This window comes from Stenotrophomonas rhizophila, assembly GCF_001704155.1.
Classification (GTDB): Bacteria; Pseudomonadota; Gammaproteobacteria; order Xanthomonadales; family Xanthomonadaceae; genus Stenotrophomonas; species Stenotrophomonas rhizophila_A.
This window is the reverse complement of record NZ_CP016294.1, coordinates 1,405,564-1,636,249: the sequence shown is the minus strand read 5'-3', so window position 1 is coordinate 1,636,249 and position 230,686 is coordinate 1,405,564. Positions and strand designations below refer to the sequence as shown.

The following is a 230,686-nucleotide window of genomic DNA, read 5'->3' as shown; positions in this document are numbered from 1 at the left end:
AACAAGATGTCCTACGCCGCGATGAAGAACGCGTCGGGCAAGGTCGTGCTGCCGAGCGACGAGTCGTTCGCCGCCGCTGCCGCCAGCGCCGACTGGGCCAACGCCAAGGACTTCTACCTGGTCATGACCAACGCCCCGGGCGCCGAAGCGTGGCCGATCACCGCCACCAACTTCATCCTGGTCCGCAAGCAGCCGAAGAACGTCAACAGCGCCAAGGCGACCCAGGAGTTCTTCCGCTGGATCTACAAGAGCGGCGATGCCCAGGCCAAGCAGCTGGACTACGTGCCGCTGCCGGACGCCCTGGTCAAGCAGATCGAGACCTACTGGTCGCAGAACCTGAAATATTGATTGAAAGGGGTCACGGCCAACGGTCGTGACCTACCAGGCAACGGTGTCGCCAGGTCCTCTCTCCCCCTGGCGGCACCACCGGCGCGGATCGAAAGGTCCGCGCTTTTTTTTTAATCTGCCGCGAGCGTTGGGGGCAACGCCGGTGGATCGAGTGCCGGGGCGGCATACCCTTGGAGGCGAATTAAAGGAGGAGGTGTCGGCCGCAGGCCGACGCCGGGGGACATTCGCCGGAAAGGGTGTGGCGCCCCGGCGCTCGATCCACCGGCACCCGCTGTAGCCCCCGCCAGCCCTTGCCCCATGGGCCTCCAGCGTGCCCCCGGTCACGACGTCATCAAGCTGTAACAAAAACATCATTTCATAGCAGCGTCAGCCGGCAAGACCGGCCCCCTATCCCGCTACGGAGTGACGCATGAAACTGCATACGGCCGGCTTCGCCGCCCTTTCCCTGGCCATCGCGCTGGGCCTGTCCGCCTGCAAGCCGGCCGCCGAAGGCCAGGCTACCGCCCCGGCAGAAGGCGCGCCCGCCGCTGCTCCGGCCGCCGGCGACAAGCTGACCGCCGAGATTTCCGGCGCCGGCGCCTCCTTCATCTTCCCGCTGGTCTCCAAGTGGTCGGCCGACTACAACGCCGCCACTGGCGCCAAGGTCAACTATCAGTCGATCGGTTCGGGTGGCGGTATCGCCCAGATCAAGGCCGGCACGGTCGACTTTGGTTCTTCCGACAAGCCGCTGTCCAGCGAAGAGCTCGCCCAGGCCGGCCTGGGCCAGTTCCCGTCCGCCATCGGCGGCGTTGTCCCGGTGGTGAACATCGACGGCCTGGAAGCCGGCAAGCTGCGCCTGAGCGGCCCGCTGCTGGCCGATATCTTCCTGGGCAAGGTCAAGACCTGGAACGACCCGGCCATCGTGGCCGCCAACCCGGGCGTGAAGCTGCCGGACGGCAAGATCACCCTGGTCCACCGTTCGGACGGCTCGGGCACCACCTTCAACTTCTCCAACTACCTGTCCAAGGTCAGCCCGGACTGGAAGAGCAAGGTCGGCGAAGGCACCTCGGTGCAGTGGCCGGACGGCGTGGGTGGCAAGGGCAATGAAGGCGTGGCCTCGTACGTGAAGCAGATCAAGGGCTCGATCGGCTACGTCGAACTGGCCTACGCGCTGCAGAACGGCATGCCGTACGCCTCGATGCAGAACGCAGCCGGCAACTGGGTGCAGCCGACCGCGGAAACCTTCGGTGCCGCCGCAGCCAGCGCCGACTGGGCCAGCGCCAAGGACTTCAACATGGTCATCACCAACGCCCCGGGCGACCAGGCGTGGCCGATCACCGCCACCAATTTCATGCTGATGCACAAGCAGGCCAAGGATGCCAAGCGCAGCAAGGACACCCTGGCGTTCTTCAAGTGGGCCTTCGAGAACGGCCAGGCCCAGGCCAATGAACTGCACTACGTGCCGCTGCCGGCGGAACTGGTGAAGCAGATCGAAGGCTACTGGACCGCTGAATTCAAATGATGCAACCCAGGCCCGCGCGCTGCGCGGGCCTGCCCCCTACCTAACGGGCCCCAGCCTTACCCATGAATGCCATCGCCCAGCCTGTTCCCGCACCGTCCACCCGCGACCTGCGTGACGCCCGCAATGACAAACTGTTCCGGTGGGTGCTGATCGCCACCGTCGTCCTGGTCCTGGTCGCCCTGGCCTGCGCCGCGCTCTCGATGCTGTGGGGCGGCCGCCATGCCCTGCAGGAGCAGGGCCTGAGCTTCTTCTATTCCTCCGACTGGAATCCGGTGGAGAACAAGTTCGGTGCGCTGGCACCGATCTACGGCACCCTGGTCACCGCCCTGATCGCAATGCTGATCGCGGTGCCGGTGAGCTTCGGCATCGCCTTCTTCCTCACCGAAGTGGCCCCGCGCTGGATGCGCGGCCCGGTCGGTACCGCCATCGAACTGCTGGCCGGCATCCCCTCGATCATCTACGGCATGTGGGGCCTGTTCGTGCTGGTCCCGGTGATGACCGAGTACGTCACCCCCACCCTCAATGAAACCCTGGGCGAATGGCCGATCATCGGCCCACTGTTCCAGGGTCCGCCGCTGGGCATCGGCGTGCTGACCGCCGGCTTCGTGCTGGCGATCATGGTCATTCCGTTCATCTCCTCGGTAATGCGCGAAGTGTTCCTGACCGTGCCGACCCGCCTGAAGGAATCGGCCTACGCGTTGGGCTCCACCAAGTGGGAAGTAAGCTGGGACATCGTGCTGCCCTACACGCGCTCGGCCGTGATCGGCGGCATCTTCCTCGGCCTGGGCCGTGCGCTGGGTGAAACCATGGCCGTGGCCTTCGTGATCGGCAACAGCGTGCGCCTGTCGCCCTCGCTGCTGGAACCGGGCACCACCATCGCCGCGCTGATCGCCAATGACTTCGGCGAGGCCACCGAGACCTACCGCTCGGCGCTGCTGCTGCTCGGCTTCGTGCTGTTCATCGTGACGTTCGTGGTGCTGGCAATCGCCCGCCTGATGCTGATGCGCCTGTCCCGCAAGGAGGGCAACTGATGAGCACCGCCGTCGCCAACAACCCGCAGCCGCTGTACCTGCGCCGCCGCATCGTCAACATCGTCGCGCTGCTGCTGTCCTGCCTGACCGCGCTGTTCGGCCTGTTCTTCCTGGGCTGGATCCTGTTCACCCTGGCCTCCAAGGGCCTGGCCGGGATCAACCTGGACCTGTTCACCAAGATGACGCCGCCGCCCATGCAGGAAGGCGGCCTGGCCAATGCCTTCTTCGGCAGCGCGGTGATGTGCGCGCTGGCGATCGCCATCGGCACACCGCTGGGCGTGCTGGCCGGCACCTGGCTGGCCGAGTACGGCAACTTCCGCAAGGCCGGCACGGTGGTGCGTTTCGTCAACGACATCCTGCTGTCGGCACCGTCCATCGTGCTGGGCCTGTTCGTGTACACCCTGTACGTGATGCAGACCGGCGGCCAGTTCTCGGCCTTCGCCGGCGCGCTGTCGCTGTCCTTCATCGTGCTGCCGGTGGTGGTACGCACCACCGATGAAATGCTGCGCCTGGTGCCTTCGCAGATGCGCGAAGCGGCCCTCTCGCTGGGCATCCCGCAGTGGAAGGTCACCGTGCAGGTGCTGTACCGCAGCGCCGCCGCCGGCATCGTCACCGGCATCCTGCTCGCCCTGGCACGCATCTCCGGCGAAACCGCGCCGCTGCTGTTCACCGCCTTCGGCAACCAGTACTGGAACAGCAACGTGTTCCAGCCGATGGCGAGCGTGCCGGTGGTGATGAACCAGTTCGCCGGCAGCCCGTACGAATCCTGGCAGACGCTGGCCTGGGCAGGCGCCCTGGTGCTGACCCTGTTCGTGCTGCTGGTAAGCCTTTCGGCACGCGGCATCCTGCTGCGCAACCGTATCTCCCATGACTGACCTTTCCGCGGACACCGCCATGAACGACCTCACCAATGCCGTGCCGATGCAGCGCATCGCGGTGCCGGCCTCGCATGAATCGCTGGGCAACCCGGCGCCGATCAAGCTGGCCGCCCGTGGCCTGGATTTCTACTACGACAAGTTCCATGCACTGAAGAACATCAGCCTGGAAGTGCCCGAGAAGCGCGTCACCGCGCTGATCGGTCCATCCGGCTGCGGCAAGTCCACCCTGCTGCGCATCTTCAACCGCATCTACGCGTTGTACCCGAAGCTGGAAGCGCGCGGCGAAGTGCTGCTGGATGGTGAGAACATCCTCTCGCCCAAGTACCCGATGAACCGCCTGCGCAGCAAGGTCGGCATGGTGTTCCAGAAGCCGGTGCCGTTCCCGATGACCATCTTCGAGAACGTTGCCTACGGCATCCGCCACCACGAAAAGCTGTCCAAAGCGGACATGAACGACCGCGTCGAACATGCGCTGCGCCAAGGTGCACTGTGGGACGAAGTGAAGGACAAGCTCGGCCAGAGCGCGCTGGGCCTGTCCGGTGGCCAGCAGCAGCGCCTGTGCATCGCCCGTGCCGTGGCCCTACGCCCGGACGTGCTGCTGCTCGACGAGCCGACCTCGGCGCTGGACCCGATCTCCACCAGCCGCATCGAGCAGCTGGTGGAAGAGCTCAAGCACGACTACACCATCGTGATCGTGACCCACAACATGCAGCAGGCCGCGCGCGTGTCCGACTACACCGCCTTCATGTACCTGGGCGACCTGATCGAACACGACCGCACCGAAGTGATCTTCTCGCAGCCGAACAAGCAGCAGACCGAGGATTACATCACCGGGCGGTTCGGCTGAGCCAGGCCGTTTGCGCGACGTTGCCACCAACCAGACAATCGAGCACATCACAATGAACATTCCGAACGACCACATCGTCAAGAGCTACGACGAAGAACAGCAGCGGCTGGTGGCCGAAATCGTGCGCATGGGCGAAATGTCCGTAGCGCAGCTGGAAGCGGCGCTGGACGTGATCGAGCGTCGCGACGACAACGCCGCCCAGCGCATCATCGCCAACGACGAGGCGATCGACAGCCTGGAGCAGCAGATCAGCCATGACGTGATGCGCCTGGCGCTGCGCGGCCCGATGGCGCGCGACCTGCGCGAGATCCTGGCCGGCCTGCGCATCCCGGCCGACATCGAGCGGATCGGCGACTATGCGGCCAACGTCGCCAAGCGCTCGATCGCGTTGAGCAAAGTGCCGCCGCTGCCGCAGATCCAGGGCCTGCGGTCGCTGGGCCGGCTGGCCGCACAGCAGGTGCGGCGTGCCATCGAGGCCTACCGCGACAACGACGCCGCCGCCGCGCTGGCGCTGCGCGAGGACGATGCCCGGCTGGACGCGCAGTACACGGCGCTGTTCCGCGAGCTGCTGACCTACATGATGGAAGACCCGCGCAACATCACCCCCTGCACCCACCTGCTGTTCATGGCCAAGAACCTGGAACGCGTGGGCGACCACGCCACCAACATCGCCGAGAACGTGTGGTTCCTGGTGCACGGCGAGCAGGCGCTGCCGCCGCGCGAGAAGCGCGACGAGACCAGTACCGAGCGCCTGTAAGCAGGCGCCGGGGCGTGTTACACGCCGATACAGGCCGATACTGCGTATCGGCCTTTTTTAATTGCCTATTCAGCTAAAAAATCCCACTCTGGACCTGCGTTCCACCCCACCACTCCAGAGGGCTGCACCATGAAACGTTTCCTCGCCGCTACGCTGTCGCTGACCCTGCTTGCCGCGACCGGTTCCGCCTTCGCCGCCCCGCCCCACCATGACGACCGCGACAACCGCGACCGCCATGACCAGCGCGATGACCGCAACCATGGCCCGTCGCGCGGGCACGACCGCCACGATCCGCCGCGCCGTGGCGGCCACCTGGACAAGGATCACCGTGGCGCGTACGTAAGCGACTACAAGCGCCACGGCCTGCATGCGCCCAAGCGCGGCCAGCAGTGGCGCAAGGTAGATGACCGCTACGTGCTGATCGCGGCCGCCACCGGCCTGATCGCCGACGTGGTGCTCAACGGCCGTTGATTCACTGGCGACAGCCCAGGCCACGCGACGCGCCGGGACCTCCCGGCGCGTCTGCGTTTGCGGCCGGGTCATCGCCGTCCCGGAGTGTCGCGAACATCCTGTGATGTCGCGAACGCACCATTGGTACTGAATCGCCCCTGTCTCAGACCGGCGACCCGCGCATCCTTGCGGCCCCGCGCACGCTCTTATCCTGTGCCACGTTGAACAGGATCCGCCGACCGCATGCACCGCCTCTGCCCGCACGAACTTGCCGCCGCCCATCGCGGCGACCGCGCCGCGCTGGACCGCGTCCTGCGCCATTCGCGCCAGCACCTGCGCCGCTATGCCGAGTACCACTGCGTCATCAACGATGTCGAGGACGCGGTGCAGGAAAGCCTGATCACCGTTTCACGACGGTTGTGCGACCTGCGCCTGGTCGAGTGTTTCACCTCGTGGGCGTTCCGCATCGTCAAGCGCGAGTGCAACCGGCTCAAGCGTGCGCGCTGCCAGTGGCGGCACGAAGAACTGCGCGAGGAGATCCTGCCGCCGGCCCAGCGCGACAACCTGGACCTGCGCCGCGATTGCGCCGCTGCGCTCGAATCGCTGCCCGCCCATTACCGCGAAGTGATCCTGCTGCGCGACCTGGAGGGGTTGTCGATCGCCGAACTGGCCGCGCGGTTGGCCACCACCCCCGAAACCATCAAGGCCCGGCTGCACCGCGCCCGCGTCATGGCCCGCGAGTACCTGGCCTGATGTTCCCCGCGTGCCGGCAATCCGGCATGCTTCCCCGGCAACACCCCTGCCCATGAAAGGGCATTACAAGGAGCTTTGCGCATGACCCTCTCCACCAAACACGCTTCCCTGCTGGCCTGTGCCGCGCTTGCCGGCGGCCTCGGCCTGGCCGGGACCGCCTCGGCCCTGTCGATGACCGACCTGGCCCAGGGCTACGCCCTGGCTGCCCAGGCCGCGCCCAAAGCCGATTCCAAGACGGCCGAAGGCAAATGCGGCGAAGGCAAGTGCGGTGCCGACAAGGCCACCTCGCATGCTGCCGACAAGAAGCCCGCAGAGGGCAAGTGTGGCGAAGGCAAGTGTGGCGCCGACAAGACCAAGGCCAAGCCTGCGCCTGCCGCCAAGAAGACCGCCGAAGGCAAGTGCGGCGAAGGCAAGTGCGGTGCCGGGCACTGATCCGCGCACCCGCGTGAGCCCTGCACGCCCACTGCCGTTGCCTGCAACGGCGGTGGGACTGGGGCTGCGCCGCGCCCTGCTCGATGACCTGGAACAGGCACCGCCGGGCGATTTCGATTTCCTCGAGTGCGCGCCGGAGAACTGGATCGGGCTGGGCGGCGTGATGGGCGAGCGCCTGCGCGGGCTCAGCGCGCGCCATCCCCTGACCTGCCATGGACTGTCACTGTCGCTGGGCGGCAGCGCGCCGCTGGACGTGGCGTTCATCGACCAGGTCGGGCGTTTCCTGGACGCACACGGTGTGCGCCTCTACAGCGAACACCTGAGCTACTGCAGCGACGACGGCCACCTGTACGACCTGCTGCCGCTGCCGTTCACCGACGAGGCCATCCGCCACACCGCGGCCCGCATCGCGCAGGTGCAGGACCGGCTGGGCCGGCGCATCGCAGTGGAGAATGTATCCACCTACCTCACCCCGCATGCGGCGATGAGCGAACTGGCATTCACCACGGCGGTGCTGCAGGAAGCGGACTGCGACCTGCTGCTGGACGTCAACAATGTCTACGTCAACGCCATCAACCATGGCTTCGACCCCGTCGCGTACATCGACGGCCTGCCTGCCGAACGCATCGTCTGCCTGCATGTGGCCGGGCACTTCGATGAAGCCGATGACCTGAAGATCGACACCCATGGCAGCCCCGTGGTGGGGCCGGTGTGGGCGCTGCTGGAACATGCCTGCGCCCGGTTCGGCCCGCGCCCTGGCCTGCTCGAGCGCGACTTCAACCTGCCGCCGTATGCCGGACTGCAGGCGGAGCTGCGGCAGATGCGCCGCATCCTGGTTGCGGCGGCATGAGCGACCTGTTGCGTGACCAGCAGTTCGCCCTGACCCGCCACCTGCGCGATCCGGCGGATGAACCGTCGCCTCCCGACCTGGAGCCGCGGCGGCTGCAGATCTACCGCGACCTGCTGTTCAACAACCTGCAGGCGCTGCTGGGCAGCAGTTTCCCGGTACTGCTGCAGATGCTGGACGGCGCGGAATGGGCGGCGCTGTGCCGGCGCTACTTCATCGAGCACCGCTGCGCCTCGCCGTTGTTCACCGAGGTGTCTTCCGAGTTCGTGCAGTGGCTGCAGCGGCAGGACACGCTGCCGCGTCCGTTCCTGGCCGAGCTGGCGCATTACGAATGGGTGGAACTGGCCTTGCAGTCGCAGGATGCGCTGCCGCTCGAACCGCCTCGTCCGGATATCGATGCCTGGCGCTGCCTGCTGCAGCGTTCCCCGTTGGCATGGCCCTTGGCGTACCAGTGGCCGGTGCAGCAGATCGGGGCAGCCTTCCAGCCGGTGGACCCGCCGCCCGAACCGACGTTCCTGCTGGCACGCCGGCTGGCCGATGGCCGCATCGTGTTTTCGCAGCTCAGCCCGTTGGCGTGGCAGCTGCTGATCCAGATGCAGGCCCCCGGACACCGCAGCGGCGCCGCGCACCTTGCGCAGCTGGCCGAGGCGAATGGACTGGACGCGGCCGGGCTGGAACCGGCCGGACGTGCCCTGTTGGCGCAGTTGCTCGCGACCGGCGTGATCGGTCCTGCCCGGTCCCCAACCCACGGCTGAACGATGCCGCCGGCGCCCGCATCGTTCATCGCGCGCCGGCCCTCTTCAAGGGACCTCCATTACCGGGCTGTCCCCATGCATTTCCCCCGCTGCCTTGCTTCCACCCTGTGCCCCCGTCTCGATGGACTCGGCGCCTGGCTTGCGCCACTGGGACTGCGCGTGCTGCTGGCCTGGGAGTATCTGGAATCCGGGCTGGAGAAATGGCGCGGGGTGAACTGGTTCGACAACGTGCAATCGCACTTTCCGTTGCCACTGCGCTGGTTGCCGGCCGAGTTCAATTGGCAGGCGGCGACGTGGATCGAACTCATCGGCGGCATCTGCCTGCTGCTGGGCGTGGCCACCCGGGCCACCGCCGCGCTGCTGATCGGGCTCACGATAGTGGCAACCGCCGCCGTCCATTGGCCTGCGCAGTGGGACTCGCTGGCCACGCTGGCGCAGGGCTATGCGATCAGCGACCAGGGCCAGGGCAACTTCAAGCTGCCGCTGTTGTTCATCGCCATGCTGCTGCCGCTGCTGTTGCAGGGCGCCGGGCGGCTGAGCGTGGATGGCTGGCTGCTCCGGGATCCGCGCGGCCGGGCCGACGCGCTGGCCTGGGGCGGATTGGCGCTGGCCGCCGCCTGGCCGCTGGGGTGGCTGCTGCCGGGTCCGGCCCTGGTGTTGGCCACAGTTGGCACCGCCTTGCTTGGCGTGGCGGTCTGGCACCGCCGCCATGGGACGGTCAGGCCGCTCTGCTAAACTCGCTGCATGACTCAAGACCCCACCCAGACCACCGGCGCGCCGGTGGCCGCTGAAGACATGCCCTCTGCCGCCCAGCGCATGATGGCGACCCGCTTCCGTGGCTTCCTGCCGGTGGTGGTGGATGTGGAAACCGGCGGCTTCGACAGCCAGCGCCATGCGCTGCTGGAGATCGCCGCGGTGCCGATCGAAATGGACGACAACGGCCTGCTCTTTCCCGGGCAGACCGCCAGCGCCCACGTGGTGCCGGCCGAAGGGCTGGACATCGACCCGAAGTCGCTGGAGATCACCGGCATCATCCTCGACCATCCGTTCCGGCTGGCCAAGGCGGAAAAGGACGCGCTGGACCACATCTTCGCGCCGGTGCGCGCAGCGGTGAAGAAGTACGGCTGCCAGCGCGCCATCCTGGTCGGCCACAACGCGCACTTCGACCTGGGCTTCATCAATGCGGCGGTGAACCGGGTCGGGCACAAGCGCAACCCGTTCCACCCCTTCAGCGTGTTCGACACGGTGACCATGGCCGGCATCGCCTATGGCCAGACCGTGCTGGCACGGGCGGCCACGGCTGCCGGTCTTGGGTGGGATGCGGAAGAAGCGCATAGCGCGGTGTATGACACCGAGCAGACCGCCAAGCTGTTCTGCAAGATCGCCAACGCCTGGCCGCGCCCCTGATCAGCCGATCGCGGTGCGGTCGCGGCCTTCGCTCTTGGCACGGTACAGCGCGCGGTCGGCGCGCTGGTAGAGCAGCATCGGGGTGCGGTCCCCGGCCTCCAGTTCGACCAGCCCGGCGCTGAAGGTCACCTGCAGGCCCGGCACGCCGGCCCAGTCCGGATGGTCATGGAACAGCCCGCGCAGGCGCGCGCAGACCTGTGCCGCTTCGGCCAGGCGGGTGTCGTTGAGCAGCAGCGTGAATTCCTCACCGCCGGTGCGCGCGGGCATGTCCGAATCACGGCAGGCCGACGCGATCACCCGCGCCACTTCGGTCAGCACCACGTCGCCCACGCTGTGGCTGTGCTGGTCGTTCACTTCCTTGAAGTGGTCGATATCCAGCACCACCAGGCACAGCGGGTGGCCGCTGCGTTGCGAGCGGGCGAAATCGCGCGCGAGCGCTTCGTCGAACGCGCGACGGTTGGGCAGCCCGGTCAGCGCATCCTCGCGCGCCTGCCGCTCGAACTGTTCGGCCTGCACTGCCAAACGCGCGGCCAGCTGGGTCTTCTCTTCGTTCAACGCCTGCAGGCTGGCGGTCTGCGCCTTGAGGTCGCGGGTGGCGGCATCGACCTTGCGTGCCAGGCGTACGTTGCTGGCCTTGTAGCGCTTGATCAGGTAGCGGTACAACGCCACCAGCCCGGCCAGCAGCAGCAGGCCACAGACGAACTGCACGCTGCGCCGCTGCCACAGGAACGGTTCCACCGTGAACGACCACACCGCCTCGCTGTCGCCCCAGGTACCGCCCGGGTGCGCGGCGGACACGTGCAGGGTGTAATCGCCCGGCGGCAGGCCGATGAATTCCACGCTGCGCTGCTGGCCGCGTTCGATCCACGCGCTGTCCAGGCCTTCCAGCCGGGTGCGGTAGCGGATGCGTTCGGACATGAGATAGCTCAGGCCCACGTAGCTGATGCTGAGCCGGCGCCCGCCGGGCAGCGTGTTGTGGTTGGCGCCCTGCCAGTGCAGCGGCACGCCATCGACCAGCACCGTCTCGATCGCCGCCGGCGGTGCCAGCCGTTCGCGGAAGCGCTGCAGGCGCAGCGGGTCCACCGTGCTGAGGCCGCCGGCGGTAACCACCCAGAACGTGCCGTCCTGGCGCAGGATCGCCGAGGGGCCGGAACTGCCGTTGGCCTGCGAATTGGCCATGCCGTCGATCTCGTTGTAATGCTCGACCTCGATCCGCCGCGTGCGCCCGTCGGCCACGTCGTTGAGCATGGCCATGTCGGTGCGCAGCACGCCACGGTTGCTGCTGATCCAGACGTTGCCGACCCGGTCCGGTACCAGCTGGAACACGGTATCGACCGGCATGCCCTGCTCCAGCCCCACCCGTGACAGGGTGCCGTCCTGGTAGCGGTACAGGCCGCGGTCGCTGCTGATCCACATCGCATCGCCGATCTGCTGGAAACCGAACACACTGCGACCGCCGCCCAGCGGAGCCAGGTCGATGCGCTGCACATGGTCGCCGCGCAGCACGCTGATGCCTTCGATGGTGCCCACCCACAGATCGCCTTCGGCATCGTGGGCCAGCGCGGTGACCAGGCCGGTGGGCATGCCCGGCACGGTCGGCACGGTTACCCCGTTGGCATCGAGCCGGGCGACGCCCTTCTGGGTACCCGCCCATACAGCGCCTTCGCGATCCACGCTCATCGCGCGGATGTTGCCGCCGAGCAGGCCGTCGTCGGCACCGTAGCTGCGCAGCATGCGGCCCTGCCCGTCCAGGTGCAGGATGCCGTCTCCAAACGTCCCCACCCACAACCCGCCTGCATGATCCTGGGCCAGGCTCAGCACCGACGGCGTCTTGCCGCCGCGGTTGCGCAGCGGCACCGGATGGAACACGCCCTGTGCGTCGCGCCGGTCCAGGCCACTGGCACTGCCCACCCACAGCTGGCGGTCACGGTCTTCCAGCACGGTGCGCACGTAATCGCCGCTGAGCCCGTCACGCTCGGTGAAACTGCTGAAAAGCGTTTCGCGCAACCGGTACAGGCCGCCGTTGGCACCGACCCAGATGCTGCCTTCGGCGTCTTCGCGCAGGCTCACCACCCTGCCCCCGGGCAGTGAAAGCCCGGCCGGCAGGCGCTCCACTCCGTGCCGCGACAGGCGCAGCAGCCCCTGGTTTTCGGTCCCCAGCCACAGGTCGCCGTGGCGGTCCTGCAGCATCGAGGTGATGTGCATGCCCGGGGCCAGGCGGTGCTGCAATTGCGGCATGCCATCGAGCATGCGGTAGATGCGCTCGCCAGCCACGATCCACAGCACGCCGTCGGGTGCGCGGTACGGCCACACCAGGCCGTGGCCGAGGCCGTAGCTCTCCGGTGCGCGGCGCAGCACGCCGTCGGTGCCGCGCACCACCAGGCCGTCCAGCGTGCCCACCCAGACCCGGTCCTGCGCATCCACCACCAGCTTGGTGAAGCTCATGGCCATCGGCACGTCGGCCGGCGGCTTCTGGTAGTCGAAGTGGCCGTCGCGGGTCAGGCTGCCGATGCCATTGCCCTCATACAGCAGCCAGAGCCGGCCATGGCTGTCCATCTGCATGGCCTGGATCAGCACCTGCGGGGCCGGCGGCTGGTGTGCGAACACCTGCCAGCGGCCGTCGGCGCTGCGCCGGGTGACGTTGCCGCGCGAATCGCTGATCCACAGCCCGCCCTCGCGGTCGACGAACAGCGCGCCCACCCCGTTGTCGCGCAGGCCCGGCCGGGTGCTGCGGTCGAACACGGTGAAGTCCAGCCCGTTGTAGCGCACCAGCCCTTCCCAGGTGGCGAACCACAGGTGGCCCTCCGGCGTCTGCGCGATGTCACGCAGCGAGTTGTGCGGCAGGCCGTTGCGCGAGGTCCAGACATCGATGGCGTAGTCGCGCAGCGGCGGCGGGCCATCCTGCGCGGCCGATGTGGCCGGTACCCCGAACAACAGGCACAGCAACACCAGCGCCAGGCACAGGCGCTGCACGGTCACTACTGCATGTACCGGCCGCCACCGGTTCCCGCCTCCCCCTTGGCTCATCCGTCAGGATCCGCCAGGGGCGCGGGAAGGGCACGGCGCGGACAGCGCGGCGCCGGGGTGGAAACCAGCCAGATCGGGCGCACTCATGCGGCGAATACGGGCGGGGGTTGCCCATAGTAGGCAAAACCGCGCCCGTTTGCCTCCTGTGCGATCAGCCGGCGCGGGGTGCCGGCGGGCGCGGTGGCGCCGGCCAGTGCACGGTGGCCTCCAGCCCGCCCTGCGGATGGTTGCGCAGGTGCAGGGTGGCGCCGTCCTTCTCGGCCAGCGCGCGGGCGATGGTCAGCCCCAGCCCGGCCCCACCGGTCGCCCGCGAGCGCGAGGTTTCCAGGCGCACGAACGGGTCGAACACGGTTTCCAGGTCGTCCTCGGCCAGGCCCGGACCGCTGTCGCGCACCCGTACCCGCACCCCGTCCGCGCCCTGCTCGACCCGCACCCGCGCCGTGCCGCCGTAGCCCAGCGCGTTGTCCATCAGGTTGGAGAACAACCGGTGCATGGCCAGCGGGCGCAGCATCAGCACCGCGCCACTGCCCTGCTCGAAGCGGGCGTCGGCGCCGGCCTCGACCGCGTCCTCGACGAGGCTTTCCAGCAGCGAATCCAGGTCCAGCGCGGCACGTGGCTCGGCGCTCTCGGCGCTGCGGGCCAGTTCCAGGCCCTCGCGGATGAGCGCCTGCATCGCACCCAGGTCGCCGATCAGGCGCTCGCGCAGGGCTTCGTCGGTTACGTTTTCCAGCCGCAGCCGCAGGCGGGTCACCGGGGTCTGCAGGTCATGGGTGATCGCCGCCAGCATCTGGGTGCGCTCACCCAGCGTGCGCTGCAGGCGCTTCTGCATGGCGTTGAAGGCTTCGGCGGCGCGGCGTACTTCCAGCGGCCCGGTCACCGGCAATGGCGCACGCTGCAGGTCGTCGCCCAGCTCGGCCGCGGCCGAGGCCAGCCGCTGCAGCGGGGCGCTGGCGATGCGCGCAACCACGTAGGCCAGCACGCCGATCGCCAGCACCAGCAGGGTCAGGAACAGCGGGTCCACCGCGAGGATGCCGTTGTGGGCGATGGCCGGCGATTCCAGCGCCAGCGACAGCACCGTGCCGTCGCTGAGCGGGACCTGCACCGCGCGGCACTTGGGCGGGATGAAGGCCGGGTCGCGTTCGTGCGGCGGCCGGCGCCGCTGCTGCTGCGGAGGGGGCGGCAACAGTTCCTGCGCCTTGGGCAGGCACGAACGGAACGAGGTGAAATGCACGGTGGCATGCGCCACCGGGCCCGGGCGGTCGTCGAGGATGCCCATCAACGCCGCATCCTCGCGCCCCAGCCGCGCCCCTTCGGGCAGGCTGCGCACTGCCGGCCCACCCACCGTCAGCAGCCGGTCGCGCAGTTCCGGGTCGCCGTCGAGCATGTTGACGAAGCCCTGCAGCCGATCGGCGATGCGGTTGAGGTTCTGCCGCTCGAATTCCTGCTGCCGCTTGGCACTGGCCAGCATGGTGGCACCGACGGCCGCCACGCTCATGCCCAGCAGCAGGATCACGAACAGCCGACCGACCATCGACGCGAAGAAGCGGCGCAGGCGCATCATTCCAGCGTGACCGCCGTGGCCAGCACATAGCCTTCATTGCGCACGGTCTTGATCAGGCCGTCGCTGCCACCGTCATCGGCCAGCTTGTTGCGCAGCCGGCTGACCTGCAGGTCGATCGCACGGTCCTGCGATTCGTAGCTGCGCCCGCTGCTCAGCGATACCAGCTGCTCACGCGAGAGCACCTTGTTGGCATGCCCGACGAACACCCGCAGCAGCCGGAACTCGGCACCGGACAGCACCACCACGCGCCCGTCCGGGTCGACCAGATGGCGGTGCTCCAGATCGAAGATCCAGTGCGAGAAGCGCGCGCGGCGGATCGCCAACGGCTCCAGGTTGGCGGGCAGCGCTTCGGTCCGGCGCAGCACGTTGCGGATGCGCGCGAGCAGCTCACGCGGTTCGAACGGCTTGCCGAGGTAATCGTCTGCGCCCATTTCCAGGCCGAGCACGCGGTCGATCGGTTCGCTGCGTGCGGTGAGCATGATCACCGGCGTGGTCGAGCGCGCGCGCAGGTCGCGGCACAGGGTCAGGCCATCTTCGCGCGGCAGGTTGAGGTCGAGCACGATCAGGTCCACGTGCTCGCGTTCCAGCACCTGGCGCATGCCCTGGCCATCGCTGGCGGTGCTGACCTGGTAGCCGGCACGACCGAGCTGTTCGGCCAGCAGCTGGCGGATGTCGTTGTCGTCATCGACGATCAGCAGGCGTTGCATCGTAGTGGTGTTCTCCATGCGGCGATGATCCCCTGTCGGGAGCTGAACCGCATCCTCTGGTTTGCGTATGCATGTTTCAAGGCATGCACACGATACAGAAGGACACGTCCGACCGGGGCGTGGTTACGTGCTGTTACATGCCGTGCGTTGAGCCCTCCACAGGCGCTCTTCACAATGCTGACAACGCCGCACGCCGGCCTGTCGAGTTGACGATCATCGTGAAGTCCCGCCTGCCTACCACCCGTCGCGGCCGCGTGCTGCTGTTGATTGCCCTGGCCCTGCTGGTGTGCGGCATTGTCGCATGGACCCTGCGCAAGCCGGGCGCCCCCACCCTGGCCACCAGCCCGGTGACCCGTGGCGACCTGGAACAGACCGTGGAAGCCACCGGCGTGATCGATGCCTACAAGCTGGTCAGCGTGGGTGCGCAGGCCTCGGGCCAGATCAAATCGCTGAAGGTGCAGCTGGGCGATACCGTCAGGCAGGGCGACCTGATCGCCGAGATCGACGCCACCACCCAGCGCAACGCCGTGCTCAACGCGCAGGCATCGCTGGACCAGGTCACCGCCCAGCGCGCGGTGCAGCAGGCCACCCTGCGCCAGGCCGAACTGGAATTCGCGCGCCAGCAGGAAATGCTGGCGGCCGAAGCCACCTCGCGTGCGGAGTTCGACAGCGCCGAGGCCGCGCTCAAGACCGCCCGTGCGCAGGTCAAGGCCTATGATGCGCAGATCCAAGGCCGCCAGACCGAGCTGGGCACCGCCAATGCCAACCTCGCCTACACCCGCATCACCGCGCCGATGGACGGCACCGTGGTCGCGGTGGTGGCCGAAGAAGGCCGCACCGTGAATGCCAACCAGACCGCACCGACCATCGTGATGCTGGCGCGGCTGGACCTGGTGACGGTCAATGCCGAGGTCTCCGAAGCGGACGTGGTCAAGATCAAGGCCGGCATGCCGGTGTACTTCACCACGCTGGGCGACCCGGACCGCAAGTACCACGCCACCCTGCGCCAGATCAATCCGGCGCCGTCGTCGATCGCCAGCGACAGTTCCAGCAGTTCCAGTTCGTCCAGTTCCAGCTCCAGCTCGGCGGTGTATTACAACGCCCTGTTCGACGTGGAGAACCCGGACGGCACGCTGCGCATCGACATGACCGCGCAGGTGTCGGTGCTGCTCAAGCAGGCCAAGGGCGTGCTGATCATTCCGTCGGTGGCGCTGGGGCCGAAATCGCGCGATGGCCAGTACATAGTGCGCGTGGCAGATGCCGATGGCATGCCGCAGCCGCGCAAGGTCAGGATCGGCATCAACACCGGTTCCAGCGTGGAGGTGCTGTCTGGGCTTAAGGAAGGCGAGAAGGTCGTGGTCGGCGAAGGCAGCGCCACCCCGGCCGCTTCCGGCAGCGGCAACCGCGGTGGCGCGCAGATGCGCATGGGTGGCCCGGGCATGGGGCCGCGTCGATGAAGACCGCTCCCACGGGCGCGCCGCTGCTGCGGCTGCGCGACCTGCGCCGCGAATTCCCGGCCGGCGACGAAACCATTGCCGTACTGCGCGACGTCAACCTGGACATCGCCGCCGGCGAGATGGTGGCCATCGTCGGCCAGTCCGGCTCGGGCAAGTCGACGCTGATGAACATCCTCGGCTGCCTGGACCGCCCCACCCGCGGCAGCTACCAGGTGGCAGGCCGTGAGACCGGCAGCATGCTGCCGGACGAACTGGCCGAACTGCGCCGCGAACATTTCGGCTTCATCTTCCAGCGCTACCACCTGCTCGGCGACCTCGACGCGCGCGGCAACGTGGAAGTGCCGTCGGTGTATGCCGGCAGCCCGGCGCCGGTGCGCAGCGCGCGCGCCGAACAGCTGCTGCAGCGGCTGGGCCTGGGCGACCGCATGCGGCACAAGCCGGGCCAGCTGTCCGGTGGCCAGCAGCAGCGCGTGTCCATCGCGCGGGCGCTGATGAACGGTGGCGAGGTGATCCTGGCCGACGAGCCGACCGGCGCGCTGGACACCAGATCCGGTGAGGAAGTGATGGGCATCCTCGGCGAGCTGCATGCCGAAGGCCACACCATCATCATCGTCACCCACGACATGTCGGTGGCCGAGCACGCCCAGCGCATCATCGAGATCCGCGACGGCGAGATCATCGCCGACCGCGTCAATCCCAAGGCGCCCAGCTACCGTGCGCAGCGCACGCCGACCGTGGCCGCCACCAAAGGCCACAGCTGGCGTGCCGCCCGCGACCGCTTCACCGAAGCGTTCCGGATGGCGCTGCTGGCAATGAACGCGCACCGCCTGCGCACCTTCCTGACCATGCTCGGCATCATCATCGGCATCGCCTCGGTGGTATCGGTGGTGGCGATGGGCAACGGCTCGCAGCAGCAGATCCTGCAGAACATCAGCGCGCTGGGCACCAACACCATCGACGTCTACCCCGGGCGCGGCTTCGGCGACATGCGCTCGGCAAGAGTGCAGACGCTCAAGGCCAGCGATGCCGACGCGTTGTCGCGGCAGAGCTACATCGACAGCGTCACCCCCAGCGTGTCTTCGTCGGTCACCGCGCGCTACCGGAACCAGTCGGCCACGGCCCAGGTCAGCGGCGTGGGGGAGCAGTTCTTCCGGGTCAAGGGCGTGACCCTGAGCGCCGGCAGTTTCTTCGATGCCGATGCGGTGAAGGGGCTGGCGCAGGTGGCGGTGATCGATGAGAACACCCGCACCCAGTTCTTCCCCAACGGCGCCGACCCCGTCGGCCAGGTGATCCTGCTGGGTAACGTGCCGGTGCGCGTGATCGGCGTGGCCCAGCGCCAGAGCATGGGCTTTGGCAGCAGTACCAGCCTGTCGATCTGGGTGCCCTACACCACGGTGATGTCGCGCATGCTCGGCCAGAGCCATGTCTCCAGCATCACCGTGCGGGTGGACGATGCCACCCCGATGGATGCGGCGCAGGCCGCCATTTCCAGGCTGCTGGTCATGCGCCATGGCACGGAGGACTTCTTCCTCAGCAACAGCGCCGAGATCCGCGACACCATCGAGCAGACCACCCGCACGATGACCCTGCTGATCAGCGCCATCGCCGCGATCGCGCTGCTGGTCGGCGGGATCGGGGTGATGAACATCATGCTGGTGTCGGTCACCGAGCGCACCCGCGAGATCGGCGTGCGCATGGCGGTGGGCGCGCGGCAGAGCGACATCCGCCAGCAGTTCCTGATCGAAGCAGTGCTGGTCTGCCTGCTCGGCGGCCTGCTGGGCGTGGGCCTGTCGCTGGTGGTGGGCTGGGTGTTCGACACCTTCGCCCCTGATTTCAAGATGCTGTTCTCCACTGCCTCGATCGTGGCCGCGTTCGCGTGCTCCAGTCTGATCGGCGTGGCGTTCGGCTTCCTTCCGGCACGCAATGCGGCCCAACTCGATCCCGTGGAGGCGCTGGCGCGCGAATGAAGACGTCCATCCTGTTATCCACCACCCTGCTGCTGTCGGCCTGCGTCAGTACCGGCCAGTACCAGGTCGACCCGCCCAGCGTGCCGGCCGTGTACGGCCGTGGCGATGCGCAGCGCAACGCGCCTGTGGAAACATCCAACGCACCCTCCCCGCTGCGGACCGACGTGCGCGACGACGCCTGGTGGACCGGCTTCGGCGACCCGCGGCTGGACCGCGTGATCGCGCTTGCGCTGCAGGCCAACACCGACCTGGCCTCGGCCGGGCTGGCGGTGCAGCGCGCACGCCTGCAGGCCGGGCTGAGCGACAACGCGCTGTGGCCGCAGCCGTCGGGCAGCGTCGGCAGCAGCGGCAATCGCCCGATCGACCAGGGCGCCGACTGGAACCGCAGCAGTTCGGCCGGGGTCTCGCTGCAGTGGGAAATCGACCTGTGGGGCCGCCTGCGCACCCAGCGCGACATCGCGCAGTGGGAAGCCCAGGCCAGCGAGGAAGACCTGCAGAACACGGCACTGCTGGTGATCGGCGACGTGGCCACGCAGTACTGGACCCTGGCCTACCTCAACCAGTCCATCGCGGCCGGCGAGGCGAATCTGGTACGCCTGCAGCGTACCCGGGAACTGGTGCAGGCCCGCTTCACCGCCGGCGCGGTATCGCGGCTGGAAGTGCGCCAGGCCACCCAGCAGCTGGAAGCGCAGCGTGCCGCGCAGAGCGTGCTGGAGCAGCAGCGCGTGGCCAGCCGCAATGCGCTGACCGTGCTGCTGGATGGCCAGCCATGGCCGCAGGCCGACGAGCCGCAGGCGCTGGACGGCGCCGGCAGCCCGGCCATCGCCGAAGGCCTGCCGGCCGACCTGCTGGGCCGGCGCCCGGACCTGCGCGCAGCCGAGCTGCGCCTGCGCAACAGCCTGAAGAACATCAAGGTGACCGCCACCAGCTACTACCCGGCGTTGAGCCTCACCGGCGGGGTGAGCAGCGGCGCGACCACGCTGTCGGATGTGCTGAAGAACCCGGTGGCCTCCCTGGGTGCGGGGCTGTCGCTGCCGTTCCTCAACCTCCGCCAGGCGCAGCTGGATACGCAGATCGCCGGTACCGATTACCAGATCGCGGCCAACACCTTCCGGCGCACGCTGTACACGGCGCTGTCGGAGGTGGACAACGCGCTGTCGGCGCGCACCCAGCTCGCCACCCAGGTGGCGGCGTCGCAGGCGTCGTATGACGAAGCGGTGCAGATCGAGCGCATGTACGAAGTGCGTTACCGGGTCGGCGCCACCGACCTGCGCACCTGGCTGGAAGCGCAGCAGACCCGCCGCGACGCCGAACTGTCGCTGGCGTCGGTGAAGCAGAAACAGCTGGTCAACGACGTGACGCTGTTCAAGGCGTTGGGGGGCAGCGCCAACGGAACGGTTTGAAGCGGCGCGTCAGCTTCGCTGACGCACGGCTTCAAACAGGCTGACACCCGCAGCCACCGAGACGTTCAGGCTCTCGATGTCGCCTGGCATCGGGATCTTGACCAGGCCGTCGCAGTTTTCGCGGGTCAGGCGGCGCATGCCGTCGGCTTCGCCGCCCAGCACCAGCGCCACGTTGCCCTTCAGGTCGATCGAATACAGCGAGGTGGTGGCTTCGCCGGCCAGGCCGTAGATCCACACGCCCTGCTTCTGCAGGTCCTTCAGGCAGCGCGACAGGTTGGTCACCGCCACCACCGGGATGCGGTCGGCGGCGCCGGCCGAGGTCTTGCGCACGGTGGCATTGACCGTGGCCGACTTGTCCTTGGGAATGATCACTGCGGTGGCACCGGCGGCCGCCGCGCTGCGCAGGCAGGCGCCCAGGTTGTGCGGGTCCTGCACCTCGTCCAGGATCAGCAGCAGGGCCTTGCCCTCGGCCGCCTCGACCAGGCCTTCCAGCTCGTTCTCACCGTAGGTGCGGGCTGCCTGGTAGCGCGCAGCCACGCCCTGGTGGCGGACCGAACCGCCCACGCCATCCAGCGCCTGGGTGTTCACCTTGCGCACGTCGATGCCCTTGCGGCGTGCGTTTTCCTCGATCTCGGTCAGCCGCGGATTCTTCGCGCTCGCTTCGATGAGCACTTCGCGGACGTTCTCGGCATCGTTCTCGATCGAGGAGGCGACGGCGTTGACGCCGACAATCCACTGGCTTTGCTTGCTCATTGCGGGGGCGGGACCGGTACAGGGGGTGGTAATGGTAGAGCATTGCCGGTCCGGCTGCCGTAGCGCCCGGCCCCTGCCCGGCCGCTCAACGGGGCCAGCGGGGGGTGTCGTGGTCCGGGTGCTGGTGGGAAACCAGCGTGCGCAGGCGCTCTGCGTCGGGGTCATCTTCCTGCAGGATCACCTCGAGCGCACCCAGCTGGTCCACGAACGGCAGCTTGGACTCGGTGCCATACTGCACGGTCGGTGGCAGCCGTTCAGGCTGATCGAACGCGCCGGCGGCCACGGCCATGCCGTCTTCGCCTTCGTAGGTCAGCGGCGTGCCGCAGTCGGCGCAGAAGCCCCGGCGGAAGTGGTTGGAGGACTGGAACCGGCGCGGCTCGCCACGGGTCCACTGGAAATCGGCCCCGCGTACCGAGACCAGCGGGGCGTAGTACGCCCCGAAGGCCTTCTGGCACATCCGGCAGTGGCAGATGGAACGATCCGGCAGGGCGCCGCGGACATGGAAGCGGACCGCGCCGCATTGGCAACCGCCGGAGAATTCGGGAACCGGGTTCATGGGGCGCCTCCCCTCAGTATTTCTGCTTCTTCCGCTTGGCCGGCTGGCCGCGGGGCGGCAGCTGGGGTTCTTCGTCGCCCTTCTCTTCCACCAGCCGGAAGTCGATCTTGCGCTCTTCCATGCTGGCCTTGAGCACCAGGATCCGCACACGGTCACCCAGGCGGTAGCTGGTGCCACGGCGTTCGCCGCTGAGCGTCTTGCGGGTCGCGTCGAACTGGTAATAGTCGTGCGGCAGCTGGGTGACATGGACCAGGCCGTTGACCTTGGAATCGTCCAGTTCCACGAACAGGCCGAAGCTGGTCACGCCGCTGATCACGCCGTCGAACTGGCCGCCCACGTGCTTTTCCATCCACGCCGCGCGGTAGCGCTCGTCGACCTCGCGCTCGGCCTCGTCGGCCCGGCGCTCGCGTTCGGAGCACTGCAGCGCCAGCGCGGCCATTTCGCGCTGGGTATAGGTGAACTTCTCCAGCGGCTTGCCGCTCAGCGCATGCTTGATTGCACGGTGCACCAGCAGATCCGGGTAACGGCGGATCGGCGAGGTGAAGTGCGCATACGCATCCAGCGCCAGGCCGAAGTGGCCCTGGTTGTCCGGCGAGTACACCGCCAGGCTCTGGCTGCGCAGCAGCACCGATTCGATCAGCGCCGAATCGGGGCGCTCGCGCACCTTCTTGAGCAGCTTGGTGTAATCGCCCGGCTGCACCTTGGACCACGGCGGCAGGCTCAGCTTGAATTCCTTGAGGAACTCCAGCAGGTCCTCGAACTTGGCTTCCGGCGGCTTGGCGTGGTCACGGAACGGGGCCGGCACCTGCTTGTACAGCAGGTAGCGTGCGGCCTGCACGTTGGCCGCGATCATGCATTCCTCGATCAGCTTGTGCGCATCGTTGCGCACCAGCATGCCGGCCTGGGTGACTTCGCCGGTGTTGTCGAGCACGAAGCGAACTTCGGAGGATTCGAACTCGATCGCACCACGACGGGTGCGGGCCTTGGCCAGCACCTTGTAAAGCTGGTGCAGGCGCTCGACCTGCGGCAGCAGCGCGCCGATGGCATTGCGCGCGGCCGGATCGTTTTCGCCCACCGCCTGCCAGACCTGGGTGTAGGTCAGGCGCGCGTGCGAGTTCATCACCGCTTCGTAGAAACGCGAGTGGATGACTTCGCCGTCGCGGTTCACCTGCATGTCGCAGACGAAGCACATGCGGTCGACCTTGGGCATCAGCGAGCAGATGCCGTTGGACAGCGTCTCCGGCAGCATCGGGACCACGAAGCCCGGGAAGTACACCGAGGTGGCGCGCTTCTGTGCCTCATCGTCCAGCGGCGTGCCGGGACGGACGTAGTTGGAGACGTCCGCGATGGCCACCACCAGGCGGAAGCCTTCGGCGTTGGGTTCGCAGTAGACCGCGTCGTCGAAGTCCTTGGCGTCTTCGCCGTCGATGGTGACCAGCGGCGTGCTGCGCAGGTCGACGCGGTCGCCGATCATGGCCGGCTCCACCTGCATCGGCACCGAGGCGGCTTCGTCCAGCACCTGCTGCGGGAACTCGAACGGCAGCTCATGGCCGTGGATCGCGGTTTCCACGATCAGCGAGGCAGTGAGCTTGTCGCCGAGCACGGCGATGATGCGGCCGATCGGCGGGCGACGGGTGTCAGGTGCCTGGGTCAGTTCGCACACCACCAGCTGGCCGTCGCGGGCATCGCCGGTCTGGTCAGGCGGGATCTGTACGTTGCGCTGGATGCGCTTGTCATCGGGCACCACGTAATTGATGCCGAACTCGACGCTGAAGCGGCCGATCAGGCGGGTCATGCCGCGCTCGAGCACGCGGGCGATGCTGCCTTCGCGTCGGCCGCGGCGGTCGATGCCGGTGACGTTGGCCAGCACGCGGTCGCCGTGCATGACCTTGCGCATTTCATACGGCGGCAGGAACAGGTCGTCCCCGCCCCCGTCGACCGGGCGCAGGAAGCCGAACCCTTCCGGGTTGGCGATCACCACGCCGGTGATGAGGTTGGTGGCCTGCACCGGGGCGAAGCCGCCGCGGCGGTTCTGCACCAGCTGGCCGTCGCGGACCATGGCGCCCAGGCGTTTGCCGAGGGCATCCGCACGGTCCGGCTCGGTCAGGCCCAGATGGATACCCACCTCTTCGGCGGTCTGCGGACCATCGCAGCGGTCGAGCAACTGCAGGATGGCCTCGCGGCTGGCGATGGGCTGGGCGTAGCGTTCAGCTTCACGGGCGGCAAAGGGATCTTCCACGCTGCCCACCGGCGCGCTCGGGCGCGGGTTGCGACGGGTGGGAATGGGCGGGCCATCCGGGCGGGGACCGGAGCGCTTGCCGCCACGGGGCGGTGCGGGGGTGCTCATGGACTCGGGCATCCAGGGCGGCAGCTTGCCGGACTTGGCAGCAGCGCGGGACTTGCCCGACGGACCGGCAACCTGCTTGGGCGCCGGGGACTTGGGGGCTTTTGCGCCCCGGGTCGGTTTCTTTGATTTCATCGACCCCCATGGTACCGCGTGGCGGTGTGCAGAATGGGTCATTGCCGCTGCCCATGCAGGATTGTGAAGAAATTTAACAAAACCGTTGACAACCCCGGCAGACTTGCCCAGAATTCGCCCCCTGAGTCGCCCAGGTGGCGGAATTGGTAGACGCACTAGCTTCAGGTGCTAGCGGGGGCAACTTCGTGGAGGTTCGAGTCCTCTCCTGGGCACCATGACTCAGAAAATGATCAAACCCGCGCAAGCGGGTTTTTTCGTTTCAGGCCTCGGGTGTGTAGTACCGGGCCGACAGCCCTGCCCGCCCCGGGAAGTACTTGAACCAGGGCCGCGCCGCGTCGACCACTACGGCCACCGCCGGATGCGCCATCAAGCGCTCGAAATAGGCGAGCAGGTGAACCTCGGTGCCGGGAACCGGCACATAGGCCACGGCATAGAACAGCGCGGGCGCCGCCGCACAATCGGCCATGCTGAATCCTTCGCCGGCCAGCCACGTGCGGCCTTCGAGCTGGCGGTTCATGGCGGCGTAGCTCTCCAGCAGCCGTGACCGGGCAGTCTGCGCTGCATCTTCGCTGCGCCCGCTTTCGGGCTTGAGCTGTTCGGCGGTCAGCGCCTGCATCGGGGTCATCACATAAAAGTCGGAGAACCGGTCCCAGAAGCGGACGGCCAGGGCAGCATCGGCATCGGCAGGAATCAGGCGTGCGCCGGTGGCCAGGTGCTGCTGCAGGTATTCGATGATGATGCTGGTCTCGGCGACGGCTCGGCCCCGGTCGACCAGCGCGGGCATCTTCGCGGCCGGGGAGATGGCGTGGAGCATCGCCCGATCGGCCGGGTCGCCCAAGTTCACCATGCGCTCGTCCAAGGCCACGCCGAGCACGCGGGCGGCAATCAGTACCTTCTGGCAACAGGACGACAGCGGGTGGGCGTGCAGGATCGGCAGTGCCATGGAAACTCCAGGGAGTCGGTGTGGGCCGAGTATGCCAATCGGCGTTCGCGCATGCATTGACAGCCTCCGGCGGCTTCCGCATAATTCGCCCCCTGAGTCGCCCAGATGGCGGAATTGGTAGACGCACTAGCTTCAGGTGCTAGCGGGGGCAACTTCGTGGAGGTTCGAGTCCTCTTCTGGGCACCACGACTCGGTAAATGATCAAACCCGCGCAAGCGGGTTTTTTCGTTTCTGCGGCAGGGATTGCGCGGGAATTTTTCTTCGACATCCTGTTGACACATTCGCGGTTCTCCCGCAAAATTCTCCTCCTGAGTCGCCCAGGTGGCGGAATTGGTAGACGCACTAGCTTCAGGTGCTAGCGGGGGCAACTTCGTGGAGGTTCGAGTCCTCTCCTGGGCACCATGACTCAGTAAATGATCAAACCCGCGAAAGCGGGTTTTTTCGTTTCCGGGGTTTGGTGGTGGGGATTGCACGCGATTCCGTTGCGCCGGGCTGCGCCCGGTTTCATGCATCCTGGCGAACAGCCGGTGGCCATCGCTTGGCCTGAGCTGGGCCGGCGGGTGCGGGGGTACGGGGGGCGCCGTGAATCCATCCCTGGAGGCTCTTGCGAAACATCCATGTTTCGCAAAGCCCCCGTACCCCCGCCCCCGCCGACCCTCGACGGTGTGTTGGTGGCCGTGGAAGATCAACGGCAGCGCCGATCATTTTCGTGCGTTACCGGACGCGGTGGCGTTCCGTGCCGTCGTTCGGGAACCGACGCTACCGACCCCAGGCACATTCGGCATGCCCGCCGGGTACGGACACGCCCTTCGTGTCTGCCGTGCCCATCCGCACGCGACCATCTGTCGGGGGAGGCCGGCGGGCAGCCCCTGTAGGGACTGTCAAAAACATGGATGTTTTTGCCAAGCCCCCATGGATGGGTTTACGGCGTGTCCCGTAAGGGGCTGCCCGTCGGCCTCCCCAGCCGGGAAGAACTGAAACGCTGCCTTTAGCTGTTCGCTGTTAGCTGTTAGCTGTTCGCCATCAACAGTACACAACAAAAACCCCGCTTTTCAGCGGGGTTTTCGGTCCATCAGCTCAGAGCATCAATGCCCGCCGGCAGACGCCGCGCCGGCACCGGCGCCGAACGGCGGCTTGGCCAGCCACAGGAAGGCGATGATGGCCAGGAAGATCCAGCCCAGCAGGAAGAAGATGTCGTTGAAGCCCATCTGCGATGCCTGGTGGTTGATGATGTTGTTCAACGCCGCTGCACCATGTTGCAGGTCGCCCTGCCCCATTGCCGCCACCTTCTCCTGCATGCCCGGCGTGTAGCCGGAAATGCTTTCGGTCAGGTGCGCATGGTGTTCCTGGGTGCGGCGCGCCCACAGCCACGTGGTCAGCGATGCCGCGAAACTGCCGCCCAGCGTACGCAGGAAGGTGGCCAGGCCCGAACCTGCGGCGATCTCGCGGCCGTCCAGGTCCGACAGCAGGATCTGCAGCACCGGCATGAAGAACAATGCCACGCCGATGCCCATGATCAGCTGCACCCCCGCCACGTGCGCGAAGTCCACCTGCAGGTTGAAGCCCGAACGCAGGAAGCTGGTGAACGACAGGAACACGAACGCGAACGATGCGATCCAGCGCATGTCGAACCGCGATGCGTACTTGCCTACGAACGGCGTCATGATCACCGGCAGGATGCCGATCGGCGCCGTCGCCAGGCCCGCCCAGATCGCCGTGTAGCCCATGTCACGCTGCAGCCACTGCGGGATCAGCAGCGACACGCTGAAGAACGCCGCGTACGCCACCACCATCGCCAGCGTGCCGGCGCGGAAGTTGCGGTGGCGGAACAGCCGCAGGTCCACGATCGGATCCTTGTCGGTCAGTTCCCAGATCAGGAACACCGCCAGCGCCACCACTGAAATGCAGGCCAGCACCACGATCGTCGGCGAACTGAACCAGTCCTCGTCGTTGCCCAGATCCAGCACCAGCTGCAGCGCACCCACGCCGATGACCAGCGTGATCAGGCCCACGTAGTCCATCTTCGGCTTTTCGATCTGCTCCGGACGGCCCTTCAGCTGGTTGCCCACCACCAGCGCCGCGAAGATGCCCAGCGGCACATTGATCAGGAAGATCCATTCCCAGCTGTAGTTGTCGGTGATCCAGCCGCCCAGGATCGGGCCGCAGATCGGCGCCACCACCGTGATCATCGCCAGCAGCGCCAGCGCCTGCCCGCGTTTCTCGCGGGGGTAGATCGAGACCAGCAGCGACTGCGTGATCGGGTACATCGGACCGGCCACGAACCCCTGCAGCGCGCGCGACACCACCAGCATGCCCATGCTCTGCGCCAGGCCACACAGCAGCGAGGCGATCACGAACGACAGCGTGGCCCAGATGAACAGCTTGGTTTCACCGAAGCGGCGGCTCAGCCAGCCGGTCAGCGGCAGCGCGATGGCCGTGCTGACCGCGAACGAGGTGATGACCCAGGTGGCCTGCTGCGAACTGGCGCCGAGGTTGCCGGCAATGGTCGGCAGCGAAACGTTGGCGATGGTGGTGTCGAGCACCTGCATGAACGAGGCCATGGCCAGGCCTGCCGTACACAACGCCACGTTGGCCGGCCGGAACGCGCCGGTCGCACCTGGCGCCGACGGCGCGCCCGGCAGGCCGGGCGCGGCGGGAGCTTGTGCGGACATGGTGGCCTCAGCTTGCCTTTGCCGTGCGCGGCAGGTTGCTCTGGATGATCTCGTGGATCACGTCGTCGGCGCTGTGCAGCTGCTTGGCATACACGTCGGTGTCGAACACCTGGCCCTTGGCCGTGGTGGTCGGCAGCACCGTGCCCTTCTGGTCGCGCAGGCTCACTTCCGCCTTCATCGACAGGCCGATGCGCAGCGGATTGTCGGCCAGCTGCTTTGCATCGATGGCGATGCGCACCGGAACGCGCTGCACGATCTTGATCCAGTTGCCGCTGGCGTTCTGCGCCGGCAGCAGCGAGAACGCCGAACCGGTGCCCAGGCCCAGGCTGTCGATGCGGCCCTTGTACTTCACCTCACCGCCGTACAGGTCCGAGCGCAGCTCCACTTCCTGGCCCAGGCGCATGTGGCGCAGCTGGGTTTCCTTGAAGTTGGCTTCCACCCACATCTGTTCGGTCGGCACCACCGCCATCAGCGCGGTACCCGGCTGCACGCGCTGGCCCACCTGCACCGAGCGGCGCGCCACGTAGCCGCTGACCGGCGCCACGATGCCCGCACGGGCGTTGTTGAGGTAGGCCTGGCGCAGCTGCGCGGCAGCCGCCTGCACGTCCGGCTGGGTCGCGATCACGGTGTCGTCGACCAGCGCATTGCTGCGCTCGAAGGTCTCGCGCGAACCGGCCACCGCTGCTTCGGCCGCCGCCAGTTCGGTACGCGCGTGGGCCAGTTCTTCATCCGAAATGGCACCGGTCGAGGCCAGCCCCTTGCGGCGCGCGAAGTCCTCGCGGACGCGGTTGAGGGTGACCTGGCGTGCGTTCAATTCCGCCTGCGCACCTTCGACGCTGCGGTACAGGCCGCGGGTCTGGCGCACCGTCTTGGCCAGGTTGGCCTGCGCCTGCTGCAGCGCCACCTCGGTGTCGGCCGGGTCCAGCTGCACCAGCAGCTGGCCGCGCTCCACGCGCATGCCGTCATCGGCGTTGATCGCCACCACGGTACCGGTCACCAGCGGGGTGATCTGGACCTGGTTGCCCTGCACGTAGGCGTCGTCGGTTTCTTCGAACCAGCGGCCGAACATGAAGTACCACAGTGCCGCGGCGGCAAGCAGCAGCACCACGATGGCCAACAGGCCACGCAGCAGCTTGCCACGGCGGGAGGGGGCTGCCGGTGCGGCAGCAGGAGCGGAAGTCTGGCTCATGGAAGGACTCTCAGGAATGCGTGGATTCGGGGGCGGTGGCGAGCGTGGCGGTGTCGCCGGACGGGGTGAAGCCCCCGCCCAGCGCCTGGCTCAGCCGAACCGAAACAAGGATCTGGCGCGACTGCAGCGACGCCAGCTGCTGCTGCGACTGCAGCAGCTGCGCTTCCACGCTGAGCACGTCCAGGTAGCTGCCGATGCCGGCCTTGTACCGCTGCTGCGCCAACGCGTGGGCGGCTCGCGCGGTATTGACCGCCTGCGCCTGCGAGGCGGCCTGGTCGGCCAGCGAACGCACCGCATTGACCTGGTCGGCCACTTCGCGCAGTGCGGTGACCACCGACTGGTTGTAGTCGGCCACGGCCAGGTCGTACTGCGCGTCGGTCTTGTCCAGGTTGGCACGCAGGCGGCCGCCGTCGAAGATCGGCAGGCTCAGCGCCGGGCCGATGAAGGCGAAGGTCGAGCCGCTCTTGAGCAGCTGGTCCACTTCGCTGGCGACCACGCCGCCGAGCGCGGTGAGGTTGAGGCTGGGATAGAACTTCGCCTTGGCCGCGTCGATCTCACGACCGGCCGCTTCGACGCGCCAGCGCGCGGCCACGATGTCCGGGCGACGGCCCAGCAGTTCGCTGGGCAGCACGCCCGGCAGCTGCAGTGCCAGAGGGTTGAGCAGCTGCGGGCGTTCGATCTGCAGGCCACGGTCCGGGCCCTGCCCGACCAGCGCGGCCAGCGCGGTGCGGGCCTCGTCGATCTGCTGCTGCGCGGCCTGCAGCTGCTGCTGCGCGGCCGGAATGCGGGCTTCGGCCTGGCGGGTCTGCAGGTCGCTGTCGATGCCCGCCGCGCGACGCTGGCGGGTCAGGTCAAGCGTCTTCTGCGAGCGGTCCAGCTCTTCGCTGGCCACATCGTGCAGCTGCCAGGCATAGCCGAGCTGCGCGTAGGCTTCGGCGATGCCGGCCGACAGGTTCAGGCGCGCGGCCTGCGCATCGACGGCCGCGGCATGCCCGCTGTCCACCGCCGCCTCCCACGCAGCACGCTTGCCGCCCCACAGGTCCACCCCGTAGCTGACGCTGAGGTAGGCCTGGCCGCTGCCGGCATAGCTGCCGCCGAGCTCGTCACCGACCATCGATTCGGGCAGGCGCACGCCGGTGTAGCCGCCGGAAGCGGACACGCTGGGCAGGCGGTCGGCATGCGCGGTGCCGATCTGGGCACGCGCCTGGCGCAGGCGCGCATCGGCCGCCTCCAGGCCCGGGTTGCGCTGCAGGCCTTCGGCAATCAGGGCGTCCAGCTGCGGGTCGTTCAGCGCCCGCCACCAGTCGGTGGCGGGGAATGCCGACGGGCTCAGGGTGTGGCCGGTCAGGGTGCGCTGGGTCTGCAGGCTGTCGGCGTCGAGCAGCTGGCCGTGCGGTTGCAGGCCGCCGGTGCTGGCACAGGCAGCCAGTGCCAGCGCCAGCACGGACAGCAGCGCCGGCCGCAGCGGGCGCAGCGATGAGGTGCGATCAGGTATGGAAGTCATGGCGTAATCAGAGAGTCGCGGACACGGGTCAACAGGGAAAGCAGCAGCGCGCGCTCGTCGGCGGACAGGTCGCGCATGGCGTCGTCCATCACCGCGTCGCCGCGTTGCTTCAGGCGGGCCCACAGCTGGCGGCCCTCGTCGGTCAGTACGATCTGCAGCGCACGCCGGTCCTGCGCATGCGGTTCGCGGCGTACACAACCCAGCGCTTCCAGCTTGTCCAGCAGGCGGGTGACCGCGCTGGGCACCTGGTCCAAGGCCTGGGCCAGTTCGTTGGCGGTACAGGGCGCGCGGAACGACAGCACCTTCAGCCCCAGGTAGTGGGTGAAGCCGATATCGAGGTTTTCCTCGGCCATGGAAACGTCCAGCTGGCGCATCAGGCCGTCACGCACCTGGCGCAGCAGCAGGCCCAGGCTGGGCGGCGTGGTATCGGGGCAGATCATCATGGGGACGCACTTTACTTCCGGAAAATATATTTCTCAATGGAAATATTTAATCTGGAAGGAAATGCAGTGTTGCCCCATTCAGGACAACGGCCCGGCCCCGATTCCTTCACATCGCTTGGCATCCCACGCCGCATCCGGATAATCGACCGCCTGCGAGGGCGACAGCCGTCGCCGTCCCTTGCCACAGGTAACAATCCCGCATGACCGATCTAGCCCGCCCCGCTTTCCACGGCTTTGAACAGCTGCCCCTGCGTGAATACGCTGAACGGGCGTACCTGGACTACTCGATGTACGTGGTGCTCGACCGTGCGCTGCCGTTCATCGGCGACGGCCTCAAGCCGGTGCAGCGCCGCATCATCTACGCGATGAGCGAGCTGGGGCTGAACGCCGCCGCCAAGCCGAAGAAGTCCGCGCGTACCGTCGGCGACGTCATTGGTAAGTACCACCCGCACGGCGACAGCGCCTGCTACGAAGCGCTGGTGCTGATGGCCCAGCCGTTCTCGTACCGCTACCCGCTGATCGAAGGCCAGGGCAACTTTGGTTCCACCGACGATCCCAAGTCGTTCGCGGCGATGCGCTACACCGAATCCAAGCTGACCCCGATCGCCGAAGTGCTGCTGGGCGAAATCAACCAGGGCACCACCGACTGGACCCCGAACTTCGATGGCACCCTGGAAGAGCCGACCTGGATGCCGGCACGCCTGCCGCACCTGCTGCTCAACGGCACCACCGGCATTGCCGTCGGCATGGCCACCGACGTACCGCCGCACAACCTCAACGAGATCGTCAGCGCGCTGCTGCACCTGCTGGATGATCCCGAGGCCAGCATCGGCGACCTGCTCGAATACGTGAAGGGTCCGGATTACCCGAGCGCGGCCGAGATCATCACCCCGGCCGCCGACCTGCGCACCATGTACGAAACCGGCTACGGCAGCGTGCGCGCGCGCTCGACGTTCTTCAAGGACGGCACCAACATCGTCATCAACGCGCTGCCGTTCCAGGTCTCGCCGTCGAAGGTGATCGAGCAGATCGCGGCGCAGATGCGCGCCAAGAAGCTGCCGTGGCTGGAAGACATCCGCGACGAATCCGACCATGCCAACCCGGTGCGGGTGGTGCTGGTGCCGCGTTCCAACCGCGTCGATGCCGAACAGCTGATGGGCCACCTGTTCGCCACCACCGACCTGGAGCGCAGCTACCGGGTCAACCTCAACGTGATCGGGCTGGACGGGCGTCCGCAGGTGAAGAACCTGAAGATGCTGCTCAGCGAGTGGCTGCAGTTCCGCGGTACCACCGTGACCCGCCGCCTCACCCATCGCCTGGAAAAGGTCGAGCGTCGCCTGCACCTGTTGGAAGGCCTGCTGGTGGCGTTCCTCAACCTGGATGAAGTGATCCACATCATCCGCACCGAGGACGAACCCAAGCGGGCGCTGATCGCGCGCTTTGGCCTGAGCGACGACCAGGCCGAATACATCCTGGAAACCAAGCTCAAGCAGCTGGCGCGCCTGGAGGAAATGAAGATCCGCGGCGAGCAGGACGAGCTGGCCAAGGAACGCGACAAGATCCAGTCGATCCTGGACAGCAAGGCCAAGCTGCGCAAGCTGATCCGCGACGAGCTGGTGGCCGATGCGAAGAAGTTCGGCGACGCGCGCCGTTCGCCGCTGGTGCAGCGTGGCGCGGCGCAGGCGATCGACGAAACCGAGCTGGTGCCGAGCGAGCCGATGACCGTGGTGCTGTCCGAAAAGGGCTGGATCCGCGCGGCCAAGGGCCACGACATGGATCCGTCCACCCTGTCCTACCGCGACGGCGATGCCCTGCTGGGTTCGGTGCGCGCGCGCAGCACGCAGCAGGTGGCGTTCCTGGACAGCGAAGGCCGTGCCTACTCCACGCTGGTGCATACCCTGCCCTCGGCACGTGGCAACGGCGAGCCACTCACCGGCCGCTTCTCGCCGGCGCCGGGCAGTGCCTTCATGACCCTGGCCAGCGGCGAAAACGCCACCCGCTTCGTGCTGGCCTCCACGCATGGCTATGGCTTCGTGACCCGCTTCGAGAACCTGACCGGGCGCAACAAGGCCGGCAAGGCGATGCTCAACCTCACCTCCGGTTCGAAGGTGCTGACCCCGTCTGTGGTCGCCAACCCGGACACCGACCGCATCGTGGCGGTGACCAGCTCGGGCAACCTGCTGGCCATCCCCGCCAGCGACCTGCCGGAACTGGACAAGGGCAAGGGCAACAAGATCATCGAAATCCCCAAGGCCAAGCTGGCCACCGAGCGCGTGGTCGCGGTGGTGGCGGTGGGCCCGGGCAACACGCTGCTGGTGCGCAGCGGGCAGCGCACGATGAACCTGTCGTACAAGGACCTGGAGGCCTACCTCGGCAGCCGCGCCAGCCGCGGGCACCTGCTGCCGCGTGGGTGGCAGAAGGTGGAAGGGTTGTCGGTGGAATGATCGCCCAAGAAAAAACCGGGGATTTCCCCGGTTTTTTTTGTATCCATCGCTGGCTGGCTTCTGGCTGGCTGGCAGTGGGTTCCGCCCGACCCACGGTCGGGCGCTACCGGCACCTCAATGCGCGGCGGTGCCCTTCGCGTCCATCTTGCTGGTCTGGTACAGGGCCAGGCCGATGCGCTTGATCAGGCCCAGCTGCTGTTCCAGCCACCAGGCGTGGTCCTCTTCGGTGTCCTTGAGCTGGACCAGCAGCATGTCGCGGCTCACGTAATCCTGGTGCTGTTCGCACAGCTTCATGCCGGCCGCCAGGTTGTTGCGCACGCTGTATTCGGTGTCCAGGTCCTTCTGCAGCATGTCCTCCACGGTCACGCCCGGCTCGAAGCCGTGCGGACGCATGTCCGGGTTGCCGCCCAGGAACAGGATGCGGCGCAGCAGCGCGTCGGCGTGCTGGGTCTCCTCCTCCATCTCGTGGTTGAGGCGCTCGTACAGCGCGAACAGACCCTGGTCCTCGTAGCGGCGCGAGTGGATGAAGTACTGGTCGCGCGCGGCAAGTTCGCCGCGCAGCAGTTCCTTCAGGCATTCAATGACGTCGGGATGGCCTTTCATGGGGGAGCTCCTGTGAATCGATGGGAGCCATGGTGCCCTATCCCGGATCGCCGTGATCTAATCGGAATCAGTTGCATGCGCAGGCGCAGGTGGGGTCGGCCTGCATGACCTTCTTCGGGGAGCGTGGGATGCGTCGTTGGCTGAAACGGGGTGCGTGGGCGTTCGGGATGCTGGTCGGGATCGTGGTCGTCGTGATCGGCGTGGCCTGGTTCCTGCTGCGCGGCAGCCTGCCGGCGTTGGAAGGCGAACAGTCCGTGGCCGGGTTGCAGGCCAGGGTCAGCGTCAGCCGCGATGCGCTGGGCGTGGTCACCATCGATGCCGGCAGCGAGGCCGATGCGATGCGGGTACTCGGGTTGGTGCATGCGCAGGAGCGCTATTTCGAGATGGACCTGATGCGCCGCGCGGCAGCGGGCGAGCTGTCCGAGCTGTTCGGTCAGGCTGCCGTGCCCACCGACCAGCGCATGCGGGTGCATCGCCTGCGTGCCCGCACCGATGCGCACCTTGCGCAGGCGCTGGGCGAGCGCCCGCAGGTGGTGCAGGCCTACGTGGAAGGCGTCAACCGCAGCCTGGGCAGCCTGCGCGTGCGCCCCTGGCCGTACCTGCTGCTGCGCCAGCAGCCGACCGCCTGGACCGCCACCGATTCGGTGCTGGCCGGGCTGGCCATGTACGCGGACCTGCAGGACCCCACCAACGAGAACGAGCTGGCCATGCGCCGGATCCGCGCGGTGGCACCACCGGCGCTGTACGCGCTGCTCAGCCACGACGGCAGCGAATGGGATGCGTCCTTGTTTGGCGAGGCGCGCGGGAATGCGCTGTTGCCGCCCGCCGACGCGCTCCAATTGCGCAACGGCCAACAGCCGTCACCCTCTGCGCATGAAGGCAGCAGCGAACGCGCCGGGCAGGACGTGCATGGCAGCAACAACTTCGCGGTGGCCGGCGCATTGACTGCCGATGGCCGCGCGATCCTCGCCGACGACATGCACCTGGGCCTGCGCGCGCCGAACCTGTGGTTCCGGGTACGCCTGCGCTACCCCGACCCCGCCGCACCGGACGGGCAGGTGGATGTCAGCGGCTTCTCGCTGCCCGGACTGCCGGCGATCGTGGTCGGCAGCAACGGCCATGTGGCCTGGGGCTTCACCAACAGCTACATCGACAACGCCGACTTCATGCCCGTCCCCGCAGGCGCGGAAGGCGTCCAGGTGCACGAAGAGCGCATCCGGGTGGCCGGCGGGGCCGACGTCAGCCTGCGCGTGCGCGAAACCGCGTGGGGCCCGATCCTGCACGAGCGCGCCGATGGCAGCGGCGAAGCGCTGCGCTGGACCGCACAGCTGCCGGGCGCGGTCAGCATGGCGTTCGCCGACATGGCGCGGGCCGGCGACCTCGACGATGCGCTGAAGATCGCCGACCGCGCCGGCATTCCCACCCAGAACCTGTTGCTGGCCGACGCGAAGGGCCGCATCGCCTGGCGGTTGATCGGCGCCCGCCCGGATCGCGCGGCGGACTGCCCGCCCAGCGGCTTCACCACCGTCGCACCGGCCCATTGCGCGCCGTGGGCGATCCGCAGCGACCAGTCGCCCGCCCTGGTAGATCCGCCCAGCCAGCGGCTGTGGACCGCCAACGGCCGTGTGCTGGATGGCGCCGACCTGGCAGTGGCCGGCAACGCCGGCTACGACCTGGGCGCGCGTGGGCGGCAGATCCGCGACGACCTCAACGCGAAGCAGCGTTTCAACGAACGCGACCTGCTGGCGATCCAGCTGGACGACCGCGCGGTATTCCTTGAACGCTGGTGGACCCTGCTGCGGCAGGTGGTCGAATACAGCGATGACCCGGCATTGAAGCGCCTGGAGGCAGCCAGCCGGCAGTGGGAAGGCCACGCGTCGGCCGAGGCGGTGAGTTACCGGATCGCACGCAGCTTCCGCAGCAAGGTGCAGGACATCATGAGCACTGCGCTGCTCGCGCCGGCGAAGCAATCGCTGGGCGAAGACTACCTGGAGCCGAAGCTGGCGCAGATCGAGGGTGTGCTGTGGCCGCTGGTGAGCGAACAGCCCACGCATCTCCTGCCGGCACCGTACCCGGACTGGAACGCGCTGCTGGCCGATGCGGCGCGGCAGGCGGAGACCGAGCTGGCGGAAAAGGGAGCGGACCTCTCCAGGCGCACTTGGGGTGAGCGCAACACGGCGGCCATCTGCCATCCGATCAGCCGCGCCCTGCCCGCCTTCGCCCGGCCGTGGCTGTGCATGCCGGCCGATGCGCTGCCCGGTGACAGCAACCTGCCGCGCGTGCAGGGCCCGTCATTTGGCGCCTCGCAACGCATGGTGGTATCGCCCGGACACGAAGCCGACGGGATCATCCACATGCCCGGCGGCCAGAGCGGCCATCCGCTGTCGCCGTTCTGGGGCGCAGGCCACGAGGATTGGGTGCACGGCAGGCCGACGCCGTTCCTGCCGGGCAAGGCCCGTTACACGCTGGTGCTGGAGCCTGGCAGGGAAGCGGACTGACAGTCCGCAGGGCAGCGGACTGACAGTCCGCTCTACACCGTCGCGCACGCCGTCGCGCGTACCGCCATCCGGTGGTTACGCGCGTACCTTCCAGCGCTCCATCCAGCTCAGCAACGGGCCGGTCATGGCGGTGGTCACCAGCGCCATGATCACCAGCACCGCGAACAGGCGGTCGCCGAGGAAGCCCAGCTCGTAGCCCAGGTTGAGCACGATCAGCTCCATCAGGCCGCGCGTGTTCATCAGCGCGCCCAGCTTCCAGGCCTCGTGGTTGCCCATGCCTGCGCTGCGCGCGGCGCTCCAGGTGCCGAACAGCTTGCCCAGCGTGGCCACCGCGATCACCACCGCGCACAGCAGCAGGTCGCTGCCCTGCAGCGCATCGGCGCGCATGCGCAGGCCGGTCATGGCGAAGAACAACGGCAGCAGCAGGGTGACCGCGAACGGCTCGACCCGGGCGATCAACAACCCGCGCAGCTGCGCGTTCGACGAAACGGCGACGCCGGCCGCGAACGCACCGAACAGCGCATGGATGCCCAGCACTTCGGTGACCAGTGCACTGCCCAGCGACAGCAGCAGCATGCCCAGCAGCCAGCGGCCTTCGCTGCCCGGTTGGATGACCTGGCGCGAGAACCACGGTTTGACCACGCCCAGCATCAGCGCGATGAACACCACCACGCACAGCAGGCTCAGGCTGGCCGGCACCCAGCCGGTGGCCTGGGCGGCGGCCACGATCAAGGCCAGCAGGCACCATGCGGTGGCATCGCCGAGCGCCGCGCAGGCAATCGCGGTCTGTCCCAGCGGGGTCTGGGTGATGCCACGGTCCGCGAGGATGCGCAGCAGCACCGGGAACGCGGTGATGCTCAGCGAAATACCCACGAACAGCGCGAAGGCGGTGAAGCCCACGCCCTGCGGCCCGTGTTCGGGATACAGCCAGATCGCCAGCAGCACGCCCAGCACGAACGGCACGGCAATGCCGGCATGGCTGACGGTGAAGGCGAAACGGCGGCGGCCGCGCAGCCCGCCCAGGTCGAGCTCGGCGCCCGCCACCAGCAGGAACATCAGCACGCCCAGCTGGCTGAGCATGCCCAGCGGGCCGAGCGAGCTGGCCGGGAACAGCGCCCCGTGCAGGCCCGGCAGCAGGCTGCCGAGCACCAGCGGGCCCATCATCAGGCCGGCGGCCATTTCGCCGATCACCGCCGGCTGGCCCAGCCGCTTCAACAGCTCGCCCGCGCCCTTGGCAACCACCAGCAGCACCAGCAGCTGCAGCAGGAACAGGCCCAACGGCGAGGCCAGGTGGTGGGCCCAGTCGCTGCCCACCACCGGTTCGGCCTTGGCGGCCACGGCCGGCATCTCGGGTCCGGCGTAACGTGCCAGCGCCAGGCCGATGACCAGCGGAATCCCGGCCCAGGCCAGGTAATGCCAACCCCACTTCATCCGCGGCACGCTGCCTCCGGTCTGTACGTCCATGAACATTCCCCAATGCATGAAGGGGGAATGTTAACCCGGTAGCGCCGGCCGTTGGCCGGCCGACATGAACGCTGCGACCGTTGCCAGGGCCGGCCAACGGCCGGCGCTACCCGGCCAAGGCTTGCTCATGCACACCGGCAACGGCGCGGCCGGACGGGTCGGCCATGCTGGCGAAACTGGCGTCCCAAGCGATCGCGGCCGGCGACGAACAGGCGATCGACTTGCCGCCGGGCACGGTTTCAGCCGCGGCCTGGGTCGGGAAGTACTGCTCGAACACGTGGCGGTAGTAATACGCCTCCTTGGTCTGCGGCGGGTTGTGCACGAAGCGCTTGTCCGCTGCGGCCATCACCCGGTCGCTGATCTGGGCTTCGGCGTGCGCCTTGAGCCCATCGATCCAGCCATAGCCCACGCCATCGCTGAACTGCTCCTTCTGCCGCCAGAGGATCGAATCCGGCAGGTAGCCTTCGAACGCCTCGCGCAGCACCGCTTTCTCGATCCGGCGCGCGCCAGCGGCGCCCTGCCCGACCATCTTGTGCTTCGCATCGATGCGCATCGCCACGTCGAGGAATTCGCGGTCCAGGAACGGCACGCGCGGCTCCACGCCCCAGGCCATCATCGATTTGTTGGCGCGCAGGCAGTCGTAGTTGTTCAGCGCATCCAGCTTGCGCACCAGCTCTTCGTGGAACTCGCGGGCGTTGGGCGCTTTGTGGAAGTACAGGTAGCCGCCGAAGATTTCGTCGCTGCCCTCACCGGAGAGCACCATCTTTACGCCCATCGCCTTGATCCGTCTCGCCAGCAGGAACATCGGGGTGGAGGCGCGGATGGTGGTGACGTCGTAGGTTTCCACGTGGCGGATCACGTCGGGCAGTGCATCCAGCCCTTCTTCGAAGGTGTACTCGAAACCGTGGTGGACGGTGCCGAGCGCTTCGGCGGCGATGGCAGCGGCGGCCAGGTCGGGCGAACCCTTCAGGCCGATGGCGAACGAATGCAGGCGCGGCCACCAGGCCTCGCTCTGGTCGCCATCTTCGATGCGGTGGCGGGCATAGCGTGCAGCCACGGCGGCGACCAGCGAGGAATCAAGACCGCCGGACAGCAGCACGCCGTAGGGCACGTCGGTCATCAGCTGCCGGTGCACGGCGCGCTCGAACGCTTCACGCAGAGCCACGCGATCAGCGTCGACGCCTTCCACCGCGTCATAGTCGCGCCACGGGCGCTCGTAGTAGCGGGTGAGCGTGTCGGTGGCGCTGTCATACCAGTGGCCGGGCGGGAACTGCGCGGCGTCGGCGCAGGTATCCACCAGCGATTTCAGTTCGGAGGCCACCAGCAGGCGGCCGTCGTTGTCGTGGCCCCAGTACAGCGGCACCACGCCGATCGGATCGCGCGCGATAAGCACGCGCTTCTGGGTCCGATCCCACAGCGCGAATGCGAAAATGCCGTTGAGGCGGTTCAGGTACGACGCCGGGGTATCCTGCTGGTACAGCGCGTTGATCACCTCGCAGTCCGAGCCGGTCTGGAACGCATACGGCTGCGCCAGTTCGGCCTTGAGTTCGCGGTGGTTGTAGATCTCGCCGTTGACCGCCAGCGCCAGGCTGCCGTCGTCGGACAGCAGCGGCTGCGAGCCGCCGGCCGGGTCGACGATGGCCAGCCGCTCATGGACCAGGATGGCGCCGTCATCGACGTATACCCCGCTCCAGTCCGGGCCGCGATGGCGCTGGCGTTGCGACAGGTCCAGCGCGTGGCGGCGCAGCGCGGTGAGGTCATCGCCGGCCTGCAGGCCGAACATTCCGAAGATCGAACACATGGGAACAGCTCCTGATGATGGGGGAATACACGTAATGCCTGCATTCGACCGGCCACAAAACAAAAAAACCCGCATCGGCCGATGCGGGTTTTCTGGGGTCCGGGCGTATGTTGCTTGTTCTAGCCCTGGTCGCAGTCCCGCATTGGCCGCGCACGATTATTCGCGCGCAGGTTATTGCGGTTGTTGGTGGTGACGGCGGTGGCCAGGAGCGTGGACATGGATCGACCGTACCGCTGTTCTGGCCGTGGCGCAACTGTTGCGGGCGCAACCGATTCAGCCCCTGACGTGCCCCATCCCGGATAATCCACGCCTGCCTCATGGAACTCACGGATGAATCCCCTTCGTTTCCGCCTGTCGCTTTCCGCGCTGGCGCTGCTGGCTCTGGCCGCGTGCACCACCGCCCCCAACCGCCCGACCAGCGATACCGAAGTGAAGTGGCTCACCGCCGCCGAGCGCGGCGACATCGAGGGCATGCTGGAGCTGGCCGAACGTTACGAACGCTGGAACGACCGCCGGGCGCTGGACTGGTATGAGCGCGCTGCGGCCGCCACGCCCTGGAGTTTCCGCAATACCATTGCGGAAGAAGCGCTGGGGCGGATCTGGGCCAGCGGTGCGATGTATACCGGCCGTCGCCCTGAAGACACGCCGCCCCCGGTGCTGCGTGCGTCGCCGCGCAAGGCCGGGCGCTGGTACCTCGCCGCAGCCAACCACGGCAGTCCGGGCGCGATGCTGTCGCTTGCAAAATTCGAACGCGAACGTGGCCACGCGGCCGCAGCACTGCGCTGGGACCTGCGCGCCACGGTTTACCAGCGCTATTCGACCAGCAGTTCGGGCCTGCCCGCCGCGATTGCCCCGCAAGCCGGTGCACTGCACCCGCTGGTGGTCGATATCCAGCGGCGCGCTGCGCGCGGCGATGCGCAGGCCCAGGTGGACCTCGGCGCGCTTTACGAAAGGGGCATGGGCCTGGGGATCGAACGCGACCCTGCGATGGCGCTGCAGTGGTACCGCAAGGCCGCCCTGCAGGGCAACGTGTTCGGCCAGTACTTCACGGGCCTGCTCCTGGGCCGTGCGCCGCCGGGGGTGCCGCGGGATGAGGCGGCGGCCGCCGGATGGTTTGCCAAGGCCGAGGCACAGAAGTTCTTCCTTGCCGGTGAATCGTATTGGCGCAAGGGCATCCAACCGGCGTTCTGGACGTTTGATTGAACCGGGCTGTACACACTCGCCGGCGACCTTCAAGTCTGCCGGCGGGCGCGCGCTTCGCCCAGAATGGGCGGCATGAGTACCGCCACGTTCCGTGATGAAACCCTCTCCCGCGCCCGCATGCAGGCCATCGTCGCCGCGCATCCGCGTGCGGCCGTGTTCGAGGACTGCCGCTTCGACAATGCCGATTTCTCGCGGCTGGACATGGACGGTTTCCAGTTCACGCGCTGCTCGGTAGCGGGCACGTCCTGGCTGGCCGCCTCGCTGGAGGAAAGCCGCTGGGAAAAATGCCGGGGCGGCGAGTGCGATTTCAGCTCGGCGCTGCTCAGCGATGCGGTGTTTTCGCACTGCGATCTGAATAACAGCCACTGGCGCCGCGCCACGCTGTCATCGGTACGGTTCGAGGATTGCAAGCTGACCGGCGCGCACCTGCAGGAAGTGACCGGCTGGGCGCTGGAGTTCCGCGACTGCCTGCTGGTCAGTGCGGACCTGCGTGGGCTGTCGTTCCGCAAGGCCACGCTGCAGGGAATGGATTTTTCCGATGCGGAGCTGTCCGGCTGCGATTTCCGCGATGCCGTGTTCGAAGGCGGCAGCCTGCGCAACGCGCAGATTCGCCTGACCCGCTTCGACGGCGCCGACCTGCGCGGTGCTGATATCACCGGGCTCAACGTGATGGACAGCAAACACTTCAAGAAGGCGGTGATTTCACCGCGCCAGGCAGGCGCAGCGCTGGCCGCGTTTGGCTTGATCGTGGCCTGATCCGGGCCGGCGGAGCCGAAGGTAGAGCCGACTGTTAGTCGGCTGCCGGCCGCCGCGGGGACCTTGGGTCTGCGCGTAGAGCAGCCGACTAACAGTCGGCTCTACCTTCGGCGCGTGTAGAGCAGCCGACTGACAGTCGGCTCTACCATCGGTGCGCGTAGAGCAGCCGACTAACAGTTGGCTCTACCTTCGGCGAGAAGGCGCTCGATCAGGCACCGGTACAGTTCCGGCAGCTTCTCCAGGTCGGCCACCGACACGTTCTCATCCACCTGGTGGATGCTGGCGTTGACCGGCCCCACTTCGATGCACTGTGCGCCCAGCGGTGCGATGAAGCGCGCGTCCGAGGTGCCGCCGCCGGTGCTCTCCTCCGGCGCGGCGCCGGCGAATTCGCCCAGCACCTCGCGTGCCACCCGGCGCAGGGTACCTTCGGGGGTGTAGAACGGTTCCCCGCTGCGGTGCCATTTCAGCCGGTACTCCAGGCCATGGCGGTCCAGCAGCGCGGTGATCTCCTGCTCCAGTTTCGGCGCGTTCCAGAGCGGGTTGTAGCGCAGGTTGAACAGCACCTGCAGCTCGCCGGGAATCACGTTGTTGGCGCCGGTGCCGGCGTGGATGTTGGACACCTGCAGGCTGGTCGGTGGGAAGCTTTCGAAGCCATCGTCCCAGTGCCGCGCGGTCAACTCGGACAGCGCCGCAGCGGCGAGGTGGATCGGATTGCGCGCCTTGTGCGGGTACGCCACGTGACCCTGCACGCCCTGAACGGTCAGCGTGCCCGACAGGCTGCCGCGCCGGCCAACCCGCAGCAGGTCGCCGAGCACGGCGGTGGAGGACGGCTCGCCGGTGATGCACCAGTCGATCTTCTGGCCGCGCTCGCGGAACAGGTCTGCGACCCGGCGCACGCCGTCGATGGCATCGCCTTCTTCATCGCTGGTCAGCAGCACTGCCAGCGTGCCGGAGTGGTCCGGATGGGCGGCCACGAACTGCTCCGCGGCCACCACGAACGCGGCCACGCTGCCTTTCATGTCGGCCGCGCCGCGCCCATACAGCACGCCGTCGCGGATCTGCGGATCGAACGGTTCACTGGTCCACGCCTCGACCGGTCCACTCGGCACCACGTCGGTATGGCCCAGCAGCACCAGCACCGGTGCGCCCTGCCCGTGCGTGGCCCACAGGTTGTCGACCTCGCCCAGGCGCAGGTGTTCGCAGGTGAAGCCGGCCTGCTGCAGGCGACCGGCCAGCAGTGCCTGGCAGCCGGCATCCTCGGGCGTCACCGACGGCCGGGCGATCAGGTCGCAGGTCAGTGCAACAACGTCGTTCACGCGCCCACTCCGAACCGCTGCTTGAACCCGTTGTCGGAAAAGCCCTGGGTCATCACGCCGTCCGCGCTCACGACTACCGGACGCCTGATCAGCTGCGGGTACTCGCGCAGCAGCAGCTTCCATTCGGCGTCGGAGGCTGCCGCCTTGCGGTTCTCAGGCAGCTGCCGCCAGGTCGTGGAGGAACGGTTGACCAGCGCCGGGAATCCACCGGCCTGGGCCGCCCAGTCCAGCAGCGTTTCCGGGCTGGGTTTGACGTCGCGGTAGTCGACGAAGGTGTACGGCACCTGGAAGCGGTCCAGCCACTTGCTGGCCTTCTTGCAGGTATCGCAGTTCTTCAATCCGTAAACGGTGGTGGTCATTGCCGCGGGTACTCTGGCTTGGATTGAACGGACAGGCAGGACGCGCCAGTATAGTGCCGCACCGATCATGACGCGGCCGATTTTTCGGCGTGGTCGGTGAGCTCCAGCAGCAGCGTGCGCTGCCAGGAGGACAGTCCGGTTGCAGACGGCACGTCCCCGCCCAGCAGTGGCCTGCCCTTCGCGTCGACCAGCAGCGCCAGCTGCGAGGTCATGAAGCCGCGCATGCTCGACAGCTGCCACTGGTACTGCGGCGCATCCCACGGATCGGCCGCGTACAGGCGCATGCACACCGCGTCCATGTCCAGCAGCATCTGCACGCGGTAGGCGTCGTTCAAGGCGGTCCGCCCCGCCTCGATCGAAACGATCAATGCGTTGGTGGCCGATACCGCGTCTTCGCGGTCGAAGCGGTCTGCGTCCTCGGCGAGCCGGACAAGATCGCCGGCGGCCTGGCTGAACCGGGCCAGCGCACTGGGGGGTTCCAAGTGGGTAATCTCGGTGGACCGCGGCCGGCGCACTGGTGTTGCGACGAACGGTGCGGGGACGGGATACGCCTGCTCTGTGAATGGCGCCACGCCGCTGCCCCGCTGCACCACGTTGGCAAAGCTGCGGCCATTGGCCGGGTTGTCGGCGACCTGGCGCGGCGCCTCCTGCAGCGTCAACCGCGACTGCACCCATTCCGGCTGCTGCGTCAGCCACCGGCAGTAGTAATGCGTGGCATAGGCCAGGTAGTCCCGGAGCTGCTTGTCCTGGCCAAGGCCGCGGTAATCGCCATCGCGCTGGTCCCATATCCGCCGCGACGGCTGGCGGGCTTCCTCGATGATCGGCTTGAGCACGCGCGCTGCGTTGATCTGCAGCGCGTTGCCCTGGACCAGGCGCCCGCGGCCCCGGCTCAGCTGCGCCAGCCGCCGCAGGTACTGCACACCGTATTTGGCCACCAGGGCCAGGGTCCGGCTTTCCCACCCCAGCAGAAGATCCGGCTGCGCCTCCAGCAGCGACGGCACGGTCAACAACAGGCTGTCGGCGGCGGGGCGTGGCAGGGTCGCGCCCTGCGGTCGCGTCATCAGATGCTCGGACGCGCGCAGCGCGCTGACCAGACCGAAGGCCAGCGTCGCACCCTCGATGGCGTGGATCGGATGCTGCCGCAGCAGGGTTTCGAAGATCGGGGCCAGGTGCTCGGTGATCGTCGCGCTGCAGCAGCGTTGCAGAGGAGGATGGTTGATGAGCTCACCCAGGTGGAACATCATCACACTGGCGTTTTCCAGGGTGAACTCCTGGCGGGCCCGGATCGTTTCAACGCAGCGCTGGGTCGCGCGCAGCAGACGATTTCCATCGCAGGGCGGCCCGGACGTACGGCGCACCTGCTGGCACAGGATGTTGAGCGCCTTGCCGATGTAGATGTTGGAGGCGCGTTGTTCGTCTTCGGTGTCGCCAAAGCCGACGCTGCCGGACATCACGCGCGCGATCGTATCCAGGTCCGCGTCGATCGTGGACAGATCACCGTGCTTCACGATCTTCTGATACAGCGCTGAAATGACGTAGTCGGCCTGCGTCAGGCGCACGCCATATTCGCCGGCAGGCACGTTGGGCATGCCGGCGAAGCCCGGAAGGTTGTAAATGCCAATCGGTAGAATCGCGTTGTCGACCGTTGCACGATCCGCAGCGACCTGCGGCAGCGGTTGAATCGGATAGCGGATCACCGACACCGCATTGCTGACGTTTTCCACGGAAGCGCCTTCTGCCTGGGGAAGCGCAGCATAGGCACGCGAGCACGGGCGGTGGGCAATGCGTGCGTCAAGCTGTGACCGGTTTTGCGAAGCCGCACCACAGCGCGCGGTGAAAGCGTCATCGGGGCATCGTGGCGATGCCCCGATTGCGTCACCGCATCAGTCGGCCAGGCCGCGCAGCAGCTCGTTGACGCTGGTCTTGCTGCGGGTCTTGGCGTCGACCTGCTTGACGATGACCGCGCAGTACAGCGAGTGCGAACCATCCTTTGACGGCAGCTGGCCGGACACCACCACGCTGTACGGCGGCACCGAGCCGTAGCTGATCTCGCCGGTGGCGCGGTTGTACACGCGGGTGCTCTGGCCCAGGAACACGCCCATGCCGATCACGCTGTGGTGGCCGACCACGAAGCCTTCCACCACTTCCGAACGTGCACCGATGAAGCAGTGGTCTTCGATGATGGTCGGGCTGGCCTGCAGCGGTTCGAGCACGCCGCCGATGCCGGCGCCGCCGGACAGGTGGCAGTGCTTGCCGATCTGCGCGCACGAGCCCACGGTGGCCCAGGTATCGACCATGGTGCCTTCGCCGACGTAGGCGCCGATGTTGGTGAAGCTGGGCATCAGCACCACGTCCTTGCCGAAGTAGCTGCCGCGGCGCGCGATCGCACCGGGCACCACGCGCACGCCAGCCCGGCGGAACTTCGCTTCGTCGAAGCCGGCGAAACGCGATTCCACCTTGTCCCAGAACGGCGCCGGGCGCGCGTCGACCACCGCCATGTCATTCACGCGGAAGTACAGCAGCACCGCCTTCTTCAGCCACTCGTTGACCTTCCAGCCACCGTGCCCATCGGGCTCGGCCACGCGGAATTCACCGGTTTCCAGCCCGTCGATGACGCGACCGACCAGCGGCTTGGTCGAGCCTTCGATTTCATGCAGGGTCAGCGTGGCGCGGCGCTCGAAGGCGCTTTCGATGCCGAACTTGAGTTCTTCCACGCCCGGGGTGGCCGGCTTGCGCAGCGACTTGCGCGCGATGTTCTCGGCGCGCTTGGCCGCCGTTTCCGCGGCGCTGCTGGCCGCGGTCTTCTTGACCGGCGCCTTCTTCACGGCCGGCGCGGCTTTCTTCGCAGCGGTCTTCTTCACGGCCGGGGCAGCGGCAACGGTCTTCTTGGCCGCCGCGGTCTTGGCGGCAGTCTTCTTGGCAGGCTTGGTGGCCATCAGTGGGGGTCTCCGGCGTTTCGATCAGGGTCCAGGCAGCGCAGCATGGCGTCATGCAGCTGCTGCCGGGCGGTTTCGGTCAGGGGGTGGTCGTGCTCATCGCTGATCACGAACATGTCTTCGGCGCGTTCGCCAAAGGTGGCAATGCGCGCGTCATGCACGCGCAGGCCCTGGTTGCGCAGTACGAAGGCGACATCGGCCAGCAGCCCGGGGCGGTCGGGTGCGACCAGGCTGAAGCGGGTGCCGCCGGTGTCGTTGTCATTGGCATCGCGGAATTCGATGCGCGGGGCGAAGCGGAAATGGCGCAGCTGGCGTGGCACTACCCGCCGCGAGGGGCGCAGCCGCGACAGGTCGCCGGCCAGCGCCTCGCGCAGCGCCGCTTCCAGCCGCGGTGCATCGCCATCGGCGAAGCTGTCGGCCGGGGTCACTTCGAAGGTATCGAAAATGGTGTCAACCGGGCCATCCAGCACGCGCGCCCGGTGGATGCCATAGCCCTTGCGGTCCAGGGTCATCACGATCGCAGCGAACAGGCCGTCGCGGTCGGGCGAGTGCACGAACACTTCCAGCGCGTCGTCGTCGGCGGTGATCCGGCGCACCTTGACCAGGGTCTGGCCCTGCTTGACCGGCACCAGCGCGGCGGCCTGCCAGGCCAGCTGCTCGGGGCGCAGGCGGATGAAGCTCTCATCCGGCATGACGGTGAACTGGCGGTCGATGGTGGCGTCGTCGTAGCCGCGCTCGCGCACCAGCGCGCGCACGCTCTCGCGCGCCTCCAGCACGCGCTCGGCGGCCGGCATCTGGTTTTCCAGGCCATCGCGCAGCGCCCGGCGCGCGGCGAAGTACAGGTCGGCCAGCAGCCGATCCTTCCACGCATTCCACAGCTTCGGGCTGGTGCCGGCGATGTCGGCGCAGGTCAGCAGGTACAGGTAGTCGAGGCGGTCGCGGCTGGCCACCAGCGTGGCGAAGCGGTGGATCACGTCCGGGTCGGAGATGTCCTGCTTCTGCGCGGTGACCGACATGCGCAGGTGCTGCTCGACCAGCCAGGCCACCAGTTCGGTATCGGAACCGCTCAGCGCATGCGCCTGGCAGAAGTCGCGGGCATCCACCGCGCCGAGTTCGGAATGGTCGCCGCCGCGGCCCTTGGCGATGTCATGGAACAGCCCGGCCAGCAGCAGCAGTTCCGGCTTGCGCAGCCGCGGCCAGACCTCGTGGGCAATGGAGAAACGCTCGTCCGCCCGGCTGGTGGCGAACAGGCCGATGTTCCGCAGCACCATCAAGGTGTGCTGGTCGACGGTGTAGACATGGAACAGGTCGAACTGCATGCGCCCGGACACCTGCGCGAAGGCGGGAATCCATTGCCCCAGTACGCCCAGGCGGGCCATGCGCGCCAGCGTATCCACCGCGCGCGGGCTGCGCAGCAGGGTCATGAACTGTTCGCGCGCGGCAGTGCTGGCCTCGGTGTACGCCGGCAGCTCGGCCAGCGCTTCGGCCAAGGCCCGCGCGGTGAGCGAGTGCAGGCCGCGCACGTCGGGGTTGTAGGCCCAGCTGGAGAACAGCGCGAACACCTGCTCGATATCGCCCTGCGGCCACTGCGGGTCGTTGGCGGCCAGGTAGCCGCGGCGCAAGGAAAAGCCCACGCTGACCGGTTCGGGCACGGCCTCCCCGTCGAACTGTTCTTCAAAGCGCTGCAGCAGGCGGTCGCTGATCCGCCGCACCACGGTGGCGCTGCGGTAGAAGCCCTGCATCATCTTTTCGACCGCCAGGCTCTCCACGTCGTCGGCAAAGCCGAGCCGCGCGGCCAGGGTCTTCTGGTAATCGAAGCGCAGGCGCTCTTCCGGGCGGTTGGCCACCAGGTGCAGGCCGAACCGCAGCTGCGCCAGCGCGCAGCGCTCACGGCGCAGTGCAGCGGCTTCATCGGGGCCCAGGTGTCCCAGCCCGACCAGCGCTTCCAGCTCGCGCACGCCGAACGCGCGCAGTGCCATCCAGCCCAGCGTATTGAGATCGCGCAACCCGCCCGGGCCATCCTTGATGTCCGGTTCCAGGTTGTCGGCGGTGTCGCCGAATCGCTGGTGGCGGGCCAGCAGTTCGTCGCGCTTGGCCAGGAAGAATTCGCGCGGCGGCCACAGGCCCTCGCGGTTGACGGCCTGTTTCAGCGCCTGGCGCGCCGCTTCGTCGGCCACCAGCGGGCGCGATTCGATCAAGGCGGTGAGCACGGTCTGGTCTGCGCTGGCCTGCACGCATTCCTGCGCCGACCGCACTGCATGACTGACCGGCAGGCCGCAATCCCACAGCAGCGCGAACAGGCGGGCCAAGGCCGCTTCATGCCGACGCTGCGCCTCGGGCGCGCCCAGCACCAGCAGGTCGATGTCCGAGCGCGGGAACAGTTCACCGCGCCCGTAGCCGCCCACCGCAAACAGCGCCAGCCCGGCATCGGGCGGCACGCAGCGCTGCCAGGCCAGCCGGATGAGATGGTCGGCAGCGCGGGCGCGCAGCGCCAGCAGCCGCTCGATGTTGTCGTTCTGGTCGAAGCGCCGGTACAGGCGCGCGTCGGCCTGCTGCAGGGTCTGGCGAGCCTCCGCCGCCCACTCGGGGTCGGCGACGGCGTCGGCCGGCGCGTCCAGGGTCGGGCTCGCCGGCAACATGCTCAGACCTGCGATTCGCCGGGCGAGAGGGTCAGCACATCCACGCCGGTCTCGGTGACCGCGATCATGTGCTCCCACTGCGCCGACAGCTTGCGGTCCTTGGTGACCACGGTCCAGCCGTCGGGAAGCACCTTATTGTAGCGGGTGCCTTCATTGATCATCGGCTCGATGGTGAAGGTCATGCCCGGCTGCAGCACCAGGCCTTCGCCCGGACGCCCGTAGTGCACCACCTGCGGTTCGTCGTGGTAGACCTTGCCGATGCCATGCCCGCAGTACTCGCGGACCACGCTGAAGCGCTCGGCTTCGGCCAGCGACTGGATCGCGTGGCCGATGTCGCCCAGCGTCGCGCCCGGCTTCACCGCACGGATACCGGCCCACATGGCCGCGTAGGTCGTGTCGACCAGGCGCTTGGCCATCGTCGACGGCGTGCCGGCGTAGTACATGCGGCTGGTATCGCCGTGCCAGCCGTCCTTGATCACGGTGACATCGATGTTGACGATGTCGCCGTCCTTCAGGACCTTGGCTTCGCTGGGGATGCCGTGGCAGATGACGTTGTTGACCGATGTGCAGACCGTCTTCGGGAAGCCACGGTAGCCGACGTTGGCCGGCGTGGCCTTCTGCACGTTGATGATGTGGTCGTGGCAGATGCGGTCCAGCTCTTCGGTCGTCACGCCCGGCTTGACGTACGGGGTGACGATGTCGAGCACTTCGCTGGCCAGGCGGCCGGCGACGCGCATCAGTTCGATTTCCTCGGGGGTTTTCAGATTCACGCTCATGGCGCCCATTATCGCTGATCCGCGGCCATTCTGAACGGGAAGGGCTGGAACGCTGACAGCCCACGTTCGGGTCGAAGCCCCACAGCGGCAGGGCTTGGGCGGGCTGGGAACGGAAAAACTGTGAAAACCGGCCAGTTTTCCTCACACCCCCCCTACAACATCGCTTTTATAAGGGGGTCAGCGCCGCCCCTGGCGCCCTCCCCCTGCAGTACGCCGGCATCGATTCGTTCATCCAGGACCCCCGTCCAAGGAGAAGACCATGCGATTCCTTCGCGCCCCGCGTCCCCTGCTGTTCAGCCTTGGCCTGGTGGCCCTGGCCTCGCCCGCCATGGCGGCCGACACCACCACCTTCAACGTGCGCATCATCATCACCAAGGCCTGCACGATCACCGCGGCCGCCGCGACCGATGTCGATTTCGGCACGGCGCTGTCCACCGCCACCACCCCGTCCAACGCCCAGGGATCGGTCACCGCGCAGTGCTCGGCGCTGACGCCGTACACCATCGCGCTGAATGCCGGCTCCAACGCCGCGACCGCCAATGACGTCACCACCCGGCGCATGCGCAACACCGATGCGGCGGTGACCACCAACAACTTCGTCGGCTACCAGCTGTACTCCGATGCGGGCCGTGCAAACGTCTGGGGCGCCACCACCGGCACCAACACGGTGGCCGGCACCGGGACCGGCCTGGCGCAGGCGTACCCGATCTATGGCCAGGTGGCCAATCCCAGCGTGAACAACGCCGCCACCGGTACCTATCAGGACACGGTCACCGCCACCATCTCGTACTGAGGCCGCCATGTCAGCACTCGAACGGGGGCGCGTACCGCGCTCCACGGCGGCTGTCTGCGCCTGTGCATTGCTGGTCGTGCTTGGCATGCCTGGCCTGCGGGCCGCCAGCCTGCAGGTTGCGCCTACCTCGCTGCAGCTCAGCGCCCGCCAGAACGCCGAAGCGCTGTGGGTCAGCAACAGCGGGTCGGCCCCGGTAAGCGTGCAGGCCCGCGTATTCCGCTGGACCCAGCGCGACGGCCGCGACCAGCTCGACCCCACCTCAGACCTGGTGGTCAGCCCGCCCATGCAGTCGCTCGCGGCCGGACAGCAGCAGCTGATCCGCGTCGTGCGCGCCCAGCCGGAAGCGCCCGACGCACAGCTGTCGTACCGGGTCATCGTCGACGAGGTGCCCACGCTGGACCCCAACCGCCAGGGCATGCAGTTCGTGCTGCGCTACTCGCTGCCGGTGTTCATCCAGCCCGATGGCAGCGCCGCAGGCAAGCCCGAGCTGCAGAGCAGCGTGCGTGTCCAGCCCGATGGCAAGGTGGTGCTGGAAGTGCACAACCGTGGCGATGGCTATGCGCAACTGGCCGATCTGGCGGTAGGTCCGCTGGATCGCCCGCAGGTCTTCCAGCCCGGCCTGATCGGCTACGTGCTCAGCGGCCAGACCATGCGTTGGCCGCTGGATATTCCTGCGACGCGGCTGGCCGGGGCCACGCTATCGGCGAAGATCAATGGCGGCGCGCAAGCCACGCCCCTGTCCCCGACGCCACCGGCTCGCTGAGGCCTGCGTGCGCGTCGCCCTGGCTGCCGGCGCGGTCTCGTCTGGAATGCCGGGCGCACCGGCATGGGCGGCCGAACTGCCTGCCGCCAGCGCCGAACTGGGGGCCGCCGATGATGTGATGCTGCCGGCGCCCACGCCCTTGACCGCACCGCAGACCCTGTACCTGGACGTCACCCTCAACGGCAGCCCCCGCGGCCTGCTGCCGTTCACGGAACTGGCGGGCCAGCTGCGCGCCGATCCGCCCGTGCTGCGCCAGCTCGGCTTCGCCGCGCCCGACGGCGCGCCGGTTGCACTGGACCAGCTCAGCGGCCTGGTGATGCGCTACGACGCCTCCCTGCAGACCCTGGCGCTGGAAATCCCGCTGGAACAGCTCAACCTGCCGGTCACCGAAGTGGGGGCCGCCACGCAGAGCACCCCGACGGCCAGCGCCTCGCCTGGCGCCCTGCTCAACTACGACGTCTATGCCAGCCACAACCAGGACGCCGGCAACCTGGCGCTCACCACCGAATGGCGGGTGTTCGGCATGGGCCGCGGCGTGCTGCGCAGCAGCCAGCTGCTGCGCACCTACCAGGATGGACGGAGCGACTGGCGCGGTGAAAGCGTGCGCCTGGACAGTGCGTGGCAGCTGGATTTTCCCGACAACGCATTGACCCTGACCGTCGGTGACTTCTTCAGCGGCTTCGTTGACTGGAGCCGCCCGGTGCGGATGGGCGGCATCCAGATCGGGCGCAACTACGGCCTGCAGCCCTACCGCGTGCTCACCCCCACCCCGAGCTTCCTGGGCGAGGCCGTGGTGCCCTCCAACGTCGAGCTCTATGTCGATGGCCTGCGCCAGTACAACGGCGAGGTACCGGTGGGGCCGTTCCAGCTGGCCGCGCAGCCGGGCATCAGCGGCACCGGCAATGCGCAGGTGGTGATCACCGATGCCTACGGCCGCATGCAGACCCTGGATTTTGCCTTCTATGGCACGCAGCAGCTGCTGGCTGAAGGCCTCTCGGACTGGTCCGCTGGCGTGGGCCGGATGCGTCGCGATTACGGCATCCGCTCGTTCGCCTACGACAGTGCCATCGTGGGCAGCGCCACCTGGCGGCGCGGGGTCAGCAACCGCTTCACCGCCGAACTGCATGCCGAAGGCGGCGGCGGCGTGGCCAGCGCCGGCGCGGGCGGCTGGTGGCAGCTGGGCCAGGCCGGCGTCGTCAACGCGTCCTATGCGCACAGCCGCCGCGACGGTCTGCAGGGAGGCCAGTGGGCGCTGGGGTACAGCTGGAACAACCGGGTGTTCAACCTCAACGCCGCCACCCGCCGCACGCATGGCGACTTCCAGGACCTGGGCAGCCTGCAGGGTGCGCTGCCACCGGACGTGACCGACCAGGTCACCGCCGGTGCCAGCCTGGGCCGGCTGGGCTCGCTGAGCGCCAGCTACCTGCGCCTGTCTTACCCCGATGGCGACGACCGCCGCTACGCGAGCGTGTTCTGGAACCGCACGTTCTCCGAACGCTGGTCGGCCTACGCCTCGTTCAACCAGAACCTGGACGACAACGCCGACCGCAGCGTGTACCTGTCGCTGTCGGCCAGCCTGGGCAACAACCGCCAGAGCAACCTGGCCGCCCAGCGCAATGGCGACCGCAATCTGTACACGGTGGATGTATCCCAGCCGGTGCCGGGCGATGGCAGCCAGGGCGGTTACGGCTGGCGCGTGCAGGCCCGGCAGGGCGACGACGGCACCGGCGGGCTGGTCGAAGCCGGCTGGTTGAACCGCGTGGGCCGCTACTCGCTGGGCGCGGCGCGCCAGGGCGATGCCAACTTCGCCTATGCCAACGCCAGCGGCAGCGTGGTCTGGATGGGCGGGCACCTGTTCGCCGCACGTGAGGTACCCGACGCGTTCGCGGTGGTCTCCACCAACGGCGTGGGCGGCGTACCGGTCCGCCTGGAAAACCGGGTGATCGGGGTGACCGACGACGACGGCATGCTGCTGGTCACCCCGCTGCTGTCCTGGCAGCGCAACCGGATTTCGATCGACACCCTGGAGCTGCCGGCCGACATGCGTGCCGACCGCGTGGACACGCTGGTGACGCCGCGGCAGAGCGCCGGGCTGGGGGTCAGTTTCGGACTGCGCCGCACCCGCGCCATCACACTGGTCCTGCACGACGCGCAGGACCGGCCCGTGCCCGCCGGCAGCCAGGTGCGGCTGTCGGACCAGCGCAGCGCTACGGTGGGCTACGACGGCGAGGTCTACCTGGAAGATCTGCCGGCCCAGGCAGTGCTGCAGGTGGACACCGATGACGGGCGCTGCGAAGTGCGCGTGCCGGTCAGCCCGGCGCCGGGCAGCGCCGCGCTGCGGCTGGGGCCGCTGCGCTGCGTGGCCGGAGCCGGGCCATGAGCCTGCGCCTGCTGCTGGGGGGGTTGCTGGCACTGGCCGGGCTAGTGGGCGCCGGCGTGGCCCGCGCCGACACCACCTGCACCACCACCACCCCGGTCACGGCCGCCTTCGGCAACGTCGGAAACGCCGCCGCTGCGCCCAGCTTCACCACCACCACGTTCACCATCACCTGCAACACCGCCGCGCTGAGCCTGCTGGCAACGGCGTCGGTACGCGCCTGCATCGGCATCGGCGTGGGCAGCACCGGCGTGGCCATTTCACCGCTGCGGCGGATGACCAACACCACCGCGGATCCGCTCAGCTTCCAGCTGTTCACCAGCGCCGCCTACAGCACCATATGGGGTCTGACCCCCGGCACCTCGCCCGGGCCGCAGGTGGTGGACCTGAACTACTCGGTGCCCCTGCTCACCGGCGGCAGCGGCGCGGTCACCGTGACCATCTACGGTCGCATCCCAGCCAGCCAGACGCTGGCGGCCGGCAGTTACAGCACCGCGTTCAGCGGTGCCGACGTCCGCCTGGAATATGCCTACAACGAGGTCCTGCTGGGCACGGCCACCGCGCCGGCGGCGTGCACCACGGCCACCGGCGTCAGCGGGCACAAGACCGCCACCGGCGGCTTCCCGTTCACGGTCACCGCCACCGTGCTGCCGCAGTGCAGTGCCTATGTCACTACCGACATGGACTTCGGCACCAGTGCCGGCACGATCACCGCCAACATCGACCGCACGTCGACCATCGGCCTGACCTGCCTCAACCGCACCGCCTACACCATCGCGCTGGACAACGGCCTGTACGCGAACGGCAGCGTGCGGCGCATGCGGCACACCACCAACCCGGCCTTTTTCATTCCCTATGCGCTGTACCGCGAAAGCACCCGCACCCAGCGCTGGGGCAGCACCGCCAACGTGGACCTGGTCTCGGGCACGGGGACCGGCAGCGCCCAGACCCTGACCGTATATGGGCGTGCACCGCCCACGGTCGGCGCAGTGGCCGCCGGCAGCTACAGCGACCAGATCAAGGTGACGATCACCTACTGAGTCGCACCCCTCAAGACCGCCAGCGCCGGGCCGATATCCCAACGACCCCCCGCTGCCGATCCGGATGAACCGACGCCGCCGCGCCCGCCTGGCCACCTGCGTGGCGCTGACCACCCTGCTGTCTGCCGCCAACGCGGCCAATGCGCCGCTGCAGGTCCGCCTGCGGATCGTGGAGGCGTGCGCACTGGACGCAGACGCAGCGCGTGCCAGCTGCCGCAGCGCACACCGACGCAGCGACGAGGAAATCCCGGCCCCGCCCCAGGTGCAGCAGCTGACCCCGGCGGACGAAGACGACGAAGACGCCCGCCGGCCATGGCTCACCCTGACCTTCTGATCCGCGCCTGCCTGCTGCTGGCGCTGCTTGCTCCGGCCGCCGCGCAGGCGCTGGACATTTCCCCGCTGCGGGTTGCGCTGCGCCCGGACCAGCAGGACGCCGAACTGTGGCTGCACAACGAGACGGCCCAGCCGTGGTCGGGCCAGGCGCGGTTGTACCGGTGGGAACAGAGCGCCGACGCCGAACGCCTGACCCCGGCGCAGGACGTGGTGGTGAGCCCGACCCGGCTGGCGCTGGCACCAAACGCCCGGCAGCGGGTACGGGTGGTCCGGATCGGCGCCGCCCCCACCGCTGAACAGGGCTACCGGCTGGTGCTCCGGGCCGGCCCCGGCAGCCCGCCGCTGCAGGTGTCGCTGCCGGTGTTCGTGGCCGGGCCGCAGCCGCGCCCGGCGCCCGCCCTGTCCGCCGACCTTCGCGACGCTGCCGGCCACGCCCTGCTGGCGCTTTACAATGGCGGCACCGGCCACGCGCGGCTGGCGGACCTGACCTTCATTGGCCCCGACGGACGCGCCACGCTGCTGCTCCCCGAGCTGGCCGGCTATGTTCTGGCCGGCAGCACCCGCCTATGGGCCCTGCCCGGCCCCGCCACAGCCTATGCCGGGGGCCGTTTCCGGGCCCGGATCGGCGACGCGGAACCGGCCGACATCCCGGCCGCCAGCCCGCCAATTGCGCCGGACCGCCGGCCCGGGCTATAATCGACCGGATTTCTTCGCGCCCTGTGCGCAGGAAACCCGTCAACACCGGACGTCACCGGTGAATCCACACCTGCCGCCCATATCCGTGCCGGGGTGCTCCGCGAGGAGTTCGGACACGGAAGCGACAGGGAAGCCAAACCCCGGAACCCCCCGCCTTGCGGCGGACCGCCCACTATTACCCGCGGCGGCCGGTTCCCTATCAGGAGTATTGCAATGCCCCAGGTCACCATGCGTCAGATGCTGGAAGCCGGCGTCCATTTCGGCCACCAGACCCGTTACTGGAACCCCAAGATGGGCCAGTACATCTTCGGCGCCCGCGGCAAGATCCACATCATCAACCTGGAAAAGACCGTTCCGCTCTTCAATGACGCGATGAACTTCATTTCCAGCGTCGCGCAGAAGCGCGGCACCATCCTGTTCCTGGGCACCAAGCGCAGCGCCCGCGAGTCGATCCGCGAAGAAGCCGAGCGTTGCGGCATGCCGTTCATGAACCAGCGTTGGCTGGGCGGCACCCTGACCAACTTCCGTACCGTGAAGCAGTCGGTTGCCCGCCTGAAGGAACTGGAAGCCGGCGAAACCGACGGCACCTTCGACAAGCTGGTCAAGCACGAAGTGCTGGGCCTGCGTCGCGAGCGTGACAAGCTGGAAGCCTCGCTGGGCGGCATCAAGGAAATGAACCGCCTGCCGGACGCGATCTTCGTCATCGACATCGGCCACGAAGACATCGCCATCAAGGAAGCCAAGAAGCTCGGCATCCCGGTGATCGCTGTCGTCGATACCAACTACAACCCGGAACTGGTCGATTACGCGATCCCGGGCAACGACGACGCCATCCGTGCCGTGCAGCTGTACGCCCGCGCCGCTGCCGACGCCGTGCTGGAAGGCAAGGCTGCTGCTCCGCACGCTGCCACCGTCCGTGAAGAAGAGTTCGCCGACGCCCCGGCTGCCGAAGAAGCCAAGCCGGCCCGCCGCGCTCCGGCCAAGAAGGCTGCTGCCGACAAGGGCGAAGCCCAGGCCTGATCCAGGCCCGCGGTGGGCGCCTGGCGTCCACCGCTCCTGTCCGCTGCCACTGGCGCGATGACAGGATGCTGTCACATGGGCCGGCCACGATGCCGGCCCAACCCCTTTCTTTCGTGAGGAATTCCCGTGGAAATCACTGCTTCCCTGGTCAAGGAACTGCGCGAGCGCACTGGCGCCGGCATGATGGAGTGCAAGAAGGCACTTACCGAAAACGGCGGCGACATCGACGCTTCGGCGGAGTGGCTGCGCAAGTCGGGCCTGGCCAAGGCCGACAAGAAGGCTGACCGCGTTGCTGCCGAAGGCATCATCGTGTCGGCACAGGACGGCAACAAGGCCGTGCTGGTCGAAATCAACTCCGAAACCGACTTCGTCGCCAAGGACAGCAACTTCCTGGACTTCGCCAAGGCCGTTGCCTCGGTCGCGCTGAGCTCGGGCGCTGCCGACATCGATGCGCTGAAGGCCGCCAAGCTGCCGTCGGGCGAAACCGTCGAAGAATCCCGCGCTGCGGTCATTGCCAAGGTCGGCGAAAAGGTCGACGTGCGTCGCATCGTCCGCCTGGAATCGTCGAACAACGTCGCGGCCTACGTGCACGGCGGCCGCATCGGCGTGCTGGTTGAACTGGCCGGCGGCGACGCCGAGCTGGCGCGTGGCCTGGCCATGCATGTGGCTGCCATGAACCCGCCGCACAACAAGGCTGCCGACGTGCCGGCCGAGTTCGTTGCCAAGGAAAAGGAAATCGAACTGGCCAAGATGTCCGACAAGGACAAGTCCAAGCCGGCCGACATCCTCGAGAAGATCATCAGCGGCAAGATCGCCAAGATCGTCAACGAAGTCACCCTGTACGGCCAGCCGTACGTGCTGAACACCGATCAGTCCGTCGAGCAGGTGGTCAAGGCCGCCGGCGCCGACGTGATCGGCTTCAAGCGCCTGGCTGTCGGCGAAGGCATCGAGAAGGTGGTGGAAGACTACGCCGCCGAAGTGATGAAGCAGGCCGGCCTGGCCTGATCCATCGCCTCAAGCGATGACACGAAAAAGCCCGGCGCAAGCCGGGCTTTTTTTTGTGGCCGGCGACCCTCAGCCCTTCGCCTGGAACGAAACTTCCTCATACGGCTGCACCACCACCCAGCCTTCGCCGGCGAAGCGCAGCTGCAGGGTTTCGCCCGAACCGCGCCCGACCAGCGTACCCAGCGAAATGTCGGTGACGATCTCGGGCGTCAACGAGCCCGACCAGGCCACCGTTGCGTTCGGGTCGGTGAACACCGGGCCACCCTGCGCCGTCACCGGCAGCGTCAGCGGCTCGTAATGCGAGGTGATCGCCACGATCCCGTGCCCACTCAGGCGCATGTTGAACAGCCCGCCCGAAAGCATGCCTGCCACCTTGCGCATCATGGTGATCTTGGACTCGATGCCCGTCTCAAAGGCCAACACATCGTTGCCGTTGACGAAAATCGACTCGCCCGCCAGCCGCAGCAGCGTCACCTGCTTGCCCGCATCGGCCAGGTAGGCCCGCCCCTGCCCCTCGATCTTCATCAGCTGCAGCCCCTCACCGCTCACCATTTTCTTCAGCAGCGTGCCCAGCCCCTGCTCCAGCAGCCCCTGGCGGGTGAACTTCACCGCCCCCTTGCGCGCCACCATCGAACCGGCCTTGGCCCAGACCATGCCGTTCACCCGTATCTCCAGCATGTGCGGGCTCTCAAGCTCGAATGCATCCGCACTGACATCTTTTTCGTGCGTGCTGGCGAGGAATTCCTGAAGCGACTTTACGGCCATGGGGTCCATCCTTTTTCATTGGAGGCCGCATGGTACCCGCGCCGCCCACCGCATTGCAGCAGCGGACGCCACTCGTGCCACTCCCCCATCCGCCAGCGGATGTGGTACCAAAGAGCTCATTGCCCCACCGCCGCACGATCTGCCCGTTGGTTTTGCATCGAAAGGCACCTCGACCCCCACCTGTCGCAGGCAACATTTCCCACAACGCAAGCACCAACACTCAAATCTGTGACGCACACCATGTATTCTTGCCACATCACCTCAGTATTCCCGCCATGCCTCCCGAGCTGACAGCCGCCCTGGCGCTCTGCCGCAACCTGCCCTCGCCGCCCGGTATTGCCCTGCGCATCATCGAACTGGCGCAGGATCCGGAAACCGACATCACCACGGCCGCCGACGTCATCGCCATCGACATGGCGCTGAGCGCGCGCATGCTGCGCATTGCCAATTCGCCGCTGTATGCCAGCCGCCGGCGGATCGAGAACCTCGGCCAGGCACTGACCATGCTGGGGCTCAACGCCACCGTCAGCCTCGCCCTGGGCTTCACCGTCACCCAGGACCTGACCGCCCCCGGCCAGGGCCAGGACGTGCGCGAGCGCGCCTGGCGGCGCAGCATCCTCAGCGCGCTGGCGGCCAGCCTGCTCGGCCAGGCCCGCGGCCTGCGCAAGGCCGAGGAACTGATGCTGGCCGGCCTGCTGCAGGACATTGGCGTGCTCGTACTGGCCCAGAGCGAGCCCGAGCGCTACCTGCCGCTGCTGCGCCAGGCCCGCGACAACGAGGCCCTGATCGCCCTCGAACGTGAGCACCTGGACTGCACCCATGCCGAGGTGGGCGCGTGGATGGCCGAACAGTGGGACCTGCCGCGCTACCTGGTGGACGCCATCGCCCGCAGCGAATCGCCGGCCGCGGCCGAGGACAACTTCCAGGCCTGCGTGGCCCTGTCCGGTGCGGTCGCCGACATCTGGCTCAGCGCCGACGCCGATGCTGCCCGCGAACATGCCCTGCAGCAGGTCAACGAGACCCTCAAGCTGGACAGCGCGCAGTTCGACCAGGTGCTGGCCCGGATCGGCGAAGCCCTGCCCGAGATCAGCGCCCTGTTCGAGACCACGCTGATTTCGCCTGCGCGCGTGCAGCAGCTGATCGACCATGCCCAGGAGCTGGCGACGCTGCGCAACCTGCGCGAAATGCAGGATGCCGCCCTGGCCCGCCAGCGCGCCGACGAATTCGAGGCACGCGCCAACCGGCTGGCCGAACAGGCCCACCGCGACGCCCTGACCGGCGTGCTCAACCGCCGCCAGCTCGAGGCCGTGCTGGAACAGGAGTTCCTGCGCGCCACCCGGCACGGCTGGCCGCTGTCGGTGGCCTTCATCGACCTGGACGATTTCAAGAAGATCAACGACGCCCACGGCCACCTGCTCGGTGACCAGGTGCTGCGCGAGTTCGCCACCCAGCTGCAGGAACACCTGCGCAACAGCGATACCGTGGCCCGCTTCGGCGGCGAGGAATTCATCGCCCTGCTGCCCAACACCACCGAGCTGGTGGCGCTGGACGTGGTGCGCCGGGTGCTGGCCAGCATCGTCAACACCCCCATGGCCGAAGTAGCCGACGGCCCGCTGTTCGTCACCTTCTCCGCCGGCGTGGCCACCCAAGGCGGCTATGAGCGTTTCGCCGATGTTCAGGACCTGCTGAAGGCCGCCGACGACGTGCTGTACCGTTCCAAGAACCTGGGGCGCAACCGCGTGATTGCGCGTTCACCGGGGACCGCCACGGCCTGAATGGAGTCAGGAAGCGGCGATCCACCGCTGTGGCAGGGCTGCGCCGCAGTGCAGCAGATTTTCCACGCCGAGTGCCGCCGCATCCAGTAGAATTCCCGCGTTTTCCACGCATCCAGAGGCCACCATGTCCAATCTTTCCTATCGCCGCATCCTGCTGAAAGTTTCCGGGGAGGCACTGATGGGGGATGAGGACTACGGCATCGACCCCAAGGTCATCAACCGCCTGGCGCGCGAAGTGATCGAAGCGCAGCAGGCCGGAGCCGAAGTGGCGCTGGTCATCGGCGGCGGCAACATCTTCCGCGGCGCCGGCCTGGCCGCCGGCGGCATGGACCGCGTCACTGGCGACCAGATGGGCATGCTGGCCACCGTGATCAACGCGCTGGCCATGCAGGACGCGCTGGAGAAGCTGGGCGCCAAGGCCCGGGTGATGAGTGCCATCAAGATCAACGACGTGTGCGAGGACTACATCCGCCGCCGCGCCATCCGCCACCTTGAAAAGGGTCGCCTGGTGATCTTCGCCGCCGGCGTCGGCAGCCCGTTCTTCACCACCGATTCCGGTGCCGCGCTGCGCGCCATCGAAATCGGCGCGGACCTGCTGCTCAAGGCCACCAAGGTCGACGGCGTGTACGACAAGGACCCCAACAAGCACAGCGATGCGGTCCGCTTCGACAGCCTGACCTACGACGAAGTGATCCGCCGTGGCCTGGAAGTGATGGATACCGCCGCCTTCGCCCTCGCCCGCGACAGCGACCTGCCGCTGCGCGTGTTCGACATGGGCCAGCCGGGCGAACTGCTGAAGATCCTGCACGGCGAGAACATCGGCACCCTGGTGCGCGGCCGCGACGCCACCTGACCGGCGCGCCGGCCACGGCCGGCACCCGCCCGTTCAGCGCGGACCTTGGTTCACCCCATTTCGCCTATAATCGCCCGATTCCCAGTGACACCCAGGATTCGGGCGATGCTCAACGAAATCAAGCAGGACGCGCAGACGCGCATGGCAAAGAGCATCGATGCTCTGAAGCAAACCCTGACCTCCATCCGCACCGGCCGTGCTTCGCCGGCCCTGCTGGACCGGATCACGGTCAAGGCCTACGGCACCGACACGCCGCTCAACCAGGTCGCCTCGATCAGCGTTTCCGAAGGCCACTCGCTGGTCATCACCCTGTTCGACAAGGGCATGATCAAGGACGTGGAAAAGGCGATCTACGCCTCCGACCTCGGCCTGACCCCCAACGTGGCCGGCACCGTCATCCGCCTGAACCTGCCGCCGCCGACCGAAGAGCGTCGCCGCGAGCTTGGCAAGCAGGTGCAGAAGGAAGGCGAAGGCGCCAAGATCGCCATCCGCAACATCCGCCAGGATGCGAACAAGGCCATCGCCGCCCTGCTGAAGGACAAGTCGATCAGCGAAGACGACAAGAAGCGCGGCGAAGACGACATCCAGAAGCTGACCGACAAGTCCATCAAGGACGTCGACAGTGTGGTTGCCGAAAAGGAAAAGGAACTGATGGCGGTCTGAGCATGACCCAGGCCCCGACCAGCAGCTCCACCGCCGCCGTGCCCCGCCACGTTGCCATCATCATGGATGGCAACGGACGCTGGGCGCAGAAGCGCCGTCGTCCGCGCGTGATCGGCCATCGTGCCGGCGCGCGCGCGGTCAACCGCACCATCGATTTCTGCCTGGAGCGTGGCATTGCCGCGCTCACGCTGTTCGCCTTCTCCAGCGAAAACTGGGGCCGGCCGAGCGATGAAGTCGACGCACTGATGAAGCTGTTCCTCAATGCACTGGACCGCGAGGTGGATGAACTCCACCGCCGCGGCGTGCGCGTGCGCTTCATCGGCGAGCGTGAACGCTTCGGTGCCGGGCTGGTCAGCCGCATGCAGCTGGCCGAGCAACGTACCGCCGGCAATACCGCCATGACCCTGAGCATCGCCGCCAGCTACGGTGGCCGCCAGGACATCGCCAGGGCCGCACGCGAACTGGCCGCCGAGGTCGCGGCCGGGCGCCTGCTGCCCGAACAGATCGACGAAGCGCTGCTGGGCAGCCGCGTCGCCCTGGCCGACCTGCCGCCCCCGGATCTGTTCATCCGCACCGGTGGCGACACCCGCGTCAGCAATTTCCTGCTGTGGCAGCTGGCCTATACCGAACTGTGGTTCACCGAGGTGCTGTGGCCCGAGTTCGACGCCGCCATCCTGCAGCAGGCGCTCGACGCCTACGCTGCACGTGAACGCCGCTTCGGCCTGACCAGCGCCCAGATCGCCGCCCTGGCCACCGAGACGTCCACCCCATGACCAAAACCCGAGTCATCGCCGCGCTGATCATGGCGCCGGTCGCCATCGCCGCGATCCTGCTGCTGCCCACCCAGTGGCTGGCCGCCGCCGCCGCCGCCGTGTTCCTGATCGGCCTGTGGGAATGGCTGAAGCTGGCCGACGTGGACGACACACTGGCCCGCACCGTGCTGCTGGTGCTGAACCTGGTGCTGATGGTGCTGATCGTGTGGGCCGACGCTGGCACCCTGGTGCTGTACCAGATCGCCGCGCTGGTCGGCATCGGCTGGTGGCTGCTGGCCCTGCTGTGGCTGCGCTTCTTCACCTTCGGCGCCGAACCCGGCAGCCCGGCGCGGTCGCTCAAACTGCTGGCCGGCACCCTGGCCATCGTGCCCGCCTGGGCCTCGCTGGTGCTGATCCACGCCAGCGGCGACAAGGGCCACCTGTGGCTGCTGACCGCGCTGGCCGTGGTCTGGGCCGCCGATTCCGGCGCCTACTTTGCCGGCCGCACCCTGGGCCGCACCAAGCTGGCCCCGCGCATCAGCCCCAACAAGACCTGGGAAGGGCTGGGCGGCGGCATGCTGGCCGGCCTGCTGGTGGCCCTGGTGTTCGGCTGGATCGCCGGGGTCGCGCCTGGGCACGTGGTCGGCCTGGTCATCACCACGGTGGTCGCCGTGTTCGCCTCGGTACTTGGCGACCTGTACGAAAGCCTGCTCAAGCGCCATGCCGGCGCCAAGGACTCGGGCCACATCATTCCGGGCCACGGCGGCGTGCTGGACCGCATCGACGGCGTGCTGGCCGCGCTGCCGGTGTTCGCGCTGGGCAAGGAAATCTTCGGATTCTGAGCATGCAGAGCACTACCGCCCCCCGCCGGGTCGCCGTGTTCGGTGCCACCGGCTCGATCGGCGCATCCGCGCTGGACGTGATCGCGCGCCACCCGGACCGCTACCGCGCCACCGTGCTGGCCGCCGGCACCCAGGTGCAGGCGCTGGTCGCGCTGTGCGCGCTCCACCGGCCGGCGCATGCGGTAATCGCCAGCGAAGCGCTGTATGCGGATCTGCGCGATGGCCTGCGCGCCGCCGGCCTGGACACCCAGGCGCATGCCGGCGCCGCCGCGCTGGACCAGCTGGCCGCCAGCGACGCATGCGACACCCTGGTCGCCGCCATCGTCGGCGCGGCCGGGCTGTCCTCGACCCTGGCCGCCGCAGGCGCTGGCAAGCGCATCCTGCTGGCCAACAAGGAATCGCTGGTCCTGGCCGGCGAGCTGCTGATGCAGCGCGCCACCGCCGCCGGGGCCGAGATCATCCCGATCGACAGCGAACACAGCGCCATCTTCCAGTGCCTGCGTTCGCGCGACGCCAGCCTGGACCAGGCCGGCGTGCGCAGGATCCTGCTCACCGCCTCCGGCGGCCCCTTCCGCGGGCGCAGCCGGGCCGAGCTGGCCGAGGTCACCCCGGCCCAGGCAGTCGCCCACCCGAAGTGGTCGATGGGCCCGAAGATCTCGGTCGATTCGGCGACGTTGATGAACAAGGGGCTGGAGGTCATCGAGGCCCACCACCTGTTCAACATCCCCGGCGAGCGCATCGAAGTGCTGGTGCACCCGCAGAGCCTGGTGCATTCGCTGGTCGAATTCGTCGACGGCTCCACCCTGGCCCAGATGGGCCTGCCGGACATGCGCACCACGCTGGCCGTGGGCCTGGGCTGGCCGCACCGCATCGAATCCGGGGTTGGCGGGCTGGACCTGCTGAGCCAGGGCCGGCTGGATTTCGAGGCCCCCGACACCGACGCCTTCCCCTGCCTGCGCCTGGCCTGGCAGGCGATGGCCGCCGGCGGCACTGCCCCGGCGGTGCTCAATGCGGCCAATGAAGTGGCTGTTTCAGCGTTTCTTCAGGGGCGGATCGCTTTCCTAGCCATTCCAGGGCTGGTGGCTAACGCTCTTTCAACACTGCCTTCCGCGTCCGCCGATACACTGGAGGGCCTGCTGGCCGCCGACCAGCACGCCCGCCAGATCACCCAAGCCGCCATCGACCACGCCTGAATGCCCTTCCCGCTCCTTTCCCGCGACGTCCACCATGGGTGAATTCATCGGCTCCGTCTGGTGGATGATCGTCAGCCTTGGCCTGCTGGTGACGTTCCATGAGTTCGGTCACTACTGGGTCGCGCGGCGCTGTGGCGTGAAGGTGCTGCGCTTCTCGGTCGGCTTCGGCAAACCGCTGTGGATGCGCCGCAACCGCAACGGTACCGAATTCGCCATCGCCGCCATTCCACTGGGCGGCTATGTGAAGATGCTCGACGAGCGCGAGGTCGAGGTACACCCGGCCGAACGCGGCCTGGCCTTCAACCACAAGAGCGTCTGGCAGCGCATCGCGATCGTGGCGGCAGGCCCGATCGCCAACCTGGTGCTGTGCGTGGCCCTGCTGTGGGCCATGTTCGTACTGGGCAAGCAGGATTATTCGGCCACCATCGGCCGCACCACCGGCATGGCCCAGGTGGCCGGGCTGCAGGCCGGTGACCGCGTGCTGAGCGTGGATGACCGCAGCGTGGTCACCGCAGGCCAGGCCGCCATGGCCCTGACCACGGCCGCCATGGACCGCCACGATGCGAAGGTGGAGGTGGTCGATGCGCAGGAGCAGGTGCGCACCCGCACCCTGCCGCTGTCGCAGTTGCCGGCCGGCTTCGATGAGCGCTGGGTGGCCTCGCTGGCCGGCCTGACCTGGCAGTTCCACCTGCAGCCGGCATTGGTCGAACAGGTGCTGCCCGATTCCGCCGCCCAGGGCGTGCTGTTGCCGGGCGACCTGGTGGTGGCCGTGGATGGCCAGCGCATCGATGCGGCCGACCAGGTCTCCCCGGCCATCCTCGCGCTGGGCAAGCGCGGCGGCCCGGGCATGATCGAGGTGCTGCGCAACGGCGACCGGCTGGCGCTGGAAGTCACCCCGCGCCAGGGCAAGGACGGCCGCGGCCAGCCCACGTGGCAGATCGGCATCGGCTTCCCGCAGGCCAGCGCGCCGGCCTATGACACCACCCTGCAGTACGGCCCGCTGGCGGCCATCCCGGCGGCGCTGCGCGAAACCGCGCGCGCGGCGGGCGATTCGCTCGGCATGATGCGCCGCATCGTGACCGGCAATGCCTCGCTGCAGAACGTTTCCGGCCCGGTCACCATCGCCCGGGTAGCCAACCAGACCGCCCAGCGCGGCCTTGATTGGTTCCTCTGGTTCCTGGCCGTACTCTCGCTCAGCCTGTGCATCATCAACCTGTTGCCCATCCCCATCTTGGACGGCGGGCACCTGCTGTATTACCTTATCGAGTTGGTCAAGGGCAGCCCGCTCAGCGAGCGTGCCATGGCGGCCGGCCAGTACATCGGCCTGGCCATGCTGGCCGGACTGATGGGACTGGCGTTCTACAACGACATCCTCGGTCTGTTCCCGCGATGAACTTTTACCCTTTTGTCGTCGTCTTATGCGCCGGCATCCCGCAACATCGTATTCGACTCCAACCGGACGTGACATGACGCGACTCCCCAATCGCCGCCTGCTTGCCCTCGCACTCGCCGCCGGTTTCGGCGCGCCCGCCCTGGCCCAGGCAGCCGAGCCCTTCACCGTCAGCGACATCCGTGTCGATGGTCTGCAGCGCATCACCTCCGGTACCGTGTTCACCTACCTGCCGGTGGAACGTGGCGAGACCCTGACCGACAACAAGGTCGGCGAGTCGATCCGTGCCCTGTACAAGACCGGCTTCTTCGAGGACGTCCAGCTTGAGCGGCAGGGCGACATCCTGGTGGTCACGGTCAAGGAACGCCCGGCGATCAACAAGCTGACCGTCACCGGCAACAAGGACATCAAGAGCGACCAGCTGCTCAAGGGCCTGAGCGACATCGGCCTGAGCGAAGGCGGCACCTTCGATCGCCTGAGCCTGGACCGGGTGACCCAGGAACTGCGCCGCCAGTACAACGACCGTGGCAAATACAACGTCGAGATCACCCCGACCGTCAGCCCGCTTGACCGCAACCGCGTGGACATCACCATTGCGATCAAGGAAGGCAAGGCCGCCAAGATCCAGCACGTGAACCTGGTCGGCACCGAAAAGTTCGAGTCCAAGGACATCCTGGAAACCTGGGAATCCAAGGAGCACAACTGGGCGTCGTGGTACCGCCGCGACGACCAGTACTCCAAGGAAAAGCTGTCCGGCGACCTGGAAAAGCTCAATGCCTGGTACCTGGACCGCGGTTACGTGGACTTCAGCATCGATTCCACCCAGGTCTCGATCAGCCCCGACAAGCGCGACATGTTCATCACCGCCGGCGTGACCGAAGGTGAGCAGTACAAGATCTCCGAGATCAAGGTCACCGGCGACACCATCCTTCCGCAGGAAGACGTGGAGCGCATGCTGATCCAGAAGTCCGGCGATACGTTCTCGCGCGCCCTGCTGGAATTCAGCTCGGACGCCATCACCAATTCGCTGTCCAACATCGGTTACGCGTTCGCCAAGGTGAACCCGATCCCGACCAGCAACCGCGCCGAACGCACCGTGGCGATCAACATGCAGGTCGTGCCGGGCCCCCGCGTGGGCGTGCGCCGCATCGTGTTCAAGGGCAACACCCGCACCTCCGATGAAGTGCTGCGTCGTGAAATGCGCCAGTTCGAGAACAGCTGGTACTCGCAGGCCGCGATCGACCGTTCCAAGATCCGCCTGCAGCGCCTGGGCTACTTCGAATCGGTGGATGTCGAAACGCCGCCGGTCACCGGCAGCAACGACCAGGTCGACGTGGTCTACAACGTCAAGGAAACCACCTCGGGCAGCTTCGTGTTCGGCCTGGGCTATTCGCAGTCCTACGGCATGACCACCTCGGTGCAGCTGTCGCAGAACAACTTCCTGGGCGGCGGCAACCGCGTGTCGGTCGAAGCGTCGCGCAGCAGCTACCTGCAGCGTTACGGCTTCTCCTACACCAACCCGTACTTCACCGACGACGGCGTGTCGCTGGGCTACAACCTGTCCTGGCGCGAGCTGGATTACTCCGACTTCAACACCGCGCAGTACAACAGCACCAACGGTGCGGCGCAGGTGGTGTTCGGCGTGCCGATCACCGAGAACGACACCGTCTCGCTGATGGTGGGCATCGACAGCAACCAGATCACCACCTACCAGGGTGCAACGCCGCAGGCGATCATCGATTACATCGATGCCATCGGCCAGCGCACGTTCCACTCCTGGCGCACGGAGCTGGGCTGGGCGCGCGACACCCGCAACGATTACTTCATGCCCACCCGCGGCATGTACCAGCGCGTGGGCCTGGAAACGACCCTGCCGGGTTCGACGGTCGAGTACTACAAGCTGAACTACCAGGTCTCCAAGTACTGGCCGATCATCCCGTCGCTGGTCATCAATACCCGCGCCGAGGTCGGCTACGGCGACTCCTACGGCAACGATGTCACCCGCGTGATCACCAACCCGGATGGCACCACCCGCACCGTGACCGCTTCGGGCCTGCCGTTCTTCGAAAACTTCTACGCCGGCGGTACCAACTCGGTGCGCGGTTTCGAAGACAACACCCTTGGCCCGCGCTCGGAGCCGACCGCTTCGTACAACCGTGGCCAGCCGCTGGGTGGTTCGCTGAAAACCGTGGGTTCGGTCGAAGCCTACTTCCCGCGCCTGTTCGACAGCCCGTCGGCCCGCGTCTCGGCGTTCTTCGACGTCGGCAACGTGTACAACGGCGTGGACAACTTCAAGGCCAACGAACTGCGTGCCTCGGCCGGTGTCGCCCTGCTGTGGCGCGCCCCGGTCGGCCCGATCTCGATCAGCTACGCCTTCCCGCTAAAGAAGGAAGACGGCGACGAAATCGAACGCCTGCAGTTCACGTTCGGTGGTCAGTTCTAAGCGCTGGACGCATCAGCAGAAACGCCGGGCATTGCCCGGCGTTTTTGTTTGTGGGGACTGGCCCGCTTTTGATCACCCTTGGCAACCGACACACCGTCAGAGGGCCGGCGGGTGCGGGGGTACGGGGGCTTTACCAAACATGGATGTTTGGTAAGAGCCCCCAGGGATGGGTTCACGGCGCCCCCCGTACCCCCGCACCCGCCGGCCCTGCGCGCGAACCCGGCAACCCTCAGGCTGTTCGCCTGAATCCAACCGCCATCAGGCGCAGCCCCATGAACACCCCCGAACATGACCGAAGTCACGCCACACGGTAAACTCCCGGCGTGAACACTCCTACCTATACCGCCCAGCAACTCGCCGAGCAGTTTGGCCTGCAGGTCCATGGTGATGGCAGCACCGCCATCCGTGGCGTGGCCACGCTCGCCCATGCCGGCCCTGGCCAGCTGACCTTCCTGGCCAACCCGCGCTACCGCGCCCAGCTGGCCGACAGCCAGGCCGGGATCGTGGTGCTGCGCGCCGACGACGCCGAAGCCGCGCCCGGTACCGCGCTGATCGCCAAGGATCCCTACACCACCTTCGCCAAGATCGGCGCGCTGTTCGACATCGCCCCGACCCGGCCGCCGGGCATCCACCCCAGCGCCGTCATCGATCCCGAGGCCCAGGTCGCCGCCAGCGCCCACATCGGCCCGTTCGTCACCATCGGCGCGCGCAGCGTGATCGGCGAGAACTGCATCATCGGCGCCGGCAGCATCATCGGCGAAGACTGCAGCCTGGACAGCGGCTGCGAACTGATCGCCCGCGTCACCCTGGTCACCCGCGTCCGCATCGGCAAGCGCGTGCGCATCCATCCCGGTGCCGTGCTCGGCGCCGATGGCTTCGGCCTGGCGATGGACGCCGGCAGCTGGATCAAAGTGCCCCAGCTGGGTGGCGTGCGCATCGGCGACGACTGCGAGATCGGCGCCAATACCTGCGTCGACCGCGGCGCCCTCGAAGATACCGTGCTCGACAACGACGTGCGCCTGGACAACCTCGTCCAGATCGCCCACAACGTCCAGATCGGCGCCCACTCGGCCATCGCCGGCTGCACCGGCATTGCCGGCAGCGCCAAGATCGGCCGTTACTGCCTGCTCGGCGGCGCCGTCGGCGTCGTCGGCCACCTCGAGATCTGCGACAAGGTGGTGATCACCGGCAAGTCCGTGGTGCGCAACTCCATTACCGAACCGGGCGAATACTCGTCCGGGACCCCGTTGACCGACAACCGCACGTGGCGCAAGAACGCCGCGCGCTTCAAGCAGCTCGATGCACTGGCCCGTCGCATCCTGTCTGTGAGCAAGGAGAAGGAATGAGCCACGAACAGAAGCTGCCGGACATCACCCAGATCCAGGCGTTGATCCCGCACCGTTATCCCTTCCTGCTGGTCGACAAGGTCGTCGCGATCGATTACGAGAAGCGCACCATCGTTGCCACCAAGAACGTCAGCATCAACGAACCGTTCTTCCAGGGCCACTTCCCCAGCCAGCCGATCATGCCCGGCGTGCTGATCATCGAAGCCATGGCCCAGGCCGGCGGCGTGCTGACCCAGCTCACCCTGGGCCGCGACGCGCAGTCCAAGCTGTTCTACATGGTCAAGGTGGACAAGGCCCGCTTCAGCAAGCAGGTGGTGCCGGGCGACGTGCTGGAAATGCATGTCGAGATCAAGCGCGTGATCCGCAACATGGCGGTGTACGACTGCGTGGCCAAGGTCGACGGCGAGATCGTCGCCTGCGCCGAAGTACTCTGCGCCGGCACCCGCGAATGAACGGGCCGCTCATCCACCCCACCGCGGTCATCGACCCGTCGGCGAAACTGGCGGCGGATGTACGTATCGGTGCGTTCTGCCTGATCGGTGCCGATGTCGAGATCGGCGAAGGCACCGAAGTCGGCCCGCACTGCTCGATCCACGGCCCGACCCGGATCGGCCGCAACAACCGTTTCATCGGCCACGTTGCCGTGGGCGGCGAACCGCAGGACAAGAAGTACGCCGGCGAGCGCACCGAACTGGTGATCGGCGATGACAACGTGTTCCGCGAGTTCGTCACCCTCAACCGCGGTACCGGCGGCGGCGGTGGCGTCACCACCATCGGCAACGGCAACTGGATGCTGGCCTACACGCACGTGGCGCACGACTGCCACGTCGGCAACCAGTGCGTGTTCTCCAACAACACCACCCTGGCCGGCCACGTGACCGTGGGCGACTACGTGATCATCAGCGGTTTCGCCGGGGCCCACCAGTTCTGCCGGATCGGTGCGCACGCCTTCCTGGGCATGGGTGCACTGACCAATGGCGACGTGCCACCGTTCACCATGGTCGGCAGCGATTCGCTGGGCCGCCCGCGCGGCATCAACAGCGAAGGCCTCAAGCGCCGCGGCTTCGATGCCGAGCGCATCGCCAGCATCAAACGCGCCTACCGCACGTTGTACGTGGCCGGCCTGCCGCTGGCCGAAGCCAAGGTGCAGCTGGCCGAACAGGCCGCGCACAGCGCCGACGTCAAGGACATGCTGGACTTCATCGAGCACGCCGAGAGGCCCCTGCTGCGATGACGGCGCCCGGCTCTTCGCGACCGCTGCGGATTGCGCTGGTTGCCGGTGAAGCCTCCGGCGACCTGCTTGGCGCCGGCCTGGTGCGCGAACTGCAGCAGCGGTTCCCGGACGCCGAGTTCGCCGGGATTGGCGGCGATGCGATGCGCAGCGCCGGCTGCCTGACCTGGTTCGATGCCAGCGAGCTGGCGGTGATGGGCCTGACCGAAATCCTGCGCCACCTGCCGCGCCTGCTGAAGCTGCGCAGTGAGTTCCGTGCGCGGGTGCTGGAGTGGCAGCCGGATGTGTTCATCGGCATCGACGCCCCGGACTTCAACCTGGGCGTGGAGCGCTGGCTGAAAGAGCGCGGCATCACCACGGTGCACTACGTCAGCCCGTCGGTCTGGGCGTGGCGCGAGAAGCGTGCGGAGAAGATCGGTGCCAGCGCCGACCTGGTGCTGTGCCTGTTCCCGATGGAACCGCCCATCTACGCCCGCCATGGCATCGACGCGCGCTTCGTCGGCCACCCGATGGCCGATGACATCCCGCTGCACAGCGACCGCGAAGCGGCCCGCGTGGCCTTGGGCCTGCCGGTCAACGCCAAGGTGCTGGCTGTGCTGCCGGGCAGCCGGCTGGGCGAGATCAGCAAGCTGGGCGGCGCGTTCTTCGAAGCGGCCTGGCAGGTGTCCGAACGCATTCCGGGCCTGCACGTGGTGGTGCCGGCAGCCAACCCGGCCTGCCGTGCACTGATCCAGGAGCAGCTGTCGCGCTCGGCGCTGCCGGTGGCCTACTCGCACCTGCTGGACGGCCAGGCGCGCACGGCGATGATCGCCGCCGACGTAGTGGTACTCGCCTCGGGCACGGCCACGCTGGAAACGATGCTGGTGAAGCGGCCGATGGTGGTGGGTTACCGCGTGGCGGAGCTGACCTACCGGATCGTGAAGGCGCTCGGCCTGATCAAGGTGGACCGCTTCGCGCTGCCGAACATCCTGGCTGGCAAGGACCTGGCGCCGGAGCTGATCCAGCACGACTGCGTGCCGGACAAGCTGGCCGAGGCGATCATGCAGTGGTTCGATCAGCCGCAACGCGCCATCGAGATCCAGGACACGTACGAAAAGCTGCACCTGCAGTTGCGCCAGGACGCGTCGGCGCGCGCGGCCGACGCGGTGGCGGAACTGCTGGCACGCAAGCCGCGCGGGAACGCGCCGGCATGAGCCGCCGCCACGCTGCGGCGGCCTCGCTGGCGCTGTTCGACGGGGCGGCGCTGGCGACGGTCGCGCCGCGCTATGTGGCGGGGGTGGACGAAGCCGGTCGCGGGCCGCTGGCCGGCCCGGTGGCGGTAGCGGCGGTGGTGTTCTGCCCGGACCGCCCGCGTCTGAACGGGCTGGACGATTCCAAGCAGCTCACGGCGATCCGCCGCGACCAGCTGTTCGACAGGATCCAGCAGCGTGCGCTGGCCTTCCAGGTGGTGATGGTGGACGTGACGGAGATCGACACGCTCAACATCTACCAGGCCACGATGCTGGGCATGCGCCGGGCGGTCGAGGCGGTCGCGCACGTGGCGCAGTTCGCGCGCATCGACGGCAACGTGGTACCCAAGGGCCTGCCCTGCCCCGCGCAGGCGCTGGTCGGTGGCGACGCGCTCGACCGCGCGATCATGGCGGCCTCGATCCTGGCCAAGGTCAGCCGCGACCGCTACATGCTCCAGCTGCACGAGCAGCACCCCGAATACGGCTTCGACCAGCACAAGGGCTACGGCACCCCGGCCCACCTCGCCGCCCTGCGCACCCACGGCCCCTGCCCCCACCACCGCCGCAGCTTCGCGCCCGTGCGTGATTGCCTGGACAGCGCGTTGGTTGCTGCTGTCTGACGCAACAGCAACCGCAACAGCCAAAGCAAAAGCAAAAGCAAAAGCGGCACTTCCGGTTCGGCTGGCTTGGGCGGCGGGTGTGGGTTTGCGGGACACGCTGCAAGTACGTCCATGTAAGCTCGTTCGCGCCATCCATGGCGCTCTACGGTCCCGCAAACCCACCCCCGCCGCCCTTTGACAGTTGGCTGGTGCCCAACGGAGGTCAAAGGCGGAGCCCTTGCTCCCGCTTTTCCGTGCGAGCCGACCTTCCGTTGGGGGCGGCGCCGGGGGCAGGGGTACGGGACCTTTCCTTGCAACATGGATGTTGCAAGAGAGCCCCCAGGGGTGAAGCCGCACTGCTTGCGAGGCACTGCCTCGCGTGCGACTGAACGCCCAACCGCTGGCGGTTGGGCCGGGGCCCGGAGGGCGGTTTACGGCGCGTCCCGTACCCCTGCCCCCGGCGCCGCCCCAGCCGATAGCCCAACCGCCCAAGCGCTTTGGCTTTGGCTTCGGCTTTGGCTTTGGCTCGGCTTCCGCCTTAACCCAACGCCCTGTCAAGCCTTGTTCGGGCTGCCCCGCGCGGCTACCCTGACCGGGCATTACATTGGCCCGGCATGTCCACTTCCCGTTTCGTACATCTGCACGTCCACACCGAGTTTTCGCTGGCGGATTCGACCATCCGTGTCCCGGCGAAACCGGATCAGGCTGACCCGAAAAAGGCCAAGCAGGCCAACCTGCTCAGCCGCGCCGTCGAACTGAACCTGCCCGCGTTGGCAGTGACCGACCTGAACAACCTGTTCGCGCTGGTCAAGTTCTACAAGGCCGCTGAAACGGTCGGCATCAAGCCGATCGCCGGTGCCGACATCATGATCGCCGAAGAGGGCATGACCCCCTGGCGCATGACCCTGCTCTGCCGCGACCGCGAAGGCTATCTCAGCCTGTCGCGCCTGCTCACTCGTGCCTGGATGGAAGGCCACCGCCCTGAAGGCGGCGTGGCGGTGCACCCCGACTGGCTCAAGGGCGGTTGCCACAACCTGTTTGCCCTGGCTGGCCGCGACAGCCTGGCCGGGCGTCTGGCCGGCGAAGGCCGGCATGACCTGGCCGAGCAGCAGCTCGCCGACTGGCAGCGCGTGTTCGGCGATGGCCTGCATCTGGAGCTGACCCGTACCGGTCGCGAAGGCGAAGAAGCGTTCAACCAGTTTGCCCTGGTGGCCGCCGGCCAGCGTGGCCTGCCCGTGGTGGCCAGCAACGACGTGCGCTTCCTGCGCCCGGACGATTTCAGCGCGCACGAAGCCCGCGTGTGCATTTCCTCCGGCCGCGTGCTGGACGATCCCAAGCGCCCGCGCGACTACAGCGACCAGCAGTACCTCAAATCGCCCGAAGAGATGTGCGCGCTGTTCGCCGACATCCCCGATGCGATCGACAACACGTTGGCGCTGGCCGAACGCTGCAACATCGAAATGCGGCTGGGTACCTACTTCCTGCCCAACTACCCGGTGCCGGAAAACGAAACGCTGGACAGCTGGATCTGCAGCGAATCGCGCAAGGGCCTGGAAGCCCGCCTGGAAAAGAATCCGCTGGCTGAAGGCAAAACCCGCGAGGACTATTTCGAACGGCTGGAATTCGAGCTGGCCACCATCATCAAGATGGGGTTCCCCGGCTACTTCCTGATCGTGGCCGACTTCATCCAGTGGGGTAAGAACCAGGGTATTCCAATCGGCCCCGGCCGTGGTTCCGGTGCCGGTTCGCTGGTGGCCTGGGCGCTGCAGATCACCGATCTGGATCCGATTCCGTACAACCTGCTGTTCGAGCGGTTCCTCAACCCCGAACGCGTGTCGATGCCCGACTTCGACATCGACTTCTGCATGGACCGCCGCGACGAAGTCATCGACTACGTCGCGCGCAAGTACGGCCGCGAACGCGTCAGCCAGATCATCACCTACGGCACCATGGCCGCCAAGGCCGTGGTGCGCGATTCCGGGCGCGTGCTCGGTTTCCCGTATGGCCTGGTCGATGGGGTTTCCAAGCTGATTCCCAACATCCTGGGCATTTCGCTCAAGGATGCGATGGGCGAAGGCAAGGATTCGGAAATGGCATCGCCGGAGTTGATCCAGCGCTACCAGAACGAAGACGACGTGCGCGACCTGATCGACCTGGCGCGCCAGCTCGAAGACCTTACCCGCAACGCCGGCAAGCATGCCGGCGGCGTGGTGATCGCGCCGGAACCGCTGGCCGAATTCTGCCCGCTGTTCGCCGAACACGATGAAGGCGGCCGTGGCCGCAACCCGGTCACCCAGTTCGACAAGAACGACGTCGAAGAAATCGGCCTGGTGAAGTTCGACTTCCTCGGCCTGCGCACGCTGACGATCATCGACTGGGCGGTCAAGGCGATCAACAAGCGCCATGCCCGCGCCGGCATTCCGCCGATCGACATCACCGCGCTGCCGCTGGACGATGCGCCCACCTACAAGGACATCTTCGCCAACGGCAACACCGGCGCGGTCTTCCAGTTCGAATCCTCGGGCATGCGCCGCCTGCTGAAGGACGCGCGCCCCGACCGCTTCGAAGACCTCATCGCGCTGGTGTCGCTGTATCGCCCCGGCCCGATGGACCTGATTCCCTCCTTCAACGCGCGTAAGCACGGCCAGGAAGAGATCATCTATCCCGATCCGCGTACCGAAGCGATCCTGAAAGACACCTACGGCATCATGGTGTACCAGGAGCAGGTGATGCAGATGGCGCAGATCGTCGGCGGTTACTCGCTCGGCGGCGCCGACCTGCTGCGCCGCGCGATGGGCAAGAAGGTGCCGGCCGAAATGGCCAAGCACCGCGAGATCTTCCGCGAGGGTGCGGCCAAGGGCGGCGTGGACGGCCCCAAGGCCGACGAAATCTTCGACCTGATGGAGAAGTTCGCCGGCTACGGCTTCAACAAATCGCACGCTGCCGCCTACGCGCTGGTCAGCTACCAGACCGCCTGGCTCAAGCGTCATTACCCGGCCGAGTTCATGGCGGCCACGCTGTCCTCGGACATGGACAACACCGACAAGGTGGTGGGCTTCCTGGCCGAAGTGCGCAACCTCGGCCTGACCGTGCTGCCGCCGCGCGTGAACGAATCGGCGTACATGTTCGAAGCCTCCAGCGCCGACACCATCCAGTACGGCCTGGGCGCCATCAAGGGCGTGGGCCAGGGTGCCTGCGAAGCGGTGGTCGACGAGCGCCTCGCCAAGGGCCGCTACGCCTCGCTGCTGGATTTCTGCATGCGCATCGAATCGGGCAAGCTCAATCGGCGCACGCTTGAAGCGATGATCAACTGCGGCGCGCTCGATGGCCTCGGCAAGAACCGCGCTTCGTTGATGCTGCAGCTGCCTGAAGTGCTCAAGGCCACCGACCAGATGTCGCGCGAGAAGGCCTCCGGCCAGAACTCGCTGTTCGGCGCGCCGGACCCGGTCAGCACCGCGCTGCAGCTGGACCTGCCTGAAGCCAAGGAATGGGGGCTGGGCCAACTGCTGGACGGCGAACGCGAAACGCTGGGGTTCTACCTCAGTGGCCATCCGTTCGACCCGCACGCCGACGACGTCAAGGAACTGGTCGGCACCGACCTGGGCATGCTGGAAAAACTGATTCCCCCTGCCCGGCCCAGCAAGGATGGCGAAAAGCGCGCCTGGCGCCAGGAAACCCCGGTGATCCTGGCCGGCCTGGTGGTCGGCGTGCGCCGCAAGGGCGAAAGCCAGGTGTTCATGCAGCTCGAAGACGGCAAGGGCCGGGTCGAATGCAGCGCGTTCACCGATGGCCTGGCCGAGTTCGGCCACCTGATGACCAAGGACCGCATCCTGGTGGTCAAGGGCGGCCTGCGCGAGGACGAGTTCAACGGCGGCTATGCCCTGCGCATCCGCCAGTGCTGGGACTTCGAGGAAATCTGCGCCAATTACGCCACCCGCCTGTCGCTGCGCCTGGACCTGCGCCAGGGCGACCCGGTCTGGGCGCGGGTGAACGGCCTGCTCGACCGCCACCGGCCCGGCCGCACCCCCCTGCGCCTGGACCTGCTGCTGGGCACCGAGCAGGGCCCGGTAGCCGGCATGTTGGACGTGGCCGGCGACACCGCCGTGCGCGTGGACAGCCAGCTGGTGGACGCCCTGCGGGCCGACCCGGCAGTCCGGACGCTGAAAGTCCGGTACAGCCCGCCATGGGCGAACTAGCCCCCGACCAGACGACGGCGTACGGGGCATTTAGACGCATTCGGCTACACTTTCCCTCTTTTCTTCACGACGGCTTCCGATGAATCCGAACTACCTCGACTTCGAGCAACCCATCGCTGATCTGGAGGCAAAGATCCAGGAGCTGCGCAGCGCAAGCGCCGGCCCGGCGGTCAATGTCGAGGCCGAAGTGCGCACCCTGCAGGACAAGCTGCGGCTGCGTACCGCGCAGATCTTCCGCAACCTGACCTCGTGGCAGGTGCTGCAGCTGGCCCGCCACCCTTCGCGCCCCTACACCGCCGACTACATCCGCATCTTCTGCGATGAGTTCCAGGAACTGGCCGGCGACCGCGCCTTCGCCGACGACAAGGCCATCATGGGCGGCCTGGCCCGCATCGGCGGCCGGTCGGTGATGCTGATCGGCCACCAGAAGGGCCGCGACACCAAGGAAAAGATCAAGCGCAACTTCGGCATGCCCAAGCCGGAGGGCTACCGCAAGGCGCTGCGCCTGATGAAGATGGCCGAGCGCTTCGGCCTGCCGGTGCTGACCCTGATCGACACCGCCGGTGCCTGGCCGGGCATCGATGCCGAATCGCGTGGCCAGTCCGAAGCGATCGCGCGCAACCTGATGGAAATGGCCGAACTGAAGGTGCCGGTGATCTGCACCGTGATCGGCGAAGGCGGCTCCGGCGGCGCGCTGGCGCTGGGCGTGGGCGACCGCACCGTGATGCTGGAATACAGCGTGTATTCCACCATCAGCCCGGAAGGCTGCGCCTCGATCCTGTGGAAGGATGCGGGCAAGGCCAAGGATGCCGCCGAACAGCTGGGCCTGACCGCGCCGCGCCTGAAGAGCCTGGGCCTGGTCGACAAGGTCGTGCGCGAGCCGACCGGCGGCGCGCACCGCAATCCGAACCAGATGGCCAAGCGCCTGAAGGCCGTGCTGCTCAACGAGCTGGACGCGCTGGAGAAGCTGTCCACCGAAGACCTGCTGCAGAAGCGTTACGAGCGCCTGCGCAGCTACGGCGCCTACGAAACGGCCTGATCGGCCGTTGCGGTTGCGGCAAGAAGAACCGGGCCATGCGCCCGGTTTTTTTGTCCCTCAGAACGGCTTGGCCAACACCAGCCAGACCACGCCGATGAACAGCACCAGCGGCAGTTCATTGAACCAGCGCAGCGCGCGCGACGACGGCAGCACCTTGCCCTTCACCGCGCCCTTCAGCAGCCGCCCGGTCCACGAGTAGTACACCAGCAGCAGCACCACCAGCCCCAGTTTGGCGTGCAGCCAGCCTGCCGCACCTGGCGCGACCATGGTGGGGAAGTCCGGAATCACCCGGTAGCCCAACCACAGCACCAGCCCCAGGATCAGCGCGAGGCCGAACATCATGTGGCCGAACTTGTACAGGCGCAGGCCCATCAGCTGCAGGCGCTCCACGACGGGCAGCTGCCCGGCGGTCTCACTCAGGTTCACCAGGATCCGCGGCAGGTAGAACACCGCCGCCATCCACGCCACCACGAACAGCAGGTGGAAGGTCTTGACCCAGTAGTAGGACTGCATGCACTTGCTCCGGCGGCTGGCTTGGGATGTTGTTCATTCTGGCCGATTCACGCGGGCTGCGCATGCGCGGCAGATCGACGCAGCGGGCTCGGCTACCATGTGCACCCACCCCGTCCTCGATCCCTGTCCCCGCATGCAGAAGACCTACGACCAGGCCTACTTCCAGCGCTGGTACCAGCCCGACCAGACCGGCGGCGCGGCGCGCCTGGCGCGCAAGGTCGCACTGGCCGTCGCCAGTGCCGAGTACTACCTGGAGCGCCCGATCCGCAGCGTGCTGGACATCGGCGCCGGTGAAGGCGCCTGGCGCGCGCCGCTGCTCAAGCTGCGCCCGCGCGTGCAGTACATGGGCTTCGACAGCAGCGACTATGCGGTGCAGCGCTACGGCCGCAGCCGCAACCTGCACCCGGCCCGGGTTGGCGATTTCGCCTGGCTGCGCCCGTGCGCGCCGGTGGACCTGCTGGTCTGTTCGGACGTGATGCACTACGTGCCCACCCGCGAGCTGCGCCCCGCCCTGGCCGGTTTCGCCGAGCTCACCGGTGGCGTGGCGTTCCTGGAGGCGTTCACCGCCGAGGACGAGTTCGAAGGTGACCATGAAGGATTCCAGGCCCGCCCGGCGGCCTGGTACCGGCGCCAGCTGACGGCCGAAGGCTTCACCGCGCTCGGTTCGCACTGCTGGCTGTCGCCCGCACTGGCGGGCCACGCCGCCGCCCTGGAACGCAGTGGCCGTTGATCTCATGACCGGTTGCGACGGATCTGCCTATTAAGGCGTTCCCGACCCGGGTGAGGTATGCTGCGCGGCAACATAAGACCATACATATTCGGACGTCATGCTCTATCAGCTGCATGAATTGACCCGCAACCTGCTCGCCCCGTGGGTGCACCAGGCCCAGGCCAACGCCAAGTTCTTCGCCAACCAGGGCCATTGGTGGTCGCAGATGCCCGGTGCCGACCGCCTGTCCGCGGTGAACGAGCTGTTCCATCGCATCGGCAAGGATTACGAGAAGCCCGAGTGGGGCATCAACGAAATCGAGGTCGACGGCGAGCGCGTGCCGATCGTGGTGCACGAAGAAGTCGTCAAGCCGTTCTGCAAGCTGCTGCGCTTCAAGCGCCACAGCAACGAAGCCGACCAGCTCAACACCATGCTCAACCAGCCGTTCGTGCTGGTGGTGGCGCCGCTGTCGGGCCACCACGCCACGCTGCTGCGCGACACCGTGCGCACCCTGCTGCGCGACCACCGCGTGTACGTCACCGACTGGGTCGACGCGCGCATGGTGCCCGGCAGCGAAGGCGAGTTCAGCCTGGACGATTACATCGCCTACGTGCAGGAATTCATCCGACACCTCGGTGCCGAGAAACTGCACGTGGTCAGCGTGTGCCAGCCGACCGTACCGGTGCTGGCCGCCGTTTCGCTGATGGCCAGCCGTGGCGAAACCACGCCGCGTTCGCTGGTGATGATGGGCGGCCCGATCGATGCGCGCTGCAGCCCGACCGCGGTGAACAACCTGGCCACCCAGAACCCGCTGTCGTGGTTCGAGAACAACGTGATCCACACCGTGCCGCCGGGTTATCCGGGCGCCGGTCGCCGCGTGTATCCGGGCTTCCTGCAGCACGCCGGGTTCCTGTCGATGAACCCGAGCCGGCACTTCAGTTCGCATTGGGATTTCTATGCCGACCTGGTCAAGGGCGACATGGAAGATGCCGATGCGCACCGCCGCTTCTACGACGAATACAACGCAGTGCTGGACATGCCGGCGCGCTACTACCTGGATACCATCCGCGTGGTGTTCCAGGAATTCCTGCTGCCGCGCGGCGAGTGGTATGTGCAGGGTGAGCTTGTGGATCCCGGTGCGATCACCGGCACCGCGCTGCTGAGCATCGAAGGCGAGCTGGACGACATCGCCGGCCTGGGCCAGACCGAAGCGGCGCAGGAACTGTGCACCGGCATTCCGGCCGCGCGCCGTGAGCACTTCGTGGTCGAGGGCGCCGGCCACTACGGCATCTTCAGCGGCCGTCGTTGGCGCGAAACCGTGTACCCCAAGGTGCGCGATTTCTTCGCCGCCAACGCGCAGGCTGCGGCGAAGCCGAAGAAGGCAGCCAAGGCCGCCAGCAACGTCACCCCGATCCGTAAGAAAGCGGGTTGACGACCGGTTGCGCCGACGGTTGTCGGCGCTTCGATCCGGATCATGAACGTCTGACGGGCGGTTTCGATTGGGGCTAAACTCCGGTCGGATCACCGTGGCCTGATCTCGACGACTTCGGATGCTTGCGCCGCGCTGCGCGCGGTGTCCGGCCAACGGCCGGACCTACGAATTGCTACGGGCCCATCCGGATCATGGTCAATCAACCAAGGGCTCCGGATGCCTGGCGGTAGCGCCGGCCGTTGGCCGGCCGTCGGTAGACTTAGAGGCGTACCAGCAGGTGTTTCGCCATCTGGCCGTGCAGGTGGCCGATGAAGCGCGCCAGGTGCATGGTGCAGAACAGGATCACCACGCCCAGTACCGCCAGCGCGGGGGTGGCCCACAGCGGCAGCACGACCAGTTCGCTTTCGAAGTACAGGCTCGGGGCGCCCAGCGCGAACATCGAGGCCACCGGCGCCCAGATGAAGACCAGCGCCACCGTCAGCAGCGTGACCGCGATGGTGAAGTAGATGATGCCCAGCGGCAGCATCAGCATGAAGTACAGCATCGTCAGCCAGGTGCGTCCATCGGTGAACATGTCGCCGATGCGCTGCAGCCAGCTGCGGCTGCGGTCGGCATAGCGCGGCCGACGCGGCATCCGCTCGCCGAGCAGTGCTTCGATCAGCCGCCCTTCCAGCAGCGCCAGGCCGCGCACCGAACCGAAGAAGAGCACCGTCATCGGAATGCCGATGATCAGCACAATCAGGCCCAGCGACATCGACAGGCCGGTGATTACCCAGGTGAAGAAGAAGATGCCGGTCGCCAACGACAGCAGCATGTAGAACAGCGCGCCGTAGGTCCGCGGTTCCAGTGCCACGCCGAAGAAGCGCGCCAGCGCCGAGCGGTGCGGCGCGGCCACAGGCTCCACGCGCGGTGCGTCGCCGCCGGGTGCGGCCGCTGCGGCTGCGGCGACCGATGCGCCGGCCACCTGCGCCGGCACCACGCGGGCAATCGGCCGCACACTGGCACTGGGCGTGCGCAGCGCGCGGTTCACGGTGATTTCGGTTTCGCGGTAGATCTCGGCCACTTCCTCCGGCGCACCGTAGCTGCCGGCGACGTCGGCGATCACCTCCGCCTCGCTGCGGCCCGGCTGGGCGGCCAGTTCCGAACGCAGGTATTCCTCGGCGTCGTACAGCGCGTCCTGCACCATCGCCGGATCGGCGTCGTGCAGCGCGGCGCGTAGTTGTGCCAGGTATTCCCCGATGGTGGTCGGCAGGCCCCCGCCCGCCCTGTTCTGTTCGTTCATTGCAGTACCCCTTCCAGCACGGAATCAACGGAATCTCGGGTGGCACGCCAGGCCTGGCTCCACAACGCCAGCACCTCGCGGCCGCGTTCATTGATGCGGTAGTAGCGCCGCGGTGGCCCGGCCACCGACGGTTCGATCTGGCTTTCCAGCAGCCCGGCCCCTTCGAGGTTGCGCAGCACCGGGTACAGCGCGCTCTGCTTGCCGCTCAGCACGCCCTCGCCGGTCCGTTCCAGTTCCTTGGCGATCAGGTAGCCGTACAGCGGCTCCCCGGCCTTGGCCAGCACCGCCAGCAGGGCCAGCGACACGGTGCCGGCACTGAGCTCCTTCTGGAACTTCTTCAGGTGGACCTCGTGGTCGCTCATGACGATCTCCAGCTAGCGTGGAGTCAACACTAGTGCGAAGTCAGCTATAGCGAACGTGCCGTTAGTCACCCTGCCGGGGGACAGGGTGGGCTGGCGGCCGGAGCCGGGCTTCGCGCAGAATCGGGGATCGTTCATCCCGGGGTCCACCATGTCGCCACGCCGTCCCGCCCTGCTTGCGCTTGCCCTCTCCTGCCTGCTGCCTGGCCTGGCCACCGCAGCCACGCCCTACCGCAGCGCGCAGCAGATCCTGGAGGCCTCGCCCGCGAGCGACTGGCGCACGCCGGATCCGGCCAACCTGCTGGTGATGAAGCTGGATGCCGGTGAGGTCCTGATCGAGCTGGCCCCGGCCTTCGCGCCGCAGCACGTGGCCAACATCCAGACCCTGGCGCATGAGCATTTCTGGGATGGCGAGAGCATCTACCGCGCGCAGGACAACTTCGTGGTGCAGTTCGGCGATGCCGATGCCGATGACGTGGCCAAGGCCAAGCCGCTGGGCTCGGCCAAGCGCAAGTTGCCGGCGGAGTTCCAGCGCGACAGCAAAGGGTTGAAGGTCAGCGTGCTGCCCGATCGCGACGGCTGGGCCGACCAGACCGGCTTCGTCGACGGCTTCGCGGTGGGCCAGGACCGGCAGGACGGCAAGACCTGGCTGGCGCACTGCTACGGCGCGCTGGGTGCCGGCCGCAACAACGACGAAGACAGCAGCATTGGCGCCGAGCTGTATGTGGTCACCGGCCAGTCGCCGCGCCAGCTGGACCGCAACATCACCGTGGTCGGCCGGGTGCTCAAGGGCATGGAGCTGCTCAGCGCGCTACCGCGCGGACCGGCCCCGATGGGCTTCTACGCCGACGCTTCGCAGCGCACCGCGATCCGCTCGATACAGCGGGTGAGCGATCTGCCCGAAGCGCAGCGACCGACGCTGCAGGTGCTGCGCACCGATTCAAAGACCTTCGCCGATACGGTCGAAGCGCGGCGCAACCGCGTGGATGACTTCTACAAGCGCGCCGCCGGGCATATCGACCTGTGCAACATTCCCGTGCCCGTGCGGTAAGGGATGCCGCGTCGCGTCAACGTTTCTGGCTGGCGGCGACGCTGCCGAGGATCAACGCGCCGGCGACCACCATCGCCCAGGTCACCGGCTCGCCCAGGAACAGCCAGGCAAACAACGCGCCGAACATCGGCACCAGGTAGGTCACGGTGGAGGCGCGCGCCGGGCCGATCCGCGCGATGAGGCGGTAGAACATCAGGAACGCAAAGCCGGTGCAGACCACCCCCAGCGCGATCGCGCACGCCCACGACACAGCCGGAATCGACGCGTCCGGCCAGTGGGTCAGCGCCATCGGCAGCATCAGCAGCGCCGCGCTGCCCAGCGTAGCGCCGGCCGACGCCGCTGGCGGCAGGCCGGTCATGTGGCGCTTGACCAGGTTGACGCCCAGGCCGTACAGCAGCGCAGCCAGCGAACCGGCAATCACCGCCGCGCCGATGCTCAGCCCGGACACCTTGGCCGTGGCCAGCACCACCACGCCGCCGAAGCCGACCAGCAGCGCAATCGCGCGACGCATGCCGATCTTCTCGCCGAAGAACAGGAACGCAATCAGCGCGGCAAACAGCACGGTCATCGCGTTGCAGATCGCGCCGATCGCGGCCGGTGCGCGCTGCGCGGCCCAGGCGAACAGCACGAACGGAATGGCGGAGTTGATCAGGCCGATCGGCACCAGCCACAACCACCGCCGGGCCGGGAACTGCGCGCGCGCCTGCCAGAGGAACGGCAGCAGCACCAGCGCGCCCAGCAGCAGCCGCACTTCCACCAGCGCATACGGCCCGAACGACGGCACCGCCACGCGCATGAACAGAAACGAGCAGCCCCAGATCGCGCCGAGCACGGTCAGCTCCAGCGGGGTGCGCCAATCGCGCTCGATCGCCCCCGCACTCACCGGCGCGCCGCTCACGGGCGGCTCCCGGCACGGCAGGAACTGGCAGCGACGGCAGCGGGGACGGGCAGCAACATGGCGCGGGCTCCAGGGATCAGACACGCAGCATCTACCTGCCGCGGGGCCTCGACAAGCGCGTAGTATCCCTGCAAGCCACAAATATGATTTGGGTCTCGCCATGATCCTGCGCCCTGCCCTGCTGCCCGCGCTGGGGGTGTTCGCGGTCGCCGCGCGCCACCAGAATTTCGCCCATGCCGCCGAGGAGCTGCACCTCACCGCCAGCGCGGTCAGCCACCACGTGCGGCGGCTGGAAGCACTGCTGGGCACGGTGCTGTTCCAGCGCCATGCCCGTGGCGTGCGCCTGACCGCCGAAGGCCGCCAGCTGGCTGACGCCGCCGCCGCCGCCCTGAGCGACATCAACGCAGTGGCCGGCAACCTGCACCCGCAGGCCGATGTGGTGCCGCTGCGGATCACCACCCTGCGCTCGCTGTCGTACTGCTGGCTGGTGCCGCGCCTGCCGCGTTTCACTCGCCTGCATCCGCGCATGCGCATCGAGCTGCAGACCAGCAGCGAACTGGTCCGCTTCGACGAGAACGGTCCGGAACTGGGCATCCGTTACGGACTGGGCCAGTGGCCGGGCCTGGCCGCCCACCACCTGATGGACGACGAACTGTGCCCGGTGGCGTCACCGGCCCTGCCGGGGGTGTCGGCGCTGCGTGAGCCCGCGCAGATCGCCACGCTGCCGCTGGTCAGCGACATGTCGCCGCAGGGCTGGCGCGACTGGTTCCGGGCCGCCGGCGTGCGTGGACTGGACCTGACCGCGCAGCACATCTTCAGCGACAGCACCGATGCCATGCGCGCGGCGGTGTATGGCATCGGCGCGGTGCTGGCGCGCAAACACATCGCCCAGCCGTACCTGCAGCGCTATGAACTGGTGCGCCTGCCCGGGCCGGCGCTGAAGGCGCGTTATGCGTATTACATCGTGCACGCCGAACACCGGCCGCTCAGCCCGACGGCGGTGGCGTTCATGGACTGGCTCAAGCGCGAAGCCCAGGATGAGCGCACGCCCGTGCCGGCGTTGCCGGATGAATTGTTGAACCGCCCTCACGATCAAACGCCTCACGACCTAACGCCTCACGACCACCGGTCGTGAGCTACCGGCGGGTGAATGTCGCCCAACCACCGGCCCGGCAACATTCACCCGCTTTTGCCCGGCGCATCGCTACGGTGGAATCCCCACTCCCACGAGACCTTCCCATGGCCATGCTGCGACTCAGGATCACCGGTACCGAAGACGATGCGCGCGCCATCAGCGACCTGCTCCAGAGCATCGAGGGCATCGAGCACGTCGAGGAAACCGACGACCTGATGCCACACATGGACGATGACGATTCCAGCTCGGCCGGCCTGTCCGATGACATCGGGCCGGGCACGCATGAGCTGGAGGTCGAGGTCGGCAATGACAGCACCGCGCAGAAGGTGCGCGATGCCGTGCAGGAGCTGGCGCTGGAACTGGACGTGTTCGTCGAGTACGAAACCGACGAAGGCTGACGTGGCAGCCCACCGGTAGGTATGCACCGTTGGTGCATACGCGTTACGGCATGGAAGAAGCCCGGCGGCGCCGACGCCACAGCTTCAGCCCAACCCAGCCCAGCAGCCACAGCACCAACGTCACCGGCAGCAGCGCGGCCACCGCGCGGATCACGAAGGCCACGCTGCTGGTGACGGTCGCGCCGAAGTCGCCCAGCGCCTCGCCGATCTCGCTGCGGCTGCGCTGTCCTGCGGGCGTCTGGAAGCGCAGCGTGAGCAACTGGGTGTCGATCCGCCGCCGCTGGTTGGCGGCGTCCTTGTTGGCCTGCTCCAGCCCTGCCTCGATTTCGGACAGGCGCTGGGTGATGACCAGCAGGTCGGCGACCTTGATGCCCTTGTCGTCCTGGTAGGCGAGCAGGCGTTCGTGTTCCTTCTGCAGGCGGGCCTTGGTCAGCGCGGTGTCCGCGACCTGCTGGGCGAGGTCTTCGGCCTGGGTGTTGCGCGAGGCGACGTCGCCGCCCTGCCCGGCCAGCCCGATCAACGGCTCCACGCCCTTGGGCGCGATCCGTACCCGGATCGAGCCGGACGGATACTCGCCCCCCTGCTGCCCAACCTGCAGCACGGCGCAGTCGCCGAACCTGCTGGACTGGCAGGCTTCGCTGATCTGCTTCACCCGCGGCCCGATCTGCGCGGCATCGAGCTGGATGTCCACCTCGTGCTCATACGCCAGCGCCGCACCTTCCGGCGAGGCCACCGCACCGGCCGCACCGGCACTGGCCATCTCCGCATGCTGCTTGCCACTGCATCCGGCAAGCGCCACCAGCAGCATCCCTGCCCAAGCGCCGCTGCGCCACCTCGTCCCTGTCGTCACACGCTGGCTCCATCGTAAAAATTGATCTTCAGCCCACCCAGTTCCAGCCCGGGCAGGCAGCGCACGTTCACCGCCACCATCGCCTGGCCGCTGCGCGGGTCCACGCCCTCGCTGAACGGGGCAATGCCGCACTCACGGCAGTAATGATGCTGCAGGTGGTGCTTGTTGAACTGGTAGGTGGCCAGCTGCGCAGGGTCCGTGTTCAGGCTCAGCGCCGCGCGCGGGCCGAACCACAGCAGACCACCGCGCCGCCGGCACAGCGAACAGTTGCAGTCCACCACGTCGGTGATGGGGGCCTCGGCCTGGACCACGAACGCGATCTGCCCGCAATGGCAGCTTCCTTCGTACTGCATGGCACACCTCCCGGCGGGAAAGGTCCATGGTAATCCAATGGCACGGGCGGTCGCCCGTCAGCAGCGCCTATGCTGGGCGATTGTCCACAGCACAGGATCGCCGATGCGCCAGCATCTTCTTGCCCTTGCCCTGATCGCCGCCCTGGGTGGCTGCCAGCAGGCCGACGCCCCCACCGCCCCGGCCGGTACCGCGGCCACCGCCCCCGCCGCCGATGCGGCCGTGGATGCCGCCTTCGCCGACCTGTCCAAGCGTGCCCTGGACACCTGGATGCAGCTGTCGCCGATCAGCGCCACCCAGATCGGCGATCACCGTTACGACAGCGAGATCGACGATCTGAGCGCGGCCGGCCAGCAGAAGATGCTGACCGCTTACAAGGGCCTGCTCGGCGAACTGGACAAGGTCGAGGTGGGCAAGCTCTCGCGCGAAAACCAGGTGGATGCGGCCATCCTGCGCAACCAGCTGCAGTCCGAAATCTGGAACGCCGAAGTGCTGCAGGCGTCCAAGTGGGATCCGCAGATCTACAACGGCACCGCCGGCAGCGCCCTGTACGGCCTGATGGCGCGTGAGTTCGCGCCGCTGCCCGACCGCCTGAAGTCGGCCACCGCACGGATGGAGAAGCTGCCGCAGATCTTCGCCCAGGCTCGCGAGAACCTGGACCCGGCCCGCGTGCCGAAGATCCACGCCGAAACGGTGTCCAAGCAGAACAAGGGCATCCTGAGCATCGTCGATACCTTCATCACGCCCCACATCGGCGAACTGCCGGCCGAGGACGGCAAGCGCCTGCAAGCCGCCATCGACGGCCTGAAGAAGGCGGTGGACGATCAGCAGACGTGGCTGGACAAGACGCTGGTGCCGAACGCCAAGGGCGATTTCCGCATCGGTGCCGAGCTGTACGATCAGAAGCTGAAGTTCGCGCTGAACTCGTCGCTGTCGCGCGCCGAGATCGGCGAACGTGCCCGCGCCGAACTCAAGCGCGTACGCCAGGACATGTACGGCATCGCGCAGACGGTGCTGAACGGCAAGCCGGGCGCCCCGGCGCTGCCGGCCAATCCGAGCGACGAACAGCAGCAGGCGGCGATCGAAGCGGCGCTGGAGCTGGCCTACGCCGACAAGCCGGCGCGCGACAAGGTGGTCGACGATGCCAAGGCGGCGCTGGCGCAGTCCACCGAGTTCGTGCGCAAGCATGACCTGATGACCCTGCCCGACGCGCCGGTGGACATCATCCTGATGCCCGAATTCCAGCGCGGCGTGGCCGTGGCCTACTGCGATTCGCCGGGTCCGCTGGACAAGAACCTGAAGACCTTCTACGCGGTGTCGCCGATTCCGGACGACTGGACCGACAAGCAGGTCGATTCGTTCCTGCGCGAATACAACAGCCGCATGATCCACCTGCTGAGCATCCACGAAGGCACGCCGGGCCACTACCTGGAGGGCTGGCATTCGGGCAAGTTCCCGTCGACGCTGCGTGCGGTGCTGCGCTCGGGCCTGTTCGCCGAAGGCTGGGCGGTGTACACCGAGCGGATGATGCAGGAGCAGGGTTACCTGGACAACGATCCGCTGTTCCACCTGGTGCAGCTGAAGTTCTACCTGCGCACGATCTCCAACGCGATCCTGGACCAGGGCGTGCACGTGGACAACTGGACGCGCGAGCAGGCGATGCAGCTGATGACCCACGATGCGTTCCAGCAGGAAAGCGAAGCATCGGGCAAGTGGGTGCGCGCGCAGCTGACCTCGGCGCAGCTGCCGACCTACTTCGTCGGCGCGCAGGAGCACTTCGACACGCGCAAGGCGATGCAGGAAAAGCAGGGCGACAAGTTCAACCTGAAGGCCTACCACGACCAGATGCTGTCCTACGGCGCCCCGCCGGTGCGCTTCGCACGCCAGCTGATGCTGGACCAGCCGATCGAGTGATGGTGGTTGCCGGCCACGGTTCGGCACGTGATATGGAAACGGCCCGGTGATTACCGGGCCGTTTTTGTTTCGCGCGTAGAGCAGCGTTTCAGGTGCTGCGTGCTGGGGAGGCCGGCGGGCAACCCCCTACGGGACACGCCGCAAGTACGTCCTTGTAGGCTTGGCAAAAACATCCATGTTTTTGACAGTCCCTACGGAGGTTACCCGCCGGCCTCCCCTCATGCATTGCGCGGGGCGGAACGGAGAGCAGCGACGCATGGCGTCGCTCTACGGGTTTCGATCATTTTCATGCGTCATCGGATGTTGCATTCGTCCCGGCAGTCGTTTGGGAACCGACCCTACATCGCGAACGCGTAGAGCGACGCCATGCGTCGCTGCTTTCCGTTCCGCCGACCGCGATGTTTGAAGGGAAGGACGGCGGGCAGCCCTCGTAGGGACTGTCAAAAACATGGATGTTTTTGCCAAGCCCCCATGGATGGGTTTACGGCGTGTCCCGTAGAGGGCTGCCCGCCGGCCTTCCCTGCACGTAACAACAAAAACGCCGCAGCTGTTGCCGTTGCTGTTGCTGTTGCTCTACCCAGCGTCCGCCGCGACGAACCCACCGGTCTGCCGCGCCCACAGGCGTGCATAGAGACCACCCGCGGCGACCAGCTCGGCGTGCGTGCCGGTTTCCACGATACGGCCCTGGTCCATCACCACCAGCCGGTCCATGCGCGCGATGGTGGACAGGCGGTGCGCGATGGCGATGACCGTCTTGCCCGCCATCAGCTCGTCCAGGTTGTCCTGGATCGCCGCTTCCACTTCCGAGTCCAGTGCCGAGGTCGCCTCGTCCAGCACCAGGATCGGCGCGTCCTTGAGCAGCACCCGCGCGATGGCGATGCGCTGTCGCTGGCCGCCGGACAGCTTGACCCCGCGCTCGCCCACGTGCGCGTCATAACCCTGCCGCCCTTCGGCGTCACGCAGCGTGTCGATGAAGGCGGCAGCGCGCGCCTTGCCCACCGCCGCACGCAGTTGTTCCTCGCTGGCGTCAGGCCGCCCGTACAACAGGTTGTCGCGGATCGAGCGGTGCAGCAGCGACGTGTCCTGCGTAACGACGCCGATCTGCCGGCGCAGGCTTTCCTGGGTGACCGCCGCGATGTCCTGGCCGTCGATGCGGATGTGCCCGCTTTCCAGGTCGTACAGGCGCAGCAGCACGTTCACCAGCGTCGACTTGCCCGCGCCCGACGGACCGACCAGGCCGATCTTCTCGCCCGGCTTCACGCTCAGGTCCAGCCCGGCGATCACCCCGCCCTGCTTGCCGTAGTGGAAGTGGATGTCATCGAACTGCACCCCGCCTTCGTGCACCACCAGCGGCACCGCATCGGCGCGGTCCTGCACGCTCAGTGGCTGCGAAATGGTGGTGATGCCGTCCTGCACCGTGCCGATGTCCTCGAAGATGCCGTTGATCGTCCACATGATCCAGCCGGACATGTTGTGGATGCGGATCACCAGGCCCGTGGCCAGCGTGATCGCGCCCACCGTGATGTTGCCGTGGCTCCACAGCCACAGCGCCAGCCCGCAGGTACCGGCGATCAGGAAGCCGTTGACGATCGCGATGGTCAGGTCCATGCCGGTGGTGATCCGGGTCTGGCGGCGGTGCTTGACCGCCAGTTCCTCGATCGCCTCGGCCACATAGGCCTGCTCGCGCCCGCCGTGGGCGAACAGCTTCAGCGTGGGAATGTTGGTGTAGCCATCGACGATCCGGCCCATCGCCTTGGAGCGCGCCTCGGACGCGATCCAGGCACGCTCCTTCGCACGCGGCACGAAGTACACCATGATCACCACGTAGGCTGCCAACCACAGTACCAGCGGAATCATCAGCCGCCAGTCCGCCTGCGCGAACAGGTACAACGCCGTGCCGGTGTACACCACGATGTACCACAGCGAATCCACCATCTGCACCGCCGACTCGCGCAGCGACGTACCGGTCTGCATGACCCGGTTGGCCATGCTGCCGGCGAAATCATTCTGGAAGAACGACAGGCTCTGGCGTACCACGTAGTTGTGCATCAGCCAGCGCGACCGGTTGCTCAGGCCCGGCACGATGGCCTGGTTGACCAGCAGGTTGTGCAGGCCCACCAGCACCGGCCGCGCCACCAGCGTGATCGCCGCCATCCACAGCAGCGTGTCGGCGTGCCGGGCGAAGAAGCCCGCATCCGGCTGCTCGCTGACCATGTCGACGATGCGGCCGAGGAAATCGAACATGGCCACTTCCACCAGCGCCAGCAGCAGCCCGGCGATCAACGTGGCCAGCAGCACCGGCCAGACCGGGCGCAGATAGTGGAGGTAGAACGGCAACACGCGGCGCGGCGGCATGCGCGCGTCGATCGGCGGAAAGACGGGAATCAGCGACTCGAACCAGCGGAACATTCCATTTCCTGGAAAACAGGCAGGCCGCGATTATCCCACCGCAGCCTGCCGTTTGTTTTCACGGGGTCAACACCAGGTCCTGGAAATCGAAACTGAAGTCGGTCAGCGACGAAACCGCCTGCATGCGCACCTCGCGCACCTTGCCGTCCGGATCCAGGCTGAAGTTCACGAACGCATCGGCGTTGAGCGAGCGGTCGTCCCAGCGCACGATGAACGTATCGTGCTGCCAGTGCTCCATCGTGCCCACCAGCTGCGCCGTCCTGCCGAAACGCAGGCGCAGCTTGCCGGCGCGCTGCTCGACGAACACCTCGCCATACCACGGGTCACGGTAGGTGCCGGCGTAGCGGGCCAGCGGCAGCGACGGCGTGGATTTCGGATCGCGTGCCGCCTGGTGCGCCGCCCAGCCCTCATCGGCCTTGTCCTGCGCCTTGGCCACCGCCGCGGCATACGCCGCCACCCAGTCGGTGGCCGGCGCCTTGAGATAGGCGTCCAGCACGTCCATGGTGACCGCGTTGAAGGCCGCGCCCACTTCCTGGTTGGTCAGCACCACGATGCCCAGCTTCTGCTCCGGCACCAACGTCACCCGCGACACCATGCCAGGCCAACCGCCGGTGTGCCACACCAGCTTCTGCCCCCGGTAGTCGCTCAGGCTCCAGCCCTCGCCGTAGCCGGCGAAGTTCGGGCGCGCGGCAGCCAGGGCCGGCACGCTCGGTTCGGGCACCACCTGCGGGGTGATCATCTGCCACATCGCCTGCTGGCTCTTCGGGCTGAACAGCGCGGTGCCGTTTTCCAGCTTGCCCTGCGCCAGCTGCACGTTCATCCAGCGCGCCATGTCGTGCACGCTGGAATACACCCCGCCCGCGCCGGCGTTGTTGGACCAGGTCAGCGGCGCCACCGTGCGCAGGTCGGTGAAGTCGAACTTGGCATGCCCGGTGGCGGCCTTGTCGCCCGGCTTCAGGTGGTCGGCATTGAAGCGGGTGCCGGCCATGCCCACCGGGGTGAAGATGTGCTGCTGCAGGAAGTCCGCGTACGACTGCCCGGAAACCTGTTCGATCACCTGCTGCGCCACCGCATACAGAATGTTGTCGTAGGCGTAGCGGTCGCGGAAGCCGGCTTTCAGCGGCACCTTGCCCAGCCGCTGCACCACCTCGGCGTTGCTGTAGGTGGTGGTCGGCCAGAACAGCAGGTCGCCCGCGCCCAGGCTCAGCCCGCTGCGGTGCGAAAGCAGGTCGCGGATGCGCATTTCGCCGGTCACGTAGGGATCGGACATGCGGAACGACGGCAGGTGGTCGATCACCCGGTCGTCCATCTTCAGCTTGCCCTGCTCGGCCAGCAGGTTCAGCGAGGTGGCCGTGAACGCCTTGGTGTTGGAGGCGATGGCGAACAGGGTGTCGGCCTCGACCGGTGCCGGCTTGCCCAGCTCGCGTACGCCATAGCCGCGCTCGAAGACGACCTGGCCGTCCTTGACCACCGCCACCGCGATGCCGGGAATGTCGAACTGGCTGCGCACGCGTTCCACCGTGGCATCCAGCCGCTGCAGTTCGGCCGGCACGGCTGCCGACGCCAGGGGTGCGCACGCCAGCAGCACAAGGCCTCCGATCCAGGATGTGTTCAATCAGTGTCTCCGGTTGCATGTTGCAGGGGCGTCGAGGCCACCGACGGGCCGGTTACGCCAGGTTTCGCGCGATGGTAACGCGGCCGGCCGCAGGCTCGCCTGTGCCAGAAGCCGCCCACCCCGGAGCACCCCATGACCATCCCCACCGACCGCGGTTCGACCATCATTCCCTGCCTGCGCTACCGCAACGCGCGCGCGGCCATCGCCTGGCTGGAGCGTGCGTTCGGGTTCACCGCGCAGGCCGTGTACGCCGAAGGCGACATCGTGTACCACGCCCAACTGGTCTACGGCCGCGGCATGATCATGCTCGGCTCGGTCGACAACGGCGGCGACTGGGGCAAGCTCATCGTGCAACCCGATGAAGTCGAGGGCCGCGAAACCCAGAGTGCCTGCGTCATCGTGACCGACCCCGATGCCCACTACGAGCGTGCGGTCGCCGCCGGGGCCGAGCTGGCGATCGATATCGCCGACCAGGACTACGGCGGCCGCGGCTATGCCTGCCGCGACCTCGAGGGCCACCTGTGGTGGTTCGGCAGCTACGACCCCTGGAAGGAGAGCGACGCTTGAAGCACGCTGTTCCCGGACCGATTCATACCGGCATCGGCGGTTGGGTGTTCCCGGCCTGGCGCGGTGGCACGTTCTACCCCGCCGGCCTGCCGCAGCGCGAGGAGCTGGCGCATGCCAGCCGCCAGCTCGGCTGCATCGAAATCAACAGCACCTTCTACCGCGCGCAGAAGCCGGCGGTGTACGCGCAGTGGCGCGAGCAGACCCCGCCCGGCTTCAAATTCTCCGCCAAGGCGCCACGCACGATCACCCAGACCCACGACCTGGCGGCGGCCGGCGCACGCGCCGACAACTTCATCAACGGCATCACCGCGCTGGAGGATCGCCTCGGCCCGCTGGTGTGGCAGTTTGGCGATACCCATCCGGCGGGTGCACAGGAGTTCGATCGGTTCCTCGATGCCCTGCCCGGCAAGGCCAATGCACAGGTGCTCCGGCACGCACTGGAAGTGCGCAATCCCGCGGCGTGGACGCCGGAGCTGGTGGCCGTGGCGCGCGCGCACGGCGCGGCCCTGGTGTTCAGCGGCTCGGCCGATTACCCCAGCTTTGCCGACCCCACCGCGGATTTCATCTACGCCAGGCTGATGCAGTCGCGCGCCAACCTGCGTGCCGGCTACCCCGAGCGCACGCTGGAACAGTGGTGCCTGCGCGCGATGCGCTGGGCGCGTGGCGACGACAACCCCGACCTGCCGCACATCACGGCCGACGCCCCCGCCAGTGGGCCGCGCGAGGTGTACATGCTGTTCATCGGCGCCGCCAAGCACCGCAACCCGGGTGCCGCGGTGGCGCTGCGGAAACAACTGCAGCAGGTCGGCGCGTAGGGCCGGGCAAGGCCCCGCGCTATCGGGGCCTTGCCGATTGACGCACAATACGCGGATGCCGATGACCGACACCCGCAAAGCGCTGCTGCAAATCCACTTCTGCGTGCTGCTGTGGGGCATCACCGCCATCCTCGGCAAGCTCATCAGTCTGCCCGCGTTGCCGCTGGTGTGGTGGCGCATGCTGCTGGTGGTCGCCATGCTGGCCCTGCTGCCGCGCGTCTGGCGCGGGTTGCGCCAGCTCTCCCCCGCCCTGTTCGCCGGGTACTGCGGCGTGGGCGCGCTGGTCGCCCTGCACTGGCTCACCTTCTATGGCGCGGTGAAGCTGGCCAATGCCTCGGTGGCGGCCACCTGCATCGCGCTGGCCCCGGTGTTCACCGCCGTCATCGAACCCTGGGTCGCCAAGCGCCCCTTCCAGCTGCGCGAACTGGCCTTCGGCATCGCCGTGCTGCCGGGCGTGGGCATGGTGGTTGGCGGCGTGCCTGACGGCATGCGCGTGGGCGTGCTGGTCGGCGCCATGTCCGCATTGCTGGTCGCCATCTTCGGCTCGCTCAACAAGCGGCTGGTCAGCCACGCCGACCCACTCACCGTCACCGCGGTGGAACTGGGCGCCGGCACCGTCACCCTGACCCTGCTCGCCCCGCTGCTGCCGTTCCTGCTGCCCGCGCTGGCCAGCCCGCTGTGGGTGATACCCGACCTGCGCGACGGGATGCTGCTGCTGGCCCTGGCCGGCGTGTGCACCCTGCTGCCGTTCGCCCTGGCGCTGGTCGCGCTGCGCCACCTCAGCGCCTACACCGTGCAGCTGGTCACCAACCTCGAACCGGTCTACGCGATCCTGCTGGCCATGGTCCTGCTGAGCGAACAGCGCGAACTGACCCCGCTGTTCTACGCCGGCGTGGCGATCATCGTCGGCGCGGTCTTCCTGCACCCGCTGTTGAACCGGCGCAAGAAAGTGCAGCATCCCGAGATCCTGGGCACCGCCGAAGCGCGCAACATCGCAGAGTGAAGAACCGGAACCCGCGCGGCGGGTGGAGCCGACGGGTACCGATCCGTTTTCCCGATCCGTTCACCGATCCATTTCACCGATCCGTCAACCGATCCGTTTTTTACGCGCCAACGCTTCCGGCATCAGCGTTCGGGCCAGTACCATGCCGGCGCGTCCAGCACGCCCTGGCCCACCAGCGTCGTACGGCTCATCTGCTTTTCCAGCGCGATCGACGTGCACGACTCTGCCTCACGCAGCGCCGCGATCAACCGGCTGGCATGCGACACCACCCACACCTGGCTGCGCGCCGCCGCCCCGATGATCAACCGCCCCAGCGCCGGCAGCAGGTCCGGATGCAGGCTGGTTTCCGGCTCGTTGAGCACCATCAACGGCGGCGGGCGCGGCGTATGCAGCGCCGCGATCAGCAACAGATAGCGCAACGTCCCGTCGGACAACTCCGCCGCGCCCAACGGCCGCAGCAGACCGGGCTGATGGAACTTCAGGCTCAGGTGATCCTCACTCGGCTCGATGTAGACCCGCGCCCCGGGGAACGCATCGTCCAGCGCCGCCGCCAGCGCATCGGAATCGCCGATCTCCACGATCGTCCGCCACGCCGCCGCCAGGTCATGCCCATCGTGGCTCAGCACCGGCGTACGCGTGGCCAGGCTCGCCTGTCGCGCCGGCGCGTCCCGGTCACTGCGGAAATGATCATAGAAGCGCCAGCTGCGCAGCGTCTCGCGCAGCCGCAGCACCTCCGGCATCCGCTGCGGATCGGCAACCTGCGTAACCAGGCTTTCGTGCACCGACAGGTTCGATTCCAGCAGCTCCCAGCTGCGCCCACTGCGCCGCCGCACCATCGCCCCGCGCCGCTCCACCAACACGTTGCTGCTGCGCAGGAACGGCCCGGCCCAGATGCTCTCGCACTTGATCTGCGGGTCCAGGTTGAACATCGAATGCGAATCGGCCACCGGGTAGCCCAGATCGATCGCATACCCGAAATCATCCGCCGCAAAACCCAGCCGCAGCGCCACCGACGCCTGCCGCGGCCCGCCCTGCACCGGCACCTCGCCCGCCAGCATCCGCCGGTCCAACCGCTCCGGACCGGCCCACAGCGCCGACTGGAACCCGCCCTCCCGCGCCAGCGACGGCGTCACTCCTCCCCGCGCCGTATCGGCCAGCAGCCGCAGCGCGCGGTACAGGCTGGACTTGCCACTGCCGTTGTCACCGGTGACCAGGTTCAATGCCCCCATCGGCACGACCAGATCGTGCAGGGAACGGTAGTTGGAAATGGCGAGGGTCTGCAGCACAGACGGACTCCGCAGGGAAACGGGCGTGCAGGATGACAGCGACAGGTCGCAGATATTGCGATTGATGGCGCGATTGACCACGCCCGCAGACCAAGGCTCTAAAACTCAGGGCGCCAACTCAACCCGATTCCGCCCATTACCCTTCGCCCGGTACAAGGCCGCATCCGCCCGCTCCAGCGTCTGCTCCACGGTGTCACCTGAACGATGCGCAGCGACCCCGATACTGACCGTCACCGGAAACCCCAGCGGCAGGTCGGAAACCGCCATCCGCAGGAAATCGCACTGCAGCTCCGCCGTGCGCAGGTCCGTATCCGGCATCAGCACCACGAACTCCTCCCCGCCATAGCGCGCCGCCAGCCCACGGCCCGAGAACTGCGCCCGCAGCAGCACCCCCAACTCCGCCAGCACCCGGTCGCCGGTCGCGTGCCCGTTGAAATCGTTGATCTGCTTGAAATGGTCGATGTCCACCAGCGCCACCGCGGTCTGCCGTGGCTGCCCGTCCGCATCCAACACCGACGCATCCAGTGCCACCGCCATCGCGCGCCGGTTCGGCAGCCCCGTCAGCACATCCGTCCGGCTCTGCTCGGCCAGGTCCGCGTTCTGCGCCAGCAGCACATCGTGGTACTCGCCCAGCAACCGCTCGTAATCGTCGCGCTCCACCATGTGCGTCTGGATGTCCAGCGCAAACCGGCGCAACTCCATCACCAGCATCACCTGCCGCGACAGTGCCGCCAGCGCCTCGGTCTGCTGCGCATCCAACCGCTGCGGCTGTGGATCGAACACGCACAGCGTGCCTATCGGCAACCCCTCCGTACTCACCAGCGGCGCCCCCGCGTAGAAGCGCACCTTCGGGTCACCGGTCACGATGGGATTGTCGTGGAAGCGCACATCGCGTTGCGCGTCCTCGACCACCATCACCTGTTCCGGCTGCAGGATCGCATGGCCACACATCGACTCCGAGCGTGGCAGCTCCTGCGCCTCCGTCCCCTGGATGGATTTGAACCATTGGCGTTCGGCGTCGATCAGCGTGACCGCCGCCATGGAGGCGCCACACACCGCCTTGGCGATGGTCACCAGATCCTCGAAGGACTTTTCCTTCTCCGAATCCAGGATGCGGTAGCGATACAGTGCCGCCAGGCGAACCGCCTCGTTGACGGGCTTCTCGGGCTTGATCATGCAACGGGTCGAATCCGGGAGCTGGCCACAGTCTAGCCCGATCACCCGAGGCAAAGGTTACCCGCCGGTGCAGGACCTACCAGTCCTGCTGCTGCGGCAGCAGCCCCTTCAATTCCGCATCGGTCAGGTTGCGCCACTGGCCCGGCTTGAGCGCCCCGATCTTGACGTTGTCGATGCGCACCCGGCGCAGCTGGGTCACCCGGTAATCGAACGCCGCCGCCATCAACCGGATCTGCCGGTTCAGGCCCTGCTGCAGCACGATCCGGAAGCCGAACTTGGCGATGCGCGAGGCCCGGCACGGCAGCGTCGTTTCATTGTGGATGCGCACCCCGCGCGCCATGCCGCGCAGGAACTCGTCGGTCACCGGCTTGTTCACCGCCACCAGGTATTCCTTCTGGTGGTTGTTCTCCGCGCGCAGGATCTGGTTGACGATGTTGCCGTTGCTGGTCATCAGGATCAGGCCTTCCGAATCCTTGTCCAGCCGGCCGACCGGGAAGATGCGCTGCTCATGGCCGACGAAATCGACGATGTTGCCCTTCACCGCACTTTCGGTGGTGCAGGTGATGCCCACCGGCTTGTTCAGCGCGACGTACACATGACGGCGGCCGCCGGCCTTTTTTGCCTCGCGCGCGCGCAGCGGCTGGCCGTCGACCAGCACCACGTCGCCCTCGCCGACCACCGCACCGGTACCGGCCGGGTGGCCGTTCACGGTGACGCGGCGCTCGCCGATGATGCGGTCGGCTTCACGCCGGGAACAGAAGCCGGTTTCGGCAATGAACTTGTTGAGTCGGGTTGTCATCGCGCCATTATCCGGCAAAACCCCGTCCGGCGCGGCATCAGGCGACCAGCGGATCATCCGCCGGCAGCGCCTGTTCACCGTCGCAGACCTGGTTGCGCCCCGCACGCTTGGCCCGGTACATCGCATGGTCGGCGCGCCGCAGCAGCCCCGCCAGGTCATCACGGCCCGGGCGCAGCACCGCCAGCCCGATGCTCACCGTCACCGCCAGACCGGAAATGCCCAGCGGCACGGTCACCGTCGGAATCTGCCGGCGCACGCTTTCCAGCCGCGCCAGCGCCGCGCCGTGGCTGGCGCCCGGCAGCAGCACCAGGAATTCCTCGCCGCCCATGCGGATCACGTCGTCCTGCACCCGTACCGCCCCGCGCAGGCCGCGGGCCACCGCCACCAGCACCTGGTCGCCGACCTCATGGCCGAAGCGGTCGTTGATGTCCTTGAACAGATCGATGTCCAGGAAGCCGATCGCCAGCGGCTGCTGCTCCGCGCCCGCCCGTTCCAGGTGGCGGGCCAGCAGGTGCAGCCCGTGGCGGCGGTTGGGCAGGCCGGTCAACGCATCGGTATCGGCCAGCTGGCGCATCTCGTCGCGCTGCTGGCGCAGCCGGCCCAGGCGCAGGTTGAGCGCATAGGCGGCCATCATCAGGAACCAGGTCGCCGACAGCTGCAGCGCCTCGATCCGGTACGCGGTCAGCCAGTGTGCGTGCAGCGCGTCGGCGATGATCAGGATCCACCACGGTGCCAGCGCGAACAGCCCCGCCGCCGCATAGCCATCGCGCTGCACCACCGCCCACAGGCCCACCCCGAGGCAGACCACGCAGCCCAGCACGAACACTGCTTCCAGCGCAGCCGCCATCCAGGCCAGCCCGGCCGTGCCCATCCATGGCACGCACAACCCGGCCAGCACCAGTCCCCACAGCACAGCGCGCTGGCCGGTGCCTGAGCCCGGCCACAACCGGGCGCCGCCGTTGAGCCGCCACAGGATCGGCAGCAACAGCGCCAGCGCGAACGTGCTCAGCGCCACCAGCCACCACGACGCGCGGTCGTGCACCGGCAACCACGGCTCGGGGTACCCGCTCAGGCCACCCAGCACCGCCTGCCACAGCACGAACACCGCGCAGATCGCCACGTAGTAAAGGAAGGTGCGGTCGCGGGCGGTCACGAACCCCATCAGCGCCGACAGCGCCAGAGCGATTGCCACCGCGATGCAGGCCGCGCGCACCAGCAGGCGGGCGGTATCGTTCTGCTGCACCGGGCTGGGCGCGCCCAGCCGGACGGTCGGAATCCAGCGCGGCTTCAGCGGGGCGGCCCATGACACGATGATCGGCTCGCGCCCGCCGGCCTTGGGCACCACCACCATGCCGACCCCGGCGCGGAAGCGCGAATCCCGGGTGCGGGCGTCGTGCATGCTGCCGCAGATCTGGCGGTCGCCGTGACTGATCCGTACCTCCCCGGTCAGCACCCCGAACACATCCACCGCCTGTGGCGCACCGGACCAGCCGCCTGCAGGCGCCGGAATCGAAAGGATGTCCTGGTGATGGGCCAGCACCTCGGGTGAACACGGGCGCTGCGGGGCCTGCTGGTCGGTGGCGGCCCCCAGCAGCAGCACATCACGGCCGACCTGGGCCGTGCCGGCCAACGCCGTGGCCGACAGCAGCAGCCACACCAGGCCGGTCAGCAACCTGATGGCCCCGCTCATCCCCTGCATCCCGCCGTCGCTGCGCCTCACACCATCACCCTGTCGCCCTGCACCGCCATGCACACCGCATGGCGTCCCCGTGGCGATTATCGCAAGAAGGCGCGCCGGTGCACGTCACAGTTCAGGAAAGGCGGCTGGACGGCACCGGGGTTTCCCGCCACAGCGAGGGCTGGGTGAGCTTTTCCAGCGGCATCGGCCGTTCGATGGCATACCCCTGCAGGCCTTCCACCCCGAGCGCCCGCAGCTGTGCGGCGATCTCTTCGGACTCCACCCACTCGGCGGTCACGCTCATGTGCAGCTCGCGGCCGATTTCGGTGATGGCGCGCACCGTGGCACGGCTGACCGGATCGATATCCATGTCGCGCACGAACACCCCATCGATCTTGAGCATGTCCGCCGGCAGCTGGCGCAGGTAGCCGAACGAGGACAGTCCGGCACCGAAGTCGTCCAGTGCCACCCGGCAGCCCCGCGCCTTGACCCCTTCAACGAAGCTGCGCGCTTGGTCCAGGTTGCTGATCGCCGCGGTCTCGGTGATCTCGAAACACAGCTTGCGCGCCAGCCCGCGGTTGCGCTCGAGCAGGTCGCAGACGAAGGCCAGGAACGTCGGCTCGGCGATCGACTGGGCCGATACGTTCACGTTGCACAGGCCCAGCCGCTGCACATGCGCCGGGCACAATTGCAGGTGGCGGAACAGCAGCCCCAGCACGTGCCGATCCAGCGCCATGCCCATGCCATAGCGTTCCACCGCCGGCATGAAATCGCCCGGGCCCTGCAGCTGGCCGTCGGTACCGCGCATGCGCACCAGCACTTCGTAATGCAGGAAGCCCGGGTCGCCCACCTGCTCGATGCGCTGGGCGTACAGCAGCATGCGGTTTTCGGCGATCGCGCTGGACACATGCGCCAGCCGGTCTGCTTCCAGCAGCCGCTCCTCCAGCGCCATCCGGTTCTCGTTGAAACAATGCACGCGGTTGCGCCCGGCCTGCTTGGCCGCATAGCAGGCGCTGTCGGCCGCGCTCATCAGCCAGTTCACGTCGGCCACCTCCGCGGTGATTTCGACCACCCCGATGCTGCAGCTGACCCGCGGCAGCCCGTCGTCGCGCTGGAATCCGGCCTGGCCCAGGTTGCGTGCGATCCGCTGCAACACCTGCTTGGCTTCTTCCTGGCGGGCGTCGGCCAGGAACATCGCGAACTCGTCACCGCCCATGCGGCCCACCCAGTCCCCTTCGCGCACCGCACCTTCCAGGTAGTCGGCAAAGCCGCGCAGCAACTGGTCACCGGCCGCGTGGCCAAGGCCATCGTTGACCAGCTTGAAATAATCCAGGTCCAGGTAGCACAGGCTGTGGGTCCCGCCATGGCTGCGCACATCCAGCAGCGCCAGTTCCAGCAGGCGTTCGATCTCGCGGCGGTTGACCAGCCCGGTCAGCGGATCGTGGCTGGCGTGGTGCTCGACCTCGCGGGCCAGCGCGTGGTTCTGCGAGACGTCTTCAATGATCGCGAACACCGACACTTCACGGCCGGGGCTGCGCACCAGGGTGCCGCTCCAACGCCCCCACAGCAGGCCGCCGTCGGCATGCCGGAAGCGCAGTTCGCCCGGGCGCAGCTGGCGCGGCCAGTCGATGTCGCCGGCCTCGTCGAGCACCAGCTCGCCATCGACCAGCAGTTCCGGCAGCTCCATGCCCAGCAGCGCGTCGCGGCGATAGCCGAGGATATCGGCCATGGCCTGGTTGGCTTCGACAATGCCCCCGGCGTGGTCCAGCTTGAGCATGCCCACCGTGGCCTGGTAGAACGCGGCGCGGAAGCGGCTTTCGGTGTCGATCAGGTCATGGCGCACGCGTCGTGACAGCAGTACGGCAACCAGGGTGATCAGCAGAACTGACAGGCCACCGACAGCCAGCGTGACCATGCGCACGATGGAAGCCGTATTGAGCAGCGCCAGCGAGAAGGCGCGGGCCTGCGCCTGCAGGCTGCGGTCCAGCGCCTGCAGCTGGACCAGCAATGCTTCGCGCATGGCGGGCTCCACGCGGCCGTCGGCGTGCATCGCTTCGGCGGTGTCCATCATCGCCTGCAGCTGCGCCAGGCCATGGTCGGTCTGCTGCCACAGGTGCACCGCATCGCGGAAGTAACCGAGATGCCCCAGGTAGCGGAACGACAGGATCAGCCGGTTGATGTCGCCCGGCTGGTTGCCGCCCTGCAGGAAGCCTTGCCGCGCCCGCGCAAGATCCACGTCGTCCTGTTCCAGCGCGCGGCGTGCGTCCAGGTCACCCAGCGGCACCTGCAGCGCCGCGCGCGCTTCGGCCAGTGCGGCCGGGTTGCCCGAGGTGAGGTATCGCTCCAGCGCGAAGGAGGCATGCTGCTGGCTGCGCGACCAGTGGCTCTGCCCCACGATCCAGGCGGTGGAAGCGCCCTGCAGTTCCTGGATCAGCGCCGACAACCCCACCAGCCCGACCGCCATGCCGGTGAGCAGCACGAACCGCAGGGTCAAGCCCCGCGTTACATGCGGCACGGCGGTACTGCCTACATCCCTGCTGCCTCCCAGCATCGCAGATCCCTCCGGCGCCCATGGGTGCTTGGCATAGTCCTCTGTGATTGCAGGCTAGGTCCAGCCTTGTTGAAACGGCGCGAAGTTTCGCCGTCACATCGGTCAGGTAGCTGAAACGACAACGCCAGCCCGAAGGCTGGCGTTGTTGGCTGCGGCGATGTGGAGCGATCAGCCGTTGCGCGGACCGCGCGGCTTGAAGCCGTCACGACGCGGCGGACGGTCGTTGCCGCCCGGACCACCCGGACCACCCGGGCCACGGTGACCACCCGGACCGCCCGGCTTGCCGCCGCGGCCGAACTTCGGCTTGAACGGCGGGCGTGCCGAGCCCGAGCCTGCGGTGTCTTCACCCGGCTCGACCTTGCGCATCTGGAGCTGCTGGCCCGACACCCACACCTTCTTCAGGTGGCTGAGCAGGTCGGCCGGCATTTCCGCCGGAAGATCCAGGATCGAGAAGTCGTCACGGATGTCGATGCGGCCGATGAAGCGGCTTTCCAGCCCGGCTTCATTGGCGATCGCGCCGACGATGTTGCCCGGCTTGACCCCGTGCACATGGCCCACTTCGATACGGAAGGTTTCCATGCCGGGTTCCGGCTCGCCACGCGGGGCGATTTCACGGCGCGGCGCACGTTCGAAGCCACCGTCGTTGCCGCCGAAATCGCCTTCCGGACGCGGCGGACGCGGGCCGCGGTCGTCTTCACGGCGCGGGCCACGCTCGAAGCGCGGTTCGAAACGCGCCGGGCGCTCGCCACGGTCGTTGCGGTCGGCACGCGGGTGCGGCGCACGCTCTTCACGGGCACCACGCACCGGCGGGGTCAGCAGGAACGGCGAATCGCCCTGCAGCAGCTTGGCCAGCGCGGCGGCGATCTCGATCGCCGGCACGTTCTTCTCGCCTTCCAGCTTCTGCAGCAGGTCGCGGTAGAACTCGGTGCCGCCGGCATCGAGCGCATCGCTGATGCGGCTCATGAACTTGTTGATGCGGGTGTCGTTGACCGCGTCCACGCTCGGCAGCTGCATCTCTTCGATCGGCTGGCGGGTGGCGCGCTCGATCGCACGCAGCATGCCCTTTTCGCGCGGGGTGGCGAACAGGATCGCATCGCCGGTGCGGCCGGCACGGCCGGTACGGCCGATGCGGTGCACGTAGCTTTCGGTGTCGTACGGGATGTCGTAGTTCAGCACGTGGCTGATGCGCTCCACGTCCAGGCCGCGCGCGGCCACGTCGGTGGCCACCAGGATGTCCAGCTTGCCTTCCTTCAGCATGCCGATGGTGCGCTCACGCTGCGCCTGCTGCATGTCGCCGTTGATGGCGGCAGCGGCCAGGCCACGGGCCTGCAGCTTTTCCGCCAGTTCTTCGGTGGCCGCCTTGGTGCGCGAGAAGATGATCATCGCGTCGAACGGTTCCACTTCCAGGATGCGGGTCAGCGCGTCCAGCTTGTGCATGCCGCTCACCCACCAGTAACGCTGGCGGATGTTGGCCGACGTGGTGGTCTTGCTGACGATGGTGACTTCGGCCGGGTTCTTCAGGTAGGTCTGCGCGATGCGGCGGATCTGCGACGGCATGGTGGCCGAGAACAGCGCGACCTGGCGGGTTTCCGGCAGCTTCTTCAGCACGGCTTCGACGTCGTCGATGAAGCCCATGCGCAGCATTTCATCGGCTTCGTCCAGCACCAGGGTCTTCAGCTCGGACAGGTCCAGGGTGCCGCGATCGAGGTGATCGATCACGCGGCCCGGGGTGCCCACGATGACGTGCACGCCACGGCGCAGGGCCTGCAGCTGCTGGCCGTACGGCTGGCCGCCGTAGACCGGCAGCACGCGGAAACCGGGGATGCCCGACGAGTAGGTCTGGAACGCCTCGGCGACCTGGATGGCCAGTTCGCGGGTGGGCGCCAGCACCAGCACCTGCGGCTTGGTCTGGTTGAAATCCAGGTTGGACAGGACCGGCAGCGCGAAGGCGGCGGTCTTGCCGGTGCCGGTCTGGGCCTGGCCCAGCACGTCGCGGCCTTCCAGCATCGCCGGGATGGTGGCGGCCTGGATCGGCGACGGGGTTTCATAGCCGACGGCGGCAACGGCCTTCATCACAGCGTCGGACAGGCCGAGGTCTGCGAAGAGCAGCGGCGTGGGGGATTCTTGGGACATGGGGAACTCCGAAGCCACTACCGTTTTACGTGGCAGTGGCATAAAAAAGGGGATGGTCCGCGCTTTGGGCGCCCTTTCTTATCGCGTGCCCTGGCGCTGCTCGGTCGGAGGAGAATTCACTCGCTCAGGGCGCGATGATACCGCATGAATCCTGAACCACGTGTACAGATTTCAGCACGGCGGCGGTAAACGCCGCGTGCTGGCGCACAATATGCGCCCGATTTCGGCGCGGCCCCGCTCCGCGCCCCTTCACAGGATACCCCGCTCCATGCAGACCCTCGAATTTGAACTGGACAGCGAGTACGTGGAACTGAAGCAACTGCTGAAGCTGGCCGACCTGGTGACCAGCGGCGGCGAAGCCAAGACCGTGATCGGCGACGGCCAGGTGCTCGTTGACGGCGAAGTGGAGCTGCGCAAGGCCTGCAAGATCCGCGGCGGCCAGCAGGTCCAGTTCGGCGACACCGTGATCAACGTCATCGCCGACAGCGACGCCCCCTGATCCCGTGTGACGACCAACGGTCGTCACCTACCGGTGTGGACCAACGGTCGTCACCTGCCGGTGAGGTGCGCGGCAATCAGCTGCCGGAACGGCGCCACCCCGTGGGCCAGGCGCAGCCCCGCCCGACGCAGCACCCGCGCCGGCAGGCGGTCATCGGTATACAGCGTGGCGATCGCATTGGTCGCCTCGTACAGCGGCCGTGAGGCCAGCCGGTGCCCCCGCTCGTAGGCGGCCAGACCGGCCGGAGCGGCGATATCGGTACCCCGCCCGGCCGCCCGGCGCAGGATCGCGGCCAACCGGTCCTGGCTCTGCAGGCCCAGGTTGAAACCGTGTGCGGTGACCGGGTGCATGCCCACCGCGGCATCGCCGATCAGCGCGCAGCGCGCGCCCACGAAGGCAGTGGCGTAGACCCCCACCAGCGGGTACGCATTGGGCCGCGCCACCGGCGTCATCTCCCCCAGGCGGTGTTCGAAACACGCACTGATGCTGCGTCCGAAGGTCGCCGCGTCCTGCGCCAGCAGCCGTTCGATTTCACGCGGTGGCAGGGTGATCACCGCCGAGGCCTGGTCGCCGTTGAGCGGCAGCAGCGCCATGGTGCGGCCATAGCCGAACCATTCCCACGCAGTGTGCTGGTGCGGCACCTCGACCTGCATCCGGCAGACCAGCATCGATTTGCCGAAATCGCGCATGCGCGCGCCGATGCCCAGCATGCGCCGGGTGGACGAGAACCGGCTGTCGGCCGCCACCACCAGCCGCGCCTGCAGTTGGCGCCCGTCGGCAAGGGTCACCTCGCTGTGGCGCGCACCGGGCACGATGCCGCGCACGCTGCACTGGTCGAGGATCTCCAGGTCGGCCTGGCCCTGCACGCTGTCCCATGCGGCGCGGCGGATCAGGTGATTGGGCACCAGCCAGCCCAGGTCGCCGCCGTGCGCGTCGCGCGCGGCGAAGGTCAACGCGAACGGTGCCCCCCCATCCATGACCTTGGCGTCGCGCAACGGCGAAATTTCAGCGGTATCCAGTCGCTGCCACAGGCCCAGCTGCTCCAGGATGTGCCGCGAGGCATGGGTGAGCGCGATCTCGCGGCCGTCGAAGGCGGCCTCGGCCAGCGCCGCGCGCGGCTGCTGCTCCACCACCGCCACCCGCAGGCCGCTGCCGGCCAGCGCGCGGGCAAAACACAGCCCCGCCGGCCCAGCGCCCACCACCAGCACATCCACTGCCTGCACTCCGCGATCGTCCTGCATGATCCGTTTCCGTTGCGTGTCCACGACCGAGCTTACCGCTCGCGGGCAGGCACGCTCTTGATCTGGATCAGCCGCGTCGGCGCCGGTTCACGCCAGCCCGTGCAGCAGGCGCCACAGCAACAGCACGATGCCCAGCATCGAGACCACCCAGACCAGGCTGCGCACGTAGGGAATGCCGGCGGCATACAGCGGCACGTAGACCAGCCGCGCCCAGAAATACAGCTGCACCGCCAGCGCGGTGGTGCTGTCCTGGCGCTGGGTGAGCACTACCGCCAGCACGGCGGCGGCGAAGAACGGGAAGGTTTCCAGGAAGTTGGCCTGCGCCCGCTGCAGGCGTGCCGCCAGCGGCCCGGGTGGCGGCGCGACGCCATCGCGGGCCGAGGCATTCCAGGCCAAGCCGCGTTCGCGGGTGATCGCGCCTGCGGCGATCATCACCTGCACCAGGCCCAGCACGATGGCCCAACCCAGCATCTGGATCTCGATACCCATGCATTTCTCCTGCGGTCAGGGCGCGGCGGCGCGGACGCTGTAGCCGGCCAGGCGCCAGACCTTGTCTTCATCGAAACGGAACGACACCAGCTCGCGGACCGGCTGGGCGTTGTTGGCGAACTTCGTGGGGAAACTGACGTTGATGTAGAGGCCCTCGGGCACGGTCGCGCCGGCCTTGTACTTGACCCGGGTCACCACGGGCTGTCCGCGCGAGAGCAGTGCGCCGAGGCGCTTGCGGTCGCCGTCGAGCTGGGCCACGAAAGCCTGTTCGGTGACGGACTTGCGGGCCACCTCGGAAGCACCCTTCCAGGCCTCGGCAGCGCGACCGGTGTCGACCAGGGTCGCCACCTTCAAGCCGGCCGCGGCCATTTCCTGGTCCTGCTTCTGCACCTGCGCCTGCTGCTGCGGGGTCAATGCCGGGCGTGCCGGTGCGGCCGGGGCGACCGGTGCGGGGCGTGCGGGCGCCGGGGCCGGGGTGGCCGGCGGCGGGGTCTGGGCCAGGGCAACGGCGGGAAGCAGGAGCGACAGCAGCAGCGGAACGCGCATCGGGACACCGTAGGCAGCAGTGGACTGCATTGCAGTCTACGGGAATGCCGTGAGCAGGCCGTCAGTTGCGTTCGGCCGCCTCGGCGGGGGGCTGGTCGGCGTCGCTGGCGGTGCGTTCGGCCACCGCATCACGCGGCTTCTCCCGGGTGGGCAACAGCGTGGACACATCGATTTCCGACAGCGGGCTTTCGTCCGGGCAGGTCACATCCGGGAAGCCGAAGCGCTGTTTGAGCGTCTGCCCGCAGCGGGTAATCACGTCCAGTTCGCTGCCTTCGCGCTTGCACTCCTGGTCGAAGGCGACCAGGAAGGCATCCTTGCGGCGCACGAAATCGTCGCCGCACTTGCGCATCTGTTTGATCCGCTCCAGGTCGTCCTGCACCGCATTGGTGCCGTCCAGGCCGAACTGGCGCAGCTCCTCGCTGCTGAGCAGGCGCAGGCTGCGGTTGGGCACGGTCATCATCAGGTCGGCCACGCCGACGGCCACGCCGTTGCGCTGCAGGTAATCCTTGACGTTGTCATAGACCTCGTGGAGTTCCAGGTTGAGCTCGGCACGCGAGGTCGCCTTGGAACTGATCCGCATCATGCGGTGGATGCCGACCTTGCCCGACACCAGCCGGTTGTCACCGGCCGCCAGCACGAACACGCAGGCGCTGTGGCAGACCGAGCCTTCGCGCACCCAGATGGTCCAGTTGGATTCGCCGATGCGGTCACCGGCCACGATCGCCGCTTCGACCTGGCCACCGCTGGAATCCAGGTCCAGGATGCGCCGCGAGACGCGCTGGGCGTCGGCCACCAGCGCGATCCGCGCCACCAGTTCGGCGAACCCGGGATTGATCTTGCCCGCGTAGCGCACGCGCAACAGGCCCCGTTCCACGCACGGGGCAATGGCCGCTTCCAGGCTGGCCCGGTCCAGCGCCTCCAACGCAGCACCGTCGCCGCCGTCGTTGGCGTACTCGGTGTCGCAGCTGAGCCAGGCCTTGCCGTTGTCCAGCGCTACCGTCGGCCAGCCCTGCTCGCCCTTGCGGGGCGGCGGCGGTGGCGCGGGCGGTGCATCGGCGGCGTTGAACGACACCATGTGGTCGCCGTCGGCGGTCTGCGCCCGCACCGCCTTGTCGGCGGCGGTGACGTTGCCGGGGTTCTCCAGCTGGCTGCAGGCGGCCAGCCCCAGGCACAACAGCAACAACCCGCACGACTTGAGCAGCATGGACACCCGGCTTCCAGACAAAGGGCGTGCCGAAAACGGCACATGAAGGCACAGTCTAGTGCGCCCGGCCGGCATCGCGGGAACCTGCCCTGAACCGCACCGGGCGTACCCGGCATAGCTGTCCGAAAACGGCGAGCCGGTCCCCGGCCAGGCGCATAGACTGAGCTCCATGGACACCGCCCTGCCCCTGGACTACGCCGCCTGCGAAAGCGCCCGCCTGGCCCGCGATGCGCGCTTCGACGGCGTGTTCTTCACTGCCGTGCGCAGCACCGGCATCTACTGCCGTCCGGTCTGCCCGGCGCCGCCACCCAAACCGGTCAACGTAGACTACTACCCCACCGCCGCCGCTGCCGCCGCGGCCGGTTTCCGCCCCTGCCTGCGCTGCCGGCCGGAACTGGCCCCGGAGGCGCAGGACGCACTCAGCAACGAAACCCTGCAGCGCGCTCTGGCGCTGATCCACGATGGCTTCCTGCAGGATGCGGCGGTGGGCGACCTGGCCGCCCGGCTCGGCCTGAGCGCGCGCCAGCTGCAGCGGCTGTTCGTGGCGCGGCTGGGCGCGGCCCCGGCGCAGATCCACGCTACCCGACGGCTGCTGCTGGCCAAGCAGCTGCTGACCGAAACCGCGTTGCCGGTCACCGACGTGGCCATGGCCGCCGGCTACAACAGCCTGCGCCGATTCAACGCCGCGTTCGTGGAAGGCTGCGGCATGCCGCCCACCGCGATCCGGCGCCAGCGCGGCGTGCTGGCCGACGGCGCGCTGACCCTGCGCCTGGGCTACCGGCCGCCGCTCGATTTTGCCGCGATGCTCGGCTTCCTGCGCCGCCGCTGCATTCCCGGCATCGAGCAGATCGACGACACCAGCTACCAGCGCGTGATTGGCCCGGCCGAACGCCCCTCGGTGATCCGGGTCACCGCCGACCCGCGCCGGCCCGAGCTGCTGCTGCAGCTGGGCCAGGTCGATCCGCGCGCGATCCCCGGCATCGTGCGCCGGGTGCGGCGCATCTTCGACCTGGACGCGGACCTGCGCATCGTGCACGCCACGCTCGGCCAGGATCCGCTGCTTGCGCGCGGTATCGCCGCACGTCCCGGGCTGCGCGTACCCGGCGGTTGGGATGGCTTCGAAGTGGCGGTGCGCGCCGTGCTGGGCCAGCAGGTCAGCGTGGCGGCGGCCATTACCCTGGCGCGGCGCGTGGTAGACCGCTTCGGCACCCCGCTGGAAGGCATGCCCGAGGGCCTGGACCGCCAGTTCCCCACGCCTCAGCAGCTGGCCGACGCGCCGCTGGAAGGCATCGGCCTGCCGCGCACCCGAGCGGCCACCGTGCGCGCGGTGGCCGCCGCCGTCGCCGACGGCAGGCTGGATTTCCATGCCGGCCAGCGCCTGGATACCTTCATCGAACGCTGCGTGGCGCTGCCCGGGATCGGGCCGTGGACCGCGCACTACATCGCGCTGCGCGCCTTGGCGCTGCCCGATGCCTTCCCCGCCGGCGACCTGGTGCTGCAGCAGGTGCTGGGCGGCGATACCCGCCTGACCGAGCGTGCCACCGAGGCCCGTTCGCAGGCCTGGCGGCCCTGGCGTGCGTACGCCGTGCTGCACCTGTGGCATCTGGCCACGTCCGCTTCGGAGTAACCGCATGAACCTGCTCTACGACACCTTCGACAGCCCCATCGGCGCACTGACCGTCGCCGGCGACAGCCAGGGCATCCACCACATCCTGTTCGAAAACAACCGCTACGACGCCAAGGGCCGCGCGCAGTGGCAGCGCGATGCGTATGCGCTGCGCGAAGCGCGCACCCAGCTGCTGCAGTATCTGCGCGGCGAACGCAGCGGCTTCGAACTGCCCCTGGCCCCGCACGGCACCGGGTTCCAGCTGCGCGTATGGAAGGCGCTGGCCGACATTCCGTTCGGCGAAACCTGGAGCTACGTGCAGCTGGCACGCCACATCGGCCAGCCCACGGCCAGCCGCGCGGTGGGCGCAGCCAACGGACGCAACCCACTGCCCATCGTGCTGCCCTGCCACCGCGTGATCGGCAGCAGCGGCGCACTTACCGGGTTCGGTGGCGGCCTGGAAACCAAGGCCGCATTGCTCGAACTCGAATCGCGCACGCAGCCGCTGTTCGCCTGACCGTGCCATCGGTTGTCTTCGCCGCGTCACTGCGGCGGACTATCATGGGCGGATGATTTCCGTCCGCCTTTCGCTGGCGCTTGCCGCCGCCCTCGCGCTGACCAGCTGTGCCAGCGCGCCGCCCACGCCCACGCCGCCAACAGCGGCTGTCGCCGGCGCCGCCGCGCTGGCGGCCACTACGCCGAAACTGCTGCTGGTCTCGATCGACGGCCTGCGTGCGGACATGCTCGACCGTGGCATCACGCCGAACCTGTCGCGCATCGCGCACGACGGCGTACGCGCCCGCTGGATGACGCCGTCGTACCCGTCGCTCACCTTCCCCAACCACTACACGCTGGTCACCGGGCTGCGCCCGAACCACCACGGCATCATCCACAACAGCATGCAGGAAGAGGCGCTGGGTCGGTTCCAGGTCAACCTGCCGGAGGCGGTGACCGATTCGCGCTGGTGGGGTGGCGAGCCGATCTGGGTCGGCGCGGAGAAGGCTGGCCTGCGCAGCGCCACCTGGTCGTGGCCAGGCAGCGAGGCGGCCATCCAGGGCGTGCGGCCGAGCCAGTGGCGGGTATACAGCCCCGATGTGCCCCTCGCCGACCGCGTCGATGACGTATTGCGATGGGTCGGCGATGATGGCCCGGATGCGCCGCGACTGGTCACCCTGTACATGGAGCAGGTCGACAAGGCCGGCCACCATTTCGGCCCGGATTCCCCAGAGTACGCCGCCGCCATCGTCCAGGTGGACACGGCCATCGGTCGCCTGCTCGACGGCCTTGCGGCACGCGGCCTGGATGGCAGCACCAACCTGATCGTGGTCTCGGACCACGGCATGGCGCAGGTACCCGATGGCCAGACCATCGCGGTGGAAGACATGGTCGACCCCACCATCGCCAGCAACGTGTCGACGGGCCAGTCGATCGGCTTCGCCCCGCTGCCTGGAAAACAACCGGCGGCCGAAGCGATCCTGCTGGGCGCGCACGCGAACTACCACTGCTGGACGCGGCAGACGCTGCCGGCGCGCTGGGAGTACGGCTCCAATCCGCGCATCCCGCCGATCATCTGCCAGATGCACGAAGGCTGGAACGCGCTGACCCGCGAGCGCCTGGCCGAGCGCAAACCCGGCGACCGCGGCTCGCACGGCTACGACAACGCCCTGCCCTCGATGCGCGCGATCTTCATCGCCCGCGGTCCGTCGTTCAAACAGGGCGCAACCCTGCCCGGCTTCGACAACGTAGACCTCTATCCGTTGATGACGCGTCTGCTGGGCATTCCGGCCGCCCCGAACGATGGCAATCCCGAGACGCTGGTTCCTGCGTTGAAGTGATTTCGATTGCTGACGGGTTGGCGAATCGCAGCGTTTCAGTTTTTCCGTGCTGGGGAGGCCGACGGGCAGCCCCTTACGGGACACGCCGTAAACCCATCCTTGGGGGCTTGGCAAAAAACATCCATGTTTTTGACAGTCCCTACAGGAGCTGCCCGCCGGCCTCCCCGACAGATGGTCGCGTGCGGATACGAAAATCAGACACGCATGGCGTGTCCCTACGCAGCGGGTACGCCGAATGAACGTGGGGCCGGGTACCCGGCTGGGTACGCTGAATCAACCTCGTCCGGTAGCGTCGGTTCCCGAACGACGGCATGCAGCGCCACCGCGGCCGGTAACGCATGAAGATGATCGACACCGCCGTTGATCTTCCGTGGCCACCAACACACCGTCGAGGGTCGGCGGGGGCGGGTTTGCGGGACTGTCAAAAACATGGATGTTTTTGCCAAGCCCCCATGGATGGGTTTACGGCGTGTCCCGCAAACCCGCACCCGCCGGCCCAGCTCAGGCCACGCAAGGCCCACCGGCTGTTCGCCAAAATGCATGAAGCTGCCGGGCAGGGCCCGGCACTATCGGGTTGTCCGCAATCACATTGCTCGAAACCAAAAAAAACGCGGCGCAAGCGCCGCGTTTTTTCGTCGGACCTGGCTGAGCGATCAGCCGGCCTTGGCAACAGCCTTCTTGGCCACTGCCTTCTTTGCCGGGGCCTTGGCCACGGTCTTCTTGGCGACCGGCGCAGCTGCGCCCACGGCCACCTTGCTCACCGCGTGCGAACGCGAATTGCCGTAGCTGGCGTTGTAGCGCTTGCCCTTGGCGGTCTTGCGGTCACCCTTACCCATGTCGTCAACTCCTTAGTCTGAAATCTGATTACCCCGTGCTGACACGGGTTCGGCGGGCCCGTCCTTGCAGACGCCCCCGCGCACGATCGGAAAGCCTACCACAGCACCTCAGTGCGCACAGCTCGCATCATGGACGTGCCCGTGGTTCAGGCGCAGGTTGACCAGGTGCGCAACACCCACCAGCACCCCGCCCAGCGTCATCACCACCGCATGCGGCACCGCCGAATGGTGCAGCGGCCCGTACAGCAACCCCGCCCACAGCGCGGTCAGGCCCGGCACCAGGAAGCCCAGCGCGCGCAGCGCCCCGTGGCGGCGATAGCCCCACACCAGGCTGAACAGCCCCAGCAGGGTCACGAAGCTGACCAACGCCAGTTCCACCCCGTCGCCCAGCCACACCGACAACCCCAATGAGGGCGCGGCCGCCAGCAGAACAGGCAGCACGGCGCAGTGCACCGCACACAGCAACGAGCCGGTGGCACCAAAGCGATCCAACAGATGACGGAGGCGGGAGAACAGGGGCATGACTTCCAGCAGGGTCGGCGAAGCGTTATGGAATAATATAACATCAATCCCGACGCGCACTCCCTCCCCCTGCCTTACCCGGTTCCACCCTCCCGATTTGACGGGATTGGCGCGCCCCACCATTGATACATTGTAACAATTCGACCGACGGACCCCTTGCCCATGCGCTCTTCCCGCTCCCTCACGCCACACGCCCTGTCCCTGGCGCTTGCCGCTGCGCTGCTCCCCACCCTGGCCTTCGCCGCCGACGATACCGCCGAGCGTGACCACCACCTGACCGAACTGTCCGCAGTGAAGGTCACCGCCAGCCCGCTGCAGGGCGATGCCGAATCGCTGGCGCGCCCCGTGGACGTGCTCGCTGGCGAGCGCCTGGACGAACAGAAGGCAGGCACCCTCGGCGACACCGTGGCCAAGCTGCCCGGCGTGCAGAGCACCTTCTTCGGCCCCGGCGTCGGCCGCCCGATCATCCGTGGCCAGGAAGGCCCGCGCGTGGCTGTGCTCTCCAACGGCATGGGCAACATGGATGCCTCCACCGTCAGCGCCGACCACGCCACCAGCATCGAACCGTTCCTGGCCGACCAGATCGAAGTGCTCAAGGGTCCGGCCACCCTGCTGTTCGGCAGTGGCGCCATTGGCGGCGCAGTCAACGTGGTGGATGGCCGCATCGCCCGCGACCTCCCCGACCGCCCGCTCAGCGGCCGCGCCGAACTGCGCGGCAACTCGGTCAACGACGAACGCAGCGGCATGTTCCGGCTCGATGGCGTGAACGGCAACTGGGTGCTGCATGTCGATGGCCTGGTCCGCAACGGCGATGACTACCGCATTCCCGGCTACGCGGTGATCGACGGCCTGGAAGACCACAGCGGCCACGACCACGAAGAGGGCGACACCGACGAACCGCGCCGCGGCACCCTGGACAACAGCTCCATCCGCACCCGCGCCGGCGGCGTCGGCGCCACCTGGCTCGGCGAGGGCGGCTATTTCGGCGCCTCGGCCAGCACCTACCGCACCAACTACGGCATCCCCAACGGCGCGCACGTGCATGCCGACGACGACCATGACCACGATCACGACCATGGCGACGAGGAAGAAGAAGGCGACGAGCACGACGTGCGCATCGACATGGTGCAGAACCGCTTCGAAGCCAAGGGCGGCATCTACAACCCCGTGTCGTTCCTGAAGAACATCAACCTTCGCACCGCCTACACCGACTACGAACATGTCGAGCTGGAAGCTGGCACGCCGTCCACCCGCTTCACCAACCGCGGCGTCGAAGCCCGCCTGGAAGCCGTGCAGCAGCAGATCGGCGGCTGGGACGGCGCGTTCGGCCTGCAGTTCGGCAACAGCGATTTCGGCGCCAAGGGCGAAGAAGCCTTCGTGCCCGATACCGGCACCCGCAACGTGGGTCTGTTCGTGCTGCAGGAAAAGCAGTTCGGCCCGTTCAAGCTGGAACTGGGCGGCCGCCACGACCAGGTCAAGCTGGACCCGACCGGCGACTACCGCGCGCGCACCTTCGATGCCACCAACCTCTCGGCGGCCGGTATCTGGAAGCTCAACGACGCCGTCGACCTGCGCTTTGGCGTGGACGGATCCGAGCGCGCCCCGACCAATGAAGAGCTGTACGCGGCCGGAGCGCATATCGCCACCCGTTCGCTGGAAATCGGCGATGCCAACCTGAAGACCGAACGCGGCCAGCGCGTGGAGCTCGGCATCCACACCCACAGCGACCGCCTCGATTTCTCCGCGTCGATCTACCAGACGAAGTTCAAGGACTTTATCTACCTGGCCGACACCGGCGTGGTCGAAAGCCTGCCGGTGCGCCTGTGGACCCAGCAGGACGCCACCTTCAAGGGCGCCGAGGCCGAAGCGCTGGTGCACCTGTTCGAAGGCAACAGCGGCGACTGGGACCTGCGCGTGTTCGGTGACTACGTCAAGGCCGAACTGGATGGCAGCGGCAGCCGCAGTGTCGACATCGCCGTGCCGCACGGTGACCACGACCACAACTACACCGTGGACCTGGCCAACAGCGGCTACCTGCCGCGCATCTCCCCGGCGCGGGTCGGCGCCGACCTGCGCTGGTCGCGTGATGGCTGGCGCGCCTCGGTGGGTGCAGTGCGTTACAGCAGCCAGAAGGACACCGCGCAGAACGAAGCCGAGAGCGCGGGCTACACCCTGGTGGACGCGCACTTCGCCTACCGCTGGGACCGCTCGGACAGCAACAGCTACGAGGTGTTCCTGGACGGCAACAACCTGACCAACCGCGAGGCGCGTGCACACACCTCGCTGCTGCGCGATTACTCGCCGCTGCCGGGCCGTGGCGTGGCGTTCGGCATCCGCGCGTACTTCTGATCCCCGCTGGGGTCACCGTTTGACCTTCGGGGGCCGCACGGCCCCCGTTTTTTTGGTCGTACAATCCGGAACATCCACCGACCGGGAACGTCCCATGCATCCAGCGTCCCCCGCCCCGCGCATGCATTGGGGGCTGCTTGTGGCGGCCTCGGCGATCCTGATGGTGACCATGGGCGTGCGGCAGACGTCGGGGCTGTACGTGGACCCGATCCACCGCAGCACCGGGGTGAGCATTGTCGAGATCAGCTTCGCGCTCGCAATCGGGCAGTTCGTCTGGGGCGCGGTGCAGCCGGTGTTTGGCGCGGTGGCCGACCAGCGCGGGGCATGGCCGGTACTGTTGGGCGGCACGCTGATCCTGGTGGCCGGCCTGCTGTTGGCGCCGCTGCTGACCAGCCCACTCGGGCTGAGCTTCACCTTGGGCCTGTTGATGGCCGCCGGTGCCGGTGCGGGCAGCTTCTCGGTATTGATCGGCGCCACCGCGCATCGGCTCCCCGCTGAAAAACGCTCCTTCGCCGCCGGCCTGATCAACGCCGGCGGTTCGCTCGGCCAGTTCGTGTTCGCCCCGCTGGTGCAGTGGGTGATCAGCAGCGCCGGCTGGGCGCGGGCGATGTGGGTGATGGCGGCCGCCGCGCTGCTGTCGCTGCCGCTGGCCTGGCCGCTGCGGCGACGTGCCAGTGACCATGCCGCGGCCGGCGCCGCCGATGACGATGGCCTGCGCGCACAACTGCACGTGGCCGCGCGCGACCGCAGCTATTGGTACCTGCACCTGGGCTTTTTCACCTGCGGGCTGCACATCGCCTTCCTGGTCACCCACCTGCCCGGCGAAATCGCGCTGTGCGGGCTGTCGCCGACGGTCGCGTCCACCTCCATCGCCCTGATCGGGCTGTTCAACATCGCCGGCAGCCTGCTGGTGGGCGCACTCGGCCAGCGCTACCGCATGAAGTACCTGCTGTTCTGGATGTACGCCAGCCGCGCGGTCATGATCGGCGCCTACCTGCTGGCCCCGCCCACCGCGCTCACCTTCTATGTGTTCTCCGCCGCGCTGGGCTTCACCTGGCTGGCCACGGTGCCGCCCACCGCCGGCCTGGTCGGCAAGCTGTTCGGTCCGCGTTACCTGGGCACGTTGTTCGGCCTGACCCTCCTCTCGCACCAGCTCGGCGGCTTCTTCGGCGCGTGGCTGGGCGGGTTGGCGCTGGCCCATTCCGGCAACTACCTGTGGATGTGGTACGCCGACATGGCCCTGGCCGCGCTGGCAGCGGTGATCAACCTGCCGATCCGCGAAGCGCGCTACGGGTGCCATGCGGTTCCGGGCACGCGCTGACTTCACGCCTCGTTGACCAAGCAGAGCGGCCTCATACCGGTATCGCCTGCCCGGCTTCCATTGCGGACATTCCTGTCCGAAAATAGCCCATGCAAAGTCAACGTGCCGATGCGGCTGCCCGCCGCGCCCTGATCCTCGATGCCGCCGACAGCGTGTTCGGCCAGCATGGCGTGACCGCACCGCTGGACCTGGTGGTCGAAAAGGCCCAGGTCGGCCGCGCCACCCTGTACCGCAACTTCCCCGACCGCACCGCGTTGATCGAAGCGCTGCTGGACCGCACCGTGGCCCGCATCGCGCGCCAGGTGGAAACCCTGGGCGATCGCGACGATGCCTTGTTCGAGGTGCTGCAGGGCATGGCCTCGCGCATCGTGCAGTCGCCCGCGCTGGCCGACTACTGGCGCGCGGTGGATCCCGACGAACCCACGATCAAGGCGGCGCGGCAGACCGTGCACGCCCTGCTCAAGGCGCCCATCCAGCGCGCGATCGATGCCGGCCTGTGCCGCCCCGACCTGCAGGCGGCCGACATTTCGCTGATTTCCAGCATGCTGGGTGCCGCACTGCGCGGCAAGACCCGCGAGGAGCGCGCGCGGCTGGCCGGGCGCGCTCTGCAACTGCTGCGCGGAGGGCTGGGCGGACAGGTCGACGGGAGTCGCTGATGCCCGAGTACCTCAAGCCCATTCCCGATTGGGAGGAACACGAAAAGCCGACCCTGCCCGGTTCGGCGTCGATGCCGTGGCATCCGCCGCACCGCCGTATGGCCTATGCGCTGGTCGCGCTGCTGGTGGGCATCACCGGCGGGCTGGGCAACGCGCTGGTTACCGCCAACCTGCCGTTCCTGCAGGGCCAGCTCGGGCTGACCCCGACGCAGGGAAGCTGGCTGGTGGCCGCCTATGCGATGGTCAACGTCACTGCCAACCTGCTGGCCTTCAAGTTCCGCCAGCAGTACGGCATCCGCCTGTTTGCCGAGATCGGCCTGGGCCTGTATGCCGCGCTGGCAGTACTGCACCTGTTCGTGGGCAGTTTTGAAACCACCTTGATGATGCGCGCCGCCAGCGGTTTTGCTGGCGCAGCGTGCAGCACGCTGGGCACGCTGTACATGCTGCAGTCGCTGCCGCGACGCTATACCGGCAACCTGCTGGTGATCGGCGTGGGCATTTCGCAGATGGCGTTGCCGATCGCCTGGCTGGTGTCGCCTGGCCTGGTGGATACCGGCCAGTGGCACAACCTGTACCTGTTCGAAGCCGGCCTGGCGCTGTGCGCCTTCGCCGCGGTGGTGATGCTGAAGCTGCCGCCCGGTGCACAGATCAAGGTGTTCGAGCCGATGGATTTCCTCAGCTTCGCGCTGTTCGCACCAGCGGTGGCGCTGCTGGTCGTGGTGTTGGCCCAGGGCTACCTGCGCTGGTGGTTCGACACGCCGTGGCTGGGCTGGGCACTGGTCGCCTCGGTCGCGCTGGGCACCACCGGCGTGGTGGTAGAACACTACCGGCGCAACCCGCTGCTGCAGACCCGCTGGCTGGCCAGCCCGGCAACCCTGCACTTCATCTTCGGCGCGTTCCTGATCCGCTTCCTCACCACCGAGCAGTCCTATGGGGTGATCGGCCTGATGCGCCAGCTGGGCATGGGCCCGGACCAGATGCGGCCACTGTTCGCGGTGATCCTGGCCGGGGTGATTACCGGCATTGCCACCAGCTCGCTGACCTTCGGGCCCAAACGCATCGTCGCGCAACTGCTGATGGCGATCCTGCTGCTGGGCACCGCCGCGCTGCTGGACCAGAGCCGCACCAGCCAGGACCGCCCGCACGATTTCTTCCTCAGCCAGTTCCTGGCCTCGATGGGCGCGGGCATGTTCATGGGCCCCTTGATCATGATGGGCATCACCCAGGCGCTGAAACAGGGCACCGACCACATGATCACGTTCCTGGTCACGCTGTCGATCACCCAGACCCTGGGCGGGCTGGCCGGTTCGGCGGTGCTGGGCACGTTCCAGCTGCATCGTGAGCAGGTCTATTCCAGCGCCTTTGTCAGCCAGCTCGACCCGAGCGATGGCGTGGTCGCCCAGCGCCTGAAACTGCAGCAGCAGATCTATGCGCCGCTGCTCACCGATCCGGTGCAGCGCAGTGCCCAAGGCACCGCGCAGCTGGCACAGGTCACCCGGCGTGAGGCCAACGTGCGCGGCTTCAACGACGTGTTCTCGTTGAGCGGCCGGGTTGCCTTGATCTTCCTGGGCTGGCTGCTGTTGTTGTCGTTGCGCACCGCCGTGCTCAAGCAGTGGCGAAAACGCCATCCCCACCCCGTTTCCCTGCAATAGGTCCTTCCATGTCCACGACGCCTCCGCGCGATGACAATCCTGATGAGGTCAACCCGCCGGTGCCCACCGATGCCGCACCGGTAACCGCACCGGCAGCGCCTGCCGCCGCCGCAGCGCCAAGCAGCGCACCGAAGTACCTCAAGCCCAGCCGGGGCAGCGTAGCGGTGATGATCGTGGTGGCGTTGATCGGCATCGCGCTGATCCTGCGCGCCTGGTCATTATGGCCATTCAACAGCAGCTGGGTAAGCACCGACAACGCCTATGTGCGCGGCCAGATCACCGTGCTGGCGCCCCAGGTCAACGGCTATGTCACCGACGTGCTGGTGAAGGACTTCCAGCACGTCAGGCAGGGTGAACCGCTGCTGCGCATCGATGACCGCATCTACAAGGAAAAGGTGGCGCAGGCGCAGGCGAACCTGGACAGCGCGGTGGCCGCCTTGGCCAACTCCGACCAGGCGCAGGCACAGAACCGCGCGCAGATCAGCGCGGCCCAGGCGGCACTGTCGGCCGGCCAATCGGAACTGGCCCGCTCGCGCACCGAACTCAAGCGCTATGAAGAACTGGCCGACCAGCAGCTGGTGGCGCTGAACGACCGCGACAAGTTCCGCACCAGCGCGCAGGCCGCGCAATCCTCGGTGCAGCAGTCGCAGGCGCAGATCCGCATTGCCGAAGAAACACTGACCTCCACCCAGGTCGCGCGCAAAGGCCTGGAAGCCGGCGTGGAAACGGCCAAGGCGCAGCTGGAACTGGCACGCATCGACCTGGCCAACACGGTCATCCACGCCCCGCGCGACGGGCAGGTGAGTGAAGCGTCGGTGCGCCTGGGCCAGTACGTCACCGCCGGTTCGCAGCTGCTGTTCCTGGTGCCGGACACGCTGTGGGTGGTGGCCAATTTCAAGGAAGGCCAGACCTGGAAGATGCGCATCGGCCAGCCGGCGACCTTCGCGGTGGATGCCTTCGATGGGGAACGGTTGAGCGGCCACATCGAGCAGATCGCGCCGGCCACGGGTTCGGAATTCAGCGTGTTGCGCCCGGACAACGCCAGCGGCAACTTCACCAAGGTCGTGCAGCGTCTGCCGGTGCGGATCGCGATCGATCCGGACCAGGCGCTTGCCCCACGCCTGCGTCCGGGCATGTCAGTGGTCGTACGCGTCGATACTGCCGCGACCCCGAAGCAACAGCAGCAGGACCGGTAGGGTCGGTTCCCGAACGACCGCCGATAAAGGTGCAAGATCCGGTAACGCATGACCTGCAACAAAGGCGCAGCTTCGGCCCGGGTCATGCGTCCAAGTACCGATAGACCGGATCGGCGGTCGTTTGGGAACCGACCCTACCGTCAGTCCAGCGCTTGTTTCACTATCAGGGCGACCGCGCCGTATTGTCGATCAGCCCCGGCGGGTGCGTCATCCCGCGCAGCGGGCGCAGAGGCCGTGCACTTCCAGGGTCTGCGCCTGCGGCTGGAAGCCCAGCTCCTTGGCGCGCTTTTCCAGCTGGCTGACGATGTCGCGGTCTTCCAGCTCCACCGCGCTGTGGCAGCTGTTGCAGATCAGGAACGGCACCGAGTGCTGCGCGCTGCTGGGGTGGTGGCAGGCCACGAACGCATTCACCGATTCCAGCTTGTGCACGAAACCATTCGCCATCAGGAAATCCAGCGCGCGGTACACGGTGGGCGGGGCATCGGCGCCCACGCCCTTGCCGCTGCGCACCCACTCCAGCAGCTCATACGCCTTGACCGGCTTGCCGGCCTCGGCAATCAACCGCAGCACGTTGGCGCGGATCGGCGTCAGCCGCAGTCCGCGCTCCGTGCACACGCGCTCCACCACCTTCACGAAGTCCGAAGCGTCGTGAACGTGATGGTGTGGGGCGGTACAAGCGGTCTTGGCGGACATGCGGTCTCCTGTGGTCAGGCCGTCGGTACTTTAGTGAGTGCGACGTCGATGCGTTTCAAGGCCTCTTCACGCCCGGCCAGGAACACGGTCTGGGAAATGTCCGGGCTCACCTGGGTGCCAGTGATGGCCACGCGCAGCGGCTGGGCGACCTTGCCCATGCCGATCTCCAGCGCGGTGGCCACCTCGTGCAGGGCCACCGACACGCTTTCAGCGGTCCACTCGCTGGCAGCAGCCAGCAGCTCCCGGGCCTTGCCCAGCGCCAGTTCCGCGCCCGGCTTGAAGTGCTTGGCCACCGCCGCCTCGTCGTATTCGACCAGCGGCTGGTACCAGACCACCGCCTTCTCGGCCATTTCCTTCAGGGTCTGTACGCGGTCGCGCAGCGCCACCACCACGTCGGCCGGGGCCGGGCCGGCGCCCAGGTCCAGGCCCAGCTTGTTCAGCTGGTAGACCAGGTGCGGGGCGATGTCGGCCGGGTTTTCGGTCTTCAGGAAGTGCTGGTTCACCCAGCCCAGCTTGGCCATGTCCAGGCGCGAGGCCTTGGAATTGCAGTTGGTCACGTCGAACAGATCGATCAGCTCCTGGCGGCTGAACAGCTCCTGGTCGCCATGCGACCAGCCCAGCCGGGCCAGGTAGCTCAGCAGCGCGTCGGGCAGGTAGCCGGCGTCCTTGTACTGCATCACGTCGGCCGCGCCGGTACGCTTGGACAGCTTGGCGCCCTGCTCGTCCAGGATCATCGGCATGTGGCCGAACTTCGGCACCGGCGCGCCGATGCCTTCGTACAGGTTGATCTGGCGCGGGGTGTTGTTGATGTGGTCGTCGCCGCGGATGACCTCGGAGATGCGCATGTCCCAGTCGTCCACCACCACCGCGAAGTTGTAGGTGGGGAAGCCGTCCGGACGGAAGATCACCATGTCATCCAGCTCGCTGTTGGCGATCTCGATGCGGCCCTTGATCAGGTCGTCGAACACGACCGTGCCTTCCAGCGGGTTCTTGAAGCGGATCACCCGGTTCGGATCGTCGCGGTACGGCAGGTTCAACTCACGCGCAGCGCCGTTGTAGCGGGGCTTTTCCTGCTTGGCCATGGCGGCCTCACGCATTGCATCGAGCTCCTCGCGGGTCTCGTAGGCGTAATAGGCCTTGCCGTCGGCGATCAGCTGCTCGGCCACTTCCTTGTAGCGGGCCACGCGCTGGGTCTGGTAGATCGGGCCTTCGTCGTAGTTCAGGCCCAGCCACTCCATCGCCTCCAGGATCGCGTCGATGGCGCCCTGGGTGCTGCGTTCGCGGTCGGTATCCTCGATGCGCAGCACGAATTCCCCGCCACGGTGGCGCGCCTCCAGCCAGCAGTACAGCGCCGTGCGGGCGCCGCCGATGTGCAGGTAGCCGGTGGGACTGGGGGCGAAACGGGTGCGGCAGGTCATGGGGGGCTCGGGAGAACGGGGATCGCGGCAATTTTACCCGCCTCGGCCGGCGTTGGGGGCCGGGGCGTTCACGTTCCCCCACTCGCCGGCCGGACATGCTCGTACAACGCGGTCCAGCCGCGCGCGGCGGCCTGTTCCTGCATCCGTTCCGGGTGGATCTGGCGCAGGTGGAACTGCATCCGCTGGCTGCCCGGGGTCGGGATCGCCCCGTACATTTCAGCCAGCGTCTCGGCGCTGGCGTCGCCCAGGGTCCGCGACGACAGCCGGCTGAAATAGCGCGACCCGAACAGATTGTTCACCCACTGGTTGAAGCGCGAGAGTTTCTTGAACACCATCAGCCCGAAGTTGGGATCGTAGAGCAGGTATTCGCGCCGCCCGTTGTCCAGCACGTTCACGCCGCAGGCCATGCTGTGCTGCGTGCCGCTGAAGACGAAATGGCTGCTGCGCGCGGTGTTGGCAAGGAAATTCGCCAGTGCATCGACGTGGATCAACGATGCCGCCGACATCGAACCGGGCTGCAGGGCCGCGCCCTGCGCGTCGCGGATCAGCGCCCGCAGCGCGACCGCATGCCGGCTTTCGGGCTCGCGGATCGCCTGGCGCAGGTGCTCCAGCACATGGATTTCTTCGCCCTGCCCCATCGCCGTGGCCATGATCCGCGACAGCCCGGTGCACATGCCCGCCGCGGATAATCCGGTGCCTTCGCCGAGCAGGCCCTGGGAGGCCTGGATGAACTGGCCGCCGGCGATGTAGACCGAGTCGTGCACCACCTCGTTGACCACGGTGTAGCGCTCGGCACGCAGCGTATTGTCCAGCCGCTCGATGATCACCGACAGTGCGCCCTGCTGCACCGGGTCGAGATGGCCCGACACGAACAGCTCCTTCATCTGCTCCAGCGAGGCGCTGTCGCGCGCCTGTTCCGGTGTCATCACCCGCTCCCAGTGATTCACGCCCCATTGGAAATCCTGCGAGCTGCTGTCCACCGAATGGGAGTGGGTGCGTTCGACCAGGGAATTCAGGGAACCGCGATAGCTGCGTTCCACCGACTGCCTGCGCTTGCTGGATCGGCTGATCGGCGCGCCGCCGCGCAGGCCGACGTCGCTGTGGGGTTCCCACGCCCCGTCGGCATTCAGCCGTACCGGCTGGTGGTAGAAGCTGCCCGGCTGCGGATTCTGCAGCCGCCAGGTGCCATGCGCACGGTCGAAGGCCACCTCGTATGCGTGCCCGCCCTGGCTGATGTATCGCCGGCCAAGGTAGTCGTGGACGCCATTGTCGGCGGCGCGCGATCCGGACAGCGCCACCGGCCGGGCGTAGCGCTCGGCCAGCTGCGCCAGTGGATCATCGACCTGCTCCCACGCCGGCGTCTGTATCGCCGGTTGCAGTCGCGAACCATCGCGCGCGGCCACCGCCGCCAGCCGCGCGGTACCCAGTGGAGCCGACAACGCCAAGCCGAGGGCACCGCCTGCTGCCGTGCCGAGGCCAGCACGGCGTTGCTCAGGCGTATCGCCGTCGATCGTCTGCTCCACGCCCACCCCCAGCTGCAGCGCCGACAGCACCGCCACCACGGGCAGCGTTTCCGGCAGCACCAACGCGACCAGCCCCATTGCCTGCTCACAGCGCTCCAGCCGCGGCATCCAGCGGCGCCGGAACGCTTCCCACTCCGAGGTCATCAGCGTCTGCGCATCGCGGCGCGCGCGTTGCCGCAGCCGCGCGAGCAGTGCCTGCGACACCTCGCCGCTGATCGACACCACCGCGCCCCCGTGTCCGAAGATCGCCTGGGTGCCGGCACCGAGCGCGGTATGCACGCCGTTGGACATCCAGCCGTCCTGCAGGTCGGCCAGGTCGAATGCGGTCTCCAGCCATTGGCGCCCGGTGTCGGTGGCTGCGGCGCGCTCGATCCAGCCCATCATGTCGGCCTCGCTGGCAAACTCGTGGAAGCGGTTGCGGTCGTTGGGGAAGTACAGCAGTACCTCCGGCCCCACCTCGTCGCCAACGTGCAGCACGGTCGAGGCAATGCCATGGACCTGCAGCCAGCCGGTGCGCACACCGGCACGCGCAACCGGTCGGTAGGCGGGATCCTGCGACTCGGCCGCCGTCATCGTGCCGAACACACCGAGGGCCAGCTGCATGCCGCGCGCGGACAACGATCCGTCTGCATGCTGTTGCGCGCAGCCGTACAGGTAGCCGCCGCGCAGCGTGGTCAACACGGCCGGCGCGTGCGCCTCCCAGAACCGGTCCAGCGCGCGCAGGTAGTCGCCCTGAACATCCAGTTCGCGCGCCATCGAGAGCAGCTGCGATGCGTCCAGTCCCACGACCTCGCTGTTCTCGTCGAACACCGCGCTGTCGCTGCTGGTGTACAGGCCCAGCAGGCGCGCGGGCGTATCCTCGAAACCGGCCGCGCGGGTCATGGCACAGTCGGCGAAGCTGGCCGCCGCCTGCTTCTGCGCCCGGTTGTGGACCCACCCGCTTCGCGTCTGGTCGCTTGGATACCCGTCCTTGAAGGACACGATGTAACAACAGCTGCTGTCGAACGCGGTGCGGTAACGGCGCATGATTTCGTCATCCAGGCGCTGTTGGACGAACGGTACCAGCAGGGGATAGGCGTGCTCGACCAGGCTGCGGCCGGCACTCAGCGCGTGCAGCCAGCGCGCGGCGTCCATGTCGGCATTGCGCAGGGCACCCGGTGTGCCGGCCGGAAAGCGCGCCGTCCAGTGCGCCGCGCTGCGCGCGTTCAGACCGTCCATGTCCAGCGCGGCCAGCTCGCCTGCCGCGGCCAACACCGGCACGGGAACCGGCAGGTACGGCAGGGCCAGCGCCGAATCGAGCGCATTGAAGGCCTCGCGGATGCGCGCAGGCGATGACAGGCCTGCGGCGCGCAGCTGCGCATGCCGCAGCTCCAGCGCCTGCATGAACAGGGCCCAGCGGAAGTCGCCGTCGATCCCGTAGGCCTTCACCACAGGCAGCGCGCCCTGCTGCCAGCGCGCGTGCTCGTTGACGGCCACCCGCACCGGCAACTGGTGGCGCACCTCGTCGGCAAGCTGCTGCAGCGCGGCGTCGCTGCTGTTGAACGCCTCGATCAACGGAATCCGGGTGGTGCTGATCACCAGCGTGATCGGCGCCTGCGGCGAGGCCGCGGCTTGCGCGGTGACCAGCAGCACACCGTGCAGCGGTACCGCATGGCCACGGTCGTTGGCCGCCAGCGCATGCACGTCGATCTGCCAGCCCGGCAGGGCCAGCGCGCGGCCGTTGGCGGCTTCGGCAAGATCGAAACGCGTCGGGAAGTCGGTCAATACCTTGACCGCTGCGGCCGCGTCGTCGCCGAGCTGGCCCGCCGCATTCAACAGCACCGCCGTGCCGGCCAGGCGCCGGCCGATGCCCGAGACGAACCCTTCCGAACCCGGCGTCGGGCGGGCATGCCAGGCCTGTTCCAGGCACGCGTCGTACCGGCGGCGGAAGGCGCCCAGGTAATCGCGCCCCTGCACCCTTTTGAACTCCTCCAGGGTCAGCTCGCGGCACTCCTGCACCGGGAAGTAGGTTCCCGGTACGCAGCGGTAGTAGAGCCCGGCATGGCCCGTGTCGGCGTCGACCGGCAGCAGTGCCGCCCCCACCAGGGTGTGGGTGCTGACCAGCCCGCTGCGTACCCGCCGGTCGGGCGGGAGCAGCCGATGCTGGTTGCGGAACAGCGCGCCGGGCGGGCGCAGCTGGTCGGCTTCCCAGGCGCGCCACTGCTGGCTTTGCTGGAAGGTATTGAGGTAGATCGTGGTCGGGTCGATCCGCTGGCCCGTCACGTTGAGCAGGTCGGCGGCGACCAGGCGCGCGAGATCGGCGTCGAGGTTCGGCAGCGCGGCGGCGGACAGGGTCAGCGCCCGCTCGGAGGCCACCACGTGGCGCCACGCCGCGGTCAGGCGCTGGTGCTGCTCGCTGGCGTTGCGCCCCATCGACTGCACCCAGGTCAGCATCCGCGAGCGCGTCACCGCCAGATCCACCCCGGCCGGTGGCGCGAGCGCGGCTGCGCCCGGCGGCGGCGCCTGCTGCGCCACATCGACCAGCAGGCGGGTGGCCGCGTCGAGCCGGGTGCGCTCGGTGGCATCCAGCCCTTCGCCGCCGTTGCGTGGCACCGGGAGGGGGCGAAGCGCACGGCGTACACGCGCCCTGCCCTCCGCGGGCGGAGGTCCGCCCAACGCATCAATGACCTCGCGTGCGATCCCGTTGGACGCCAGCAGGGTGGCCACGGTGTCGCGCAGCGACGTCGCATCGCCTCCTGCGCTCTGGTGCACGCGTTGCCACAGCACGTCCCAGATCGATCCGTCGCCGTCGCGGTCGATCACAGTGTCCAGAAGCCGCACTACGTGCTGCGTCCGCTCGTCCACCCGCGCCGCGTCCGATTCCGGACCAGGCTTCCGTTCCGGTTGCACGTCCGCCGTGGGCGCAGTGGCCTGCGTGTCGGCGGATGCCCAGCGCCAGCCCAGCGTCGCCACGCCCAGCCCGCCGCCGACCAGGCTTGCGGCCAGCGCCAGCATGCTGCGGCCGCCCTGCCGCGCTGCGCCCGACGCCACCGCGGGCGGCGCGCTGGCAATGGCTGGAATGGGCGCAGCGCTCCCTGTTGGCAACGCAGCGTCCGCCGTACCCCAACGCAGCGCCTTGATCCCGGGCGCGAGACCGGCAACGAACAGCACCGCATCGCCCAGTGCGCTTCGCAGGCTGTGGCGCGTCGTGGCGGCCAGGGCTGCACGCTCGGCGACCGACAGCAGCCACTGGCCCAGCCGGTCCCCGCGGCCGCCCTGGGTAGCCAGCAAGGCGTCTGGGGCGCCGCCGGCCAGCCGGTCCAGCGCCGCCAGTATCCGGGCGCGCTGGGCATCGCCGATCAACGGCACGCCCGCGTCATCGACGCGGTCGAACAGCGCCGGCAGCGCGCTGCGTGCATCGATGCAGGCGCCATTGAGCGCGGCGGCCGCAGCGGCCTGTGCCACCGCACGGTCGACCTGCGCCGGGGTCAGTGTCGGCATCCAGTCGCACAGCTGCTGGCGCACCGCGTCACGCTGACGGGATGGCGACATGCCGCACAAACGCTGCGCAACCTCGCGGGCGTCTGCCATGCCGAGGGCGCGCTCGGCATCAAGTGCTGCGTTCCAGTCACGTCGCGACTGGTCCAGCGGGCGGTACAGGGCATCGCGCATCGCCTGCAGTAGCGTATTGCGGCGAGCGACCACGTCGGTAAGCAGTGCCCGCAACGGTGCGCACTGCACTTCCCAGTCCACCCGTGGCAGGGTCAGCAATGCCATCAGGCTGCTGCGCCAGGCGGCCCGCTGCGCCGGCGGAAGCGCCATAGGCAGCAGCCGGTCCAGCGCATCGTCCACCAGCCCCTGCGCCATCGGCCCGGCCAGCGCCGTGCGGTGGAAGTGCGGCTGCAGGGTCAGGAAAAAATGGGCATCCAGCGGCCCCTGTCGCAAGGCAGCGGCGAGCGCGTCCAGCTCGCCGCGCGGTATGCCGTCCAACCACAGCCTGCGCGTCGGTGCGCACGCCGGTGTGTTGCGGATCGACACCGGTGCGACAGCAGGCCGGTGGCGCGACGATGGCGGGGACGACGGACGGGCCGGTGAGCCGCCAGCACGGCCCACCGGGGACAACGTAAGGTTCGCCATGGACGTGTGGTGAGGTGACGAGGGGCTGGAACCTAGCGCGATCCACTGCGGTTACCAGCCCGCCCTTGTCCCAGCAGCGTCCGGTGGTCCCACACGAAGCCGGAAGCGTCGTGTGGGATGGCGAATAACGTCAGCGCCGCCTACTTGAGGCCCGCCCCCAGTTCGTACCAGTCGATCCGGCGGGTGATCCACATCGCCGTGGCCAGCACCGCGAACAGCAGCAGCGAGCCCATCAGCAACGCATTGTTCTCCGACACCAGCAACCCGTACAGCGCGCCGTACAGCACCGTGAGCATCCCGGCAAAGCCCATGCCCCGCACCCAGCTGCGCAGCACGCCCGACAGGTACACCGCCTGCAATCCAATACACGCCACCGCCGACACCACATACGCCAGCCAGAACGGAATGTGCTCGGACAGGCTCAGCAGCAGCAGGAAGAAGATCGCCAGCGCCAGGCCCACCATCAGGTACTGCAGCGGGTGGATGCGCAGGCGCTTGATCAGCTCGAACAGGATGAAGCCCACGAAGGTCAGCACGATGAAGAGGATGCCGTACTTGCTGGCGCGGTCGGCCTGGGTATAGATGTCGACCGGGTTGACCAGCTCCACGCTTACCGTTTCCGGTTCCACATCGCGGTTGTCGCGCAGCTGGCGCTGGGCCTCCGATGCCAGCGAGGATACCGCCCACTCGGCGTCGAAGCCCTTCTCGCCCACCTTGCGCTCATTGGGCAGGAAGCTGCCACCGAACAGCGGGTGCGGCCACGGCGACCGGATCGCGATGCGGCTGTCATCCCCGACCGGCACCACCGCCAGCGAACGGGTGCCATCGAGCACCAGCGACAGGTCCACCCTGCTGGACTTGAGCATGCCGCCGGTGTTGTCGGCGAAGCCCTGCAGCGGTACGTGCAGGCCCTTGCCGATGCCGGTGACATCACCGATGCCCGGCTGCAGCGTGAGCGCTTCGCCATCCACCTTCAGATCGGGCGAGCCGACCAGGCCGCGCACGTCGGCAATGCCCACCGCCAGGTACGGCGTGCCGTACACGCGCCCCGCCTTCACCGGGTAGTCGTCATCACTGAACTCGGCGCTGACCTTGGCTTTCCAGGTGTAGACCGGCACGCGGAACAGGCCAACCCGGCGTTCGTCGGGCAGCATGCCGCCATCGACGACCAGCTTGGACGGCATCTGCAGCCAGTAGCTCTGCTCCACCTGGGTTTCGATCTTCTTGGTACCGGCCGCGTCGACCACTTCGACCTGGCGGGTATCGGTCCACGGCACCACCCGGATCGGCCCGGTCAGGGTCTGCGCGCCGGCCCGGCTCTGCGCCACGCGCAGGTAGGCCTGGTCGCGGTACGCCTCGCGTTCGCTGATCACGCCTTTGATCATCATCAGCGGGATCAGCAGCAACAGGATCAGCCCGCCCACGATGGCGAACCGCAACAACATCTTCAGGGATTTCATCACCCGTCCTCGGTTGGGAAGGGTGCCAGCTTCAGCGCTGCCGGTGTGCGGGGTTTGTGGTCTATTTGAAGCGAATGTGAAGTGACGCGATGGCGCCGCCGCCGTCGCGGTTGCGCAGGCTCGCGCGGCCGCCGTGAAGGCGCGCCACTTCCTGTACGAACGACAGGCCCAGGCCGGAACTGCGCTGGCCGGTGGCCGGCCGCGCCAGCGAGTAGAAACGCTCGAACACCCGTTCCAGCGCGTATTCTGGTACCCCGCTGCCACGGTCGGCCACCCGCAGCACCACGCCATCGCCTTCGCGCGAAGCGCCCAGCTGGATCCGGCTGCCCGGGCTGGAAAACGCCAGGGCGTTCTCCAGCAGGTTGTTCAGGGCCTGCCGCAGCAGGTACGCATCGCCCTGGATCTCGAGATCGTCGGCCATCTCGATGTCCACCGCGACGTCGGCCGCCTGCGCCCGCATCGCCACGGCATCGCCAGCGGCCTGCAGCAGCGGCGCCAGCGCGATGCGTTCGCGCTTCTGCAGCCAGCCGTGCTGTTCCACTTCGGCCAGCGCCAGCAGCTTGTCGATGGTTTCGGTCAAGCGCTGTTCCTGGCCCTGGATGCTGCGTGCGAAATGCACCCGGTCAGCATCGGGCAGCGGCTCCTGCAGCAGTTCGGCCGCGCCGCGGATCGCTGCCAGCGGGCTCTTCATCTCATGGGTCAGCGACTGCACGTACTGCTCCACGTACGCCTTGCCTTCCAGCTTGCGGCGCATGGTTTCCAGCGCTTGGCCCAGATCACCGATCTCGTCGCGGCGCGGCCTTGGCGGCGGCACCGGTTCGCCGGCGCTGACCGCCCTGGCATAGCGGTTGAGACGGTTCACGCCGTGCATCAGCCAGGCCGTCATCAACAGCCCGATCAGTGCCGACAGTCCGATCAGCCACGCGCCGCGCTGCAGAATGGCGCGCTGGCTGGCGGCGATGAACGGGTCGATGCTGCGGTTGGGCTGGGCCAGGCTGAGCACGCCGATCAGCTTGCCCGGGTCGGCCGGATCATGGATCGGCGCGGCCACGTGCATTACCGAATGCACTTCATCACCTGGTTTCTCCGGGCTGGAGCGCGCGCCGTATTCGCCGCGCAGGGTGCGGTAGACATCGTTCCAGCGCGAATTGTCGCGGCCGATGTCCTGCCCGGTGGAGTCGTACACCACGATGCCGCGCGCATCGGTGATGGTTACGCGGTAATCGAGGCTGCGCTTGGGAAAGCGCCACACCATCGCCTTGGGGTCGCGGCGCTGCGCGCGCGCCAGGCTGGCCACGAACGGGCCGTTGCGGATATGCCCGGCCTTGAGGTCGGCCGCGGCCATTTCCGCCAGCACGTTGGCCGCATCGACCAGCGTCGACTCCATCGCCTGGCGCACCCCGGGCTTCACTTCATTGACGAACACGCGCATCACGAAGAATGCGGCGATGCCCACGATCAGGAAGAAGCCCAGGAACAGTTTCAGCCCCAGCCGCACGCTACACCTCCAGCGCGTAACCCACGCCGCGATGGGTGCGGATCGGGTCGGGCTCGGCCCCGGCGGTGCGCAGCTTGGCGCGCAGGGTCTTTACGTGGGTGTCCACGGTGCGGTCGGCGCTGTCGGCATCGGTATCCCAGCCGCGGTCCATCAGCTGGGCGCGGCTGAGGATCGCGCCGGGGCGCTGCAGCAGTGCGGCCATCAGCGCGTATTCGTAGCGGGTCAGGTCCAGCAGCTGCTCGCCGAAGCGGATGCGGCGGCCTTCGCGGTCGATCGCGAAGCGGCCATGCTGCTGCCAGCCGGCCGCCTCCGCAGGGGCCGGTGCCACCGCGCGGCGCAACCGCGCCCGCACCCGCGCCACCAGCTCGCGCGGCGAGAACGGCTTGGCCACGTAGTCGTCCGCGCCCAGCTCCAGACCCAGCACCCGGTCGAATTCGTCATTGCGGGCGGTCAGGAAGATCACCGGCACGTCGCTGAAGGTGCGCAGCGTGCGGCACACCTCGAAGCCGCTCATGTCCGGCAGGCCCACGTCCAGCACCACCACGTCCACCGGCTCCTGCCGCAGCAGCTGCAGCGCCTGCCCGCCGAGCAGGCAGTGGCGGGCCCCGTAGCCCTCGCTGCGCAGCGCGTAGAGCACGGTATCGGCGATGGCGGCTTCGTCTTCGACGACCAGGACGTTGTGCAGGGGGCGGTTCATGCGCGCAGCATAGCCGCTGGGGCCGCCGCCCCGTACACTGCGCCGATGAATTACCGCCACGCCTTCCATGCCGGCAACCACGCCGATGTGCTCAAGCACATCGTCCAGCTTGCCCTGCTCGACACCTTCAAGCGCAAGGACAGCCCGTTCTTCGTGCTGGACACCCACGGCGGCGCTGGCCGCTACCTGCTGGCCAGCGAGGAAAGCCGCAAGACCCTGGAGGCCGAGGAAGGGGTGATGCGGCTGATGGCCCAGCCCAAGCTGCCGGCCGTGGTCGAGCGTTACCTCAAGGCGGTGCAGGCCGACAACCCGGTCGGAGCGATGATCAGCTACCCCGGCTCGCCCCTGCTGAGCGCGCAGACCCTGCGCGAGCAGGACCGCATGGCCGTCTGCGAGCTGCAGGATGCCGAAGCGGCCTCGCTCAAGGCGCTGTTCGCGCATGACAGCCGGGTGGCGGTGCTGCACGCCGACGGCTACGCACAGAACAAGGCGCTGCTGCCGCCCAAGGCCAACGGCGTGAAGATCGGCCGTGGCCTGGTCCTGATCGACCCGCCCTACGAGGGCCAGGATGCCGAGTACCAGCGCATCCTTGCCTCGGTGAGCGAGATCCTGGCGCGGTGGCCGCAGGCCAGCTTCGCCATCTGGTTCCCGATCAAGCAGCGCCGCACCATCCTGCACTTCCTGCGCAAGGCCTGCGCCCTGCCGGTGAAGTCGGTGCTTACAGTAGAACTACTGGTTCGGCCCGATGACTCTCCCCTTCGGCTCAACGGCAGTGGCATGCTGTTGCTCAACCCGCCCTGGCAGTTCGACCAGGTGCTGGCCCCGGCCATGCCTGCGCTGAAGCAGTATCTGGGCGAAGCCGGCGCCAGTACCCGCCTGCAGTGGCTCAAGCAGGCCGAGTAACGCCACGACCGCCCGCTGAACGGCGTGAGTGTTTCGTTCACGGAACGCGCCCCCGGGGATGCGAGAATCCGAAGACCACCAAGGAATCACCGGTATGGCTACCCGTAACCGCATGCCGCCCTGGCACGAAGTTTTCAAAGCGCCCAGCGGCCATGAGCTGCTGATCCGCCCGATTCGTCCCGAAGACGACGAACCCCTGAAGGGAGCGTTCAGTCTGTTCGGGCCCGCAGAAGTCCGCGACCGGCTGACGCAGTCGGTCGATGAGCTTTCTTCGGAGGCGGCGTATCGACTCACCCATCCCAACGTCAAGAACGAGATCGTTCTGGTCGCCGCCGAAAACGAGCAGGCAGGCGTGGCGGTGGTCGGTGCGCTGGCACGCGCGTCGATCATCCCGGGCACGAAGGATGCCGAATACTCGATCCTCATCAGCCGGTTTCTCATCGGCCAGGGCCTCGGCCGGCAGTTGATGCGCAAGCTGGTCAAGTGGGGCAAGGGCAAATACCTGGATCACCTGTACGGCGACGTGCTGGAAGCAAACGAACCGATGAAGCAGCTGGCCGCCTCGCTGGGCTTCAAGGCCGTGCCGCATCCGCAGGGCACGCCCGGCCTGGTGCGCATGGTGCTGGAACTCGATCCGGGCCAATAAGAGGTCATCACGTGGCGGTCTGCTAAAATCGACCGCTCATGTCACGCACCTCAACTCCCACACCGCCGCTGCCCCGTTCCGGGCAGCTCCGCGCCTGGTGGCGCGCTCCCGCCTCGCCCACGGCGCTGGCGTGGTACATCGCACGCGCTGCGGAAACCCATGACGGGCCGTTGCTGGTCATCGCGCGCGACAATCACGGCGCCAACCAGATCGAGTCCGACCTGCGCACCCTGCTGGGCGCCGCGTCGGACCTGCCGGTGGTGGCCTTCCCGGATTGGGAAACGCTGCCCTACGATGCCTTCAGCCCCCATCCGGACATCATTTCGCAGCGCCTGGCCGCACTGCACCAGTTGCCGACGCTGCGCCGTGGCATCGTGGTGGTGCCGGTGCAGACCCTGCTGCAGCAGCTGGCCCCGCTCAAGTACATCATCGGCGGCAGTTTCGACCTGAAGGTCGGCCAGCGCCTGGATCTGGATGCGGAAAAGCGCCGGCTTGAAGCGGCCGCCTACCGTAACGTGCCGCAGGTGATGGACCCGGGCGATTTCGCCGTGCGCGGTGGCCTGCTCGACGTGTTCCCGATGGGCGCGGAAGCGCCGTTGCGGATCGAGCTGTTGGATGAGGACATCGATTCGATCCGCGCCTTCGACCCGGAAAGCCAGCGATCGCTGGACAAGGTCGACGCGGTGCGCATGCTCCCCGGCCGCGAAGTGCCGTTGGACGAACTGAGCGTGTCGCGGGTGCTGGCCACCCTGCGCGAGCGCTTCGACGTGGATACCCGGCGCAGTGCGCTGTACCAGGATCTCAAGTCCGGGCTGGCACCGGCTGGCGTGGAGTACTACCTGCCGCTGTTCTTCGACGCGACCGCTACGCTGTTCGATTACCTGCAGCCGAACGCGCTGCCGGTCATCGCGCCGGGCGTGGGCGAGGCGGCGGCTTCGTTCTGGGCGCAGACCCAGAACCGCTATGAGCAGCGCCGGCACGATGTGGAGCGCCCGTTGCTGGCGCCCACCGAGCTGTACCTCAGCCCGGAAGGCCTGAGCGCGCGTTTGAACACCCTGCCGCGCATCGAAGTGTGGAGCGCCGACCACCCGCGCATCGACGAAGCCACGCCGCTGGGCGACCAGCCGCTGCCGCCGCTGCCGGTGGCCGCGCGCGATGCGCCGGCCGGTGAAGCACTGAAGTCGTTCCTGGGCCACTACCCGGGTCGGGTGCTGATCGCCGCCGATTCGCCGGGCCGCCGCGAAGCGTTGCTGGAAGTGCTGCTGTCGGCCGAACTGAAGCCGCCGGTGGTGGCCGACCTGCCGACCTTCCTGGCCGATCCGGGCCAGCGCTTCGCCATCACGGTGGCGCCGCTGGAAGACGGCTTCGCGCTCGATGCACCGCCGCTGGCGGTACTGACCGAGCGCCAGCTGTTTCCCGAGCGCGCCGGCACCACCCGGCGCAGCCGACGGGTCGGGCGCGAGCCGGAAGCGATCATCCGCGACCTGGGCGAGCTCACCGAAGGCGCGCCGATCGTCCATGAAGACCACGGCGTCGGCCGCTACCGCGGGCTGATCGTGCTCGACGCCGGCGGCATGCCGGGCGAGTTCCTGGAGATCGAATACGCCAAGGGCGACCGGCTGTATGTGCCGGTGGCCCAGCTGCACCTGATCAGCCGCTACTCCGGTGCCTCGCCGGAGACCGCGCCGCTGCACTCGCTCGGTGGCGAACAGTGGAGCAAGGCCAAGCGCCGCGCGGCCGAGAAGGTCCGTGACGTGGCCGCCGAACTGCTGGAGATCCAGGCCCGCCGCCGTGCGCGCGCCGGCCTGGCGCTGCACGTGGACCGCGCGATGTACGAGCCGTTCGCGGCCGGCTTCCCGTTCGAGGAAACCGCCGACCAGCTCGCCGCGATCGACGCCACCCTGCGCGACCTCGCCAGCAGCCAGCCGATGGACCGCGTGGTCTGCGGCGACGTCGGCTTTGGCAAGACCGAAGTGGCCGTGCGCGCCGCGTTCGCCGCCGCCAGCGCCGGCAAGCAGGTCGCCGTGCTGGTGCCGACCACGCTGCTGGCCGAACAGCACTACCGCAACTTCCGCGACCGCTTCGCCGATTGGCCGCTCCGGGTGGAAGTGCTGTCGCGCTTCAAGAGCACCAAGGAGATCAAGGCCGAGCTGGAAAAGGTGGCGGCCGGCACCATCGACGTCATCATCGGCACCCACCGCCTGCTGCAGCCGGACGTGAAGTTCAAGGACCTGGGCCTGGTGGTGGTGGACGAAGAACAGCGCTTCGGCGTACGCCAGAAGGAAGCACTGAAGGCGATGCGGGCCAACGTACACCTGCTGACCCTGACCGCCACGCCGATTCCGCGCACGCTCAACATGGCCATGGCCGGCTTGCGCGACCTGTCGATCATCGCCACCCCGCCGCCGAACCGGCTGGCAGTGCAGACCTTCATCACCGCCTGGGACAACGCGCTGCTGCGCGAAGCGTTCCAGCGCGAACTGGCCCGTGGCGGCCAGCTGTATTTCCTGCACAACGACGTGGAAAGCATCGGCCGCATGCAGCGCGACCTGGCCGAGCTGGTACCCGAGGCACGCATCGGCATCGCCCACGGGCAGATGCCCGAACGCGAACTCGAGCGGGTGATGCTGGATTTCCAGAAGCAACGCTACAACGTGCTGCTGTCGACCACGATCATCGAATCGGGCATCGACATCCCCAACGCCAACACCATCATCATCAACCGCGCCGACCGGTTCGGCCTGGCCCAGCTGCACCAGCTGCGTGGCCGCGTCGGCCGTTCGCACCACCGCGCCTACGCCTATCTGGTGGTGCCGGACAAGCGCTCGATGACGCCCGATGCCGAAAAGCGCCTGGAAGCCATCGCCTCCATGGACGAACTTGGCGCCGGCTTTACCCTGGCCACGCACGATCTTGAGATCCGCGGCGCCGGCGAACTGCTGGGCGAAGACCAGAGCGGGCAGATGGCCGAGGTGGGCTTCAGCCTGTACACCGAACTGCTTGAGCGCGCGGTGCGCAGCATCCGGCTGGGCAAGCTGCCCGACCTGGATTCGGGCGAGGAAGTGCGCGGTGCCGAGGTTGAGCTGCACGTACCGGCGCTGATCCCGGACGACTACCTGCCCGACGTGCACACCCGCCTGACCCTGTACAAGCGCATCAGCAGCGCGCGTGACAGTGGCGAGCTGCGCGAACTGCAGGTAGAGATGATCGACCGCTTCGGGCTTCTGCCGGACGCGGCCAAGCACCTGTTCGCGGTGGCCGAGCTGAAGCTGCAGTGCAACGCACTGGGCATCCGCAAGTTGGAACTGGGTGAGAACGGCGGCCGTATCGTGTTCGAGGCCAAGCCGTCCATCGACCCGATGGCGGTCATCCAGATGATCCAGAAGCAGCCGAAGCTGTACACCATGGATGGCCCGGACAAGCTGCGCATCAAGGTGCCGCTGCCGTTGCCCGAAGACCGCTTCAACGCGGCCAAGGCGTTGTTGACCACGCTGACGCCGGGCTGACCGCCGCGCTGACCACGCTGACGCCGGGCTGACCTCCCCCGCGAAGGTAGAGCCGACTGTTAGTCGGCTACGCGGACCGGACCCGAGCGCGGACAGCAGCGGACTAACAGTCCGCTCTACCTCGGACGTCGCTTGTACAAAAAGGGCCCGGCATTGCCGGGCCCCCTCGATTACCAGATCACCACGCGCTTGTCGTCGGCACGCACCATCGCATCGCCCGGCTTGCACTCGAACGCCTGCGCGAACGCCGGCATGTTCGACGGCGCGCCATTGGCACGGAAGTTCGCCGGCGCATGCGGGTCGGTGTTCAGGCGCACGCGCAGTTCGCCGTCGGTGAAGTTGCGGCGCCACACGGTGGCCCAGTTCATGAAGAAGCGCTGGTCCTGGCTGTGCCCATCCACGGCGACGTTGGCCTTGGGGTTCTCCTTCAGCGCCATCTGCAGCGCGTCGTAGGCCACGGTCAGGCCGCCCAGGTCGCCGATGTTCTCGCCCAGCGTCAGCTTGCCCTTCACGTTCACGCCCGGCAGCGATTCATAGCCATCGAACTGCGCCACCAGCTGGTCGGTACGGCCGGTGAAGGCCTTGCGGTCGCTGTCGGTCCACCAGTTGTCGAAGTTGCCGTTGGCAGCGAACTGGCTGCCCGAATCATCGTAGCCGTGCATCATTTCGTGGCCGATCACCGCACCGATGCCGCCGTAGTTCAGCGCCGGATCGGCCTTGGCGTCGAAGAACGGCGCCTGCAGGATCGCGGCCGGGAACACGATCTCGTTCTTGGTCGCGTTGTAATAGGCATTGACGGTCTGCGGGGTCATGCCCCACTCGGTCTTGTCGACCGGCTTGCCGATCTTGTTGAGCATGTAGCGGTAGTTGAACGCGCGCGCGGCCTGCATGTTGCCCAGGTAGCTGTCGGCGTTGGTCTCAAAGCCCGACCAGTCGCGCCACTTGTCCGGGTAACCGATCTTCGGGGTAAAGCTGGCCCACTTCTCCAGCGCCTTCTTGCGGGTGTCTTCGCCCATCCACTCCAGCTTCTCCAGGCGCGCCTTCAGTGCCACCGAGAGGTTTTCCACCAGGTGCTGCATCTGTTCCTTGGACTCGGCCGGGAACACCGCGTCCACGTACAGCTGGCCAAGGCCTTCGCCGATGGAGGTGTTGACCGACTCCAGCACGCGCTTCCAGCGCGGCTGCATTTCCTTCTGGCCACGCAGGGTGGTGCCGTAGAAATCGAAGTTGGCCTTTTCGAACGCGCTGCTCAGGTAAGGCGCGGCGTCATCGACGGTGTGAAAGCGCAGATAGGTCTGCCAGGTCGAGGCCGGCACTTCGGTGAGCATCTTGTCCACTTCGCCGAAGAAGCCCGGCTGGGCCAGCGAGAACTTCTGTGCGGCCGGCACCTTCAGGGTGTCGAACAACGCGGTCCAGCTGAAGTTCGGGGTCAGCTTGTCCGCTTCAGCGGCGCTGACCGGGTTGTAGCGCTTGGCCGGGTCACGCAGTTCGATACGCGACAGCGAGGCCTTGGCCAAGCGGGTTTCGAACTCCATCACCGCCTGCGCCTGGGTCTTGGCCTGCGCGGCGTCCACCCCGGACAGGGTCAGTGCCTGCGCGATGTAGGCCACATAGGCCTCGCGGATCCTGGCCTGCGATTCATCGAAGTAGTAGCCCTTCTCCGGCAGGCCCAGGCCGCCCTGGCCGACATAGGCGATGACGTTGGCCGAGTCCTTGTAATCGGCGTTGGCCGACAGCGAGAACAGCACGCCCTGGCCCTGCGCCTGGCTGTCGCGCAGGTACTGGGTGATGGCGGCGGTGTCGTTCAGCGCGGCGATCTTGTCCAGCTGCGGCTGCAGCGGGGCGATGCCGGCCGCTTCGATCTTTGCTTCATCCGAGCCGGTCTTCCAGATATCACCGATCTTGGCTTCCACCGAGCCGGCCTTGGCCTGGCTGGCGGCCGCCTGCTGCACCAGCGCGTGCTGCACTTCCAGCGAGCGCTCGCGCAGGATCTCGAAGCTGCCCCAGGTGGTCTGGTCGTTCGGTACCGGGTTGGCCTTGAGCCAGCTGCTGTTGACGAACCCGTTGAGGTCGGTACACGCGGCGATGGCCGGGTCCAGGTCGGCGCTGTTGAGCGAGATCAGCGGCGTCTTGATCTGCGACAGATCGAACGCCGGCTTGGCATCGGCCACGGCGGCAGCTGGCGCGGTATCAGTCTTGCCACAGGCCGCCAGCGACGCGGCGATGGCAACGGTCAGGCCCAGCGGGACCAGCTTGGAAAACTTCATTCGACTCTCCGGCTACAGGGAAGCATCACCCGCAATGCGGGCAATCAGGCAGCGTAGCGCGGGTGAGCGGGTTCGGGACCGGCCAAAGGTCACAGGCTGCATCGACCAACGGTCGATACCTGCCTGCCCCACCGGTAGGTGCGGACCGTTGGTCCGCACGCACGGAGCACTTGGCAATCCACCAACGGTGGCTATTTACCGTGCCTTGCCCTGGTTCGCCACGGCCTCAGAGGCCTTGCGGGCTGCTTCCGGGTCGCCCAGGTAGCGGAACGACTGCACGGTCAGGTCTTCGTTGAGCTCGAACAGCAACGGAATGCCGGTCGGGATGTTGAGCTCCAGGATGGCTTCCTGCGAGACGTTGTTGAGGTACTTGTACAGCGCGCGCAGCGAATTGCCGTGCGCGGTGACCAGCACCGTCTTGCCGTCCTTCAGCTGCGGCGCGATCGCGTCGAACCAGTACGGCAGCACGCGGTCCAGCGTGGTCGCCAGCGACTCCGTTCCCGGCAGCGCATTGCGGTCCAGCGTCGAATAGCGACGGTCGTGGATCGGGTGGCCCGGATCCTCGCGGTCCATCGCCGGCGGCGGGATGTCGTACGAACGGCGCCAGATCTTGACCTGGTCCTCGCCGTGCTTGGCCGCCGTCTCGGCCTTGTCCAGGCCCTGCAGCCCACCGTAGTGTCGCTCGTTGAGGCGCCAGCTCTTGGTCACCGGCAGCCAGTCCTGGTCCAGCTCGGCCAGTGCGCCCTGCAGCGTGTGGATCGCGCGCTTCAGCACCGACGTGTGCGCCACATCGAACTGCAGCCCCTCTTCGCGCATCAGGCGGCCGGCGGCGGCGGCCTCGCGGCGGCCCTGCTCGGTCAGTTCCACGTCCACCCAACCGGTGAAGCGGTTGTCCAGGTTCCACTGGCTCTGGCCGTGGCGCAACAGTACGAGTTTCCGGGTCACTGCGGTTTCTCCGAGGGGATGGCGAGGCAGACCCCCATTGTAGCGGCAGCCGCCGGTTCAGGGATGTGGATGGCCGTGATGGCCCTGCGCGTCCGGGCTGCTGCGGCGTGGCTCATGCGTCCGCCCATGCGCGTGTCCCGCATGGTCATGGTCATGGTCATGATCGCCGTGCCCCGCCTTCACCGCCGGCGTGCCGTCGCCGCAATCATCCCCGCAATGGTCCGCCTCGATCTGCAGCGTCACATGATCGATGCCGAACTCCTCGTGGAGCGCCGTGCCCAGCCGGCGGCGCAGCCCGTCCGCATCCACGCCTTCGGCGACCACCACATGCGCGGTCAACGCCGGCGTGCTCGAGGCCAGCGCCCACACATGCAGATCGTGGACATCCTGCACGCCCGCGTGCGCGCACAACCGCGCGCGCACCGCCTCCACCTGGATGCCCTTGGGCACGCCTTCCAACAACACGTTGATCGCCTCGCGCATCAGCACCCACGTGCGCGGCAGCACCCACAGCCCGATCAGCACCGCCAGGATCGGATCGATCGGCCTCCACCCGGTCCAGTGGATCAGCAGCGCGCCGATGATCACCGCCACCGAACCCAGCATGTCCGCCCACACTTCCAGGTAGGCGCCCTTCACGTTGAGGCTCTCACCGCTGCCCGCGCGCAGCAGACGCATCGAAATCAGATTGATCACCAGCCCGAAGGCCGCGATCACCAGCATGCCGGTCGACGCGATTTCCTGCGGCTGGCGGAACCGCGCCACCGCCTCCCACAGGATGTAGCCGGCCACCACGAACAGCATGCCGCCGTTGATCATCGCGCCCAGCGCTTCCAGCCGCGCATACCCGTAGGTGCGCCGTGCATCCGGTGGGCGCCGGCTCAGCCGCACCGCCACCAGCGCGATCATCAGTGCCAGCGTGTCGGTGGCCATGTGCGCCGCATCGGACAACAGCGCCAGGCTGTTGGTCCAGAACGCGCCCACCACCTCGACGATGAGGAAGGTGGTGGTCAGCCCCAGCGCCCACCACAACGGCTTCTCGTGGCGGATCTCGCTCGGCAGGTGATCGTGGTCGTGACCCATGGCAACAGCTCCTGTGCAATGGGCAAAGCCTACTGCGGCAGCCGCCGGGGAGACTATTACGGTGTTTATAACATTGCAGGACGCGCGGCCTGGGCATGGGATGGGCCGGGAAACCGCTGCAGCACAAGGCTCGGCACGGCGCATCCCTCGATCGAGGGATTCGACAGGGTCGCCGACGTCAAATACTATTGATTCTCAATTGCTTTGCAGCCCCCGCCGCCGTGTCCCGTTCGCTACCGCCCTCCCCCTCCCCGACCGTACCGGCCGGTGCTACCCCGCGCCGCGCATCGCCGCGCAAGGCTGGCAACGGCGTGCTCTGGGCGCGCGGCGGGCTGGCCCTGCTCGGCGGCTACGCGGTTGCGGCTACCTGGGCTGCCGCGCTGGCGCGCCTGCTGCCCGGCAGCCTGGCGGATGCCGCACTGGCCGCGACCATGGCCTCGTTCGTGATCTACACCCTCGCCGCGATCTGGGCCTATGCGGCGCGCAGCGTCGCACGTGCAGCGGTGGGGCTGGCACTGGCAGCCGCCGTCGGCGCGGCACTGTCCACCCTGCTGGCCGGGAGCGCGGCATGAGCCAGGGCTTCCGTCAGTCGCAGGCAGTGCTGCACACCTGGTCCGGTCTGGTGGTCGGCTGGGTGCTGTACCTGATCTTCATCGCCGGCACCGCCAGCTACTGGCGGGTGGAACTGACCCGCTGGATGCAGCCGGAACTGACCCTGCCGGCCACTACCGGGATCGCGCTGGAACAGGCGCAGGCCTTCCTGGCGCGCACCGCGCCGGACGCCACGCGCTGGTCCATCGAACTGCCCGGCAGCCGCAGCAACGCCACCGCAGTGCGCTGGCAGCCCAAGGATGCACCGGAACCCAAACGCGGCCAGCCCAACCCATGGCAGGCCACGCTGGATGCCAACGGCACCCCGGTGCAGGCGCGCGAAACGCGCGGCGGCGATTTCTTCTACCGCCTGCACTTCGACCTGCACTACGTGCCGGTGATCTGGGCGCGCTGGTTCGTCTGCTTCTGCACCATGTTCATGCTGGTGGCCATCGTCAGCGGCGTGATCACCCACAAGAAGATCTTCGCCGACTTCTTCACCCTGCGCCGCGGCAAGGGCCAGCGCAGCTGGCTGGACGGGCACAACGCACTGGCAGTGCTGTCGCTGCCGTTCCACCTGATGATCACCTACACCGGGTTGATCACGCTGATGACCGTGTACATGCCGTGGGCGGTGGATGCCAACTTCGGCGGGCGCGATGCGTTCTTCGCCGAGCTGTTCCCGCGCGAGGCCAAGGTCGAGCCGCTGGGCCAGGCCGCCACGCCACCGGCGCTGGCGGCCCTGTTGCCGGTAGCTGCGCGGCAGTGGGGCGATGGCCATGCCGCCTCCGTGGTGGTCGACCAGCCCGGCGATGCGGCGATGCGCATCACCCTGCGCCGCGACAGTGGCGACCGCATTGCCGACAGCGGCGAACCGCTGCGCTTCGATGCCCGCGGCACGCTGCTGGGTGAGGCCCCGCAACGCTCGGCCACCGTGTACACCCGCGACGGCATGATCGGCATGCACGCCGGCCGTTTCGCCCCGACCGCGATGCGCTGGCTGTTCTTCCTGTCCGGCGTGGCCGGCACGCTGATGGTGGCCACCGGGCTGGTGCTGTGGACGGTGAAGCGGCGCGAACAGCTGCCCGATCCCGCCCGCCCTCACCTGGGTTTCCGCATCGTGGAACGCCTGAACATCGGCTTCGTGGCCGGCCTGCCGGTGGCGATGCTCGCGTTCCTGTGGGGCAACCGGCTGCTGCCGGCCGCACTGGAGCAACGCTCCAAGGCTGAAATCAGCGTGTTCTTCGCCGCGTGGGCGGTGTGCCTGGTGCATGCCACGCTGCGCCTGCCGCGCCGCGCGTGGGTCGAACAGCTCGCCTGTGCAGGCGTGCTCGCCGTGCTGCTGCCGGTGTTCAACGTGGCGGCCTGGCACGGCGGCATGTTCACGGCCTTTGCCGCAGGCGACCTGGCCAAGGGCGGCATGGATGTCGGCCTGCTGCTGGTCGGTGTCGGCCTGTTGTGGGCCGCGCGCAAGGTCAACCGGCATGTGCCGGCGCAGCGTCGTGTGCGTGCGCCACGCGCCAGCGCGGCCACCGCGACCGGGCCCAGCGCATGACCGTGCTTGCCCTGCTGCTGTCGCTGTTCGGCTTTGCGTGCCTGTCGCTGGCCATGGAACGCCACCATCGGGATGTCTTCGGTCCCGCCCCTGCGCCGGCGCGCCGCCGCCGGCTGCGGCTGCTCGGCTGGGTCGCACTGAGCGCCGCCGTGGCCTGCAGCATCAGCGCCTGGGGCATCGCCTACGGCGTCATCGCCGGTTGCGGCATCCTCGCCGCCGGTGCCGCCCTGCCCCTGCTCTGGCTCAGCTACCGGACCGCGCCCACGGCGCGACCCTCGCCACGCCCCGCCGCATCGCGCGCGCCCGATTCCTGATCTTCGCTGCTACCGAGGTTTTCCCATGTCCCGCTTCCGCACCGCTGGCGCCCCGCGCCGGAACACCCTTGCCCTGTGCCTGGCGCTGGCCGCCACGGCGCCCTCTCTGGCGCAGGCCCAATCCGTCGCCACGCCGGACGGGGACACCCCTAAGACCACCGAGCTGGACAAGGTGATGGTCACCCAGCGCACCGAGGGCTACCAGGTGTATGGCACCAACACCGCCACCAAGCTGCCGTTGACCCTGCGCGAAACCCCGCAGTCGCTCACGGTGTTCACCCGCCAGCGCATCGAGGATTTCAACCTCATCACCATCGCCGAAGTACTGCAGCAGACCCCGGGCGTGACCGTGCAGTCGTATGACAGCAACCGCACCCTGTTCAATGCCCGTGGCTTTGCGATCAACAACTTCATGTTCGATGGCGTGCCGACCAACTACACCACCGGTGCCGGCGGCAACTCGATCCTCAGCGACACCTCGATCTACGAGCGCATTGAAATCGTGCGCGGCGCCAGCGGCCTGGTGACCGGCTCGGGCAATCCCTCGGCCACGGTCAACATGGTGCGCAAGCGCCCGACCGACACCTTCCAGGCCAGTACCAGCCTCAGCGCCGGCTCGTGGGACTACCGGCGCGGCGAAGTGGATGTCTCCGGCCCGCTGACCGCCAACGGCCGCGTGCGCGGCCGCTTCGTCGGCGCCTACACCGACAAGGAAAGCTGGGTGCGTTTCCAGCACGACAAATCACCCAGCCTGTACGGCGTGATCGAAGCCGACCTCACCGACAGCACCCGCCTGCGCGCCGGCATCGATTACCTCAAGACCGAATCCGACGGCGGCGCCTGGAGCGCCTCGCCGCTGTTCTTCCGCGATGGCAGCACCGCGAAGATGCCGCGCTCCTACAGCGCCGCAGCACGCTGGAACGAATGGAACCGCGAAAGCACCAATTATTTCCTCACCCTGGAGCAGCAGTTCGGGGCCGGCTGGAGCGGTCGCCTGGCCTACAACCGCCGCAACACCGACACCGACAGCCTGCTGCTGGCCGGCTCCAATACCGGCAACTGGGCCGACCCGGTCACCGGCCTGGGCCTGCGCATCGCCGATACCTATTCGGTGTCCGAAACCCGCGAAGATGCCTTCGACCTGTATGCATCGGGCCCGTTCCAGCTGTTCGGGCGCCAGCACGAACTGGTGGTGGGCGTGAACCATTACGACCGCAACCTGGACACGATCCGCGCCGGAATCAGCTCGCGCCCGTACAACGTGGCCGCCTTCCCCAGCATCTACAGCTGGGACGGCAACATCGGCAAGCCGACCACGTTCAACTACGGCATTCCCTCCAACACCACGGCCACCACTGAAACCGGCTACTACGCCGCGGTGCGCCTGAACCCGATCGACCCGCTCAAGGTCATCGCCGGTGTGCGCTACTCGGACTACAAGAGCAGCACCGACAATTTCGACGTCAACGGTGTGTTCACCGGGCGCAGCGCTCGCACCACCGCGCATGAGCCGACCCCGTACCTGGGTGCCATCTACGATCTCAGCGCGAACATCTCCGCGTTCGCCAGCTATTCCGATGTATTCCAGGCTACCGCGCTGCGCGACATCAACAACCAGCTGCTGGATCCGGTGACCGGCAGCAACTACGAATATGGCTTCAAGGGCGAGTTCTTCGGCGGCCGCCTGTACGGCTCGCTCAACGGCTTCTACATGAAGCAGGACAACGTGGCCACGCGCGACCCGGCCGGCGCCGACATCGTGCTGCCCGACGGCAGCGTGCCCTACATCGCCAGCAAGGGTATCGAAACCAACGGCGCCGAATTCGAACTGTCCGGTTCGATCACCGACACCTGGAGCATGACCGGCGGCTACACCTACGCCTACAGCACCAACCCGGACGGCAGCCGCTTCGCCAGCACCAGCCCCATGCAGCTGGCACGCTTCAACACGACCTGGCGCCACGGCAGGTGGATGGTCGGCGGTGGGTTCAGCGTACAGAGCGAGATCTACCAGATGCAGCCGATCCCCACCGGGCGCTACACCGCGGCCGGGGCCCCGATCACCGCCACCGGCAAGATGCGCCAGGGCGGGTATGTGCTGTTCGACCTGATGGGGCGGTACCGGGTCACCGACAACGTGAGCGTCGGGGTGACGGTGACCAACCTGTTCGACAAGGTGTATTACCGGAATGTCGGGTTCTTCAATTCGGGCTACTGGGGCGAGCCGCGGCGGGTGTTGTTCAATCTGCGGGCCAGTTTCTGAGGGGCCGCGCGGCCACATTGCGCATGGTGGGCTGACCAATGGGGCATACCTGAGGGGTGTGGCGGCGGTTAGGATCGGGTGGGCGGCGTATCGCCGCCTGCCCCGATCCGCTGGAAGTTTCCGATGCCGCCTCGTGCCCGTTCCGCCGCCGCCCGCCTGATCCTGGCCGGGCTTGTCCTGGTTCCCCTGCTTGCCGCCGCCCGCGAGGTTCCCGCGCCGGCCGAACATGTGGATGCCGACGGCCCCTACGTGTTCATGACCAGCAAGGGCCACCAGGCGCAGTGGGTGTGCAATGACCACGTGGTCGAGCGTGACCTGCCGGCGCGCGGTGCCGGCACGGTGGTGCTGCCCGAATGCGGTTACCCGCATCCCTTGACGGTGGCTGCACCTCAGCTGGCCAGCACCGCGCAGTACCCGGCCACGCCGCGCATCGTGGCGGTGTCGGACATCCACGGCCAGTACGGCCTGCTGGTCAAGCTGCTGCGCGCTCATCATGTCATCGACAGCGACGACCACTGGTCACTGGGCAGCGCCACGCTGGTGGTGGCCGGTGATGTATTTGATCGTGGCCCGCAGGTGACCGAGGCCTTCTGGCTGCTGTACAGCCTGCAGCAGCAGGCCGCTGCGGCCGGTGGCGCGGTGCACTTCGTGCTGGGCAACCATGAAACCATGGTGCTGTACGACGACCTGCGCTACGTGAACCCCAAATACCTCAAGAGCGCCCAGCTGCTGGGCCGCAGCTACCCGGCGCTCTACGGCGCCGACTCGGTGATCGGCCAGTGGCTGCGGACCCGCCCGGTGATGCTGCAGATCGGCGATACGCTGTTCCTGCACGGCGGCATCGCGCCGCAGAACCTGGACCTGGTACGCGGGCTGGACGCCACCAACACTCTGTACCAGGCTTCGGTCGGCCTGCCCAAAGACCAGGTCAAGGCCGCACCGGACACGGCACGCCTGTTCGACGGCAAGACCAGTCCGATCTGGTTCCGTGGCTACTTTGACGGGCAGATGGCTACCGACCAGGTCGATGCCCTGCTCAAGGACCTCGAGCTCAAGCGCATCGTGGTCGGACATACCTCGATGCCGCACGTGAGCAGTTTCCACGGCGGGCGCATCATCGCCATCGACAGCAGCATCAAGAACGGCGAGAACGGCGAACTGCTGTTCATCGAAGACGGCGCGGTCAGCCGTGGCCTGCTGGATGGCTCACGGGTGCCGCTGGCCGAAGGAAAGATGGGCCTGGAGGACTGACCGGCGATTCGTCTTCCAGCACGTGTGCGGTCATGCGCCCTGTTCGGCGGTGACCAGCGGCTTCACCCGCGCCGGGCGGCTGGGGAAGGCGTGGCGCAGGATCCGCCACATCACCTGGCCGAACTGCTTCGGCAGCGAGCCGTTGTTGTAGTGCTGGCCGTAGCGCGCGCAGATGTCCTTCACGTCCACCGCAATCGCGGCGTAACGATTGGCCGGCACATCGGGGAAGAAGTGGTGCTCGATCTGGTGGCTGAGGTTACCGGTCATCAGGTTCATGACCTTGCCGCCGGCGATGTTCGACGAACCGCGAAGCTGGCGCAGGTACCAATGGCCACGGCTTTCATCGCGCACGCATTCCTTCGGGAAGGTCTCCGCATCGGCAGTGAAATGCCCGCAGAAGATCACCACGTAGGTCCACACGTTGCGGATCACATTGGCCACCACGTTGCCCAGCAGCACCGGCAGGAAGAACGGGCCGGCCAGCGCCGGGAACAGCAGGTAGTCCTTGAACATCTGCCTGCCCATCTTGCGCCCCACCGGGCGCGCCTGTGCCAGCAGCTGGCGGAAGGTGATCTTGCCGGCAAACCAACGGCCCAGGCGCAGGTCCTGGATGGCGATGCCCCATTCGAACAGCAGCGCGAACACCACCGCCACCACCGGCTGGGTCAGGTAGAACGGGCGCCAGCGCTGTTCGGGGAAGATCCGCAGCAGGCCGTAGCCGATGTCATCGTCCAGCCCGCGTACGTTGGTGTAAGTGTGGTGGCGGAAGTTGTGGGTCTTGCGCCAGTTGTCGGCGGTGCCGACGATGTCCCACTCGTAGGTGCTGCCCTGCAGCTGCGGGTCGCCCATCCAGTCGTACTGGCCGTGGATGACGTTGTGCGCCAGCTCCATGTTTTCCAGGATCTTGGACAGCGCCAGCAGCGCTACGCCGGCAATCCAGGCCGGAATCAGCACGCTGTGCACGAATGCGCCCAGGAACAGCAGCGCGCGGCCGGCCACGCCGGTCCAGCGCACGCCCGCGACCACGCGGCGGATGTAGCGCGCATCGGCGTCACCCAGCGTCGCCAGGTGGCGGGCACGCAGGGCGTCCAGTTCGTTGCCGAACGCGTCGAGTTCGGCGGCGGACAACACACGGTTATGCACGGCAGGCATGCTCAAAGCTCCAGGATCAGGTCGGTGCTGGCGCTGTTAACGCACAGCTTCACTTGCGTGGCCGGTTCGGCCGCGTACTCGCCGGTCAGGGTGTGGCGGGTCACGCCACTGGCCTTGCCGCACACGCAGGTATTGCAGATGCCCATGCGGCAGCCGCTGGCCGGGCGCAGCCCTTCGGCTTCCAGCGCCTGCAGCAGCGACGTACCGCGCGGCAGTTCCAGGGTGCGGCCACTGCGGCGCAGCTCCACGCGCACCGTGCCGGTTTCTGCATCAGGCAGCACCGGCGGGGTGAAGGCTTCGGATTGCAGCGAGGCGACCTGCCCCTGCAGCCGCGTGTTGGCGGCCTCGACGAAACCGCCCGGTCCACAGGCCATCACCTGCGCGCTGGAAAGATCGCCCAGCGCGCTGAAATCGTAGTCGCCCACGCGCGCGGCCGGCGCAGTCTGATCGCGGGTCAGCGCAAGGTGCACGCGGAAACCGGGATGGCGGGCGGTGATATCGGCCAGCTCGTCGGCGAAGCACACCGCCTCGCGCTGCTGCGCCCAGTACACCAGGTCCACCTGCACCGGCATGCCGGCGGTCTCCATCTGGCGTACCAGCGCGCGCATCGGGGTGATGCCGCTGCCCGCAGCGAGCAGCAGCACCCGCGCCGCAGGCGTCGCCGCCAGGGTCATCTCACCGAAGGCCTGGCCCAGCTCGAACACCTCGCCCACCTGTGCGTGCTGCGCCAAGTGCTGGCTGACCTTGCCGCCCGCGACCTTTTTCACGGTGATCGCCAGGCAGCCGTCATCCAGCAGGGTCGGGCTGTAGCTGCGCGACAGGCGGCGGCCGTCCACTTCCACGCCCAGGTTCACGTGCTGGCCCGGGGCCACCCCGCGGAAATGCCGGTTCGGGCGCAGGACCAGAGTGACCGCGTCGGCGCTGGCCGCAGTGCGGGACACCAGCCGTGCCCGCGCCCGGCGCAGGGTCCATAGCGGATGCACCCGGCCGGCCCAGAAGTCGAAAAGCTCCTCGGACACCCAGTGGCGGGGCGAGAGGGAGGAACGGCGGCCGGCAGGACGAGGAAGTGCGCTCATGACGCCACTATACGGGCGAGCATACAGCTGTGTATACAGTTGTATATTACTCAGACCGGCTATGATTCAGGGACTTGACCGTCTGGCCCCTGGATGACCCCGCCCGATTCGCACCTGACCGTCCACGACGACGCCCTGCCGGCACGCAAAGCCTCGATTTCACGTGAGGACCTGCTGGCCGCCGCCCTGACCCTGATCGGCCCGCACCGCAGCGTGTCGACCCTGAGTCTGCGCGAGGTCGCCCGCGAAGCCGGGATCGCCCCGAACTCGTTCTACCGCCAGTTCCGCGACATGGACGAACTGACCGTGGCCCTGATCGACCTGGCCGGCCGTTCGCTGCGCACCATCATTGGTGAGTCGCGCCAGCGCGCGGCATCGTCGGACCGCAGTGTCATTCGCCTGTCGGTGGAAACGTTTTTCGAACAGCTGCGCGCCGATGACCGCCTGCTGCACGTATTGCTGCGAGAAGGCAGTGCCGGCTCCGATGCCTTCAAGCAGGCCGTCGAGCGCGAACTGAACTACTTCGAAGAAGAGCTCTGCGTGGACCTGATCCGGCTGGCGCATGCCGACAACGGCGCGCTGCTGCACGAGCCGCACCTGGTGGCCAAGGCGATCACCCGGCTGGTGTTCGCCATGGGCGGCACCGCGCTGGACCAGCCACCGGAGCGCGACCCGGAGATGATCGAACAGACCGCGCAGATGCTGCGCATGATCATCACCGGGGCGCGGACGATCGCGGGCTACCCGCCAACGCGTTGATCATTCAAGGTTCCTCTCCCGGGTTGCGGGCCGCCGTATCCTCGACCGACATGCTGGATACCAGCCCATCAATCGGCTCGCCATGGGCCTTGATCGTGTACGCGCCATCCGGGCCGGTCACCGGCGTATCGAAGCTGTTGATTTTTATGAGGGCACTGTTGGCCTTGATTGCCCGGATGCACGTATGGCCAAGGCTGACGCCCTGCCCGGTGCCGCCGTAGTAGCACAGCTCCATTCCTGGCAGCGGGAAGTGCCAGATCGCCGACCTTGCGGCATCATCAGGACACTCGCTCCCTTCGCCGGCGCCGAAGTCGAAGGCATGGCCATCGGTTACACGATGCGTGCAGATCTTTCCGGATTGGTTGTTCCTGGAGAACAGCTCGACATAGCTGTCGCCGAACATCGACATGCTGGAGATCTTCCCATCCAGCACATCGCTGCCATGCTTCTCGACCCTTACCGTATCGTTGGTATAGCTGCGGTCGAAGCTGCCAACCAGCACGGGGGCATTGATGTCCTTGAGCACGGTGACGAAGGTGTACCCCTGGTCTTTGCCGTGCCCCCAGTTGCCGAATGCCCGGAACATGGTGCCCTTGACAGCCTTCATGATCCGCATCGACTTGATCTCATCGTTGTCGCAACCGTGCGGTCCGTTGAGGTCGAATGGCTGGAAGGGCAGCAGGATTTCGCAGACCACGTCCTCTGTGCCATTGTTGCCTTCGTAAAACACCACCCGAGGCTCGGTGAAATCACCCTCTTCCGTGCCCATCGAGATGCTCGACACCTTGCCATCCAACACGGTGCTGCCCATCTTGTGGACCGTGTAGCTGGAGGTGGTCAGATTGCGATCGAAACTGCCCACGGTGACGGGAAGCAGGACGTCCTGGGTCAGCGTGATCAACGCATGGCCTTCAGACTGCTGGTGGTCCCACGCCCCATATAGCCGGATCACCGTATCCTTGGGAGCCTTGAGAATGCGCAGTGACCGGATCTCGTCGTTGTCGCAGCCATGCGCGCCCTGCAGATTGAACGGGGAAAATGGAATCGCAACCCGGCACAACTCATCCTGGGTTCCATCGTTCCCTTCGAACGCGACCATCATGCTGTCACTGAAGTCGATCCCGGGCAGCGCTGGCTCGGGCCTAAGCGGGTATTCGCCTACCTTCACGCGGGCCGCGTGCCCCGCGGCAGGCGGAACCTTGTAGACGATGAACTTATTCGTTGCGTACTGCATCTCAACGATCAGGTAGCTTCCATTGGCCAGTGCGCCGCTCTTGAAGACAGGCACGTTGCCGAAATGGACCATGCCATGGACCTCCCCCAGCATGGCATGCTCATGCCCCACGAACGCCGCCTGGACGCCGTACTGCTCGATCATCCTCCTGAATCGCGTGTAGTCGCCTTGCCCCCACTCGCCTCGACGATGCAGGTTGATCAGGATGCGCTTGTCGGCAATACGCGCCGCACGCAGGGCGCCCTCCAACCAGGTCAATGCATTGCGCACCGCGAACTCGGTGCGACCGTTTTCCCTCATGTTCACGATGGTGCGCTCATACAAGGGGGACTCGTTGAGCTGGATCATCGCCACGTCGCCGACATACACCATGTACGAGTAGCTGCCGTCGTGGACATTGATACCACCGTTGACGTGTTCGCCGTGGTGATAGTCCTGGGTGACGGGCTTGATCTCGTCCACCCACTGAAGCGTATCGCAGATGCTGTCGCGCACGCAGAAGTTCTTGCCCTCTGACAAGCAGATGTCTACGTTGTCGTTGTAGTCGCGATTGCCCAATCCCGGAAGGAACAACGGCTCGCCGTTGCCGCCGGCCAGCGTCGGGTACAGCGCCTGCATGGTGTAGCGCTCGTATTCGAGGCCGCCATCGGTATTGTCGCCATTGACGATCAGCGGAACCGGCCCATCGCTGGCTTTAGCCTTGCGGAACGCACTGATGTCGGCGAACACGGCCTTCAACGTATCGTAGGCCGGGTCGTCGAATGCGGCACCCGGCTGCCCGCGTTTCGTGGTGTCCACTGCGCGCAGCGCCCCGCTGTATTCCGGATCGCTCGCAACCACCAGCCAGCGCGGCGAACGGCTGTTCCAGCCAGCGGTGATGTGACTTTTGAGCGATCGGGTCAGGGTGGGGGCGCAACCCGGCATCGTATTGGCCGGCGGATAGGGGAACAGGTTCTCCGCCCACATGCTGGAAATTTTTCCGTCGACGTCGCCGTAGCTGCGGATGCTGTAACTGCCATCGGGCGCGGTGTAGTTGTGGTCGAACGAGCCGATGACGATCAGGGGCAGGTCACGGTGCGCATTGATGCACGTGTGCCCCTCGCTGTGACTCTGATTCCATGCGCCGTAATAGCACACCTCCATGCCAGCCTTCGCCTTGAACCATGCACCCGACCGCGCCTCGTCGTTGATGCATCCCGCTCCATCGCCCGATTCCATGTTGAAGCGCACGTCGTGCGCGATGGGCTTGGTGCAGATGGAATGCTGGCTGAGGTTGTTCCCCTCGAAAAGCGTCATTTCGCTCTTCCCGGCATTGAAGTCTTCGAACACGGCCATGCTCGACACCTTTCCATCAAGCGTATCGCCACCGAACTTGACCAGTCGCCACCCGTCACCGGAGGCGGCGGTATCGAAACTTGCGACGGTCTGCGGCAAGGTGATGTCGCGGGTGATGTAGATGAAAGCATAGCCCTCCCCACGTACGTGGTGGAACCCGCCGAACAGGCGAATCATGGCTCCCTTCTTCGCCTTGAGAATACGCAGCGAGCGTGCCTCGTCATTGATGCAGCCGGAGTTCCCGCCCAGGTTGAATGCGCTGAACGGAAGCGTCCGACGACAGATCACTTCCTGGGTCGCATTGCTTCCCTCATAGAGCACTACCGCAGCGTCTGAGAAGTCGATCGGCGGCAGAGGGGGCGGCTCTTTCAAAGGGTACTCGCCAACCAGCCGCCGGGCCGCATGCCCCTCGCCGGGGTGAACGCTGTAGACCAGAAACTGCGAGCTCGCGTAGTCCATTTCCACGATCAGATACGTCTCGTTGAAGAGCGCACCGCTTTGGAAAACCGGCACTGTCCCGAAGTTCTCCGCGGTTCCCGACACATGACCGAGATCCGTGTGATAGTGCCCGGCGAACGCCGCCAGCACGCCGTAGGATTGAATGAGGCGTTTGAAGCGCGCGGCATCCCCGGCGGGCCATGCGTTGCGTTTGTGCAGGTTGAGGAAGATGTGCTTGTTGTCCAGCCGGGCCTTTCGCAACGCGCCTTCGAGCCAACGTAACGAGCTGGTGACCTTGAACTTGATCTTGGGGTCCAAGGGAAGACCGGACCCGGATTCGAACTCGCGCTCGTAGAAGGGCGAGTCATTCAACTGGATCAGGGCCACCGCACCCACGTACACCATGTACGAGTAGCTGCCCTCATGTACGGGCTTGGCATAGTGATAGTCCTCGGTTACCGGCCCTACCTCGTCCACCCAGTGAATGTGGTCGCAGATGGCGTCGCGCGCGCAGCCGTTGTTCACGCAATCATCGACATTGTTGCCGTAGTCATGGTTGCCGAGGCCGGGCAGGATCAACGCCTCTCCCGAGCCGCCGGCGAGCTGCGGAAACAGACCCTGGACGAAGGCGCGCTGATCGCCGTGGGCGTGCTCTGTGATGTCGCCGTTCACCACCAGCGGCACCGGTCCGCTTACGCGTCTCCGGTAGTCGGCGATATCGGCCACCACCCTGCGCAGCGCCTGCGCGGCGCCCGTTGGGTCATGAGGGTTGTCCAGCGTCCGTGGATACTGGCTGTCCGAGGCAAAGATCATCGCCTTGGGCGAACTGGTATTCCATCCGGGCGACATGTACCCGCTGTAATTGGCCGTACTCGTACGATCACAGCCTTCGCGATACCCCTGCGGCGTTGACTCGGCAGAAGCAGGGCACGGCACCGCCACCAAGGCGGCGCAATAGAGCAACCAGGGCAGAACGCGCATAGGAGGAACTCCCCAACGAGCAGGCACCCCCGGCTTCCACAGTATCAGCCTAAGGGACTGCTGCCTCGGATCAAATCCCCCGATTTGCAGTCAAAAAATGCATGCGGTCGTGTTCAGCGCGCGTGAAGACCCCTGCGGACACGGGAACATGGAAAAGGGCTGGCACTTGGCCAGCCCTTGGACTGATGCTGACGCCTTTACTCTCACCGCGTCAGCGGCGATAGCACTGGCGCTCCACCACGCGGTCGCCGTTCTTGCTCTGCGAGTTGCCCTGGATCTGGCGACCCGCCGCGCCGCCGGCTACGGCGCCCGCCACGGTGGCGATCTTCTTGCCGCTGCCGCCGCCCACCTGGTTGCCCAGCAGGCCACCGACCACCGCACCGGTGGCGGTACCGGCAATGCGGTTCGGGTCGCGGCTGTTGCGCTGCACTTCGACGTTCTTGCAGACCACCTTGGTGCCATCGTTGAAGCGGCGCCCTTCATCCTTCGGCCCGTAGGTCTGGGCGCTGGCGCTGAACACCGATGCCATCAGGGCGGCTGCACACAGCACGTTTCGGGTAGAGAGATTCATGGTTGGCTCCTCGCTTCATGACGTAGCGCCAGTGTCTGCGCGGTGCCGGGAACCCCTTGTGAAAAGCCGTGGATGTAGCGTCAACGCCGCACGGGCTGTTCAGCCGGCAGCCATTGCCGCATCGTCGGGGATGATCAGTGATTTGCCCCCGCATACTTCTTCTCCCCGGCCAGCACCGCCAGCCGCGTGCGTTCGCCGTTGCCATCCTGCAGGGCCAGGCGGTTCTCCGGGGGCGGCAGCGGGCACGTGGCGAATTCCGTGTACGCACAGGGCGGGTTGTGCGCGCGGTTGAAATCCACCACCACCGTGCCGTCCGCCGCGACCGGGTCGGTGCGCAGGTAGCGCCCCACCCCGTAGGTGAGCCTGCCCGTGGTCTGGTCCTGGAACATCAGGTTCAAGCCCTTGGCCGGGTCGCCCAGTGCTTCCAGCCGCCACTCATGCCCATCCTTCTCAAACACCACATAGCCCGGATTGGGATTGTCGGCGACCTCGCCCAGCACGTTGACGATGGGAAGCGTCCTGCCGGCCGGGTGCGGCACGAACCGTGCCTGCACGCGCCAGGCCTCATCGGCCGGGAAGAAATCCAGGCCTGCGAAGTCCCGCCGTGCCTGCGCGTCCGCATGGCGCACGCGCAGGGCAAGGCGCTGACCGCGCTTGATCGCGGTGATCTGGCCCCTGCCCTCGTCGTAGGCCAGTTTGGTTCCACCGCCTGCCCCCTCCGGATCCAGACGCACTTCGCCCTGTACCGGCTTGCCGTCAATCGTAATGGGTACGCCTTCGGCGACCTCGAAGTACAGGCCATCGGCGCGCTGCTCCACATCGCCCAGTCGATCCGGCGCAATGGACAGGCGGATCGCATTGTCCGCGCCCCCACCCACGCTGCGCTTGCCTGCTTCGATCCAGTGCAGCCCGATCAGGCTGGTCCAGCCATCCGGCTTGCTCAGGTCCGCGCTGCGTTCTCGGACCCACTGCGTCTGTTGGTCCTGGAAATCCAGCGCCGCGGCTGCGGCCGCGGATGCGGATGGCACCCCTGTGGCCCGGTCCTGCGGACTGCACGCGGTTGCGAGCAGGGTGACCACGAACAGCGAAACGACTGCGTGCGTCTTCATGATGTTCACCAGTTCTTCGAAATACCGAGGTGGAGGTAGCGTCCGTAGGATTCGTGAAGCGCGCTCAGGTAGTTGCCGGTGGCGCTCAGCGGCGGCTCTTTGTCGAACAGGTTTCGCGCGCCTACTTCCACTGCGGTGCCACTCAACCGCCCTCGGGTGAACTCCTTCTTTACCGACAGCGCCCAGCGTTGCGTGGAGCCGACCACGAACGGCGTGCGGTCGGCGTAAGCACCGGCGGTCACGCTGTCGATGTAGTCATCGCGCAGCCGCACCGTCCAGTCCTGCAGGTTCCAGATCAAGGTGGCACTGGCCCGCCATTCCGGCTTCGCGCCGTTGATGCCCACCTCGTTGGCCGCGCCCAGGTCGGGCACGAGGATGTCCAGCTGCCCGCTGGCGATGGCCGCAGCCACCTGCTGTATTTCGGCTGGTTTCTGCTGGGTGTACTCCTTGAGCTGGCTGGCACTGATCAGCAGCGAGAAGTTGCCCCACGACGTTTCCGGCAGGCGCCAGCCGACGTTGTAGTCCACGCCCGACGCGGTAAGTGGCCGACGATTCTGGTAGCGGTTGTAGATGTGCGTCACCACGCCAGCCGGCGCCAGGCCGGAGCCTTCGAACTGCGCGATATCCTCCGCCGTCACCGCCGCCCGCACCACGTTCGGGTTGCTGCTGCCTTCCACCACGCGCAGGTACGCGTCGTACAGCAGTTCCTCACCCATGGTGCTGATGGGGTTCTCCACCTTCACCCGCCAGGCATCCACGCTCAGGCTGATAGCGCCCAGTCGTTCGGGCAGGAACTGCGGCTCGAACACCACGCCCCACGAGGATTGGCGGGTGGTCTCCGGTTTGACGTCGTCGCCGTACGAGGTCACGGAGCTCACCGACGGCTTCACCGACGAACCGCTGCTGAAGGCATTCAAGCAGGCGGTGTAATCGGGCTGCGCGCCCTTGGTGACCAGCGCATGGCAGCGGACCGCGTCGTTGTTGAAGCCAAAGCCATAGGTCGGCGGCGAGTTCACCAGCTCCAGTCCCGGTGCACGGAAGCCGCCGCTGACCGAGCCACGCAGCAGCAGGCTGTCCACCACCTTCCAGGCCGCTGCCAGTTTAGGCTTGCCGACCTTGCCGGCGTCGCTGTAATCCTCCCAACGGCCGGCAAGCTGCAGGTCGAGCGACTGTACCAGCGGGATGCCCTGCGCCGGCGACACCAGTGGCACCGCGAATTCGATCAGCGCCGATTTGACGTTGCGGCTGCCGCGCACATCCGGGCGCGGGCTGTGGGTGAAGATGTTGCTGGCGGCGACCGTACCGGTATACCAGTCGGTGTAGGGGTTGCTGCCATCGATGTTCTCGTCGCGGTCATCCCGGCGGCTTTCATACCGGTACTCCACCCCCGCTGCCATGCCGATGTCGCCCGCATACCAGGTCAGCAGGTCGGAACGGTTCACCTTGAAGTCCCACAGCGCCAGTTCCGTGGTGCCTTCGCGGGTCGCCTCGCCGATGAATGACGAGGTGTCGTACGGCGTGGCATCGCCCACCCGGATGCTGGCGGGGTCGCCGCCGCTGAACGGGTTGTAGGCACTGGCGTCGGTGCGGTTCACCGCTTCGATGAAGGCATCCGTCAGCCCGCCCTGCTGCGTATCGGTACTGCGCGCGCGTGAGTACAGCAACGCGGTTTCCCAGTTCCAGCCGCCCTCGGTCCAGCCACGCACGCCCAGCAGGACCCGCGACTGGTCGTTGTCCACCTTCACCCGGCGGATGCCCGAATCGGCGAACTGGTAGTTGAGCAGCCGGATCGCATCGGCACCACGCAGCGCTTGCGGAACCCAGTACGCATCCGGGCGGATATGCAGCAGGAAGCCATCACCGCCAAAGCCCGACTCGCTGCTCACCCACGATTCGGAAGTGGCACGGTAGTAACCCAGCTCGCCGAACAGCTGCAGGCTGTCGTTGACGTCGAAGCGTCCGGTGGCAAACACGTTGCCCTTGCGGATGGCCGGTGACGTGGTGATGCCCGGCTCAGCCGCCGAATCGTAGTGATAGCGCGTGGGCACCGTGCCGGAGGTCAACGCACCGGTGGTGGGATTGACGTACCAGCTGCCGGTGCGCCGGCTGCCGGTATAGGTATCGAAATGCCCCCACGGCGTTCGGGTGCTGAAGCCGGTGGTCCCGTTCGGGTCCGGCACGCTGGTGCCATCGCCCAGCGGGCGGCGGCCGTCGGTGGCGGTGAACCAGGCATCGGAATTGAGCTGCGAGGTCCGCCTGGAGAAGCCATAGAGCACCGAAAGGTTGCCGCGCCCTTCGCTGAAATCGCTGCCGAAGTACCCGTCCAGCGATACCTCTTCGCGGTGCCCATCGGCCACCTTGCCGTAGTTCAGGCGAACGCCGCCGCCATCTGCCAGGTTGCTCGGCATCACCAGGTCGACCACGCCGGCCACGGCATCGGAACCGTAGATGGAGGCCGCGCCGTCCAGCAGCAGGTTGACCCGTTCCAGTCCGAAGACCGGAATGGCGTTGGCGTTGTAGGTGGTGTCATCGCCGCTGTTGCTGATCGGGTGCTGCACGGTGCGGCGGCCATTGACCAGCAGCAGCGTGTACTTCGAGCCCAGGTTGCGCAGGTTGATGGAGCCCACGTCACCGCGTGCGACGTTGGAGTTGCGGCCTGCGTTGGTGGTGCCTTTCTCCGTAATGGCTACATCGCCAAACTGCGGCAGGCTGCGGAACAGCTCGTTGCCGTTGGTGGCAAGGGTGGCATCGATCTGCTCGCGATCCACCGCGACCACCGGCAATGCCGCCTGCGCACCGCCGCCGGCAATCTGCGAGCCGAGTACGGAGACCTTGTCCAGCGTGCGCGCGTTGGAACCCTGTGACGGCGATCCCGTCGCAGCTGCTTCTTCAGCCGCCTCTGCGGGCTCGGCGGCCTCCGCTGCCCCGGTCGGCGCAAGCAGCGTGCAGAGGGCAAGCGCCAGATGACTGCGCTTAGCGCGTAGCGTCCGCATATGCGCCTCGCACGATGCTGCCTTCCAGCTTCTGCTCGTCCTTCACCAGGTTGTACAGCGGGCACGTTGCCTCGACCGACTGGCGCAGCGCATCGATCTCCTGTTCCGACGCCGGCGATTCAATCCGCACCTTGTAACGGATGTCGCTGTACCGCGCGGGCGAACGCACGTTGCTGCCGAAGCGCGGGCTCACCTGGCCATCCACGGTCAGCTCCAGCGAATCCAGCAGCACGTTGCGCGAGGCCGCCTGTACTTCGAAGATGTGGGTCAGGCAGGTACCTGTCACGCCGAGCAGGTGCTCCTCCACCGTGGGGGCAAGGCCATAGCCGAGCAGTCCCGGCGCGCTGTCGTGCAGCTGCTGGTGGTAACCGTCCTTGCCCAGGAACACCCGGCGCAGGCCGGTACGCGGATCGACATGGGCGCGGGCGACCAGGGTTTCCGGCTCGGCCGGCTTGGTCTTGCCGGCGCCCGGCTTCACCTGTCGCGCCAGCACCGCCGGCCGCTTCTCCTCGGTGATGAAGTCGCGCAGGCCCGGCGGCAGCTTGGGATCGCGCTCGGCCGCACTGTGGATGTATTCCACGTCGGCATGGCTGACCTGTTGCGGACGGGTAACCAGGTCGATGGCCGAAGAGTTCTCATGCACCGCGCGCTTGAGCGCCTGCAGCTGGGCGTCGGTGGCCGGTGAATCGATGTAGGCCACATAGGACAGGTTGTTGGGGTAGGCCAGCGTCTCGCTCTTGCGCTCGGGAATGCTGGTGAACACCACGTCCAGGCCATCCAGTGGCACGCCCTGCACGGCCGCCTGCACGATGTACTCGTCGGCCACCGCGCTGGCCAGCGTGCCTACCAGCGAATCCCAGGAGCCGGCGCCAAGGTTGTAGCCCGCGTAGTTGCGGCCGCTGTCACTGATGTACTGGAATTCGCCGGTCGGCCCGATGCGCAGGCGGCGTACGCCGGAGCGGCTTTCGGCGGTGACTTTGGCGTGGATCGCGGTGGGCGTACCGGGTTTGGCCGACTGGGCCTGGATCGCCTCGCGCTTGGCCGCCAGGTAAGTGCGCAGCGGCGAGGCCTGGTCCTCGGCCGAGGAAACCAGCGGGGCCAGCAGCAGCATGGCGGACAATGCGGTGGTGCCGATTACCTTGAACGGCGTCGTGCAGCGTGCGATGGACATGGGAGAACGGCCTCCGGAGTGGTTCGTGAATAGAAGCCCACTCTTTCATGTCGCATCGCCGCATTTAAATAACCGTTGGCAATTCCCATATACATGCCCGCCGCCGCGGCGATTCAACGGATGGGGCGCCACTGCTAGAGTCGTGGTGACCAGATACAGAGGGACAGGACTGCATGACCAACACCGATCCACTGGTACTGGTGCTGCAAGGCAGCGCGGTAAGTGGCATCCCAAGCTTCTACGCCGAGATCAACCGGGTCTTCATGGCCGGCGAAGATTGGCAGCTCGGGCACGGCCTGGATGCACTGGATGACATGCTGTACGGCGGCTATGGGGTGCTGGCCGGGCACCAAGGCGCGACATTGATCTGGCGGGACATCGAACATTCCCGCAACGCGCTCGGCGAGGAAACTACCCGCGCATGGCTGCAGGCGAAGCTGGATACACAAGGCAGTTTCAACGTACGCGCGATCGCCGCTCAGCTCGAGGCCCTCGATGCCGGCGAAGGCAAGACCTACTTCCAGATCGTCATGGAGATCTTCGCGGCCCATCCTCGGATCCGCCTGGCGGGTCGCTGAGCCGCGTGACCACGGTTTCCCGTTGGTAGGGTCGATTTCCAAACGACTGCACGTAGACGAGCAACGCCCGGTGGCGCATGGGGCGAGACCGAAGCAACGTCACCGTTCAAGGTCATGCATTACCGGGCGTGGATTGGCCATCGGCAGTCGTCTTGCGACCGCCCCTGCCAGCAGTCGCTTTCCAGAGTTACTCTGGCGGCATACACGGCCACAATTCCGCCCCTCTCAGCCCAGCCCCCTTGATCGCCTTTGCTACCTCAGGACTTACGATCATTGCATTAGTGGCTTGGCGTTCAACCCCGAACCGCTGCAAGCTTCGAAAGATTGGCGCGTCCGGCGGGCTTAACGGAGCAGGAAAGAACCCGCGATCGTGCCATGGATGAATCTCTCTCCGGCATTTCTCACAAGGAATCCCTCTCACACCCCCCATGGAGAGCGGAACCGTAAGCCCTAGATCCAACTGAACCACATCATCCAATGGTTGCCCCTTGGGGTCTTCCACAGGAAGCGCACAAACCCCGAGACCTGAAAGGTGTTCTTTCCAGACAGAGGTCTGCATGAAGCAAGCCTCCTCAATCCAGTTGAGCTTCAAGAAGGCGTTTCGGCCCCACTTCAGGCTCTTCTTAACCCTAAAAGGGGCGACCTGCACTGCCCCCTCCCCACACTTCGAGCAGCGCTCGCCTGTGTCGTATGTCACCTCGCGATAAGAGAAGTCGTGTTCTGGCTGGGGATACCCGCTTGCATGGACAACAACCAATGCACAGTGAGAAGCAGTATTCACCTCAGAAGCAGTGAACTCTGTAGTCACCGTAGCCCGCCCATCCCACGAGCGAACCAGACTGCATGCCTCGCTCCAGCCCGGCGCGCCTTCAACCGCATGACCAACTCCGATACCACCTGTCTGCGGCAGAGGTCCACCAGAGGACTCAACCTTGAGCCCCAAGGCGGAAAGTTGGGAACCTCGCGCCTCCGTCCATGCGAAGACGAAGCGGTACTTGATCTTCATGGGGCGATGCTATCAAAGGGCGGGCTTTGCGGCCGGTGATGCGCGTCCAGGCGATGGTCGGCCGCAACCCGAGTCACCTTTCCGCTCAACGTCATGCGTTACCGGGCGTGGACGTGTCATCGGCGGTCGTCTTGCGACCGACCCTACCGTTCAGTTCGGTGCCTGCCGCAGGCGGAAGCGCCGGTCCCGCGGTCCGGTCCGGGCGGCCTTCGGTGCTGCCCTCCCCTACAATGTGGAGTCCGGCCTGCCCAAGGCCCCGCCACCGATGGACCCCGCGTGACCCAGAAGCCCGCTGAACACACCCCGCTGATGAAGCAGTTCTTTGCCGCCAAGTCCGGCTACCCGGACCTGCTGCTGTTCTTCCGCATGGGCGACTTCTACGAGCTGTTCTACGACGACGCCCGCAAGGCGGCGCGGCTGCTGGACATCACCCTGACCCAGCGCGGCAGCTCCGGCGGCGCGCCGATCCCGATGGCCGGGGTGCCCGTGCATGCCTACGAGGGCTACCTGGCGCGGCTGGTGGCACTGGGCGAATCGGTGGCCATCTGCGAGCAGATCGGCGACCCGGCGCTGGCCAAGGGCCTGGTCGAGCGCAAGGTGGTGAGGATCGTCACCCCGGGTACCGTCACCGACGAGGCGCTGCTGGATGAGCGCCGCGATACCCTGCTGATGGCGCTCTCGCGTGGCAAGAACGGCTACGGCCTGGCGTGGGCCGACCTGGCCGGTGGCCGCTTCCTGGTCAACGAGGTCGATTCCGACGACGCGCTGGAGGCCGAACTGGCCCGCCTGGAGCCCGCCGAACTGCTGGTGCCCGATGAAGAGAACTGGCCGGAATTCCTCAAGCATCGCAGCGGCATCCGCCGCCGCGCGCCGTGGCTGTTCGACGCCGACAGCGGCCGCCGCCAGCTGCTGGCCTTCTTCAAGCTGCATGACCTGACCGGCTTCGGCATCGACGACAAGCCGCGCGCTACCGCCGCTGCCGGCGCCCTGCTCGGCTATGTCGAAGAAACCCAGAAACAGCGCCTGCCGCACCTGACCTCTATTTCCACCGAAACGGCGAGCGAGGCGATCGCGATGAACGCGGCCACCCGCCGCCATCTCGAGCTGGATACGCGCGTGGACGGCGATACCCGCAACACGCTGCTGGGTGTGCTGGATACCACCGTCACTCCCATGGGCGGGCGCCTGCTGCGCCGCTGGCTGCACCGTCCGTTGCGCCTGCGCGAGGTGCTGGTGCAGCGCCACGATGCGGTGGCCACGCTGATCGACCGCGGTGCCGACAGTGACGTGCGCGAGGCGTTCCGTGCGCTGGGTGACCTCGAGCGCATCCTTACCCGCGTGGCGCTGCGTTCAGCGCGCCCGCGCGATTTCTCCACGCTGCGCGATGGCCTGGGCCTGCTGCCAGAGGTGCGCGCGGTGCTGGCACCGCTGGATTCGCCGCGCCTGGTCGCCCTGCGCGAAGCGTTGGGCTCGCATGACGAGTGCGCGCACCTGCTGGCCTCGGCCATCGCCACTGCCCCGCCGATGAAGCTCAGCGACGGTGGCGTGATCGCGGAAGGCTATGACGCCGAACTCGACGAACTGCGCCGCCTGTCCACCCATGCCGACCAGTTCCTGATCGACCTGGAACAGCGCGAGCGCGCCAGCAGCGGCATCGCCACGCTGAAGGTCGGCTACAACCGCGTGCACGGCTACTACATCGAAATCAGCAAGGGCCAGAGCGAAAAGGCGCCGGTGCATTACACCCGCCGCCAGACCCTGACCAATGCCGAGCGTTACATCACCGAAGAACTGAAGTCGTTCGAAGACAAGGTGCTGTCAGCGCGCGAACGTTCGCTGACGCGCGAAAAGCTGCTGTACGAACAGCTGCTCGATACGCTGGCGGGAGAACTGGAACCGCTCAAGCAGTGCGCCGCCGCGCTCAGCGAACTGGACGTGCTGGCCGGCTTCGCCGAACGCGCGCAGGCGCTGGACTGGGCGCGCCCCGAGCTGGAAACCGCCCCCTGCCTGCGCATCGAGCGTGGCCGCCACCCGGTGGTGGAAGCGGTGCGCGAGCAGCCGTTCGAACCCAACGACCTGGACCTGCACGCCGACCGCCGCATGCTGGTCATCACCGGCCCGAACATGGGCGGTAAATCCACCTACATGCGCCAGAACGCGCTGATCGTGCTGCTGGCCCACATCGGCAGCTTCGTGCCGGCCAGCCGCGCGGTGATCGGCCCGATCGACCGCATCCTGACCCGCATCGGCGCCGGCGATGACCTGGCACGTGGCCAATCGACCTTCATGGTCGAGATGAGCGAAACCAGCTACATCCTGCACCACGCCACCGCGCAGTCGCTGGTGTTGATGGATGAGATCGGGCGCGGTACCTCCACGTATGACGGCCTGGCGCTGGCCGACGCAGTGGCCCGCCACCTCGCGTACGAGAACCGCTGCTACACGCTGTTTGCCACCCACTATTTCGAGCTCACCGCGCTGGCCGATGAGCAGCACCAAGGCGGCATCAGTGGCATTGCCAATGTGCACCTGGATGCGGTGGAGCACGGCGAGGCGCTGGTGTTCATGCACGCGGTGAAGGACGGCCCGGCCAACCGCAGCTTCGGCCTGCAGGTGGCCGCACTGGCCGGCCTGCCCCGCGCCACCGTAGCCCAGGCCCGGCGCCGGCTGGCCGAGCTGGAGCAGCGTGGCGGCGAGACCGTGGCCGCCACCATGGCCCCGCAGGCGCTGGATGCACCGCAGCAGTTCGGGCTGTTCACTGCGCCGTCCAGCAAGGCGCAGGAGGCGTTGGCCGCGATTGATCCGGATGAGCTGACCCCGAAGCAGGCGCTGGAAGCGCTGTACCGGTTGAAGGCGCTGGTGTGAAGCGCACGACCAACGGTCGTGACCTACCGGCTTGGTGCGGGCGCACCCTTTGCCGGTAGCGCCGGCCGTTGGCCGGCCCACGTCGTCCTGGGCCCGGCCAACGGCCGGCGCTACCGTGCTCGCGGCCCGCGTGAAGCCTTCGCATTCTCTTCGTGCAGGCGGCGTTATGCTCCGCCGGTCCCATCCCGGGTCGAAGGAGTCGATCGTGAACACGAACTCGCTCACCGCATCCCTCTTGGAGCAGCTTCAGCAGGGCCAAGGCCTGCAGCAGGTCTCGCAGCAGCTTGGCCTGGACCAGAGCCAGACATCGCAGGCCATCAGCGCGGCGCTTCCGCTGTTCATGGGGGCCCTGGGTAACAATGCCAGCGAACCGCAGGGCGCACAGTCCCTGCTCAATGCCCTTCAGAAAGACCACCTGAGCGGTGGCGGCGGTGGCGGGTTCGACCTCGGCGGCATCCTCGGTGCCGTCCTCGGCGGCGGCGCCGGTGGCCCGGCCACCAATGGCCAGGGCATCCTCGGCCACGTCTTCGGCGGTCAGACCCCGCAGGCCGCCCAGGCCCTGGGCAACAAAACCGGCTTGGACAGCGGCCGCGCCGGCCAGCTGCTGGCGATCCTGGCGCCCATCGTAATGTCGTTCCTGGCCCAGCGGTTTGCCCAGCAGGGCAACGCCAGCAACCTCAGCCAAGCGCTCGGGCAGGAAGCCCCACAGGCCGCCAGCGCGGGTGGGATCAGCGGCGTGCTGAACATGTTCGACCAGGATGGCGACGGCCAGTTCGGCCTCAGCGATGTCATGGGCATTCTCAGCAAGCGCTGACCAGCCTGTCGGTCGCCGGCTTGCATGGCCGGCGACCTTTCAATAGTCCGTACCTATCACTTCGGTTAGATCAATTGAATTTACCAACCGCCGACCGGCGCATAGGGTAGTTGGGCTGCCCTCGCGTCCTTCCGCGGGGCCCATTCCACATTCGCCAGTCCACAGGTAACTGCCCATGAAAAGCGAAGCGAAGTGCCCGTTCAACCACGCCCTTGTCGGCGATGCCACCACCAACCGCGACTGGTGGCCCAACCAGCTCCGCGTGGACCTGCTCAACCAGCACTCCTCGCGCTCGCACCCGCTGGCTGCCGACTTCGATTACGCCAAAGCGTTCTCCCAGCTCGACTACGCCGCGCTCAAGGCCGACCTCACCGCGCTGATGACCGATTCGCAGGACTGGTGGCCGGCCGACTTCGGCCACTACGGCGGCCTGTTCGTGCGCATGGCCTGGCACAGCGCCGGCACCTACCGCATCGGTGACGGCCGCGGCGGCGGCGGCCGCGGCCAGCAGCGCTTCGCCCCGCTCAACAGCTGGCCGGACAACGTCAGCCTGGACAAGGCGCGCCGCCTGCTGTGGCCGATCAAGCAGAAGTACGGCCAGGCCATTTCCTGGGCCGACCTGCTGATCCTCACCGGCAACGTCGCACTGGAATCGATGGGCTTCAAGACGCTGGGCTTCGCCGGCGGCCGCCCCGATACCTGGGAACCGGACCAGGACGTGTACTGGGGCCGCGAAACCACTTGGCTGGGCGGCGATGTGCGCTACGCGCACGGCTCCGAAGGCGTGGTCGAAGACCATGGCGTGCTGGTGTCCGATGACGATGCCGACGGTGACATCCACTCGCGCAACCTGGAAAACCCGCTGGCCGCCGTGCAGATGGGCCTGATCTACGTGAACCCCGAAGGCCCGGATGGCAACCCGGACCCGGTCAAGGCCGCCATCGACATCCGCGACACCTTCGGCCGCATGGCCATGGATGACGAGGAAACCGTGGCGCTGATCGCCGGTGGCCACAGCTTCGGCAAGACCCACGGCGCCGGCCCGGCCGACAACGTGGACGTGGAACCCGAAGCAGCCGGTCTCGAACACCAAGGCCTGGGCTGGGCCAACAAGTTCCGCAGCGGCAAGGGCGGCGACACCATCACCAGCGGCCTGGAAGTGACCTGGACGCGCACCCCGGCGCAGTGGAGCCACGACTTCTTCGAGATCCTGTTCGGCAACGAATGGGAACTGACCAAGAGCCCGGCCGGCGCCCACCAGTGGGTGGCCAAGAATGCCGATGCAGTGATTCCCGACGCGCATGATCCGTCGAAGAAGCACCGCCCGACCATGCTCACCACCGATCTGTCGCTGCGGCTGGACCCGGCCTACGAAAAGATCTCGCGCCGCTTCCTCGAGAATCCGCAGCTGTTCGCCGATGCGTTCGCGCGGGCGTGGTTCAAGCTGACCCACCGCGACATGGGCCCGCGCGCCCGCTACCTCGGCCCGGAAGTGCCGGCCGAAACCTTCATCTGGCAGGACCCGGTGCCGGAAGCGTCGGCAACGCAGATCAGTGCGAATGACGTGTCCGCCCTGAAGCAGCAGATCGCGGCTGCGGGGCTGAGCGTGGGCGAGCTGGTGTCCACCGCGTGGGCGTCGGCCTCCACGTTCCGTGGTTCGGACAAGCGCGGCGGCGCCAACGGTGCGCGCATCCGACTGGCCCCGCAGAAGGACTGGGCGGTGAACCAGCCGCAGCAGCTGGCCAAGGTGCTGGCCGCACTGGAGAAGATCCAGGCCGGCTTCAAGGGCGATGGCGGCGCGCAGGTGTCACTGGCTGATCTGATCGTGCTGGCCGGCAATGTCGGCGTGGAGCAGGCGGCCAAGGCCGGTGGCCATGACGTCAGCGTGCCGTTCAACGCGGGCCGCACCGATGCCAGCCAGGACCAGACCGACGTGGAATCGTTCGCGGTGCTGGAGCCGTATGCCGATGGTTTCCGCAACTACGTGAAGGGCCGCTACAGCGTGCCGGCCGAGGCGCTGCTGATCGACAAGGCGCAGCTGCTGACCCTGACCGGGCCGGAGCTGACCGCGCTGGTGGGCGGGCTGCGTGTGCTGGGTGCGAACGTGGATGGCAACACCCAGGGCGTGCTGACCGAACGCCCGGGCACGCTGAGCAACGACTTCTTCGTCAACCTGCTGGACATGCGCACGCAGTGGAAGGCCAGCGGTGACGGCTATGAGGGCATTGATCGCAATGGGGGCGGCAAGCGCTGGACCGGCAGCCGTGCCGACCTGGTATTCGGCTCCAATTCGGTGCTGCGCGCGATTGCCGAGGTGTATGCCAGTGCCGATGGCGAGAAGAAGTTCGTCAACGACTTCGTGGCTGCCTGGGCGCGGGTGATGGAGCTGGACCGGTACGACCTGCACCGGTAACGCGGGTTTCTGGGGCGCACGACCAACGGTCGTGCGCTACCTGTTACGTCGCGCCCACGCACTACATTGCATCGAGATCGCCCAGGGCCTTGATCAGCCGGCGCGCGCGCTTGTCGGGGCGATGCTCCGGTGGCAGGTAGCCGTTCTTCATGGCTGCGCGCTGGGCACGCTGCTCCGCCCTGCGCGCGCGCGAGGCTTCGCTTTCTTCATACAACTGCTGCGCCACCGGCGCCGGGCCGCGCAGGTCGCTCAGGCCGCGCACCTGCACGTCATACACCTCATCGCCACGGCTGATCTGCAGCTGCTCGCCTACGCGTACCGCACGCGAGGATTTCGGGCGCTGTCCGGCCACGTCCACCTTGCCCGTTTCCACGGCCTGCTTGGCCAGGCTGCGGGTCTTGAAGAAGCGTGCGGCCCAGAGCCACACGTCCAGCCGCACGGAGGCGGCCACCAACGGTTGTGCTTCGGTCATGCGGTTGGTTCAGCTCCCCGGCTCGGCCGGTCGTCGATTCAGCGGTTGCGGTGCCGACGGGTTGCCACGGCACCCGGTGCCACCAATCAGTACGGGTACCCCCGCATCCAGATCGCGGCGCTGGCTGCCGACCTGGCATTCCGGTCGGTCCATCGGCCGTACCTGCGCGTCGCGCAAGCGGTCGTCTGTACTCGAACATGCGGGCAGCGCGGCGGCAATCAAGAGCGCCAGCACGGCGGGGATGAATCGGTCAGCCGGGCGGGTCCGGCCCCGACCCGTGCCAGGTACAGCTGTCGCGGCGATCGTGCAGTGAGACGCGGAGGTGCGCATCGCGATATCCCGTTGATGGGCGTGGTGCTAGTGTGCCGCTGTCCCGCCTTGATCTCCAGAGCCCATGGCCAAAGCGCCGCTTGACCTGACCACCGGCCCGATCGGGCGCAACCTGTTCCTGTTCGCCCTGCCGATCCTGGCGGGCAACATCGCCCAGTCGTTGAACGGCTCGGTGAATGCGGTGTGGGTGGGCCGCTTCCTGGGCGAGGCGGCGCTGACGGCTACCGCCAACGCCAACAACATCATGTTCTTCCTGATCGGTTCGGTGTTCGGCATCGGCATGGCCGCCACCATCCTGATCGGCCAGGCGATGGGCGCCAAGGACATCCCCCAGGCGCGGCGGGTGATGGGCACCAGTGCCACCTTCTTCATCGGGCTGTCGGTGGTGATCGCCATCGCCGGCTGGTGGCTGTCGCATCCGCTGCTGGCGGCGATGGGCACGCCGGCCGCGTCCCTGCCGCTGGCCGAGGCCTACCTGCGCATCATCTTCCTGGCCATGCCCACGCTGTACGCGTTCGCTTTCCTCAGTTCGGCACTGCGCGGCGTCGGCGATTCACGCACGCCGTTCCGCTTCCTGCTGCTGTCGGTGGTGCTGGACATCGGCTTCAATCCGCTGCTGATTTTCGGCATCGGGCCGTTCCCCAGGCTGGGCATCGCCGGCGCGGCGTGGGCCACGCTCATCGCGCAGACGCTGTCGCTGATCGGCCTGCTCTGGTATATGCGCAACAAGCGCCATGTGTTGTGGCTGGGGCGCAAGGACATGCGGCTGTTCAAGATAGACACGGAAATCCTGCGCGCACTGGTGGTCAAGGGCGTGCCGATGGGCCTGCAGATGGTGCTGATCTCGCTGTCGATGATCATGATGATGACCATGGTCAACAGCTACGGCACCGATACCGCGGCGGCCTATGGTGCGTCGCTGCAGTTGTGGACCTACGTGCAGATGCCGGCGATGGCGATCGGTGCGGCATGTTCGTCGATGGCCGCGCAGAACGTGGGCGCGGGCAACTGGTCGCGGGTGCGTGGCACCGCGCGCAGCGGCGTGCTGTACAACTTCCTGCTGACCGGCGTGTTGATCCTGCCGCTGATTCTGCTGGACCGTTACTCGCTGGCGCTGTTCCTGCCCAGCGGCAGCGAAGCGCTGGACGTGGCGCGCCACCTCAACCACATCGCGGTGTGGTCGTTCCTGTTCTTCGGCGTGAACTTCGTGATCTCCGGCGTGGTGCGCTCCACCGGCGCGGTGATTCCGCCGCTGCTGATCCTGGCCGCCTCGTTGTGGGGAATCCGGGTGCCGTTCGCCGAGCTGCTGCAGGATCGCTGGGGCGCCGATGCGGTGTGGTGGAGTTTCCCGGTGAGCTCGTTCTGCGCGATGCTGATGTCGCTGGCGTATTACCGCTGGGGCGGCTGGCGCAAGGCGCGCATGTTGCCGGCCCATCGCCAGGAAGTGGCGGCGCCCGCGGAAATCCCCGCATCGCCGCCCTCGCCGGTCGCCGATCCTGCGCCGCCGATTGCCGCGGTCGAACGCGGGTAGATGACGTAGAAACGCAAACGGCCACCCGAAGGTGGCCGTCTGGTTGGGTAGGTACCGACCGTTGGTCGGTACCCCACGCCGGAATTACTGGGCAGCCTTGGCAGCCAGGCGCGCGGCCTTGGCCTGCGCAGCAGCAGCCAGATCTTCCTTGATGCGGGCAGCCTTGCCTTCCAGGCCACGCAGGTAGTACAGCTTGCCGGCGCGGACCTTACCACGACGCTTCACTTCGACCGAGTCGATGATGGCGCTGTGGGTCTGGAAGACGCGCTCGACGCCGTAGCCGTGCGAGATCTTGCGGACGGTGAACGCGGAGTTCAGGCCGGCGTTCTTGGTGCCGATCACGACGCCTTCGTACGCCTGGACGCGCTCGCGGTTGCCTTCCTTCACCTTCACGTTCACGACAATGGTGTCGCCCTGGCTGAACTTCGGCAGCTCGCGGGTGATCTGGGCGGATTCGAAGTCCGAGAGGATGGTTTTGTTCAACTTGCTCATGGGTGCACCGATTGTGTTCGTTCGGGTGGGCGTGTCGTTTCGACAACGTAGGCTCATGCAGTCACCGGACTGTGCTGCACGTTTTTTGTAGGGTTTCCACCGTCAGGCGTCAAAGGCCTGATGGGAATCCGCAATTCTAACCATTCTTCGGGGCAGTTACCACCCCAGCGGGCGTTACGGCAGTTCGGCCCTTGCCTGGTCCAGCAGGATCCGGTCGGCCTTGGACAGGCTGGCCTCGTCAAGCAGGTCCGGGCGCCGCAGCCAGGTCCGCAGCAGCGACTGCTGGCGGCGCCAGCGGGCGATGGCCGCGTGGTTGCCCGAGCGCAGCACGTCCGGGACATCGCCCCATTCATGTTGCGCCGGCTGGCTGAAATGCGGGCAGTCCAGCAGCCCCTGCGGGCCTTCGAAACTGTCCTGGGCGGCAGACTCGGCGTCGTTCAGGGCGCCTTCCTGCAGCCGGGTAACGGCATCCACGATCACCGCCGCGCCCAGCTCACCGCCGGACAGGACGTAATCGCCAATCGAGATTTCCTCGGTGACCTCGGTCGCCAGGAAGCGCTCGTCCACGCCCTCATAGCGCCCGCACAGCAGGATCATGCGCGGCAATGCCGCCAGTTCCCGGACCTTGGCCTGGGTCAGCGGCTTGCCCTGCGGGCTCAGGTAAATGATCGGGGCCGGCGCCGGGTCGGCCGCCTTGGCCGCGGCCAGGCAGGCGCGCAACGGCTCGATCAGCATCACCATGCCCGGGCCACCGCCGAACGGACGGTCGTCCACCCGGCGATAGTTGCCCTCGGCGTAGTCACGCGGATTCCAGCCATGCAGGTCCAGCAGGCCGCGTTCGGCCGCACGGCCGACCACGCCCAGCGCGGCCGACTGCGCCATGAACTCCGGGAACAAGGTGACGACGTCAATGCGCACCGGTCAGAACTCCGGGTCCCAATCAACGATGACCAGGTTGGCCTCGAAATCCACCGATTTCACGAAGTCCGGCTGCACGAACGGAATCATCCGCTCACGGTCGCCCTGCACCACCACCACGTCGTTGGAGCCGGTCGAGAACAGGTGCGATACCCGCCCCAGTTCGACGCCATCCACGGTACGCACCTGCAGACCTTCCAGGTCGACCCAGTAATACTCGTCGGCCTTCGGCGGCGGCAGTGCGCTGCGTGCTACATAGACTTCGGTTCCGTACATCGACTCGACCACATCGCGGTCGGTGATATCGGGAAACACCGCAACCAGGTGCTTGCCGGACTGACGTCCGCGCGCGCCCTTGAGGGTGCTCTCCTGGCCGGCGGGCGAGCGCAGGATCCAGGGCTGATAGTTGAAGATGGCGGTACGCGGCTCGGTCCAGGACTCGAGCTTTATCTCGCCTCGCACACCAAAAGCGCCGACAATCCTGCCCAGCAGGATGCGGCGCTCGGTATCTTTCATCTGTATATGCCGACGGGCCGCGCCAGGCGCGGCCCTTCAGGATCAGGCCGCAGCGGCCTGGGCCTTGGTCGCTTCCTTGTACAGGTTGCGAACCTTGTCGGTCAGCTGGGCGCCGTTGGCAACCCATGCGTCGACCTTCGGGATATCCAGCACGATGCGGGCTTCGGCGCCCTGGGCAACCGGGTTGTAGTAACCCACGCGCTCGATGTTGCGGCCGTCACGCGCGCTGCGCGAGTCGGTCACGATGATGTGGTAGAACGGACGCTTCTTGGCGCCGCCGCGGGTCAGTCGGATCTTGACCATGGTGTTGCTTCCTCTATTGCCCAGTCGCCAGGATGGCGCGGTAAGCCGGCGATTATAGCGGCGGGGTGCGGGCATTCCAAGCCTGCCCGGGCGGGGGAACCTGAATTGGTCGTTCAGGCCGGTTGAGCAGGGTTGCAGGCGCCGCTTGGGCCGGCCAACGGCCGGCGCTACCGAGCAGCCGCAGCCGGATATCCGGTAGCGCCGGCCGTTGGCCGGCCCAGGCGGTCTCACCCCAACACGGAATCCCACGGCGCCTGCAACAACACTGCCTTGGCTTTTCCGCAGACTGCCTCCGACCCCGGGAACGCCACTCCATCAATGCTCCCGATCGGCCACACCCCTGCGGCATTGCAGGCAATGGCGGCGTCGAACCCGGCCAGGTCGTCCAACCGCACCGGCGCCAGCTGCGGCTCCCCGCCCCACCCCGCCTGCAGCAGGCGCTCCTGCGTTCCGCGCAATGCCGGGGCCTGCGGCCACACCAGGTCTCCACCACGCCCGAACGCGATGTTCCAGGTGGTGCCTTCGCTGATCGCACCCTGCGCATCCACGAATACTGCATCGTCGTACCCGGCCTGCAGCGCCTGCCGACGATGCTCGAACAACGGGAACGTGCCTACATGCTTGAGGTGAGGCAACTCGCGCTGGTACACCACGCTGCGCACGCGGCGTGCCGTTGCCGGCAGCGTCACCGGCGCCGACACCGCCACCAGCACATCCACCGGCACGACCTGCAGCGGTTTGCGGAAATCGAACGCGCGCGAGAACACCGTGACCCGCACCGAGGCATCGACCCTGCCTTCGGCCTGCAGCGCCGCCTGCATCCAGGCCTGCACCCGGGTGCCATCCAGCGTGCTGCCAAACAGTTCCTCGGTGCCCTGGCGCAAGCGCCGCAGATGCAGGTCGAGCCCCTGCACCGCCCCGCCGCGCACCTGCAGCGAGGTGAAGTGACCGTAGTTGACCAGCGCACCGGCCAGATCGTCGGCGCTGGCGCGGTGGCCGTTGCAGTACACGCTCATCCCAGCAACCCGCGCGCGTCGGCCCACAGCGCCTGCAGCACTTCGGCCGCCGGCTTGTCGGGCGCCATCCAGGCCGATTGTCCGGCCCACGCCTGCATCGCGTCGATGCGGTGTTCGCGGTTGGCCTGGGCGCGCATCGGCGCGGTCAGGCCGCGCTGCACCGGGTACGGGCGCGGCGGCGGCGCGGTCGGGGCGGCGGCTGCACGCACATAAGGCGTCGCCAGGCCACGGCCGAGCCGGCCGCTGAAGGCACGGGTCGGCCAGGTGTCTTCCGGTTCGGCGGCCGCCAGCGCCTGCGACCAGGCCGGGTCGATCGCGCACTCGGGCGTGCGCAGGAACGCAGTGCCGATCTGCACCGCGCTGGCACCCAGCATCAGCGCGGCGGCGATGCCGCGTCCGTCGGCGATGCCGCCTGCGGCAATCACCGGCACCTGCAGGCGGTCGGCCAGGCGCGGCACCAAGGCGAACAGGCCCACCAGCTGGCGCTCGGCAGCCGCCGGATCAAACGCGCCGCGATGGCCACCGGCCTCGAAGCCCTGCGCCACGACTGCATCGGCACCCGCAGCCTCCGCGGCCAGCGCTTCGGCCAAGGTGGTGGCGCAGGCGAACCAGGCGATGCCGGCGTCTTTCAGGCGCTGCACCTGGGCGGCACTGAAGACGCCCATGATGGTGGAGGCGACGGCAGGTTTGGCGGCAATCAGTGCATCGAACTGCGCATCGAAATCGGCCGGGCCGGCGTCGGCGGCATCTGCCGGCACTTCCGGGCCCCACTGCGCGAGAAACGCCCGGGTGGCCGCTTCGGCATCAGCATCGCGCGCGGGCGCGGCATCCGGGATCCACACATTGACCTGCGCCGGCCCGCTGGACTGGGCGCGGAAGGCATCCATCCACGCCACGATGTCCTGCGGCTGCGAGAGGACCGCGCCCATCGCGCCCATGCTGCCCGCGTTGGCCAATACCGCAGACAGCGGGACCGGACAGGCGCCGGCCATGGGGGCGAGCAGAATGGGAGACTGCAACGAGAAACGCCGACAGAAACTGTCGGCGCGTTCGAGGATTCGCGGGTCGGTCATGCGGGGCGCACCTTTGGGGTCGACCTTTACAGTCTACGCCGGGCGTCCCGATGACCGGCGCCTTGATCAGCGGAACGGCATGCCGCCGCGGCCGCCCATGGCACCCATCATGCCCTTCATGCTGCGCATCATGCCCTTCATGCCGCCGCCGGCCATCTTGCTCATCATCTTTTCCATCTGCTGATACTGCTTCATCAGCTTGTTGACGTCGGCCGGAGTCAGGCCGGAACCGCGCGCGATGCGGGCACGGCGCGAGCCGTTGAGCAGGCCCGGGTTGCGGCGCTCCTTCTTGGTCATCGAATTGATGATGGCGATCATGCGCGGCACTTCCTTGCCCTGGCTGACCTGCTGCTTGAGGTGCTCGGGGATCTGGCCCAGGCCCGGCAGCTTGTCCATCAGGCCGCCGATGCCGCCCATGTTCTGCATCTGCTCGAGCTGGTCGCGCATGTCGTTCAGGTCGAACTTCTTGCCCTTGGCGACCTTCTCGGCCAGCTTCTGCGCCTTGTCCTTGTCGACCTGCTGCTCGACCTGCTCCACCAGCGACAGCACGTCGCCCATGTCCAGGATGCGGCTGGCGATACGGTCCGGGTGGAACACGTCCAGGCCGTCGGGCTTTTCGCTGACGCCGACAAACTTGATCGGCTTGCCGGTGATGTAGCGCACGCTCAGCGCGGCACCGCCACGGGCGTCACCGTCGGTCTTGGTCAGCACCACGCCGGTCAGCGGCAGCGCTTCACCGAAGGCCTTGGCGGTGTTGGCCGCGTCCTGGCCGGTCATGGCATCGACCACGAACAGGGTTTCAGCCGGGTTCACCGCCGCGTGCAGGGCCTTGATCTCCGCCATCATCGCTTCGTCGATGGCCAGGCGGCCGGCGGTATCCACCAGCAGCACGTCCACGAACGACTTGCGCGCATCATCGATGGCCGCGCGCACGATGGCTTCGGGCTTCTGGTCGGCGCTGGACGGGAAGAACAGCACGCCCACCTGGTCGGCCAGGGTCTTGAGCTGCTCGATCGCGGCCGGACGATAGACGTCGGCCGACACCACCATCACTTTCTTCTTGCGCTTTTCCTTCAGGTGCTTGGCCAGCTTGCCCACCGTGGTGGTCTTGCCCGCACCCTGCAGGCCCGCCATCAGGATGATGGCCGGGGCCGGCACATTGAGGTTCAGGTCGGAGGCGGCCGAGCCCATCACGGCGGTCAGCTCGTCGCGCACCACCTTGATCAGCGCCTGGCCCGGGGTCAGCGACTTGAGCACTTCCTGGCCGACCGCGCGCACCTTGATGCGCTCGACCAGGGCCTGCACGACCGGCAGGGCGACGTCGGCTTCCAGCAGCGCGATGCGGACTTCGCGGGTGGCCTCGCGGATGTTTTCCTCGGTGAGGCGACCGCGGCCACGCAGCCGCTCGATGGTGCCGGAGAGGCGCTGGGTCAGGGACTCGAACATGGAGGCAACCTGTTCAGAACGAAAGACAAAGAGACGCACAGTATAGCGGGTCCGCTGCACTCCCCCGATGGCCCGGGGGTATGCGAAACTGACACGATGACAATCGTTCTCATCGCGACCCTGCTGTACCTGGCTGCCACCGCCCTGCTGGTGCGCGCGGTGGTGCGCGATGACGCCAACCGCTCGCCCACCTGGCTGTGGCCGGCGGTGCCGGCGATGGTCCTGCACGGCAGCTACCACGCACTGGTGGCCCTGCACACCAGCGGCGGGCCGGACATGCACTTCTTCGCGGCGCTGTCCCTGGTCGGGCTGGGCATGGCCTGGCTGACCTCGCTGGTGGCCGCGCGCGGGCGCATGGCCGCGCTTGGCGTGCTGGTGTTCCCGATGGCTGCGGCGGTGTTGTGCGTCTATCACGGCTATGGGCATGCGCCCAGCCGCCCGCTGGGCTGGCAGCTGGCCACCCACGCCTGGATGGCGCTGCTGGCCTACGCCACCCTGAGCGTGGCCGCGTTGCTGGCGATCATGCTGTGGCTGCAGGAACGCGCCCTGCGCCGCCGCGATTTCCGCCCGTGGCTGCGCGCCCTGCCGCCGCTGGCGGACCTGGAAGCCCTGCTGTTCCGCGTGATCGCGGTGGGCTTCGCGCTGCTCACGCTGACCCTGCTCACCGGCGTGCTGTTCGTGGACGATCTGCTGGCGCAGAAGCTGGTGCACAAGACCGTGCTCAGCGTGCTGTCGTGGATCGTCTTCGGCACCCTGCTGATCGGCCGACGCCGCTACGGCTGGCGCGGCGCCAAAGCGGTGCATTGGACCCTCACCGCCATGGCGCTGCTGCTGCTGGCATTCTTCGGCAGCCAGTTCGTCATCGAACTGGTGTTCGGGCGCGCGCGCTGATCAACCGCCGCGGCGCGCCCGCTGCATCGCTTACAGCCCGTAACGCGCGATCACATCAAGGTGCCGCTGTTCGTCCTGGCCGCAGGCTTCGGCCAGGCGCAGCCAGCACATCCGATGCGGCCAGCCGGCGGTGGCCTCAAGCAGGAACCGGTGCAGCGCCAGCGGAGGCGCCTCCTGTGGCTGGGCGAGGGTGAACAGCACCCCCGGCAGCGGCGCGCCGTCGGCCTGGGTGTCGGCAAGCTGGTAATCGTCCGCGCTGTGGGTCCACAGCTTCCAGCCGCGGTCCTTGACCGCGTCGGAGAACGCCGCCCAGGCCTCCTCGCCCGGATGCACGCCATCCACCAGCCAGCTCGCCGCATGTCCCCCGCTTTCCAGCAGATGGACTTCGGCGTAGGTAGGCATGAAGCGACGGCGTTCTTCTTCATCTTCCGGTGCCGGATGCACCAGTTCGGCGTCGAACACCACCCAGTCGTCCACACGCTGGCGCCGGTTGGCTGGCGCGTTCTCGACGATGCGCGCGGTGACCGGGCCGGTCCGGCGCGCGTAGTACTCGATCGGGTCGCCACCGTCCATGCAGCGGATGATCACCCAGCCGAAGTTCTCTTCGACGGGGCCTTCGGTGCTGTCCAGTTCCATGCCGACTGCGGCGGCCGATGTCCGCACGGCTGCCCAGTCACGAGCCGCGCTGGCTGCCGTCATATGGTCCCAGTGTGCGCTGCGCGGTTCCTCCAGGACCTCGGTGAGGTGGCGGTACTGCGCGGCGGCGTCCGGGAAGCGCTGCATCGCCATCAGGGCCATCGCCAGCAGATTGCGCGCGCCGTGCGAACCGGGCGACAGCGCCAGCAGCGCCGAGCAGGCCTGCTCCAGCGCGGCCCAGTCGGACTGCTTCTGCGCGATCTGTGCCTGGCACCACAGCGCGAACACCGGCACCTGTGCCTTGTAGTGCTGCACCAGCCGTTCCAGCTCGCCCAGGTCGCCACGCTGCACCAGCAGCCGCATCAACGAATACGCCGGGGAGGCATCTTCGTGCGGGTGGCGCTGCACGAACGCCCACAGCAGGGCCAGCGCCTCCTCCTCGGCACCGCAGGCCGCAAGCGCCGAGGCGGCCACGTCCAGCAGGGCCGCATCATCGGGCCGCGCCGCCACGGCCTGCAGCAACCACTGCGCTTCGCGCTCGGGGTCGCGCCCTTCGTTCTGCGCCCCCTCCCCGACCAGCCAGTCCAACAGGGCCTCGGCGGGCACGGGCAGGGCGGCCGCAGCGGGGGCGACCTCGATGCGCGCGGCCATCGCCGCCACGGCATCGCGGGCGCCCAGGTCCTGGCGCAGGCCATCCAGGTGTTGGCGGGCCAGCGCCAGGTGGCGTTGCGCGGTCCACACCGCGCCACGCTGCAGGGCCATGTCCACGCACAACCCGGCAATTTCGATCACGAAACGGTGCGCGCCCACCTGGGCGTAATGCGCCAGGGTGGCGCTCATCCGGCGCCCCAGATCCCAGCCGTTGCGTTCGGGCGCGCTGCGCACCAGCAGCGCCACCGTGTGCCCCCACATGCGCCGGTAATTCGGCGACACCTGGTTCCACGGCACCAGGGCCTCCAGCGCCTCTTCATCGCGCCCCAGCTGCGCCAGCGCCCAGGCACGCGACAGCCGACGTGGCACGGTGCAGTTGGCCGGCTCATAGTCGCCTTCGGCCTCCACCTCGGCCTGGCGCGCGTCGATCAAGGCCAGGGCCTCGGCGGCACGGCCGCTGGCCAGCAGGATCTTGATGCGCATTTCGGGGAAGCTGTCGTAGACCTTGCCGCCATGCGCCAGCACGGTACCGGCCTGTACGTCCAGGTAGTCCAGTGCGCCCTGGGGATTTCCATCATCCAGCAGCGCGTCGGCCTTCTCGCAGCTCAGGCACTGGAAGCAGGCCCAGCTCGGGTCGATCCGCCCCAAGGTTTCTTCGCACACCTCGATGCGTTCGGGCACCCAGCCCGGGCCATCGATGTTGCCGTAACACGCGGCCAGGTCCTGGGTCACGCACACCGACTGTGGGCACTCCACCGTGTCGGCGCGGTGCGCGCGTTCGAACAACGCCACCGCATCACCCAGCGCCGACTCGCCCTCCAGCCGGTTGCCGACCCGGTTGCGCATCTCCCAGTGGCCCACGAACACGTCCAGCCACGGATTTCCAAGCGTCTTGCCGAGCGCACGCGCTTCGGGCAACAGCGCATCCACGCGATCGATGCGCAGCTCGCAGACCTCGTCGGTCAGCCGGGTGAGCAGCTGCGCGCTCTGCGCCTGCCCTGCCTCACCCAGATCGTCCTGCAGTTTTTCCACCCAGTTCCAGATATCCATGCGGTCGTGCCGTCCTGTAATGCGTAAAGAAAATCGAAATGTCAGCGCGGCTGCAGCATCTGCTGCAGGGCCTCGGCGATGTCGCCGAACGCGCGGTTGAGATCACTGCTGGCCGCGCCGCCGTCCTGCGCACGTCCCTGGGCGCTGACGATCACCTTCAACGAGCGCAGCAGCCGCGCGGCGGCCTCGGCCTGGGGATTACCGGCGCGCATGGCCGCCAGCAGCGCCTGCACGGCCGGGTTGTCCAGGTTGAGATACAGGCGCGAGGGTGCACGTGCGACGATGCGGGCAGTGAACTGCCGCGCCAGGCGCAGCGCGGCCATTGAAACGCGCTTGTCGTTCTCGTCGTCTTCGAGGCGGCGCTTCAGCTCGGCCTCGCGATCGGGCACCACCACCACCGGCAGTTCAGCCGGGCTGAAGTGCGCCGGCAGCAGCTGCTCGCCATCGCCCAGGTGGGTCTGCAGCCACGCCAGTTCGGCCTCGGGCAGCGTGTCGGTCTGGAACAGCGCGCGATTGCCCTGCTCGGTGCCCAGCTCCACCAGGCGCATGCCCTTGGCCTGGGTCCAGCGCCGCAGGAACGGCACCACGGCATAGCGGTTGCCATGCGCCACCGGCACGCCCATCGCGCGGAACAGCATTTCCTCGAAGCCGCCACCACTGTCCAGGATCACGTGGACCGCGCCACGCGACGGCAGTTCACTGGCGCGGATGTCGCCCTGCGAGCTGGGCACGCGCACGTGCTCGAGCAGCAGCTGGAACAGCCGGTCATCGCAGAGCGAGGCGCCCAGCAGCGCCTCGTTGTGCCGGGCCAGGATGCGCCGCCAGGCTTCGGGCTGCTGCCGGGCGATGTCGACCAGCCCATCGATGAGTGCCTCGCCGAGCGCATGCTGCACCGCGCTGTAGATGTCGTCGCGCTGCAGGTCCTCGCGGCTGGCGGTGGGAGTCAGCCGGCTGGATTCTATCACCCCGCCAATGAACCCGGCCCACGGCGGCAGCAGGTCGCGCGCGTCGTCGTCGAGCAGCATCCCGCGCACGAACACCGACAGGTTGCGGTTGTCGCTGGTGCCGTAGGTCGCGCCATCCTGCACCCACAGCAGCCCCACCGCATCGCTTCCGCCTTCGGCGCGCAGCGGCATGCAGGCAATCGGCTCGAAGCTGCGCTCGAAGTGCGCGGCAAATTCCAGCGCGCGGCGCTGCGCCTGCAGTGGATGCAGCGCGACGCCCGCCTGCGGGCGCCACGGCGGCGGCTCGGGATTGATCGCACGCGCGTCATGGCCGATATGGATGGGTTCGCCCAGCAGCGCGCAGTAGCGGCCCAGGATGTCGCGCAGGGTCTGCTCCTGGGCCAGGTGCGTGTAGCTGCCATGCAGTTCCAGCACCACCTCGGTACCCACCGCACGCGGAGGCATCGGCGATACCGTGTACTGCTCGGCATTGCTGGACACATAGCAATGGCCCAACCCGGGTTGTTGGTAGGACGTGGTGCGCACGGTGACCCGGCGCGCCAGCACGAACGCGGACAGGAAGCCCAGCCCGAACATGCCGATCAGCCCCTCGTCATCCTCGCCCGCCTGGCGCAGGCCACGGGTATAGCCCACGCCGACGGTGGCCAGGTAGTCGTGGATTTCCTGCTGGGTCAGGCCCGCGCCGGTATCGACGATGCGCACGATGCCGTTCACCGGATCGCCATGCACCTCGATCCGCCCGGCCTCCTGCCAGTCCGCCTGTTCCAGCCGACGTCGCACCAGCGAATCATGCGCGTTCTGCACCAGTTCCCGCAGCGCCACCACCGGGGTGGAATACAGGTGTTTGCCAAGGACCGTCATCAATCCGTTGAGGTCGACACCGGCGCGACGGATCTCGCTGGCGCCCTGCGTGTCCAGGGGAGTCGCTTGCATGTAATCGTTTTCTCTGGCGGGAACGGAAAACTAGCACAGCCCGGCCACGGTTTGCCTGCGCGGCCGCATGCGCCGGAAATGCCCGATTCAGATCGCGTCGATCGCTTCGGACAACCGCTCCACGGCGATGACTTCCATGCCCTTGACGCTGCCGGTCTTGGGCGCATTGGCCTTGGGCACGATGGCGCGCTTGAAGCCGTGCGTGGCCGCTTCGCGCAGGCGGTCTTCGCCGTTGGGTACCGGGCGGATCTCGCCGGACAAACCCACTTCGCCAAAGGCAATCGTCTTTTCCGCCAGCGGCCGGTCCTGCAGCGAGGACAACACGGCCAGCAGTACCGGCAGGTCCACGGCGGTTTCCTGCACGCGGATGCCGCCCACCACGTTCACGAACACGTCCTGGTCACCCACCAGCACCCCGCCGTGACGGTGCAGCACCGCCAGCAGCATCGCCAGGCGGTTCTGTTCCAGGCCCACCGCCACGCGGCGTGGATTCGACAGCGGTGAGGCATCCACCAGCGCCTGCACCTCCACCAGGAGCGGCCGGGTGCCCTCGCGGGTGACCATCACGCAGCTGCCCGGCTGCAGGGTGCTGCCGCCGGACAGGAAGATCGCCGACGGATTGGACACTTCCTTAAGTCCCTTCTCACCCATCGCGAACACGCCCAGCTCGTTTACCGCACCAAAGCGGTTCTTGAACGCACGCAGCAGGCGGAAGCGGCTGCCGCTCTCGCCTTCGAAATACAGCACCGCATCCACCATGTGCTCGAGCACGCGCGGGCCGGCAATGCCGCCCTCCTTGGTCACATGCCCCACCAGGAACACGGCCGTACCGGTTTCCTTGGCGAAGCGCACCAGCCGCGCCGCGCTCTCGCGCACCTGGCTGACCGAGCCCGGGGCGGCGGTCAGCGATTCGGTCCACAGCGTCTGCACCGAATCGGCCACGATCAGCTTCGGCCGCGCCGCGCTGGCGTGCTGCAGGATCGCTTCGACCTGGGTTTCGGCCAGCGCGTTGACGTTGTCCAGCGGCAGGTCCAGCCGCACCGCGCGGCCGGCCACCTGCGACAGCGATTCCTCGCCGGTGATGTACAGCACCGGCAGCGTGGCGGCCATCTTCGCCACCGCCTGCAGCAGCAGCGTCGATTTGCCGATGCCCGGGTCACCGCCCACCAGCACCACCGCGCCTTCGACCAGACCGCCCCCCAGCACGCGATCGAATTCGCCGATGCCGGTGCTCACCCGCAGGTGCTCGGTCTGCTGCACGTCCTTGAGCGCCATGATCTTCGGCGCATCGACCTTGCCGGCCCAGCCCGAGCGGCGCGCGGCCGGCGACTTGGTGGCCGCGGCGCTTTCCAGCGTGATCTCGCTCAACACGTTCCAGGCGCCGCACTCGGTGCACTGCCCCTGCCACTTGCTGTATTCCGCGCCGCATTCGCTGCACACGTAGGCGGTAAGCCGCTTGGCCATGTCAAATCCAATTCATTTGCTGTCGGGCAGGATAGCCGAGCCACGTCGCAGCAACCGAGACGCGCGCCCAACCGCCGGCTGAACGCCCCCGCTCAACCTTGCCCCGCCCCGGCCGATACCGTGGCGGGCGCCCGCGCCTTTCCCTTCCCCATGTACATCCAGGCTTTTCCATGACCGGCACCTACAGCCAGAGTCTCGTCGTTTTCTCGCTGCTGGTTGCCATCCTCGCCTCGTATACCGCGCTGGACATGGCCGGCCGGCTGGCCAGTACCGAAGGCCGTGTAGCCCGCTGGTGGCTGGCCGGTGGCGCCGCCGCCATGGGCCTGGGCATCTGGTCCATGCACTTCGTGGCCATGCTCGCCTTCCACCTGCCGATCCCGGTCGGCTACGACCTGGCCATCACCCTGTATTCGCTGGCCGCGTCGGTGGGGGCCTCGGCCTACGCGCTGTGGCTGGTCTCGCGCCCGGAGCTGCCGTGGCCGCGCCTGATCGCCGGCGCGGTGCTGATGGGCCTGGGCATTGCCTGCATGCACTACCTGGGCATGGCCGCGATGCGCATGGAGCCGGGCATCGACTACGACCCGCTGTGGTTCGCTGCCTCGCTGCTGATCGCCATCGGCGCCGCCGGCGCCGCCTTGTGGATTGCCTTCCGGCTGCGCACCCAACAGCGCCGTACCGGGCTGCTGCGAGGGCTGGCCTCGCTGGTGATGGGCCTGGCCATCGTGGGCATGCATTACACCGGCATGGCCGCCGCCAACTTCCCGGAAGGCAGTATCTGCGGCGCCGTGTACGCCAACGGGCTGGATACCAAGTGGCTGGCGGTGCTGGTCATCGTCACCACCCTGGCCACGCTGGGCATCGCGCTGATCGCCTCGCTGTTCGACCGCCAGATGCGCACCCGCACCGGTCTGCTCGCCGATTCGCTGGCCCAGGCCAATGAGAAGCTGCTGCAGGCCGCGCTGCACGACCCGCTCACCCAGCTGCCCAACCGCATGCTGCTGCAGGACCGCATCGAGCAGACCATCGAGAAGGCCAAGCGCCGCAACTTCAGCTTTGCGGTGATGTTCTGCGACCTGGACGGCTTCAAGGCCATCAACGATGCCTACGGCCACCAGCTTGGCGACAAGCTGCTGATCGAGATGAGCAGGCGGGTCAACGGCCTGCTGCGCGCGCAGGATACCTTCGCCCGGCTGGGCGGCGATGAGTTCGTCATCGTGTTCCAGCTGGATGTGCCCGAAGACGCCGCGGTGGTGGCCGAGCGCATCATCGCCACGGTGGCCGAGCCGTTCGAGATCGACACGCTGGACCTGCAGGTCACCGCCAGCCTGGGCATCGCGATGTACCCCACCGATGCCACCACCGAGCGCGAGCTGATGGCGCATGCCGATGCGGCCATGTACCACACCAAGGACTCGGGGCGGAACGGCTATACGTTCTTCACCGAATCGATGCACGTCAGCGCCAACCGCCAGCTCAAGCTGCTGCAGGAGCTGCGCCGCGCCCTGCAGCGCGATGAGATGGTGCTGCACTACCAGCCCAAGTTCCGCGCCGATGGCGGTGGCGTGATCGGTGCCGAAGCGCTGGTGCGCTGGCAGCACCCCGGGCTGGGCCTGCTGGGACCGGACACCTTCATTCCCATCGCCGAGCGCAGCGGGCTGATCCTGCCGCTGGGCGACTGGGTGCTGGACCAGGCCTGCGCGCAGCTGCGGCAGTGGCATGACGCCGGGCACGCGACGTGGTCTATGGCGGTGAACCTTTCGCCGCTGCAGTTCTCGTCCACCACGCTGCTGTACACGGTAAAGGCGACGCTGGAGCGGCACGGCCTCGCCCCGCACCACCTGACCCTGGAAGTGACCGAGACCACGGCCATGCAGGACGTGGAAGCCAGCCTGCAGATCCTGCACGGGCTGACCGCGATGGGGGTGAAGATTTCCATTGATGATTTCGGCACGGGCTATTCGAGCCTGCTGTACCTCAAGCGCATGCCGGCGACCGAACTGAAGATCGACCGCGCGTTCGTGCGCGACCTGGAAGACAACGCGGAAGATGCGGCGATCGTGTCCTCGATCGTGGCGCTGGGGCGCTCGCTGCAGTTGCAGATCGTGGCCGAGGGCGTGGAAACCGCCGGGCAGCGCGACTACCTCAACGAACTGGGCTGCGACCTGCTGCAGGGTTACCACCTGGGCAAGCCGGTGGACGCCGAGGCGTTCCTGCGCAACGCCGCATAACCGACCGGTAGATCCGACTGCTAGATCCGACTGGTAGAGCCGACTGTTAGTCGGCTGCCCTTCGCGCGGACCCGCCCTGCATTCTTCATGCATGGCGTTGCCGACTAACAGTCGGCACTACCACAAACAAAAAGGCCGCCCTTCCGGGCGGCCTTTCTGCGTGCATCACCCCCGCAAGGGTCAATGCATCATGTGCACATTCATGTTGTGCATGACCCACAGCGTGCCGGCGACGATGATGCCGATCACCACCACGGTGAAGGCCGCCGCGCTGACGTTCCAGCGCTGTTCCGACGAGCGGTTCAGGTGCAGGAAGAACACCAGGTGCACGAAGATCTGCAGGATGGCCGCCACCACGATGATGACGCCCGTGGTGAAGACCGGCAGGCCACCCTTCATCACCGCCCAGAACGGGATGATGGTGAGGACGGCGGCCAGCAGGAAACCGACCAGGTACGACTTGACGCTGCCGTGGCTTTCGCCCGCGGCGCCATGGCCGTGGTCGTGTGCGTGAGTGTCATGTGCCATTACAGCGCTCCCTTCAGGTAGACGACGGAGAACACGCCGATCCAGATCAGGTCCAGGAAGTGCCAGAACAGGCTCAGGCACGCCATGCGGGTCTTGTTGGTCGGGGTCAGGCCGTTCTGCTTGATCTGGATGAACATGATCAGCAGCCACAGCAGGCCGGCGCTCACGTGCAGGCCGTGGGTGCCCACCAGCGCGAAGAACGCCGACAGGAACGCACTGTGGTCCGGACCGAAGCCTTCATGGATGAGGTGGTTGAACTCCCACACTTCCATGACCATGAAGCCGAAGCCCAGCAGCCAGGTCAGGCCCAGCCACAGGTACATCTGGCCAACCTTGTGCTTATGCAGCGCGATCATGCCCAGGCCGAAGGTCAGCGAGGACACCAGCAGCAGCGTGGTTTCCCACGCTACGAAGGTCAGGTCGAACAGGTCCTTCGGACCCGGGCCACCGTTGGTGCCGCCGGCCAGCACGATATAGGTCGCGAACAGGCTGGCGAAGATGAGGCAGTCGCTCATCAGGTACACCCAGAAACCGAAGACGGTGTTCTCGCCGGTGTCGTGGTGTTCGTGGTCATCATGGCCATGGGCCGCCGCGTGTGCGGCGTGCCCGTGGTTCACGTTGTTGGCGATAGTGCTGCTCATGCCTGCAACTCCGATTTCACCAGACCCTGCGCCTGCAGGTGACGGCGGTGCTCATTTTCGATCCGCTCCACTTCGGCAGCCGGCACGTAGTAATCCACGTCCTTGTCGAAGGTGCGCCAGATGAAGGTGCCGATCATGCCGACCAGGCCAACGATGGCCAGCCACCAGATGTGCCAGATCATCGCGAAGCCGAAGACCAGGCTGAAGGCACCAATCACCACACCGGTACCGGTGTTGCGCGGCATGTGGATGTCGGTGTACTTGGCCGGGCGTTCCCACGCTTCACCACGCTGCTTGCGTTCCCAGAAGTCGTCCAGCTCGGTGACCTTGGGCAGCGAACCGAAGTTGTAGAACGACGGCGGCGAAGAGGTTTCCCACTCCAGCGTACGGGCATCCCACGGATCGCCGGTCAGGTCGGCGGTCTTCTTGCGGTCGCGGATGGACACGGCCACCTGGATGATCTGGCACAGGATGCCGGCGCCGATGATGAACGCACCGACCATCGCAATGACCAGCAGCGGCTGGTATTCCGGGTTCGGGTAGCTCTGCATGCGGCGGGTCATGCCCATGAAGCCCAGGATGTACAGCGGCATGAAGGCCACATAGAAGCCGATGAACCAGCACCAGAACGCGCGCTTGCCCCAGGCCTCGTTGAGGCGGAAGCCAAACATCTTCGGCCACCAGTAGGTGATACCGGCGAACATGCCGAACACCACGCCGCCGATGATGACGTTATGGAAGTGGGCGATCAGGAACAGGCTGTTGTGCAGCACGAAGTCGATGGCCGGGATCGCCAGCATCACGCCGGTCATGCCGCCGATGGTGAAGGTGACCATGAAGCCGATCGTCCACAGCACCGGGCTGGTGAACTGCACGCGGCCGCGGAACATGGTGAACAGCCAGTTGAAGATCTTCACGCCGGTAGGAATGGAGATGATCATCGTCGTGATGCCGAAGAAGGCATTGACGTTGGCACCCGAACCCATGGTGAAGAAGTGGTGCAGCCACACGATGAACGAGAGCACGCCGATGGTGGCCGTGGCGTACACCATTCCCTTGTAGCCGAACAGCGCCTTGCGCGAGAACGTGGCGATCACTTCGGAGAACACACCGAAGGCCGGCAGCACCAGGATATAGACTTCCGGGTGACCCCAGATCCAGATCAGGTTGATGTACAGCATGGCGTTGCCGCCACCGTCATTGGTGAAGAAGTGCGTGCCCAGGTAACGGTCCAGGGTCAGCAGCACCAGGGTGACGGTCAGCACCGGGAAGGCGGCGATGATCAGCACGTTGGTGACCAGCGCGGTCCAGGTGAACACCGGCATGTGCATCAGCTTCATGCCCGGGGTACGCATCTTCAGGATGGTAATGAAGAAGTTGATACCGCTCAGTGTCGTGCCTAGACCTGCTACCTGCAGGCCCCAGATGTAGTAATCCACGCCTACCCCTGGACTGAACTCCTTGCCCGACAACGGCGGGAAGGCCAGCCAGCCGGTCTGCGCGAATTCACCCACGCCCAGCGAGATCATCACCAGGCCCGCGCCGGCCACGAACAGCCAGAAGCTGAGCGAGTTGACGAACGGGAAGGCCACGTCGCGCGCGCCGATCTGCAGCGGCACCACCACGTTCATGAGGCCGGTGATCAGCGGCATCGCCACGAAAAAGATCATGATCACGCCGTGGGCGGTGAAGATCTGGTCGTAGTGGTGCGGCGGCAGGAAGCCTTCGGCGCCGTTGGCGGCGATGGCCTGCTGGGTACGCATCATGATGGCGTCGGCAAAGCCGCGCAGCAGCATGACGAAGGCGACGATGAGGTACATCGCGCCGATCTTCTTGTGGTCAACCGAGGTGAACCACTCTTTCCAGAGATAGCCCCACAGCTTGAACTTGGTGATCAGGGCCAGCACGAGCAGGCCACCGATCCCCGCGCCAACCAGCGTGGAGATGATGATCGGGTCGTGCGGGATGTCAGCGAATGTCAGTTTGCCCAACGGATTCATGCTTATTCTCCCGAGCCTGCGTGGCCGGCGTGACCGGCGGCGGCGTGCTCGTCTGCAGTGTGTTCGGCATGGTCGGCCGGCATGTCATGGGCACCGGCCGGCATCTCGTGGCCTTCGTGGCTTTCGCCCGCAGCGCCGTGCGACATGCCCTTGTGATCCATGGCCTTGTGGTCCATGCCGTAGTGCTGGTTGTCACCCATGTGGCGGGCAACGACCCAGTCGAACAGACCGGTTTCGGTGGTGCCGAAGTAGGTCACCGGGTGCCAGTCGTGGTTCTTCTCGGCCACCAGCGCGCCAAAGGCGGCCTGGTCCATCGGGGTGCTCTGCGCACGCACCTTGGCCAGCCATGCCTGGTATTCGGCTTCGGTCACCGAGTTGGCGTCGAAATGCATCTTGCTGAAGCCCGCGCCGCTGTAGTGCGAGGACATGCCCGGGAAGGTGCCGGTCTCGTTGGCGATCAGATGGAGCTTGGTCTCCATGCCGGTCATCGAGTAGATCATGCTGCCCAGGTGCGGGATGAAGAAGGCATTCATCACCGAATCGGACGTGATCTTGAAGTTCAGCGGGGTGTTCACCGGGAAGGTGATTTCGTTGACCGTCGCGATGTTCTCTTCCGGGTAGATGAACAACCACTTCCAGTCCAGCGAAATGGCTTCAATCACCACCGGCTTGGTCTGCGAGTCCAGCGGACGGTACGGATCCAGCGAGTGCGACGAACGCCAGGTCAGCACGGCCAGCACCAGCACGATCATGCAGGGGATCGACCAGACAACCACTTCGATCGCGGTGGAGTGCGACCACTTCGGCTCGTAACGGGCCTTGGTGTTGGAGGCACGGTACTTCCAGGCGAAGGCGAGGGTCATGATGATGACCGGCACGACGACCAGCAGCATCAGCACGGTGGCCGTGATCAGAAGGGTCTTCTGGTCGTGGCCGACCTGACCCTTCGGGGCCAGAATGGCCGAGCTGCAGCCCGTCATGAACACGGACAACGCGAACAGCAGGCCCGGGCGCAGCCAGCGCCCAAGGGATTTCAACGGAATCATCGGTCGATCCAATTGCGTAGGGAATGCCTTCTCAAGCGCGCCCCTCCGGCCAAAGCCGGGTGTACCGGTCCCAAGGGGGCGGCACGGAGGACGTTCATGTCAGCCCCCTAATTTTATGCCGTCACGCACCATTTAAGAAAGGCATTGACAATGATCTGACGCAGGAAAGGCCCGGAAACGGCTGCGACACGTTGTCGCACTGCGCGCAGACCGCCCGGATCAGCACAGCCGGAGCGACATGTATAGACATGAATCGTTCACGGCAGCGATCGGTGTCACCGGCCCTCCCCGGCCGCCCGACCCACCCGAACCCGCCCTCACGCGCGCACGCGGACACACCCCGAATGAACACCGGACAGTCGGGCCGGGCACATGGCCGTAGGACACCGGGCCGCCTGGCGCCGTAGGGTCGGTTCCCAAACGACCGCCCTTGCACCACCCACACCCGGTAACGCATGAAAACTGATCAACACCGCTCTTGATCTCCCCGCCCCACCCGCCACTCCGCGCCCACCGGACCCATTACGACGCCCCGAAACACGCTCCAAACCAAATGATGCGCGTCGGCGAAACAATAATTTTTGTGCCCTGGCTCACACACAAACGCCGCAATTCCCGCATTTCCGTGCCACACCCGACAACCAGTAGATACAGCCTACTGAAATCGCAAACCCAACAGACACAAACGATTTCGCTTCTTCGTCGACCGCGGGCAAGGTTCTCCCCGGAGCTCAAAACTCCGGTGAGCCAAAATTATGGATGTCCCATGTCGGGAGGGTGGCTAATACAAGACCCCTCACGGGGGAATACACCCGCCGTCTGGCTTGCACGGTTTTGACCTCCCGACGCCCTCGCCCTCACCGGCGAGGGCCATTCCCTGTTGGAGGAGCGAAGATGAAACCCAAACCCGTCCAGTGGCCCGAAGACGAAGAAGAAGTCGTCCTGCTGCTACCCCGCTGCGCACCCAGCTATTCCCCCAGCTACTTCCACAACGTGCGCGCCGTGCCCCAGATCGGCGAACAAGACCGCGACCACTTCGGCCCACTCCCCTTGGTGACCCTGCGCGGCGCCTGGCTGCGCAAGTTCGGGTTCGAAGTAGGCGTGCACGTAAGAATCGAAGCCACTCCCGGGCAGATTCTCCTGCGCCCGCTGTGGAATGACGATCCGCCCGTCCGCGAGAATGTCGAGAAGCCCGTCGTGCGCTATGTCGAAGTGGAAGATCGGTAACCTGGGACTAATTGACAGCCACCAGATACTGACCTAGCGTCCGAGCTGCCGTTCCCGCGTCCAGACACCAGGAAGTCTCAATGAACGTAATGTTGATTGGCGGTTCGCTTTTGATTGGAACGATTCTGCTGAGCTCGATTCCGCAGGCGGCCACGGCCGCCGCACCGGTTGAACAGACCTCGCTCGCAGTAACGCAGATTTCAACGGACGTCGACAAGGCGTCCTTTGTCGAGCGGCTTACCGCGACCTTCCAGACAATGGCCGCCTCGGAATCCACCGAGGCACGTGCCGCAGGCATCCAGTATCTGGACGCCATCAAACAGCCTGGCATTTCCGGCCTCATCGAGCAGTTCTCCTACCCGCTCGATGCAGGCGGATCGAGCGTGATTGCGAAAACCACGGATGCTCCCTCGCAGCCGGGATCGACCCGGGTAAGCCAGTGGTGCGGAAAGAGCAGTGGTTACCTCCGTGTCTACCAGGTGACAGAGAAGTACATGGAAACCAAGCGAAACGGCAGTTCACGCTCCTGGGTACCGGTGCAGAACAGCGCGACGATGGTTGCAACCTGTCCCGACAAGCTGGCCTGAGCCCTGCGGGCCAGCCTAGGCAGCAACCACCCTGTTCTGGCATTCCGCCCCGCTGGCGAAATCGCACAGGTTGCGCAGGGTGATGCTGCAGATTTCCTGCAGGGCTTCAACCGTAAAGAAGCCCTGGTGCCCGGTAACCAGCACATTCGGGAAGGTCATCAGGCGCTGGAAGAGATCGTCATCGATGATCTCGCCGGACAGATCCTGGAAGAACAGCGCGCTTTCCTGCTCATACACATCAATGGCCAGGTGGCCGAGATGCCGCGACTTCAGCGCGCGCACCACCGCATCGGTGTTCACCAAGGCGCCGCGCGAGGTATTGACCAGCATGGCGCCGGGCTTCATCAACCCCAGCGATTCCTCGTTGATCAGGTGATGGGTCTGCGGCGTAAGCGGGCAATGCAGCGACACGATGTCCGAGCGGGCCAGCAGTTCCTCCAGCGCCACGTACTGGCCCACCGCCGAGAAGTCTGGCGACGGATAAGGATCGCTGCCCAGCACGGTGCAGCCCATCCCGTTGAAAATACGCGCCGTCGCCAGCCCGATCTTGCCGGTGCCCACGATCCCGACGGTCTTGCCGTGCAGGGTGCGGCCCAACAGCCCATCGAGCATGAAGTTGCCCTCGCGCACCCGGTTGTAGGCGCGGTGGGTCTGCCGGTTGAGGGTCATGACCAGCGCCAGCGCATGCTCGGCCACGGCCTCGGGCGAGTAAGCCGGCACCCGGGCCACCAGCAGCCCCAGTTCCGCGGCAGCCACCAGATCCACGTTGTTGAACCCCGCGCAGCGCAGCAGGATCGCCCGCACCCCCAGCCCATGCAGGGCCCGCAGCACGGGCGCATCCAGGCGGTCGTTGACGAACACGCAGACCGCATCGAAACCCTGGGCCAGGCCGGTGGTCGTGGCGTCCAGCGCCGCATCGAAATAGGCCAGCTCGAACCCCTGCCCGGCGTTGTCGCGCGCATTCGCTTCATCGAGGAAACGGCGGTCGTACGGGCGGGCGCTGAACACGGCGGTTTTCATGGGATAGCCTTGGGCATGCGTGATCCCCAGTAGACCAGAACCCCGCCCAGGATAGAAACGCCCATGCACCCCCTCTGGGGCAAGCGGCTGCTGAGACCCGCCATGTCTTGAATCGACCACAGCGAGTGCTGAATGGGCCAGTTCTGCCTGTCGCTGTGCGACTGCAAGGTCACACTAGAGCTGCCGCTCCCACACCTGGCTCGTCTGATCCATCTTCGTACGGGTGGAGAGTGTTCACCCCGTTCGGGGATCAAACCTGGCGGTCGATCAATGCCCGGCTACAACTGACCGCTTGCCGGCGGCAAATCCATGCACCCGCGCACGCCACGCAATGCAGAACCCGATCGCCAGCAGCACGGCCATGGCGGCGGGAAAGGTCTGTGCGCCCCATTGCTCCAGCAGCACACCGCCCAGCATGCCCCCGCCAGCGATGACGCTGTTCCAGGCCACGACATTGAGTGACAGCGCCACATCCGCGCCCTCCCCTGCGCTGTCGGCCAACGCGGTCTGCAGCAGCGTCGCGGCGCCACCGAAGGTAAGCCCCCAGATCGCCACGCAGGCGTAGACCACCGGCTGCAGCCCCTGCAGCAGCGCCAGCACCACGCAGATCACGAAGAACGTCGCCAGTGAAACCAGGACGGTACTGCGCAGGTGACGCTCCACCAACCGGCCCGTCATGCCGATGCCCACCAGCGCGGCGAGGCCGAAGATCAGCAACAGCACGTCCACGCGGTTCCCCAGGCCGGCGTGTGCGGCAAACGGCGCCACGTAGGTGTACAGGATGTTGTGCGCCAGCATCCACGCCATCACAGTGGCAAGCACGGGCCGCACCCCGGGAGTGCCAAGCACCTTGCGCAGTGACACACGCTTCGCGGCCGACTGACCCGGGTAATCCGGGACTTTCACCAGCACCCACACGATAAGGATGATGGTCAACGCGGACATCGCGGCAAACGCCGTCCGCCAGCCGAGCAGGCCGCCCATCCAGGTTCCCAGCGGAACACCCAGCGAGAGAGCGATGGGCGTACCCACCATGGCAATGGCCATTGCCCTTCCCTGCTGCTCGGGCTGCACCATGCGCCGGGCGTACCCCGCCAGAAGGCTCCATGCCAGGCCCGCCGCCGCGCCGGCAAAAAATCGCGCCACCAGAGTCAGGCTGTAGTCGCTGGAAAGCGCAGTAATCGAATTGAACACCAGGAAGCCGACGATGGTGAGCAGCAGTACGTTGCGCCGGCGCCACTTCTGCGTCGCGATGGTCAGCGGTATCGCAGCCAGCACCGATCCCAGCGCGTAAGCGGTGACGGTCTGGCCTGCCATTGCAGAGGTGATGTCGAGACCGGCGGACATGAGCGGCAGCAGCCCTGCCGGCAGGGTTTCGGTCACGATGCAGATGAAACCGGTCATCGCCAGCGCCAACAGCGCGGCAATCGGGAGTGGCGCAGGAGATTCGCCGTGGGGTGATGCGGTGGAAGAGCTCACACAGTTTCCTTCATCGGGGGCTTGCCGGGTCACATACATACCTATCGGTACATATCTGAGCAAAAAAAAAGGCGCCACTGTCAGCGCCTGCGTTATGTATCGTTCGGTATATATACTGCCGGCATGGTCGCGTTGTCAACACTTTCTGTATCGACTAGTATTTATGTCAACACCGGAGCACGCCATGGCACAGATGGGCAGACCCCGCAGCTTCGACCGCGATACTGCCGTCGAGGAGGCGCTTCACCTGTTCTGGGAACAGGGCTACGAATCCACCTCGTTGACCCAGCTGAAGGCTGCCATCGGGGGCGGCATCACTGCGCCCAGCTTCTACGCGGCGTTCGGGTCGAAGGAGGCGCTGTTCAAGGAATGCATGGAGCGCTACCTGGCCACGTTCGCGAAAGTGACCCACTGCCTGTGGGACACCTCGTTGGCTCCCCGGGAAGCGGTAGAGCTCGCGTTGCGCCGCTCGGCGAAGATGCAGTGCGAGCGCGGCCACCCCAAGGGCTGCATGGTCGCGCTGGGAGTGATGAGCGCGCCATCGCCGGAACTCTCGGCCCTGACCACGCCGCTTACCCGCTCACGCGCCCACACGCGTGCCGGCATCCGGGCCTGCGTGGACCGCGCCATTGCGAGCGGCGATCTCAGGCCGGAGACCGATCCCGCTTCACTGGCGTTCGTGTTCGACAGCTTCCTGCTGGGTCTCACCACGCTGGCCCGCGATGGCATGAGCTTCAAGGCCATGGACGCCGCCATCCAGCGGTTGATGGTGGTTTGGGACGCGCACGCACGCTGAGCGTGGCCGCGGATCGTCGCGCTAACGTACCGTGGTAGCACCACCACCGATCTTGAGCCGCTTGACGGCGAATACCCCGCCGATCATCAGGTCACCGTTATCCATGACCGTGGTGATGCCGCCCAAGGCGTTCCAACGACGGCTGTCGTCCGGGAAAACCCAGCGCGACTTGATCTCGCCCGTTGACCAGTCCAGGCCGACATACTGGTAGACGCCCTTGTCCTTGTGCGCGGCGTACAGCAGCCCGGTTGCGGCCGAGACCACCGGCACCATGATGTCGGTGTTGTCGACCTCATGGTTGATCCAGGCCTTCTCGAACGCGTCCTTGTCCGGGTTCCAGTTGAACTTCTGTATGCCAATCGGCGCCGGCCGGGTGATCCCGCCGGTGAACGCATTGCCCGGACCCGCCGGAAGCGGTTTGGGATACGTACTGTTGAGGAATGCGACGCCGTATCCCAACACATTGGGTGAGGGCTCGATGGTCATCTGGCTGATATCGATGCGGATCTGGTCGGCGATACGGTTGGACTGGGTGCCCGGCTTTTGCTGGAAGCCTGCCGGAATCGCGTCGCGCCAGAACGCCACTGCGTTGCTGCCGGTTTCAGCCGCATCGGCGATCACGATCAGTTTGTCCGGGTCGCTGCCGAATCCCATCAATGTCGGGGTGGTGCCCGAGCCGCGCGAGATCGCACCCATCGCCAAGGCTTTTTCGCCGGGCATGGAATCGTAGGCGGACGACCAGGCGCCGTCCTTTTCGTCGGTGGACAATGTGGTCCCATTCCAGATCACCTTGTTCATGTGCTTCTCGGTGACCACGTAGATGCCGTTGTTCTCATCGATCACGATGCTGTTGTCGACGGCCTCGCCATTGAAGGTCACTGACGCCTTCACGTTCAGATCCCGGTCCAGGATGATCAACGCTCCCGGCGCGGCTGCCGCCAGGAAGCCGTCGTAGGTCATGTTCAGGCCGATGATGCGGGTAACCGACCTGGCGACGTCTGCCGGCAGGCCCTTGGCTACGTCGGCCGTCTTTACGATCCGCGGCGGGTCACCGACTAGGTTGCCATCGGTTGTCTTGAGCACGTGGGTGCCTCCGTACACGCAGTAGTGGTTGCCGTCGCGATCAAACAGGTTGTACACCCCGTTGATGCCGCTTTCCATGTTGAGGCCGGCGGCACCCAGCCCTTTCAGCGCATCCAGAATCTTCGTCTCGTCCTTGGCCCGGTAGGCGGCGTCCAGCTGGGTCAGTGCAGCATCCAGCGCAGTGGGCGTAGCCATCGCGGCGGATTTTTCAAAGCCGGGGTAAGGCAATAGTCCGCCCACCGCCTCGAACGCGTCACCGGTCACCCGGATCTTCTGCACACCCACCGCACCGCTGGCAAAGGCGATCACCTCCCCGCCCACCCGCTTCATGGTGGGATTGGAGGTGATCAGCGTGGGCACGGTCGCTACGTCCGCCGCAGTCAGGTTCCTGCTGCCGACGGGCCCTGCGATCAGCACCGAATCGGTTGCCGCTGGATTGAAGTGGGAGGTCGGGTAGACGCTCTCCGCCAGCCACGGGTTCGGTGGCGGCATGTTGGGTGGTGTTGCTGCAGGCGGCTCCGCGGGGCGGGCAGCCGCAGGTGCTGGGGTGGGAGTTGTGCTCGTGGTCTCGCGGTTGCATGCCTGAAGAAGCAGCGCGAGGATCAAACCCAGACCGACAGCCGGAGCCGCGTCCCACATCGTGGTCGTCATTTTCGATTTCCCTGCTGACCTTGACGAATGTCAGCTTCCACCGGGCCAACCGATGTCGCCTCAGCAAAGGCACGGTCGGTCGGCCGGTATTTTTACTTAACGGCCGTGGGAGGGTGGCAGTCCGCTGCCACCTGTTCATGGGGCCGGACCAGCGCTCACCCCTTGAGCAACGGGAGGCCGAGCGCAGGGAGCGTGCGCGTCGCACCGGGAAGGGACGTCGAGACTGGTGGAAGCGCGAACCACCGCCAAGGGGCTGAGGATGCGGCTTGAAGGGCAGGCGCCAACGGCGCGGCATCCACATGCCCCTGATCAGGCATCGGCTAAGCTTCCCGCCTGACCTGAAGACGGACCCCACTGCATGCCCTCTTCCCCCTCACGAGCCGGATGTGCCTTGTGCCGTGATGCGGAGCCGCTGCCGTTCGACTTCAGCTACGCGTTCCAGCCCATTGTCGACATACAGGCGCGCAAGGTGTTCGCGCACGAAGCGCTGGTACGCGGTCCGGCGGGCGAACCTGCCGACACGGTGCTGTCGCGCGTGACCGCCGAGAACCGGTATTCGTTCGACCAAGCGTGCCGTGAAAAGGCCATCCGGATCGCGGCGGGGTTGCAGCTGCCGTCCTGTCTTTCGATCAATTTTCTGCCCAATGCCATCTATCGGCCGGAAGTATGCATTCGCTCCACCCTGCAGGCGGCCGAGCGGTATGGCTTTCCAGTAGAGCGGATCATCTTTGAGACCGTGGAGGGCGAGCAGGTCAGCGACGGCACATGGCTGGCCGAGATCCTGAGCGAGTACAAACGTATCGGCTTCAAGACGGCGATTGATGACTTTGGCGCCGGTTTTGCCGGCCTCAACCTACTGGCCGATTTTCACCCCGATATCGTCAAGCTGGACATGGCGTTGATCCGCGGCATCGACCATAGCCGGTCACGACGCGCGATCGTGGCCGGGGTGATGTCGATGTGCGACGAGCTGGATATCGAGGTGATCGCCGAAGGAATCGAAACCGCGGATGAGGCGCGATGCCTGTCCGATCTTGGCATCCGCCTGATGCAGGGCTACTGGTTCGGCCGCCCACGATTCGAGCAGGCCGCTGGCGAGGCTGACATTCCCTGGGGCGTCTGACGGCGCGGTTCGCCCTCGGAGTGCGGCCCTGACGCCGAGGTTAACAGCGGCCGGTCGAAACCCTGGCGCGCGCCGATGTGTCATGGACCCGCATGCCAGCCTGGCCTAGTATCGGCAGCTGCCGAATGCCCATGACTGGATGTGCGTGAACAGCTTTGAAAGATTCAATGGCCGCCGTAGCGGCAAGGGCAGTCAGGTCGCCATCCTTGCCCATGGCTTCGGAACCGACCAGACGGCCTGGAGCGCCCTGCGCCCGTGGTTCGAGGCGCGCTACGACGTAGTGTCGTTCGACCTCGCCGGTTGCGGGCCCAACGGTGCGGACACCTACGATTTCGACCGGCATGGATCGTTGTTCGGCTATGCCGACGACCTGCTGGAGATCATGGACGACCTGGCGCTTCGCGACTGCGTGTATGTCGGCCATTCCATGAGCGGCATGATCGGTGCGGTGGCCGCGGTGGCCCGCCCGGAACTGTTCAACCAGCTGGTCACCGTTGGGGCCTCGCCGCGTTACCTGGATGACACCGGCTACACCGGCGGCTTCCAGGCAGCGGATCTGGAGAACCTGTTCGACAGCATGAGCGCCAACTACCAGGCCTGGGTGGCCGGGTTCGCGCCGATGGTGGTAGGCGTGGACAACGGGCAGGTGGTGGCCGACTTCTCGCGCACGCTGTTCCAGATGCGCCCGGACATCGCGCTCAATACCTCGCGCACGATCTTCAATTCCGATATGCGATCACTGGCCGCGCAACTGACCCGGCCCGTGCACGTGATCCAGACCGCGGTCGACATGGCCGTGCCGGTGCAGGTCGGTCATTGGCTGGAAGCGGCCATTCCGACCGCCACGCTGGACGTCATCGAGGCCGAGGGGCATCTTCCGCACATGACCGCCCCGGATGAAGTCGTGCGTATCCTCGAGCGCCGCCTGGCGGGCAACGTGGCATGAGCACTACCGACAGCGACGCCCTCGCCGGCCTGTGCCACTTCGCCCAGCTCGCTTCCGGTGCGGATCTGGTCATGGCGGTGGAGATTGAAGCCAATGGCTGGGCGGGTTGGGCCGCTTCATTCCCGGCCATGCCTTTTTCCGGATTCAGCCTGGCCCGTAGCGGCATCCTGGAGCACAGCTGGTCGGGGGAACCCGTGGCTGCCGCCGGATTCCGCTTGCCCACCGCACTGCTGCATGCATTGAATGGTCCGCCGACGCGGCTGCTGTTCGTGCCCGCGCCATCGCTCGGCGCACCGCTGAGTGGCCTGCTGGTGCTGTGGAAAGGCGAGCCGTCCGCTACGCAGTTGACCCCACAGGTTCCGCTGCTTGCCACGAGCGTGGCACGACTGCTTTCCGCCCGGCGCGAAAAGCTGCGCGAAGTGACGGTGCAGAACCAGTTCATCGATCTGGTCGAGAGCGTGCCCGCCGGCATCGTGCTGATGGAAGGCGACGGCGTGAGCGCGGTGATCAACGAGCGTGCCGCCGACCTGCTGGGCTGCCCACCTGGTAACCACCGCGCGCGCGACCTTGCCGAACCCATGCGTACCCTGCGGCAGCGGTGCGACAACCACGCCGAGCTTGAGCAGGCTTACGGCGCGCAGGTGGGCAATGTCAGTTTTGCTTCCACCTTGAACTGGGCGCTGGGCGAACGGACCATCGAGGTGGATACCCATCCCGTACGTGGGAACGGCGAATATGGGCGCATCTGGCTGTTCACTGACGTGACCGCCGAACTGCTGATGGCCGCCGAGCTGCGCCGCCTGGCCGCCTCCGACCCGTTGACCGGCATTCCCAACCGGCGCCACTTTGAGGAGCGCTCCGCGCAGATCATCGCCGCGCGGGAAGCCACCGGTCATTCGGTGGCCGTGCTGATGGTCGACGTCGACCATTTCAAGAAAATCAACGACAGCCACGGTCATCCTGCGGGCGATGAAGTGCTGAAGGTAGTAGCCAAGCGCTGCCGGGAGGCGCTGCGCGAGCGCGACCTGTTCGCGCGCTTTGGCGGGGAGGAGTTCGTCGCGCTGCTGGCGGCGCCTGCCGTCGAGGACGCGCCGGCGGTGGCCGAACGGATGCGCCAGGCCGTGGCCGCCACGCCGATTGATGTTGGCGATGCGCGCATCAATGTGACGGTGAGCATCGGTGCCGCGCTGGGTGAGGCGCTGCCGGGGAGTGACCAGCCGCTGCTGGCCGAATTGATCGCGCGCGCGGATGAGGCGCTCTACCGGGCCAAGGCGGGCGGGCGTAACCGGGTCAGCATGGCGGTGGAACAGGATTAATCGCTCGTTGATGCAGTTGTTGGATAGATTTACTCCGACCGGCCATTGAAGGCCCTCCATCTGCCCCCACTGCTGTATCACCGCCTTGGGAAGCTCCTGATGCCGTTGACGCGCCTGACCGTTGGAGCGGTGATCGCGGGCTCTGTGGTAGGGCACCTTCGGCAACTGCAGCGCGGCTGGAAACCGCGACGCTCGTGATGTCACGGGGTGGTCGGCGGCGAGCCTCTTACCAAAGAAAACCGGAATGATGGCCGATCCGGTATCGACCGAGCCCAAGCGGGACCGCCCAAGATAGAAGCGGCTTAAAGCGCCTTTACATCGGGGGCCGCCGACTGCGGTCGGCGCAGCCTATCGCACGCAGGGGCCGCTTGCGGGTTGACGTTCTTCAGTCGCTTCTGAAGGTCTGCCTGCGCACGGCACATGAACGTCTGGAACTCACCGGCTGACACCCGGGTGAATCTGAACGTTGCCATCTTTGCGGAATCGTCCGGGAAAACTTCGGCAACGTAATACCCGCCCGCTTCGAAATCGCTCTCAAATTCGACATCGCTGATATACATTCCGCCCGTGTAAAACAACCTGACCGTGTTCTTGCCCGGACGAATCAGCATCTCCCGTCCAAGGACAGCGCCTGACTTACTACCGTTGATGCCAAGGATATAGACCGGCGTACCACTCGCCCGGTTGAGTCCCGAGACCAGATGCGCCACAGGTTCATTGGGCGGAGCCACGCGGATCGCCGAGTAATCCACCTTGCAGGAAGCAAGAAGCAGGCACAGTACTACTACGCACAGCCGAAGCGCACTTGTCATGGCGTCCCCGCGATTAAGGGTGAAAAGGGGCCAACGGGACTTGGGTAACTCGGCACCGATCCCCACCAGGCCTATCTGAGAATCATAGCCATCATTCTTTCAGCCGCATACCGCGCCTTCCCGGCCTTAAGCGCTGGCCGCTCGACTTGGTGTTCACCACTGTGCAAATCTTAGCCGAGCGTGTTGGTCGGAGCCCCAGCAACGCGCTGCCCATATCGGAATCGGCTTTCCTGCTCTGAGGTACGAGCGGACAAAAAAAAGGCCAAACCGTCACTGACGCTGGGTCAGGAGGGGATTTGGCTCTGTTGGCCGGGATGCTATGTTGGGTGCACCTGCCTGTCAACGTTCATTGTGACTATAAGGAGCGCAGCATTTTTGACAGGACAAATGCGACCTTGTGCAAGTGACGAGGCGGTTTCCGACGTAGCCCAATGAGGCCGAAACACCGAAAACAAAAAGCCCCGACCAAGGCCGGGGCTTTCTGGTGTATCTGGTGCCGGAAATAGGAATCGAACCTACGACCTACGCATTACGAATGCGCCGCTCTACCAACTGAGCTATTCCGGCTGAGCAGGCAATTCTAAGGGGGTGGGCGCCGGGGGTCAATCTGCCTTGGCGGAACCGCCCCGGCCGGCTGAACGGGCCCTACCGAGCCGCAGGGCGGTCAAGCCTGCCCCCTCCCCTCACTGCGCGGAGAACTCGACCTTCCAGCTGCCATCCCGCAGCGCGAAGATGCTGGAATCGGCGGCCACGCACAGCACCGGTGCCTCGACACCCACTCGCATGGGTTTGCAGTTGAAAGGCGCTTCGCCGGTCATGTCCCAGTCGTTCTTCTGCGACGAATAGGCATAGAGCTCCCAGACCCCACCCCAGGTATTGACGTTCCAGCGAGTCGCCCAGCCTGTGGCAGCGGTATCCATCTGCACATCGTGGATGACATAGGGCGGCCGGCCGATCTGCTGCCAGCTCTCGCCACGATCCGTCGAGTAATAGACCTTCGAGAAGGCTCCCTGGCTCCAGAGCGCCGCGAGCACCCCCGTGGAAGGGTTGACCCGTAGTGAGGACGTCCGCTCCCTGGGCGCGATGGACTTCCAACGCCCGGTGGCCAGATCGAGTCGCTGCGGCGTGTTGCCCGCCAACAGATAGTAGTCGCTGCCCGCCAGTTGTCCCTGCGCGCCCAGCCAGCCCCACATGTCTTTTCCCTCCAACGACAACTCGCGGGAGAGCGTCAGGTCACCCAGGTCATCGCGCTGCGCGACGTACACGCGAAGGCGCACTGCCTTGGCCGGTGGCTGAAGTCGCGGCGCCAGCGGGATGCGCCCTGGTACAAAAGCATCGGCATTTTCTGCGGTGGTCACGACCCAGCGGCCGCCCGCGTGATCGATGTCCACAACCGAGCGCATGCTGCCCAGCGCCGCGAGCTCGGCCCAGGTGGCGCCGCCATCGCGGCTTTCGCGGATGTAGCCGTCATCGCTCCCGCTAACCAGGCGTCCGTCGTACGCCTCCACCGCCATGATCTTGCGCACGGTGTCCATGCCGACGTTGCTCCACTGGCCGTCCCGCGTGCGCTTGCGCAGCTGCCCGAAGTCGGCAGGAAAATACATGGTGCCGTCGGCGAGAATGGCTGGCTCGTCCTGTACCGGTACGGTGACTGTTCGGATCAGGCGGAGAAACGCATCAGGATCCTTGGCCGATGTCAGCGCTTCAATCGTGGACGTCTTGTTGACCTTGCGATCATAGGCCATCAGCAGATTGACGATGGGGCCCAGCCCGGTATCCGGATTACCCGCCTCCATGGCCGGCGACAGCGACAAGGTGGCAGGGCGGAGCGGTACGGGGTCGGTCAGCAGCGAGGCGAACGGTTGCGCCGCTGCGGCCACCCTTCCCGGATGCTCGTCATGGGTGAGAGGGACGACCACGGTCTTGTAACCACCCACATTCACGGCAACGTAGTCGCCCAGATCCGTGACCCGGCCAGGCTTGACCTCGAAGGTCGGGCCGTCCTTCCACGGCAGAAAGCCCCATCCCGTAATACGATAGTTGCCCGCCGGCAACCACATGCCCAGCGCCTGCATGCTGGCAACGGCCGGAACGGCGGCCGCCATGTCGATACGGATCTCGCGCTTGCTGCCCACCGGGCTGACAACGAGTACATCGCGCCCGCCCTTGGAGAACGACGCATAGGCATAGCCATGGGTCGCCACCAGTTTGGCCGGTTCCTGTGGTGCACTCACTGCGATACCCGGCACTGCGAACAGCAGAACCGCCGTCAACAACGTGCTGCGCATACGATCTCTCCCTGAAGTCCGGTCACACCGACCGGCAGGCTCAAACGACACTGGAATGAGCGACATCCTTGAAGGCACGACGCTCCCCAGCGACGTGCCCACGGGAGATGGTAGCGGGTTCGTCTGACTGCGTGAAGATCGCGCATCGAGGCGCGACGGTTCAGCCCGAGCCACCCCGCGTTGACGTGACCGCCCGTAAAGTGCGTGGACCATCATCTGGAGGCCCCGCATGTCCCCCTGTGCCCGCCTGCCCGGCCTGCTGATCGCCTCATTGCTGTTCGCCACCACGGCTGCGGCCGAGGTCACTGTGCCTGCGCCGCCTGACCATCAGTGGCAGCCCCTCTTCCAGCAGGTCCAGCGCGCCCACCTGTTCAAGGACCAGAAGACGTTCGCCGATGCGGTGCCGAAACTGGATGCCGACGCATTGCTGGCGGGATGGGGGCAGGCCCAGGCGCAGCCCGGCTACACCCTGCCCGCCTTCGTGGTCACGCACTTCACCGTTTCCACGGAGTCAGCCGCCTACGTGCCACCTGCCGGGGAAACCCTGCGCGCGCATATCGAGGGGCTGTGGCCGGTGCTGACCCGGACCACCGACACCGTGGACCCGCGTGGTTCGCTGCTGCCGCTGCCCAAGCCGTATGTGGTGCCCGGCGGGCGCTTCCGCGAGGTGTACTACTGGGACAGCTACTTCACCCTGCTTGGCCTGGCCTCCAGTGGCCGCTGGGAGCAGGTGCGCGACATGGTGGACAACTTTGCCTGGCAGCTGGACCAGTACGGGCATATTCCCAACGGTAACCGCAGCTATTACCTGAGCCGGTCGCAGCCGCCGTTCTTCAGTTTGATGGTGGATCTGCTGGCTACGCATGAGGGGGATGACGCGTATCGCCGGTATCTGCCGCAGCTGCGCACCGAGCATGCGTTCTGGATGCGTGGGGCGGAAGGGCTGGCACCTGGGACCGCCAGTGAGCGTGTGGTGCGGATGAATGATGGGAGCCTGCTCAATCGCTACTGGGATGCGCGGGCGGTGCCGCGTACCGAGTCGTGGACGGATGATCTGGCGACGGCGGCCACGGTGCCGGATCGCGCGCCTTCGCAGGTGTATCGCGATCTGCGGGCCGGGGCGGAATCGGGGTGGGATTTCAGTTCGCGGTGGTTGGTGCATCCGGCGGAGCTGGGGAGCATCCATACCACCGAGATTGTGCCGGTGGATCTGAACAGTCTGCTGTTCCATCTTGAGACGACGATTGCGCGGGCTAGTCGTGCGGCGGGGGAACGTTCTGTGGCGCGGGATTTCGAACGCCTGGCCGAGCAGCGCAAGCAGGCGATCAACGCGCTGCTGTGGGATGAACGGCAAGGCTGGTATGCCGATCGTGATCTGGAGCGCGGCACGCCCCGACCTGCCCTTACGGCAGCGGCGTTGTTCCCGTTGTGGCTGCAGGTGGCTAGCCCAGCGCAGGCAAAGCGGACCGCACAGGCGGTGGAGGTGCAGCTGGTGCGCGAGGGCGGATTGCTGACCACCACAGAGAACACCGGGCAGCAATGGGATGCCCCCAACGGTTGGGCGCCGCTGCAGTGGGTGGCAGTAGATGGGTTGCAGCGCTACCAGCAGGACGCACTGGCGCGGCAGATCGGGGTGCGCTTCCTGCGCACGGTGCAGACGGTGTATGACCGCGACGGCAAGCTGGTCGAAAAATATGTCGTGGATGGCTCAGCCGGCGGTGGGGGTGGCGGTGAGTATCCGTTGCAGGATGGGTTTGGGTGGAGCAATGGGGTGGCGTTGGCGTTGTTGGATCGGTTGTGTGATGAAGGGAAGCGGTGTGAGTCGGCGGGGGATGTTGGGGAGTGATCACGCGAAGAGCGCATCTCCGGCCGGGGTCATGCGTTACAGCAGTGATTGGCAGGGTCGGCGGTCGTTTGGGAACCGACCCTACCAGAGCCGTGCCGTGCCGGCAGCACAGGTAAAGCCGCCGCCACGGCCGCGTCATGCAGACAGTAATGCCAGTCGTTCGACCCCAGTCATCCCACCAGGTGCGTGCGAGCCGTTATCGGACCGAGCGCGCTATGCAGTATTGCGCTGCGTAGTAGGTGCCTAGTACACACAGGGTTGCGGCTGGGAGGCCGCCGCCGAAGCGGTCCCAGGCCAGTACGGAGTCGCTGATGACGAAGAGGACTGCGCCGATTGCGGCCCAGCGGGCGCTTGTGGGTGCGGATGGGGTTGCTGCGTTGTTCGTCCATGCGCGCGCCAGGGCGAGTGTGGCCATCAGCGCGAGCACTACTACGTAAACCACTACCGGGATGCGCAGGTCGTTGGGGAGCAGCGGCCATAGGCCGGCCAGGTTGATGCCGGCGAATACGGCAAGCAATGCGGCTGAGAACAGCAATCCCTGCCCTGCCCTGAACCCTTCGCGGAAGGCGACGATGTAGCAGAGGTGGGCGAGCAGGAAGGCGATCAGCCCCGGTACGAAGGCGTCGAACGGGAGCATCAGGGCGATGTCGCCGATGCAGGAAAACGCCATGCCGAGCAGGATCGCGCGGGCGTAGGTGCGGTGGGCGGAGGGTGTGTCGGTTGCCGACCAACGGTCGGCACTACGGAACGCCATGGCTGCTATCAGCAGCGTGGCCAGCGGTTTGGCGATCCAGTGCAGCCAGCGGCCATCGCCATCCAGCGACGCGCCGATGATGGCGGCTACCGCCGCCAGCAGTATCGGCACGTCGCGGCGCAGGTTCATCGCGCTTTCCAGAGCTCGGCCAGGCGGTCGGGCTTGCCGGCGATGCGCTGCAGCGAGGGGTACTGCAGGCCGCCGTGGTAATCGAGCTTGATGGTGTCGATGCGGTCGAAGTTGCGCACCAGCAGGGTGAGCGGGGCCTTGTCGGTCTTGGCGGCGGCCACCGCGTCCTTCAGGTCCTCGCCTTTGAACACGCGGCCGTTGAGCGCCAGCACGCTCATGCCCGGGGCCAGGCCGGCGTTGAAGGCGGGGCTGTCCCACAGCACGTCGGTGATGGCGCCGCCGTCGGTGACCGCCACGCCCAGCGAGTACAGCAGGTTGGTGTTCTTGGCGCGGGTTTCCTGCGCTTTGAAGGCGTCGTTCGGGGTATCGGTGTAGACCAGCTTCCAACCCGCCGCTTCCAGGCCGCCGATGAGCGGGCCGTGGCCGTCCAGACGCTCGCGCAGGAAGCTCGCCCAGTCGTACGGGGCGATGCCGTTCAAGGTGCTGACCACTTCATCGAACGTATACGGATTCACGTTCCAGTCACCGTCGTGCATGCCGAAGAAGGCCTTGGCGAAATCATCAATGCTGCGCTTGTTGCCGGTCAAGGCGCGCAGCTTCCCTTCCACATCCAGCCACACCATCTGCCCGCCGGAGTAGTAGTCCTCGCTCATCTGGTAATTGCGGAACGCCAGGGCGCGGCGCTGGGCGATGGTGGGGTCGTTGGTGGTGTCCTGCAGGTTGCGCCAGGCCAGGCCGGGGCGGCCGCGGTCGTAGGTCGCCGCCACGTTCGCCAGCATGTCGCGGGTCTGGTCGGTGCTCCACAGGCCCGAACGTGCGGCCAGCACGTGGCCCCAGAACTGGGTCTGGCCTTCGTACAGCCACAGCAGGCTGTCGCCCATGGGCACGTTGAAGTTGGCGGTGGTCAGGTCGGCGCCACGGCGGTACTTGCCGTTCCAGGAGTGGTTGAATTCGTGCGGCAGCAGGTCGCGGCCGAGCCAGGTCTTGTCCCACTCGGTGAAGTAGCCGGTATCGCCGCTGTTCTCGCTGGAGCGCTGGTGCTCCAGGCCGATGCCGCCGAGCTTGCTGGTGAGCGCGAGCAGGAATTCGTAGCGGTCGAAGTGGCGTGCGCCGTAGAGCTTGTACATCTGCTGCACGAGTGCCCGGTGCGCCTGCAGCTGTTCGGGCTTGGCCACCAGTGATTTGGCGTCGTCGGCGAACACGTTGAGGTGCACGGGCACCTTGGCGCCGGGGTCGAGGTCGAACTGCTGGTAATGGCGGCCGGCAAACAGCGGCGAGTCCACCAGGTGGTCGTAGCTGATGGGTTTGAACACCACGGTGTCGCCATCGCGGCGCTCGGTGTCCAGCGCGGTGGCGTAGGCCCAGCCCGGCGGCAGGGTGACGCTGGCCTGGGCCTGGATGTTGCGGGTGATCACGCCGGCCGGGTACAGCGAGTTGGCGTTCCACTGCAGGTTGAGCATTTCCGGGGTCATCACCACGCGGCCCTGCCCTGCGCCCTGCGAGGAGAGGAAGTTGAAGTTGGCGACGACTTCACTGGCGCCCTGCGGCACGTCCACGGTGAAGGCGTACACGTTGTACGGGTCGCGCTTCCACGCCAGCGGTTTGCCGTTGGCGGTGACCACCAGGCCGGCGAGTTTGTCGATGGGGCCGCTGGGAGAATGCGCGCCGGGCAGCCACTGTGGGTACAGCAGGGTCAGCGGGCCCGGTTGCGCCGGCACGGTGGCCTTGACCTTGAATATGCGGCGGCCGATGTCGCGTGCGTCCACGTCGATGCGCAGCGTGCCCGGGAAGGCGACGTCCTGCGGCAGGGGTGTCTGCGCGTGCACGCCGGTGGTAGTGGCGGCGAGAAGCACGGAGAGGACGGCGGCACGCAGTTTCATCGAAGACGGTTCCGGCATACGAAAGGACCGATGCTAGACCTGCGGGGAGGTGCAGCCCCATGGCCAAAGGTCATGTCTTCGGTGCGAAAGAGCGTACCGACCAACGGTCGGTACCTACCGGGCGATTTCCGCCACGAACGGCAAAGGCACGCACCGTTCGGTAGGTGACGACCGTTGGTCGTCACGCCAGGAACGGTAGGTGACGACCGTTGGTCGTCACACCGATCAGGAGATGAGGCGCAGCCTCAGCTCCTTGGGCAACGCAAACACCATCGATTCGGGCTCGCCTTCCAGCTCGCCCACGTTCCCCGCGCCCAGTTCCTTCAAGCGCGCGATCACGCCGTCCACCAGCACCTGCGGTGCGGAGGCACCCGCGGTGAGGCCGATGTGCTTCTTGCCCAGCACCCACGCCGGGTCGATCTCGTCGGCGCCGTCAATCAGGTAGCTTTCCACGCCATCACGGCGCGCCAGTTCGCTGAGGCGGTTGGAGTTGGAGCTGTTCGGCGAGCCCACCACCAGCACCAGGTCGCAGCGCTTGGCCAGGTCGCGCACGGCGTCCTGGCGGTTCTGGGTGGCGTAGCAGATGTCGTCGTTCTTCGGGCCCTGCATGGTTGGGAAGCGGGTGCGCAGGGCTTCGATGATGCCGCGGGTGTCGTCTACCGACAGCGTGGTCTGGGTGGTGTAGGCGAAGTTGTCCGGCTGCTTGAGTTCCAGCGTGGCCACCTGCTCCACATCTTCCACCAGGTAGATGGTGCCGCTGCCGGCTTCCTGCTTCCACTGGCCCATGGTGCCTTCCACTTCCGGGTGACCGGCGTGGCCGATCAGCACCACGTCGCGGCCGGCACGGCAGTGGCGCGCCACTTCGAAGTGGACCTTGGTCACCAACGGGCAGGTGGCGTCGAACACCTTCAGGCCACGACGGTCCGCTTCCTGGCGCACGGCCTGGGAAACGCCGTGGGCGCTGAAGATCACCGTGTTGCCGTCGGGTACTTCGTCGAGTTCTTCGACGAAGATCGCGCCGCGCTGCTTGAGGTCGTCCACCACGAAGCGGTTGTGCACCACTTCATGGCGCACGTAGATGGGCGCGCCCAGCGTTTCGATCGCGCGCTTGACGATCTCGATCGCACGATCGACACCGGCACAGAATCCACGCGGGTTGGCGAGCAGCACATCCATCAGACAGGTCTCCCGGCAGCGGCCGGCGGTGGGTTACGGGTTGGCATTATCCGCCTTTTTGGCGGCCTTGCCGTCGAACAGGCCGAACACCGCGATGCCGATGGCACCGACCACGATGGCGGCGTCGGCGATGTTGAACGAGGGCCAGTAGTGCTCACCCACGTACCACTGGATGAAATCGACCACGTGGCCGTGCACCTGGCGGTCGATGACGTTGCCGATGGCCCCGCCGATCACCAGCGCGTACGGCACGGCGCTGCGCCAGTGCGCACGCGGGGTGCGCGACAGCCAGAACGCCATCAGGCCGCTGATGCCTACCGCCAGCGCGGTGAAGAACCACAGCTGCCAGCCACCGGCGTCGCTCAGGAAACTGAACGCTGCGCCGGTGTTGTAGGTGCGGTACCAGTTCCAGAAGCCGTCGATGACGGCCACCGGCTGGTACTCGGGCAGGCTGGAGAGGACCCAGGCCTTGCTCCACTGGTCGAGGATGATGATGGCGGCCGACAGCACCAGCCACACCAGCGCGCTCGGGCGCGGACGCGGGGCGGCCATCAGAACCACTTCCTGTCTTCGCCGGCACCGTCGACGTTGCTTGCGCAACGACCGCACAGTTCCGGGTGGGCGGCCACGCTGCCGATGTCGGCACGGTAGTGCCAGCAGCGCACGCACTTCTGCTTGGTGGTCGGCTGGGCGCTGACGAACACCTCGTCGGTGGTCGCCGGGCGCACGCTGACATCGCCACTGATGAACAGGAAGCGCAGTTCCTCGGCCAGCGGCTGCCAGCGCGCGGCGGTTTCCTCGCTGGCGGCGACGGTGATTTCCGCTTCGAGCGCGGCACCGATGGCACCGTTGGCGCGCATCGGCTCGAGCACCTTGGCCACCTGCTCGCGCAGGGCCAGCAGCTGGTCGAAATCGGCGGCGCTGATCGCGGCATCGGCCGGCAGCGGCACCAGGCCGTCGTACCACGTGGCAAACAGCACGTTTTCCTTGCGCTCGCCCGGCAGGTAACCCCACAGCTCATCCGCGGTGAAGGTCAGGATCGGCGCGATCCAGCGGGTGAACGCTTCGGCGATGTGGTACATCGCGCTCTGCGCCGAACGGCGGCCGCGCGAGTCGGTCGGCATGGTGTACAGCCGGTCCTTGGTGACGTCCAGGTACAGCGAGCCGAGGTCCACGCTGCAGAAGTTCAGCAGCAGCTGCACGATTTCGGCCATGTTGTAGCCGGTGTACGCCGCCTTGATCTTCTCCTGCACCTCCCAGGCGCGGTGCACGATCCAGCGGTCCAGCGCGACCATGTCGGCGGGAGCGACCAGGTGCTGGGCGGGATCGAAGCCGTCCAGGTTGCCGAGCAGGAAGCGCGCGGTGTTGCGCAGGCGCCGGTAGGCGTCCGCGTTGCGCTTGAGGATTTCCTGCGACAGCGACATTTCGTTGCTGTAATCGGCCGAGGCGATCCACAGGCGCAGGATGTCCGCGCCCAGGGTCTTCATGATGTCCTGCGGTTCGATGCCGTTGCCCAGCGACTTGGACATCTTGCGGCCCTTCTCATCCACGGTGAAACCATGGGTGAGGCACTGCTTGTAGGGCGCGTGCTTGTCGATGGCCACGCCGGTGAGCAGCGAGGACTGGAACCAGCCGCGGTGCTGGTCGGAACCTTCCAGGTAGAGGTCGGCCGGCTTGCCGAAGCCACGCTCCAGCAGCACGCCTTCATGGGTGACGCCCGAGTCGAACCAGACATCGAGGATATCGGTGACCTTCTCGTACTGCGCCGCCTCATCGCCCAGCAGTTCGGCCGCGTCCAGCGCGTACCAGACGTCGATGCCGCCGGCCTGAACGCGGTCGGCCACCTGCTGCATCAACTCGACGGTGCGCGGGTGCGGCTCGCCGGTTTCGCGGTGGGTGAACAGTGCGATCGGTACGCCCCAGGTGCGCTGGCGGCTGATGCACCAGTCCGGGCGGCCGTCGACCATGCTGCCGATGCGCGCCTTGCCCCAGCTCGGGAACCAGCCGACGTTGTCGATGGCGGCCATGGCATCGCTGCGCAGGTTGGCCTTGTCCATCGAGATGAACCACTGCGGGGTGGCGCGGAACACCACCGGCGTCTTGTGGCGCCAGCAGTGCGGGTAGCTGTGCACGATTTCCACGAACGCCAGCAGCGCGCCGGAGTCGCGCAGCACGTCCACGATCAGCGGCTGCGCCTTCCACAGGTGCACACCTGCCAGCACCACCTCGCCGGCCGGCGGGGTGGACGGCAGGTATACGCCACGGCCATCCACCGGGTTGATCTGGGCGGCGGTGTAGTTGTCCATCAGCCCGTACTGCTGGCTGACCACGAAATCTTCCTGGCCGTGGCCGGGGGCGGTATGCACCGCGCCGGTACCGTCTTCATCGGACACGTGCGCGCCGTTGAGCAGCGGGATGTCGCGCTGCGGGTAGAACGGATGGGCCAGCAGCAGGTTTTCCAGTGCGGCACCGGCGGCATGGCCGTGCGCGACGACGTCTTCCACGCCATAGCGGCGCAGGGCGCGCTCGGCCAGGCTGGCGGCGATCACCAGCCAGCGACGCTTGCCGGCATGGGCCGGGCCTTCGACCAGGGCGTACTGGATATCCGCGCCCAACGACACCGCCAGCGAGGCCGGCAGCGTCCACGGGGTGGTGGTCCAGATCGGCACGGCGACCTCGACATCGGCCGGCAGGCTCACGCCGAAGCGCGCGGCCAGCTGCGCCGAATCGCGCGCCACGTAGGCCACGTCGATGGCCGGCGAGGTCTTGTCCTGGTACTCGATTTCCGCTTCGGCCAGGGCCGAGCCACAATCGAAGCACCAGTGCACCGGCTTGGCGCCGCGCACGATGTGGCCGTTGGCGAAGATCTTGGACAGCGCGCGGATTTCATTGGCTTCGAAATCGAAGCTCAGGGTCTTGTACGGGTTGTCCCAATCGCCGATCACGCCCAGGCGCTTGAAGTCGCGGCGCTGCAGGTCGATCTGCTCTTCGGCGTACTCGCGGCACTTCTGGCGGAACTCGACGGCGTCGAGCTTGACGCCGACCTTGCCCCACTTCTTTTCGACCGCGATTTCGATCGGCAGGCCGTGGCAATCCCAACCGGGCACGTAGGGCGCATCGAAGCCGGCCAGGTAGCGCGACTTGACGATGATGTCCTTGAGGATCTTGTTGACCGCATGGCCCAGGTGGATCTGGCCATTGGCGTACGGCGGGCCGTCGTGCAGCACGAACAGCGGGCGACCCTGCGCGTTCTCGCGCAGGCGGGCGTACAGGCCCTCGTCTTCCCAGCGCGACAGAATGCCCGGCTCGCGCTTGGGCAGGTCGCCGCGCATCGGGAATTCGGTGGCCGGCAGATGAAGGGTGGCTTTGTAGTCCTGGCTCACGCAGTGGCTCGCAATCTGTGTTCGGAAAGGATGTGACGGGCCTGATCGGCGTCACGGTGCATCTGGTCGGTCAATGCCGCCAGATCATGGAACTTTTCTTCGTCGCGCAGCTTGGCGACGAACTCAACCTGGATATGCCGACCGTACAGGTCGCCCTGGAAATCGAACAGGTGCGCCTCCAGCAGCGGCTCCACCCCGTCCACGGTCGGCCGGGTGCCGAAGCTGGATACCGACGGCCACGGCTGGTCGAACACGCCGTGCACCCAGGTGGCATAGATGCCCGCCAGGGCCGGCGTTTTCGGGAAGCGCAGGTTGGCGGTGGGGAAGCCGAGGGTACGGCCGAGCTGGCGCCCACGCACTACCCTGCCCCCGATCGCATACGGGCGCCCGAGCAGATCAGCCGCATGGGCGAAATCGCCCTCGCGCAGCAGCTGGCGGATGCGGGTGGCGGAAATGCGCTCGCCGTGGAAATCCACCGGGTCGATCTCGCCGGCGCTGAAGCCGCGTTCGGCGCCCATGGCCTGCAGCAGGGCCAGGTCACCGCGGCGGCGGTTGCCGAAGCAGAACTCCGGCCCGATCCACACTTCCCGCGCGCCCAGCCGGTTGACCAGCAGCTGTTCGACGAAGGCTTCGGCGGGCATGGCCGCCATGGCCGCATCGAAACGCAGCAGGCCGATGGCATCCACGCCGAAATCGCGCAGGATCGTGACCTTGTCGCGGGCCAGGGTCAGCCGCGGCGGCGGCTCGCGCTGGGCGAAGTATTCGCGCGGCAGCGGTTCGAACGCGACCGCCACGGCGGGCACGCCCAGCGCGCGGGCACGCGCGGCCGCATGCCGCACCAGCGCACGATGGCCAAGGTGCAGGCCGTCGAATGCGCCGATGCAGACCACGCTTCCGTGCGGGAACAAAGGCCCGCCTTCGATGCTTCTGAACAACCTGGTCATCTACTGGGAATCCGGCCCGTCAGGACCGATGCGTTGCAAGGGATAGCCATGAAGTATAGCCGGGGTGCCCATGGATCAATGCTCGCGCAGGTGACGCGGGCGGAAGCCCATGGCGACCAGGGCCAGCAGGTAGGTCAGGCCACCGCCGCCGACCAGCAGCGCGAGGTTGCCGATCCGGTGCCATTTGTCCATGTCGGTGAAGTCGGTCATCAGCTGCAGCAGGCCCAGCAGGACCGCCACCATGGCCGCGCAGGCCAGGCCCAGGCGGGTCACGTAGCCGCCCCAGCCGGCCTTGGGCTGGTACACGTCGGTCTTGCCCAGCCAGTACCAGAGCAGGCCAAGATTCAGGTAACTGGACAGCGCGCTGGCAATGCCCAGCGCCAGATGCAGGCCCGGCTGCTTGCCCAGTGCCACCCACACGCCCTGCGCCTTCAGCGCCTCGGGCACCATCACGTGGTACAGCACGGCCAGCAGGATGAAGTTGAAGACCATATTGGCCACCAGCGCGACCAGGCCGGCGCGCACCGGGGTACGGGTGTCTTGGCGGGCATAGAACGCCGGCAGCACCACTTTCAGCAGGGCGAAGGCCGGCAGGGCGAAGCTCAGGCCGTATACCGACAGCGCGGTCATGCGGGTATCGAAGGCGGTGAACTGGCCATGCTGGAAGATCGTGGCGATCAGCGGCTCGGCGCACAGCATCAGGCCGAGCATGGCCGGCACGGCGATCAGCAGCGTGGTGCGCAGGCCCCAGTCCAGCGCGCTGGAGAAGCCGGCCTTGTCGGTACTGACATGGTGGCGGGCCAGCGCCGGCAGGATCACCGTCCCCAGCGCCACCCCGAACACGCCCAGGGGCAGCTCCAGGAAGCGGTCGGCCAGCGACAGCCAGGACTGCGAGCCATCGGTCAGCTTGGCCGCGATCACGGTATCCAGCAGCAGGTTGATCTGGGCCACCGAGGAGCCGAACAGGGTCGGCACCATCAGGGTCAGCACCTTGCGCACGCCGGGGTGGGTCCAGCCCCAGCGCGGCAGCGTGAGCAGGTTGATGCCGTGCAGCGACGGCAGCTGGAACAGCAGCTGCAGCACGCCGGCGGCCAGCACGGCCCAGCCCAGCGCCAGGATCTGCTTTTCCGGCGTGCCGCCCAGCCGCGGCGCCAGCCACAGCGCGCCGGCGATCATGCACAGGTTGAGGATCACCGGGGTCAGCGCCGGCATGGCGAAGCGCTGGAAGCTGTTCAGCGCGCCACCGGCCAAGGCGGTGAGCGAGACGAACAGCAGGAACGGGAAGGTCAGCCGGAACAGGTCCACCAGCAGGCCGTGCTTGGCCGGGTCGGTGTCGACCCCGCTGGAGAACAGGGTGGCCAGCTGCGGGGCGAAGATCAGCGCCAGCGCGGTGACCAGCAGCAGCACCGCGCCCAAGGTGCCGGCCACGCGCGACATCAGCTCGCGCAGCTCCTCATGTGAACGGGTTTCCTTCACTTCCGTGAACACCGGCACGAAGGCGGTGGCGAACGAGCCCTCCGCGAACAGGCGGCGCAGGAAGTTGGGCACCCGGAAGGCCACCCAGAAGGCGTCGGTCACCGCATTGGTGCCGAACGTGGTGGTGACGGCAAGGTCGCGCACCAGGCCCAGCACCCGTGAAATCATGGTCATGCTGCTGAAAGACAGCAGGCCCCGCAACATCCTTGGTGAACTCACCCGTGTTTCCTCTTGACAATTGACTTGACGTACATTTTTCGAGCCATCATACTTTCCAGCTTGCTGTTCCCATTACACCGATTTTTCAGGAAACCACCACTGTGGCCAATATCAAGTCCGCCAAGAAGCGCGCCAAGCAGACCGTCGTGCGCAACGCGCGCAATACGGCTCAGCGTTCGATGCTGCGCACCGCTGTCAAGAAGGTGATCAAGGCGCTCGACGCCAACGATGCCGCCGGCGCCGAGGCAGCCTTTGCCGTCGCCCAGCCGATCCTCGACCGTTTCAGCTCGCGTGGTCTGATCCACAAGAACAAGGCCGCTCGCCACAAGAGCCGCCTGACCGCGCGCATCAAGGCCCTCAAGGCCGCCTGATACGGCGCAACGCCGCGCCTGGCGCGGCGTGCGGTACAAAAACCCGGCCCTGGCCGGGTTTTTTGCGTTACTCGACATCACGGTAGAGCCACGCCCTGCGTGGCTGGCAGCCCTACAGAAAAACCCGGCCGAAGCCGGGTTTCCCGAGGAAGCAACGTCAGCGTCAGAGCGCGTTGCGCGCATCCGCTTCGTCTTCCTTCTGGCGGTCGAAGAAGGCCATGATGTTGGTCATGATCGGCCAGGTGCCTTCACGGCCCAGCGCCGAGACCAGGTACCACGGCTGGGTCCAGCCCAGCTCGGCGATGATCTTCTCGGCCGCGGCCTTGGCCTCGTCCTCGAACATCAGGTCGGCCTTGTTCAGCACCAGCCAGCGCGGCTTTTCCAGCAGCTCCGGGTCATGCTTGGCCAGCTCGCGCTCGATCGCACGGACCTGCTCGATCGGCGAGATTTCCACGCCGCCCTCCATGGGGGAGATATCCACCAGGTGCAGCAGCAGGCGGGTACGCTGCAGGTGGCGCAGGAACTGCGCGCCCAGGCCGGCACCATCGGCGGCACCTTCGATCAGGCCGGGAATGTCGGCAATCACGAAGCTGCGGTAGTTCTCCACGCGCACCACGCCCAGGTTGGGGTAGAGGGTGGTGAACGGGTAATCGGCCACCTTGGGGGTGGCAGCGGACACGGCGCGGATCAGCGTGCTCTTGCCCGCATTGGGGAAGCCCAGCAGGCCGACGTCGGCCAGCAGCTTCAGCTCCAGCTTGAGCAGGCGCTCCTCGCCCTCCTCGCCCGGCAGCGACTGGCGCGGCGAACGGTTGGTGGAGCTCTTGAAGTGCATGTTGCCCAGGCCGCCCTTGCCGCCCTTGGCCACCAGCAGGATGTCGTCGTGCTGGGTCAGGTCACCGATCACTTCGTCGGTGGCCACGTTCATCACCACGGTGCCGACCGGCACGGTGATGACAAGGTCTTCGCCGCCCTTGCCATAGGCCTGGCGGCCCATGCCGTTCTCGCCGCGCTGCGCCTTGAAAATGCGCTCGTGGCGGAAATCGACCAGGGTATTGAGGTTTTCGTCGGCGCGGATGTACACGCTGCCGCCATTGCCGCCGTCGCCGCCGTCCGGGCCGCCCAGCGGAATGAACTTCTCGCGACGGAAACCGACGCAGCCGTTGCCGCCATTGCCGGCGGTAACCTGGATTTCTGCTTCGTCTACAAGTTTCATGATTCTGGATGCCAACTGGAGGCGGTGGGCAACGGGTGCGCCCGACCGCAGAGTCTAACGTGAAAAACAAAAACCCCGCCGAAGCGGGGCTTTCGTCAGCGGCCCCACGCCGGGGCGGGGGCGCCTGCGTGCCGCGAAGCTCAGGCTTCGGCGACGACGCTGACGGTACGACGCTTCTTCGGGCCCTTCACCGAGAACTCCACCTTGCCGTCGACGAGCGCGAACAGGGTGTGGTCACGGCCGAGGCCGACGCCGGTACCCGGGTGGAACTGGGTGCCGCGCTGACGCACGATGATGTTGCCGGCATCGATGGCCTGGCCACCGAAGATCTTGACGCCGAGGTACTTCGGGTTGGAGTCGCGACCGTTGCGCGATGAGCCTACGCCCTTCTTATGTGCCATGACTGCTTCTCCTTATTACTTCTTGCCACCGGCGATGCCGGTGATCTCGATTTCGGTGTAGTACTGACGGTGACCCTGACGCTTCATGTGGTGCTTACGGCGACGGAACTTGATGATCCGGACCTTGTCGGCACGACCCTGCGACACGACCTTGGCGGTGACCGAAGCGCCGCTCAGAGCGTCGCCCAGCTTGATGCCATCGCTGTCACCCAGCATCAGGATTTCTTCGAACTTGATCTCGTTGCCGACTTCGACTTCGAGCTTTTCAACGCGGAGCGTTTCGCCCTGCGCCACGCGGTATTGCTTACCGCCGGTTACCAGTACTGCGTACATGACCAGACTTCCTCTGTAGTTATTGTGGTCTATGGACTGCCGCCATCGAGGGCGGACAGAAGCGGGATTTTAATGACTCACCCCAGCCCGGGTCAACCCACCCCCTGCTTTGAGCCGTCCTCCCCTGAACCCCGTTCAGGTTCAGGGCCCGCCGGTCTCAATAGATGAGACAAGGGGCTGGCAATGTCGCTGATTGCCCCCAAATCCCAAGCTCGGTAGGCTGACCGATTGCCGTCTCCGCTTGCCCCACTTTCAACGGATCCCCCATGGCGATGGATTTCATCCGCATCCGCGGCGCGCGGACGCACAACCTCAAGAACATCGATCTCGACCTGCCCCGCGACAAGTTGATCGTCATTACCGGCCTGTCCGGCTCGGGCAAGTCCTCGCTGGCCTTCGACACGATCTACGCCGAAGGCCAGCGCCGCTACGTGGAGTCCCTGTCGGCCTATGCCCGCCAGTTCCTGAGCGTGATGGAAAAGCCGGACCTGGATCATATCGAAGGCCTGTCGCCGGCGATCTCCATCGAGCAGAAGTCGACCTCGCACAACCCGCGTTCGACCGTGGGCACCATCACCGAGATCTACGACTACCTGCGCCTGCTGTATGCCCGCGTGGGCAGCCCGCGCTGCCCCGACCACGGCTACCCGCTGGAAGCGCAGACCGTGAGCCAGATGGTGGACCACGTGCTGACCCTGGACCCGGAACAGCGCTACATGCTGCTGGCCCCGGTGATCCGCGAACGCAAGGGCGAGCATGCCCAGGTGTTCGACCAGCTGCGCGCGCAGGGCTTCGTGCGCGTGCGGGTGGACGGTGCGCTGCATGAAATCGATGCGGTGCCGCCGCTGGCGCTGCGCCAGAAGCACACCATCGAAGCGGTGATCGACCGCTTCCGCCCGCGCGAGGACATCAAGCAGCGCCTGGCCGAAAGCTTTGAAACCGCGCTGAAGCTGGGCGACGGCATGGTCTCGGTGCAGTCGCTGGATGTCGAGGATGCCCCGGCCCACCTGTTCTCGTCCAAGTACAGCTGCCCGGTCTGCGATTACTCGCTGCCGGAGCTGGAACCGCGCCTGTTCTCGTTCAATTCGCCGGTGGGCGCCTGCCCGGGCTGCGATGGCCTGGGCATGGCCGAATTCTTCGATCCCTCGCGCGTGGTGGTGCACCCCGAGCTCTCGCTGTCGGCCGGTGCCGTGCGCGGCTGGGACCGCCGCAATGCGTACTACTTCCAGCTGATCGCCTCGCTCGCCAAGCACTACAAGTTCGACACCGACGCGCCGTGGCAGAGCCTGTCCGAGCCGGTGCGCAAGGCGGTGCTGTACGGCAGCGGCGATGAAACCATCACCTTCACCTATTTCACCGAAGCCGGTGGCCGCACCCAGCGCAAGCACCGCTTCGAGGGCATCATTCCGAACCTGGAACGCCGCTACAAGGAAACCGAATCGGCGGCGGTGCGCGAAGAGCTGGCCAAGTACATCAGCGAACGCAACTGCCCCGAATGCCAGGGCCAGCGTCTGAACCGCGCCGCGCGCAACGTGTTCGTGGCCGACCGCGCGCTGCCGGAACTGGTGGTGCTGCCGATCGATGAGGCGCTGAAGTTCTTCAGCGGCATGACCCTGCCCGGCTGGCGCGGCGAGATCGCCGGCAAGATCGTCAAGGAGATCGGCGAGCGCCTGGGCTTCCTGGTCGACGTGGGCCTGGATTACCTCACGCTGGAGCGCAAGGCCGACACCCTGTCCGGTGGCGAAGCCCAGCGCATCCGCCTGGCCAGCCAGATCGGCGCCGGCCTGGTCGGGGTGATGTACGTGCTCGACGAGCCCTCCATCGGCCTGCACCAGCGCGACAACGAGCGCCTGCTGGGCACCCTCACCCGCCTGCGCGACCTGGGCAATACGGTGATCGTGGTCGAGCATGACGAAGATGCGATCCGCCTGGCCGACTACGTGCTGGACATCGGTCCGGGCGCCGGCGTGCACGGCGGCGAAATCGTCGGCCAGGGCACCCTGCAGGACATCCTGGACGCGCCGCGTTCGCTCACCGGCCAGTACCTGTCGGGCAAGCGTGCGATCGAGATTCCCGCGCGCCGGCACAAGCCGAACCCGAAGATGACGCTGCACCTGCGCGGCGCCAGCGGCAACAACCTCAAGGGCGTGGACCTGGACATTCCGTCGGGCCTGCTGACCTGCATCACCGGTGTGTCCGGTTCGGGCAAGTCGACCCTGATCAACGACACCCTGTTCTCGCTGGCCGCCAACGAGATCAACGGCTCCTCGCACCCGATCGCGCCGTACAAGGACGTGGAAGGCCTGGACCTGTTCGACAAGGTGGTGGACATCGACCAGTCGCCGATCGGCCGCACCCCGCGTTCGAACCCGGCCACCTACACCGGCCTGTTCACCCCGCTGCGCGAGCTGTATGCGCAGGTGCCCGAAGCACGTGCGCGCGGCTATTCGCCGGGCCGTTTCAGCTTCAACGTACGCGGCGGCCGCTGCGAAGCGTGCCAGGGGGATGGCCTGATCAAGGTGGAAATGCACTTCCTGCCGGACGTGTACGTGCCCTGCGATGTGTGCCACGGCAAGCGCTACAACCGCGAAACGCTGGAGATCCTGTACAAGGGCTACAACATCAACGACGTGCTGCAGATGACCGTCGAAGATGCGCTGAAGCTGTTCGAACCGGTGCCGAGCATCGCGCGCAAGCTGGAAACGCTGGTGGACGTGGGCCTGAGCTATATCAAGCTGGGCCAGAGCGCGACCACGCTGTCCGGTGGTGAAGCGCAGCGTGTGAAGCTGTCCAAGGAGCTGTCGCGCCGCGATACCGGGCGCACGCTGTACATCCTGGACGAGCCGACCACCGGCCTGCACTTCCACGACATCGAAGCGCTGCTGGGCGTGCTGCACAAGCTGCGCGACGAAGGCAACACGGTGGTGGTGATCGAACACAACCTGGACGTGATCAAGACCGCGGACTGGATCGTCGACCTGGGGCCGGAAGGTGGCCACCGCGGCGGCACCATCCTGGTCACCGGCACGCCCGAGGACGTGGCCGCGCACCCGGCGTCGTACACCGGCCAGTTCCTGGCCAAGATGCTGCCCTCGGTCAGCGCGCGCCCGGAACGCCCGGCCGCGGTGGCCAACAAGCCCGACGCCCGCCCGCCGCGCAAGGCCAAGCCGGAAAAGCCGGCCAAGGTGGCCAAGAAGGCGGTGGCCGCCAAGCGCGCCACCACCCCCAGCAAGACCAGCCCTGCCAAGACCACGAAGGCGAAGAAGAAGTAATGAGCGACGAACACAAGATCCTGGCCCGCGTACCGATCAGCGTGCGCTGGCGCGACATGGACAGCATGGGCCACGTCAACAACGCCAAGTACATCTCCTACCTGGAAGAGGCGCGCGTGCGCTGGATGCTGGGCGTGGAAGGCGTGGCGATGACCGACCGGATCGCGCCGGTGGTGGCCGCCACCAACGTCAACTACCGCCTGCCGATCGTGTGGCCCAACGACATCGTGGTGGAGCTGTTCGTCGAGCGCTTGGGCAACAGCAGCGTGACCATCGGCCACCGCATCGTGGACCAGAAGAACGACAGCACGCTGTATTCGGACGGCAACGTGGTGGTGGTGTGGATGGACACCCAGACCGGCAAGAGCGCCCCGCTGCCGGACGCAATTCGCAACGCGTCTACTTGAATCAGACAGGCCGCCGATGAGGCGGCCTGTTTCGTTCAACAGGCGTCTGCGTTTGTGGTCATGCCCTACCGCTCGTGGACGCTCCGCGCGCAGTCGTCTGGGGAGCGACCCTACCAGCGGGTCCGCGCCCGACCCGCATCACCGACGCAGTGGGGCATGGCGCCGGTAGGGTCGGTTCCCAAACGACTGCACTGAAATCGTCTACGTGCGACGAACGCATGACGTTTCTCCGAGGCTAACGCTGTCTACCGCGCTGCCGACCTAGGGGCGTCGGCACGGACGGCAAGCATCGCGTCCACCTTACGGCCGTCTTCCAAACTCAAACGCAACGGCACCTGGCCGCCCTTCGCAAGCGGCACTTCCGGCTGCATCAACATCAGGTGCAGGCCACCCGGCTTGAGCACCACGCTCGCACCCGGCGCAATCGGCAACCGCTCCACCGCGCGCATCCGGCTCACGCCGTCGACCAGCGTGGTTTCATGCAGCGAAACGTCGCCGAAGGCCTTGCTGCCGGCGGCCACCACCGCTACCGGCGCCTCGCAGCCGTTGTGGATCACGCCGTAACCGGCCGCCATTGGCGAACTGCCCGGCGGCAACCGCACCCAGCCCTCGCGCACCGTCACACACGACGGCTCCGCCGCTGTGGCCGATGCTGCAGCCGCACACATCGCCAACAATACGCACACGAATGGTTTGGTTATCATCGCCTCAGTTCCCTGCCCGCAACGAGATCGCAGCATGACGACGCTTATCGAGGTGATCAACCATGGCCCCATCCGCGAGCTGCGGCTGGCCCGCCCGCCGGTCAATGCGCTGGACACCGAGCTGTGCCGTCAGCTGATCCACGACATCAACCAGGCCATGGCCGATGACGTACACGGCATCGTGCTGTCCGGCAGCGAGCGCATCTTCAGCGCCGGCATGGACGTGCCGCACCTGCTCAGCCATGGCGAGGACCGGCACAAGCTGCTGGACAGCTGGCAGGCGTTCTTCGGCGCGGTGCGCACCCTGGCCGAAAGCCGCGTGCCGGTGGTGGCCGCGCTGACCGGCCATGCCCCGGCCGGCGGCTGCGTGCTGGCGCTGTGCTGCGATTACCGGATCCTGGCGCGCAGCCCGGACCCGGCCCAGCCCACGGTGATCGGCCTGAACGAGGTGCAGGTGGGGCTGGTGGCGCCGGAAGGCATCCAGCGCCTGATGCGCCGGGTGGTCGGCCACCACCGCGCCTCGCAGCTGCTGATCGGCGGTGAAATGGTGCCGGCCGAACGCGCGCTGGAGATCGGGCTGGTGGATGAGCTGGCCGCCCCGGCCGACGTGGTGCCACGCGCGGTGGCCTGGCTGGGTCGCCTGCTGAAGCTGCCGCGCCAGCCGATGCTGCTGACCCGCGCCATTGCCCGCGAAGACCTGCATGAAGCACTGCACGCCGACCTGATCCGGCTGGACCGGTTCGTCGAGGCCTGGTATGCCCCCGATGCGCAGCAGGCATTGCAGACGCTGGTAGCGCGGTTAGGGAAAGCCTGACCACCGGTATAATTCCCGTCCGCCCCAACGCCAGGCCGCCGCCTTGTCCCAGCCGCAAGAACCCGTCGTTTCCGAGCTGATCGACCTGCTCACGCTCGAGCGCCTGGAAGACAACCTGTTCCGCGGCCAGAGCCGCGACATCGGCACCAAATACGTGTTCGGCGGCCAGGTGCTGGGCCAGGCCCTCTCGGCGGCGCAGGCCACGGTCGAGAACGGCCGGCATGTGCATTCGCTGCATGCCTATTTCCTGCGCGCCGGCAACATTGACCACCCGATCGTGTACGACGTGGACCGCACCCGCGATGGCGGCAGCTTCTCCGTGCGCCGGGTCACCGCGATCCAGCACGGCAAGGTGATCTTCTTCTGCGCCGCCTCGTTCCAGCAGGCCGAAAGCGGGGCCGAGCACCAGCACAAGATGCCCGAAGTGCCGCAACCGGAAGACATCGAACCGAACCGGCCGCTGCCGCCGGAAGTGCTGGAACGGCTGCCGATCAAGGTACAGCGCTGGCTCTCGCGCGGCGGCCCGTTCGAGTTCCGCCACGTGTACCCGCGCGATGAACTGCACCCGCCCAAGCGCCCGCCCTACCACCAGGTGTGGCTGCGCCTGAATGAAACGGTGGGCGATGCGCCCGAACTGCACCAGGCGCTGCTGGCCTATGCGTCGGACTTCCACCTGCTCGGCACCGCGACCTTCCCGCACGGCATCAGCTATTACCAGCCGCACGTGCAGATGGCCTCGCTGGACCATGCGATCTGGTTCCATCGCCCGTTCCGCGCCGACGACTGGCTGCTGTATTCGCTGGACAGCCCCAGCGCACAGGATTCGCGCGGGCTGGCCCGTGGCCAGTTCTTCACCCGCAACGGCATACTGGTTGCCAGCACCGCGCAGGAAGGCCTGATCCGCGTGGTGGATGACAGTGCCGCGGCCGCCGCCGTACCGGCCAAGGAATAATTCGATATGCGTCAGATCTTCACCAGCCAGCGCGTGGAAACCGTGGAAGGCGTGGCCAAACTGCTGCGCGATGCCGGCATCGAGGTGCGCATCACCAACGGGCGCTCGTACCACAGCAAGCGCGGCAGCCAGTTCAGTTACCTGGACACCAGCAAGGCCACCACCCACCCCACCCTGTGGGTGGTACACGCCAACGACCAGCCGCGCGCGCGCGAAATCCTGCGCGATGCCCGCCTGCTGGAAACCACCCGGCGCGACCACCCCACCGCCGAATTCGCCTTCCGCGACCAGGCCGACGACGTGTCCCCCCGCCGCAACTGGGCCTGGCGCATCCGCATCGGCCTGCTGCTGATCATCGCCGCCGTGGCAATGGTGGTGGTGATGCGCCACCGCAGTGCCCCGACGGCTGCGCCGGTACAGACGCAACAGGCGCAACCCCAGGCCCCGGCAGCCGAACCGGCGCCAGCGCAGGAAGAAGAAGAAGAGGTCCGAGTCCGGATCACACCTCCGACCCAACAACCGTGAGCCGACCCGACGTATCCGGATCTCCCTGCGCACGTAAAAATTCGTAGTGCCGACTGTCAGTCGGCAACCGCGCGCCAGCGCGGCCCAAGCGTCCGAAGACCGTAACGCACCACGCCGATGGTGTGGTCGACGTTTACCGCCTGCCGAAGCCACCTGTCAGGCGCTCATGATGCCGGAACGAAGAGCAGCCGACTGACAGTCGGCTCTACCGCGCCCCTCGCGCGACCCCGCCCCGCCCCGCCCCCGGTCACATTCCCCGCCCCATCCCGTCATGATGTCACCACCCACAGGGACCGACGCCATGACCACGCTGCCGCTGATCGACACGCTGGACCGCGAACTGCCTGCCGCCGCCGGCGGCTGCCAGCAGTCGTACGGGCGCATCGTGCTGGCCTGCCAGAACACCGTGACCGCGATCGCGCTGGCGATCACCCGCGACGTGCAGGCCAGCGAGGACATCGCGCAGGAAGCCTTCATCAAGGGCTGGCAGCAACTCAACCAGCTGCACAACCACGGCAGCTTCCTGCCCTGGCTGCGCCAGATCACCCGCAACCTGGCCCGCGACTGGCTGCGCGCCAACCGCGGCCGGCCGCTGTCGGGCGAGGCCGCCGAGATCGCCATCGGCATGGCCGCCGACCCGGGCCCCTCCGCGCCGGAATACCTGCAGCGGGCGGAGGAGGAAGTAGCCGCCGAAGAGATCATCTCCGCGTTGCCCGAGGACAGCCGCGAAACGCTGCTGCTGTACTACCGCGAAGGCCAGAGCTCGCAGCAGGTGGCCAACCTGCTGGGGCTGAGCGACGCCGCCGTGCGCAAGCGCCTGTCGCGGGCACGCGCCAGCGTGCGCGAGGAGATGCTGCGGCGCTTCGGCGAGTTCGCGCGCGGCAGCGCGCCCAGCGCGGCCTTCGCGACCGCGGTGGTTTCCATGGTGATGGTGGCCGCACCGGGCACGGCGAGCGCAGCGATCCTGCTGGGCGCCGGCGTGGGCGTGGGCAGCAGCAAGCTCGGTCTGGGCGGTGCCAGCCTTTCCGGGGGTGCGGCAATGGGGTCGCTGGGCGCGGCGGCCAGCCAGAGCCACCTGCTCGGCCCGGAGTTCAACTGGACCATCGCCATCGGCGCGATGGCCGGCGGCGTGATCGGCAGCTATCTCGGTGGCCGCTACCTGCTCTGCTACACCGAGACACTGGCCGAGCGCGCGGCGGTGCATCGCTTCGTGCACTACAGCACGTTCACCGCAATGCTGGTCTGCGCGGCGGTGCTGGCGCTGACGGTGCTGGATGCACCGGTGTATCTGTCGCTCGCCGCGATGGTGCTGGGCACCGCCCTGGTGAATTACCAGATCCTGGTGCCGCTGCAACGGATCATGGCGCCGATGATCGCGCGTGATGCCGCGCGCAAGGGACGCACGGGACCCAGCTGGGTGTACCAGTCGATGTACGGACGACCTGCTTTGCTGATCACCAACCTGGTGATCGTCGGCCTGATCCTGACCGTGGCCGGCGAGCGTGGATTGATCTGACCCATGAAAAAGCGCCGGTCGGTGACCGGCGCTTTTTGGGTTGCCGGGCAGGGCCCGGCACTACGTTACTTTGCCTTCGGCGGCATCGGCGGCTTGTCGCCGCGGTGTTCGCCGCGCGGGCCACCGAACGGGCCCTTGGCCGCGTCGAATTCGGCCTTGCTCAGCTGGCCGTCCTTGTTGGTATCGGCCGCAGCGAACCACGCATCACGGTGCTGCTTCATGCCCAGCTCGCGGTCGGCCTTGTCCAGGTAGCCGTCCTTGTTAAGGTCCATCTGGTCGAAGCGCGCGGCCAGCTTCGGGTCGGCCTTGGCTTCGTCGCGGCTGATCCGGCCGTCCTTGTTCGCGTCCAGCTTTTCCAGGCGCGCATGCCCGCCACCCGGGCCACGCCCGTGGCGCTTGCCCTGCCAGCGCGGCAGTTCCTCGCGGGACAGCTTGCCGTCCTTGTTGGTGTCCAGGCTGTCGAACTTCTCGGCCAGGCGCGGCGCCTTGGCGGCCTCGGTGCGGTCGACGAAACCATCGCCGTTAGTGTCCAGCGTCGCGCGGGCCGGCTTGGCGGGCGTGGCCGGGGTATCGGCGGCCACCGCCAGGCCGGCAGCGCCGGTGGTCATCAGCAGGGCCAGCAGCAGAAGGGGTTTGCGGTTGCGCATGGGTCACTCCGGTGTTTGGGGGATGTTTCGTGCGGTGCGTTGGCACCCACGGGAGAGAAAACGCGCGGGCGCCAGCCGCGTTGACAGCGCCACCGGCCGTGTTCATTCGCCAGACAGTCGCGCCGCCTGCGACGCCCCGGCGCTATGCTGTGGGCATGGCGATCCACACCGACCGCGACGACGAGCTGCGCCTGTTCCAGACCGGGGACCATCCCTGTGGCTACTGGCCGGAGCGGGCTGCGCGCGACCTGGTGCTGGACCCGCACGACCAGCGGCTGGGCACGCTGTACCCGATGGCGCTCAGCTGGGGCTTCCGCCGTTCCGGCGACCTGGTCTACCGCCCGCACTGCGCCAACTGCCATGCCTGCGTGTCGGTGCGGGTGCCGGTGGCCCGTTTCGCACCCGACCGCAGCCAGCGCCGCTGCCTGGCGCGCAACGACGACCTGGAAGTGCGGATCGTGGCTGCCGAGCAGACCGATGAGCAGTTCGCGCTGTACCACCGCTACCTGACCCATCGCCACGCCCAGGGCGGCATGGACGAACACGGCCCGCACGAGTTCGACCAGTTCCTGATCGGGCAGTGGTCGCAGGGTCGCTTCCTGGAAATCCGCGGACCGGCCGAAGATGGCCATCGAGGCCCGCTGCTGGCGGTGGCGGTCACCGATGTCACCCCGCAGGGGCTGTCGGCGGTGTACACCTTCTTCGACCCGGACCACGCCCACCGCGGGCTGGGCACCTTCGCGATCCTGCAGCAGATCGCTTGGGCCCGGCGCGAGCAGCTGCCGCACCTGTACCTGGGCTACTGGATCCGCAACCACCGCAAGATGGACTACAAGCGCCGCTTCCGGCCGCTGGAGGCCTACGACGGCCGCCGCTGGCACGAGTTCGACGAGGCGCTGGACGGCATCTGACCCGCCATTGCAATGCCCGCCCGTGCAAAATAGCGGGATGAAAGCCCATCCCCTGATCCTCGCCCTGGCCCTGCTCTGCGGCGCCTGCGCCCAAACCCCGACCAAGACCGCCGCCATGCCGGAAGCCACCTCCGCGCCGCTGCGGATCGCCACCTACAACACCTCGCTGTACAGCGACGAGACCGGCGGGCTGATCGCCGAACTGGAAGGCGACAGCGCGCACGCGCGCAAGATCGCCGCGGTGCTGCAGCAGGTGCGCCCGGACCTGGTGCTGCTCAACGAATTCGACTACGACGACGCCCACCGCGCCGCCGACCTGTTCCAGCAGCGCTACCTGGAAGTGGCCCAGCCCGGCGGCGGTGAGCCGCTGCACTTCGCCTACCGCTACCTGGCCCCGGTCAACACCGGCGTGCAGAGCGGGCTGGACCTGGACAACAACGGCCAGATCGGCGGCGACGGCCGCAACCGCGGCAACGATGCCTGGGGCTACGGCCTGCACCCGGGCCAGTACGGCATGCTGGTGCTGTCGCGGTACCCGATCGACGAGGCCAAGGTGCGCAGCTTCCAGCTGCTGAAGTGGAGCACCCTGCCCGGCGCGCTGCGCCCGATCGACCCGCGCAGCGGCAAGTCGTTCTACAACGACCACGTGTGGTCGCAGCTGCGGTTGTCGTCCAAGTCGCATTGGGACGTGCCGGTAATCACGCCCAACGGCGTGGTGCACGCACTGGTCTCGCACCCCACCCCGCCGGTGTTCGACGGCCCGGAAAAGCGCAACGCGGCGCGCAACCACGACGAACTGCGGCTGTGGCAGGAATACCTGGCCGCCGGCGACAAGCCCTGGCTGTGCGATGACAAGGGCACCTGCGGCGGGCTTGCACAGGACGCGCGCTTCGTGATCCTGGGTGACCTCAACAACGACCCGGTGGATGGCGATGGCCGCCACGAAGCGATTGTCGAACTGATCGAAAACGCGCGCGTGCTGCGCTACCCGACCCCGCGCAGCGTAGGTGCCGAGCAGACCAGCTTGGCCTATGCCGAAAAGGGCATCGTGCGGAAGGGTGCGCCGTTCCACGCCACAGGCGATTTCGGGCCGAAATCCGGCACCATGCGCCTGGATTACGTGCTGCCGTCGGTGGGCTTCGAGTACATCGGCAGCGGCGTGTTCTGGCCGGCCAACGAAAGCCCCGAAGCGAAGATCGCCGACGGCAGCGACCACCACCTGGTGTGGGTGGACGTGCGGTAAACAACGCGCGGTCGAACTACTGGCGTAGTTCGACCGTGATCGCTGCTGCGGCCTCGCGCGCGATCTTCCGCGCCTGGTCGATGTCTTCGCCGCGTGCCAGGGTAACGCCGACGCGGCGGTGCCCATGAACGCTCGGCTTGCCGAACAGGCGCAGCGCCGTGTCCGGATGCGCCAGTGCCGCCTCTACGTTGCTGAAGACCGGCACGCCTTCGCCGTGCGCCAGCATCGCGCAGGAGGCCGACGGGCCACTCTGGCGGATCAGCGGGATCGGCAGGCCCAAAATGGCGCGCGCGTGCAGCGCGAATTCGCTCAGTTCCTGCGAGGCCAGCGTGACCAGGCCGGTGTCATGCGGGCGCGGCGAGACTTCGCTGAACCACACCTCGTCGCCCTTGACGAACAGCTCCACCCCGAACAGGCCCCAGCCGCCCAGGTCATCGGTGATCGCCTGCGAGATCTCTTCGGCACGCGTCAGCGCGGCCGGCGACATCGGCTGCGGCTGCCAGCTTTCGCGGTAGTCGCCATCCTTCTGCCAATGCCCGATCGGCGCGCAGAACGAGGTGCCCCCGGCATGGCGCACGGTCAGCAGGGTGATCTCGTAATCGAAATCGATGAAGCCTTCCACGATGCAGCGGCCGGCACCGGCACGACCACCGGTCTGTGCATATTCCCAGGCCGGCGCGATGTCGGCCTCGTCGCGCAGCGTGCTCTGGCCCTTGCCCGAGGAGGACATCACCGGCTTCACCACGCACGGCAGACCGATCGCCGCCACGGCGGCGCGGTACTCGGCCTCGGTGTCCACGAAGCGGTACGGCGAGGTCGGCAGGCCCAGGGTTTCGGCGGCCAGGCGGCGGATGCCTTCACGGTCCATGGTCAGGCGCGCCGCGCGCGCGGTCGGCACCACCCGCTGGCCGGTTTCCTGCTCCAGCTGGACCAGGGTCTCGGTGTGGATGGCTTCGATCTCGGGCACGATCAGGTGCGGTTTTTCCTCGGCGATCAGCGCGCGCAGCGCCATCGCATCGAGCATGTCGACCACGTGCGACCGGTGCGCCACCTGCATGGCCGGGGCGTCGGCATAGCGGTCGGCAGCAATCACCTCCACCCCCAGCCGCTGCAGCTCGATGGCGACCTCCTTGCCCAGTTCGCCCGAGCCCAGCAGCAGGACACGGGTGGCGGAGGGGGACAGCGGCGTGCCGAGCGTGATCATGGCGATATTCCGGACATCAGAGGCGGGACGCCATTTTATGGGATGGGGCCCTTGCAGACGTGATATCAATCTGATATCACTATTCCAAACCCACCCGCAAAGGATGCCCCCATGAAAGAAAAGCCCGTCCCCTCCCTCTCCGGCATTCCCTTCCTGCTGGCCGTGCTGGCCCTGCTGGTGGTCTCCGCATGGCTCTTCTTCTCCGGGATCGAGCCCGGCAACGTCAACCTGCTGCTGATGCTCGGCGGCGTGCTGCTGGGCCTGATTGCCCTGTTCAGCCTGACCGGCCTGTACACCGTGCAGCCCAACCAGGCGGCGGTGCTGAGCCTGTTCGGCAAGTACGTCGGCACGGTCAAGGACAACGGCCTGCGCTGGAACAACCCCTTCTTCAGCAAGAAGAAGGTCAGCCAGCGCGTGCGCAACTTCGAAAGCGGCAAGCTCAAGGTCAACGAACTGGACGGCAGCCCGATCGAAATCGCCGCGGTCATCGTCTGGCAGGTCGTGGACGCCTCCGAGGCGGTCTACAACGTGGACGACTACGAAAGCTTCGTGCACATCCAGTCCGAATCCGCCCTGCGTGCGATGGCCACCAGCTACCCCTACGACCAGCACGAGGACGGCCAGCTCTCCCTGCGCAGCCACGCCGCCGAAATCTCCCAGCACCTCAAGGACGAACTGGCCGAACGCCTGGCCGATGCCGGCGTGCAGGTGCTCGATGCGCGCATCAGCCACCTGGCCTATGCCCCGGAAATTGCCCAGGCGATGCTGCAGCGGCAGCAGGCCAACGCAGTGATCGCCGCGCGCACGCGCATCGTCGCCGGTGCCGTGGGCATGGTCGAAATGGCGTTGGTCGAACTGCAGAAGAACAACGTGGTGCAGCTGGATGAAGAGCGCAAGGCGCAGATGGTGGGCAACCTGCTCACCGTACTGTGCTCGGACCGCGGCACCCAGCCGATCGTCAACGCCGGTTCGTTGTACTGAGCATGAGCGAAAAGAAAGCCTACCCGCTGCGGATCAATGCCGACGTGCTGGCAGCGGCGCAGCGCTGGGCCGACGACGAGCTGCGCAGTCTCAACGCGCAGATCGAGTACGTGCTGCGCGACGCACTGCGCAAGGCTGGACGCCTTCCCAAACCCCCATCTGATCCGGAGAGCAAGGAATGAGCAAGCGCTGGAGCTATCTCACCGTGGAAGTAAAGCCCTCGTGGACCGGCTTGAAGCCGGAAGACCTGCAGGCCGAACTCAACCGCCAGGGCCAACTTGGCTGGGAGCTGGTGAACGTGATGCAGGGCACCCCGATGGGCGTGGCGTTGCTGTTCTTCAAGAAGGAGCTCTGACGTGGCAGCCCGGACGACGGCCGTGCCCGCCACTGAATTCGCGGTGGCGCCGGCCCCGCTGTGGCGCCTGCTCTGGCTGTGGCTGCCGCTGCTGGGCGTGGCCGTGCTGCTGGTCACCACGCACCTGCAGGAACAACGCACCCCGATGGACATGGCCATCACCCTGCCGTTCCTGCTGGTGCTGGGCGGCGTGCTCAGCTGGGCGTTCCTCCGTCGCCGCATCACGCTGGAGCACGGCGAACTGCTCGTGACCTCCACCTTCTACCGCCGTCGCACGGCGGTATCGTCGATGCTGCTGGACCAGGCGCGCATCGTCGACCTGGCCGAACACAGCCAGTTCAAGCCGGGCATGAAGATCAACGGGTTCGGCATGCCGGGGTTCCAGTCCGGCCACTACCGGATGGGCAAGCAAAAAGCGTTCTGCCTTGTCACCGATCCCAGCCGCGTGCTGTACCTGCCGCTGCGCGACGACCGCGTGCTGCTGCTCAGCCCCGAGCACCCGCGCGCGCTGCTGGATGCGCTGAACGCGCAGGCTGCGCGATAAGCTGTACCCATGCGCCGACACCCTGCCCTGCTGATCAACACCGCCGATATCGAACTGTGGCCCGGCGGCCTGCTGCGTGCGCGCAGCAACGCCGATGCACGGGCGCTGGCCCGGGCCCGCTGG

Annotated in this window: 189 protein-coding genes and 4 tRNA genes (2 of these 193 running past the window's edge); 101 read left to right on the top strand and 92 right to left on the bottom strand. The window is 67.1% G+C overall.

What is annotated here, in order from left to right; genetic code table 11:
• The 13 genes from pstS (BAY15_RS07360) to rnt form a co-directional block, all read left to right on the top strand.
• Positions 1 to 348: the final stretch of a phosphate ABC transporter substrate-binding protein PstS gene (gene pstS, locus BAY15_RS07360; RefSeq protein ID WP_068850591.1), read on the top strand. It extends 672 nt beyond the left edge of the window; 348 of the gene's 1,020 nt are visible here — the last part of the coding sequence; its start codon lies beyond the left edge, outside the window; its stop codon occupies positions 346 to 348.
• Between the two features lie 409 nt (positions 349 to 757).
• Positions 758 to 1,849, top strand: coding sequence for a phosphate ABC transporter substrate-binding protein PstS (gene pstS / locus BAY15_RS07355; RefSeq protein ID WP_068850588.1), 1,092 nt, complete (start codon positions 758 to 760; stop codon positions 1,847 to 1,849).
• Between the two features lie 62 nt (positions 1,850 to 1,911).
• Entirely contained in the window at positions 1,912 to 2,880 is a 969-nt protein-coding gene (pstC, locus tag BAY15_RS07350; RefSeq protein ID WP_068850586.1) for a phosphate ABC transporter permease subunit PstC, read from the top strand.
• Positions 2,880 to 3,755 (top strand): phosphate ABC transporter permease PstA, encoded by an 876-nt coding sequence (pstA, locus tag BAY15_RS07345; protein WP_068850583.1) that lies wholly within the window; start codon positions 2,880 to 2,882, stop codon positions 3,753 to 3,755. Before pstC ends, pstA begins: the two co-directional genes overlap by 1 nt.
• 19 nt (positions 3,756 to 3,774) lie before the next feature.
• Positions 3,775 to 4,605, top strand: a complete 831-nt coding sequence (gene pstB / locus BAY15_RS07340) for a phosphate ABC transporter ATP-binding protein PstB (RefSeq protein ID WP_068854606.1) — start codon at positions 3,775 to 3,777, stop codon at positions 4,603 to 4,605.
• 52 nt (positions 4,606 to 4,657) lie between these two features.
• On the top strand, positions 4,658 to 5,362 hold the full coding sequence (gene phoU, locus BAY15_RS07335) for a phosphate signaling complex protein PhoU (protein ID WP_068854604.1): 705 nt from the start codon (positions 4,658 to 4,660) through the stop codon (positions 5,360 to 5,362).
• 129 nt (positions 5,363 to 5,491) lie between these two features.
• Complete coding sequence (locus BAY15_RS07330) at positions 5,492 to 5,833, top strand: RcnB family protein (protein WP_068850581.1); 342 nt, start codon at positions 5,492 to 5,494, stop codon at positions 5,831 to 5,833.
• A 222-nt stretch (positions 5,834 to 6,055) separates the two neighbouring features.
• Positions 6,056 to 6,565: an RNA polymerase sigma factor gene (locus BAY15_RS07325; protein ID WP_068850579.1), complete on the top strand. Its 510-nt coding sequence runs from the start codon at positions 6,056 to 6,058 to the stop codon at positions 6,563 to 6,565.
• Between the two features lie 81 nt (positions 6,566 to 6,646).
• Positions 6,647 to 6,997 carry an HvfA family oxazolone/thioamide-modified RiPP metallophore gene (locus tag BAY15_RS19540; protein ID WP_068850577.1) on the top strand — a complete coding sequence of 117 codons (351 nt, stop codon included), beginning with the start codon at positions 6,647 to 6,649 and terminating at the stop codon, positions 6,995 to 6,997.
• Complete coding sequence (locus BAY15_RS07315) at positions 6,984 to 7,847, top strand: HvfB family MNIO-type RiPP peptide maturase (protein ID WP_428999286.1); 864 nt, start codon at positions 6,984 to 6,986, stop codon at positions 7,845 to 7,847. The genes BAY15_RS19540 and BAY15_RS07315 overlap by 14 nt, the downstream gene beginning before the upstream one ends.
• On the top strand, positions 7,844 to 8,599 hold the full coding sequence (locus tag BAY15_RS07310; protein WP_068850575.1) for an HvfC family RiPP maturation protein: 756 nt from the start codon (positions 7,844 to 7,846) through the stop codon (positions 8,597 to 8,599). Before BAY15_RS07315 ends, BAY15_RS07310 begins: the two co-directional genes overlap by 4 nt.
• 75 nt (positions 8,600 to 8,674) lie before the next feature.
• Entirely contained in the window at positions 8,675 to 9,334 is a 660-nt protein-coding gene (locus BAY15_RS07305; RefSeq protein ID WP_068850573.1) for an HvfX family Cu-binding RiPP maturation protein, read from the top strand.
• Between the two features lie 84 nt (positions 9,335 to 9,418).
• The gene (gene rnt / locus BAY15_RS07300) at positions 9,419 to 10,006 is read left to right on the top strand and encodes a ribonuclease T (RefSeq protein WP_068854601.1); all 588 of its coding nucleotides are present in this window, start codon (positions 9,419 to 9,421) and stop codon (positions 10,004 to 10,006) included.
• Here rnt and BAY15_RS07295 read toward each other — a convergent pair whose 3' ends face one another.
• The 3 genes from BAY15_RS07295 to BAY15_RS07285 form a co-directional block, all read right to left on the bottom strand.
• A complete protein-coding gene (locus tag BAY15_RS07295; RefSeq protein WP_083214098.1) occupies positions 10,007 to 13,033 on the bottom strand; it encodes a ligand-binding sensor domain-containing diguanylate cyclase in 3,027 nt (1,008 codons plus the stop codon). It lies immediately after the preceding gene.
• Between the two features lie 151 nt (positions 13,034 to 13,184).
• Positions 13,185 to 14,594: an ATP-binding protein gene (locus tag BAY15_RS07290; RefSeq protein ID WP_068850569.1), complete on the bottom strand. Its 1,410-nt coding sequence runs from the start codon at positions 14,592 to 14,594 to the stop codon at positions 13,185 to 13,187.
• Complete coding sequence (locus tag BAY15_RS07285; protein ID WP_095363782.1) at positions 14,591 to 15,301, bottom strand: response regulator; 711 nt, start codon at positions 15,299 to 15,301, stop codon at positions 14,591 to 14,593. The genes BAY15_RS07290 and BAY15_RS07285 overlap by 4 nt, the downstream gene beginning before the upstream one ends.
• 218 nt (positions 15,302 to 15,519) lie before the next feature.
• On the opposite strand from BAY15_RS07285, the gene BAY15_RS07280 reads away from it, so the two are divergent.
• Genes BAY15_RS07280 through BAY15_RS07270 form a run of 3 tightly spaced genes read left to right on the top strand, consistent with a single transcriptional unit; the run spans position 15,520 to position 20,128 of the window.
• Positions 15,520 to 16,758: an efflux RND transporter periplasmic adaptor subunit gene (locus BAY15_RS07280; RefSeq protein WP_068854600.1), complete on the top strand. Its 1,239-nt coding sequence runs from the start codon at positions 15,520 to 15,522 to the stop codon at positions 16,756 to 16,758.
• Positions 16,755 to 18,725 (top strand): MacB family efflux pump subunit, encoded by a 1,971-nt coding sequence (locus tag BAY15_RS07275; protein ID WP_068850563.1) that lies wholly within the window; start codon positions 16,755 to 16,757, stop codon positions 18,723 to 18,725. The genes BAY15_RS07280 and BAY15_RS07275 overlap by 4 nt, the downstream gene beginning before the upstream one ends.
• Positions 18,722 to 20,128, top strand: a complete 1,407-nt coding sequence (locus tag BAY15_RS07270) for a TolC family protein (RefSeq protein ID WP_068850561.1) — start codon at positions 18,722 to 18,724, stop codon at positions 20,126 to 20,128. The genes BAY15_RS07275 and BAY15_RS07270 overlap by 4 nt, the downstream gene beginning before the upstream one ends.
• 9 nt (positions 20,129 to 20,137) lie before the next feature.
• On the opposite strand, the gene rlmB is transcribed toward BAY15_RS07270, so the two are convergent.
• From rlmB to rnr, 3 genes are all read right to left on the bottom strand, one after another.
• Complete coding sequence (gene rlmB / locus BAY15_RS07265) at positions 20,138 to 20,881, bottom strand: 23S rRNA (guanosine(2251)-2'-O)-methyltransferase RlmB (protein WP_068850558.1); 744 nt, start codon at positions 20,879 to 20,881, stop codon at positions 20,138 to 20,140.
• Positions 20,882 to 20,966: 85 nt separating this feature from the next.
• Positions 20,967 to 21,437 (bottom strand): GFA family protein, encoded by a 471-nt coding sequence (locus tag BAY15_RS07260; RefSeq protein WP_068850556.1) that lies wholly within the window; start codon positions 21,435 to 21,437, stop codon positions 20,967 to 20,969.
• 13 nt (positions 21,438 to 21,450) lie between these two features.
• A complete protein-coding gene (gene rnr, locus BAY15_RS07255; protein ID WP_068850553.1) occupies positions 21,451 to 23,916 on the bottom strand; it encodes a ribonuclease R in 2,466 nt (821 codons plus the stop codon).
• A gap of 128 nt (positions 23,917 to 24,044) precedes the next feature.
• On the opposite strand from rnr, the gene BAY15_RS07250 reads away from it, so the two are divergent.
• Positions 24,045 to 24,131 (top strand) — tRNA-Leu (locus tag BAY15_RS07250).
• A gap of 44 nt (positions 24,132 to 24,175) precedes the next feature.
• Here the strand turns inward: BAY15_RS07250 and BAY15_RS07245 are convergent.
• Positions 24,176 to 24,859, bottom strand: a complete 684-nt coding sequence (locus BAY15_RS07245; RefSeq protein WP_068850551.1) for a glutathione S-transferase family protein — start codon at positions 24,857 to 24,859, stop codon at positions 24,176 to 24,178.
• A gap of 99 nt (positions 24,860 to 24,958) precedes the next feature.
• Between BAY15_RS07245 and BAY15_RS07240 the strand changes: the two genes are divergently transcribed.
• Positions 24,959 to 25,045, top strand: a tRNA-Leu gene (locus tag BAY15_RS07240).
• A 129-nt stretch (positions 25,046 to 25,174) separates the two neighbouring features.
• Positions 25,175 to 25,261, top strand: a tRNA-Leu gene (locus BAY15_RS07235).
• 683 nt (positions 25,262 to 25,944) lie between these two features.
• Here the strand turns inward: BAY15_RS07235 and BAY15_RS07230 are convergent.
• The 4 genes from BAY15_RS07230 to BAY15_RS07215 are packed head-to-tail and all read right to left on the bottom strand — an operon-like array spanning position 25,945 to position 30,664.
• Positions 25,945 to 27,531: a DHA2 family efflux MFS transporter permease subunit gene (locus BAY15_RS07230; protein WP_068850548.1), complete on the bottom strand. Its 1,587-nt coding sequence runs from the start codon at positions 27,529 to 27,531 to the stop codon at positions 25,945 to 25,947.
• Between the two features lie 7 nt (positions 27,532 to 27,538).
• On the bottom strand, positions 27,539 to 28,720 hold the full coding sequence (emrA, locus tag BAY15_RS07225; protein WP_068850543.1) for a multidrug efflux MFS transporter periplasmic adaptor subunit EmrA: 1,182 nt from the start codon (positions 28,718 to 28,720) through the stop codon (positions 27,539 to 27,541).
• 10 nt (positions 28,721 to 28,730) lie between these two features.
• Positions 28,731 to 30,224, bottom strand: a complete 1,494-nt coding sequence (locus tag BAY15_RS07220) for an efflux transporter outer membrane subunit (RefSeq protein WP_068850541.1) — start codon at positions 30,222 to 30,224, stop codon at positions 28,731 to 28,733.
• On the bottom strand, positions 30,221 to 30,664 hold the full coding sequence (locus BAY15_RS07215) for a MarR family winged helix-turn-helix transcriptional regulator (RefSeq protein ID WP_068854598.1): 444 nt from the start codon (positions 30,662 to 30,664) through the stop codon (positions 30,221 to 30,223). The genes BAY15_RS07220 and BAY15_RS07215 overlap by 4 nt, the downstream gene beginning before the upstream one ends.
• 203 nt (positions 30,665 to 30,867) lie before the next feature.
• Between BAY15_RS07215 and parC the strand changes: the two genes are divergently transcribed.
• Positions 30,868 to 33,111 (top strand): DNA topoisomerase IV subunit A, encoded by a 2,244-nt coding sequence (gene parC, locus BAY15_RS07210; RefSeq protein WP_068850539.1) that lies wholly within the window; start codon positions 30,868 to 30,870, stop codon positions 33,109 to 33,111.
• Between the two features lie 114 nt (positions 33,112 to 33,225).
• On the opposite strand, the gene BAY15_RS07205 is transcribed toward parC, so the two are convergent.
• Complete coding sequence (locus BAY15_RS07205) at positions 33,226 to 33,714, bottom strand: bacterioferritin (protein ID WP_068850537.1); 489 nt, start codon at positions 33,712 to 33,714, stop codon at positions 33,226 to 33,228.
• A gap of 128 nt (positions 33,715 to 33,842) precedes the next feature.
• Here BAY15_RS07205 and BAY15_RS07200 point away from each other — a divergent pair, with 128 nt between their 5' ends.
• On the top strand, positions 33,843 to 36,212 hold the full coding sequence (locus BAY15_RS07200; RefSeq protein WP_068854597.1) for a penicillin acylase family protein: 2,370 nt from the start codon (positions 33,843 to 33,845) through the stop codon (positions 36,210 to 36,212).
• A gap of 75 nt (positions 36,213 to 36,287) precedes the next feature.
• Here BAY15_RS07200 and BAY15_RS07195 read toward each other — a convergent pair whose 3' ends face one another.
• Positions 36,288 to 37,682 carry a cation:proton antiporter gene (locus BAY15_RS07195; RefSeq protein ID WP_068850535.1) on the bottom strand — a complete coding sequence of 465 codons (1,395 nt, stop codon included), beginning with the start codon at positions 37,680 to 37,682 and terminating at the stop codon, positions 36,288 to 36,290.
• 100 nt (positions 37,683 to 37,782) lie between these two features.
• The gene (asnB, locus tag BAY15_RS07190) at positions 37,783 to 39,477 is read right to left on the bottom strand and encodes an asparagine synthase B (RefSeq protein ID WP_068850533.1); all 1,695 of its coding nucleotides are present in this window, start codon (positions 39,475 to 39,477) and stop codon (positions 37,783 to 37,785) included.
• A 330-nt stretch (positions 39,478 to 39,807) separates the two neighbouring features.
• Between asnB and BAY15_RS07185 the strand changes: the two genes are divergently transcribed.
• Entirely contained in the window at positions 39,808 to 40,680 is an 873-nt protein-coding gene (locus BAY15_RS07185) for a tetratricopeptide repeat protein (protein ID WP_068850527.1), read from the top strand.
• 72 nt (positions 40,681 to 40,752) lie between these two features.
• Complete coding sequence (locus tag BAY15_RS07180; RefSeq protein WP_068854595.1) at positions 40,753 to 41,436, top strand: pentapeptide repeat-containing protein; 684 nt, start codon at positions 40,753 to 40,755, stop codon at positions 41,434 to 41,436.
• Between the two features lie 170 nt (positions 41,437 to 41,606).
• Here BAY15_RS07180 and dapE read toward each other — a convergent pair whose 3' ends face one another.
• The 6 genes from dapE to map form a co-directional block, all read right to left on the bottom strand.
• On the bottom strand, positions 41,607 to 42,752 hold the full coding sequence (gene dapE, locus BAY15_RS07175; RefSeq protein WP_068850524.1) for a succinyl-diaminopimelate desuccinylase: 1,146 nt from the start codon (positions 42,750 to 42,752) through the stop codon (positions 41,607 to 41,609).
• Positions 42,749 to 43,111 carry an arsenate reductase gene (locus BAY15_RS07170; protein ID WP_068850521.1) on the bottom strand — a complete coding sequence of 121 codons (363 nt, stop codon included), beginning with the start codon at positions 43,109 to 43,111 and terminating at the stop codon, positions 42,749 to 42,751. Before BAY15_RS07170 ends, dapE begins: the two co-directional genes overlap by 4 nt.
• Positions 43,112 to 43,176: 65 nt before the next feature.
• The gene (locus tag BAY15_RS07165; protein WP_068850518.1) at positions 43,177 to 44,835 is read right to left on the bottom strand and encodes a hypothetical protein; all 1,659 of its coding nucleotides are present in this window, start codon (positions 44,833 to 44,835) and stop codon (positions 43,177 to 43,179) included.
• Positions 44,836 to 44,994: 159 nt separating this feature from the next.
• Entirely contained in the window at positions 44,995 to 46,047 is a 1,053-nt protein-coding gene (gene dapD, locus BAY15_RS07160; protein WP_068850514.1) for a 2,3,4,5-tetrahydropyridine-2,6-dicarboxylate N-succinyltransferase, read from the bottom strand.
• Positions 46,047 to 48,686, bottom strand: coding sequence for a [protein-PII] uridylyltransferase (locus BAY15_RS07155; RefSeq protein ID WP_068850511.1), 2,640 nt, complete (start codon positions 48,684 to 48,686; stop codon positions 46,047 to 46,049). The genes dapD and BAY15_RS07155 overlap by 1 nt, the downstream gene beginning before the upstream one ends.
• A gap of 2 nt (positions 48,687 to 48,688) precedes the next feature.
• Positions 48,689 to 49,462 (bottom strand): type I methionyl aminopeptidase, encoded by a 774-nt coding sequence (gene map / locus BAY15_RS07150; RefSeq protein ID WP_068854593.1) that lies wholly within the window; start codon positions 49,460 to 49,462, stop codon positions 48,689 to 48,691.
• Positions 49,463 to 49,721: 259 nt separating this feature from the next.
• On the opposite strand from map, the gene BAY15_RS07145 reads away from it, so the two are divergent.
• From BAY15_RS07145 to tsf, 8 genes are all read left to right on the top strand, one after another.
• Complete coding sequence (locus BAY15_RS07145; protein WP_068850508.1) at positions 49,722 to 50,255, top strand: Csu type fimbrial protein; 534 nt, start codon at positions 49,722 to 49,724, stop codon at positions 50,253 to 50,255.
• Positions 50,256 to 50,262: 7 nt separating this feature from the next.
• Positions 50,263 to 51,018, top strand: a complete 756-nt coding sequence (locus BAY15_RS07140) for a fimbrial biogenesis chaperone (RefSeq protein ID WP_083214095.1) — start codon at positions 50,263 to 50,265, stop codon at positions 51,016 to 51,018.
• Between the two features lie 46 nt (positions 51,019 to 51,064).
• Positions 51,065 to 53,398: a fimbria/pilus outer membrane usher protein gene (locus BAY15_RS07135; RefSeq protein WP_068850503.1), complete on the top strand. Its 2,334-nt coding sequence runs from the start codon at positions 51,065 to 51,067 to the stop codon at positions 53,396 to 53,398.
• 2 nt (positions 53,399 to 53,400) lie between these two features.
• The gene (locus tag BAY15_RS07130; RefSeq protein WP_083214260.1) at positions 53,401 to 54,435 is read left to right on the top strand and encodes a Csu type fimbrial protein; all 1,035 of its coding nucleotides are present in this window, start codon (positions 53,401 to 53,403) and stop codon (positions 54,433 to 54,435) included.
• Positions 54,436 to 54,499: 64 nt separating this feature from the next.
• Complete coding sequence (locus BAY15_RS07125) at positions 54,500 to 54,769, top strand: hypothetical protein (protein ID WP_068850497.1); 270 nt, start codon at positions 54,500 to 54,502, stop codon at positions 54,767 to 54,769.
• Positions 54,748 to 55,464, top strand: a complete 717-nt coding sequence (locus BAY15_RS07120) for a fimbrial biogenesis chaperone (protein ID WP_099047386.1) — start codon at positions 54,748 to 54,750, stop codon at positions 55,462 to 55,464. Before BAY15_RS07125 ends, BAY15_RS07120 begins: the two co-directional genes overlap by 22 nt.
• A 213-nt stretch (positions 55,465 to 55,677) precedes the next feature.
• Positions 55,678 to 56,484 (top strand): 30S ribosomal protein S2, encoded by an 807-nt coding sequence (gene rpsB, locus BAY15_RS07115; RefSeq protein ID WP_068850494.1) that lies wholly within the window; start codon positions 55,678 to 55,680, stop codon positions 56,482 to 56,484.
• A 126-nt stretch (positions 56,485 to 56,610) separates the two neighbouring features.
• A complete protein-coding gene (tsf, locus tag BAY15_RS07110; RefSeq protein WP_068850491.1) occupies positions 56,611 to 57,489 on the top strand; it encodes a translation elongation factor Ts in 879 nt (292 codons plus the stop codon).
• Between the two features lie 69 nt (positions 57,490 to 57,558).
• Here tsf and BAY15_RS07105 read toward each other — a convergent pair whose 3' ends face one another.
• Positions 57,559 to 58,254, bottom strand: a complete 696-nt coding sequence (locus BAY15_RS07105; RefSeq protein ID WP_068850489.1) for an AIM24 family protein — start codon at positions 58,252 to 58,254, stop codon at positions 57,559 to 57,561.
• A 275-nt stretch (positions 58,255 to 58,529) separates the two neighbouring features.
• Between BAY15_RS07105 and BAY15_RS07100 the strand changes: the two genes are divergently transcribed.
• The 15 genes from BAY15_RS07100 (at position 58,530) to BAY15_RS07030 (ending at position 77,805) form a co-directional block, all read left to right on the top strand.
• A complete protein-coding gene (locus BAY15_RS07100) occupies positions 58,530 to 60,029 on the top strand; it encodes a GGDEF domain-containing protein (protein WP_068850486.1) in 1,500 nt (499 codons plus the stop codon).
• Positions 60,030 to 60,153: 124 nt separating this feature from the next.
• Positions 60,154 to 60,882 carry a UMP kinase gene (pyrH, locus tag BAY15_RS07095; RefSeq protein ID WP_068850483.1) on the top strand — a complete coding sequence of 243 codons (729 nt, stop codon included), beginning with the start codon at positions 60,154 to 60,156 and terminating at the stop codon, positions 60,880 to 60,882.
• A gap of 105 nt (positions 60,883 to 60,987) precedes the next feature.
• A complete protein-coding gene (frr, locus tag BAY15_RS07090; protein ID WP_068850481.1) occupies positions 60,988 to 61,545 on the top strand; it encodes a ribosome recycling factor in 558 nt (185 codons plus the stop codon).
• A 2-nt stretch (positions 61,546 to 61,547) separates the two neighbouring features.
• Positions 61,548 to 62,318, top strand: a complete 771-nt coding sequence (gene uppS / locus BAY15_RS07085) for a polyprenyl diphosphate synthase (RefSeq protein ID WP_068850479.1) — start codon at positions 61,548 to 61,550, stop codon at positions 62,316 to 62,318.
• The gene (locus BAY15_RS07080) at positions 62,315 to 63,139 is read left to right on the top strand and encodes a phosphatidate cytidylyltransferase (protein WP_068850477.1); all 825 of its coding nucleotides are present in this window, start codon (positions 62,315 to 62,317) and stop codon (positions 63,137 to 63,139) included. Before uppS ends, BAY15_RS07080 begins: the two co-directional genes overlap by 4 nt.
• Before the next feature lie 2 nt (positions 63,140 to 63,141).
• Entirely contained in the window at positions 63,142 to 64,332 is a 1,191-nt protein-coding gene (locus BAY15_RS07075; protein WP_068850474.1) for a 1-deoxy-D-xylulose-5-phosphate reductoisomerase, read from the top strand.
• Between the two features lie 34 nt (positions 64,333 to 64,366).
• Positions 64,367 to 65,725, top strand: a complete 1,359-nt coding sequence (gene rseP / locus BAY15_RS07070; protein ID WP_068850469.1) for an RIP metalloprotease RseP — start codon at positions 64,367 to 64,369, stop codon at positions 65,723 to 65,725.
• A 73-nt stretch (positions 65,726 to 65,798) separates the two neighbouring features.
• Positions 65,799 to 68,165 (top strand): outer membrane protein assembly factor BamA, encoded by a 2,367-nt coding sequence (gene bamA, locus BAY15_RS07065; protein ID WP_068850466.1) that lies wholly within the window; start codon positions 65,799 to 65,801, stop codon positions 68,163 to 68,165.
• Positions 68,166 to 68,488: 323 nt separating this feature from the next.
• A complete protein-coding gene (lpxD, locus tag BAY15_RS07060; protein ID WP_068850463.1) occupies positions 68,489 to 69,511 on the top strand; it encodes a UDP-3-O-(3-hydroxymyristoyl)glucosamine N-acyltransferase in 1,023 nt (340 codons plus the stop codon).
• The gene (gene fabZ / locus BAY15_RS07055; RefSeq protein ID WP_068850460.1) at positions 69,508 to 69,963 is read left to right on the top strand and encodes a 3-hydroxyacyl-ACP dehydratase FabZ; all 456 of its coding nucleotides are present in this window, start codon (positions 69,508 to 69,510) and stop codon (positions 69,961 to 69,963) included. Before lpxD ends, fabZ begins: the two co-directional genes overlap by 4 nt.
• Positions 69,960 to 70,745, top strand: coding sequence for an acyl-ACP--UDP-N-acetylglucosamine O-acyltransferase (lpxA, locus tag BAY15_RS07050; protein ID WP_068850457.1), 786 nt, complete (start codon positions 69,960 to 69,962; stop codon positions 70,743 to 70,745). The genes fabZ and lpxA overlap by 4 nt, the downstream gene beginning before the upstream one ends.
• Positions 70,742 to 71,935 carry a lipid-A-disaccharide synthase gene (gene lpxB, locus BAY15_RS07045; protein ID WP_068850454.1) on the top strand — a complete coding sequence of 398 codons (1,194 nt, stop codon included), beginning with the start codon at positions 70,742 to 70,744 and terminating at the stop codon, positions 71,933 to 71,935. The genes lpxA and lpxB overlap by 4 nt, the downstream gene beginning before the upstream one ends.
• Positions 71,932 to 72,591, top strand: a complete 660-nt coding sequence (locus BAY15_RS07040) for a ribonuclease HII (protein WP_068850451.1) — start codon at positions 71,932 to 71,934, stop codon at positions 72,589 to 72,591. The genes lpxB and BAY15_RS07040 overlap by 4 nt, the downstream gene beginning before the upstream one ends.
• Before the next feature lie 593 nt (positions 72,592 to 73,184).
• On the top strand, positions 73,185 to 76,766 hold the full coding sequence (dnaE, locus tag BAY15_RS07035; protein WP_068850448.1) for a DNA polymerase III subunit alpha: 3,582 nt from the start codon (positions 73,185 to 73,187) through the stop codon (positions 76,764 to 76,766).
• Between the two features lie 79 nt (positions 76,767 to 76,845).
• Complete coding sequence (locus BAY15_RS07030) at positions 76,846 to 77,805, top strand: acetyl-CoA carboxylase carboxyltransferase subunit alpha (protein WP_068850446.1); 960 nt, start codon at positions 76,846 to 76,848, stop codon at positions 77,803 to 77,805.
• 57 nt (positions 77,806 to 77,862) lie between these two features.
• On the opposite strand, the gene BAY15_RS07025 is transcribed toward BAY15_RS07030, so the two are convergent.
• Positions 77,863 to 78,318: a CopD family protein gene (locus BAY15_RS07025; RefSeq protein WP_068850444.1), complete on the bottom strand. Its 456-nt coding sequence runs from the start codon at positions 78,316 to 78,318 to the stop codon at positions 77,863 to 77,865.
• 133 nt (positions 78,319 to 78,451) lie between these two features.
• Between BAY15_RS07025 and BAY15_RS07020 the strand changes: the two genes are divergently transcribed.
• Both BAY15_RS07020 and BAY15_RS07015 read left to right on the top strand, forming a co-directional pair.
• Positions 78,452 to 79,048, top strand: coding sequence for a class I SAM-dependent DNA methyltransferase (locus BAY15_RS07020; protein WP_068850442.1), 597 nt, complete (start codon positions 78,452 to 78,454; stop codon positions 79,046 to 79,048).
• 97 nt (positions 79,049 to 79,145) lie between these two features.
• Positions 79,146 to 80,459: a polyhydroxyalkanoate depolymerase gene (locus BAY15_RS07015; RefSeq protein ID WP_068850440.1), complete on the top strand. Its 1,314-nt coding sequence runs from the start codon at positions 79,146 to 79,148 to the stop codon at positions 80,457 to 80,459.
• Between the two features lie 259 nt (positions 80,460 to 80,718).
• Here BAY15_RS07015 and BAY15_RS07010 read toward each other — a convergent pair whose 3' ends face one another.
• Complete coding sequence (locus BAY15_RS07010) at positions 80,719 to 81,741, bottom strand: sensor domain-containing protein (protein WP_068850438.1); 1,023 nt, start codon at positions 81,739 to 81,741, stop codon at positions 80,719 to 80,721.
• Positions 81,738 to 82,103 (bottom strand): PadR family transcriptional regulator, encoded by a 366-nt coding sequence (locus BAY15_RS07005; RefSeq protein ID WP_068850434.1) that lies wholly within the window; start codon positions 82,101 to 82,103, stop codon positions 81,738 to 81,740. Before BAY15_RS07005 ends, BAY15_RS07010 begins: the two co-directional genes overlap by 4 nt.
• 148 nt (positions 82,104 to 82,251) lie before the next feature.
• Here BAY15_RS07005 and BAY15_RS07000 point away from each other — a divergent pair, with 148 nt between their 5' ends.
• The gene (locus tag BAY15_RS07000) at positions 82,252 to 83,151 is read left to right on the top strand and encodes a peptidylprolyl isomerase (RefSeq protein ID WP_068850431.1); all 900 of its coding nucleotides are present in this window, start codon (positions 82,252 to 82,254) and stop codon (positions 83,149 to 83,151) included.
• 16 nt (positions 83,152 to 83,167) lie between these two features.
• On the opposite strand, the gene BAY15_RS06995 is transcribed toward BAY15_RS07000, so the two are convergent.
• Positions 83,168 to 84,049, bottom strand: a complete 882-nt coding sequence (locus tag BAY15_RS06995) for a DMT family transporter (RefSeq protein ID WP_068850428.1) — start codon at positions 84,047 to 84,049, stop codon at positions 83,168 to 83,170.
• 160 nt (positions 84,050 to 84,209) lie between these two features.
• On the opposite strand from BAY15_RS06995, the gene BAY15_RS06990 reads away from it, so the two are divergent.
• Both BAY15_RS06990 and BAY15_RS06985 read left to right on the top strand, forming a co-directional pair.
• Complete coding sequence (locus BAY15_RS06990) at positions 84,210 to 85,184, top strand: LysR substrate-binding domain-containing protein (protein ID WP_068850426.1); 975 nt, start codon at positions 84,210 to 84,212, stop codon at positions 85,182 to 85,184.
• A gap of 104 nt (positions 85,185 to 85,288) precedes the next feature.
• Positions 85,289 to 85,582 carry a hypothetical protein gene (locus BAY15_RS06985; protein ID WP_068850424.1) on the top strand — a complete coding sequence of 98 codons (294 nt, stop codon included), beginning with the start codon at positions 85,289 to 85,291 and terminating at the stop codon, positions 85,580 to 85,582.
• Between the two features lie 43 nt (positions 85,583 to 85,625).
• Here BAY15_RS06985 and BAY15_RS06980 read toward each other — a convergent pair whose 3' ends face one another.
• Together BAY15_RS06980 and BAY15_RS06975 are read right to left on the bottom strand one after the other, a co-directional pair.
• Positions 85,626 to 86,390: a DUF4349 domain-containing protein gene (locus BAY15_RS06980; RefSeq protein WP_068850422.1), complete on the bottom strand. Its 765-nt coding sequence runs from the start codon at positions 86,388 to 86,390 to the stop codon at positions 85,626 to 85,628.
• A gap of 38 nt (positions 86,391 to 86,428) precedes the next feature.
• On the bottom strand, positions 86,429 to 86,785 hold the full coding sequence (locus BAY15_RS06975; RefSeq protein ID WP_068850420.1) for a GFA family protein: 357 nt from the start codon (positions 86,783 to 86,785) through the stop codon (positions 86,429 to 86,431).
• A gap of 103 nt (positions 86,786 to 86,888) precedes the next feature.
• Between BAY15_RS06975 and BAY15_RS06970 the strand changes: the two genes are divergently transcribed.
• Positions 86,889 to 88,697: a DUF885 domain-containing protein gene (locus BAY15_RS06970; RefSeq protein WP_068850414.1), complete on the top strand. Its 1,809-nt coding sequence runs from the start codon at positions 86,889 to 86,891 to the stop codon at positions 88,695 to 88,697.
• Between the two features lie 573 nt (positions 88,698 to 89,270).
• Here BAY15_RS06970 and smrA read toward each other — a convergent pair.
• The gene (gene smrA, locus BAY15_RS06965) at positions 89,271 to 91,106 is read right to left on the bottom strand and encodes a multidrug efflux ABC transporter SmrA (RefSeq protein WP_068850411.1); all 1,836 of its coding nucleotides are present in this window, start codon (positions 91,104 to 91,106) and stop codon (positions 89,271 to 89,273) included.
• Between the two features lie 58 nt (positions 91,107 to 91,164).
• A complete protein-coding gene (locus tag BAY15_RS06960; protein WP_068850409.1) occupies positions 91,165 to 92,721 on the bottom strand; it encodes a serine hydrolase in 1,557 nt (518 codons plus the stop codon).
• A gap of 132 nt (positions 92,722 to 92,853) precedes the next feature.
• On the opposite strand from BAY15_RS06960, the gene BAY15_RS06955 reads away from it, so the two are divergent.
• From BAY15_RS06955 to BAY15_RS06945, 3 genes are read left to right on the top strand one after another with little or no spacing between them, the layout of a single operon-like run.
• Entirely contained in the window at positions 92,854 to 93,288 is a 435-nt protein-coding gene (locus BAY15_RS06955) for a VOC family protein (protein WP_068850406.1), read from the top strand.
• Positions 93,285 to 94,103 carry a DUF72 domain-containing protein gene (locus BAY15_RS06950; protein ID WP_237334327.1) on the top strand — a complete coding sequence of 273 codons (819 nt, stop codon included), beginning with the start codon at positions 93,285 to 93,287 and terminating at the stop codon, positions 94,101 to 94,103. Before BAY15_RS06955 ends, BAY15_RS06950 begins: the two co-directional genes overlap by 4 nt.
• 55 nt (positions 94,104 to 94,158) lie before the next feature.
• Positions 94,159 to 95,106 carry a DMT family transporter gene (locus BAY15_RS06945; RefSeq protein ID WP_068850402.1) on the top strand — a complete coding sequence of 316 codons (948 nt, stop codon included), beginning with the start codon at positions 94,159 to 94,161 and terminating at the stop codon, positions 95,104 to 95,106.
• A gap of 122 nt (positions 95,107 to 95,228) precedes the next feature.
• Here BAY15_RS06945 and BAY15_RS06940 read toward each other — a convergent pair whose 3' ends face one another.
• The 6 genes from BAY15_RS06940 to BAY15_RS06915 all read right to left on the bottom strand — a co-directional run bounded on the left by BAY15_RS06940 (position 95,229) and on the right by BAY15_RS06915 (position 104,729).
• Positions 95,229 to 96,392, bottom strand: coding sequence for an AAA family ATPase (locus tag BAY15_RS06940; protein ID WP_068850400.1), 1,164 nt, complete (start codon positions 96,390 to 96,392; stop codon positions 95,229 to 95,231).
• Positions 96,393 to 96,497: 105 nt separating this feature from the next.
• Positions 96,498 to 97,568, bottom strand: a complete 1,071-nt coding sequence (locus BAY15_RS06935) for a sensor domain-containing diguanylate cyclase (protein WP_068850398.1) — start codon at positions 97,566 to 97,568, stop codon at positions 96,498 to 96,500.
• Positions 97,569 to 97,644: 76 nt separating this feature from the next.
• A complete protein-coding gene (locus tag BAY15_RS06930) occupies positions 97,645 to 98,367 on the bottom strand; it encodes a pseudouridine synthase (RefSeq protein WP_068850396.1) in 723 nt (240 codons plus the stop codon).
• A 37-nt stretch (positions 98,368 to 98,404) separates the two neighbouring features.
• On the bottom strand, positions 98,405 to 100,057 hold the full coding sequence (locus tag BAY15_RS06925) for a sensor domain-containing diguanylate cyclase (protein ID WP_237334326.1): 1,653 nt from the start codon (positions 100,055 to 100,057) through the stop codon (positions 98,405 to 98,407).
• 121 nt (positions 100,058 to 100,178) lie between these two features.
• Positions 100,179 to 102,596 carry a putative bifunctional diguanylate cyclase/phosphodiesterase gene (locus BAY15_RS06920; protein WP_068850390.1) on the bottom strand — a complete coding sequence of 806 codons (2,418 nt, stop codon included), beginning with the start codon at positions 102,594 to 102,596 and terminating at the stop codon, positions 100,179 to 100,181.
• Positions 102,597 to 102,764: 168 nt separating this feature from the next.
• Positions 102,765 to 104,729 (bottom strand): DEAD/DEAH box helicase, encoded by a 1,965-nt coding sequence (locus BAY15_RS06915; protein WP_068850386.1) that lies wholly within the window; start codon positions 104,727 to 104,729, stop codon positions 102,765 to 102,767.
• Positions 104,730 to 104,997: 268 nt separating this feature from the next.
• On the opposite strand from BAY15_RS06915, the gene BAY15_RS06910 reads away from it, so the two are divergent.
• Positions 104,998 to 105,228, top strand: coding sequence for an RNA-binding S4 domain-containing protein (locus BAY15_RS06910; RefSeq protein ID WP_068850383.1), 231 nt, complete (start codon positions 104,998 to 105,000; stop codon positions 105,226 to 105,228).
• A 50-nt stretch (positions 105,229 to 105,278) separates the two neighbouring features.
• Here the strand turns inward: BAY15_RS06910 and ubiM are convergent, their stop codons facing one another.
• The 4 genes from ubiM to BAY15_RS06890 all read right to left on the bottom strand — a co-directional run bounded on the left by ubiM (position 105,279) and on the right by BAY15_RS06890 (position 108,705).
• Positions 105,279 to 106,469: a 5-demethoxyubiquinol-8 5-hydroxylase UbiM gene (gene ubiM, locus BAY15_RS06905; protein ID WP_428999285.1), complete on the bottom strand. Its 1,191-nt coding sequence runs from the start codon at positions 106,467 to 106,469 to the stop codon at positions 105,279 to 105,281.
• Positions 106,470 to 106,556: 87 nt separating this feature from the next.
• Positions 106,557 to 106,958: an MAPEG family protein gene (locus BAY15_RS06900; RefSeq protein ID WP_068850380.1), complete on the bottom strand. Its 402-nt coding sequence runs from the start codon at positions 106,956 to 106,958 to the stop codon at positions 106,557 to 106,559.
• Between the two features lie 15 nt (positions 106,959 to 106,973).
• Positions 106,974 to 107,504: a DUF4019 domain-containing protein gene (locus BAY15_RS06895; RefSeq protein ID WP_068850378.1), complete on the bottom strand. Its 531-nt coding sequence runs from the start codon at positions 107,502 to 107,504 to the stop codon at positions 106,974 to 106,976.
• 61 nt (positions 107,505 to 107,565) lie between these two features.
• Positions 107,566 to 108,705 carry a hypothetical protein gene (locus BAY15_RS06890; protein WP_167693315.1) on the bottom strand — a complete coding sequence of 380 codons (1,140 nt, stop codon included), beginning with the start codon at positions 108,703 to 108,705 and terminating at the stop codon, positions 107,566 to 107,568.
• A 172-nt stretch (positions 108,706 to 108,877) separates the two neighbouring features.
• On the opposite strand from BAY15_RS06890, the gene BAY15_RS06885 reads away from it, so the two are divergent.
• Genes BAY15_RS06885 through BAY15_RS06875 form a run of 3 tightly spaced genes read left to right on the top strand, consistent with a single transcriptional unit; the run spans position 108,878 to position 112,149 of the window.
• Entirely contained in the window at positions 108,878 to 110,335 is a 1,458-nt protein-coding gene (locus tag BAY15_RS06885) for a DNA-3-methyladenine glycosylase 2 (protein ID WP_068850372.1), read from the top strand.
• A gap of 4 nt (positions 110,336 to 110,339) precedes the next feature.
• Positions 110,340 to 110,831 (top strand): methylated-DNA--[protein]-cysteine S-methyltransferase, encoded by a 492-nt coding sequence (locus BAY15_RS06880; RefSeq protein ID WP_068850369.1) that lies wholly within the window; start codon positions 110,340 to 110,342, stop codon positions 110,829 to 110,831.
• Positions 110,832 to 110,883: 52 nt separating this feature from the next.
• The gene (locus tag BAY15_RS06875) at positions 110,884 to 112,149 is read left to right on the top strand and encodes an ectonucleotide pyrophosphatase/phosphodiesterase (RefSeq protein ID WP_068850366.1); all 1,266 of its coding nucleotides are present in this window, start codon (positions 110,884 to 110,886) and stop codon (positions 112,147 to 112,149) included.
• Positions 112,150 to 112,802: 653 nt separating this feature from the next.
• Here BAY15_RS06875 and BAY15_RS06870 read toward each other — a convergent pair.
• The gene (locus BAY15_RS06870) at positions 112,803 to 112,985 is read right to left on the bottom strand and encodes a 30S ribosomal protein THX (protein WP_068850363.1); all 183 of its coding nucleotides are present in this window, start codon (positions 112,983 to 112,985) and stop codon (positions 112,803 to 112,805) included.
• 108 nt (positions 112,986 to 113,093) lie between these two features.
• Positions 113,094 to 113,507, bottom strand: a complete 414-nt coding sequence (locus BAY15_RS06865) for a MerC domain-containing protein (RefSeq protein WP_068850361.1) — start codon at positions 113,505 to 113,507, stop codon at positions 113,094 to 113,096.
• Positions 113,508 to 113,669: 162 nt separating this feature from the next.
• On the opposite strand from BAY15_RS06865, the gene BAY15_RS06860 reads away from it, so the two are divergent.
• The 5 genes from BAY15_RS06860 (at position 113,670) to BAY15_RS06840 (ending at position 120,681) form a co-directional block, all read left to right on the top strand.
• Entirely contained in the window at positions 113,670 to 115,856 is a 2,187-nt protein-coding gene (locus BAY15_RS06860; protein ID WP_428999284.1) for a TonB-dependent receptor, read from the top strand.
• A 94-nt stretch (positions 115,857 to 115,950) separates the two neighbouring features.
• Positions 115,951 to 117,177 (top strand): MFS transporter, encoded by a 1,227-nt coding sequence (locus BAY15_RS06855; protein WP_068850357.1) that lies wholly within the window; start codon positions 115,951 to 115,953, stop codon positions 117,175 to 117,177.
• Between the two features lie 89 nt (positions 117,178 to 117,266).
• Positions 117,267 to 117,833 carry a TetR/AcrR family transcriptional regulator gene (locus BAY15_RS06850; RefSeq protein ID WP_068850351.1) on the top strand — a complete coding sequence of 189 codons (567 nt, stop codon included), beginning with the start codon at positions 117,267 to 117,269 and terminating at the stop codon, positions 117,831 to 117,833.
• Positions 117,830 to 119,485: an MFS transporter gene (locus BAY15_RS06845; RefSeq protein ID WP_068854590.1), complete on the top strand. Its 1,656-nt coding sequence runs from the start codon at positions 117,830 to 117,832 to the stop codon at positions 119,483 to 119,485. Before BAY15_RS06850 ends, BAY15_RS06845 begins: the two co-directional genes overlap by 4 nt.
• An 8-nt stretch (positions 119,486 to 119,493) precedes the next feature.
• Complete coding sequence (locus tag BAY15_RS06840; protein WP_068850348.1) at positions 119,494 to 120,681, top strand: HlyD family secretion protein; 1,188 nt, start codon at positions 119,494 to 119,496, stop codon at positions 120,679 to 120,681.
• A gap of 207 nt (positions 120,682 to 120,888) precedes the next feature.
• Here the strand turns inward: BAY15_RS06840 and BAY15_RS06835 are convergent, their stop codons facing one another.
• From BAY15_RS06835 to creB, 6 genes are all read right to left on the bottom strand, one after another.
• Positions 120,889 to 121,374, bottom strand: coding sequence for a Fur family transcriptional regulator (locus BAY15_RS06835; protein WP_068850345.1), 486 nt, complete (start codon positions 121,372 to 121,374; stop codon positions 120,889 to 120,891).
• A 14-nt stretch (positions 121,375 to 121,388) separates the two neighbouring features.
• Positions 121,389 to 122,792, bottom strand: a complete 1,404-nt coding sequence (gltX, locus tag BAY15_RS06830; RefSeq protein ID WP_068850342.1) for a glutamate--tRNA ligase — start codon at positions 122,790 to 122,792, stop codon at positions 121,389 to 121,391.
• A 68-nt stretch (positions 122,793 to 122,860) separates the two neighbouring features.
• Positions 122,861 to 128,284 (bottom strand): dermonecrotic toxin domain-containing protein, encoded by a 5,424-nt coding sequence (locus BAY15_RS06825; RefSeq protein WP_068850338.1) that lies wholly within the window; start codon positions 128,282 to 128,284, stop codon positions 122,861 to 122,863.
• A 287-nt stretch (positions 128,285 to 128,571) separates the two neighbouring features.
• Positions 128,572 to 129,891 (bottom strand): cell envelope integrity protein CreD, encoded by a 1,320-nt coding sequence (gene creD, locus BAY15_RS06820; protein WP_068850336.1) that lies wholly within the window; start codon positions 129,889 to 129,891, stop codon positions 128,572 to 128,574.
• Between the two features lie 61 nt (positions 129,892 to 129,952).
• On the bottom strand, positions 129,953 to 131,389 hold the full coding sequence (gene creC / locus BAY15_RS06815; protein WP_068850334.1) for a two-component system sensor histidine kinase CreC: 1,437 nt from the start codon (positions 131,387 to 131,389) through the stop codon (positions 129,953 to 129,955).
• Position 131,390: 1 nt separating this feature from the next.
• Entirely contained in the window at positions 131,391 to 132,086 is a 696-nt protein-coding gene (gene creB, locus BAY15_RS06810) for a two-component system response regulator CreB (RefSeq protein WP_068850332.1), read from the bottom strand.
• Between the two features lie 45 nt (positions 132,087 to 132,131).
• Here creB and BAY15_RS06805 point away from each other — a divergent pair, with 45 nt between their 5' ends.
• From BAY15_RS06805 to mfd, 3 genes are all read left to right on the top strand, one after another.
• Positions 132,132 to 132,989 carry a 23S rRNA (adenine(2030)-N(6))-methyltransferase RlmJ gene (locus tag BAY15_RS06805; RefSeq protein ID WP_068850330.1) on the top strand — a complete coding sequence of 286 codons (858 nt, stop codon included), beginning with the start codon at positions 132,132 to 132,134 and terminating at the stop codon, positions 132,987 to 132,989.
• 94 nt (positions 132,990 to 133,083) lie between these two features.
• Positions 133,084 to 133,635: a GNAT family N-acetyltransferase gene (locus BAY15_RS06800; protein ID WP_068850327.1), complete on the top strand. Its 552-nt coding sequence runs from the start codon at positions 133,084 to 133,086 to the stop codon at positions 133,633 to 133,635.
• Between the two features lie 38 nt (positions 133,636 to 133,673).
• Positions 133,674 to 137,141, top strand: a complete 3,468-nt coding sequence (mfd, locus tag BAY15_RS06795; RefSeq protein WP_068850325.1) for a transcription-repair coupling factor — start codon at positions 133,674 to 133,676, stop codon at positions 137,139 to 137,141.
• Between the two features lie 170 nt (positions 137,142 to 137,311).
• Here the strand turns inward: mfd and BAY15_RS06790 are convergent, their stop codons facing one another.
• From BAY15_RS06790 to BAY15_RS06780, 3 genes are all read right to left on the bottom strand, one after another.
• Positions 137,312 to 139,408 (bottom strand): M13 family metallopeptidase, encoded by a 2,097-nt coding sequence (locus BAY15_RS06790; RefSeq protein ID WP_068850323.1) that lies wholly within the window; start codon positions 139,406 to 139,408, stop codon positions 137,312 to 137,314.
• Between the two features lie 195 nt (positions 139,409 to 139,603).
• The gene (gene gpmA, locus BAY15_RS06785; protein WP_068850321.1) at positions 139,604 to 140,353 is read right to left on the bottom strand and encodes a 2,3-diphosphoglycerate-dependent phosphoglycerate mutase; all 750 of its coding nucleotides are present in this window, start codon (positions 140,351 to 140,353) and stop codon (positions 139,604 to 139,606) included.
• 57 nt (positions 140,354 to 140,410) lie between these two features.
• Positions 140,411 to 141,436, bottom strand: coding sequence for a cation diffusion facilitator family transporter (locus BAY15_RS06780; protein WP_068850319.1), 1,026 nt, complete (start codon positions 141,434 to 141,436; stop codon positions 140,411 to 140,413).
• 221 nt (positions 141,437 to 141,657) lie between these two features.
• On the opposite strand from BAY15_RS06780, the gene BAY15_RS06775 reads away from it, so the two are divergent.
• The 5 genes from BAY15_RS06775 to BAY15_RS06755 all read left to right on the top strand — a co-directional run bounded on the left by BAY15_RS06775 (position 141,658) and on the right by BAY15_RS06755 (position 147,410).
• Positions 141,658 to 142,008: a DUF3649 domain-containing protein gene (locus BAY15_RS06775; protein ID WP_208856126.1), complete on the top strand. Its 351-nt coding sequence runs from the start codon at positions 141,658 to 141,660 to the stop codon at positions 142,006 to 142,008.
• Positions 142,005 to 143,582, top strand: coding sequence for a PepSY-associated TM helix domain-containing protein (locus BAY15_RS06770; RefSeq protein WP_068850315.1), 1,578 nt, complete (start codon positions 142,005 to 142,007; stop codon positions 143,580 to 143,582). Before BAY15_RS06775 ends, BAY15_RS06770 begins: the two co-directional genes overlap by 4 nt.
• A complete protein-coding gene (locus tag BAY15_RS06765; protein ID WP_068850313.1) occupies positions 143,579 to 143,896 on the top strand; it encodes a DUF3325 domain-containing protein in 318 nt (105 codons plus the stop codon). Before BAY15_RS06770 ends, BAY15_RS06765 begins: the two co-directional genes overlap by 4 nt.
• 25 nt (positions 143,897 to 143,921) lie before the next feature.
• Complete coding sequence (locus tag BAY15_RS06760; RefSeq protein WP_068850311.1) at positions 143,922 to 146,159, top strand: TonB-dependent siderophore receptor; 2,238 nt, start codon at positions 143,922 to 143,924, stop codon at positions 146,157 to 146,159.
• A 123-nt stretch (positions 146,160 to 146,282) separates the two neighbouring features.
• Positions 146,283 to 147,410: a metallophosphoesterase gene (locus BAY15_RS06755; protein WP_068850309.1), complete on the top strand. Its 1,128-nt coding sequence runs from the start codon at positions 146,283 to 146,285 to the stop codon at positions 147,408 to 147,410.
• Positions 147,411 to 147,440: 30 nt separating this feature from the next.
• On the opposite strand, the gene BAY15_RS06750 is transcribed toward BAY15_RS06755, so the two are convergent.
• Both BAY15_RS06750 and BAY15_RS06745 read right to left on the bottom strand, forming a co-directional pair.
• On the bottom strand, positions 147,441 to 148,562 hold the full coding sequence (locus BAY15_RS06750; protein WP_068850306.1) for a fatty acid desaturase family protein: 1,122 nt from the start codon (positions 148,560 to 148,562) through the stop codon (positions 147,441 to 147,443).
• A gap of 2 nt (positions 148,563 to 148,564) precedes the next feature.
• Positions 148,565 to 149,638, bottom strand: a complete 1,074-nt coding sequence (locus tag BAY15_RS06745; RefSeq protein WP_068850304.1) for a ferredoxin reductase — start codon at positions 149,636 to 149,638, stop codon at positions 148,565 to 148,567.
• 93 nt (positions 149,639 to 149,731) lie between these two features.
• Here BAY15_RS06745 and fabR point away from each other — a divergent pair, with 93 nt between their 5' ends.
• A complete protein-coding gene (fabR, locus tag BAY15_RS06740; protein ID WP_068850302.1) occupies positions 149,732 to 150,397 on the top strand; it encodes an HTH-type transcriptional repressor FabR in 666 nt (221 codons plus the stop codon).
• Between the two features lie 4 nt (positions 150,398 to 150,401).
• Here the strand turns inward: fabR and BAY15_RS06735 are convergent, their stop codons facing one another.
• From BAY15_RS06735 to BAY15_RS18820, 5 genes are all read right to left on the bottom strand, one after another.
• Positions 150,402 to 154,385 carry a hypothetical protein gene (locus BAY15_RS06735; RefSeq protein WP_157771703.1) on the bottom strand — a complete coding sequence of 1,328 codons (3,984 nt, stop codon included), beginning with the start codon at positions 154,383 to 154,385 and terminating at the stop codon, positions 150,402 to 150,404.
• A 211-nt stretch (positions 154,386 to 154,596) separates the two neighbouring features.
• On the bottom strand, positions 154,597 to 154,956 hold the full coding sequence (locus tag BAY15_RS06730; RefSeq protein ID WP_068850298.1) for a glycine zipper 2TM domain-containing protein: 360 nt from the start codon (positions 154,954 to 154,956) through the stop codon (positions 154,597 to 154,599).
• Between the two features lie 134 nt (positions 154,957 to 155,090).
• Positions 155,091 to 156,065, bottom strand: a complete 975-nt coding sequence (locus BAY15_RS06725; RefSeq protein ID WP_083214259.1) for a DUF1684 domain-containing protein — start codon at positions 156,063 to 156,065, stop codon at positions 155,091 to 155,093.
• A 5-nt stretch (positions 156,066 to 156,070) separates the two neighbouring features.
• Positions 156,071 to 159,058, bottom strand: coding sequence for a TonB-dependent receptor domain-containing protein (locus BAY15_RS06720; protein WP_083214090.1), 2,988 nt, complete (start codon positions 159,056 to 159,058; stop codon positions 156,071 to 156,073).
• Positions 159,039 to 160,229: an OsmC family protein gene (locus BAY15_RS18820; RefSeq protein WP_083214089.1), complete on the bottom strand. Its 1,191-nt coding sequence runs from the start codon at positions 160,227 to 160,229 to the stop codon at positions 159,039 to 159,041. The genes BAY15_RS06720 and BAY15_RS18820 overlap by 20 nt, the downstream gene beginning before the upstream one ends.
• Positions 160,230 to 160,402: 173 nt before the next feature.
• Here BAY15_RS18820 and BAY15_RS06710 point away from each other — a divergent pair, with 173 nt between their 5' ends.
• The 4 genes from BAY15_RS06710 (at position 160,403) to katG (ending at position 167,905) form a co-directional block, all read left to right on the top strand.
• Complete coding sequence (locus BAY15_RS06710) at positions 160,403 to 160,807, top strand: barstar family protein (RefSeq protein WP_068850293.1); 405 nt, start codon at positions 160,403 to 160,405, stop codon at positions 160,805 to 160,807.
• 1,315 nt (positions 160,808 to 162,122) lie between these two features.
• Positions 162,123 to 164,678, top strand: coding sequence for a DNA mismatch repair protein MutS (mutS, locus tag BAY15_RS06705; RefSeq protein ID WP_068854588.1), 2,556 nt, complete (start codon positions 162,123 to 162,125; stop codon positions 164,676 to 164,678).
• A 205-nt stretch (positions 164,679 to 164,883) separates the two neighbouring features.
• On the top strand, positions 164,884 to 165,492 hold the full coding sequence (locus tag BAY15_RS06700; RefSeq protein WP_428999283.1) for a DUF937 domain-containing protein: 609 nt from the start codon (positions 164,884 to 164,886) through the stop codon (positions 165,490 to 165,492).
• Positions 165,493 to 165,667: 175 nt separating this feature from the next.
• Complete coding sequence (gene katG, locus BAY15_RS06695) at positions 165,668 to 167,905, top strand: catalase/peroxidase HPI (protein WP_068850291.1); 2,238 nt, start codon at positions 165,668 to 165,670, stop codon at positions 167,903 to 167,905.
• A 61-nt stretch (positions 167,906 to 167,966) separates the two neighbouring features.
• On the opposite strand, the gene BAY15_RS06690 is transcribed toward katG, so the two are convergent.
• The gene (locus BAY15_RS06690) at positions 167,967 to 168,377 is read right to left on the bottom strand and encodes an RNA-binding S4 domain-containing protein (RefSeq protein ID WP_068850289.1); all 411 of its coding nucleotides are present in this window, start codon (positions 168,375 to 168,377) and stop codon (positions 167,967 to 167,969) included.
• Positions 168,378 to 168,386: 9 nt separating this feature from the next.
• Positions 168,387 to 168,599, bottom strand: a complete 213-nt coding sequence (locus tag BAY15_RS19660) for a hypothetical protein (RefSeq protein ID WP_145478548.1) — start codon at positions 168,597 to 168,599, stop codon at positions 168,387 to 168,389.
• A gap of 172 nt (positions 168,600 to 168,771) precedes the next feature.
• On the opposite strand from BAY15_RS19660, the gene BAY15_RS06685 reads away from it, so the two are divergent.
• Complete coding sequence (locus BAY15_RS06685; RefSeq protein WP_068850286.1) at positions 168,772 to 170,238, top strand: MATE family efflux transporter; 1,467 nt, start codon at positions 168,772 to 168,774, stop codon at positions 170,236 to 170,238.
• 84 nt (positions 170,239 to 170,322) lie between these two features.
• On the opposite strand, the gene rplS is transcribed toward BAY15_RS06685, so the two are convergent.
• From rplS to ffh, 7 genes are all read right to left on the bottom strand, one after another.
• Positions 170,323 to 170,730 (bottom strand): 50S ribosomal protein L19, encoded by a 408-nt coding sequence (gene rplS, locus BAY15_RS06680; protein WP_068850284.1) that lies wholly within the window; start codon positions 170,728 to 170,730, stop codon positions 170,323 to 170,325.
• A 174-nt stretch (positions 170,731 to 170,904) separates the two neighbouring features.
• Positions 170,905 to 171,648, bottom strand: coding sequence for a tRNA (guanosine(37)-N1)-methyltransferase TrmD (gene trmD / locus BAY15_RS06675; protein ID WP_068850282.1), 744 nt, complete (start codon positions 171,646 to 171,648; stop codon positions 170,905 to 170,907).
• 3 nt (positions 171,649 to 171,651) lie between these two features.
• Positions 171,652 to 172,164 (bottom strand): ribosome maturation factor RimM, encoded by a 513-nt coding sequence (rimM, locus tag BAY15_RS06670; protein WP_068850280.1) that lies wholly within the window; start codon positions 172,162 to 172,164, stop codon positions 171,652 to 171,654.
• A gap of 42 nt (positions 172,165 to 172,206) precedes the next feature.
• The gene (gene rpsP, locus BAY15_RS06665; protein ID WP_068850278.1) at positions 172,207 to 172,467 is read right to left on the bottom strand and encodes a 30S ribosomal protein S16; all 261 of its coding nucleotides are present in this window, start codon (positions 172,465 to 172,467) and stop codon (positions 172,207 to 172,209) included.
• A gap of 227 nt (positions 172,468 to 172,694) precedes the next feature.
• Positions 172,695 to 173,483, bottom strand: coding sequence for an aminotransferase class IV family protein (locus BAY15_RS06660; RefSeq protein WP_068850276.1), 789 nt, complete (start codon positions 173,481 to 173,483; stop codon positions 172,695 to 172,697).
• Complete coding sequence (locus BAY15_RS06655) at positions 173,480 to 174,556, bottom strand: NAD(P)H-dependent flavin oxidoreductase (RefSeq protein WP_068850274.1); 1,077 nt, start codon at positions 174,554 to 174,556, stop codon at positions 173,480 to 173,482. Before BAY15_RS06655 ends, BAY15_RS06660 begins: the two co-directional genes overlap by 4 nt.
• A gap of 66 nt (positions 174,557 to 174,622) precedes the next feature.
• Positions 174,623 to 176,002: a signal recognition particle protein gene (gene ffh / locus BAY15_RS06650; protein ID WP_068850272.1), complete on the bottom strand. Its 1,380-nt coding sequence runs from the start codon at positions 176,000 to 176,002 to the stop codon at positions 174,623 to 174,625.
• Positions 176,003 to 176,098: 96 nt separating this feature from the next.
• On the opposite strand from ffh, the gene BAY15_RS06645 reads away from it, so the two are divergent.
• Entirely contained in the window at positions 176,099 to 176,893 is a 795-nt protein-coding gene (locus BAY15_RS06645) for a cytochrome C assembly family protein (RefSeq protein WP_068850270.1), read from the top strand.
• A gap of 30 nt (positions 176,894 to 176,923) precedes the next feature.
• Here BAY15_RS06645 and BAY15_RS06640 read toward each other — a convergent pair whose 3' ends face one another.
• The 3 genes from BAY15_RS06640 to radA form a co-directional block, all read right to left on the bottom strand.
• On the bottom strand, positions 176,924 to 179,230 hold the full coding sequence (locus tag BAY15_RS06640; protein WP_068850267.1) for a hypothetical protein: 2,307 nt from the start codon (positions 179,228 to 179,230) through the stop codon (positions 176,924 to 176,926).
• 41 nt (positions 179,231 to 179,271) lie between these two features.
• Positions 179,272 to 181,128 (bottom strand): ATP-binding protein, encoded by a 1,857-nt coding sequence (locus tag BAY15_RS06635; RefSeq protein ID WP_068850266.1) that lies wholly within the window; start codon positions 181,126 to 181,128, stop codon positions 179,272 to 179,274.
• An 87-nt stretch (positions 181,129 to 181,215) separates the two neighbouring features.
• On the bottom strand, positions 181,216 to 182,592 hold the full coding sequence (gene radA / locus BAY15_RS06630; protein ID WP_068850264.1) for a DNA repair protein RadA: 1,377 nt from the start codon (positions 182,590 to 182,592) through the stop codon (positions 181,216 to 181,218).
• 170 nt (positions 182,593 to 182,762) lie between these two features.
• On the opposite strand from radA, the gene BAY15_RS06625 reads away from it, so the two are divergent.
• Positions 182,763 to 184,820, top strand: coding sequence for a putative bifunctional diguanylate cyclase/phosphodiesterase (locus BAY15_RS06625; protein ID WP_068850262.1), 2,058 nt, complete (start codon positions 182,763 to 182,765; stop codon positions 184,818 to 184,820).
• A gap of 180 nt (positions 184,821 to 185,000) precedes the next feature.
• On the opposite strand, the gene cyoD is transcribed toward BAY15_RS06625, so the two are convergent.
• The 4 genes from cyoD to cyoA are packed head-to-tail and all read right to left on the bottom strand — an operon-like array spanning position 185,001 to position 189,035.
• The gene (gene cyoD, locus BAY15_RS06620; protein WP_068850260.1) at positions 185,001 to 185,348 is read right to left on the bottom strand and encodes a cytochrome o ubiquinol oxidase subunit IV; all 348 of its coding nucleotides are present in this window, start codon (positions 185,346 to 185,348) and stop codon (positions 185,001 to 185,003) included.
• Positions 185,348 to 185,989 (bottom strand): cytochrome o ubiquinol oxidase subunit III, encoded by a 642-nt coding sequence (gene cyoC, locus BAY15_RS06615; RefSeq protein ID WP_068850257.1) that lies wholly within the window; start codon positions 185,987 to 185,989, stop codon positions 185,348 to 185,350. The genes cyoD and cyoC overlap by 1 nt, the downstream gene beginning before the upstream one ends.
• Positions 185,986 to 187,989 (bottom strand): cytochrome o ubiquinol oxidase subunit I, encoded by a 2,004-nt coding sequence (gene cyoB / locus BAY15_RS06610; RefSeq protein WP_068850255.1) that lies wholly within the window; start codon positions 187,987 to 187,989, stop codon positions 185,986 to 185,988. The genes cyoC and cyoB overlap by 4 nt, the downstream gene beginning before the upstream one ends.
• Before the next feature lie 2 nt (positions 187,990 to 187,991).
• On the bottom strand, positions 187,992 to 189,035 hold the full coding sequence (gene cyoA / locus BAY15_RS06605) for a ubiquinol oxidase subunit II (protein WP_068850252.1): 1,044 nt from the start codon (positions 189,033 to 189,035) through the stop codon (positions 187,992 to 187,994).
• An 894-nt stretch (positions 189,036 to 189,929) separates the two neighbouring features.
• On the opposite strand from cyoA, the gene BAY15_RS06600 reads away from it, so the two are divergent.
• Together BAY15_RS06600 and BAY15_RS06595 are read left to right on the top strand one after the other, a co-directional pair.
• Positions 189,930 to 190,262 carry a SymE family type I addiction module toxin gene (locus BAY15_RS06600; protein WP_068850250.1) on the top strand — a complete coding sequence of 111 codons (333 nt, stop codon included), beginning with the start codon at positions 189,930 to 189,932 and terminating at the stop codon, positions 190,260 to 190,262.
• A gap of 80 nt (positions 190,263 to 190,342) precedes the next feature.
• Positions 190,343 to 190,849, top strand: a complete 507-nt coding sequence (locus BAY15_RS06595) for a hypothetical protein (protein WP_157771702.1) — start codon at positions 190,343 to 190,345, stop codon at positions 190,847 to 190,849.
• Positions 190,850 to 190,864: 15 nt separating this feature from the next.
• On the opposite strand, the gene BAY15_RS06590 is transcribed toward BAY15_RS06595, so the two are convergent.
• Positions 190,865 to 191,869, bottom strand: coding sequence for a 2-hydroxyacid dehydrogenase (locus BAY15_RS06590; RefSeq protein ID WP_068850245.1), 1,005 nt, complete (start codon positions 191,867 to 191,869; stop codon positions 190,865 to 190,867).
• A 267-nt stretch (positions 191,870 to 192,136) separates the two neighbouring features.
• On the bottom strand, positions 192,137 to 193,387 hold the full coding sequence (locus BAY15_RS06585; RefSeq protein WP_083214086.1) for an MFS transporter: 1,251 nt from the start codon (positions 193,385 to 193,387) through the stop codon (positions 192,137 to 192,139).
• Positions 193,388 to 193,532: 145 nt separating this feature from the next.
• On the opposite strand from BAY15_RS06585, the gene BAY15_RS06580 reads away from it, so the two are divergent.
• Positions 193,533 to 194,144, top strand: coding sequence for a TetR/AcrR family transcriptional regulator (locus tag BAY15_RS06580; RefSeq protein ID WP_068850240.1), 612 nt, complete (start codon positions 193,533 to 193,535; stop codon positions 194,142 to 194,144).
• A gap of 21 nt (positions 194,145 to 194,165) precedes the next feature.
• Here BAY15_RS06580 and BAY15_RS06575 read toward each other — a convergent pair whose 3' ends face one another.
• On the bottom strand, positions 194,166 to 195,878 hold the full coding sequence (locus BAY15_RS06575) for a hypothetical protein (protein ID WP_208856125.1): 1,713 nt from the start codon (positions 195,876 to 195,878) through the stop codon (positions 194,166 to 194,168).
• 358 nt (positions 195,879 to 196,236) lie between these two features.
• On the opposite strand from BAY15_RS06575, the gene BAY15_RS06570 reads away from it, so the two are divergent.
• The 3 genes from BAY15_RS06570 to BAY15_RS06560 all read left to right on the top strand — a co-directional run bounded on the left by BAY15_RS06570 (position 196,237) and on the right by BAY15_RS06560 (position 199,263).
• Positions 196,237 to 197,001: an EAL domain-containing protein gene (locus BAY15_RS06570; protein ID WP_068850235.1), complete on the top strand. Its 765-nt coding sequence runs from the start codon at positions 196,237 to 196,239 to the stop codon at positions 196,999 to 197,001.
• Between the two features lie 139 nt (positions 197,002 to 197,140).
• Complete coding sequence (locus tag BAY15_RS06565; RefSeq protein ID WP_068850232.1) at positions 197,141 to 197,947, top strand: alpha/beta fold hydrolase; 807 nt, start codon at positions 197,141 to 197,143, stop codon at positions 197,945 to 197,947.
• Positions 197,944 to 199,263 (top strand): sensor domain-containing diguanylate cyclase, encoded by a 1,320-nt coding sequence (locus BAY15_RS06560; RefSeq protein WP_068850230.1) that lies wholly within the window; start codon positions 197,944 to 197,946, stop codon positions 199,261 to 199,263. The genes BAY15_RS06565 and BAY15_RS06560 overlap by 4 nt, the downstream gene beginning before the upstream one ends.
• Positions 199,264 to 199,565: 302 nt before the next feature.
• On the opposite strand, the gene BAY15_RS19130 is transcribed toward BAY15_RS06560, so the two are convergent.
• From BAY15_RS19130 to BAY15_RS06545, 3 genes are all read right to left on the bottom strand, one after another.
• Complete coding sequence (locus BAY15_RS19130; protein ID WP_157771701.1) at positions 199,566 to 200,075, bottom strand: hypothetical protein; 510 nt, start codon at positions 200,073 to 200,075, stop codon at positions 199,566 to 199,568.
• A 491-nt stretch (positions 200,076 to 200,566) separates the two neighbouring features.
• Positions 200,567 to 200,642, bottom strand: a tRNA-Thr gene (locus BAY15_RS06550).
• Positions 200,643 to 200,758: 116 nt separating this feature from the next.
• Positions 200,759 to 202,363 carry a hypothetical protein gene (locus tag BAY15_RS06545; protein ID WP_068850224.1) on the bottom strand — a complete coding sequence of 535 codons (1,605 nt, stop codon included), beginning with the start codon at positions 202,361 to 202,363 and terminating at the stop codon, positions 200,759 to 200,761.
• A gap of 229 nt (positions 202,364 to 202,592) precedes the next feature.
• Here BAY15_RS06545 and treA point away from each other — a divergent pair, with 229 nt between their 5' ends.
• A complete protein-coding gene (treA, locus tag BAY15_RS06540; protein WP_068850222.1) occupies positions 202,593 to 204,209 on the top strand; it encodes an alpha,alpha-trehalase TreA in 1,617 nt (538 codons plus the stop codon).
• A 196-nt stretch (positions 204,210 to 204,405) separates the two neighbouring features.
• Here treA and BAY15_RS06535 read toward each other — a convergent pair whose 3' ends face one another.
• From BAY15_RS06535 to murJ, 7 genes are all read right to left on the bottom strand, one after another.
• A complete protein-coding gene (locus tag BAY15_RS06535; protein ID WP_068850219.1) occupies positions 204,406 to 205,092 on the bottom strand; it encodes a lysoplasmalogenase in 687 nt (228 codons plus the stop codon).
• Positions 205,089 to 206,972, bottom strand: coding sequence for a M61 family metallopeptidase (locus BAY15_RS06530; RefSeq protein ID WP_068850216.1), 1,884 nt, complete (start codon positions 206,970 to 206,972; stop codon positions 205,089 to 205,091). Before BAY15_RS06530 ends, BAY15_RS06535 begins: the two co-directional genes overlap by 4 nt.
• 225 nt (positions 206,973 to 207,197) lie before the next feature.
• Complete coding sequence (gene ispH, locus BAY15_RS06525; protein ID WP_068850213.1) at positions 207,198 to 208,148, bottom strand: 4-hydroxy-3-methylbut-2-enyl diphosphate reductase; 951 nt, start codon at positions 208,146 to 208,148, stop codon at positions 207,198 to 207,200.
• 33 nt (positions 208,149 to 208,181) lie between these two features.
• A complete protein-coding gene (gene lspA / locus BAY15_RS06520; RefSeq protein ID WP_068850210.1) occupies positions 208,182 to 208,700 on the bottom strand; it encodes a signal peptidase II in 519 nt (172 codons plus the stop codon).
• On the bottom strand, positions 208,700 to 211,531 hold the full coding sequence (gene ileS, locus BAY15_RS06515) for an isoleucine--tRNA ligase (protein ID WP_068850206.1): 2,832 nt from the start codon (positions 211,529 to 211,531) through the stop codon (positions 208,700 to 208,702). The genes lspA and ileS overlap by 1 nt, the downstream gene beginning before the upstream one ends.
• Positions 211,528 to 212,475, bottom strand: coding sequence for a bifunctional riboflavin kinase/FAD synthetase (locus BAY15_RS06510; protein ID WP_068850203.1), 948 nt, complete (start codon positions 212,473 to 212,475; stop codon positions 211,528 to 211,530). The genes ileS and BAY15_RS06510 overlap by 4 nt, the downstream gene beginning before the upstream one ends.
• A gap of 75 nt (positions 212,476 to 212,550) precedes the next feature.
• Complete coding sequence (gene murJ, locus BAY15_RS06505) at positions 212,551 to 214,155, bottom strand: murein biosynthesis integral membrane protein MurJ (RefSeq protein WP_068850200.1); 1,605 nt, start codon at positions 214,153 to 214,155, stop codon at positions 212,551 to 212,553.
• 116 nt (positions 214,156 to 214,271) lie between these two features.
• Between murJ and rpsT the strand changes: the two genes are divergently transcribed.
• Entirely contained in the window at positions 214,272 to 214,541 is a 270-nt protein-coding gene (rpsT, locus tag BAY15_RS06500) for a 30S ribosomal protein S20 (RefSeq protein ID WP_017354922.1), read from the top strand.
• Positions 214,542 to 214,704: 163 nt separating this feature from the next.
• On the opposite strand, the gene cgtA is transcribed toward rpsT, so the two are convergent.
• From cgtA to rplU, 3 genes are all read right to left on the bottom strand, one after another.
• On the bottom strand, positions 214,705 to 215,754 hold the full coding sequence (gene cgtA, locus BAY15_RS06495; protein WP_068850197.1) for an Obg family GTPase CgtA: 1,050 nt from the start codon (positions 215,752 to 215,754) through the stop codon (positions 214,705 to 214,707).
• A 140-nt stretch (positions 215,755 to 215,894) separates the two neighbouring features.
• Positions 215,895 to 216,155 carry a 50S ribosomal protein L27 gene (rpmA, locus tag BAY15_RS06490; RefSeq protein ID WP_019184517.1) on the bottom strand — a complete coding sequence of 87 codons (261 nt, stop codon included), beginning with the start codon at positions 216,153 to 216,155 and terminating at the stop codon, positions 215,895 to 215,897.
• Between the two features lie 15 nt (positions 216,156 to 216,170).
• Positions 216,171 to 216,488: a 50S ribosomal protein L21 gene (rplU, locus tag BAY15_RS06485; protein WP_068850193.1), complete on the bottom strand. Its 318-nt coding sequence runs from the start codon at positions 216,486 to 216,488 to the stop codon at positions 216,171 to 216,173.
• 266 nt (positions 216,489 to 216,754) lie between these two features.
• Between rplU and uvrA the strand changes: the two genes are divergently transcribed.
• Both uvrA and BAY15_RS06475 read left to right on the top strand, forming a co-directional pair.
• Positions 216,755 to 219,760: an excinuclease ABC subunit UvrA gene (gene uvrA / locus BAY15_RS06480; RefSeq protein WP_068850190.1), complete on the top strand. Its 3,006-nt coding sequence runs from the start codon at positions 216,755 to 216,757 to the stop codon at positions 219,758 to 219,760.
• Entirely contained in the window at positions 219,760 to 220,167 is a 408-nt protein-coding gene (locus tag BAY15_RS06475; RefSeq protein ID WP_068850187.1) for an acyl-CoA thioesterase, read from the top strand. The genes uvrA and BAY15_RS06475 overlap by 1 nt, the downstream gene beginning before the upstream one ends.
• 245 nt (positions 220,168 to 220,412) lie before the next feature.
• Here the strand turns inward: BAY15_RS06475 and BAY15_RS06470 are convergent, their stop codons facing one another.
• Entirely contained in the window at positions 220,413 to 220,871 is a 459-nt protein-coding gene (locus BAY15_RS06470) for a copper chaperone PCu(A)C (protein WP_068850184.1), read from the bottom strand.
• Between the two features lie 34 nt (positions 220,872 to 220,905).
• Between BAY15_RS06470 and BAY15_RS06465 the strand changes: the two genes are divergently transcribed.
• The 4 genes from BAY15_RS06465 (at position 220,906) to BAY15_RS06450 (ending at position 224,678) form a co-directional block, all read left to right on the top strand.
• On the top strand, positions 220,906 to 221,685 hold the full coding sequence (locus BAY15_RS06465; protein ID WP_068850181.1) for an enoyl-CoA hydratase/isomerase family protein: 780 nt from the start codon (positions 220,906 to 220,908) through the stop codon (positions 221,683 to 221,685).
• 43 nt (positions 221,686 to 221,728) lie between these two features.
• The gene (gene tesB, locus BAY15_RS06460) at positions 221,729 to 222,637 is read left to right on the top strand and encodes an acyl-CoA thioesterase II (RefSeq protein ID WP_068850178.1); all 909 of its coding nucleotides are present in this window, start codon (positions 221,729 to 221,731) and stop codon (positions 222,635 to 222,637) included.
• 6 nt (positions 222,638 to 222,643) lie between these two features.
• Positions 222,644 to 223,162 (top strand): putative signal transducing protein, encoded by a 519-nt coding sequence (locus BAY15_RS06455; RefSeq protein ID WP_068850175.1) that lies wholly within the window; start codon positions 222,644 to 222,646, stop codon positions 223,160 to 223,162.
• 301 nt (positions 223,163 to 223,463) lie between these two features.
• The gene (locus BAY15_RS06450) at positions 223,464 to 224,678 is read left to right on the top strand and encodes an RNA polymerase sigma factor (RefSeq protein WP_068850172.1); all 1,215 of its coding nucleotides are present in this window, start codon (positions 223,464 to 223,466) and stop codon (positions 224,676 to 224,678) included.
• Positions 224,679 to 224,743: 65 nt separating this feature from the next.
• Here BAY15_RS06450 and BAY15_RS06445 read toward each other — a convergent pair whose 3' ends face one another.
• Positions 224,744 to 225,325 (bottom strand): EF-hand domain-containing protein, encoded by a 582-nt coding sequence (locus BAY15_RS06445; protein WP_068850169.1) that lies wholly within the window; start codon positions 225,323 to 225,325, stop codon positions 224,744 to 224,746.
• 155 nt (positions 225,326 to 225,480) lie between these two features.
• On the opposite strand from BAY15_RS06445, the gene BAY15_RS06440 reads away from it, so the two are divergent.
• Entirely contained in the window at positions 225,481 to 226,236 is a 756-nt protein-coding gene (locus BAY15_RS06440; RefSeq protein ID WP_068850166.1) for an arginyltransferase, read from the top strand.
• Between the two features lie 37 nt (positions 226,237 to 226,273).
• Positions 226,274 to 227,479, top strand: coding sequence for an endonuclease/exonuclease/phosphatase family protein (locus tag BAY15_RS06435; protein ID WP_068850164.1), 1,206 nt, complete (start codon positions 226,274 to 226,276; stop codon positions 227,477 to 227,479).
• A gap of 16 nt (positions 227,480 to 227,495) precedes the next feature.
• Here BAY15_RS06435 and purT read toward each other — a convergent pair whose 3' ends face one another.
• Complete coding sequence (gene purT, locus BAY15_RS06430) at positions 227,496 to 228,683, bottom strand: formate-dependent phosphoribosylglycinamide formyltransferase (protein WP_068850161.1); 1,188 nt, start codon at positions 228,681 to 228,683, stop codon at positions 227,496 to 227,498.
• 111 nt (positions 228,684 to 228,794) lie between these two features.
• Between purT and BAY15_RS06425 the strand changes: the two genes are divergently transcribed.
• The 5 genes in view from BAY15_RS06425 to BAY15_RS06410 are tightly spaced (at most 22 nt apart) and all read left to right on the top strand, a layout consistent with a single transcriptional unit that may run on beyond the window.
• Positions 228,795 to 229,664 (top strand): SPFH domain-containing protein, encoded by an 870-nt coding sequence (locus BAY15_RS06425; protein WP_068850158.1) that lies wholly within the window; start codon positions 228,795 to 228,797, stop codon positions 229,662 to 229,664.
• Positions 229,665 to 229,666: 2 nt separating this feature from the next.
• Positions 229,667 to 229,846: an Arc family DNA binding domain-containing protein gene (locus BAY15_RS06420; RefSeq protein ID WP_068850155.1), complete on the top strand. Its 180-nt coding sequence runs from the start codon at positions 229,667 to 229,669 to the stop codon at positions 229,844 to 229,846.
• Positions 229,843 to 230,019 carry a DUF4177 domain-containing protein gene (locus BAY15_RS18810; RefSeq protein WP_083214084.1) on the top strand — a complete coding sequence of 59 codons (177 nt, stop codon included), beginning with the start codon at positions 229,843 to 229,845 and terminating at the stop codon, positions 230,017 to 230,019. The genes BAY15_RS06420 and BAY15_RS18810 overlap by 4 nt, the downstream gene beginning before the upstream one ends.
• A gap of 22 nt (positions 230,020 to 230,041) precedes the next feature.
• Positions 230,042 to 230,563, top strand: a complete 522-nt coding sequence (locus BAY15_RS06415) for a PH domain-containing protein (protein WP_068854586.1) — start codon at positions 230,042 to 230,044, stop codon at positions 230,561 to 230,563.
• Positions 230,564 to 230,572: 9 nt separating this feature from the next.
• A protein-coding gene (locus tag BAY15_RS06410; RefSeq protein ID WP_068850152.1) for a M15 family metallopeptidase crosses the window boundary here: on the top strand, positions 230,573 to 230,686 show its start. 690 nt of this gene lie beyond the right edge of the window; 114 of the gene's 804 nt are visible here — the first part of the coding sequence; its start codon is at positions 230,573 to 230,575; the stop codon falls past the right edge of the window.

Coding starts and splice junctions, on each gene's coding strand:
- pstS (WP_068850588.1), top strand. CDS start 758: ATGAAACTGCATACGGCCGGCTTCGCCGCCCTTTCCCTGGCCATCGCG.
- pstC (WP_068850586.1), top strand. CDS start 1,912: ATGAATGCCATCGCCCAGCCTGTTCCCGCACCGTCCACCCGCGACCTG.
- pstA (WP_068850583.1), top strand. CDS start 2,880: ATGAGCACCGCCGTCGCCAACAACCCGCAGCCGCTGTACCTGCGCCGC.
- pstB (WP_068854606.1), top strand. CDS start 3,775: ATGAACGACCTCACCAATGCCGTGCCGATGCAGCGCATCGCGGTGCCG.
- phoU (WP_068854604.1), top strand. CDS start 4,658: ATGAACATTCCGAACGACCACATCGTCAAGAGCTACGACGAAGAACAG.
- BAY15_RS07330 (WP_068850581.1), top strand. CDS start 5,492: ATGAAACGTTTCCTCGCCGCTACGCTGTCGCTGACCCTGCTTGCCGCG.
- BAY15_RS07325 (WP_068850579.1), top strand. CDS start 6,056: ATGCACCGCCTCTGCCCGCACGAACTTGCCGCCGCCCATCGCGGCGAC.
- BAY15_RS19540 (WP_068850577.1), top strand. CDS start 6,647: ATGACCCTCTCCACCAAACACGCTTCCCTGCTGGCCTGTGCCGCGCTT.
- BAY15_RS07310 (WP_068850575.1), top strand. CDS start 7,844: ATGAGCGACCTGTTGCGTGACCAGCAGTTCGCCCTGACCCGCCACCTG.
- BAY15_RS07305 (WP_068850573.1), top strand. CDS start 8,675: ATGCATTTCCCCCGCTGCCTTGCTTCCACCCTGTGCCCCCGTCTCGAT.
- rnt (WP_068854601.1), top strand. CDS start 9,419: ATGGCGACCCGCTTCCGTGGCTTCCTGCCGGTGGTGGTGGATGTGGAA.
- BAY15_RS07295 (WP_083214098.1), bottom strand. CDS start 13,033: ATGAGCCAAGGGGGAGGCGGGAACCGGTGGCGGCCGGTACATGCAGTA.
- BAY15_RS07290 (WP_068850569.1), bottom strand. CDS start 14,594: ATGATGCGCCTGCGCCGCTTCTTCGCGTCGATGGTCGGTCGGCTGTTC.
- BAY15_RS07285 (WP_095363782.1), bottom strand. CDS start 15,301: ATGCAACGCCTGCTGATCGTCGATGACGACAACGACATCCGCCAGCTG.
- BAY15_RS07275 (WP_068850563.1), top strand. CDS start 16,755: ATGAAGACCGCTCCCACGGGCGCGCCGCTGCTGCGGCTGCGCGACCTG.
- BAY15_RS07270 (WP_068850561.1), top strand. CDS start 18,722: ATGAAGACGTCCATCCTGTTATCCACCACCCTGCTGCTGTCGGCCTGC.
- rlmB (WP_068850558.1), bottom strand. CDS start 20,881: ATGAGCAAGCAAAGCCAGTGGATTGTCGGCGTCAACGCCGTCGCCTCC.
- BAY15_RS07260 (WP_068850556.1), bottom strand. CDS start 21,437: ATGAACCCGGTTCCCGAATTCTCCGGCGGTTGCCAATGCGGCGCGGTC.
- rnr (WP_068850553.1), bottom strand. CDS start 23,916: ATGAAATCAAAGAAACCGACCCGGGGCGCAAAAGCCCCCAAGTCCCCG.
- BAY15_RS07245 (WP_068850551.1), bottom strand. CDS start 24,859: ATGGCACTGCCGATCCTGCACGCCCACCCGCTGTCGTCCTGTTGCCAG.
- BAY15_RS07230 (WP_068850548.1), bottom strand. CDS start 27,531: ATGTCCGCACAAGCTCCCGCCGCGCCCGGCCTGCCGGGCGCGCCGTCG.
- emrA (WP_068850543.1), bottom strand. CDS start 28,720: ATGAGCCAGACTTCCGCTCCTGCTGCCGCACCGGCAGCCCCCTCCCGC.
- BAY15_RS07220 (WP_068850541.1), bottom strand. CDS start 30,224: ATGACTTCCATACCTGATCGCACCTCATCGCTGCGCCCGCTGCGGCCG.
- BAY15_RS07215 (WP_068854598.1), bottom strand. CDS start 30,664: ATGATCTGCCCCGATACCACGCCGCCCAGCCTGGGCCTGCTGCTGCGC.
- parC (WP_068850539.1), top strand. CDS start 30,868: ATGACCGATCTAGCCCGCCCCGCTTTCCACGGCTTTGAACAGCTGCCC.
- BAY15_RS07205 (WP_068850537.1), bottom strand. CDS start 33,714: ATGAAAGGCCATCCCGACGTCATTGAATGCCTGAAGGAACTGCTGCGC.
- BAY15_RS07200 (WP_068854597.1), top strand. CDS start 33,843: ATGCGTCGTTGGCTGAAACGGGGTGCGTGGGCGTTCGGGATGCTGGTC.
- BAY15_RS07195 (WP_068850535.1), bottom strand. CDS start 37,682: ATGTTCATGGACGTACAGACCGGAGGCAGCGTGCCGCGGATGAAGTGG.
- asnB (WP_068850533.1), bottom strand. CDS start 39,477: ATGTGTTCGATCTTCGGAATGTTCGGCCTGCAGGCCGGCGATGACCTC.
- BAY15_RS07185 (WP_068850527.1), top strand. CDS start 39,808: ATGAATCCCCTTCGTTTCCGCCTGTCGCTTTCCGCGCTGGCGCTGCTG.
- BAY15_RS07180 (WP_068854595.1), top strand. CDS start 40,753: ATGAGTACCGCCACGTTCCGTGATGAAACCCTCTCCCGCGCCCGCATG.
- BAY15_RS07170 (WP_068850521.1), bottom strand. CDS start 43,111: ATGACCACCACCGTTTACGGATTGAAGAACTGCGATACCTGCAAGAAG.
- dapD (WP_068850514.1), bottom strand. CDS start 46,047: ATGGCCACCAAGCCTGCCAAGAAGACTGCCGCCAAGACCGCGGCGGCC.
- BAY15_RS07155 (WP_068850511.1), bottom strand. CDS start 48,686: ATGTTGCCGGCGAGCCCGACCCTGGACGCGCCGGCCGACGCCGTCGCC.
- map (WP_068854593.1), bottom strand. CDS start 49,462: ATGAGCGTGAATCTGAAAACCCCCGAGGAAATCGAACTGATGCGCGTC.
- BAY15_RS07145 (WP_068850508.1), top strand. CDS start 49,722: ATGCGATTCCTTCGCGCCCCGCGTCCCCTGCTGTTCAGCCTTGGCCTG.
- BAY15_RS07140 (WP_083214095.1), top strand. CDS start 50,263: ATGTCAGCACTCGAACGGGGGCGCGTACCGCGCTCCACGGCGGCTGTC.
- BAY15_RS07135 (WP_068850503.1), top strand. CDS start 51,065: ATGCCGGGCGCACCGGCATGGGCGGCCGAACTGCCTGCCGCCAGCGCC.
- BAY15_RS07125 (WP_068850497.1), top strand. CDS start 54,500: ATGAACCGACGCCGCCGCGCCCGCCTGGCCACCTGCGTGGCGCTGACC.
- BAY15_RS07120 (WP_099047386.1), top strand. CDS start 54,748: ATGGCTCACCCTGACCTTCTGATCCGCGCCTGCCTGCTGCTGGCGCTG.
- rpsB (WP_068850494.1), top strand. CDS start 55,678: ATGCCCCAGGTCACCATGCGTCAGATGCTGGAAGCCGGCGTCCATTTC.
- BAY15_RS07105 (WP_068850489.1), bottom strand. CDS start 58,254: ATGGCCGTAAAGTCGCTTCAGGAATTCCTCGCCAGCACGCACGAAAAA.
- BAY15_RS07100 (WP_068850486.1), top strand. CDS start 58,530: ATGCCTCCCGAGCTGACAGCCGCCCTGGCGCTCTGCCGCAACCTGCCC.
- pyrH (WP_068850483.1), top strand. CDS start 60,154: ATGTCCAATCTTTCCTATCGCCGCATCCTGCTGAAAGTTTCCGGGGAG.
- frr (WP_068850481.1), top strand. CDS start 60,988: ATGCTCAACGAAATCAAGCAGGACGCGCAGACGCGCATGGCAAAGAGC.
- uppS (WP_068850479.1), top strand. CDS start 61,548: ATGACCCAGGCCCCGACCAGCAGCTCCACCGCCGCCGTGCCCCGCCAC.
- BAY15_RS07080 (WP_068850477.1), top strand. CDS start 62,315: ATGACCAAAACCCGAGTCATCGCCGCGCTGATCATGGCGCCGGTCGCC.
- BAY15_RS07075 (WP_068850474.1), top strand. CDS start 63,142: ATGCAGAGCACTACCGCCCCCCGCCGGGTCGCCGTGTTCGGTGCCACC.
- rseP (WP_068850469.1), top strand. CDS start 64,367: ATGGGTGAATTCATCGGCTCCGTCTGGTGGATGATCGTCAGCCTTGGC.
- bamA (WP_068850466.1), top strand. CDS start 65,799: ATGACGCGACTCCCCAATCGCCGCCTGCTTGCCCTCGCACTCGCCGCC.
- fabZ (WP_068850460.1), top strand. CDS start 69,508: ATGAGCCACGAACAGAAGCTGCCGGACATCACCCAGATCCAGGCGTTG.
- lpxA (WP_068850457.1), top strand. CDS start 69,960: ATGAACGGGCCGCTCATCCACCCCACCGCGGTCATCGACCCGTCGGCG.
- lpxB (WP_068850454.1), top strand. CDS start 70,742: ATGACGGCGCCCGGCTCTTCGCGACCGCTGCGGATTGCGCTGGTTGCC.
- BAY15_RS07040 (WP_068850451.1), top strand. CDS start 71,932: ATGAGCCGCCGCCACGCTGCGGCGGCCTCGCTGGCGCTGTTCGACGGG.
- dnaE (WP_068850448.1), top strand. CDS start 73,185: ATGTCCACTTCCCGTTTCGTACATCTGCACGTCCACACCGAGTTTTCG.
- BAY15_RS07030 (WP_068850446.1), top strand. CDS start 76,846: ATGAATCCGAACTACCTCGACTTCGAGCAACCCATCGCTGATCTGGAG.
- BAY15_RS07025 (WP_068850444.1), bottom strand. CDS start 78,318: ATGCAGTCCTACTACTGGGTCAAGACCTTCCACCTGCTGTTCGTGGTG.
- BAY15_RS07020 (WP_068850442.1), top strand. CDS start 78,452: ATGCAGAAGACCTACGACCAGGCCTACTTCCAGCGCTGGTACCAGCCC.
- BAY15_RS07015 (WP_068850440.1), top strand. CDS start 79,146: ATGCTCTATCAGCTGCATGAATTGACCCGCAACCTGCTCGCCCCGTGG.
- BAY15_RS07010 (WP_068850438.1), bottom strand. CDS start 81,741: ATGAACGAACAGAACAGGGCGGGCGGGGGCCTGCCGACCACCATCGGG.
- BAY15_RS07005 (WP_068850434.1), bottom strand. CDS start 82,103: ATGAGCGACCACGAGGTCCACCTGAAGAAGTTCCAGAAGGAGCTCAGT.
- BAY15_RS07000 (WP_068850431.1), top strand. CDS start 82,252: ATGTCGCCACGCCGTCCCGCCCTGCTTGCGCTTGCCCTCTCCTGCCTG.
- BAY15_RS06990 (WP_068850426.1), top strand. CDS start 84,210: ATGATCCTGCGCCCTGCCCTGCTGCCCGCGCTGGGGGTGTTCGCGGTC.
- BAY15_RS06985 (WP_068850424.1), top strand. CDS start 85,289: ATGGCCATGCTGCGACTCAGGATCACCGGTACCGAAGACGATGCGCGC.
- BAY15_RS06980 (WP_068850422.1), bottom strand. CDS start 86,390: ATGCTGCTGGTGGCGCTTGCCGGATGCAGTGGCAAGCAGCATGCGGAG.
- BAY15_RS06975 (WP_068850420.1), bottom strand. CDS start 86,785: ATGCAGTACGAAGGAAGCTGCCATTGCGGGCAGATCGCGTTCGTGGTC.
- BAY15_RS06970 (WP_068850414.1), top strand. CDS start 86,889: ATGCGCCAGCATCTTCTTGCCCTTGCCCTGATCGCCGCCCTGGGTGGC.
- smrA (WP_068850411.1), bottom strand. CDS start 91,106: ATGTTCCGCTGGTTCGAGTCGCTGATTCCCGTCTTTCCGCCGATCGAC.
- BAY15_RS06955 (WP_068850406.1), top strand. CDS start 92,854: ATGACCATCCCCACCGACCGCGGTTCGACCATCATTCCCTGCCTGCGC.
- BAY15_RS06945 (WP_068850402.1), top strand. CDS start 94,159: ATGCCGATGACCGACACCCGCAAAGCGCTGCTGCAAATCCACTTCTGC.
- BAY15_RS06935 (WP_068850398.1), bottom strand. CDS start 97,568: ATGATCAAGCCCGAGAAGCCCGTCAACGAGGCGGTTCGCCTGGCGGCA.
- BAY15_RS06930 (WP_068850396.1), bottom strand. CDS start 98,367: ATGACAACCCGACTCAACAAGTTCATTGCCGAAACCGGCTTCTGTTCC.
- BAY15_RS06925 (WP_237334326.1), bottom strand. CDS start 100,057: ATGAGCGGGGCCATCAGGTTGCTGACCGGCCTGGTGTGGCTGCTGCTG.
- BAY15_RS06920 (WP_068850390.1), bottom strand. CDS start 102,596: ATGCTGGGAGGCAGCAGGGATGTAGGCAGTACCGCCGTGCCGCATGTA.
- BAY15_RS06915 (WP_068850386.1), bottom strand. CDS start 104,729: ATGTCCCAAGAATCCCCCACGCCGCTGCTCTTCGCAGACCTCGGCCTG.
- BAY15_RS06910 (WP_068850383.1), top strand. CDS start 104,998: ATGCAGACCCTCGAATTTGAACTGGACAGCGAGTACGTGGAACTGAAG.
- ubiM (WP_428999285.1), bottom strand. CDS start 106,469: ATGCAGGACGATCGCGGAGTGCAGGCAGTGGATGTGCTGGTGGTGGGC.
- BAY15_RS06900 (WP_068850380.1), bottom strand. CDS start 106,958: ATGGGTATCGAGATCCAGATGCTGGGTTGGGCCATCGTGCTGGGCCTG.
- BAY15_RS06895 (WP_068850378.1), bottom strand. CDS start 107,504: ATGCGCGTTCCGCTGCTGCTGTCGCTCCTGCTTCCCGCCGTTGCCCTG.
- BAY15_RS06885 (WP_068850372.1), top strand. CDS start 108,878: ATGGACACCGCCCTGCCCCTGGACTACGCCGCCTGCGAAAGCGCCCGC.
- BAY15_RS06880 (WP_068850369.1), top strand. CDS start 110,340: ATGAACCTGCTCTACGACACCTTCGACAGCCCCATCGGCGCACTGACC.
- BAY15_RS06875 (WP_068850366.1), top strand. CDS start 110,884: ATGATTTCCGTCCGCCTTTCGCTGGCGCTTGCCGCCGCCCTCGCGCTG.
- BAY15_RS06870 (WP_068850363.1), bottom strand. CDS start 112,985: ATGGGTAAGGGTGACCGCAAGACCGCCAAGGGCAAGCGCTACAACGCC.
- BAY15_RS06865 (WP_068850361.1), bottom strand. CDS start 113,507: ATGCCCCTGTTCTCCCGCCTCCGTCATCTGTTGGATCGCTTTGGTGCC.
- BAY15_RS06860 (WP_428999284.1), top strand. CDS start 113,670: ATGCGCTCTTCCCGCTCCCTCACGCCACACGCCCTGTCCCTGGCGCTT.
- BAY15_RS06855 (WP_068850357.1), top strand. CDS start 115,951: ATGCATCCAGCGTCCCCCGCCCCGCGCATGCATTGGGGGCTGCTTGTG.
- BAY15_RS06850 (WP_068850351.1), top strand. CDS start 117,267: ATGCAAAGTCAACGTGCCGATGCGGCTGCCCGCCGCGCCCTGATCCTC.
- BAY15_RS06840 (WP_068850348.1), top strand. CDS start 119,494: ATGTCCACGACGCCTCCGCGCGATGACAATCCTGATGAGGTCAACCCG.
- BAY15_RS06835 (WP_068850345.1), bottom strand. CDS start 121,374: ATGTCCGCCAAGACCGCTTGTACCGCCCCACACCATCACGTTCACGAC.
- gltX (WP_068850342.1), bottom strand. CDS start 122,792: ATGACCTGCCGCACCCGTTTCGCCCCCAGTCCCACCGGCTACCTGCAC.
- creD (WP_068850336.1), bottom strand. CDS start 129,891: ATGAAATCCCTGAAGATGTTGTTGCGGTTCGCCATCGTGGGCGGGCTG.
- creB (WP_068850332.1), bottom strand. CDS start 132,086: ATGAACCGCCCCCTGCACAACGTCCTGGTCGTCGAAGACGAAGCCGCC.
- BAY15_RS06805 (WP_068850330.1), top strand. CDS start 132,132: ATGAATTACCGCCACGCCTTCCATGCCGGCAACCACGCCGATGTGCTC.
- BAY15_RS06800 (WP_068850327.1), top strand. CDS start 133,084: ATGGCTACCCGTAACCGCATGCCGCCCTGGCACGAAGTTTTCAAAGCG.
- mfd (WP_068850325.1), top strand. CDS start 133,674: ATGTCACGCACCTCAACTCCCACACCGCCGCTGCCCCGTTCCGGGCAG.
- BAY15_RS06790 (WP_068850323.1), bottom strand. CDS start 139,408: ATGAAGTTTTCCAAGCTGGTCCCGCTGGGCCTGACCGTTGCCATCGCC.
- BAY15_RS06780 (WP_068850319.1), bottom strand. CDS start 141,436: ATGGGTCACGACCACGATCACCTGCCGAGCGAGATCCGCCACGAGAAG.
- BAY15_RS06770 (WP_068850315.1), top strand. CDS start 142,005: ATGAGCCAGGGCTTCCGTCAGTCGCAGGCAGTGCTGCACACCTGGTCC.
- BAY15_RS06765 (WP_068850313.1), top strand. CDS start 143,579: ATGACCGTGCTTGCCCTGCTGCTGTCGCTGTTCGGCTTTGCGTGCCTG.
- BAY15_RS06760 (WP_068850311.1), top strand. CDS start 143,922: ATGTCCCGCTTCCGCACCGCTGGCGCCCCGCGCCGGAACACCCTTGCC.
- BAY15_RS06755 (WP_068850309.1), top strand. CDS start 146,283: ATGCCGCCTCGTGCCCGTTCCGCCGCCGCCCGCCTGATCCTGGCCGGG.
- BAY15_RS06750 (WP_068850306.1), bottom strand. CDS start 148,562: ATGCCTGCCGTGCATAACCGTGTGTTGTCCGCCGCCGAACTCGACGCG.
- BAY15_RS06745 (WP_068850304.1), bottom strand. CDS start 149,638: ATGAGCGCACTTCCTCGTCCTGCCGGCCGCCGTTCCTCCCTCTCGCCC.
- fabR (WP_068850302.1), top strand. CDS start 149,732: ATGACCCCGCCCGATTCGCACCTGACCGTCCACGACGACGCCCTGCCG.
- BAY15_RS06735 (WP_157771703.1), bottom strand. CDS start 154,385: ATGCGCGTTCTGCCCTGGTTGCTCTATTGCGCCGCCTTGGTGGCGGTG.
- BAY15_RS06730 (WP_068850298.1), bottom strand. CDS start 154,956: ATGAATCTCTCTACCCGAAACGTGCTGTGTGCAGCCGCCCTGATGGCA.
- BAY15_RS06725 (WP_083214259.1), bottom strand. CDS start 156,065: ATGAAGACGCACGCAGTCGTTTCGCTGTTCGTGGTCACCCTGCTCGCA.
- BAY15_RS06720 (WP_083214090.1), bottom strand. CDS start 159,058: ATGCGGACGCTACGCGCTAAGCGCAGTCATCTGGCGCTTGCCCTCTGC.
- BAY15_RS18820 (WP_083214089.1), bottom strand. CDS start 160,229: ATGTCCATCGCACGCTGCACGACGCCGTTCAAGGTAATCGGCACCACC.
- BAY15_RS06710 (WP_068850293.1), top strand. CDS start 160,403: ATGACCAACACCGATCCACTGGTACTGGTGCTGCAAGGCAGCGCGGTA.
- mutS (WP_068854588.1), top strand. CDS start 162,123: ATGAAGCAGTTCTTTGCCGCCAAGTCCGGCTACCCGGACCTGCTGCTG.
- katG (WP_068850291.1), top strand. CDS start 165,668: ATGAAAAGCGAAGCGAAGTGCCCGTTCAACCACGCCCTTGTCGGCGAT.
- BAY15_RS06690 (WP_068850289.1), bottom strand. CDS start 168,377: ATGACCGAAGCACAACCGTTGGTGGCCGCCTCCGTGCGGCTGGACGTG.
- BAY15_RS06685 (WP_068850286.1), top strand. CDS start 168,772: ATGGCCAAAGCGCCGCTTGACCTGACCACCGGCCCGATCGGGCGCAAC.
- rplS (WP_068850284.1), bottom strand. CDS start 170,730: ATGAGCAAGTTGAACAAAACCATCCTCTCGGACTTCGAATCCGCCCAG.
- rimM (WP_068850280.1), bottom strand. CDS start 172,164: ATGAAAGATACCGAGCGCCGCATCCTGCTGGGCAGGATTGTCGGCGCT.
- rpsP (WP_068850278.1), bottom strand. CDS start 172,467: ATGGTCAAGATCCGACTGACCCGCGGCGGCGCCAAGAAGCGTCCGTTC.
- BAY15_RS06660 (WP_068850276.1), bottom strand. CDS start 173,483: ATGAGCGTGTACTGCAACGGCCACCGCGCCAGCGCCGACGATCTGGCC.
- BAY15_RS06655 (WP_068850274.1), bottom strand. CDS start 174,556: ATGACCGACCCGCGAATCCTCGAACGCGCCGACAGTTTCTGTCGGCGT.
- ffh (WP_068850272.1), bottom strand. CDS start 176,002: ATGTTCGAGTCCCTGACCCAGCGCCTCTCCGGCACCATCGAGCGGCTG.
- BAY15_RS06645 (WP_068850270.1), top strand. CDS start 176,099: ATGACAATCGTTCTCATCGCGACCCTGCTGTACCTGGCTGCCACCGCC.
- BAY15_RS06640 (WP_068850267.1), bottom strand. CDS start 179,230: ATGGATATCTGGAACTGGGTGGAAAAACTGCAGGACGATCTGGGTGAG.
- BAY15_RS06635 (WP_068850266.1), bottom strand. CDS start 181,128: ATGCAAGCGACTCCCCTGGACACGCAGGGCGCCAGCGAGATCCGTCGC.
- radA (WP_068850264.1), bottom strand. CDS start 182,592: ATGGCCAAGCGGCTTACCGCCTACGTGTGCAGCGAATGCGGCGCGGAA.
- BAY15_RS06625 (WP_068850262.1), top strand. CDS start 182,763: ATGACCGGCACCTACAGCCAGAGTCTCGTCGTTTTCTCGCTGCTGGTT.
- cyoD (WP_068850260.1), bottom strand. CDS start 185,348: ATGGCACATGACACTCACGCACACGACCACGGCCATGGCGCCGCGGGC.
- cyoC (WP_068850257.1), bottom strand. CDS start 185,989: ATGAGCAGCACTATCGCCAACAACGTGAACCACGGGCACGCCGCACAC.
- cyoB (WP_068850255.1), bottom strand. CDS start 187,989: ATGAATCCGTTGGGCAAACTGACATTCGCTGACATCCCGCACGACCCG.
- cyoA (WP_068850252.1), bottom strand. CDS start 189,035: ATGATTCCGTTGAAATCCCTTGGGCGCTGGCTGCGCCCGGGCCTGCTG.
- BAY15_RS06600 (WP_068850250.1), top strand. CDS start 189,930: ATGAAACCCAAACCCGTCCAGTGGCCCGAAGACGAAGAAGAAGTCGTC.
- BAY15_RS06595 (WP_157771702.1), top strand. CDS start 190,343: ATGAACGTAATGTTGATTGGCGGTTCGCTTTTGATTGGAACGATTCTG.
- BAY15_RS06590 (WP_068850245.1), bottom strand. CDS start 191,869: ATGAAAACCGCCGTGTTCAGCGCCCGCCCGTACGACCGCCGTTTCCTC.
- BAY15_RS06585 (WP_083214086.1), bottom strand. CDS start 193,387: ATGTATGTGACCCGGCAAGCCCCCGATGAAGGAAACTGTGTGAGCTCT.
- BAY15_RS06580 (WP_068850240.1), top strand. CDS start 193,533: ATGGCACAGATGGGCAGACCCCGCAGCTTCGACCGCGATACTGCCGTC.
- BAY15_RS06575 (WP_208856125.1), bottom strand. CDS start 195,878: ATGACGACCACGATGTGGGACGCGGCTCCGGCTGTCGGTCTGGGTTTG.
- BAY15_RS06570 (WP_068850235.1), top strand. CDS start 196,237: ATGCCCTCTTCCCCCTCACGAGCCGGATGTGCCTTGTGCCGTGATGCG.
- BAY15_RS06565 (WP_068850232.1), top strand. CDS start 197,141: ATGTGCGTGAACAGCTTTGAAAGATTCAATGGCCGCCGTAGCGGCAAG.
- BAY15_RS06560 (WP_068850230.1), top strand. CDS start 197,944: ATGAGCACTACCGACAGCGACGCCCTCGCCGGCCTGTGCCACTTCGCC.
- BAY15_RS19130 (WP_157771701.1), bottom strand. CDS start 200,075: ATGACAAGTGCGCTTCGGCTGTGCGTAGTAGTACTGTGCCTGCTTCTT.
- BAY15_RS06545 (WP_068850224.1), bottom strand. CDS start 202,363: ATGCGCAGCACGTTGTTGACGGCGGTTCTGCTGTTCGCAGTGCCGGGT.
- treA (WP_068850222.1), top strand. CDS start 202,593: ATGTCCCCCTGTGCCCGCCTGCCCGGCCTGCTGATCGCCTCATTGCTG.
- BAY15_RS06535 (WP_068850219.1), bottom strand. CDS start 205,092: ATGAACCTGCGCCGCGACGTGCCGATACTGCTGGCGGCGGTAGCCGCC.
- BAY15_RS06530 (WP_068850216.1), bottom strand. CDS start 206,972: ATGAAACTGCGTGCCGCCGTCCTCTCCGTGCTTCTCGCCGCCACTACC.
- ispH (WP_068850213.1), bottom strand. CDS start 208,148: ATGGATGTGCTGCTCGCCAACCCGCGTGGATTCTGTGCCGGTGTCGAT.
- lspA (WP_068850210.1), bottom strand. CDS start 208,700: ATGGCCGCCCCGCGTCCGCGCCCGAGCGCGCTGGTGTGGCTGGTGCTG.
- BAY15_RS06510 (WP_068850203.1), bottom strand. CDS start 212,475: ATGACCAGGTTGTTCAGAAGCATCGAAGGCGGGCCTTTGTTCCCGCAC.
- murJ (WP_068850200.1), bottom strand. CDS start 214,155: ATGTTGCGGGGCCTGCTGTCTTTCAGCAGCATGACCATGATTTCACGG.
- cgtA (WP_068850197.1), bottom strand. CDS start 215,754: ATGAAACTTGTAGACGAAGCAGAAATCCAGGTTACCGCCGGCAATGGC.
- rpmA (WP_019184517.1), bottom strand. CDS start 216,155: ATGGCACATAAGAAGGGCGTAGGCTCATCGCGCAACGGTCGCGACTCC.
- rplU (WP_068850193.1), bottom strand. CDS start 216,488: ATGTACGCAGTACTGGTAACCGGCGGTAAGCAATACCGCGTGGCGCAG.
- uvrA (WP_068850190.1), top strand. CDS start 216,755: ATGGCGATGGATTTCATCCGCATCCGCGGCGCGCGGACGCACAACCTC.
- BAY15_RS06475 (WP_068850187.1), top strand. CDS start 219,760: ATGAGCGACGAACACAAGATCCTGGCCCGCGTACCGATCAGCGTGCGC.
- BAY15_RS06470 (WP_068850184.1), bottom strand. CDS start 220,871: ATGATAACCAAACCATTCGTGTGCGTATTGTTGGCGATGTGTGCGGCT.
- BAY15_RS06465 (WP_068850181.1), top strand. CDS start 220,906: ATGACGACGCTTATCGAGGTGATCAACCATGGCCCCATCCGCGAGCTG.
- BAY15_RS06455 (WP_068850175.1), top strand. CDS start 222,644: ATGCGTCAGATCTTCACCAGCCAGCGCGTGGAAACCGTGGAAGGCGTG.
- BAY15_RS06450 (WP_068850172.1), top strand. CDS start 223,464: ATGACCACGCTGCCGCTGATCGACACGCTGGACCGCGAACTGCCTGCC.
- BAY15_RS06445 (WP_068850169.1), bottom strand. CDS start 225,325: ATGCGCAACCGCAAACCCCTTCTGCTGCTGGCCCTGCTGATGACCACC.
- BAY15_RS06440 (WP_068850166.1), top strand. CDS start 225,481: ATGGCGATCCACACCGACCGCGACGACGAGCTGCGCCTGTTCCAGACC.
- BAY15_RS06435 (WP_068850164.1), top strand. CDS start 226,274: ATGAAAGCCCATCCCCTGATCCTCGCCCTGGCCCTGCTCTGCGGCGCC.
- purT (WP_068850161.1), bottom strand. CDS start 228,683: ATGATCACGCTCGGCACGCCGCTGTCCCCCTCCGCCACCCGTGTCCTG.
- BAY15_RS06425 (WP_068850158.1), top strand. CDS start 228,795: ATGAAAGAAAAGCCCGTCCCCTCCCTCTCCGGCATTCCCTTCCTGCTG.
- BAY15_RS06420 (WP_068850155.1), top strand. CDS start 229,667: ATGAGCGAAAAGAAAGCCTACCCGCTGCGGATCAATGCCGACGTGCTG.
- BAY15_RS18810 (WP_083214084.1), top strand. CDS start 229,843: ATGAGCAAGCGCTGGAGCTATCTCACCGTGGAAGTAAAGCCCTCGTGG.